The sequence below is a fragment of the Mesorhizobium sp. ESP-6-2 genome (genome assembly GCF_020164675.1).
Taxonomy (GTDB): domain Bacteria; phylum Pseudomonadota; class Alphaproteobacteria; order Rhizobiales; family Rhizobiaceae; genus Mesorhizobium.
The window spans coordinates 167640-356253 of record NZ_JAIUGT010000007.1 but is presented as its reverse complement, the minus strand read 5'-3'; the positions used below and the strand labels follow the sequence as shown (position 1 = coordinate 356253).

General features: G+C 63.7%; 183 protein-coding genes, 1 tRNA gene and 1 pseudogene (1 of these 185 running past the window's edge). 89 read left to right on the top strand and 96 right to left on the bottom strand.

The features are described from left to right. The 6 genes from LB532_RS20465 to LB532_RS20440 form a co-directional block, all read right to left on the bottom strand. Nucleotides 1-8831, bottom strand: an 8831-nt coding sequence (locus tag LB532_RS20465; protein WP_224557103.1) for an autotransporter-associated beta strand repeat-containing protein, incomplete at its 3' end; no start/stop codon positions are given. Between the two features lie 1009 nt (nucleotides 8832-9840). Next, complete coding sequence (locus LB532_RS20460) at nucleotides 9841-10503, bottom strand: HD domain-containing protein (protein WP_140639583.1); 663 nt, start codon at nucleotides 10501-10503, stop codon at nucleotides 9841-9843. Then, nucleotides 10500-10946, bottom strand: coding sequence for a carboxymuconolactone decarboxylase family protein (locus LB532_RS20455; RefSeq protein ID WP_140639837.1), 447 nt, complete (start codon nucleotides 10944-10946; stop codon nucleotides 10500-10502). Before LB532_RS20455 ends, LB532_RS20460 begins: the two co-directional genes overlap by 4 nt. 43 nt (nucleotides 10947-10989) lie before the next feature. After that, a complete protein-coding gene (locus tag LB532_RS20450) occupies nucleotides 10990-11640 on the bottom strand; it encodes an HD domain-containing protein (protein WP_140639584.1) in 651 nt (216 codons plus the stop codon). 13 nt (nucleotides 11641-11653) lie between these two features. Beyond that, nucleotides 11654-12109, bottom strand: a complete 456-nt coding sequence (locus tag LB532_RS20445; protein ID WP_140639585.1) for a carboxymuconolactone decarboxylase family protein — start codon at nucleotides 12107-12109, stop codon at nucleotides 11654-11656. A 13-nt stretch (nucleotides 12110-12122) separates the two neighbouring features. Next, nucleotides 12123-12542 (bottom strand): cupin domain-containing protein, encoded by a 420-nt coding sequence (locus tag LB532_RS20440; RefSeq protein ID WP_140639586.1) that lies wholly within the window; start codon nucleotides 12540-12542, stop codon nucleotides 12123-12125. An 86-nt stretch (nucleotides 12543-12628) separates the two neighbouring features. On the opposite strand from LB532_RS20440, the gene LB532_RS20435 reads away from it, so the two are divergent. Then, entirely contained in the window at nucleotides 12629-14092 is a 1464-nt protein-coding gene (locus LB532_RS20435) for a PLP-dependent aminotransferase family protein (protein WP_140639838.1), read from the top strand. Here LB532_RS20435 and LB532_RS20430 read toward each other — a convergent pair. After that, the gene (locus LB532_RS20430) at nucleotides 14067-14978 is read right to left on the bottom strand and encodes a LysR family transcriptional regulator (protein WP_140639587.1); all 912 of its coding nucleotides are present in this window, start codon (nucleotides 14976-14978) and stop codon (nucleotides 14067-14069) included. The two genes, LB532_RS20435 and LB532_RS20430, sit on opposite strands and share 26 nt — an antisense overlap. A 111-nt stretch (nucleotides 14979-15089) precedes the next feature. Here LB532_RS20430 and LB532_RS20425 point away from each other — a divergent pair, with 111 nt between their 5' ends. Both LB532_RS20425 and LB532_RS20420 read left to right on the top strand, forming a co-directional pair. Then, nucleotides 15090-16265 (top strand): alkene reductase, encoded by a 1176-nt coding sequence (locus LB532_RS20425; RefSeq protein ID WP_140639588.1) that lies wholly within the window; start codon nucleotides 15090-15092, stop codon nucleotides 16263-16265. A gap of 145 nt (nucleotides 16266-16410) precedes the next feature. Next, nucleotides 16411-17130 (top strand): SDR family oxidoreductase, encoded by a 720-nt coding sequence (locus LB532_RS20420; RefSeq protein WP_140639589.1) that lies wholly within the window; start codon nucleotides 16411-16413, stop codon nucleotides 17128-17130. Nucleotides 17131-17242: 112 nt separating this feature from the next. On the opposite strand, the gene hydA is transcribed toward LB532_RS20420, so the two are convergent. The 3 genes from hydA to LB532_RS20405 all read right to left on the bottom strand — a co-directional run bounded on the left by hydA (nucleotide 17243) and on the right by LB532_RS20405 (nucleotide 22904). After that, complete coding sequence (gene hydA, locus LB532_RS20415; protein WP_140639590.1) at nucleotides 17243-18604, bottom strand: dihydropyrimidinase; 1362 nt, start codon at nucleotides 18602-18604, stop codon at nucleotides 17243-17245. 139 nt (nucleotides 18605-18743) lie between these two features. Then, the gene (locus tag LB532_RS20410; protein WP_140639591.1) at nucleotides 18744-20414 is read right to left on the bottom strand and encodes an ABC transporter substrate-binding protein; all 1671 of its coding nucleotides are present in this window, start codon (nucleotides 20412-20414) and stop codon (nucleotides 18744-18746) included. A 69-nt stretch (nucleotides 20415-20483) separates the two neighbouring features. Further along, nucleotides 20484-22904, bottom strand: coding sequence for an FAD-dependent oxidoreductase (locus LB532_RS20405; protein WP_140639592.1), 2421 nt, complete (start codon nucleotides 22902-22904; stop codon nucleotides 20484-20486). A 498-nt stretch (nucleotides 22905-23402) separates the two neighbouring features. On the opposite strand from LB532_RS20405, the gene LB532_RS20400 reads away from it, so the two are divergent. The 10 genes from LB532_RS20400 to LB532_RS20355 all read left to right on the top strand — a co-directional run bounded on the left by LB532_RS20400 (nucleotide 23403) and on the right by LB532_RS20355 (nucleotide 35282). Continuing rightward, nucleotides 23403-25076 carry an ABC transporter substrate-binding protein gene (locus LB532_RS20400; RefSeq protein WP_140639593.1) on the top strand — a complete coding sequence of 558 codons (1674 nt, stop codon included), beginning with the start codon at nucleotides 23403-23405 and terminating at the stop codon, nucleotides 25074-25076. Between the two features lie 73 nt (nucleotides 25077-25149). Continuing rightward, nucleotides 25150-26163, top strand: a complete 1014-nt coding sequence (locus LB532_RS20395; RefSeq protein ID WP_140639594.1) for an ABC transporter permease — start codon at nucleotides 25150-25152, stop codon at nucleotides 26161-26163. Further along, nucleotides 26160-27041, top strand: coding sequence for an ABC transporter permease (locus LB532_RS20390; protein WP_224557100.1), 882 nt, complete (start codon nucleotides 26160-26162; stop codon nucleotides 27039-27041). Before LB532_RS20395 ends, LB532_RS20390 begins: the two co-directional genes overlap by 4 nt. Beyond that, nucleotides 27038-29119, top strand: a complete 2082-nt coding sequence (locus LB532_RS20385) for an ABC transporter ATP-binding protein (protein WP_140639595.1) — start codon at nucleotides 27038-27040, stop codon at nucleotides 29117-29119. The genes LB532_RS20390 and LB532_RS20385 overlap by 4 nt, the downstream gene beginning before the upstream one ends. After that, nucleotides 29116-30363: an MFS transporter gene (locus tag LB532_RS20380; RefSeq protein ID WP_140639596.1), complete on the top strand. Its 1248-nt coding sequence runs from the start codon at nucleotides 29116-29118 to the stop codon at nucleotides 30361-30363. The genes LB532_RS20385 and LB532_RS20380 overlap by 4 nt, the downstream gene beginning before the upstream one ends. After that, nucleotides 30360-31133 (top strand): SDR family NAD(P)-dependent oxidoreductase, encoded by a 774-nt coding sequence (locus tag LB532_RS20375; RefSeq protein ID WP_140639597.1) that lies wholly within the window; start codon nucleotides 30360-30362, stop codon nucleotides 31131-31133. Before LB532_RS20380 ends, LB532_RS20375 begins: the two co-directional genes overlap by 4 nt. Before the next feature lie 29 nt (nucleotides 31134-31162). Then, nucleotides 31163-32188 (top strand): NAD-dependent epimerase/dehydratase family protein, encoded by a 1026-nt coding sequence (locus LB532_RS20370; protein WP_140639598.1) that lies wholly within the window; start codon nucleotides 31163-31165, stop codon nucleotides 32186-32188. Nucleotides 32189-32199: 11 nt separating this feature from the next. Continuing rightward, nucleotides 32200-33147 (top strand): polysaccharide deacetylase family protein, encoded by a 948-nt coding sequence (locus LB532_RS20365; RefSeq protein WP_140639599.1) that lies wholly within the window; start codon nucleotides 32200-32202, stop codon nucleotides 33145-33147. Between the two features lie 17 nt (nucleotides 33148-33164). Next, nucleotides 33165-34499 carry a dihydroorotase gene (locus tag LB532_RS20360; RefSeq protein ID WP_140639600.1) on the top strand — a complete coding sequence of 445 codons (1335 nt, stop codon included), beginning with the start codon at nucleotides 33165-33167 and terminating at the stop codon, nucleotides 34497-34499. Nucleotides 34500-34508: 9 nt separating this feature from the next. Next, the gene (locus LB532_RS20355) at nucleotides 34509-35282 is read left to right on the top strand and encodes an SDR family NAD(P)-dependent oxidoreductase (RefSeq protein ID WP_140639601.1); all 774 of its coding nucleotides are present in this window, start codon (nucleotides 34509-34511) and stop codon (nucleotides 35280-35282) included. Here LB532_RS20355 and LB532_RS20350 read toward each other — a convergent pair. The 9 genes from LB532_RS20350 to LB532_RS20310 are packed head-to-tail and all read right to left on the bottom strand — an operon-like array spanning nucleotide 35231 to nucleotide 46045. Next, a complete protein-coding gene (locus tag LB532_RS20350) occupies nucleotides 35231-36235 on the bottom strand; it encodes an SMP-30/gluconolactonase/LRE family protein (protein WP_140639602.1) in 1005 nt (334 codons plus the stop codon). The two genes, LB532_RS20355 and LB532_RS20350, sit on opposite strands and share 52 nt — an antisense overlap. Before the next feature lie 29 nt (nucleotides 36236-36264). Beyond that, nucleotides 36265-37809, bottom strand: a complete 1545-nt coding sequence (locus LB532_RS20345; RefSeq protein ID WP_140639603.1) for a trimethylamine methyltransferase family protein — start codon at nucleotides 37807-37809, stop codon at nucleotides 36265-36267. 12 nt (nucleotides 37810-37821) lie between these two features. Beyond that, nucleotides 37822-38790: a D-2-hydroxyacid dehydrogenase gene (locus tag LB532_RS20340; protein ID WP_140639604.1), complete on the bottom strand. Its 969-nt coding sequence runs from the start codon at nucleotides 38788-38790 to the stop codon at nucleotides 37822-37824. A 1-nt stretch (nucleotide 38791) separates the two neighbouring features. After that, entirely contained in the window at nucleotides 38792-39709 is a 918-nt protein-coding gene (locus LB532_RS20335; RefSeq protein ID WP_140639605.1) for a dihydrodipicolinate synthase family protein, read from the bottom strand. Further along, nucleotides 39709-40302, bottom strand: a complete 594-nt coding sequence (locus LB532_RS20330) for a hypothetical protein (RefSeq protein ID WP_140639606.1) — start codon at nucleotides 40300-40302, stop codon at nucleotides 39709-39711. The genes LB532_RS20335 and LB532_RS20330 overlap by 1 nt, the downstream gene beginning before the upstream one ends. 2 nt (nucleotides 40303-40304) lie before the next feature. Further along, nucleotides 40305-43151: a 2Fe-2S iron-sulfur cluster-binding protein gene (locus LB532_RS20325; RefSeq protein WP_140639607.1), complete on the bottom strand. Its 2847-nt coding sequence runs from the start codon at nucleotides 43149-43151 to the stop codon at nucleotides 40305-40307. After that, nucleotides 43148-43411 (bottom strand): sarcosine oxidase subunit delta, encoded by a 264-nt coding sequence (locus tag LB532_RS20320; protein WP_140639608.1) that lies wholly within the window; start codon nucleotides 43409-43411, stop codon nucleotides 43148-43150. Before LB532_RS20320 ends, LB532_RS20325 begins: the two co-directional genes overlap by 4 nt. A 2-nt stretch (nucleotides 43412-43413) precedes the next feature. After that, nucleotides 43414-44655 carry an FAD-dependent oxidoreductase gene (locus tag LB532_RS20315; protein WP_140639609.1) on the bottom strand — a complete coding sequence of 414 codons (1242 nt, stop codon included), beginning with the start codon at nucleotides 44653-44655 and terminating at the stop codon, nucleotides 43414-43416. Beyond that, the gene (locus LB532_RS20310) at nucleotides 44645-46045 is read right to left on the bottom strand and encodes an MmgE/PrpD family protein (protein ID WP_140639610.1); all 1401 of its coding nucleotides are present in this window, start codon (nucleotides 46043-46045) and stop codon (nucleotides 44645-44647) included. Before LB532_RS20310 ends, LB532_RS20315 begins: the two co-directional genes overlap by 11 nt. A 167-nt stretch (nucleotides 46046-46212) precedes the next feature. Here LB532_RS20310 and LB532_RS20305 point away from each other — a divergent pair, with 167 nt between their 5' ends. Beyond that, entirely contained in the window at nucleotides 46213-47112 is a 900-nt protein-coding gene (locus LB532_RS20305) for a LysR substrate-binding domain-containing protein (RefSeq protein WP_140639611.1), read from the top strand. 81 nt (nucleotides 47113-47193) lie between these two features. On the opposite strand, the gene LB532_RS30085 is transcribed toward LB532_RS20305, so the two are convergent. Both LB532_RS30085 and LB532_RS20300 read right to left on the bottom strand, forming a co-directional pair. Next, the gene (locus LB532_RS30085) at nucleotides 47194-47325 is read right to left on the bottom strand and encodes a hypothetical protein (RefSeq protein ID WP_263487743.1); all 132 of its coding nucleotides are present in this window, start codon (nucleotides 47323-47325) and stop codon (nucleotides 47194-47196) included. Then, nucleotides 47298-47660, bottom strand: a complete 363-nt coding sequence (locus tag LB532_RS20300) for a hypothetical protein (RefSeq protein ID WP_224557111.1) — start codon at nucleotides 47658-47660, stop codon at nucleotides 47298-47300. Before LB532_RS20300 ends, LB532_RS30085 begins: the two co-directional genes overlap by 28 nt. Nucleotides 47661-47672: 12 nt before the next feature. Between LB532_RS20300 and LB532_RS20295 the strand changes: the two genes are divergently transcribed. Then, a complete protein-coding gene (locus LB532_RS20295; protein ID WP_246674435.1) occupies nucleotides 47673-48065 on the top strand; it encodes a site-specific integrase in 393 nt (130 codons plus the stop codon). 125 nt (nucleotides 48066-48190) lie between these two features. On the opposite strand, the gene LB532_RS20290 is transcribed toward LB532_RS20295, so the two are convergent. After that, nucleotides 48191-48266 (bottom strand) — tRNA-Ile (locus tag LB532_RS20290). Between the two features lie 146 nt (nucleotides 48267-48412). Between LB532_RS20290 and LB532_RS20285 the strand changes: the two genes are divergently transcribed. Beyond that, nucleotides 48413-49123: an SIMPL domain-containing protein gene (locus LB532_RS20285; RefSeq protein WP_140524832.1), complete on the top strand. Its 711-nt coding sequence runs from the start codon at nucleotides 48413-48415 to the stop codon at nucleotides 49121-49123. Between the two features lie 288 nt (nucleotides 49124-49411). Here the strand turns inward: LB532_RS20285 and LB532_RS20280 are convergent, their stop codons facing one another. Next, nucleotides 49412-49768: a hypothetical protein gene (locus tag LB532_RS20280; RefSeq protein ID WP_140639612.1), complete on the bottom strand. Its 357-nt coding sequence runs from the start codon at nucleotides 49766-49768 to the stop codon at nucleotides 49412-49414. Nucleotides 49769-50100: 332 nt separating this feature from the next. Then, complete coding sequence (locus LB532_RS20275; RefSeq protein WP_140639840.1) at nucleotides 50101-50547, bottom strand: YcgN family cysteine cluster protein; 447 nt, start codon at nucleotides 50545-50547, stop codon at nucleotides 50101-50103. Nucleotides 50548-50745: 198 nt separating this feature from the next. On the opposite strand from LB532_RS20275, the gene LB532_RS30210 reads away from it, so the two are divergent. Beyond that, nucleotides 50746-52860 (top strand): OmpA family protein, encoded by a 2115-nt coding sequence (locus LB532_RS30210; protein ID WP_140639613.1) that lies wholly within the window; start codon nucleotides 50746-50748, stop codon nucleotides 52858-52860. Between the two features lie 366 nt (nucleotides 52861-53226). Here LB532_RS30210 and LB532_RS20260 read toward each other — a convergent pair whose 3' ends face one another. The 3 genes from LB532_RS20260 to LB532_RS20250 form a co-directional block, all read right to left on the bottom strand. Further along, nucleotides 53227-54093, bottom strand: a complete 867-nt coding sequence (locus LB532_RS20260) for an SDR family oxidoreductase (protein WP_140639614.1) — start codon at nucleotides 54091-54093, stop codon at nucleotides 53227-53229. Nucleotides 54094-54276: 183 nt separating this feature from the next. Beyond that, nucleotides 54277-54957: a helix-turn-helix transcriptional regulator gene (locus LB532_RS20255; protein WP_140639615.1), complete on the bottom strand. Its 681-nt coding sequence runs from the start codon at nucleotides 54955-54957 to the stop codon at nucleotides 54277-54279. Nucleotides 54958-54965: 8 nt separating this feature from the next. Next, nucleotides 54966-55838 (bottom strand): S1C family serine protease, encoded by an 873-nt coding sequence (locus LB532_RS20250; RefSeq protein ID WP_140639616.1) that lies wholly within the window; start codon nucleotides 55836-55838, stop codon nucleotides 54966-54968. Nucleotides 55839-56006: 168 nt separating this feature from the next. On the opposite strand from LB532_RS20250, the gene LB532_RS20245 reads away from it, so the two are divergent. Further along, nucleotides 56007-56957, top strand: a complete 951-nt coding sequence (locus tag LB532_RS20245) for a S1C family serine protease (RefSeq protein ID WP_140639617.1) — start codon at nucleotides 56007-56009, stop codon at nucleotides 56955-56957. A gap of 10 nt (nucleotides 56958-56967) precedes the next feature. On the opposite strand, the gene LB532_RS20240 is transcribed toward LB532_RS20245, so the two are convergent. Next, entirely contained in the window at nucleotides 56968-57393 is a 426-nt protein-coding gene (locus LB532_RS20240; RefSeq protein WP_140639618.1) for a VOC family protein, read from the bottom strand. A 66-nt stretch (nucleotides 57394-57459) separates the two neighbouring features. Between LB532_RS20240 and LB532_RS20235 the strand changes: the two genes are divergently transcribed. Further along, on the top strand, nucleotides 57460-58053 hold the full coding sequence (locus LB532_RS20235) for a TetR/AcrR family transcriptional regulator (RefSeq protein WP_140639619.1): 594 nt from the start codon (nucleotides 57460-57462) through the stop codon (nucleotides 58051-58053). 44 nt (nucleotides 58054-58097) lie between these two features. On the opposite strand, the gene LB532_RS20230 is transcribed toward LB532_RS20235, so the two are convergent. Beyond that, nucleotides 58098-59051 carry a LysR family transcriptional regulator gene (locus tag LB532_RS20230; RefSeq protein WP_140639841.1) on the bottom strand — a complete coding sequence of 318 codons (954 nt, stop codon included), beginning with the start codon at nucleotides 59049-59051 and terminating at the stop codon, nucleotides 58098-58100. 108 nt (nucleotides 59052-59159) lie between these two features. Here LB532_RS20230 and LB532_RS20225 point away from each other — a divergent pair, with 108 nt between their 5' ends. Further along, nucleotides 59160-59795, top strand: a complete 636-nt coding sequence (locus tag LB532_RS20225; protein WP_140639620.1) for an FMN-dependent NADH-azoreductase — start codon at nucleotides 59160-59162, stop codon at nucleotides 59793-59795. Between the two features lie 53 nt (nucleotides 59796-59848). On the opposite strand, the gene LB532_RS20220 is transcribed toward LB532_RS20225, so the two are convergent. Both LB532_RS20220 and LB532_RS20215 read right to left on the bottom strand, forming a co-directional pair. Continuing rightward, the gene (locus LB532_RS20220) at nucleotides 59849-60148 is read right to left on the bottom strand and encodes an AzlD family protein (protein WP_140639621.1); all 300 of its coding nucleotides are present in this window, start codon (nucleotides 60146-60148) and stop codon (nucleotides 59849-59851) included. Next, nucleotides 60145-60882: an AzlC family ABC transporter permease gene (locus LB532_RS20215; RefSeq protein WP_140639622.1), complete on the bottom strand. Its 738-nt coding sequence runs from the start codon at nucleotides 60880-60882 to the stop codon at nucleotides 60145-60147. Before LB532_RS20215 ends, LB532_RS20220 begins: the two co-directional genes overlap by 4 nt. A 170-nt stretch (nucleotides 60883-61052) precedes the next feature. Between LB532_RS20215 and LB532_RS20210 the strand changes: the two genes are divergently transcribed. Both LB532_RS20210 and LB532_RS20205 read left to right on the top strand, forming a co-directional pair. Continuing rightward, nucleotides 61053-61511: an Lrp/AsnC family transcriptional regulator gene (locus tag LB532_RS20210; protein ID WP_140639842.1), complete on the top strand. Its 459-nt coding sequence runs from the start codon at nucleotides 61053-61055 to the stop codon at nucleotides 61509-61511. A gap of 147 nt (nucleotides 61512-61658) precedes the next feature. Next, nucleotides 61659-62861 carry an MFS transporter gene (locus LB532_RS20205; RefSeq protein ID WP_140639623.1) on the top strand — a complete coding sequence of 401 codons (1203 nt, stop codon included), beginning with the start codon at nucleotides 61659-61661 and terminating at the stop codon, nucleotides 62859-62861. Nucleotides 62862-62938: 77 nt separating this feature from the next. Here LB532_RS20205 and LB532_RS20200 read toward each other — a convergent pair whose 3' ends face one another. The 9 genes from LB532_RS20200 to LB532_RS20160 all read right to left on the bottom strand — a co-directional run bounded on the left by LB532_RS20200 (nucleotide 62939) and on the right by LB532_RS20160 (nucleotide 71531). Further along, a complete protein-coding gene (locus tag LB532_RS20200) occupies nucleotides 62939-63232 on the bottom strand; it encodes an HlyU family transcriptional regulator (protein WP_140495907.1) in 294 nt (97 codons plus the stop codon). 110 nt (nucleotides 63233-63342) lie between these two features. Continuing rightward, nucleotides 63343-64020, bottom strand: coding sequence for a PadR family transcriptional regulator (locus LB532_RS20195; protein WP_140639624.1), 678 nt, complete (start codon nucleotides 64018-64020; stop codon nucleotides 63343-63345). Nucleotides 64021-64169: 149 nt separating this feature from the next. Then, nucleotides 64170-64550 (bottom strand): thiol-disulfide oxidoreductase DCC family protein, encoded by a 381-nt coding sequence (locus LB532_RS20190; RefSeq protein WP_181169356.1) that lies wholly within the window; start codon nucleotides 64548-64550, stop codon nucleotides 64170-64172. Nucleotides 64551-64553: 3 nt separating this feature from the next. Next, entirely contained in the window at nucleotides 64554-65612 is a 1059-nt protein-coding gene (locus tag LB532_RS20185) for a DMT family transporter (RefSeq protein WP_140639625.1), read from the bottom strand. A gap of 36 nt (nucleotides 65613-65648) precedes the next feature. After that, nucleotides 65649-65918: a DUF333 domain-containing protein gene (locus LB532_RS20180; protein WP_140639626.1), complete on the bottom strand. Its 270-nt coding sequence runs from the start codon at nucleotides 65916-65918 to the stop codon at nucleotides 65649-65651. Nucleotides 65919-66024: 106 nt separating this feature from the next. Then, nucleotides 66025-66318, bottom strand: coding sequence for a GYD domain-containing protein (locus tag LB532_RS20175; RefSeq protein WP_140639627.1), 294 nt, complete (start codon nucleotides 66316-66318; stop codon nucleotides 66025-66027). 211 nt (nucleotides 66319-66529) lie between these two features. Beyond that, a complete protein-coding gene (rpoD, locus tag LB532_RS20170) occupies nucleotides 66530-68554 on the bottom strand; it encodes an RNA polymerase sigma factor RpoD (protein ID WP_140495911.1) in 2025 nt (674 codons plus the stop codon). 520 nt (nucleotides 68555-69074) lie between these two features. Then, nucleotides 69075-71009 (bottom strand): DNA primase, encoded by a 1935-nt coding sequence (dnaG, locus tag LB532_RS20165; protein WP_140639628.1) that lies wholly within the window; start codon nucleotides 71007-71009, stop codon nucleotides 69075-69077. Between the two features lie 141 nt (nucleotides 71010-71150). Then, entirely contained in the window at nucleotides 71151-71531 is a 381-nt protein-coding gene (locus tag LB532_RS20160; protein ID WP_140639629.1) for an RcnB family protein, read from the bottom strand. A gap of 388 nt (nucleotides 71532-71919) precedes the next feature. Between LB532_RS20160 and LB532_RS20155 the strand changes: the two genes are divergently transcribed. The 3 genes from LB532_RS20155 (at nucleotide 71920) to LB532_RS20145 (ending at nucleotide 75297) form a co-directional block, all read left to right on the top strand. Next, nucleotides 71920-73581, top strand: coding sequence for a Na/Pi cotransporter family protein (locus tag LB532_RS20155; protein WP_140639630.1), 1662 nt, complete (start codon nucleotides 71920-71922; stop codon nucleotides 73579-73581). Between the two features lie 219 nt (nucleotides 73582-73800). Continuing rightward, entirely contained in the window at nucleotides 73801-74010 is a 210-nt protein-coding gene (locus LB532_RS20150; protein ID WP_140639631.1) for a DUF2061 domain-containing protein, read from the top strand. A gap of 102 nt (nucleotides 74011-74112) precedes the next feature. Next, nucleotides 74113-75297: an MFS transporter gene (locus LB532_RS20145; RefSeq protein WP_140639632.1), complete on the top strand. Its 1185-nt coding sequence runs from the start codon at nucleotides 74113-74115 to the stop codon at nucleotides 75295-75297. 114 nt (nucleotides 75298-75411) lie between these two features. Here the strand turns inward: LB532_RS20145 and LB532_RS20140 are convergent. Next, nucleotides 75412-75756: pseudogene (locus tag LB532_RS20140) on the bottom strand (GNAT family N-acetyltransferase); the annotation flags it as partial. Between the two features lie 181 nt (nucleotides 75757-75937). On the opposite strand from LB532_RS20140, the gene LB532_RS20135 reads away from it, so the two are divergent. After that, nucleotides 75938-76927 (top strand): hypothetical protein, encoded by a 990-nt coding sequence (locus LB532_RS20135; protein WP_181169371.1) that lies wholly within the window; start codon nucleotides 75938-75940, stop codon nucleotides 76925-76927. Nucleotides 76928-76986: 59 nt separating this feature from the next. On the opposite strand, the gene LB532_RS20130 is transcribed toward LB532_RS20135, so the two are convergent. Beyond that, nucleotides 76987-77436, bottom strand: a complete 450-nt coding sequence (locus LB532_RS20130; RefSeq protein ID WP_140639633.1) for a GatB/YqeY domain-containing protein — start codon at nucleotides 77434-77436, stop codon at nucleotides 76987-76989. A gap of 278 nt (nucleotides 77437-77714) precedes the next feature. Between LB532_RS20130 and carA the strand changes: the two genes are divergently transcribed. After that, on the top strand, nucleotides 77715-78926 hold the full coding sequence (carA, locus tag LB532_RS20125; RefSeq protein WP_140639634.1) for a glutamine-hydrolyzing carbamoyl-phosphate synthase small subunit: 1212 nt from the start codon (nucleotides 77715-77717) through the stop codon (nucleotides 78924-78926). Nucleotides 78927-78939: 13 nt separating this feature from the next. Here the strand turns inward: carA and LB532_RS20120 are convergent, their stop codons facing one another. From LB532_RS20120 to mntR, 3 genes are all read right to left on the bottom strand, one after another. After that, entirely contained in the window at nucleotides 78940-80313 is a 1374-nt protein-coding gene (locus LB532_RS20120; RefSeq protein WP_263487655.1) for a TCR/Tet family MFS transporter, read from the bottom strand. Nucleotides 80314-80362: 49 nt separating this feature from the next. Beyond that, nucleotides 80363-81295 (bottom strand): neutral zinc metallopeptidase, encoded by a 933-nt coding sequence (locus LB532_RS20115; protein ID WP_140639636.1) that lies wholly within the window; start codon nucleotides 81293-81295, stop codon nucleotides 80363-80365. Nucleotides 81296-81499: 204 nt separating this feature from the next. Further along, the gene (mntR, locus tag LB532_RS20110) at nucleotides 81500-81949 is read right to left on the bottom strand and encodes a manganese-binding transcriptional regulator MntR (protein ID WP_181169357.1); all 450 of its coding nucleotides are present in this window, start codon (nucleotides 81947-81949) and stop codon (nucleotides 81500-81502) included. A gap of 232 nt (nucleotides 81950-82181) precedes the next feature. Between mntR and LB532_RS20105 the strand changes: the two genes are divergently transcribed. The 3 genes from LB532_RS20105 (at nucleotide 82182) to LB532_RS20095 (ending at nucleotide 85187) form a co-directional block, all read left to right on the top strand. After that, the gene (locus LB532_RS20105) at nucleotides 82182-83546 is read left to right on the top strand and encodes an Nramp family divalent metal transporter (RefSeq protein ID WP_140639638.1); all 1365 of its coding nucleotides are present in this window, start codon (nucleotides 82182-82184) and stop codon (nucleotides 83544-83546) included. 46 nt (nucleotides 83547-83592) lie between these two features. Further along, entirely contained in the window at nucleotides 83593-84435 is an 843-nt protein-coding gene (locus LB532_RS20100) for a protein-L-isoaspartate O-methyltransferase family protein (protein WP_181169358.1), read from the top strand. 101 nt (nucleotides 84436-84536) lie between these two features. Then, entirely contained in the window at nucleotides 84537-85187 is a 651-nt protein-coding gene (locus LB532_RS20095; RefSeq protein WP_140639639.1) for a dihydrofolate reductase family protein, read from the top strand. A 61-nt stretch (nucleotides 85188-85248) separates the two neighbouring features. Here LB532_RS20095 and LB532_RS20090 read toward each other — a convergent pair whose 3' ends face one another. Further along, on the bottom strand, nucleotides 85249-86157 hold the full coding sequence (locus LB532_RS20090) for a LysR substrate-binding domain-containing protein (protein WP_224557092.1): 909 nt from the start codon (nucleotides 86155-86157) through the stop codon (nucleotides 85249-85251). Between the two features lie 56 nt (nucleotides 86158-86213). Here LB532_RS20090 and LB532_RS20085 point away from each other — a divergent pair, with 56 nt between their 5' ends. Beyond that, nucleotides 86214-86813, top strand: a complete 600-nt coding sequence (locus LB532_RS20085; RefSeq protein ID WP_140639640.1) for a LysE family translocator — start codon at nucleotides 86214-86216, stop codon at nucleotides 86811-86813. 62 nt (nucleotides 86814-86875) lie between these two features. Here the strand turns inward: LB532_RS20085 and LB532_RS20080 are convergent, their stop codons facing one another. Beyond that, nucleotides 86876-87670, bottom strand: coding sequence for an SDR family NAD(P)-dependent oxidoreductase (locus LB532_RS20080; RefSeq protein ID WP_140639641.1), 795 nt, complete (start codon nucleotides 87668-87670; stop codon nucleotides 86876-86878). A gap of 191 nt (nucleotides 87671-87861) precedes the next feature. Between LB532_RS20080 and LB532_RS20075 the strand changes: the two genes are divergently transcribed. Continuing rightward, nucleotides 87862-88326, top strand: a complete 465-nt coding sequence (locus LB532_RS20075) for a MarR family winged helix-turn-helix transcriptional regulator (protein WP_140639642.1) — start codon at nucleotides 87862-87864, stop codon at nucleotides 88324-88326. 41 nt (nucleotides 88327-88367) lie between these two features. Here the strand turns inward: LB532_RS20075 and LB532_RS20070 are convergent, their stop codons facing one another. Then, the gene (locus LB532_RS20070; RefSeq protein WP_140639643.1) at nucleotides 88368-89546 is read right to left on the bottom strand and encodes an MFS transporter; all 1179 of its coding nucleotides are present in this window, start codon (nucleotides 89544-89546) and stop codon (nucleotides 88368-88370) included. 194 nt (nucleotides 89547-89740) lie between these two features. Between LB532_RS20070 and LB532_RS20065 the strand changes: the two genes are divergently transcribed. Next, on the top strand, nucleotides 89741-90097 hold the full coding sequence (locus LB532_RS20065; RefSeq protein WP_140639644.1) for an ArsR/SmtB family transcription factor: 357 nt from the start codon (nucleotides 89741-89743) through the stop codon (nucleotides 90095-90097). 47 nt (nucleotides 90098-90144) lie between these two features. Here the strand turns inward: LB532_RS20065 and LB532_RS20060 are convergent, their stop codons facing one another. Continuing rightward, on the bottom strand, nucleotides 90145-90285 hold the full coding sequence (locus tag LB532_RS20060) for a hypothetical protein (RefSeq protein WP_224557090.1): 141 nt from the start codon (nucleotides 90283-90285) through the stop codon (nucleotides 90145-90147). Nucleotides 90286-90384: 99 nt separating this feature from the next. Between LB532_RS20060 and LB532_RS20055 the strand changes: the two genes are divergently transcribed. From LB532_RS20055 to LB532_RS20035, 5 genes are all read left to right on the top strand, one after another. Next, on the top strand, nucleotides 90385-91254 hold the full coding sequence (locus LB532_RS20055; protein WP_140639645.1) for an SH3 domain-containing protein: 870 nt from the start codon (nucleotides 90385-90387) through the stop codon (nucleotides 91252-91254). 275 nt (nucleotides 91255-91529) lie between these two features. After that, the gene (gene carB / locus LB532_RS20050; protein WP_140639646.1) at nucleotides 91530-95021 is read left to right on the top strand and encodes a carbamoyl-phosphate synthase large subunit; all 3492 of its coding nucleotides are present in this window, start codon (nucleotides 91530-91532) and stop codon (nucleotides 95019-95021) included. 109 nt (nucleotides 95022-95130) lie between these two features. Continuing rightward, nucleotides 95131-95637 (top strand): HD domain-containing protein, encoded by a 507-nt coding sequence (locus LB532_RS20045; RefSeq protein WP_140639647.1) that lies wholly within the window; start codon nucleotides 95131-95133, stop codon nucleotides 95635-95637. An 89-nt stretch (nucleotides 95638-95726) separates the two neighbouring features. After that, nucleotides 95727-96521, top strand: a complete 795-nt coding sequence (locus LB532_RS20040; protein WP_140639648.1) for a hypothetical protein — start codon at nucleotides 95727-95729, stop codon at nucleotides 96519-96521. Then, nucleotides 96518-97006 (top strand): hypothetical protein, encoded by a 489-nt coding sequence (locus tag LB532_RS20035; RefSeq protein ID WP_140639649.1) that lies wholly within the window; start codon nucleotides 96518-96520, stop codon nucleotides 97004-97006. The genes LB532_RS20040 and LB532_RS20035 overlap by 4 nt, the downstream gene beginning before the upstream one ends. Before the next feature lie 52 nt (nucleotides 97007-97058). Here the strand turns inward: LB532_RS20035 and LB532_RS20030 are convergent, their stop codons facing one another. The 8 genes from LB532_RS20030 to LB532_RS19995 form a co-directional block, all read right to left on the bottom strand. Further along, a complete protein-coding gene (locus LB532_RS20030; RefSeq protein ID WP_140639650.1) occupies nucleotides 97059-97451 on the bottom strand; it encodes a Rid family hydrolase in 393 nt (130 codons plus the stop codon). 329 nt (nucleotides 97452-97780) lie between these two features. Then, nucleotides 97781-98332 (bottom strand): DUF4142 domain-containing protein, encoded by a 552-nt coding sequence (locus tag LB532_RS20025; RefSeq protein ID WP_140639651.1) that lies wholly within the window; start codon nucleotides 98330-98332, stop codon nucleotides 97781-97783. A gap of 78 nt (nucleotides 98333-98410) precedes the next feature. Continuing rightward, complete coding sequence (locus LB532_RS20020; protein WP_140639652.1) at nucleotides 98411-99154, bottom strand: DUF899 family protein; 744 nt, start codon at nucleotides 99152-99154, stop codon at nucleotides 98411-98413. Between the two features lie 92 nt (nucleotides 99155-99246). Continuing rightward, on the bottom strand, nucleotides 99247-100071 hold the full coding sequence (locus LB532_RS20015; RefSeq protein ID WP_140639653.1) for a carbohydrate ABC transporter permease: 825 nt from the start codon (nucleotides 100069-100071) through the stop codon (nucleotides 99247-99249). Between the two features lies 1 nt (nucleotide 100072). Next, nucleotides 100073-101047 carry a carbohydrate ABC transporter permease gene (locus tag LB532_RS20010; RefSeq protein WP_140639654.1) on the bottom strand — a complete coding sequence of 325 codons (975 nt, stop codon included), beginning with the start codon at nucleotides 101045-101047 and terminating at the stop codon, nucleotides 100073-100075. A 38-nt stretch (nucleotides 101048-101085) separates the two neighbouring features. After that, nucleotides 101086-102354 (bottom strand): ABC transporter substrate-binding protein, encoded by a 1269-nt coding sequence (locus LB532_RS20005; RefSeq protein ID WP_140639655.1) that lies wholly within the window; start codon nucleotides 102352-102354, stop codon nucleotides 101086-101088. A 150-nt stretch (nucleotides 102355-102504) separates the two neighbouring features. Continuing rightward, nucleotides 102505-102993, bottom strand: a complete 489-nt coding sequence (locus LB532_RS20000) for a GNAT family N-acetyltransferase (RefSeq protein WP_140639656.1) — start codon at nucleotides 102991-102993, stop codon at nucleotides 102505-102507. A gap of 5 nt (nucleotides 102994-102998) precedes the next feature. Then, nucleotides 102999-103910 carry a lytic transglycosylase domain-containing protein gene (locus LB532_RS19995; protein WP_140639657.1) on the bottom strand — a complete coding sequence of 304 codons (912 nt, stop codon included), beginning with the start codon at nucleotides 103908-103910 and terminating at the stop codon, nucleotides 102999-103001. 180 nt (nucleotides 103911-104090) lie between these two features. Between LB532_RS19995 and LB532_RS19990 the strand changes: the two genes are divergently transcribed. Then, nucleotides 104091-104660, top strand: coding sequence for a methylated-DNA--[protein]-cysteine S-methyltransferase (locus tag LB532_RS19990; protein WP_140639658.1), 570 nt, complete (start codon nucleotides 104091-104093; stop codon nucleotides 104658-104660). Between the two features lie 28 nt (nucleotides 104661-104688). Here the strand turns inward: LB532_RS19990 and LB532_RS19985 are convergent, their stop codons facing one another. Continuing rightward, complete coding sequence (locus LB532_RS19985) at nucleotides 104689-105018, bottom strand: hypothetical protein (protein WP_140639659.1); 330 nt, start codon at nucleotides 105016-105018, stop codon at nucleotides 104689-104691. Between the two features lie 275 nt (nucleotides 105019-105293). Here LB532_RS19985 and LB532_RS19980 point away from each other — a divergent pair, with 275 nt between their 5' ends. From LB532_RS19980 to LB532_RS19970, 3 genes are all read left to right on the top strand, one after another. Further along, nucleotides 105294-105506 carry a cold-shock protein gene (locus LB532_RS19980; protein ID WP_010910991.1) on the top strand — a complete coding sequence of 71 codons (213 nt, stop codon included), beginning with the start codon at nucleotides 105294-105296 and terminating at the stop codon, nucleotides 105504-105506. Nucleotides 105507-105779: 273 nt separating this feature from the next. Then, on the top strand, nucleotides 105780-105980 hold the full coding sequence (locus LB532_RS19975; protein WP_140639660.1) for a hypothetical protein: 201 nt from the start codon (nucleotides 105780-105782) through the stop codon (nucleotides 105978-105980). Continuing rightward, nucleotides 105977-106231, top strand: coding sequence for a type II toxin-antitoxin system RelE family toxin (locus tag LB532_RS19970; RefSeq protein WP_140639661.1), 255 nt, complete (start codon nucleotides 105977-105979; stop codon nucleotides 106229-106231). The genes LB532_RS19975 and LB532_RS19970 overlap by 4 nt, the downstream gene beginning before the upstream one ends. An 84-nt stretch (nucleotides 106232-106315) precedes the next feature. Here the strand turns inward: LB532_RS19970 and LB532_RS19965 are convergent, their stop codons facing one another. From LB532_RS19965 to LB532_RS19955, 3 genes are all read right to left on the bottom strand, one after another. Continuing rightward, on the bottom strand, nucleotides 106316-106921 hold the full coding sequence (locus tag LB532_RS19965) for a glutathione S-transferase family protein (protein WP_140639662.1): 606 nt from the start codon (nucleotides 106919-106921) through the stop codon (nucleotides 106316-106318). A 113-nt stretch (nucleotides 106922-107034) separates the two neighbouring features. After that, on the bottom strand, nucleotides 107035-107883 hold the full coding sequence (locus LB532_RS19960) for an EAL domain-containing protein (RefSeq protein WP_140639663.1): 849 nt from the start codon (nucleotides 107881-107883) through the stop codon (nucleotides 107035-107037). Beyond that, nucleotides 107880-108770: an EAL domain-containing protein gene (locus LB532_RS19955; RefSeq protein WP_140639664.1), complete on the bottom strand. Its 891-nt coding sequence runs from the start codon at nucleotides 108768-108770 to the stop codon at nucleotides 107880-107882. The genes LB532_RS19960 and LB532_RS19955 overlap by 4 nt, the downstream gene beginning before the upstream one ends. A 215-nt stretch (nucleotides 108771-108985) precedes the next feature. On the opposite strand from LB532_RS19955, the gene LB532_RS19950 reads away from it, so the two are divergent. Beyond that, nucleotides 108986-110188, top strand: a complete 1203-nt coding sequence (locus LB532_RS19950) for a pyridoxal phosphate-dependent aminotransferase (RefSeq protein WP_140639665.1) — start codon at nucleotides 108986-108988, stop codon at nucleotides 110186-110188. A 56-nt stretch (nucleotides 110189-110244) separates the two neighbouring features. Here the strand turns inward: LB532_RS19950 and LB532_RS19945 are convergent, their stop codons facing one another. Then, nucleotides 110245-110640, bottom strand: a complete 396-nt coding sequence (locus LB532_RS19945; RefSeq protein ID WP_140639666.1) for a cupin domain-containing protein — start codon at nucleotides 110638-110640, stop codon at nucleotides 110245-110247. 316 nt (nucleotides 110641-110956) lie between these two features. Between LB532_RS19945 and LB532_RS19940 the strand changes: the two genes are divergently transcribed. Next, on the top strand, nucleotides 110957-113008 hold the full coding sequence (locus LB532_RS19940) for an elongation factor G (protein WP_140639667.1): 2052 nt from the start codon (nucleotides 110957-110959) through the stop codon (nucleotides 113006-113008). 868 nt (nucleotides 113009-113876) lie between these two features. Continuing rightward, on the top strand, nucleotides 113877-114374 hold the full coding sequence (locus tag LB532_RS19935; protein WP_140639668.1) for a methyltransferase family protein: 498 nt from the start codon (nucleotides 113877-113879) through the stop codon (nucleotides 114372-114374). Between the two features lie 13 nt (nucleotides 114375-114387). On the opposite strand, the gene LB532_RS19930 is transcribed toward LB532_RS19935, so the two are convergent. Further along, nucleotides 114388-115284: a LysR family transcriptional regulator gene (locus LB532_RS19930; RefSeq protein WP_140639669.1), complete on the bottom strand. Its 897-nt coding sequence runs from the start codon at nucleotides 115282-115284 to the stop codon at nucleotides 114388-114390. Nucleotides 115285-115373: 89 nt separating this feature from the next. Beyond that, the gene (trxB, locus tag LB532_RS19925) at nucleotides 115374-116348 is read right to left on the bottom strand and encodes a thioredoxin-disulfide reductase (protein WP_140639670.1); all 975 of its coding nucleotides are present in this window, start codon (nucleotides 116346-116348) and stop codon (nucleotides 115374-115376) included. A 249-nt stretch (nucleotides 116349-116597) separates the two neighbouring features. On the opposite strand from trxB, the gene LB532_RS19920 reads away from it, so the two are divergent. Further along, a complete protein-coding gene (locus LB532_RS19920) occupies nucleotides 116598-117077 on the top strand; it encodes an Lrp/AsnC family transcriptional regulator (RefSeq protein WP_140639671.1) in 480 nt (159 codons plus the stop codon). 174 nt (nucleotides 117078-117251) lie between these two features. Beyond that, nucleotides 117252-118046 carry a glycosyltransferase family 2 protein gene (locus LB532_RS19915; RefSeq protein ID WP_140639672.1) on the top strand — a complete coding sequence of 265 codons (795 nt, stop codon included), beginning with the start codon at nucleotides 117252-117254 and terminating at the stop codon, nucleotides 118044-118046. Nucleotides 118047-118061: 15 nt separating this feature from the next. On the opposite strand, the gene LB532_RS19910 is transcribed toward LB532_RS19915, so the two are convergent. The 4 genes from LB532_RS19910 to LB532_RS19895 form a co-directional block, all read right to left on the bottom strand. After that, entirely contained in the window at nucleotides 118062-118712 is a 651-nt protein-coding gene (locus tag LB532_RS19910) for a D-glycero-alpha-D-manno-heptose-1,7-bisphosphate 7-phosphatase (RefSeq protein ID WP_140639673.1), read from the bottom strand. Then, nucleotides 118705-119277 carry an SIS domain-containing protein gene (locus tag LB532_RS19905; RefSeq protein WP_140639674.1) on the bottom strand — a complete coding sequence of 191 codons (573 nt, stop codon included), beginning with the start codon at nucleotides 119275-119277 and terminating at the stop codon, nucleotides 118705-118707. Before LB532_RS19905 ends, LB532_RS19910 begins: the two co-directional genes overlap by 8 nt. Nucleotides 119278-119284: 7 nt before the next feature. After that, nucleotides 119285-120778, bottom strand: a complete 1494-nt coding sequence (rfaE1, locus tag LB532_RS19900; RefSeq protein WP_140639675.1) for a D-glycero-beta-D-manno-heptose-7-phosphate kinase — start codon at nucleotides 120776-120778, stop codon at nucleotides 119285-119287. Between the two features lie 125 nt (nucleotides 120779-120903). After that, complete coding sequence (locus LB532_RS19895) at nucleotides 120904-121536, bottom strand: LysE family translocator (protein ID WP_140639676.1); 633 nt, start codon at nucleotides 121534-121536, stop codon at nucleotides 120904-120906. Between the two features lie 215 nt (nucleotides 121537-121751). Here LB532_RS19895 and rfaD point away from each other — a divergent pair, with 215 nt between their 5' ends. The 3 genes from rfaD to waaC are packed head-to-tail and all read left to right on the top strand — an operon-like array spanning nucleotide 121752 to nucleotide 124668. Continuing rightward, a complete protein-coding gene (rfaD, locus tag LB532_RS19890; RefSeq protein WP_140639677.1) occupies nucleotides 121752-122702 on the top strand; it encodes an ADP-glyceromanno-heptose 6-epimerase in 951 nt (316 codons plus the stop codon). Further along, a complete protein-coding gene (gene waaF, locus LB532_RS19885; protein ID WP_140639678.1) occupies nucleotides 122675-123682 on the top strand; it encodes a lipopolysaccharide heptosyltransferase II in 1008 nt (335 codons plus the stop codon). Before rfaD ends, waaF begins: the two co-directional genes overlap by 28 nt. Continuing rightward, on the top strand, nucleotides 123679-124668 hold the full coding sequence (gene waaC / locus LB532_RS19880; protein WP_140639679.1) for a lipopolysaccharide heptosyltransferase I: 990 nt from the start codon (nucleotides 123679-123681) through the stop codon (nucleotides 124666-124668). The genes waaF and waaC overlap by 4 nt, the downstream gene beginning before the upstream one ends. Nucleotides 124669-124889: 221 nt before the next feature. Here the strand turns inward: waaC and greA are convergent, their stop codons facing one another. Then, nucleotides 124890-125363 carry a transcription elongation factor GreA gene (gene greA, locus LB532_RS19875; RefSeq protein WP_008877613.1) on the bottom strand — a complete coding sequence of 158 codons (474 nt, stop codon included), beginning with the start codon at nucleotides 125361-125363 and terminating at the stop codon, nucleotides 124890-124892. A gap of 264 nt (nucleotides 125364-125627) precedes the next feature. Further along, nucleotides 125628-126161, bottom strand: coding sequence for a tetratricopeptide repeat protein (locus tag LB532_RS19870; RefSeq protein ID WP_140639680.1), 534 nt, complete (start codon nucleotides 126159-126161; stop codon nucleotides 125628-125630). A 150-nt stretch (nucleotides 126162-126311) separates the two neighbouring features. Here LB532_RS19870 and LB532_RS19865 point away from each other — a divergent pair, with 150 nt between their 5' ends. From LB532_RS19865 to LB532_RS19850, 4 genes are all read left to right on the top strand, one after another. Then, nucleotides 126312-126737: a DUF3775 domain-containing protein gene (locus LB532_RS19865; protein ID WP_140639681.1), complete on the top strand. Its 426-nt coding sequence runs from the start codon at nucleotides 126312-126314 to the stop codon at nucleotides 126735-126737. A gap of 115 nt (nucleotides 126738-126852) precedes the next feature. Continuing rightward, entirely contained in the window at nucleotides 126853-127887 is a 1035-nt protein-coding gene (locus LB532_RS19860; protein ID WP_140639682.1) for an extensin family protein, read from the top strand. A gap of 110 nt (nucleotides 127888-127997) precedes the next feature. Continuing rightward, the gene (locus LB532_RS19855) at nucleotides 127998-128813 is read left to right on the top strand and encodes an extensin family protein (protein ID WP_140639683.1); all 816 of its coding nucleotides are present in this window, start codon (nucleotides 127998-128000) and stop codon (nucleotides 128811-128813) included. Nucleotides 128814-128874: 61 nt separating this feature from the next. Then, nucleotides 128875-129582, top strand: a complete 708-nt coding sequence (locus LB532_RS19850) for an LssY C-terminal domain-containing protein (RefSeq protein ID WP_140639684.1) — start codon at nucleotides 128875-128877, stop codon at nucleotides 129580-129582. A gap of 9 nt (nucleotides 129583-129591) precedes the next feature. Here LB532_RS19850 and LB532_RS19845 read toward each other — a convergent pair whose 3' ends face one another. Continuing rightward, nucleotides 129592-129792 (bottom strand): zinc-binding dehydrogenase, encoded by a 201-nt coding sequence (locus LB532_RS19845; protein ID WP_224557088.1) that lies wholly within the window; start codon nucleotides 129790-129792, stop codon nucleotides 129592-129594. A gap of 111 nt (nucleotides 129793-129903) precedes the next feature. On the opposite strand from LB532_RS19845, the gene LB532_RS19840 reads away from it, so the two are divergent. Further along, entirely contained in the window at nucleotides 129904-131214 is a 1311-nt protein-coding gene (locus LB532_RS19840) for a hemolysin family protein (RefSeq protein ID WP_140495971.1), read from the top strand. A gap of 50 nt (nucleotides 131215-131264) precedes the next feature. On the opposite strand, the gene LB532_RS19835 is transcribed toward LB532_RS19840, so the two are convergent. From LB532_RS19835 to LB532_RS19820, 4 genes are all read right to left on the bottom strand, one after another. Continuing rightward, entirely contained in the window at nucleotides 131265-132581 is a 1317-nt protein-coding gene (locus LB532_RS19835) for an HlyD family type I secretion periplasmic adaptor subunit (RefSeq protein WP_140639847.1), read from the bottom strand. Beyond that, nucleotides 132581-134329, bottom strand: coding sequence for a type I secretion system permease/ATPase (locus tag LB532_RS19830; RefSeq protein WP_140639686.1), 1749 nt, complete (start codon nucleotides 134327-134329; stop codon nucleotides 132581-132583). Before LB532_RS19830 ends, LB532_RS19835 begins: the two co-directional genes overlap by 1 nt. A gap of 42 nt (nucleotides 134330-134371) precedes the next feature. Then, the gene (locus LB532_RS19825; RefSeq protein WP_140639687.1) at nucleotides 134372-135796 is read right to left on the bottom strand and encodes a family 16 glycosylhydrolase; all 1425 of its coding nucleotides are present in this window, start codon (nucleotides 135794-135796) and stop codon (nucleotides 134372-134374) included. A 342-nt stretch (nucleotides 135797-136138) separates the two neighbouring features. Beyond that, entirely contained in the window at nucleotides 136139-137068 is a 930-nt protein-coding gene (locus LB532_RS19820) for a DMT family transporter (protein ID WP_140639688.1), read from the bottom strand. Between the two features lie 228 nt (nucleotides 137069-137296). Between LB532_RS19820 and LB532_RS19815 the strand changes: the two genes are divergently transcribed. Beyond that, nucleotides 137297-137707 carry a gamma-glutamylcyclotransferase family protein gene (locus LB532_RS19815; RefSeq protein ID WP_224557084.1) on the top strand — a complete coding sequence of 137 codons (411 nt, stop codon included), beginning with the start codon at nucleotides 137297-137299 and terminating at the stop codon, nucleotides 137705-137707. A gap of 156 nt (nucleotides 137708-137863) precedes the next feature. Next, nucleotides 137864-138385, top strand: a complete 522-nt coding sequence (locus tag LB532_RS19810; RefSeq protein ID WP_181169361.1) for a hypothetical protein — start codon at nucleotides 137864-137866, stop codon at nucleotides 138383-138385. Between the two features lie 175 nt (nucleotides 138386-138560). Here LB532_RS19810 and LB532_RS19805 read toward each other — a convergent pair whose 3' ends face one another. Next, nucleotides 138561-139166, bottom strand: a complete 606-nt coding sequence (locus LB532_RS19805) for an NADPH-dependent FMN reductase (protein ID WP_140495977.1) — start codon at nucleotides 139164-139166, stop codon at nucleotides 138561-138563. Between the two features lie 103 nt (nucleotides 139167-139269). Between LB532_RS19805 and LB532_RS19800 the strand changes: the two genes are divergently transcribed. After that, entirely contained in the window at nucleotides 139270-139638 is a 369-nt protein-coding gene (locus tag LB532_RS19800) for a winged helix-turn-helix transcriptional regulator (protein ID WP_181165214.1), read from the top strand. A 93-nt stretch (nucleotides 139639-139731) separates the two neighbouring features. On the opposite strand, the gene LB532_RS19795 is transcribed toward LB532_RS19800, so the two are convergent. The 3 genes from LB532_RS19795 to LB532_RS19785 all read right to left on the bottom strand — a co-directional run bounded on the left by LB532_RS19795 (nucleotide 139732) and on the right by LB532_RS19785 (nucleotide 142171). Then, complete coding sequence (locus LB532_RS19795; RefSeq protein ID WP_091579483.1) at nucleotides 139732-140127, bottom strand: acyl-CoA thioesterase; 396 nt, start codon at nucleotides 140125-140127, stop codon at nucleotides 139732-139734. Between the two features lie 42 nt (nucleotides 140128-140169). Further along, nucleotides 140170-141102, bottom strand: a complete 933-nt coding sequence (locus tag LB532_RS19790; RefSeq protein ID WP_140639689.1) for an alpha/beta fold hydrolase — start codon at nucleotides 141100-141102, stop codon at nucleotides 140170-140172. 127 nt (nucleotides 141103-141229) lie between these two features. Next, nucleotides 141230-142171: a phosphoribosylaminoimidazolesuccinocarboxamide synthase gene (locus LB532_RS19785; RefSeq protein ID WP_140639690.1), complete on the bottom strand. Its 942-nt coding sequence runs from the start codon at nucleotides 142169-142171 to the stop codon at nucleotides 141230-141232. A 206-nt stretch (nucleotides 142172-142377) separates the two neighbouring features. Here LB532_RS19785 and LB532_RS19780 point away from each other — a divergent pair, with 206 nt between their 5' ends. The 3 genes from LB532_RS19780 to LB532_RS19770 are packed head-to-tail and all read left to right on the top strand — an operon-like array spanning nucleotide 142378 to nucleotide 146131. Continuing rightward, nucleotides 142378-143994, top strand: coding sequence for a GMC family oxidoreductase (locus LB532_RS19780; RefSeq protein ID WP_140639691.1), 1617 nt, complete (start codon nucleotides 142378-142380; stop codon nucleotides 143992-143994). Beyond that, the gene (locus LB532_RS19775) at nucleotides 143991-145205 is read left to right on the top strand and encodes a mandelate racemase/muconate lactonizing enzyme family protein (protein ID WP_140639692.1); all 1215 of its coding nucleotides are present in this window, start codon (nucleotides 143991-143993) and stop codon (nucleotides 145203-145205) included. Before LB532_RS19780 ends, LB532_RS19775 begins: the two co-directional genes overlap by 4 nt. Further along, a complete protein-coding gene (locus LB532_RS19770; RefSeq protein ID WP_140639693.1) occupies nucleotides 145202-146131 on the top strand; it encodes an NAD(P)-dependent oxidoreductase in 930 nt (309 codons plus the stop codon). Before LB532_RS19775 ends, LB532_RS19770 begins: the two co-directional genes overlap by 4 nt. Nucleotides 146132-146420: 289 nt before the next feature. On the opposite strand, the gene LB532_RS19765 is transcribed toward LB532_RS19770, so the two are convergent. After that, nucleotides 146421-147359 carry a diacylglycerol/lipid kinase family protein gene (locus LB532_RS19765; RefSeq protein ID WP_140639694.1) on the bottom strand — a complete coding sequence of 313 codons (939 nt, stop codon included), beginning with the start codon at nucleotides 147357-147359 and terminating at the stop codon, nucleotides 146421-146423. Between the two features lie 791 nt (nucleotides 147360-148150). Here LB532_RS19765 and LB532_RS19760 point away from each other — a divergent pair. The 3 genes from LB532_RS19760 to LB532_RS19750 all read left to right on the top strand — a co-directional run bounded on the left by LB532_RS19760 (nucleotide 148151) and on the right by LB532_RS19750 (nucleotide 150647). Continuing rightward, nucleotides 148151-149281, top strand: coding sequence for a hypothetical protein (locus LB532_RS19760; RefSeq protein ID WP_140639695.1), 1131 nt, complete (start codon nucleotides 148151-148153; stop codon nucleotides 149279-149281). A gap of 199 nt (nucleotides 149282-149480) precedes the next feature. After that, a complete protein-coding gene (locus LB532_RS19755) occupies nucleotides 149481-150002 on the top strand; it encodes a hypothetical protein (RefSeq protein WP_140639696.1) in 522 nt (173 codons plus the stop codon). 102 nt (nucleotides 150003-150104) lie between these two features. After that, on the top strand, nucleotides 150105-150647 hold the full coding sequence (locus LB532_RS19750; protein WP_318011233.1) for a YegJ family protein: 543 nt from the start codon (nucleotides 150105-150107) through the stop codon (nucleotides 150645-150647). Nucleotides 150648-150663: 16 nt separating this feature from the next. Here LB532_RS19750 and LB532_RS19745 read toward each other — a convergent pair whose 3' ends face one another. Further along, the gene (locus LB532_RS19745) at nucleotides 150664-151614 is read right to left on the bottom strand and encodes a DUF3137 domain-containing protein (protein ID WP_181169362.1); all 951 of its coding nucleotides are present in this window, start codon (nucleotides 151612-151614) and stop codon (nucleotides 150664-150666) included. 183 nt (nucleotides 151615-151797) lie between these two features. Then, on the bottom strand, nucleotides 151798-152826 hold the full coding sequence (locus tag LB532_RS19740; RefSeq protein ID WP_140639697.1) for a CapA family protein: 1029 nt from the start codon (nucleotides 152824-152826) through the stop codon (nucleotides 151798-151800). A 142-nt stretch (nucleotides 152827-152968) separates the two neighbouring features. On the opposite strand from LB532_RS19740, the gene LB532_RS19735 reads away from it, so the two are divergent. Next, entirely contained in the window at nucleotides 152969-154225 is a 1257-nt protein-coding gene (locus LB532_RS19735; RefSeq protein ID WP_140639698.1) for a hypothetical protein, read from the top strand. A gap of 102 nt (nucleotides 154226-154327) precedes the next feature. Here the strand turns inward: LB532_RS19735 and LB532_RS19730 are convergent, their stop codons facing one another. Beyond that, nucleotides 154328-154582, bottom strand: coding sequence for a TauD/TfdA family dioxygenase (locus LB532_RS19730; RefSeq protein WP_318011234.1), 255 nt, complete (start codon nucleotides 154580-154582; stop codon nucleotides 154328-154330). A 697-nt stretch (nucleotides 154583-155279) separates the two neighbouring features. Here LB532_RS19730 and LB532_RS19725 point away from each other — a divergent pair. The 8 genes from LB532_RS19725 to LB532_RS19690 all read left to right on the top strand — a co-directional run bounded on the left by LB532_RS19725 (nucleotide 155280) and on the right by LB532_RS19690 (nucleotide 164249). After that, a complete protein-coding gene (locus LB532_RS19725) occupies nucleotides 155280-156779 on the top strand; it encodes a DUF2778 domain-containing protein (protein WP_318011232.1) in 1500 nt (499 codons plus the stop codon). 127 nt (nucleotides 156780-156906) lie between these two features. Beyond that, nucleotides 156907-160068 (top strand): excinuclease ABC subunit UvrB, encoded by a 3162-nt coding sequence (uvrB, locus tag LB532_RS19720; protein WP_140639701.1) that lies wholly within the window; start codon nucleotides 156907-156909, stop codon nucleotides 160066-160068. Nucleotides 160069-160484: 416 nt separating this feature from the next. Then, complete coding sequence (locus LB532_RS19715) at nucleotides 160485-162011, top strand: ABC-F family ATP-binding cassette domain-containing protein (RefSeq protein WP_140639702.1); 1527 nt, start codon at nucleotides 160485-160487, stop codon at nucleotides 162009-162011. 132 nt (nucleotides 162012-162143) lie between these two features. Next, a complete protein-coding gene (locus tag LB532_RS19710) occupies nucleotides 162144-162425 on the top strand; it encodes a type II toxin-antitoxin system RelE/ParE family toxin (protein WP_140639703.1) in 282 nt (93 codons plus the stop codon). Nucleotides 162426-162439: 14 nt separating this feature from the next. Beyond that, on the top strand, nucleotides 162440-162739 hold the full coding sequence (locus LB532_RS19705; protein WP_140639704.1) for a HigA family addiction module antitoxin: 300 nt from the start codon (nucleotides 162440-162442) through the stop codon (nucleotides 162737-162739). 132 nt (nucleotides 162740-162871) lie between these two features. Continuing rightward, entirely contained in the window at nucleotides 162872-163054 is a 183-nt protein-coding gene (locus LB532_RS19700; protein WP_140639705.1) for a hypothetical protein, read from the top strand. Between the two features lie 154 nt (nucleotides 163055-163208). Beyond that, the gene (locus LB532_RS19695; protein ID WP_140549884.1) at nucleotides 163209-163631 is read left to right on the top strand and encodes a VOC family protein; all 423 of its coding nucleotides are present in this window, start codon (nucleotides 163209-163211) and stop codon (nucleotides 163629-163631) included. A gap of 264 nt (nucleotides 163632-163895) precedes the next feature. Next, the gene (locus LB532_RS19690; RefSeq protein ID WP_140639706.1) at nucleotides 163896-164249 is read left to right on the top strand and encodes a DUF1428 domain-containing protein; all 354 of its coding nucleotides are present in this window, start codon (nucleotides 163896-163898) and stop codon (nucleotides 164247-164249) included. A gap of 231 nt (nucleotides 164250-164480) precedes the next feature. Here the strand turns inward: LB532_RS19690 and LB532_RS19685 are convergent, their stop codons facing one another. Then, on the bottom strand, nucleotides 164481-166157 hold the full coding sequence (locus LB532_RS19685) for a tetratricopeptide repeat-containing sulfotransferase family protein (RefSeq protein WP_140639707.1): 1677 nt from the start codon (nucleotides 166155-166157) through the stop codon (nucleotides 164481-164483). Between the two features lie 187 nt (nucleotides 166158-166344). Next, nucleotides 166345-166467 (bottom strand): hypothetical protein, encoded by a 123-nt coding sequence (locus LB532_RS30075; RefSeq protein WP_263487657.1) that lies wholly within the window; start codon nucleotides 166465-166467, stop codon nucleotides 166345-166347. Between the two features lie 37 nt (nucleotides 166468-166504). Between LB532_RS30075 and LB532_RS19680 the strand changes: the two genes are divergently transcribed. Further along, the gene (locus tag LB532_RS19680; RefSeq protein ID WP_181169378.1) at nucleotides 166505-166681 is read left to right on the top strand and encodes a hypothetical protein; all 177 of its coding nucleotides are present in this window, start codon (nucleotides 166505-166507) and stop codon (nucleotides 166679-166681) included. A 450-nt stretch (nucleotides 166682-167131) separates the two neighbouring features. Here the strand turns inward: LB532_RS19680 and LB532_RS19675 are convergent, their stop codons facing one another. After that, nucleotides 167132-167539 (bottom strand): Kazal-type serine protease inhibitor family protein, encoded by a 408-nt coding sequence (locus tag LB532_RS19675; RefSeq protein ID WP_140639709.1) that lies wholly within the window; start codon nucleotides 167537-167539, stop codon nucleotides 167132-167134. 582 nt (nucleotides 167540-168121) lie between these two features. On the opposite strand from LB532_RS19675, the gene LB532_RS19670 reads away from it, so the two are divergent. The 3 genes from LB532_RS19670 (at nucleotide 168122) to LB532_RS19660 (ending at nucleotide 169479) form a co-directional block, all read left to right on the top strand. Further along, nucleotides 168122-168334, top strand: a complete 213-nt coding sequence (locus LB532_RS19670) for a cold-shock protein (protein WP_006202520.1) — start codon at nucleotides 168122-168124, stop codon at nucleotides 168332-168334. 320 nt (nucleotides 168335-168654) lie between these two features. Next, nucleotides 168655-168867: a cold-shock protein gene (locus tag LB532_RS19665; RefSeq protein ID WP_006202521.1), complete on the top strand. Its 213-nt coding sequence runs from the start codon at nucleotides 168655-168657 to the stop codon at nucleotides 168865-168867. Nucleotides 168868-169056: 189 nt separating this feature from the next. After that, nucleotides 169057-169479: a BA14K family protein gene (locus LB532_RS19660; RefSeq protein WP_140639710.1), complete on the top strand. Its 423-nt coding sequence runs from the start codon at nucleotides 169057-169059 to the stop codon at nucleotides 169477-169479. 88 nt (nucleotides 169480-169567) lie between these two features. On the opposite strand, the gene LB532_RS19655 is transcribed toward LB532_RS19660, so the two are convergent. From LB532_RS19655 to LB532_RS19645, 3 genes are all read right to left on the bottom strand, one after another. Then, the gene (locus LB532_RS19655) at nucleotides 169568-170206 is read right to left on the bottom strand and encodes an MBL fold metallo-hydrolase (RefSeq protein WP_140639711.1); all 639 of its coding nucleotides are present in this window, start codon (nucleotides 170204-170206) and stop codon (nucleotides 169568-169570) included. A gap of 128 nt (nucleotides 170207-170334) precedes the next feature. Further along, nucleotides 170335-170652, bottom strand: coding sequence for a hypothetical protein (locus tag LB532_RS19650; RefSeq protein ID WP_140639712.1), 318 nt, complete (start codon nucleotides 170650-170652; stop codon nucleotides 170335-170337). 146 nt (nucleotides 170653-170798) lie between these two features. Next, entirely contained in the window at nucleotides 170799-171692 is an 894-nt protein-coding gene (locus tag LB532_RS19645; protein WP_140639713.1) for a branched-chain amino acid aminotransferase, read from the bottom strand. Between the two features lie 258 nt (nucleotides 171693-171950). On the opposite strand from LB532_RS19645, the gene LB532_RS19640 reads away from it, so the two are divergent. From LB532_RS19640 to LB532_RS19625, 4 genes are all read left to right on the top strand, one after another. Beyond that, nucleotides 171951-172484, top strand: coding sequence for a MarR family winged helix-turn-helix transcriptional regulator (locus LB532_RS19640; protein WP_140639714.1), 534 nt, complete (start codon nucleotides 171951-171953; stop codon nucleotides 172482-172484). Then, the gene (locus LB532_RS19635) at nucleotides 172471-173190 is read left to right on the top strand and encodes a response regulator (protein WP_140549875.1); all 720 of its coding nucleotides are present in this window, start codon (nucleotides 172471-172473) and stop codon (nucleotides 173188-173190) included. Before LB532_RS19640 ends, LB532_RS19635 begins: the two co-directional genes overlap by 14 nt. Nucleotides 173191-173234: 44 nt before the next feature. After that, nucleotides 173235-174650, top strand: coding sequence for an ATP-binding protein (locus tag LB532_RS19630; protein ID WP_140639715.1), 1416 nt, complete (start codon nucleotides 173235-173237; stop codon nucleotides 174648-174650). A 248-nt stretch (nucleotides 174651-174898) separates the two neighbouring features. After that, a complete protein-coding gene (locus LB532_RS19625) occupies nucleotides 174899-175921 on the top strand; it encodes a glycosyltransferase family 4 protein (RefSeq protein WP_140639716.1) in 1023 nt (340 codons plus the stop codon). A gap of 13 nt (nucleotides 175922-175934) precedes the next feature. On the opposite strand, the gene LB532_RS19620 is transcribed toward LB532_RS19625, so the two are convergent. From LB532_RS19620 to LB532_RS19610, 3 genes are all read right to left on the bottom strand, one after another. Then, nucleotides 175935-176294 carry a tRNA-binding protein gene (locus tag LB532_RS19620; protein ID WP_140639717.1) on the bottom strand — a complete coding sequence of 120 codons (360 nt, stop codon included), beginning with the start codon at nucleotides 176292-176294 and terminating at the stop codon, nucleotides 175935-175937. Nucleotides 176295-176310: 16 nt separating this feature from the next. After that, complete coding sequence (locus tag LB532_RS19615) at nucleotides 176311-176811, bottom strand: YbjN domain-containing protein (protein ID WP_127855850.1); 501 nt, start codon at nucleotides 176809-176811, stop codon at nucleotides 176311-176313. 316 nt (nucleotides 176812-177127) lie between these two features. Next, the gene (locus LB532_RS19610; RefSeq protein WP_140516880.1) at nucleotides 177128-177430 is read right to left on the bottom strand and encodes an accessory factor UbiK family protein; all 303 of its coding nucleotides are present in this window, start codon (nucleotides 177428-177430) and stop codon (nucleotides 177128-177130) included. Between the two features lie 215 nt (nucleotides 177431-177645). On the opposite strand from LB532_RS19610, the gene LB532_RS19605 reads away from it, so the two are divergent. The 7 genes from LB532_RS19605 (at nucleotide 177646) to LB532_RS19575 (ending at nucleotide 184126) form a co-directional block, all read left to right on the top strand. Further along, entirely contained in the window at nucleotides 177646-177885 is a 240-nt protein-coding gene (locus tag LB532_RS19605) for a BrnA antitoxin family protein (protein WP_140639718.1), read from the top strand. Between the two features lie 131 nt (nucleotides 177886-178016). Next, nucleotides 178017-178877, top strand: a complete 861-nt coding sequence (gene lgt / locus LB532_RS19600) for a prolipoprotein diacylglyceryl transferase (RefSeq protein ID WP_140639719.1) — start codon at nucleotides 178017-178019, stop codon at nucleotides 178875-178877. After that, nucleotides 178874-179971: a class I SAM-dependent methyltransferase gene (locus LB532_RS19595; protein ID WP_140639720.1), complete on the top strand. Its 1098-nt coding sequence runs from the start codon at nucleotides 178874-178876 to the stop codon at nucleotides 179969-179971. The genes lgt and LB532_RS19595 overlap by 4 nt, the downstream gene beginning before the upstream one ends. A 357-nt stretch (nucleotides 179972-180328) precedes the next feature. After that, on the top strand, nucleotides 180329-181123 hold the full coding sequence (gene pgeF, locus LB532_RS19590; RefSeq protein WP_140639721.1) for a peptidoglycan editing factor PgeF: 795 nt from the start codon (nucleotides 180329-180331) through the stop codon (nucleotides 181121-181123). After that, entirely contained in the window at nucleotides 181123-182274 is a 1152-nt protein-coding gene (locus tag LB532_RS19585) for a M24 family metallopeptidase (protein WP_140516886.1), read from the top strand. The genes pgeF and LB532_RS19585 overlap by 1 nt, the downstream gene beginning before the upstream one ends. 43 nt (nucleotides 182275-182317) lie before the next feature. After that, on the top strand, nucleotides 182318-182950 hold the full coding sequence (locus LB532_RS19580) for a hypothetical protein (protein ID WP_140639722.1): 633 nt from the start codon (nucleotides 182318-182320) through the stop codon (nucleotides 182948-182950). Nucleotides 182951-183190: 240 nt separating this feature from the next. Next, nucleotides 183191-184126, top strand: a complete 936-nt coding sequence (locus tag LB532_RS19575) for a ribose-phosphate pyrophosphokinase (RefSeq protein ID WP_019860650.1) — start codon at nucleotides 183191-183193, stop codon at nucleotides 184124-184126. 118 nt (nucleotides 184127-184244) lie between these two features. Here LB532_RS19575 and LB532_RS19570 read toward each other — a convergent pair whose 3' ends face one another. Beyond that, nucleotides 184245-185114 carry an AraC family transcriptional regulator gene (locus LB532_RS19570; protein WP_140556082.1) on the bottom strand — a complete coding sequence of 290 codons (870 nt, stop codon included), beginning with the start codon at nucleotides 185112-185114 and terminating at the stop codon, nucleotides 184245-184247. Between the two features lie 120 nt (nucleotides 185115-185234). Here LB532_RS19570 and LB532_RS19565 point away from each other — a divergent pair, with 120 nt between their 5' ends. Then, nucleotides 185235-186488 (top strand): MFS transporter, encoded by a 1254-nt coding sequence (locus LB532_RS19565; RefSeq protein WP_181169375.1) that lies wholly within the window; start codon nucleotides 185235-185237, stop codon nucleotides 186486-186488. A 40-nt stretch (nucleotides 186489-186528) separates the two neighbouring features. On the opposite strand, the gene LB532_RS19560 is transcribed toward LB532_RS19565, so the two are convergent. The 3 genes in view from LB532_RS19560 to LB532_RS19550 are tightly spaced (at most 47 nt apart) and all read right to left on the bottom strand, a layout consistent with a single transcriptional unit that may run on beyond the window. Further along, nucleotides 186529-187287: an ABC transporter ATP-binding protein gene (locus LB532_RS19560; protein ID WP_140639724.1), complete on the bottom strand. Its 759-nt coding sequence runs from the start codon at nucleotides 187285-187287 to the stop codon at nucleotides 186529-186531. Nucleotides 187288-187304: 17 nt separating this feature from the next. Continuing rightward, nucleotides 187305-188300, bottom strand: coding sequence for an ABC transporter substrate-binding protein (locus LB532_RS19555; RefSeq protein WP_140639725.1), 996 nt, complete (start codon nucleotides 188298-188300; stop codon nucleotides 187305-187307). Between the two features lie 47 nt (nucleotides 188301-188347). Then, nucleotides 188348-188614 carry the 3' end of an ABC transporter permease gene (locus LB532_RS19550; protein ID WP_140639852.1) on the bottom strand. 582 nt of this gene lie beyond the right edge of the window, so only the last 267 of its 849 coding nucleotides appear in the window; its start codon lies off the right edge, out of view; its stop codon occupies nucleotides 188348-188350.

Sequence of the window (188614 nt, the reverse complement as noted above, 5' to 3'; positions counted from 1 at the left end):
TTGGTGAAGCCGCCCACGCCGTCGATCAAACCATTAATGGTCAGGTCGCCAAGCGTCTCGAAGGTGCCGTTGCCGGCACCAAGCGTGGCGCCACGGGCGAGCGCGATCGCCATGGCGTTGCGCAGCGTGCCGCCGTCGAGGGTGAGGCTGCCGGACGCATCGCCGAGATTGGCATCGCTCGTGAACTGCAGCGTTCCCTGGTTGATGCGGGTACCGCCGCTGTAGGTGTTGGTGCCGGTGAGCACCAGCGTGCCGAGGTCGCTCTTGACCAGCTGCGAGCTGCCCTCAAGCACCGATGCGATGGTCGCGGTGTAACCAGCGCCCGGCAAGGTTCCGTCGCCGACGCGGATCGTCGCCTGCGGCCCGACCAGCTGGATGTTCTGGCCCTGGACCACATAGCCGCCGGTGGCGAACTGCATGCCTGACGCCTGCACCTGGCCGTTCGTGTTGTCGACGGTCACCGTACCGGCGGTGCCGGCGAAGATGGCGAAGCTGCCGTTGGAGAAGGCGGCATTGATGTCCCCGTCCGGCCCGGTCCAGTTGTCGTCGCCGGCCGACCGCCAGGTGCCGTTGCCGCCATCGACACCATCATTGCTCTTGGGGCCGGCATCGCCGTCCCAGAAGTTCAGCGTCATGGCGCTGATATCGACCAGGTTGACCTGGTTGGCGACCGAGGTCTGCACGACGTGGTTGGGCGAGCTCTCGGTGAGCCCGAGATCGGTGAGCGCGCCGTCATAGCTGATGATGCGGTAGAGGCCCGGCCCGAAATTGCCGCCGGGAGTCTCGGCTACATTGATGGTGCCGTCGAGCGTCAGGTCGCCATGCACGATTGTGAGGTCGTTATAGGCGCCGCCGACCACGCCGGCCTGCCCGAAATTGTAGTTGAGCGTCGCATTGGCCGCGAGATCGAGATTGCCGTTGATCGTCAGCGTGCCCGGCGTGGCGCCGGTATCGCCGGGGTTGAGCGCGCCATTGTCGAGCACGCTGACATCGCCGCCGATCGTGCCGACGCCGCCGAGTGCGCCGCCGGCCTCCACCGTGGTCGCCCCGGTCGCTGCCGACTGGTCGCCATCGATAATCAGCGTGCCCTCGCGCACGTTGGTCGCGCCGGCATAGCTGTTGTCGGCGGTGAGGATGGTGATGCCGCTGCCGATCTGGTCGAGGCCGCCGCTGCCGGAGATCAGCCCGGCAAAGCCGTAGGTGTCGTTGCGGTCGAAGGCGAGCGTGCCGTTGTCGACCACGTCGCCGGTGATGGAGCCGGTCGCGCCGCCGTTGCCGAGCTGCAAGGTGCCGGCCGCAATCGTCGTGCCGCCGGCATAGCTGTTGTCGGCGGTGAGCACCAGCGTGCCGGCGCCGTCCTTGGTCAGCGCGCCTGCCCCGCCGACCGCGCCGGTCAGCGTCAGTACCGTCGAAACGTCCGTGTCGAAGGTGCCGCCGCCGGCATTGAGCGTGGCGCTTCGTGCCGCGGTGAATGTGCCGGTCGTGTGCAGGGTGCCGTTGTCGAAGGTGAGCGCCCCGGCCGCATTGCCGAGATTGGCGTCGGCCGAGACCTCGATGGTGCCGCCGTCGATAAAGGTGCCGCCTTGGTAGCTGTTGGCGCCGGTCAGCACCAGCGTGCCGGCAGCCGTCTTGGTGAGCGCCCCTGCGCCGCCGACCGTGCCGGTGAGCGCCAGGCTGGTCGGGCCGTCGGTGTCGAAGGTGCCGCCGCCGGCGTTGAGCGTCACGGCACGCGCGGAATTGATATCGGCCGTCGTGTGCAGGGTGCCGCCGTTCAGCGAAAGGCCGCCGGTAGCATCGCCGAGATTGGTGTCCGACGCGATCTGCAGCGTGCCGCCATTGATCGCCGTGCCGCCGCTGTAGCTGTTGGTGCCGGAGAGCACCAGCGTGCCGGCGTCCGTCTTCGCCAGCTGGCTGCTGCCGGCGAGGTTGGAGGCGATCGTCGCGACATAGGCAGCGCCCGCCGACGTGCCGTCGCCGACGCGGATGATCGATTGCGGGCCGACCAGCGCGATGGCGTCCCCCTGGACCAGATAGCCGTCGGTGTCGAACTGCATGCCGGCGGCCTGCACTTGGCCGTTTGAGATGCTGTCAACGGTGACAGTGCCGGCGGTTCCTTGGAAAACGGCGAAGCTGGCATTGGCGAAGGGCGCGGCGAACAGGCCGGTCGAGTCCGTCCAGTTCTGGTCGCCGGCGGCGCGCCAGGTGCCGCTGCCGCCGTCAACCGCGCTGTTGGAATGCGGGCCGGCGTTGCCGTCCCAGTAGCTCAGCGTCAGGCCGGCAGAATTGACCAGGTTGACCTGGTTGGCCACGGACGTCTGCACGGAATAGTTTGGATCCGTGACGTCGAGGCCGTTATCGACCAGCGAGCCGTTGTAGTTGATGACGCGGTAGACGCCCGGGCCCAGATCGCCGCCGGGGCTTTCGGTGACGTTCAGCGCGCCGTCCAGCGTCAGGTTGCCGCCGACATTGATGAGGTCGTTGAACGCACCGCCGGGCACGTTCGCCTCGCCGAAGTTCACGTTTAGAATGGAATTGCCGAGCGCGAGATTCCCGTTGATGGTCAGCATGCCCGGGATATTGCCAGCGCCGCCGGGCGCGAGCGTACCGCCGTCGGCGACCGTGACGCTGCCGCCGATGATGCCGCTGCCGCCGAGCGTGGCGCCGGTCGCGACATTGGTCTGGCCCGTGGCGGCCGACTGGTTGCCGTCGATGAGCAGCGTACCGGCATTGACGTTGGTGGCGCCGCTGTAGCTGTTGGTGCCGGTCAGCGTTGTCGTGCCGGTGCCAAGCTTGTTGACCGAACCCGTGCCGGAGATCACGCCGCCGAAGGCATAGTTGCTGTTCAGGTTGAAGGCGAGCGTGCCACTGTTTGCCACTGTGGGTGTCGTCAAGGTACCCGCTGTCGCGCCGCTGCCGACCTGGAGCGTCCCGCCCTGGATCGTTGTACCACTGCTGTAACTGTGGTCGCCAACAAGCGTCAGCGTCCCGCTGCCCTGCTTGTCCAGGCTCTCGAACCCGCTGATGCCCGCGCCCTGAACTGTGCGATTGACCGTGTTGATCACCCGGAGCGTGTCGCCCGCGCCCGTCTCGCCACCGGTCCCGGCGTTGACTGTTCCGGTGAGAATACCGCCGTCGTTGAACGTCAGCATGTCGTTACCGGCGCCGAGGTTGAGCACTCCGGCGCCGGTGTTCAACGTCCCGGTCAGATTGACGATGTCGCTGCCGCCGCCGAGATCGCCATTGCCACGCAACGTACCGCCATTGGCGATGTTGATGGTGCTCGCCCCGGCATCGCCGGTTATTGCCAGGGGCGTCGCGCCGGTCGCCTGAACCGTGCCGCTGACGTTCAGCGTCGAGCCGGCATTCATCGCGAGCGTCGGCGTCGTCAGCGTCTTGCCAGCGTCGACCTGCAGCGTGCCGGCATTCACCGTCGTGCCGCCGCTGCTTGTCAAGTTGCTGGCAAGCTCCAGCATGCCGACATCGACCCGCGTCGAGCCGCCGATGCTGCTGTCGGTCGCCGAGGTCAGCCTGGTCGTGCCGGTGCCGATCTGGGCGATGTTGCCGGCACCGCTCAGATTGCCGGCGAAATTGAACATATCACTGCGGTTGAACGACAGCGTCGAGGTCGCCTTGTCGACGATGACATTGCCGGTGCCGGCATTGCCGGTCGTACCGCCATTGCCGATCATCAGATTGCCGTCATTGATGACGGTGTTGCCGCTGTAGCTGTTGTTGCCCGTCAGCACCCAGGTGCCGGCATCGTTCTTGGCGAGCGTGGTCGCCCCGCCGGATCCATCGATGATGGTCCCGCCCATCGTGTTGAGGCCGGTGTTGGTGCCGCCGAGAACGAACGTGCGGGGGCCAGTCCCCGTGTAAGCCGCCGCACCGGTATTGCTGAAGACGATCGCGCCGGTGCCGGACGACTCGATGAAGCTGACCCCAGTCTGCAGCGTGAACAAGCGGTCGGTCGTGTCACCGCTGCCGGTATAGCGCAGCGTGGAGCCGCTGCCGATCACCAGATTGGACGCATCCTTGGCGGAGGCGCCAATGGAACTCGCCTGATTGCCGTTGGATAGCTTGTCGACGGCAAGCACGCCGCCGCCGATCGTCGTGGCACCAGTATAGGTGCTCGCCGCGTTCTTCAGCACCCAGGTGCCATTGCCCGTTTTGCTGAGCGAGGTCGCGCCGCTCGACGGGTTGTCGATGCGGGCCGAAAGCGAGTTGTTGGCCGTGCTGGTGCCGGTCAGCGTCAGGGTGCGGTTGCCGGCGCCGGTCAGCACCGCCGCGGCGGTGCTGGTGAAGTTGATCGCGCCACTGCCCGAAGCGTCGAGAGCGCCGCCGCTGGCTCCAAGCGTGAACTGCCGGTCCGTGCTGCCGCCGGTTCCAATATATTGCAGCGTGCCGCCATTGAGGACGAGCTTGTCCGGCGTGGCGGCGGAAGATCCGATCGAGCTGTTGCTGCCGCCGTTTGCAAGACTCGTCACGGCGAGAATGCCGCCATTGATGGCCGTGGAGCCGGTATAGCTGCTGACGCCTGACAGAGTCTGCGTGCCGGCGCCGCCCTTCACCAGCCCGCCAGTGCCGCTGATGGCACCACTGAAATTCTGACCCGCCCCGTCGCTGAGGGTCAGCGTCGCCGAGCCGAGCGTGACAATGCCGCCCCCCGCAAGGCCGGCGACCGTGTTGCTGAGATTGGCAAAGTCGAGCGTAGCGCCCGTGTTGACGGTCATTGAGCCGGTGCCGAAGGCGCTGGCCGATCCGGCGCGCAATATGCCAGCCGAGACGGTCGTGCCAAGCCCATATGTGTTGATCCCGGACAGTACGAGCGTGCCGGAACCTAATTTTGTGACGCTTCCTGCTCCGGTGGCCGCACCGCTGAAGGTCAGTGTCGTCGCGGCGTTCTGCACTCCGATGTTGCCGCCGACAAATCCCGGCATCGAGAAGCCGCGATCGGTGGTGACGGTGCCACCCGTGTAGTTCAGCGTGCCATTGACGAGGACAAGGTTGGTCGAGTCTTTGCTGGAGGACCCGATATCACTCGGCGCTCCGCCATTGGCGAGACAGCCGACGTTAAGTGTGCTGCCGCTATTGACCCTGGTCGGCCCCGCATAGCTGTTGCCGCAACCGCTGAAGGTCTGGTTCCCGGTGCTGCCGGCGCCGATGCCGATGGTGACGCCGCCGGCACCGCCCATGGTCCCCGAATAGCTCCCGGTGCCGGTGATCGACAGCGTCGCACTGCCCAGCAGCACATTGCCTGCACCGTTGAGCCCGCTCACTGTATTGTTGTTGCCAGCGAGGTCCAGGGTCGCGCCCGTGTTCACCGTCACCGAGCCGGTGCCGAAGGCGCTGGTCGACCCGGCGCGCAGCGTGCCGGTGCCCACCATGGTGCCCCCGGAATAATTGTTCGTGCCGGACAACACCAAGGTGCCGGCACCGCTCTTGGTCAGGCCGCCTAAGCCCGTTGCCGTGCCGCTCATCGTCAGGGTCGTGCCGCCGACCACGCCGATCCCGCCGCCGCCGGTGCCCAGTGTAAAGCCGCGATTGCTGCTGGCGTTGGTGCCGACATAGCCGAGAGTGCCGCCGTTCTGCAGCATCAGGTTCGACGAGGCGCTCGAGGCGGCGCCGATGCCGCTGTTGGTACCGCCGTTGGTGAGCGTGCTGACGGCGAGCGTGCCCTGGCTGACGGTGGTGATGCCTGTATAGTTGTTGCCGGCATTGGACAGCGTCAGCGTGCCCGCGCCGGTCTTGGTGAGACCCGCATTGTCCGGACTTGTGACCAGTCCGGACAATTGCAGGTTCGTGGTCACTTGGCTGACATCGATCGTGCCCGCGGTCACGGCGCCGCTGGTCATAAGGGTGAAACCGCGGTCACTCGACGTGTTGGCGCCGGTATATTGCAGCGTGGCGCCCTGGATCACGAGATTGGTGGAGGCATTGCTGGAGGCGCCGATGGCGCTTTGCGTCCCGCCGTTCGCGATCGTGTTGACTGAGAGCGTGCCGGCGCTAATGGTGGTAACCCCGGTATAGCTATTGGTGCCGGAGAGGGTGACGAGCCCGGCGCCGGCCTTGGTGAAGCCGATCGTGGCGCCGTTGTCGACGACGGCCGAGCCGATCACGAAATTGCCCGTGCTGTTCTGCAACACGCTCAGCGTGCCGCCGCCGGCGGGTCCGGTCAGCCGACCGCCGGTGATGGTGTCGGTTTTGTTGCCCACCGAGGCGGACACGATGACGGTGCCGTCGATGCCCAGCGTGTTACCGGAACCAATCGTCACGGTAGAAGCCGCCGCCGCGGTGTATTTGATGCCGCCGAGTTGCACGTTGCCAGTAACGGTTCCGACATAAGGCGTATTCGGTCCGGGGGCTTCATCGCTGACCACATCGCCGGTTACCCAGGTGCCGGCATCGTCCTTGTTCGCATAGGTGGTGCGGGCGATGATGTTGCCCGACGCGTCGACCTGCGCGTAATCGGTCGTCGTGCCGCTGGTGACCGTGGCCCAGCCGCCCAGCACCGTGCTCGGCGTCGTCGTCATCGCGCCGCTGGTGGGCAGCACGAAATTGACGATGCCCCCTGTCCGGTTGATCGCGCCGAGATTGACGGTGACGGTCCCCGTTCCCCCGATGGTGTTGCCGCCGGCGGTGATGTTGGTGGCCGCGAAGCTTTGCGTCTGGCCTGTCGAACCGCCCACCGTCAGCGTGCCGCCGGCCATGTTCAGGATGGAGGCGCTGGAAATGATGTTGCTCGTAGGCGCGCCGGCAGCCGTGAAGTCCAGCGTCAGCGTGCCGCCCCCCACCGTCGTAGCGCCGGTGTAGGTGTTCTGGCCGGTCAGTCTCTGGGTCCCGGCGCCAAGCTTGGTGTATCCGCCTGAACCGGTGATGCTGCCGGAGAACACCGTGGTTCCGGATGCTGGGTTGACCGTCAGGTTTCCGCTCCCAAGCGCCACGGTTCCGCCTGTGCCCGCCAAGCTGGTCGCCGCCAGATCGTAACCGTTAAGGTCGAGCGTACCGCTGCTGATTGTGATCGCCGCGGTGGTGCCGAAGGCCGACGCGCTGCCCGCGCGCAGCGTCCCGCCACTCACTTGAATTGCCCCCGTGCGAGTATTGGCGCCGGTGAGCACCCATGTGCCGTTGCCGCTGCTGGCGAGCGCACCGGAATTGGAGATCACGCCGGAGAAGGTGTTGACCCCCGCATAGGTGCCGCCGAAGCTCAATCTCGAATTGGCAATGAATGTGGCGTCGCCACTCAAGGTCAGCGCGCCCGTACCGTCGTTGTTGATGGTGGCGTCCCCGACCGACCAGGTCCGGTTGCTGGAGGCGCCGATGCCCGTATAGCTCAGAACACCGCTGCCATTGATCGTCACTGCCGTCCCGGCGCCGAGCGAACTGTTCACGCCCCCATCCGCGAGCGTGCCCGCCTCGACGGTGACTGTGGCAATCGTCACGGGAGCATTGAAGCTGTTATTGTCGCCAAGGGTGATGGTGCGGGCGTTGCTGCTGCCTGAGAAAGAGACCCTCTGGAGATTGGGGCTGGCCTGCCCCATCTGCCCCAGGAGCTCCAGATCGGCGGAATTGGCCGTGAAGACCACGGCTGTGCCGGACGTGCCAGTGAGCGCGATGTCTCCCCGCAGCGTCAGGGTTCCGCTGCCGCTATTCTGAAGAACCAGGTGGCCAGCGGCGGCCGACAAATTCCAGTTGCGGTTAGAGTCGCTTCCAGCCCCGGTGTACGCGAAATAGCCGGTGGAGCCAAATACGCGCTCGACGGAGATGGTTCCCAGCGTGGGATCGCTGGCAGCTCCGAGCGCGCTCGCTACGCCGAGATTGCCGACCGAGCTGAAGGTGATGACTTCGGCGCCCACCTGGACGACCGTCTGGCCGGTAAAGTCGTTGGCGTTGTTGGCCAGGGATGTCCGGTAAGCCGTCAGGCCGCCGGCACCGGTGAAGCGGGTCGCGGCGGCGCCGGCCCCGATGACGGTGGTTTGCCCTCCGCCGCCCAACGAGACAATGTGGTTGGCGCCGAGGGCACTGTCGAGCGTCAGGTTGGCGCCGGCCGTGGTGACGACGCGATTGCCGGCCGCGCCAAGCGCGGCATCTGCGCCGACTGTCAGGGTTGCGCCGTTGGCGACATTGACGTCACCAACGAAGCTGCTCGCGCCGTTGAGCGTCAAGGTGCCGGCGTTGACATTCACGCCCCCCGTGAAGGTGTTGGCGCCGCCAAGCGTCAGGGTGCCGCTTCCCACCTTTGTCAGCCCGGCATTGCCGTCGATTGCGGAACTGATGGTGGCGGTTCCAGCGCCCGTATCGATGGTGGGTGTAGAGCCCCCGAGCGTCAGAGTGCCGCCGCTCAGAGCATAACCGCTGACGCCGAAGGTCAGATTGTGGACCGTGACCGGCGCGCCGAGGTTGACTGTGCCGACCGTGCCGACGAAGAACGCATCGTCCAGCGCGCCGTTGCTCCAGATGACCATCGGGCCGGCTTCGGTCTGGTTGTTCCACAACGCAGTCGTCGTGTTCCAAATGCCGGTGCCGCCGAGGCCCGGACTCGTGCTGTTGGCGTCCCAATAGCGATCGGCGGCATGCGCCGGGGTAGCTGCAATGCCGACCAGGAGCGACGCGGCCAAAATCGGGCCGGCGGAGGATTTCTCGATGGCCGAAACGAGATGCGCCAGATTTGGCGCGAAGCTCGCCGCCTCGCCCTTCCATTTCGTCATGCGGCCGCCACGCAGAAGGTGCGAAAAGGCGGCCGCCGGCCGACCGCCCGGCGCTTCGCTTTCCCGTTCATTTTTGTTCGACTGGCGCTGGGTTCCGCTTGCCTGGTGCCTGGTCGTCTGCTGCATGGTCAACCGCCCCCGATGGCCTCACGGTCCGAACGGGCTCCATTCGAGAATTATGTTTGCTGACTCGCCATCAACAGGACGACATTCCGTCCGGATGGGGCAAGTATTGAGCGATGATAGAACGGGAGTTGCCGCGGGACTGTTGTCCCGCTCGAACGGCAGATTCATCCTGTCGCATGAGCCTCCCCGATTCACTGCTTAGCCTAGGGTTACCCCAAAGAAACTAAATATCAATAAAAAAACCATCGGCCAGCGGTGTGTTTAGTTAGCGTATTCATAACGCCACAGCTCGACCTTTAGCTGAGACTCATTCTTCCCTGATCTAACATTAGCCAGAGCTGCTACAACCGAATGCCGGCCGATGCTTTTCAAGCTGAACCGATTTGCCCGCGTTGAACATTTTGCGTAGCTAATACACTTCGCACCGCCGCTTGCCCCCAGTACGTCCATTTGGCGAAGCAACACGTTCAGAAAAGGTGCAGCACAGAGGTTGCCTCGCCGGCGTTCGGCGACATATTCGGACGGGCTTGCCACTCGGTTCGTAACGGGCATGCGAGCCATGAGACCTCGCCACAGGAAGGCTGAATGCACCATTCCGATAGCGCTTAATTGGTATGTGTCACTACGCGTCCGATCTTTGAAAAAGTGAGCTCAAAGGATTGGACAGATGAAGGGTCGGGGCTGGATCAGGAAACAGCGACTTGTCGATGCCCAAGAGGTCAGGGAACATATTGCCCGGCTTGAACAAGAGCTGATTGCAGCGCGCGCTCCCAACAAGCGCGCAAAGCTCCATGAAATCGGCCTTCAATTGCGGGCTCACAAGTCGCGGCTGGAGCGGCTGGAGCGCTGCATCTCAGCGCTGCAACCTCCCCGATCGGCGCACGCGGAATGTCTGTTTTTGGGAACACTGAAAGAGAACCCAACGTCTAATATGAGGCGTTATCCAGACAGGCACCTTTTGCGGCGCTCGGGCGGGAGAGCACCCGGGTCGGAGATGCGCTAGGGAAACTCAGCCGGCCCAGTTCGAAGACAGGATCGCGCTGCATATGTCGATGCGCCGGAAATGCGGATCCTTGAAAGCCAAGATGTCGTCGTTGAAGGTGCCGAAGGTGGTCTCCGGGCGGTGCTTCATGCCCTCGTAGAACGCGTCTATGATGCCGAGCTTGAAGTTGGCTTCGCGCGGAAATGCAGCGGTCACGGCTTCGCGCTGTTCGATAGTGAACATATCGAAGTCGCGACCAGCTACGTCCATGCCGGCACCCGCCTGGACCAGCGCAATCTCGGGGCGCATGAATTCCGGAATGCCGGGTGTGGTGTGAAGTGCAATGGCATTCCAGACGGTGTGGACATCGCTATCCGAAATCCCACGCTGCCGCAGAAAGTCCCGTGCCGCGTTCGCACCATCGACTTCGAAACGCAAGTGGCTGTGCCCATAATGCTGTGTGAGGCCGATATCGTGGAACATCGCAGCTGCGTAGAACAGCTCCGGATCGAAGCTCAGACCCATCCGGTTCCCGGTCAGGGCACCCCAGAGATAAACCCGCGCAGAGTGGTTGAAGAGGAGATCGCTCTCGGTATCGCGAATGAACTCGGTCACCTCGCGCGCGATCTTGCTGTCCGGGATCCGCACTCCCGAAATGATCGCGGCTGCGTTGATCTTGTCGGCCGTCACTTGAGCGATTCCGGCGTCTTGCGGAAGCTGATCGCCAAACGGTTATAGGCGTTGATCAGGCCGATCGCAATGGTCAGTTCGGTGAGCTGGCCCGGGTCGAAGACCTTGGCAGCGGCTTGGTAAGCGGCCTCCGGAACGCCGGTTTCGGCAACCCGCGTCACCGTCTCGGCCCAGGCGAGCGCAGCGCGCTCGGTCTCATCGAACAGGTTTCCGCCCTCATGCCAGGCGGGCACGAGTGCGATCTTCGCGGTACTGACCTTGTCCCCCATCAGGTCGGCCGTATGCATGTCGATGCAATAGGCGCAGCCATTGATCAGCGAGACGCGGAGGAAGAGCAGATCGATCAGTGTCTTGGAAAGGCCGCTCTGCAGGACATGGTTGTAGACGTTGTCGACGGTCTTCATGCCCGCCGGGCTTGCCTGGTAAAAATTGACGCGTTCCATATTATCCTCGATGTGGAGAGGCACGGCTGATCGCCATTCCTGATCAGACTTTGTCGGCCCAGGGTGCATTCCGCATCAGGCTGCAGAAGTTCCGGCGGTGAAAATGAGGGACCTTGTCGGCAACGACGTCGGCGAGACCGGTGGCGTGCGTGCTGTCGTGCCTATGCGCCAAGCCGCCGTAGAGCGTGTCGAGGAATCGCTCGGTGAATCCGGGCGCATGCGGATAAGCGACCTCGACGGCATTCCGCTGCTCATCCGTGTAGCCTTCATAGCCGTAGCCGACGATGTCCATCATGACGCCTGCGGCCGTGAGCGTCCCAATAGGGTGAAGATGCTCCGGGATACCGGGAGTTGTATGGAGGGCGATCGCGAGCCAAACCTGTTCGGTGTCGGTCTGCGAGATGCCGTGATCCCGCAGGAAGTCGCGCGCGGCATTGGCGCCGTCAACCTCAAACCGAAGCTGGCTTTCGCGGAAGCCCTCCGTCAAGCCCAGGTCGTGGAAGAGCGAGGCGGTGTAGAAAAGCTCGGGATCGATGTTGAGGCCCAACCGCTCGCCCAGCAGCGCACCCCAGAGATAGACGCGAACAGAATGGTGGAAAAGGAACTCGGTCTCCCGGTCCCTGACGAACTCGGTCGCCTCGCGCGCCAGTTTGCTGTCCGGGATCTTGATCCCGGAGATCACGCTACCAATCATTGTTTTTACTCCATCAGTTCTCGAGGGCGGCCTGAGGCGTGTTCCGGAAGCTGATAGCCATGCGGTTGTAGCTGTTCATCAGGCTGATCGCGATCGTCAGGTCGACGATCTGCTTTTCATCGAAGACGGCGCGCACGGCTTCATAGGCGGCATCCGGCACGCCGGTCTGAGCAACATTGGTCACGCTCTCCGCCCAGGCGAGCGCGGCCCGTTCGATCTCGCCGAACAGGCTGCCGCCTTCCTTCCATGCCTGCACCAGCGCGATCTTCTCTATCTTCACGCCCTTCTTGACGAGGTCGCGGGTGTGCATGTCGAGACAATAGGCGCAGTTGTTGATCTGCGAGACCCGCAGAAAGACCAACTCGACCAATTCGACGGGCAAGCCGCTCTGAAGGACATAGCCGTAGACGGTGCCGAACGCCTTGGCGCCGTTCGGCGCGATTTGATTGTAATCCAGCCTCTTGGCCATTATTCCGATCCGTTCAATTGACAGGAGTAGTGAGGGCCTTGTCGTCAGAATCGACGACGAAGACCGCGAGCAGCTTCGCCGGCCTGGTCTTGCTGGCATTGCGGCTGACCGAATGGGTCGCGTTGGGCGGCTCCGACCAGCTCTCGCCGGCCTTGTAGATGCGGGCCTCGCCGTCATTCACCTTGGACTGGATCTCGCCCGAGACCACATAGGCGAAGATGAACGCGGATTTCGCGTGTCGGTGCGGCCGAGAGGCGGCACCCGGGGCGTAGTCAACCTCGACGACGACCATCGATTTGCCGGGGATGTTCGGGATCACCTGCTCGAACTTCGGCGTGACCGTTTCTGAATGGCGGTCATGCGTCCAGGCCGGCCCGCTGATGGCCAGCGCGACGCAAGCGGTGGTGAGAATGGTGCAGATTTGTTTTGGCATTCGCATCTCCTTTGCACGGATAGATGCTCGGCGATCGGGTCAGAAAAAAGTACCGAGAACGCGAAGAAATCGTGTACCGTAGTGCCATGAGCAAACCGCTGAACCTGGATCTGAATCGCGCCGCGAAGATTCCTCTGGCGGAGCAAATTCGGAAGGGCGTGGCGGCTGCCATTGAAGAAGGCGTGCTGGAGCCCGGCGTGCGATTGCCTTCATGGCGGGATCTCGCGGCACAGCTGGGTGTTGCACGCGGTACTGTCCGAACCGCCTATGAAAAGCTTGCGGCTGCGCAATTGATCGATGCAACGCCGGCTGCAGGCACGCGCGTCGCGCAGCGCCCCCGCGCCGTCGTGCGATCCGAGCCGGTGCCGGACGAAGGTTCTTTCATGCGGATCTACCAGGAGATGACGCAGGGACCGGGGATCTTCCAGATGGGGGTTCCTGCAAGCGACATCTTCCCCGCCACCTTGTTCGCGCGCATACGCGCGCACGCGATCCGTGCCGAAGCGATCGCGGCACCTCTGTACCCCGATCCTCGCGGTGAGCTCGAACTTAGGCGGGAAATCGCCGGCTATCTCGCTGTCGCGCGGGGGATTACCTGTCTGCCCTCGCAGGTTGTCATCACCGGAGGTTTCGGTGCGGGACTCGGCCTGGCGCTCTCCGTTCTGAAGCTGGCAGGGCAGACCGCCTGGATCGAGGAGCCCAGCTTCCCATGGACCCGGAAGGGGCTCGAACTCGCCGGTTTGTCCCTCGCTCCTATCCCGGTCGATTGCAACGGTTTCGATCTGGACGAGGCGCTGCGCCATCATCCGGCAGCGAAGCTAGCGCTTGTGACGCCGGGCCAACATGCGCCGCTCGGCCCGACTTTGTCGCTCGAGCGCCGCCTGCACCTGCTCGAATGGGCAGCGGCTAACCAGGCCTGGGTGATCGAAGACGATTATCTGAGCGAGCTGCAGCTGACGGGCAGGGCCGCGCCGGCGCTTGCGTCGCTCGACCGCGTTGGACGCGTCATTCACATCGGGTCCTTCAGCAAGACGATTAGCCCGACACTTCGGCTGGGGTTCGTGATCGTGCCGACCGACCTTGTCTGTCGCTTCGCGGAAGTCGCAGCTTGCCTGGCCCCGGCCCCGGGACCGGCGGTGCAACTCGCGATCGCCGAATTCATGCGGGAGGGTCATTATATTCGCCATCTCCGCCGCACGAAGCGCGCCTATATCGCAAGACGCGAGGCGCTGATCGAGCAGCTTGAAGCGAGGGTTAACGCCGAACAGATCGCAACGCCGGGTTTGGCCGTGCTGCTGAAGCTGCCCAGAGAAACATCGGACATCGCAGTGGCGCGCGAGGTCTCCGCCTTCGGTATGTCTCCCGCACCGCTCTCCGCATGGTACGCTTCGCCAGCCAGGGCCGAGACCGGCCTCTTGCTCGGAATCGCCACCGCGCCGAGCAAGAACCTGGGAAAATCCTGTGACCGGCTCTTCGAGGTCCTCCGTCGGCTCGAAGGCCGGGGCCGATCTGCACCCATCCTCGCTAAGCGACGGCGCTCGACAACTTGAGCGCCCCCTGAACCAGGCCATCTATGGTCACGCGTATCTTCGCCGGCAGCGTCCTTGTGTGCGGCCAAAGAATATTGATCGGCAACTCGCCGCCTGACAGCCCATCCAGGACGATCTCCAAAGCGCGGCCGCGGACATCTTCCTCGACCATCCATGATGGGAGCTGGGTTAGGCCGTGTCCTGCTTTCACGGCCATCAGCACCGTCTCGAAATCCTGCAGTTCATGCTTGACGGGGACAGGCTGCCGGGCAGTCGAGCCGTCCGGTTGTCGCATCAGCCAGGCGATGCGATTGCCCTCCCGTCGTCCGACGATGCAATCATGTTGAGCAAGATCGCTCCAGGAACGAGGAACGCCGTGCCGCGCGAGATAGCTGGGCGCTCCAACGATCACCATATGCTGGACGCCGATCTGGCGCGCGAGCAAGTCGGTCGAATCGTCTAGGTTGCCGATGCGCACGGCGAGGTCGATATTTTCGCCAATTAAGTCGACCCGGCGGTCGGTGAAGCTGACGTTGAGGTTCAACGCCGGATAGCGTTCCGCCACATCGAGCAGCACAGGCATGATGTGCAGCCGGCCGAACGCCGTCGGCAGATCGATGCGGACTTCGCCGCCGGGTGTGTCCCGCGCCAGCGTCAGAGCGCTCTCGCCGCGCTCGAGTTCGTCGAGCGCCGCGATGCAGTGTTCGAGCCAGGCCTCTCCGGCAGGCGTCAAGGTCAGGCGGCGAGTGGTCCGGTGCAGGAGCTTTGAGCCTAAGCGCGCCTCCAGCCGCGACACCGCTCGGCCGATCGCGGATTTGGCCATCCCCATTTGCGCAGCGACCGCCGTGAAGCTACCGAGCCGCGTCACGGCGACAAATTCTGCGATGCCATCGAAACGGGTGCCCATCCGCTTGTTGTAGCTCCAGACGCACCAGTGAGTCTACTCGTTGGGCACTAATTGGCCTCATCGCGCCGGTTTATATGCTTTGAAGCGTAAATTCTCCACAGGAGCCCTCCCATGCCTTCTCTATTCGATTCCTTCGATCTAGGCCCCGTCCACCTCACAAGCCGCATCGTCATGCCGCCGATGACGCGCACCCGCACCTCCGAAGGCCCTCTTCGGACCGACGGCGACCTCCCCAACGAACTGACAGTCAAATATTACGGCCAGCGCGCGAGCGCCGGTCTGATTATATCCGAAGTCAACGACGTGGATCAGTCCAGTCACGGCTACGCGCGGATCCCCGGGATTCACTCCGAGGCTCAGAAGCAGGCCTGGCGCCCGGTGACCGAAGAGGTTCATCGTCAGGGCGGCACCATCTTCATGCAGCTGTGGCATGTCGGCCGACTGGCGCATTCCTCGCTTCTGCCGAACGGCCAGGCGCCAGTGGGCGTGACCGCGGAACAGGCCGTCGGCTCAGAGGTGTTCGCCCATGGCCCGGACGGCCGGTTGCGCTTCATGGCGGCAGAGATGCCGAGGCCGCTCAGCACCGAGGAAGTGACGGCCATGGTGGGAACCTTCGCCAAAGCCGCCGCCAACGCCCGGGAGGTCGGGTTCGACGGCGTCGAGATTCATGCCGCCAACGGCTACCTGATCGAGCAGTTCATGAACTCGGTCCTCAATACCCGCACCGACCGCTATGGTGGCGGCAGCATGGAAGATCGCACACGGTTCCTGATGGAAGTCGTGGAGGCGGTGGTGGCTGAATTCGGCCCAGGACGCGTCGGTGTTCGCCTCTCGCCATTCGGCAAATATGGTTCAATGCCTGCGGACGCGCTTGTCGAGGAGACGTTCCTGTACGTCGTCGAGCAGCTCGGGCGCCGCGGCGTCGCCTATATCCATCTGCTTTACGAGCTGCTGCCCGACGGCAACATGGAATCCGCCACGTTCGAGGCGCGCCATCTCGACCACGACATGCTCGCCACGGCTCGGGCTTCGTTCCCCGGCGCTTTCATCTGGTGTGGTGGCTTCGATGACGTCGAGCGAGCCCAGGCCTCTCTTGATACCGGCCTGGTAGACCTGATTGCCTATGGCAGGCCGTATATCGGCAACCCAGACCTCGTCGAGCGCCTCAGGAACGGCTGGCCTTTGGCCGTAGCTGACCGGTCCGTCTACTACACCCGCAATGGAGAAGTGGGATACACGGACTTCCCCGCATATTCGGACGATAGCGCCGCAAGCAGAGCCGCTTGATACGACAAAGGCCGAATAGGAGTCCGAGACCCGAATGCCGGACTCCTACCGGTCGAGTAGCCTGCCCGGCATCCGGTGAAGTCGCCCACTCCCGCAACATCCCGGGTCACGTGGGCTGGCGGTTCTTCCACAACAGTAGAGCATTATGACAAAGCGAACATTTCTCGTCACCGGAGCCAGCAAGGGCATCGGCCGCGCGCTTTCAACGCGGCTCGCCGCCGCCGGCCATCACGTGGTCGGCATCGCTCGCGGTGCGGATCCGAGCTTTCCAGGCACGCTGGTGCCGATCGACCTCTTTGATAGCAAGGCCGCGGCGGAAGCCCTTGCCGATCTCGCTCAACGCTATTCTTTCGATGGCGTCGTCAACAACCTCGGTATGATCAAGATGCATGCGTTGGGCGAGATCGATCTCGCAGATGTGGATGATATCATGCCGGGCAACATCCATCCGACGATTGCGGCAGTGCAGGCGGTCCTGCCGGCTATGCGTGAGAAGGGCTGGGGCCGCATCGTCAACCTCTCCAGCATCGTCGTCGTGGGCATTGCGCGTCGTAGCGCCTATGCGGCAGCCAAGGCGGCGATCGACAGCTTGACACGAACGTGGGCGCTGGAGCTGGCCCAAACCGGCATCACGGTCAACGAGGTCGCGCCGGGCCCGGTGGAAACAGAGATGTTTCGCGAGAATACGCCGGCGGGCAGCGAGGCAGAGACGCGCTTCCTTTCGATGATCCCGATGCGTCGCCTCGGCAAGCCGGAGGAACTCGCCGCTGCCATCGCCTTTTTGCTCTCGGAAGAAGCCGGGTACATCACCGGGCAGACATTGTTCGTCGATGGTGGCGGATCGACCGGCCGAATCGCCATTTGATTCGAAGAGACTGGCGATCAAAGCCGCAGCGACGGCCCTATCGCAGCCCGGTCGTTCTCGCAGCGAGCCGTTGCTCGATATCGGGAGCATCGTGGAATGCTATGGCTTCCGTTTATGAGGAGCGCTTCCCTGTTCCCCGTTCGATGAACCGGCCACGCCCGGGCTTGCCCACGAACGACCCGCCATCTGCGACGACCTCGCCGCGGCTGATCGTCATTTGCGGATATCCACGCACCGATATGCCGTCGTAGGAGCTGTAATCGATGTCGGAATGGAGCGTCTCGGCCGAGAACGTGAATTCCTTGTTCGGATCGAACACCACCACATCCGCGTCGTAGCCGGGCAGGAGCTGACCCTTTTTGGGGAGGCCGAAGATTTTCGCAGGGTTGGTGCAGCACACCTCGACCCACCTGTTGAGGCTGAGCCTGCCTGCGTTCACGCCGAAATGATGAATCAGCGCCAGACGGGCCTCGATACCCGATATCCCATGGGCGGGTTGGCCCGGGGGCCGCTTGCGCGGACCATGGTCGGTGGACACGATGTCGAGAGTGCCATCCGCGAGAGCCTGCCAAAGCGCATCTTGATGGCGCTTCTCCCGTATCGGCGGGCTGGTCTGGATGGAGAAACCGTTGGCCAGGGTTCGCTCATAGTCGTCGCTGGTGTAAACCAGATAGGCCACGCAGACCTCGCCATACACGCTCTGACCACGTGCTTTGGCGTGCCTGATCTCGCGCACGCCTTCCTCGCAGGTCTGGTGATAGAGGATCAGGCGGGCGCCGGTGTGCGCCGCGAAGGCTATCACGCGATGGACGGCCTCGCCTTCGGTCGCGGAAGGAAGTGCCGACAGATACCACTCCGTGCCGGTCTTGCCTTCCTTCGCCAGACGGGCCTTCAGCATCCTGATGATGTCGTCGTTTTCGGCGTGGACCACCGCGAGGCCGTCGCGTTCGGCGATGACTTCCATCGCGCTGAAGATGGTGGCGTCGTTCAGCCGGTAGCCGTCATAGGCCATGAACATCTTGATGGAGGTGACCCCGCGATCGAAGATGTCGTGCAATTCTCCAATTCGCGACGGGTCGGTGTCGCGTATCGTGAGGTTGAACGCATAGTCGATCACCGCCTCGCCTTCGGCCTCCTTTTGCCGGACATCCAATTCCTTGACGAGATTGACGCCGGCATAGGGCGACGCGAAATCGACGAATGTCGTCACGCCGCCGATCGCAGCGGCCCTGCTGCCGACCCCGAACGAATCCGCACCCGGCGTATAGAGCGGGGCGTAGCGCGGGTCGGTCAGATGCACATGCGCATCGATGGCTCCGGGAAGCACATAACGACCCCGCGCGTCGATTTCCCTCTGCCCGACCAACCCCTGCCCAATGGCAGCGATCTGTTCGCCGTTTATGGCCACATCGGCAAGAAACGTATCATTGGGGGTGATCACCGTGCCGTTTTTGATAACCAGATCGTAGCTCATGGAGTTTCCACCTTCAGCTTGGTGAGAATTCAGAGGGGCGCACCGCGTGATGCGACGCCGATAGGGGCAAGGTCCCTGCCCTCCCAGAGATTTCGGGAGGGCGTGAACCGTCTTCCAGTCGACGGCGAGCCGGCGCTGTCTAGGCCGCCACGACTGCGTAATCCTTGGCGAAGATGAACTCCGACGGGTGCTTCTCGAAGCCCTTCACCTTCTTGTCCATCACGGTCTGCTGGTCGCGCCAGTAAGGCTGGATGATCGGGCTTTCGTCCTGCAGGATCAGCTCGATCTTCTCCATCACCTTGGAGCGCTCCTTCGGATCGAGGATGCCCTCGGCTTGGGTCAGCAGCTTGTCGAATTCGGCGTTGGAGAAATGCGACTCGTTCCATGCCACGTTCGAGCGGTAGGCCAACCCCAGCGTCATGATGCCGAGCGGCCGATGGCTCCATCCCGTGATAGAGAACGGAACCTTGGTCCATATGTCCCAATATTGGGCATTCGGCAGGGTCTTGATGTTGATCTTCACGCCGATGTCCTTGAACTGCTCGACCAGCGTCTGAGCCATGGCGACCTCATAGGCCGGTTCGGAGCGCGTGATCATGTCGTGCTCGAACCCATCCGGGAATCCGGCGTCGGCCAGAAGCTTCTTCGCTTTCTCGACGTCTCGATCGATCTTGGGCAACGGAGCATACTCCGGATGCGACGGGGCGACGTGGTGATCCTCCCCTTCCGCTCCACCGCCGAGCAGGGCCAATTGAATGATCTTGTTGCGATCCACGGCGAGCCTCATCGCCTGGCGCACGCGCTTGTCGGCGAACGGACCTTCCGGGTGCATGCGCGCGACCGTCGTCTGGGCCGACGGGACGCTGTAGACGGCAATATGCGGGAAACTCTTCATCGAGTTGATTTCGACGCGATCCGCAGTCGACAGGCCATCGACCTGTTTCGAGGCCATGGCGGCGATGCCGGCCCCGGCGCCGTCACCAAGATCGACGAAGGCGAACGTGTCGAGGTACGGGCCTCCGCCCCAATAGTCCGTCCTGGCCTTGAACTTGGCGTTCTTTCCGATGTTGTACTCGATGAGTTCGAACGGCCCGGTTCCGTTCGTGCCGACGCCGAACCCACCATTGTCGTTGGGATCGATGATCGGCATCGCGTAGTGGAAGAAATGTTCCGCCACCGCCACCTGGGGCGACTTGCAATTCAGCCTGACGGTATGATCGTCGACCTTCTCGATGGCATTGTCGGACCACAGGCGGCTCGACATCTTTGCGTTGCCCTTGTCGTCCTTCTCGCCGGTATCGTACTGTTCGACGAGGTAACCCGTCATCAGGCCCAGCATCGAAGAGCCGACCTTGGGATCGCAGACACGCTTGAGGTTCCATACGACGTCGTCGGCGGTGAAGTCCCTGCCGTCGTGCCATTTCACGCCCTTGCGAACATGCAGCGTCCAGGTTTTCAGGTCGTCGCTGACATCCCATTTCTCCAGAAGGTAAGGACGGGTGATGTTATCGCGATCGGTGAAGGTCAGAAATTCGCAAACCTGGCGGATGACGTTGGACTTCTCGTAGAAGTCGATGGTGTGGGGATCCTTGATCTCCTGGCAACGCATGCCGATCCGCAGATTTCCACCTTTCGGCATATCCTCGGCGCGAGCCTGGGACATAGGCTCGGGCAGCCCCGCCATGGCATAGGCGACCGTCGCCGAAAGCCCAAGGAGCGTGGCCTTCCTGAGAAACTCGCGGCGGCCGATCCGGCCGTCCTTCATCTGGTCGAGAAGCGTAGGAATATAGGGATGCGATGCTTTTTCCACGGTATTACCTCCCAGTTGCCGCAGGTCTAGATCATGCGATAACCCTTTGGCGCGCCACGATTTTCATAATCAGGCCCGCAGTCTCTTGCCATCGGGGTCGAAAGGCGGCCGGTCGAGCAACACGGCCTTGTGCGGGTGGCCGAGGATCGCGACCGTGACCGCTTCTCCGGACTTGACGGAGCCCGCCTTCACGTAGCCAAGCGCCAGCGACATGCCGACATGGTAGCCATAGGCGCCGGACGTGACCTGGCCGACCGGCGTGCCGTCCGGCAGGAAGATCGGCTCGCCGCCCGTGGCATCGGCATCCTCCGCCTCGATCGAGATCATGATCAACTCGTCGCGCGCCGGCTTGGAGGCCAGCGCAGCATAGGCGCCCCGATTGAGGAAGTCGCCCTTGTCCATCTTGACCAGCCGGTCGAGCCTGACCTCCTGCGGCCAGTATTCGGGCGAATATTCGCGACCCCAACTGCCGTAGCCTTTCTCGACCCTGAGTGACATCAGCGCGCGCGAGCCGACCGGCCCGCCGCCTTCCTGCCGCGCGGCGTCGAGCAACGCGCTGTAAAGGGCAGTCTGGTCTTTCTCTTCGCAGTAGAGTTCCCAGCCGAGGTCTCCGGTGAAGGAGACGCGCAATGCGATGACATCGACGCGTGCAACGGTGATGCGGCGCGATGCCATGAAGGGGAAGGATTCGGTCGTTAGATCGTCATTGGTAAGTCGCTGCAGCACCGCGCGCGACTTCGGTCCGGCAACATTAAAGCCGCACATCGCCTCGGTCAGCGAGCGGAACGTGGTGTCTGGAGGCAACGGCACCATCTTGAAGAAGCGCTGATGGTAGCGTTCGGCCATGCCGGAGCCGAAAATGCGATATTCGTCTTCGCCGAGCTTGGTCACCGTGAAGTCGCCGGCAATGCCGCCGCGCTTGCCGATCAGCGGCGTCAGGCAGGATTTGCCGACCTTGGCAGGGATCTTGTTGGCGAAGAGTGCGTTCAGCCAAGCCTCGGCACCCGGCCCCTTCACCTCGTATTTGGCGAAGTTGGAAACATCGATAACGCCGACGTGGTCGCGCAGCATGCGCGCCTCGCGGCCGACGGGATGCCACCAGTTCTGCCTGGTGAACCCTATCGTTTCTTCTCGAGGCTCGCCGTCGGTCGAGAACCACAGCGGATGCTCCCAGCCGAAATTCAGGCCGAAGACCGCGCCCTTATCCTTCTGCATGGCATAGGCCGGTCGCGTCCGCACCGGCCGCCCTGCCGCGCGCTCCTCATTCGGGAAATGGATCTTGAAACGGTGGCTGTACTGATCCTGCACCCGCGCCTTGACGAAGGCCTTGCTTGCCCAGTGGCCGAACCGGGCGAGATCCCAGCCGAACATGTCGAGCGTCGGCTCGCCCTCGATCATCCACTCTGCGGCGAGTTTGCCGAGTCCGCCGGATTGCGAGAAGCCGGGGATGAGGCCGTTGCAACAGAAATAGTTCCTCAACTCCGGCACGGGACCGAACAGCGCCGCGCTGTCCGGCGACCAGATCATCGGCCCGTTGATGACCTTCTTGATGCCCGCGGCGCCAACCGCCGGCACGCGGGCGATGGCGCGCATCATGTTTTCCTCGATGCGCTCCAGATCGTCGGGGAAGAGCTCATGGCCGAAATCCAGCGGCGTGCCGTCCTCCGCCCAGAATTTCATCGCCCGCTCATAGGCGCCGATCAGCAGGCCAAGGCCCTCCTGGCGGAGGTAGTATTCGCCGTCGCGGTCGGCGACCGAAGGCAGGCGCCTGCCCATATTGGCGATTTCCGGGATGGTCTCGGTCACGAAATACTGGTGCTCGGTGGGGATCAGCGGAAGTTCCAGCCCGGCCATGGCGGCGACCTCGCGTCCCCACAGGCCGGCGGCGTTGACCACCCATTGCGTGTGCACGTCGCCTTTGGTGGTGCGCACGATCCAACTGCCGTCCGGCTGCTGCTCCGTTCCTGTCACAGGGGTAAAGCGGTGGATCTCGGCGCCGCGCTGGCGCGCGCCGGCGGCATAGGCCATCGTGACGCCCGAAGGATCGACGTTGCCGCCCTCGGGTTCGTACATGATGCAGCGTATGCCATCGAAATCCACCAGCGGGTGCAGCCGCTCAGCCTCGGCCCGGTCGACCTCGTAGAAATTCATCTTGTAACGGCGGGCCTTGGCCTCCTGCAGCCTGAGCTGATGTTCCCGCGCCTCGGTCTGGGCAAGGTAGAGCGATCCCGGCTGGAAGACGCCGCAGCCCTGCCCCGTCTCCTTCTCCAGCTCCTTGTAGAGCGCCATCGTGTAATGCTGCAGGCGGCTGATGTTGGTGGAGTCGTGCAGGCCGTGGATGTTGGCCGCGGCGTGCCAAGTCGAGCCCGAGGTCAGTTCATCGCGCTCGAATAGCACGACATCGGTCCAGCCATGTTTCGCGAGATGATAAAGGATGGAGCATCCGATCAGACCGCCGCCGATCACAACAGCCTGGGCATGGGTCCGCATTTCACGTGTTCCTTTTGGCTCTAGGTCCCGAGGGCAGGCAGATTTGCAATTGGCATGATGGTGACTGAGGGCTGGGATCGGCTTACGCTCGCCGGCATGACCTCACTTTTTCGAGTATCGGCAGTGTAGAAAGCCCGACAAATGGCTGTAAAGCCTGCAATTGGGCGCCAATCCCGGTTTCGGCTATGATTTTGGCCAAAAAAAACGAGGTCATAGCCACATTAATCTTCGTTTGTGGACAGGGGTGCCCGGTGTAGCTTCTAGTGGGGAAATGAGCAGCTGTATCAACGGCGCCACGAATGGGAGCCACCGCTATGGACATGCATTCGCGGCATGGGGACAGGCCGGTTTTCCGGCAAGCCTTTTCGCCGACCACGCATTGTCACCACGGGCCTTGGAGTTGCGCGTCCGCCAGCGAATTCGGTTCCTTGCCGACCGAACGGCAGCGCCGAAACGCCCATCCAACCAGCGCATTGTGACAACTCGGAGGTCAAGATCTTGGATAAGGCTCCACACGCGTATATCCCGACACTCGTCGATCAGCTCAACGACGGCGCGATCAGCCGCAGGGACTTCCTGCGCAAGTCGACGCTGCTCGGTCTTTCGGCCGGAGCGGCCTATGCCATGGCCGGTCTCGTCGACCCGTCGACGCAGGCCCGCGCGCAGGATTTGCCGAAAGGCGGAAACCTGCGCATCGGCATGCGCTGCATGGAGATCAAGGACCCGCATCTGGCCGACTTCGCCGAGAAGTCGAACATCATTCGCCAGGTCTGCGAATATCTGACCTTCACCGACCGCAACAACATCACCCGTCCCTATCTGCTCGAAAAGTGGGACGTCAGCGACGACCTGAAGACTTGGACGCTGCACATCCGCAAGGACGTGAAATGGCGCGACGGCAGAGCGCTGAACGCCGACGACGTGGTCTGGAACCTGAAGCGGGTCAGCGATCCGGCTGTCGGGTCCTCCGTGCTCGGCCTGTTCACCGGCTACCTGGTCGAGGAATACGACACCGGCGAAAAGGACGACAAGGGCAATCCCAAGAAGTCGAGCCGGCTGTGGTCCGACAAGGCGATCGAGAAGGTCGACGACAGCACGGTGCGGCTCAACCTGTTCTCGCCGCAGATCGCGGTCGCCGAACACCTGTTCCACTATCCTATGTTCATTCTCGACCCGAAGGACAACGGCGCCTTCGGTCCGAGCGCCAATGGCACCGGAGCGTTCGAGATCGTCGAATACACGGTCGGCAAGGGCGCGAAATACAAGGCGCGAGCTGATTATTGGGGCGGCGCGCCGCATCTCGACACGTTCGAGTTCGTCGACCTCGGCGACAATCCGGGCGCCGGCATCGCGGCAATGGCCTCCAAGCAGGTTGACGGACTGTCGGAAGCCGACGCGGTCCAGATCAATTCGATGAAGGCTTTCCCCCACGTCGCGGTCCATAAGGTCGAAACCACGCAGACCATCGTGATGCGCATGCATCCCGACGTCGAGCAATTCAAGGACAAGCGCGTGCGCCAGGCCATGCGCTACGCGATCGATCGCGACAAGATCATCCAGACGGTCCTGCTCGGCGCCGGCACGCCGGCGGAAGACCACCACGTGGCGCCGTCGCATCCCGAGTACGCTGCGCTGCCGAAATGGCCGCGCGACATCGAGAAGGCAAAGAAGTTGATGGCCGACGCCGGCCAGGGCGATGGCTTCGAGATCGACGTCGTGACAAGGCCCGATCCGATCTGGGAACTGAACACGACACAGGCGATGGCCGAGCAGTTGAAGGACATCGGCATCAAAGCCAACATCAAGTCGCTGCCGAGCGCCCAGTATTGGGAAGTGTGGACCAGCGCGCCGTTCAGCCTGACGGCATGGGGGCATCGCCCGCTCGCCATCATGACGCTCGGCCTAGCCTACCGCACCAATGGAGCGTGGAACGAGTCGCATTTCTCCAATGCCGAGTTCGACAAGCTGCTCACCCAGGCCGAAGGCATCCTCGACCCGATAGAGCGTTCCAAGGTGATGGAGAAGATCGAGCTGATCATGCAGGACGAAGGGCCGATCGTGCAGCCATTCTGGCGCATCTTCTCGACCGTGATGGACAAGAAGGTGCAGGGTTTCGGACTCCATCCTTCGCAGTATATCTTCGCCAAGGATTACGCGGTCGTCGCCGCCTGACCAATTTGCCCGGCCGCCTTCGAGGCGACCAGTCATTCAACCCCGTTTGCATCAGGAGCGGACATTCCGGCCGATGGCGAGATTCGTTGCGAGACGACTGGCGATGATGCTGCTCACCATGGTGGCGGCTTCGTTTCTTGTTTTTGCCGTCTGTGAATTCACGCCGGGCAGCGTCGCGCGCAAATCCCTCGGGCCTTTCGCGACCCAGGAACAGGTCGATTTCCTCACCAGGAAGCTGAAGGCGGATGATCCGCTGCTGGTGCGTTACGGCCGCTGGGCGGGCATACTGCTCGGCGTCATTCCGGACCCGCTTCAGGACCCCAGCACCGGGCTCAATTTCACGGACCCGCGAGGCGCCCAGTACTTCGGCAATTTCGGCTATTCGACGCTCAACAAGCTGCCCGTCAACGATGTGATCTGGGACCGGCTCGGCAATACGGCGATCCTGGCCGGACTGGCCTTCCTGTTGATCGTGCCCTTGTCGATTGTCTTCGGCATCCTGTCGGGCCTCAAGGAAGGCGGCGTGCTCGACCGGGCATTGTCGGTCATATGCATCACCTTCACCTCGATTCCCGAATTCGCTTCCGGGGTTTTCCTGGTTACCCTGTTCGTCATCCTGTGGCCGGTGCTGCCGGGCACCAGTCCGCTGGATTCCGACGGCGGCTGGTCCATTCCATCTCAACTCGTGCTGCCGGTCGCGGTGCTCGTCATCTACGACTTCGGCTATGTCGCGCGCATGATCCGAGTCTCGATGATCGGCGTGATGGAAAAACCTTTCATCCGCACCGCGGTGCTGAAGGGCATGAGCACGCGCCAAGTGGTGATGGGCCACGCCCTGCGCAACGCCATGATCGCGCCTTTCACGGTGCTTCTGCTGCAGATCAACTTCCTCATCAGCGGCGTGGTGGTGACGGAACTCGTCTTCGCCTATCCCGGCTTCGGTCGGCTGCTGCTCGACGCCAGCCTGTTCGGCGACATCGCGACCATCGAAGCCGCCACGCTGATCACCGTCGCCATAGCGGTCACGACGCAGTTCCTCGGTGACCTCGGTTACATGCTGCTTGACCCACGCATAAGGTTGAAATGAACGCAGTGGCCGAACAGAGAGCGATGGACGGGACGGCTGCCAAGCCGACGGGCAGGACGCGCCTGAAATGGGCGCGGATGCTGCGCTCGCCGACCGCGATGATCGGATTATTCCTGGTGGGCTTCTGGGTACTGGCAGCGATCCTCGCGCCGGTCCTGCCGCTCTACTCGCCGACCGAACAGGACGTGATGGCGCTCGCCGACCCGACGCCTTCGGCCGCGCATTGGCTTGGCGTCGATATCCTCGGCCGCGATGAGCTGTCGCGGCTGATCTTCGGCGCCCGCACCGTGCTGGTGGTGGCGCCGCTCTCCGTCGCCGTCGCCATGATAGTCGGCATCACGCTGGGAATGATCGCTGGTTATTACGGGGGCTGGATCGATGTCCTCATCAGTCGGCTGTCCGACATCATCCTCGCCTTCCCGGTGCTGGTCCTCTACGTCATACTGATCGCCAATATCGGCCCGTCCGTCTTCAACATCGTCATCGCCTCGACCGTCGCTTCGGCCCCGGGCATCGGGCGAATAACGCGAGGGCTGGTGCTCGGCCTGAAGGAGCAGGAATACATCGCCGCGGCTAGGCTGCGCGCCGAAAGCACGCTCTACATCATGCTGGTCGAGCTGCTGCCCAACTGCCGCGGCATGCTGATCGTCGATGCCTGCCTGCGCATCGGCTACACGATCATCACCATCGGCATCCTCGGCTTCCTCGGCCTCGGCTTGCCGCCGCCCAACCCCGATTGGGGCGGCATGGTCAAGGAAAGCACGACCGTGCTCAACGTCTGGCCGCTGATGTCGGTGCTGCCGTCGATTGCAATCGTCAGCCTGGTGCTCGGCTTCAACCTCCTGGCCGACGGCCTGCGGGAAGCCTGGAAGCCATGATTCCGACTGCTGACATATTGGCGCCAGCGTCGAAGGGGCAAGCCGCGGACGCCCCGCTGCTCGAGGTCCGGGACCTGCGCATCGAGTTTCGCGCCAAGGCGGAGACCGTCGTTGCCGTGCCAAGCTTGTCGTTCGAGGTCAGACCGGGCGAAAGTTATGGGCTGGTCGGCGAATCCGGCTGCGGCAAGAGCACGACCGCGATGGCCATCATGGGCTATCTCGGCGCCACCGGCCTGATCGCCGGCGGCAGCATCCGCCTCGAAGGCGAGGATCTGGTCGGCGCGCCGGCACACAGACTGCGCTCCATGCGCGGGCGGCGCATCGCCATGGTCTATCAGGATCCGATGAGCGCGCTCAATCCGGTCAAGACCATCGGCGCGCAGCTTGCCGAAGTGCCGATGCTCCATCTCGACGCCAGCCGAACCGACGCGCTCGACATGGCGGCAGCCATGCTGAAGGACGTGCGCCTGCCAGACGCCGGCGACATGCTGAAGCGGTATCCGCATCAGCTTTCCGGCGGCCAGCAGCAGCGGGTCGTGATCGCCATGGCGCTTCTGGGTAGGCCTTCGCTGCTGCTGCTCGACGAGCCGACCACCGGCCTCGACGTCACGGTGGAATCGGCGGTGATCGACCTGATTGGGGAGCTGCGCCAGCGCTACGGCACCAGCCTGCTGTTCATCTCCCACAATCTCGGCCTGATCGCCGAGAGCTGCGACCGCGTCGGCATCATGTATTCCGGCGAACTGGTCGAAGAAGCGCCGACAGGCGAGCTGTTCGGCCAACCGCGGCACCCCTACACGCAAGGGCTGATCGACTGCATTCCCGACATCGACCACGGCAAGCACAGCCGCACGCTGGCTGCCATTCCGGGTCACATCCCGCTGCCCTCGGAGCGGCCGCGCGGCTGCCTGTTCGGGCCGCGCTGCGCCGGTTTCAAGGCCGGCCTGTGCGACCAGCCCGGAATCATCCTCGAACCGGCGGGAGAGCAGCATCTGGTGCGCTGCGTGCGCTGGCCTGAACTCGACCCAGATCGCCGCGACCTGCCGACGCTGGCCGAAGAGAGAACGGCGCCGGAGGCCGCAATAGCCGTATCGGATGTCACCAAGCTCTACCACCTCAGCAACCACAGGACGCTGAAGGCCAACGAGCATGTGTCTTTCGAGGCCGGCAAGGCCGAAATCGTAGCGCTGGTCGGCGAGTCCGGTTGCGGCAAGTCGACCCTTGCGCGCATCGTCACCGGCCTCGACCGCGCCACGTCGGGTGAAATCCGCATGGCCGGCGAAAACATCGCAAAGATCGAAGCAGCCTCTCGGCCTAAACAATTGCTGCAATCGATCCAGATGGTGTTCCAAAATCCGGATTCGACGCTGAATCCCTCGCACAGCGCCGGCTTCTCCATCCGCCGATCGTTGAAGAAATTCGGCGTTCGCACGGGCAAGGCAGCCATCGACCAGCGCATGCGTGAACTGCTCGAGATGGTGCGGCTTTCGCCGGACTTCGCGGCGCGTAAGCCAAGCCAGTTGTCGGGCGGACAGAAACAGCGCATCGCCATTGCCCGCGCCTTCGCTTCCGACCCGTCGCTGATCGTCGCCGACGAGCCGGTATCGGCGCTGGACGTCTCGGTGCAGGCGGCGGTGGTGACGCTGCTGCTCGACATCCAGCGGACCCGCCACGCGACGATGCTGTTCATCAGCCACGATCTGGCGCTGGTGCGCCATATCGCCGACAAGGTCGTGGTCATGTACCTCGGCAAGGTGATGGAGAAAGGCACGGTCGATGAAATCTTCGGCGGCGCCACCCATCCCTACACCGAGGCACTGATTTCGGCGATCCGCAGCACGAAAGCGGAAGGCGCCGGGCGCAGGCGGATCACGCTGACCGGAGACACGCCTAGTCCCGTCAACGTTCCTGCCGGCTGCCGCTTTGCCAGCCGATGCCATCGCAAGGTGGGTCCTATTTGCGACAGCGAGCCGCCGCCGATCCGCACAATGTCCCCCACGCACGAGATCGCCTGCCATATCCCGAAGACGGATCTGGCCGCGCTCACCCTCATGGACGAGGCGCGTGGCCCTCAATGAGGACATGGTCGCTGGCCCGTCTCTGGCGTCAGGCGGAACGATCGCGCGCCATCCTGCCTATCATGGCGCTCATCTGCCTGGCCGGCATCGGCAGCTCCATGCTGACGACGGCCGTGTCACTGGCCTTGAGCGCGCCGGGCATCGCGCCCCGAAACGTGCAATTGGTGCTCACCGCCTACCCGTTCGGGTTCCTCGTCGGTTGTCTCATTGCTCGTCCACTGGTGTCGCGGGTAGGCCACGAGCGCGCCTTTTTCATCATAACCGTGATCGAGGCGATCGGCACATCAGGCTTCGTGTTCACCGATCTGCTGCCGGCATGGTTCTGCTTCCGCCTGCTCGGAGGGCTGGCCATGGCGGCCATGTTCGTCGTGTGCGAAAGCTGGATCAACCTTTATGCTGACCAGCACAATCGCGGCAGGCTGTTTTCCGTCTACATGATGACAACAGCGATCGCCGTGCTGCTCGGCCAGGTGCTTTTGGAGATCGTCGGGGCGCACTCGCCCCATCTGTTCGGGGTCAGCGCGGCCACGGTATTAATGGCAGTGCTTGCACGCTTCGTCTCAAAGCCATGGCCTGCCCTGCCCGCTCCGCAGTATGAACCGTCCGTGCCGGACATCCCGGCGAAGGAAGAGCGTTACGGCGTCATCCAGTTGCTGCGGCTGGCGCCCGTTACGGTGGTCAGCGTCTTCCAGGCCGGCGTCACCAACATGAACGTTTTCGTTCTGACCCCGATCTATGGCGCCAAGATCGGGCTATCCGCCAGCGCGACCGTCGGCCTGGTGACGACCGTCAGCATCGCCGGGATGCTGGCGCAAACGCCAGTCGGATGGCTCTCGGACCGGTTCGACAGGCGTGTGATACTGCTCATCCAGGGCCTGCTTTCGATGTCGCTCTGCGCATCGATCGCCTGGATCGGAACCAGGCCGCTGCCATTCCTCTTCCTGCTGTTCTTCCTCTATGGCGCCACGGCGCTGACCGTGTATCCGGTGGCGATCGCCTTCGCCAATTCGCGAATGCACAGCCGTCATATGGTTGCCGCTTCCGGCACGTTGCTGCTGCTCTATTCAATCAGCAATATCCTGACGCCCGGCCTGTCCGCGGCGCTCATGGAGCACACCGCCCCGCAGGCCATGCTGTTCGTGCTCGGCACCGGCGGCATTCTGGTGGCAATCGCGGCTTGCATCAATTTGCGGCAGCGCTCGGTGGGGATTGTGGTCGTGCAGCCCTCGGGAGGCGAGCCGTGACAGCCGCCGCATCCCCCCTGCCCGGCCGCCTGACCGGCAAGGTCATTCTGATCACCGGCGCCGCAAGCGGAATCGGCGCCGCGATCGCACGCCGATGCGTCGAGGAGAACGCTCGCGTCGCCTGCGCGGATCGCGACATGGCGGCAACGCAGGCGCTTGTCGCCAGTCTCGGATCGAACGCCTTGGCGGTCGGCTGCGACGTCACCGATCCGGATTCGGTCAAATCCGCGGTCGCCACTACAGGCCGGGCATTCGGTGGGCTGGACGGTCTGGTCCACAATGCCGCCGCCCCATCGACCGACGGCACGGTCGCCGATCTCGCGCTCGACAAATGGCGGCTGGAACTGGACGTCAGCCTCACCGGCGCCTTCCTGGTCTCCAAATTCGCAGTGCCCTTGATGGCGGCTGGCGGCGGCGGCTCGATCGTCCTGATCGGCTCGCAATTCGCGCGCGTCGCCGTCGGCAAGGCGGTGGCCTATTGCGCGGCCAAGGCCGGCGTCATGCATCTCGCCAAGGCCATGGCCGTCGACCATGCCGGGCAACACATCCGCGTCAACAGCCTGTCGCCCGGCGCTGTCGCGACCGCGCGCCTGCTGCAACGCTGGCCGGACCTGAAGGCGGCCGACGAGGGTCTCGGGCCGGCGCATCTGCTCGGGCGCATTGCCCAACCTGAAGAGATCGCCGCCGCCTGCGCCTTCCTGCTTTCGTCCGATGCCTCATTCGTAACCGGCACGGACCTTCTCGTGGATGGCGGCTATGCCGTACGCTGAACCCCTTTCCGGTATTGGAGGTTGATCCGATGACCCTGCTCGTCACTGGCGGCACCGGCTTCGTCATGAGCGTCGTCGCCCGCGCCTGGCTCGACCGCGACCCGACCGCGCGGGCTGTGATCCTGGACCGGTCCAATCTCGACGCGGCCGCCGAAAAGCATTTCGCGCCGGTGCGCGATAGGCTCATCGTCGTCAGCGCCGATATTCTCGACCCGAAGACATGGTCCGCCGCGCTGGACGGGCAGAACATCTCGGCCATCGTGCACGGTGCGACCATCACCTCGATCTCGCGCGGCAGCGCTTCGGAAGCCAAGCGGCAGCCTGAGGCCGAGGACCCGGCGCGCATCGTCGACGTCAATCTCATGGGCACGGTGCGCATGCTGGACTGGGCGCGCACGCGGCCTGCCCTGAAGCGCTTCGTCTATGTCAGTTCCGGCTCCGTCTACCGGCACAACGGGCCGGACTGGAGCGGCGAGCCGCTGCCAGAGGACGGCTATGTCGCGCCGCTCACGCTCTACGGCATCTCCAAATTCGCCTCCGAAATGGTGGCCAATCGGTACGCCGACCTGTTCGGTCTGTCGGCGATCTCGGTGCGTCTCGCGTCCGTCTACGGGCCGATGGACCGCGCCACGGAGAGCCGGAATTTCCGCCATGTTCCAAACCGCGTCGCGCACATGGCATTGGCCGGTGAGACGATCAGGCCGAACAGCCTTGAATCGGTCGGCGACTACGTCACTTCCACCGATGTCGCCGCTGCCATTCTGGCGCTGATCGACGCGCCGCGCCTCAATTATCGCCACTACAATATCGGTTCCGGCGGCAGCCAGACGATCGGCGACATCATCGGGTGGACGCGCGAGCGGGTTCCAGGTTTGAAGGCCGAGGTCAGCGCCGGCGACGATGCCAATATCGTCCAGGACACGTCACTGAAAGGCGGTATGTGGGGGGCCTACGATATCGCCCGGATCATGCGCGACACCGGGTGGCGGCCGCGCCCCGGCAAGGAAGCCTTCCACGCCTATATGGATTGGATTTCCGCCAACGAGACGAATTGAGAGGGATTGCCATGGCGCCGAACGCTGCTTCACATCCGGCGAACGCCCAGCCGCGCGACTTCGTAGGCTATGGGGCGAACCCGCCCTATGTGATCTGGCCGGGTGGCGCGAAGGTCGCGATCAACCTCGTGCTGAACTACGAGGAAGGCTCGGAATACAACTGGCTGGACGACGGCCGCAACGACAATTGGGGCGAGTACAACAACAACGGCACATCACCGCACCGCGACCTCGGCACCGAGACGCATTTCGAATATGGCAGCCGGGTCGGCGTCTGGCGGCTCGCTCGGCTTTTCGACCGCTACAACGTGCCGATCACGGTTTCGGCCTGCGCGGTGGCGCTGGAGAAGAACCGCGCCGTCGCCGAATGGATGAATGCGCGCGGCCACGACCTGCTCGGGCATGGGCTGCGCTGGACCGACTATCCCGGCATGCCGCGCGAGGAAGAGGAACGGCAGTTGCACGAGGCGATCACGCTCTACCAGAAGGTGCTTGGCCGCCGGCCGCTGGGCTGGAATTGCCGGTCGTTCCCGAGTGTCAACACACGTGACCTGCTGGTGCGAGAGGGCGGCTTTCTCTATCACTCCGACCCCTGCAACGACGAATTGCCCTATTTCGTCGACCATGGCGGCCAGCGCATCCTGGTCGTGCCCTATTCCAAGACGCTCAACGACAGCCGCTTCCTCATCGCGCCGGGCTACAGCAACCCGCACGACTTCGCCGAGGATTGCCGCTCGGCGATCGACTACATGCTTTGGGAAGCCGACGAGACCGGCGGGCGCATGCTGAACATCTGCGTGCACGCGCGCTGGATGGGTCAGCCGAACCGGGCTGCGGGCCTGCGGGCGGTCATCGAGCATATACAGAAAACGCCTGGCGTTATCTTCATGCGCCGGGCCGACATCGCCCGCTACTGGATTGACAATCAGGACAGTTTTACCCGCAGACAGGGCCGCTAGCAGCGCGGAGATGCTTCATGTTTGAGACGCTCATCACAGGCGCCACGATCATCAATGCCGATGGAGAAGCGCGCCGCAACGTCGCGATCCATGGCGGCAGGATCGCCGCCCTGGTCCAGCCCGGAGAATCCGCCGAGGCGCGCACCCTGATCGACGCCGCCGGCTGTTTCCTGTTGCCTGGGCTGATGGATGCGCATGCGCATCTCAGGGAACCGGGACTGACCCACAAGGAGGACTTTTCATCCGGCACGCATGCGGCCGCACTCGGCGGGGTGACGACCGTGCTCGACATGCCGACAGACGAGCCCTGGACGGCGACGGCGGATCAACTCGCCGACAAGATGGCGCTGACGACCGGAAAACTGAATGTCGATGTGGGTTTCCAGGCCGTGCTTACCAAGGATTTTGGCCTGATCGCCGCCGTGGCCGAAATGGCGCCGGTCTCGTTCGAGCTTTTCACCGCCGACGTCCCAAAGGATTTTCTGTTCCAGACGACGGATGCGGTGCTGCAAGCCCTGAAGGTGATGGTGCCTTTCGGCACGACAATCGGGGTGTCGCCCGGCGACCAATCGCTGCTCGAAGGCAGCATGGCACGTGACCATGACGGCCACATAGCGGCGTTCCTGAAGAGCAGGCCACCGGCGGCGGAGGCCAACGGCATTGCCCGCGCCGTGCTGGCAGCGACCGAGGCCGGCGCCCGTATCCATGTGCGGCAGATCAATTCGGCGCTCGGTGTCGAGACGTGGCACCGCCTGCGGGATCTGGCCGATGCCAGCGTCGAGACAACGCCACAAAGCCTGTTTTTCACGGCGCACGACTATGAGACCCAGGGAGCCGCGCTGAAGGGCTCGCCACCGTTGCGATCGCCGGAAGATGTCCGACGCCTGCGCGAGGCCGTTGCCTCTGGCATGATCGATGTCATCGGCACAGACCATGCGCCGCACAGCCCACGGGAAAAGGCCGCCGCCTATCCCGCATTCGCCGATATTCCAGGTGGCATGCCAGGTTTGCAGACGCTGCTGCCCGTGATGCTGAAGCTGGCAGACGAAGGCCTGATCGGCATCTCCGATATCGTGCGGATGTGCGCGGCCAACCCCGCCGACCGTTTCGGGCTGGGCAAGCGCAAAGGCCGGCTCGCCGTCGGGTTCGACGCCGATATCCTGCTTCTCGACCCCAAGCGGACTTTCACCGTGCGCAACGCGGACCAGAAATCCAAAGCGAATTATACACCGTTCGACAGTTGGAGCGTGTCGGCAACTTTGCGGCAGGTATTTCTTCGAGGCGTGGAAATCGTCCGCCACGGCATTTTGACCCGGCCGGGGCAAGGCCAGGTGGCGCGGCGGGAAGGCTAAGGCAGCGACATGGGTATTATGGAAGGCAAGGTAGCAATCGTCACTGGCGGGAGCTCCGGCATCGGCCGGGCCATCGCGCGGCGCTATGCGCAGGAAGGCGCGCGGGTCGTCGTGGCCGATGTGCGCGAAGAGCCTATCGAAGGCGGAGAGCCGACCGCTCAGGCCATCCAATCGGCAAGCGGCGAGGCGATCTTCCTGTTCGTCGACATTTCGGACAACGGCGCGGTCGAAGACATGACGCAGCAGGCAATCCGCCATTTCGGTCGGCTCGACGTGCTGGTCAACAATGCAGCCATCTACACCTCGACGACTTTGACCCAGACCACGCTAGAACAGTGGGCGAAGGTCATGGCGGTCAACGTCACCGGCTTCTTCTACTGTTCGAAGCACGCGGTATTGCAGATGCTCAGGCAGGAGCCGGTGAACGGCGTGCGCGGCCGCATCGTCAACATATCCTCGCAGCACGGCATGGTGGCTTGCCCCGGGGACTTCCCCTATTCGGTGAGCAAGGGGGCCATCGTCCAGATGACGCGCCAGATCGCTGTCGACCACGCCGAAGACCTGGTCGTCTGCAACGCCGTGGCGCCCGGCAAGATCATCACCGGCAAGCCGGGCGTCGCCAACGATCCCGACGCCCTCGACTATTCGCGCCTTCGCACGCCATGGCCGCGGCTCGGCCAGCCGAACGACGTCGCCGGCGCAGCCCTGTTCCTCGCTAGCGACCTGTCCACTTACATGACCGGCGTCAATCTGATGGTCGACGGCGGCTGGATGGCGGGTTGACCGGCCATCCAGCCTGCATGTCGCGAACCGATAAGTCGTGCTCGATAACGGCTACTTGTTCGGTATCTCATAGACCTTGCCGTGCCATGGCGCAGCGTCGATCTGGTCCAAGGCCATGACGTAGAGTTCCTTCTCGTCCGGACCGAATGCGAAGTTCGGCATCGACGGGGACGGCACCGACAGCGTGCGAAGAAACTTGGCGTCCTTATCGACGACGATGATCTTGCCGGGTGCGTCGAGCGAGCGCGGGCTCTGGCCGATATACATCTCGCCGGCGTTGTCCATCTTGATGCCGTCCGGCCAGATATGCGGCTGGTCCGGGAACAGGTCGTCCAGCCGCAGGAAGACGCGCCTGTGCTCAGGCTATGGTCGGCGGCGACATCGAATTCGATGATGCGGTTGTCTTCCGTTTCGACCAGATAGAGGATCTTGCCGTCGTTCGACATGACCAGGCCGTTGGCGTTGTGCAGGTCGTCCGCGACCTTCGCCACGCTGCCGTCCTTGCCGATGTAGTAGGCCGATGCGTCGATCGCAGCGCCGCCCTTGCCCGAGCCGGTGAAATAGATTCCGCCATCCTTGTCCGGCGCGAAGTCGTTGGGGCCGCTGAACGGCTTGCCGTCCTTGTCCTTGTCGTAGGCATCGAGGGTCTTGCCATCGGCCGAAATGCGGCCGATCGAGTTGCTGTCGTAGCAGGTTACGACGAACTCGCCCTTGGCGGTCGGCAGGACCGCCGAGGGCCCGCAGCCGTCCATTTTCCAGAAGATTTCGTTCTTCTTGCCATCCCACACATCGACGGTGTTGCGCCCGTATTCGACGTAGAACAGCTTGTCCTGGTACCAGATCGGGCCTTCCGCGAACCAGGCGTCGTCGTTGATGACCTTGACGTCGGCGGCTTGCGCAGACGCCGTCAGGGCAAGAGCGATCGCGGTACCGAGCAGATGCAGTTTGGTCATGCCAGTCCACTCCGTCTGTTTGAAGTCGATCAGGGCTCCTGGTCGCCGATCTCAAGTCTCCGGCGCGCCACGTAGTCATCCAGTTCCTCACGGACCGCGGGGTCCAGGACGGGCTCTTCATATTCGGCCAGCGCCTGCTGCCAGAGCTGGGTCGCCCGTTCCAGCGCGTCATGGCCACCGGCTTCCTGCCAGGCGCCGTAGTTCTGCCAGTTCGACAGCATCGGTCGGTAGAAAGCGGTCTCGTAGCGCGCCATGGTGTGCTCGGAGCCGAAGAAATGGCCTCCGGTCGGCACCGACTTGATCGCCTCGAAGCCAAGGTCGTCCTCCTCGAAGGGCATCGGCCGCAGGAACTCCATCATGTTCTGCAGGATCTCGACATCGAGGATCAGCTTCTCGTAGGAGGCCGTCAGCCCGCCCTCGAGCCAGCCGGCGGCGTGATAGATCAGGTTCGCGCCGCCGAGCACCGCGCCCCAGGTCGCCATCTCGGTTTCGTAGGCGGCCTGCAGGTCGACGACGTTCGACGCATTCGCATTTGAGGTGCGGTACGGCAGATTGTAGCGGCGGGCCAACTGGCCGGCGACGATGTTGGCTTTGGCATTTTCGGGCGTGCCGAAGGCAGGCGCGCCGGAGCGCATGTCGACGTTCGAGGTGAAGGCGCCGTACATCACCGGCGTGCCGGGATTGATCAGTTGCGTCAGCGTCACGCCGAAAAGTGCTTCGGCATTCTGCTGCGCCAGGGCGGCGGCCAGCGTGACCGGGGTCATCGCGCCCATCAGCGTGAACGGCGTGATTGTCACCGGCTGGCCGTGCTCTGCCATGGCGATCAGTCCCTCCGCCATCGCCTCGTCGAACAGGCGCGGCGAGTTCACGGAGATGATGGTTGTGACGCCCGGCGAAGACCTCATCTCCTCAACCGGAATGCCGCGCGTGATCGCCATCATGTTGATGCTGTCCATGGCGCGGCCACGTCCTATCGCGGAGGCGTGGAAGCCCAAATCGGAAAGCGTCAGGTTTGCGCGGTAGGTGTCGAGATGCCGGGAGTTTGCCGGCAATTCCATCGGCGCCACGACCTGGTTGCCGATGATGTGGATGGCATTGAAGTGGTGCGCGAGGCGGATGAAATTCTCGTAATCCGCGAGATTGCCTTGCCGCCGGCCGTTGATGCGATCGTGCACGTTGGGCGGGCCGGCAACGAGGCCGAACGCCAGCGAATTGCCACCGAGCCTGATCCTCTTCTCCGGATTGCGCGATGTGATCGTGAAGCACGACGGCGCGCTCTTCAGCGCTTCGGTCACGATGCTCTCGTCGATGCGGATCGTGCTTTCCTCTCGGTCGACTATGGCTCCCGCGGCTTCGAAGATGCTCATCACCTTCTCGCCCATCACCCGGATGCCGAGCTCGGAAAGTATCCGCATCGAGGTGCGATGCAGCTTGTCCATCTGCTCCTCGTCCAGCATCCGCATCGGCGCGTAAGGGTTCGTCACGCTCTGCCAGGGCAGTTGCGCGATGCCGCCGCCGCTGCGCCCCGCTGCTCTGGTGCGCCGTCCACCGCTTCGCCTGTCATGCGTTGTCATCGGCCTGTCCTCCTAGTAACCGCGTTTGGGATCGACGACATTGTTCAGCGGCTCGCCACGCCGGTAGCGGGCCAGATTGTCGGCGAACATGCGCACCGACTTCACATCCCAGCCGTCATAGACCGAAGAGCAATGCGGCGTGACGATCACGTTGTCGTAGCCCCATAGCGGGTGCGATTGCGGCAGCGGCTCTGTCGCAAAGACGTCGAGCGCCGCGCCCTTGATCCGTCCGGCATCGAGCACCGCGAGAAGCGCCGCCTCGTCGACGACGAAGCCACGGGACACGTCGATCAGCACGACCGAAGGTTTCATCGCCGCGAAGGCTTCCTTGCCGACAAGGCCGCGGGTGCTGTCGAGCAGGGGCACGGCACACAGGATGAAATCGGCACGGCCCCAAAGTCTGGGCAGATCCGCTATGGCGTGCACTTCATCGATATGGTCGGTCGGTTTCGGGTTCGCGCGTACACCCAGCGTCGTCATGCCGAATGCCTTGGCACGGGCGGCGACCGCCTGCCCCGTCTTGCCGAGGCCGAGGATAAGCAAAGTCCTGCCCAGGATCGGCTCGACCTTGGCCGCGGTCCAGTTGCCGGCCGCCTGGTTGCGTGCGAAGCCACGCAGGCCAAGCGAAAACGACAGCATCGCGCCAAAGACGTATTCCGCCATCATGTCGGCGGCCACGCCGGCCGAATTGGTCACCATCACCTTTGCGGGATCCCAGGGGCGCAGGTGATCGGTGCCGGAACCGCCCACCGAAACCCAGCGCACGGTCGGATTCTCAACCACCGCCTTGCGCGGATAGAGTGAGCGCTGGCCAAACCTGATGCTGAAGACCACTTCGGCGCCGGTTTCCGAAATCAAGGCCGGAAGCGCCTGGTAATTGTCGCAGCCATGCACCGTGATGTCGGGATGGGTTTCGGCAAGGACGGCCATCGGCCCTTCCAGCGAGTCGGCACTGACGATTACGGTCGGCCGCGCGGACATCTCAGCCTCGCCTCGGGCCGGGAATGTGATCGGCAAGAGGCCCCAGCGCGTCGAGCAGGGCCTTGCCCGCCAGCACGGTGGCGTTCTCGTGCGGCGCCCTCAAATTGAGCCAGCGGTGATCGCCGGAGCGGACGGCAAGGGCAGCCTTCATGCCGGGGATCAGCCCGGCATCCTGCACCGCCTTGCGAAACGCCTTTATGGAGACATTGGCGGACGCGATGTCGCGCCCTGCGCGCGCATTGTCGTAGAGCGCACGGATCGCCTTCGCGTTGAGATTGACGGAAGCAGAGATGCAGCCCGCCGCGCCGGCGGCTAGTCCCTGGGTGAGCTGACCTTCGGAACTCGGGAACACCGAGAGGTTCGGCGCCGCCGCGATGACGGCGGCGGTATTGTCCCAGCTTCCGCCGCTGTCCTTGTACGCGACGACCGTGTCGGGAAAGGCTTCATTGAGCCGCGCCGCTAGCGCCGGCGAGACCGGCACGCCCGAGTTCTGCGGGATATGGTAGAGGATCAGCCTGAGCTTCGGGTCGGCGACCCTGTCGGCTAGTTCCGAATAGTAGCGCGCCTGTCCATTGTCGCCGGCCGCCGTGTAGAAGAACGAGGGCAGCACCATGACGCCGGCGCAGCCGAGTTCCAGCGCATGCCTGCTAAGTTCGACTGTCTCAGGCAGCGCGGTAACGCCCGTGCCGGGCATCATCTGGTCCGCCGAAATGCCGGCCTCGACTAGCCATTCCAGCGCCTCCATGCGCTCAGGCAACGACAATGACAACGCCTCACCGGTCGTCCCAAAAGGCGACAGGTAATGTGCGCCTTGGGAAAGCACCCATTTCGCATGGCTTACCCACAGATCGTGGGCAACTCTGCCGTCCTTTTCGAAGGGCGTCAGGATCGGTGCAATTACGCCTTGGACGCTGTTCATCAATGGCTCCCCCCGGTCATCGTATCGCCGGCGGCAAGCTTTGCCGCCATGGCAACTGTCCTGATGAAATAAACCGTCGATGCGATGTCGAAGAAGACGTCAAAGCCTCCCTCACCCCGCACCAGCACAGCCTCGATATGCGCGACCCGCGTCTGCGCGATCGCGTCGTCAGCGAACCGGCCGGTCCGCAAATCCAGCGCGCATAGCCGCGCCATCACGGGTTCCGTCAGCGGGCCAGAGAGCCTTATCCAGCTCCAGCTTTCCTCTCGCCAGGACCAGTAACCACGTGCGCCATCGGCAGCCTGCCACGCGTCGGTGAGTTTTGCGACGGCGTTGCCGGCTCTATCGTCAACCGCCAGAAAATCCTCAGTTCCCAGGCGCAGCAGCCTGATGCCGTCTGGCGTGGCAACGCGATTGATCGGCGGCAGGGACAGGCCATGTGCTCCCAGCCATCTGGCGCTTCCAGGCCCCTTGATGCCGAAGCGCGGCTGCGCCGTCAGGTCCGTCAACGTCAGCCGTCCCTTTGGCAAGCTGCACTCTGCCGCCGAGCCGTCTGGCGACAAGGGAGATGTGCGCGATCCGGGAACGGCCATGGCTACAACTCCTGCCGAACGTTCTGCGGATCGAAGAAGGCGTGTCCAACGACCGGCGCCTCGACCAGTTCACCGTCGCGGCACTTGACCGCAACCCTGCTGCCGGGCGCCGCATCGTCTATGTGGACATAGGCAAGCGCGATGTGATGGCCGAGCGTCGGAGAGAAGCCGACCGAGGTGACCTGCCCCACCGGCTCGCCGCCACGCAGCACGAGGCAGGATTCGCCCGGTATGTTGCGCAAGCCTTCAAAGGAAAGACCGACCAGCCGGCGCGATTCTCCGAGATTGGCACGCATCTCGATCGATCGCTTGCCGATGAAGAACGGCTTCTTCTTCGAAACCGCCCAGCCGAAACCGAGTTCGTCGGGCGTGGTCAGTGCATCCGTGTCCTGGCCGATCAGGATATGTGCCTTCTCCAGCCGCATGATGCGAGAAGCTTCCAGCCCGTATGGGCGCAAACCATAGGGTTCGCCCGCCGCGACCAGCGCGTCCCAAAGGGCGATGGCGTAGCTCGAGGGGCAATGCAGCTCGAAGCTGACTTCTCCGGTGAAGCCGATGCGCATAACGCGCACCGGAACGCCGGCCAGGCGACCCTGACGGCCATGCAGATAGGAAAAGGCGTCGCGCGCGAAATCGATGTCACCGTCGAGCGCCTGCAGGACTTCCCGCGCCTTGGGGCCGGTGACATTGATGCCGGAAAAGCCGGCGGTGACGTTGAGCACATCGACCTTCAGCCGCCATTGCGCGTTCCAAAACAGCATGTCGGCCTGTACCCGGCCGACCGCGCCGGTCGTCGCCGTCACGTAGAACTGGTCATCCGCGAAGCGATAGGCGACGCCATCGTCGATTACGGTGCCCATCTCGTTCAGCATCAGGCAATAGCGGACGCGGCCGACCGGCTGGTTTGCATGGGCCATGGTGTACATGCGATCGAGGAAGGCGCCGGCATCCGGACCGCGGATCTCCAGCTTGCCCAGCGTCGAGACATCGAGCATGCCGACGCCGTTGCGGACGGCCTCTATCTCGTCGCGGATCAGGCGTTCGCTCCGGCTTTCCGGCCCGTAGTAGTACGGCCGCCACCAATTGCCGATCGGCTTCATGCGGGCGTCTAGTGCAAGATGGCGGAGATGCAGCGCGGTGCGCCGCTCCAGCGGCTCATGGTGGCCGGCAAGGACGCCGAGCTTTTCCGGTCCGGTCGGCGGCCTCGCCGTGGTCACACCGACTTCGCCGACCCTGCGATCCGTGGCGTCGGCAACGATGCGCGCCGTGGCAAGGGCCGAATGCCTGCCTTGGCTCGGCCCCATGCCGACGGTCGAAAAGCGCTTCACAAGCTCGAGCTCGCGATAGCCTTCCTTTATCGCGTTCTGCAAATCCTTCACCTGCAGATCCTCGTCGAAATCGACGAAGTCGCGGCCCTTGTCATGGCCCGTCAGCTTCTGTGCCCAGGCCACGGCTTCGGGTTCGAATTCACTTGAGGGCTCGGCCAGACCAGCGTGCCCGAGCCGACAAAGCGCCTCATGCGCGGCGCGGCGGCCATCCGCCATCGCCGAGGATAGTCCCGTCCTGCCGGCAACGGCGCCAGCCAGGTGGACGGCGCCGTCCGGCAGCGTCAGCGTCATGCGCGCGGTCGCTTCGTCGTAGCCGACCTTGGCGCCCGCATGACAGGGCACCTGCCACGCCGGCGCCGAGCCGGCGGCCATCACGACGAGGTCGCAGTCCATCCAGCGGCTTCCGACGCGGACCCGTCTGACATGCTTGTTGCCGCGGGTTCCGGCCGCTTCATCGATCTGGGCGCCCGTGATGATTTCCGCGCCCCTGGCCCGAAGCTCGCCAGCGCTGCTGCCCGCTCCCTGTCTCGGATCGACGACGGCCGCGAGTTCGACGCCTGCCTCGATCAAGTCGAACGCGGCATCATAGCCGTCGTCATTGCCTGCCAGCACGACGGCGCGGCGGCCGGGTTTCACCGCATAGTGCCGCATCAGCCTCTGCACGGCGCCGACGGTCATGATCCCCGGCAGGTCGTTGTTGCGGAACACCGCCGGCTGCTCGATGGCACCTGTTGCCAGGATCACCTCGTGAGCCCTGGTGCGGTAGAGCCGGTTGTCTTGGATCAGCGGCAGCCAGTTGTCCTCGTACCAGCCGTTGCAGACGGTGGCGGTCATGACGCGCAGATTGGCCAATCCCGCCGCGGCAGCCCTCAGGCTGGCGAGCACGCCCGGATCGCAGCGGCGATAGATCAGTGAACCGCCGATTTCCGGGTTCTCGTCGCACAGGACGACGTCGGCGCCGATTTGCGCGGCGGCGATCGCCGCCGCCAGGCCTGCCGGTCCGGCCCCAACGACCAGCAGGTCGCAGTGAAGATCGATCTTGTCGAAGCTTAAATGCGGGGCGCGAGTATCGACGATCCCGAGCCCGGCCTTGCGCCGGATCATCGGCTCCCAGAAGCGAAGCCAGCTATCCTGCCTCGGCCCCATGAAGGTGCGATAGTAGAAGCCAACCGGCATGAACCGCCCAAGCCGATCTATGATGGCGTCGCGGTCATTTCGCAGCGAGCCGTTGACGTTCTGCGCCGTCACCGTCATGCCTTCCCAAATCGGCGTCAGGTCGGCGGGGACATTCGCCTCCGACGGAAGCTGCACCAAAGTGTTCGCTTCCGCGCCGGCCATGGTCATGATACCGCGCGGTCGATGGTACTTAAATGAGCGGGAAAGCACCCACTGGTCCGAAGCGGCGAGCGCGCTTGCAATGCAATCGCCGGCAAAGCCCTCATAGGACTTGCCCTCGAAGGTAAAGCGCATCGGCTGCGTGCGATCGATGCGCGAGCCATAGGGTGCCGCAAGCCGGGTCATGCCTGATTGCCCTCGCCCGGCGCGTAGGTGCGGATGATCTCGTTGGTGACGACGTCGCGCTCCGCCAGGAAAAAGAAATTGCTCGGCACGTGCTGCCACCACTCGGTCACGACGCCCTTGCGATTGTCCGCGCGAAACAGATGTTTCGCCCAGTCGGCGTCGGCGGTCGCATCGGCATCGAGCGTCTGGCGCACCGGACCGAAAGACCGGAATTCGTCGATGTTGCGCAGGCCGTTCATGGGGCAATCAAGCTGCTTCATGGTCAATGGCTCGCCGCCGTTGCGCCCATTTCATTGAGCAGCCGGAAGGTCTCGAAGCGCTCCAGCGCGAAGGGCTTGAGCAGGTCTGGCGCCCGGCCCTTGGCGATGGTCTCGGCCATGCGTTTTCCGGCCACGGCCGTTGCCTTGAAGCCCCAGGTGCCCCATCCGCAGTCGAGCCAGAGATTGGCAAGCGGGCTGGCGCCCATGATCGGGCTGTAATCCGGCGTCATGTCGGTGATGCCCGCCCACTGCCGCAATAGCCGAACCCCTTGCAGGAAGGGGAAAAGATGCACAGCGCCCTCGGCCAGATGTTCCTTCATGCCCAGCGTCGAGCGAGTCGAATAGAGCTGGTACGGATCCGAACCACCGCCGATGACGACCTCGCCGCGCGAGGACTGCACAAGATAGGTGTGCAGCGAAACCGACGAGACCAGCGTGTGCAGCCACGGCTTCAGCGGTTGCGTCACCATCGCCTGCAAAGGATAGCAGCGGATCGGCAGCTCCACCCCAGCCATCATCGCGACATCGTAGTTCATGCCGCCAGCGGCGATGAGCACCGCGCCGCATGCGACGCGCCCGCGGTTTGTCATCACCGCCCGGACATTGCCACTCTCGACCTCAAAGCCCTGGACCTCGGTGCGCTGGTGAATCTCCACACCGCGGCGCGAGGCCTGCGCCGCGTAGCCCCAGGCGACCGCGTCGTGGCGCGCTGTTCCGCCGTCGGCGTGCCACAGGCCGCCAAGAATCTCGAGCGCGTTGCCGCGATCCATATTCAGTTGCGGCACCAGCTTTTCGACTTCCTTTGCGTCGATGACTTCGGTGCGGGTGCCCATGTGCTTGCCCATCTCGGCGCGCAGATCGAAGGCGCGCAGCGTGGCCTCCGTATGGGCAAGCGTGAGCTGGCCGCGCTGCGAGAACATGACGTTGAAGTCGAGCTCCTGCGACATCGTCTCGAACAGCGAAACGCCTTCCTTGTAGAAGGCGATGCCTTCCTGGGTGATGTAGTTGGAGCGGATCGTCGTGGTGTTGCGCGCCGTGTTTCCGCCAGCCAGATAGCCCTTCTCGAGCACCGCGATGTCGGTGATGCCATGATATTTCGACAAATAGTGCGCGCACGCCAGGCCATGCCCGCCGCCGCCGACGATCACCACGTCATAGGACGGCTTGAGCTCGGGCGTCCGGGGAATGTCGCCAGTCACCGGATAATCGCGGCTGAACCCGTATTTGAGGAGCCTAAGCGGCATGGCCACCCAGACCGCCTGGAGGTTCGTAGATGAGCGCCGACAGGTCCGAGAACCGGCTTTCCGTGCCGGTCAGGCCGAGTATAGCATCGCGGATCGCGGCCGCCCTGGCTTCGCCCAGAACCGGCGCCGAGAACTCCATGTATTTGGCGACGATATCAGCCTCGCTGATGGGCGCTTCAGGACCGCCGCGTGCGTGGACGTCACCGGAATCCAGCAAGCGTCCGTCTGTCGTCTCGATCTGCACGTCAGCCCAGCGCCCTTCCGGGAAACGAGCGCTGTGCCTCGCCGATTCGCTGACCTCGACGCGCCCCAGCATCTCCCCAACCGCGCCGTCGCACAGCCCCTGGCCCGAAATATGCTCCACCGCTATCCGACCGTACAGGATCATCGTGGCCACGGCGAAGGCCAAGCTGTATTGCGCCTTGGAAGTTGTGTCGGGCATGCCGTCGAACAGCGTCGCCGCGTAGTGGAAGCTGTTGACGTTGATCCTGCCTATATCCTGCGGCCGCAGGCCATGCTGCAGGCATAGCGCCCGGGTCGCGTCGATCGCGGCGTGAGCCCAGCGGCAGATGGGATAGGGTTTGACGTATTGTAGCGGCATCTGCCAGAAATCGCCGAGATCGGCCCAATATCGGGCCACTTCCGGCGCCTCGACAGTGATGGCCGGAGCGCCGGCGAACCCGGCTTGCGCGAGTACCGCGGCCGACAGGCCGACCTGTGCGCCCATGCCGGAGCCGTCGTGCAGCATGGTCGGCGTCGCGATCTCACGCATCATTTGGCTGCGCGGCCCATGATATTCGGCAATGCCGAAGGCGTCGCGCAACTGGGTGTCGTTCAGCCGCAGCAGGCGGGCCGCGACAGCAGCGACGCCAAGGGAATTCCAGGCGCCCGAGGTGTGATAATCCGAAACGGTCGCGTGCAACGCGATGCCGGCGCGGCCCGCGACTTCGTAGCCGACCACGATCGCGGCGAGCGCTTCGATCCCGCTCAAATCTGGCTTCTCCTCTGCCAGCGCAAGCAGTGCCGGGATGACCGCAACCCCGATATGGCCCTTGGTCGGCGGGTAGCCATCATGGCCGTCGAGATTGTCGGTCTGGGTCGCGGCGGCGAAGGCGGCACCCGCGATGCTGACCCGCCTGCCGTCGAAGATCATCCTTGCGGCGTGCCGGTCCGTTCCGCAACCGTAGAGCAAAACGGCGGCATCCCGCGCAATGCGGCCGGCCTGCATCGGCCCGGCAGCTATGGCGATGCCCATCGTATCGAGGAACTGGAGTGAGGCCGCCTTCAGGACATCGGCTGGAAAGAAATTCTGCGGGGAGCGCAGCACGAACTCCGCGACACGCCCGAACACGGTGCAAGCAGGCTCGCCCCGTTCCAACCGCAGGTCCATGATGCCCACCTCTCGCCAACCGCGCGCTTCCAGATAACTACGAATAATTTGGTCTCGCAGGCCGATCACGTGATTAGTTTGGCGCCATGGTACAAAAAAAACGAGGGCAAGCGATTGCGAAACCCGTTCGCGACAGTCTAGTTTTCGGCTCGATCAGGAGCGATGCCATGAAGCCACCTCCGCCATTGAACTACATCCGCTCGTTCGAATGCTCGGCGCGACACCTGAGCTTCACCCTCGCCGCCAGCGAGCTTGGCTACACACAGGCAGCCGTCAGCAACCATGTCCGGGGGCTGGAGCATTATCTCGGCCGCCAGCTCTTCGTGCGCTATCCGCGCAGCCTGAAACTGACGGAGATGGGCGAAGCCTTCCTGCCCACCCTGCGCCAGGCGCTCGACCAGATCGACCACGCCACGGAGGCGATCGTCGCCTCGTCACGCAACCGGACTGTCGTCATCTCCTGCCCGATGAGCCTTGCCGAAAACTGGCTGGCCGGATGTATGGGCGCGTTCCGCCAGGTCCATCCCGAGATCGAGGTCGTTCTGCACGGCACGATCTGGGAGGACCTCAGCGAGCAGATCGCCGACATCACCATCTCGACCCGCCGCTTCGACGACTTGCCGCCGGGCGCCGTGCAACTGTGGAGCGACCAGCTTGCCATCCTTTGCGCGCCAAGCCTGCTGTCCGGCCCCAAGGCGCTGAAGGCGCCGAGCGACATACTCGGCGTCGACTGGATCTTCGTGCATGGACGCCAGGAATACTGGCAGTGCATGGGCGACGCGCTGCAGATCGACATTTCCGACTATGAGAAAGGCATCACCACGAATGCCTCCAACATCGCGCTGGAACTCGCGGCGATGGGCGCGGGCTGCGTCGCCACGCAATATTCGCTCGCCAGAACCTACATAGCTCGCGGTCTCTTGATGGAGCCCTTCCCGGTGCGCGCCGCCAGCCCGTGGACATACTACCTTTCGGAAAGCCAGCTCTCCAAAGGCAACGTCGTCAAGATCGTCAGAAACTGGACCCTGGAACAGGCCGCCCTGCATATGCGGGAGCCGGTGGGTTAGTCAAGATCCGGACAGGCCGCACCCTGCCGGCGCTGCCAGACGCCGACTGAGGTTGCGGGATTTCCGTGCAGGTCTCCCGCTTCAGTTCAATATGCTCCGGATCGCGTGCTCGACGACCTCGTGCAGGCCGCTGGCCTGGAAGGACAGGCGGTTGCCCGATCCGACATTGCTTGTCATGGCGATCGTCAGGCCGCTGTCCGAATCGTGCTGCATGACGCAGACATAGCCCGGGATACTGCTCTGGTGGCCGTAGAAAGCGCGTCACCATAGCTGCTCTGGAACAGGCCGGCGCCGGTCTCGCGCATGCGCGTGCCGGGGAAAGAGACGGTCGCGCGCGAGCCGAACATTTCCTGGAACCAGCGCGGTGAAATGACCTTGCCAGCGAACAGACCGCGCATGAAGCTCACCAGATCGGCGGGCGTCGCGATCATGTCGCCACAGCCATAGAGTGGGACGACCTCGTCACCGAGGAGATTGAACTGTTCGACGGCTCGCTTGAGTTGATCGAAGCGTTTGCTTTCCGCCAGAAGAAGAACCGCAATCGGCACGGCGGAAGAGAGATGTTCATTCCCGTCGTCGACAAGTTAGCAGCAGCTTTGGAACCGCTCGACCGTACACAGGGCGGTACAGTGTTGAAGAGCGGCTACAATCGGGCGTTCTCGGAAAAGAGCTTGACCGGCATGATGCAGCACTGGACCCGACAGGCCGGAATCCCAGATGGCTATACGCTTCATGGCCTGCGTCGCACCTTTGGTACCTACCTGGCAGAATGCAACGTCCAGGCGCGCGCCATAATGGACGCTATGGGGCATTCCTCGATGACAGTGACTGACGACTACGTGCGCGAAGCCAACAAGAAGCGCATTGCCGTCGACATCGCGCGAGTGATCAACCAGCGCGAAGAAAAGCGCGATCAGATGAAGCGCCGGGCCAATCTGAAGATCGTCCGATGATCAGGAATCGAAGTGACTAAGGGCGTCGCCTTCGGACCGCATTCTTGGCCGGTCACAGACGCCGTGGGCAAAGCGTGGGCAAGGCGTGGGCAAGCGTCGATTTTCTTCAACAAAATCAATGGTCATGGTGGGCCCGGAGGGACTCGAACCCCCAACCAAGCGGTTATGAGCCGCCGGCTCTAACCATTGAGCTACAGGCCCCACGCGGGCTGGATTAATGTTTTTCGCATCGCGACACAAGGCTTTCCGGGACCGCTGGTCACGATCGTCCAAATCAGCCCATAATCGCGCCATAAGGAGCCGCGTGCGCCCGCTGGACGCGGATATGCTTACCCGAGGAGATTTTCATGACCAGACCTCTTTTGCCCCTCGCACTCGCCGCCGCCATCGCCTTTCCGGCGCTGGCAGCGGCCGCTGAGTCGCCGACACCGCCCCGTATCGTGGTGTCGGGCGAAGGGGCGGCGACTGTAGCGCCCGACCTGGCGGTCCTGACGCTCAGCGTCATGCGCGAAGCCAAGACGGCGCGCGCCGCACTGGATGCCAACAACGACGCCATGGCCGCCGTGATCGCCGCGATGAAGTCGGCCGGCATCAAGGACCGCGACCTCCAGACCGCGGGCATCCAGATCAATCCGCGCTATAACTACACAAACAAGCCCGACGGCGGCCAGGAGGCCGAATTGATCGCCTACCAGGTAACCAACACGCTGTCGGTGCGCGTGCGCGACGTCGACAAGACCGGTGAGATCCTCGACAAGGCGGTGTCGCTGGGCGTCAACCAGGGCGGCGGCATCGTCTTCACCAACGACAATCCGGCTGCCACCGTCACCGAAGCGCGCAAAAAGGCGGTGGCCGACGCCATGGCCAAGGCCAAGACGCTGGCGGAAGCCGCCGGCGTCAGCATAGGCCGGGTGATCGAAATCACTGACCAGAACATCGCGCCGCCACCGATGCCGATCAACGCCAAGGCCTTCGACGCGGCCGTCGGTGCTGCTCCGGTGCAGGCCGGCGAGAACGCCTACAATGTCCAGGTCACCGTTACCTTCGAACTGAAATAAGCGCCTTCGATGGTCCATGGCCGAGCCCGGCCCTGAACCGTCCGCCGTGGTACATGAAAAACCCCGCGGGATCGCTCCCGCGGGGTTTTTTGAGCCGCATTCTTCCCGAAGGAAAGCGGCTCCACTACTCCAGACTGATCCTGACAGGATTATATCTCCAGACCGACCTTCGCAGAAGGTCGTGTCTGATCCTAAAAGGACGATCTTCGCAGAGGGTGGGTGTCTGCCGACTGACCCGCAGAGATCATGCCGCTACCAACCCTCGCAGAAGGTCGCGCCTTAAGAGGCTCAGCGGTTGATGATCGGGCAACCACGCTCGTTGGCGAACACGATGACGACGCGGTCGCCATACTGGCGGCCCATCACCTTGACCGTGCGGCGGCTGACGTCGACGATGCGGGCACGGTGCAGCCCCATGCGTTCGGCCTTATTCAGGGCCCAGTCGGGCGAACAGCCGCGGCGCCAGTCGTCGCGGCGTTCACCGCGGCGGTGGCGATAGCCGTCGTCGCCGGCATAGACGCCGAAGCGAGGATCGTTGTTGTTGCCGAAGCCCAGGTAAAGGCTGTCGGCATGGGCGGGAACGGCCGCCAGCGTGCCGAGGCCGACGAGTGCCGAAAGGGCTGCCGTTTTCACCGTGTTGAACATGGTCTTCTCTCCTTGTTGCGGGCTATCGCCCGTCCTCTTGAAATCGATGATGGAGAATGCACCCGCCTGTCTGAACTATTTACGAACCCGCCGTTCATCGGCGGTTCATGTGGCGGAAAAAGGAAGCTTCTGCCGGTTTTCCAACGATGTGCCCCAAACGTCTCGCAGGTTCCTGGTTCCTGCGCGCCTTGCGGACACCGGCCTCAGGGCTCGGCATACCGATGCGAGCTATGGTTCCTCGTCCCGGTGCGAGCTTATGACTCGTCGTCCCGATGCGAGCTTATGGCTCGTCGTCCCGATGCGAGCTTATGGCTCGTCGTCCCGATGCGAGCTTATGGCTCGTCGTCGAGCATATAGTCGAAATAATCGTCCGGCTGGGCCAAGTCCGTCTCGCTGGCCTTGACCCGGCCCCGCATCGACATGCCGGCCTCATGCACCGTCTCGGCACTGCCCGACACCAGCCGGTGCCACCAGTAGAGATCGCGCCCCTCCGCGACCAGCCGGTAGGCGCAGGTGCTGGGCAGCCAGCTGATAGTGCGTACATTTTGCGGCGTCAGCCCGACGCAATCGGGAACGCGCGCGAGCCGATTGTGATAGTCCGAACAGCGGCAGCTCTGCGCGTCGAACAGGCGGCAGCCGACGCTGGTCCAGTAGATGTCGCCAGTATCCTCGTCCTCGAGCTTCGACAGGCAGCATTTGCCGCAGCCGTCGCAGAGCGATTCCCACTCGGCCGGGCTCATTGCTTCCAGCGTCTTTGTTTTCCAGAACGGCGTTTCCATCTCCGGCATGTGGCCCCAGCCGCCGCGAAGGTCAAGCACGGCAAGGGCTGGAATGGGGCGGCAACCCCGTCGAAAGACATGAAGTTGCCTTCAAAAGGCCGGCCAATCGCCCCGTACGGTCCCTAACCATGAGCTGCCGGAACCAATTTCGTTAAAATCGGTTTCGGCAAGGATGGGACCCCACAAGGAGAAATTTCGATGAAACGCCAACCACGGATTCTGGCAGGCACGGCACTCGGCCTGCTGATGGCATCCGCGCCGTTGGGCGCATCCCCGCTTCAGGGAAGTGCCGCGTTCGGCCCCATGCGAGACAGCGCAATGCCGCTGGTCCTAGCCCAGGACACCCAGACTGACGCACAGCAGAGCGACCAGGAACTGCCACGCAAGAAGAAGCGCGATCAGCAACAACAGCAGACCGAACAGGCGCCCGCACAGCAGCCCGCGCCAGCCGCCGAGGAACAGCAGCCACGCAGGAAGAAGCGCGACCAGCAGCAGGTCGAGCAGGCGCCCGCCGGTGAAGCCGCGCCCGCCACCGAGGAACAACAGCCGCGCAGGAAGAAGCGCGACCAGCAGCAGGTCGAACAGGCGCCCGCCGGTGAAGCCGCGCCCGCCGTCGAGGAACAGCAGCCGCGCAGGAAGAAGCGCGACCAGCAACAGCAGACCGAGCAGGCGCCAGCCGGTGAGGCAGCACCCGCCACCGAGGAACAGCAACCGCGCAGGAAGAAGCGCGACCAGCAACAGCAGACCGAACAGGCACCGGCCGAGCAGGCGCCGGCGGTTCAAACGGAACCTGCCAACGACAACCAGCGCAAGAAGCGCAAACAGGAGCAGCAGGCCGAGCCCAGCGCCGTGCCGACACCGAAGGAAGCACCTGCCGCGGAGGCACCCAAGGCAGAACCGGCACCCTCAGGCGAGCGGCCGGCAGCCCAGGGCGAACAACCCCAGGACAAGAGGAAAAAGAACGGCAGGCAACCGGCTGGCGAGCAGCCGGCCAATGGCGAACAGGAGCAAACCGGCAGGCAGCCTGCAACGGGCGAGCAGCCGGCCACGGGTGAACAGCCCAGTGCGGGCAGGGCCGCGCCTGTCCAGGGGCAAAACCCCGAGCAGGCCGAGACGCCCGCCGACAAGAACGCTGCCCCCATTCTCGACAGCCAGAAGGATGCCCGGCGTCGCGGCCGCGGCGAGAACGGCCAGGCCGGCAGGAACCCCGCCAACCAGAATGGCGAGCAGCAAAACGGTGAGCAGCAGAATGGCGGGCAAAACGCCCAGCAGGGTGGTGCTCAGGGCCGCCAGCCCGCGGTCGCTCCCGTCGACCAGGGCCCGCCTCCGACCGACGATAGAGCTGCCCAGCAGGAGATCAAACCGGAAAAAATCGTTCCGGTTACCGAGGAGAAGGGCAAACGCCTCGAGCGCGCACCGGACGAGAACATCCGCGACCGCCGCCGCCCCAAGGGTGTCGACGTGCTCAAGGAGATCGGCGATCGCGTCATCATCCAGCTCAACGATCAGACATACGTTCAGAGCAGTGACCGGCCGCGCCTGACCCGCGGCGCCAGGGATGTCTACTATGAGGATCTGTCGCAAGGCCGCACGCGCGAAACGGTCGAGCGTGACAACGGCGTGCAGATCGTCACCATCCGCAACCGCTACGGCGACATCATCCAGCGGTCGCGTATCATGCCCGATGGCCATGAGTATGTGTTGAGCTATGTCGACGAACGAAGCTACGACGACGATAACGATTGGCGCGATCCGGGCGACGACCTGCCACCGATGCGGCTGACCATTCCGCGCCGGGACTACATCCTCGATTCCGAAGAGGTCGAAAGCCCTGACGACTACTATACCTTCCTCGAGCAGCCGCCCGTGGAGAAGGTGCAGCGCCTCTATTCGATCAACGAGGTCAAGCGTTCCGCACGGGTGCGCGACATTGCCCGACGCATCGATCTTGACACGCTGAACTTCGAATTCGGCTCTTCCTCGATCTCCGATGCCGAGGTGCAGAAGCTCGAGGGTGTCGCCACGGCCATGGAGAAGCTGTTGAAGAAGAACCCGGCCGAGACCTTCCTGATCGAAGGCCACACCGACGCTGTCGGCACACCGGAGGCGAACCTCGCTCTGTCGGACCGCCGCGCCGAAGCGGTGGCCGAAGCGCTGACCAACGCCTTCGGCATACCGCCTGAAAACCTGACCACCCAGGGCTATGGCGAGGAATATCTGAAGGTCGACACCTCAGGCCCCAACCGCGAGAACCGGCGTGTCGCCATCCGCCGCATCACCTCGCTGGTGGCGCCGGTGGCGAGCAACAACTGACCATGGTCGGGAAGCTGGAAACCGGCTTTCGGAAAAGATCATGATCCATCAAATGTCTGCATTTCCAGACGCTTGAGCGGGCTTCTGGAATCAGATCGGTAAAAGGCCCATCCCGGCGAAACCGGGATGGGCGAGATCGCGGGCAACGGCCCAAGTTCAACAAGAATTGTCCTGGCGTCAGATCCCACTCATTGAATCGCGAGGTAGCCTACCCCAGATTCAGGATCGGGCGTTCCCTGCCCCGTCCCGACTCCAGCGGGACGCACTGAGCCCCGCCGGCCCTCTCCGGCGGGGCTTTTTGCTCAGAGCAGCTCCAGGAAAGTCTGAAAACCGAGTTCCATCCGGAATTGCGCCTCGAGACATCTTTTAGAAAGCCGTCCTGATCTTCGTGTCGGAATTGGCAAACACCTCGTCCGGGACAAAAAAATCGCCGGCCAGCGGCCCGGCCGCACCCGGCGCATAGACCGAAAAATCACTGATCCCCTCGGCGCGCAGCACTTCCTCGTCGATGTAGAAATTGCCGGTCGCTTCGCGCGATGGCCGCATGAAGATTGCATGCGCGGCATCGGCCATGATGTCCGGGGAACGGCTCATCGCGGCCACCGTCGCGCCGCCCAGCAGATTGCGCACCGCCGCGGTATCGATGGTCGAGATCGGCCACAGCGAATTGACCGCGATGCCGTCCTTGGCGAACTCCGCGCTCATGCCCAGCGTGCACATGGACATGCCGAACTTGGCCATTGTGTAGGCGACATGGTTCTTGAACCACTTGGCCTTCATGTCGAGCGGCGGCGCCAGATTCAGGATATGAGGGTTCCCGGCCAACTTCAGGTGCGGAATGCACATTTTGGAAACGAGAAACGTGCCGCGCGTGTTGATCTGGTGCATCAGGTCGTAACGCTTCATGTCGGTTTGCAGCGTGCCGGTAAGCTGGATGGCGCTGGCATTGTTGACGCAGATATCGATGCCGCCGAATTTTTCGACCGTCTTGGACACCGCTTCGGCCACTTGCGCCTCCTCGCGAATGTCGCACAGAACCGGCAGCGCCCTGCCGCCGGCTTGCTCGATCTCTTCAGCGGCGGTGTAGATCGTGCCCGGCAGCTTCGGATGCGGTTCGGCGGTCTTGGCCGCGATCGTCACATTGGCGCCGTCGCGCGCGGCGCGCAAAGCGATCGCCAGCCCGATGCCGCGCGACCCGCCGGAGATGAACAGCGTCTTTCCCTTAAGCGACATTTTTCCTCCGTTTGCATTGTCTCGCAGCGCGATCCTTGCCTGTGGCGGTTCCGGATACAAGAGCTTGCGGCAGCGGGCGACGGTGACGCTGCGGAGGGTCCGTTCCTTGCCGCTGTAAATGACCTGGAGCTATAAGAGCGCTGACTTTGACGTTGATCGTCAAATTCTGGCTGAGACGTCACCCTAGACCAGCACCAGCCCCTGCCGCATCGCAATGGCGATGGCATCGGTGCGGTTGGCAGCGCCCAATTTGATCAGGATCGCGGCGACATGGAACTTCGCCGTGTGAACGGAAATGTCGAGCCGCCGCGCGATCACCTTGTTGGGCGCGCCTTCGGCCAGCAGCGCCAGCACTTCCGCTTCTCGCGGCGACAGCGCCGGGCGGGCGGCATGCTCGTCGGGATGCTCCTCGTCGAAAAGACCGTCGCCGCCAATATCGCCGCCGTGGAAATCGTCGCGGCGGCCCGGAACGGACCCGCTGTCGCCAAAGACGCGGTAGCCAGCCGCCGCCAGCCTGGCGGCGGCCGCAATCAGCATTGCATCCGCCGCCATCGGCAGCACGGCGAACACCTGCCCCTGCGGCCGTGCCAGGCCGGCCTGCGAAGACAACAGCACCCGCGCGGTCGCGGCGGGAACGGCGTCGCCCTTCCCTGTTCCCGCACCCGTGGGGCCGACGGTGTCGTCGACGATGGCGACATCGACCGCTTCGCTGCTGCCCGGCGTCACCGGCAGCAGATCGTCGGTCGCGGCAAGCGACGCGGACAGGCGCTCGGCGCGCGCGACATCACCGAGCGCGACCAGCACGACCAGCTGCCGCTCGCCGGTGCCGCTTTGCGTTATCTCGCCTGTCGCGATCGCGTCCATTAATCCTCTCAACTGAGCGGCTTTTCGCCGATCGTCAGCGTCACGTCGCGCTGTTCTCCGCCGCGCACGACACCGAGCGTCACCGAAGCTCCGGCGCTGTCGGGGCCGAGTCTGCGGATCAGCTCGCGCGGGCCGCTCACCGCCTCGCCGTTCCAGGCGACGATGATGTCGCCGAGGGAAAGGCCGGCGGCCTTGGCCGGACCGTTCTCGTCAAGGCTCATGACGATGGCGCCGCGGGCCTCGCCGTCGCGGATCGGATGCAGACCGGCGCCGAGATAGCCGCGGGCGACATGGCCTTTCTCGCGCAGCGTGGCGACCGCTCGCTCGATCGTCTCGTAAGGCATGACCAGCGCGCGGCCGCGCGGCCCGAACAACAGCATGCCGATAAGCGCGCCCTTGGCATCGAGCACCGGGCCGCCCTCGAAACGGCCGCCGGCGCCCACCGCCAGGTTGATGCGCCGGTCGATGGTGCCGCCGCGCATCGAGCGCCAGGCCGGGCCGACCTCGCCGACCGAGCCTGAAACCGCCAGCGCCGAACCCCGGCTGTTGCCGATGGCGACGGCAATATTGCCGGGCCGCACCGCATCCGCCTTGGCCAACGGCGCAGCATTGACGGCACCGGCCGGCTTGAGCAGGGCGACGCCAGTCGAGGGATCGCGGCCGACAAGATCGGCCTTCACCGTCTCGCCCGAAGCCAGCGTCAGCTCGATCTCCTCGCCGGCCTCGACGGCTTCCTCGGCGGCAACGAAATAGCCGTCGCGCCAGTGGAAAGCGCTCGCCGTGCGATGATGGTGCGTGGTGAAGCTCGCGGTCGCCGGCGCCGCCTTGGCTGCCAGATCGGCAACGGCTTCCGAAAAGGCACTTAGATTGAATTCGCTCATAACGGTCTCCTGGGTTCATCCATGCCCCAGATATCGCGCGGCAGCGCGCTTGGAGATACTCGCCTGACGGCTAGTCGGCCGGACGACTGGCCATCTGGTCAGGTCGCGGCGGATGAAGCCGCTCCGCACATATAGTCATCGTTGCGCCTGAAAACATGGAGCCTGCCAATGGCCGTCGCTGCCGCCAAATTCCAATCCGACGACGCGCTGCTCGACGCTTATTCGACGACGGTGGCCGACGCTGTCGACCGCATCGGCCCGGCCGTCTGCCGCATCGAGCGTATCGGTGGTCAGGGCGGGCATGGTTCGGGCTTCGTCATTGCGCATGACGGGCTCGTCGTCACCAACTTCCACGTCGTCGGCGATGCGAAAACGGTGCGCGTGTCTATGCCTGACGGCGCCTCCAGCGAAGGACGCGTGCTCGGCCGCGACGCCGATACCGACATCGCGCTGGTGCGCGCCGACGGCAGCTTTGCCGATGTCGCGCCCCTTGGCGATTCCAAGCGGCTGCGGCGCGGCCAGATCGCCATTGCCATCGGCAACCCGCTCGGCTTCGAATGGACCGTCACCTCCGGCGTCGTCTCAGCACTTGGCCGCTCTATGCGCGCTTCCACCGGGCGGCTGATCGACGATGTCATCCAGACCGATGCCGCGCTCAATCCCGGCAATTCCGGCGGGCCGCTGGTGTCCTCGGCGGGCGAGGTGATCGGCGTCAACACCGCCATGATCCATGGCGCGCAAGGCATTGCCTTTGCCGTCGCCTCCAACACCGCCAACTTCGTCATTTCGGAGATCATCCGCTTCGGTCGCGTGCGCCGCGCCTTCATCGGGGTGTCGGCCGACACCGTCAACCTGCCCCGTCGCGCGGCCCTTCTGTCACAAGTGTCGAGCAAGACTGCGGTTCGGCTGCGCGGCGTCGAGAAGGAAGGCCCGGCGGCCAAGGCCGGCCTCACGGAAGGCGATATCGTCGCCGCGATAGACGGCCGACCGGTCACCGGCGTCGACGACCTGGTACGTTTGCTCGACGCCGAGCGGATCGGCCGCGAGACGCGGTGCACGGTCGTGCGCCGCACCGGTGTCAGCCAGGTGACGGTGATGCCAGTGGCACGGGCTGGTTGAGGGTTGCCACTCAGGCGCTCACTGCACCCTGCGCATACTGCGCCAGGAATTCCTCGCTGGGTGGGATAGGCTTGATGACATCGATCAGGACGCCGTTGGGGTCCCTGGTGATGAAATGGCGCTGGCCGAAAGGCTCGTCGCGCAGTGACCGCAGGATGGGCAGGCCGGCGGCTGTGACCCGCTCATAGACCGCATCGGGATCACGGACTTCGAAGTTGATCAGCAGGCCCGAGCTCCGACCCCGTCCCTCTTCCGGGATCGTCTCATGGTCGCCTTGCACGATGCCGAGATTGACGCGCTTGCTCTCCACCGATTGCAGATGCACATACCAGTCACTCGTAAACAGCGGCTGGAAGGCGAAATGCTCGATATAGAATGCCGCTGTGCCGGCAACGTCCCCGGTCATCAGCACCGGGTAATAGCTCGTCGTCTTCATCTTTCCTTCTCCCGTCAGCCAACATACAGTCTGCATGTAAATTGAATTAACATACAGGCTGCATGTATGCAACAGAGACCAGCGCGCCGTTCCAACCGTGACCGCACCGAGGCGACACGCGCCGATCTGATCGCCGCAGCGCGAAAACTGTTCATCGAAAAATCCTACGCCGAGACCGGCACACCAGAGATCGTCGCCGCGGCCGGCGTGACGCGGGGGGCGCTCTACCACCACTTCTCCGACAAGCAGGCGCTGTTTGGCGCCGTCGTCGAGCAGGAGGCAGAGGCGGTGGCGCGGGAGATCGAAGGCGCCGCGCCGCCTTCGCTCAATGCCCGCGACGCGCTCATTGCCGGCTCCGACGCCTATCTTGCCGCCATGCGCGCGCCCGGCCGCACGCGGCTCCTGCTGCTCGACGGTCCGGCCGTGCTCGGCCGCGCCGAAATGGACGCCATCGACAACCGCCACGGCAACCGTTCGCTGCGCGAAGGGCTGGTCGCGGCGATGCGGGCGCGGACGATGAAGAAGCTTCCGGCCGAAGCCACGACCGCCCTGCTCGCCGCCGCCTTCGACCGCGCGGCACTTGCCATCGAGGCGGGTGGTTCGGCCGAAGACTACCGCAACGTTCTCACGGCACTGATCGATGGCTTGTCCCGCGCCTGATCCGAGGCTCCTCGCCTGATGTAACCGCCGGGCAAAAGTTTGAATCAAAACTGCGCGTTGGAAATTTCCGGCTCTTCATCCGGCACTTCGCCCGGCTCGAACTCGTTGAAGCAGCCGAGCTGACGCTTGAACTGCTCGATCAGCCAGGCCGCCGCCGGCTTCGGGCTGCGGTCGGCGCGGTGCATGGCATAGAGCGGCGAGCGCACCTCGCTGAACGGTTCCAGGTCGAGTTCCACCAGCCGGCCGCTGGCCAGATCGTCAGCGATCAGCCAGCGCGGCAGCCCGCCCCAGCCCAGCCCGTCGCGCATCAGCGTGTGCTTGGTGCGCACATCCGTCAGCCGCCACGTGCGATACGCGAAGACACCATAGTCGCGCCCCTTGGTGCGCTCGGACTGGTCGGTGACGACAAGCTGCGTGTGTTCGCGCGCATCCTCGATCGACACCGGTTTGGGTAGCAGCGCCAGCGGGTGGCTGGGCGCGGCAGCCAGCACTATCGACATGAAGCCTATGCGCACCAGGTGGACGTCGACATCGCCCAGCAGGCCGCCGATGCCGAGATCGGCCTGGCCACCGACAACATGGTCGGGGATAAGGCCGAGCGTGCCGATATGCAGACGCAGCATCACGGTCGGAAACTGCGCTTCGAACGCCTTGAGCACCCGCACCAGCACGGGTGAAGGCAACGCCGCATCGACCGACAGTGCCACTTCGGCCTCCAGCCCGTGATGATGGCCATCGACGCGCGAGCGGATACGCTGCAGCACGCCGACCATCCGCCGCGCATCTTCCAGCATCGCGCGGCCGATCTCGGTCAGTTGCGGCTCCCGCGTGCCTTCGCGCTCGAACAGCTTCAGCCCGAGTTGCGCCTCGAGATTGGCGATGCCGTAGCTGATGACGGATTGCGCCCGGTTGAGCTTGCGGCCGGCGGCGGAAAAACTTCCGGTGTCGGCAACGGCCACGAGGATCTGAAGCTGGTCGAGTGTCGGGTTAGGCTGCATCATTGTATCTAATTGATGGATGGATCGTATAGAAAATATACCAGTTTATCTGATGGGTAGAAAGCCCATATGTAGAGGGACAACCCAATTCCACTGGAGAGACCCGTCATGTCCATTCTTCTCGTCACGTCGAGCCCGCGCGGCGCTGCCTCGCACTCGACCCGTATCGCCACCGAACTAGCTCAGAAGCTGCTCGCCGCCGATCCGACGAACACGCTTGTCGTGCGCGACCTTGTCGCCAACCCGCTGCCGCATATCGACACCGATTATGCGACCGGCATCTACACGCCGGCTGAATCCCGCACGCCGCGCCAAGCCGAAGTGGTCGGGGTCTCCGACGCCGTGCTGGACGAACTGTTCGCCGCCGACACGGTGATCTTGGCCACCGGCTTCATCAACTTCAACATCTCCTCGACGCTGAAGTCCTGGGTCGACCATGTCGCCCGTTCCGGCAAAACCTTTGCTTACGGCGAGAGCGGCCCGAAAGGCCTCGTCACCGGCAAGAAGGTCTATATCGTGCTGGCATCCGGCGGCATCTACTCGGAAGGCGCGGCCGTGCAGTTCGATCACGCCGTTCCCTATCTGCGCTCGGTGCTCGGCTTCATCGGCATGACCGACGTCGACGTCATCCGCATCGAAGGCGTCGCCAAGGGTCCTGACGCAGTCAGCGAAGCGCTCGCCAAGGCAACCGCCAAGGTCGACGCCGTGGTGGCTGCCAGCCGGGATGTCGCGGCAGCCGCGTAAAGCTCTGATTGCCGCCTGGATCGAAGGCAGGCGCCCGCGCCTGCCTTTTTGGCCTATCCAATGATGTGCCGCAGCAGTCCCGCCGAAGCGACCCCGATCAGCACGGTCGGCAGCATCGAAAATCGCGTGGCGGCAATCAGCGTGACGGCCAGGGCCAGAAGATCCGCTGGATTTTTCGATACGAAGACCGGCGCGATCACCGAGATCAGCACGCAACCGGGCGCCGCCTCCATCACCGCAGTTGCCCGCGCGCTGAGCACCTGATTGCGCAGCACGACATAGCCGCCGACGCGGCTGAGGTACGTGACACCAGCCATCAGCACGATGGTGAGAAGCGTCTGCGCGTCGATCATGCCTCATCCCTCCACAACAGCCAGGCCGAGACCAGCCCCGCCAGCGCGCCCGCCGCTACATACCAGGCGCCGGGAACGAAAAGGCAGGTCAGCGCCGCGATGATCAGACTGACCAGCCACGGCCGCGCAGCGGCAACGCCCTTCCACATGCCGCGCAGCAGTACCAGGAAGACGGCGGCGAACGCCATGTCGAAGCCGTAGGTCTCGGCGTCGCCTAGCACCGGGCCGAGCAAGGCGCCAATTGTGGTGAAGGCCACCCAGGTCAGGTACATCGCCAGTGCCGCGCCCATATAGTAGCGCGGGCTGAAGGCCGGCGCGACGCCGTCGGCGGCGCGCCGTTTGGCGTCGGCCAGGCCGAGCGCCCAGCTTTCGTCGCACATGAAGAACAGCGCGGAAAACACCTTGCGCCGCGGCAGGTCGCGCAGGAACGGCGCTAGTGCCGCCCCCATCAGGAGATGGCGGCTGTTGACCAGGAAGGTAATGGCGACGATGAGCAGGACATGCGGCGGCGACGTCCACAGTTGGATCGCCGCGAATTCCGAGCCGCCAGCGAAGTTCAGTCCCGTCAGCAGCGACAGCTCGACGGTGCTGAGCCCCTTCTGCGTGGCCTGGGCGCCAAGCACCAGCGCATAGGGGATGGTGCCGAACAGCACCGGCGCGCAGGAGGCCACGCCACGGCGAAACTCCGATCCCAACCCAGTGCCGGCTGCTTCGACTGCCTGTGAAATGCTCATGTCCTGCCATGGGTCGGCCTCACGGCCGCCCCTGCCCTGCGTTGGAAATCTCGTGATGTCGGCAGCAAATATAACCACACCTCTCCGCAATTTGGTTGCGAAGATGGTTGTCTTTCGCCCGATTTTGGCATTCACTGTTACATATCGACAGGAAAATGGAATTCATCGCCATGAAGCTCGACGAGATCGACAAGCGTATCCTGCGAGCGCTGCAGCGCGATGGCCGCATGGCCAACAATGATCTTGCCAATGAGGTCGGCCTGTCACCCTCGCCTTGCCTACGGCGCGTGAAGCTTCTGGAAGAAGCCGGCATCATCGACCGCTATGTTGCCGTGCTCAACCCGGCCAGCATCGGCAAGGGCCTGACCTTCTTCACCCGCATCTGGCTGAAAGCGCAGGACGAAGACACGATCGAGCATTTCGCCACCGAAGTGGCCAAGCTGCCGCAGGTGATGGAATGTTATCTGATGCTCGGCGACTGCGACGCCATGGTGCGTGTGGTGGCGGCCGGCATCGACGACTACCGCCGCTTCCAGTCGGAACATCTCAGCCGCATCAGGGGCGTGCAGAACGTCAAGACCGACGTTCCCAGCCAGACCATCAAATACACATCGGAACTGCCGATCTAGGCGCCGGGAAATGGCTCCATCTCGGACTGGATAAAAAATGCAACCGGATTGTAGGATTGGCACCGGCGCCGGCGTCCTTCGGACGCAAGCGGCAGGCCAAGTCAGGCCGTGCCGCACAACAAATGCCTTACGGCATGGGAGAAAACCATGAACCTTTCCTATCGTTGGGTCATTGTCGCGGCCGGCGCGCTGATGTCCTGTGTCGCCATCGGCACGATGTTTTCGCTGGCGATCTTCCTCGAGCCGATGGCGCTCGATACCGGTTGGTCACGCGCCGGCATATCGAGCGCCATGACGCTCAATTTCCTGGTCATGGGCCTTGGCGGTTTCGCCTGGGGCGCGCTGTCGGACCGCTTCGGCGCCCGCATCGTGGTCACGATCGGCGCGGTGCTTCTCGGCCTGGCGTTGGTGCTGGCCAGCCGCGCGGGCTCGCTTGTCATCTTCCAGATCACCTTTGGCGTGCTCGTCGGGCTCGCGGCCAGCGCCTTCTTCGCGCCCATGATCGCGCTTACAACAGGCTGGTTCGACACCAATCGCGGCCTTGCCGTGTCGCTGGTCTCGGCCGGCATGGGCGTCGCGCCGATGACGATCTCGCCCTTCGCCCGCTGGCTGATCTCAGCCTATGAATGGCGCACCGCCATGTTCGACATTGGCATCATGGCTTGGGTGCTGCTCCTGCCGGCGGTGCTTTTGGTGCGCCAGCCACCGAAGCCTGTCGTGACCGACACTGGCTCCTCGCCGGTTGCCGAGGGCGCCGGCCTGAGCGTCGGCCAAGCGCTGCGCTCGCCGCAATTCATCGTGCTGGGACTGACCTTCTTCGCCTGCTGCGCGGCGCATTCGGGGCCGATTTTCCACATGGTCAGCTATGCCATGCTGTGCGGCGTGGCACCCATGGCCGCCGTCTCGATCTACAGCGTCGAGGGCCTTGCCGGGCTTGGCGGGCGTCTGCTCTATGGCGTGCTCGCCGACAGGCTTGGCGTCAAGCCGGTGCTGATCGCCGGCTTGTTGATCCAGGCTGTGGTGATCGCCGCCTATCTCTCGATCAGTCAGCTCGACCAGTTCTATATGCTGGCCGTCATCTTCGGCGCCACCTATGGTGGCGTCATGCCCCTATACGCAGTGCTGGCGCGCGAATATTTCGGCCAGCGGATCCTGGGCACCGTGTTCGGCGCCGCCACCATGCTGTCCAGCCTCGGCATGGCGCTCGGCCCGCTCGCCGGCGGCATGGTGTTCGACGCCTACGCCAACTACCATTGGCTGTTCATCGGTTCAGCCCTCATCGGGCTGGGTGCGGCGGGCATCGCCATCGCCTTCCCGCCACTGCCGCGCAGAGCGTTGCAGCCGGCATAGCGGAGCAAACGAAAGGGCCGGCCCATATCTGGACCGGCCCTCGGATCTCTGGAATTCTTGAGCCGTTCGTCGGCGGTCTACCCGAACATCCGCTCGCCCTGCTCGTCGACGAGCTGGATGCCCTTCTTAATCGAGATGTCGACGGCGTCGTCCAACCCGGCGAAGCGATCGGCGCGGATGAATCTGTGTTCCTTCAGGACGCCGTCGACGTCCTTGGAGACGACGCCGCAGGTCTGGTACTGGCCATCGGCCTTGTAGGGCGTGGCGCTGATCGTGAAACCCTTGTGCTCCACCTGCTTGGCCGGTGCGGCGCTCTTTGGCTCGGCCGCTTCATCACCGCCACCGCCGAAAAGACGCTTCAGAAAAGACATCGAGCTTCCTCCAACAGCATTCATCCCGCACCATAGTGTGGCGCAGGATGAATTTCACTATCGCTCCTTGCTTGAACGGGCAAGGGCCGTGCCGGTTGGAGCGAAGCCGGTTATTTGCGCGACAGCGCTTCGAGCGCCGCGGCGGCGTCTTCGAGGATGCTCATCGCCTCGGCCTGCTTGTCCGCCGGCGCATCGACGATGTCGCTCAGCGCGGCGCGCAGCCGGTGACGCAGCGCACGGAATTCGTCGCGCTTTTCCGAACGGCCGCCTCGGCTGCCGCGCCGGTCCTCGCTATCGTCGTTCCAGCCGAACCAGTCGCGCGCCTTGGCCATCTTGCGGCCGAAGCGCTCGAGATGGTCTAGCACGCCCTCGATCATCTCACGGTTGTCGGCAAGATGTGCCTGCCCGGCCTCGGTGATCGAAAACACCTTCTTGTTGCCTTCGCTCGAGGACACGGCATAGCCTGCCTCTTCCAGGAAGGTTAGCGTCGGGTAGACCACGCCCGGGCTCGGGCTGTATATGCCGCTGGTGCGCTCCTCCAAGGCCTTGATGATGTCATAGCCATGGCGTGGCGCCTCGGCCAGCAGCGACAGCGTGATCAGCTTGAGGTCGCCGTCAGCCAGCATGCGCCCAGCGCGGAACATGTCGCCCGGGCCGCCGCGTCCGCCGTCCCTGCCATGGCCGAACGGGCCAAAGCCGCCGCCCCCTCTGCCGGCAAATTTGCCGGCCATGTGCATAAACATGCGTTCGCCGAAACGGCCATGTCCGAAATGATTTTGTTTGTGCATCGATTGCTCCTTTAGATCTATCTTACGATATATCTTAATTAGCCGCCTCAGCCGGCACAGTCAAGATATATCTTACGATGTATCTGAACGCGGCGTCCTCCAGGCCGATTTTACCGCCGGGCCGTTTCGCTCTAAGCAGAGAGCTTCTGTTACCAGCGGCCCTTGCGCCGGTTCCAGGCATAGAGCACGTCGGCGAAACGGTCATAGGCAAGGCGGGTCAGCGGCAAGGCGATCGGGTTGCCGAACAGGCTCGCCAGCCAGCCTTCGCCCGGCGTCGCCTGCCACACGGCGACGGCGACATCGGCGCCGACCAGCAGTCGGCCATCCGCATCGGTGGCATGCAGCCGGCGCCGGATGTCCTCCAGCGCGGCCCCGTGCCGGGCAAGCGCGTCCGGCTCCAGGTTGATGTCACGAAATTCGATCCGACCGGCCTTGACCGCCTCGACCAGCCGCCGCTTCTGCCTGCCGATGCCGGCATCGCAGACCGGGCAGCGCGTGTTGTACCAGACGGTCAGCACAGGCCTGGACATGTGTCAGCCGTGATCGTGCCGGTGGTGCAGATCCGGATAGTGCGGATGCTTGTGGCGCAGCGGCACATGCCGGTGCACGTGCGAATGCGGCTCCGTGACCGGCCCCTCATGATGATGCTGGTGGTGCTCGTCATGTACATGGCTGTGCTCATGCTCCATCGCCTCATGCTCATGCGCGTGATCGTGGCGTTCGGACAAATGCAGCCAGAGCCCGATGCCCATCAGGAATCCGGCGACCGCCAGCTTCAGCGTCATGGGATCGCCGAGCATGACGATCGCCAGCAAGGCACCGATGAACGGCGCCAGCGAATAATAGGCTCCGGTGCGCGCCGTACCGAGATGGCGCAGCCCCAGGATAAACATCACCAGGCTGACGCCGATGCCAAAGAAACCGACAGCCGCCGCCGAGGCGACAATCAGCGCGGCGGGAAACGAGGCGCCGCCGATCAACGCCAGGCCGACATTGACGGCACCGGCCACCAGCCCCTTCAGCATGGCGATCACCACCGGGTCGGTGGCCGATATCCGACGCGTGAAATTGTTGTCCAGCCCCCATGCCAGGCACGCTCCGGCGACCAGCAATGCGCCGAGGTTGAAAGTGACGCCATTGCCTTGCCACGAAAGCAAAACGGCGCCAGCGAGAATGGCGAAGGCACCGAAAAGCAGGCGCCGGTCGACATTCTCGCGATAGACGAGCCAGGCGATCGCCATTGTTGCCAGCCCTTCGAGATTGAGCAGCAACGCCGAACTCGATGCGGCATTAAGCGACAGGCCGAACATCAGCAGTACGGGCGCGACGACGCCACCCATGCCAATGGCCAACGCCAGCCAGGCAACGTCCTTGCGCTGGAGCTGTGCCTCGCCGGCGTCAGCCCGCGGACGGCGCAGCATCCGGTACAAGGTCAGGCCGACACCAGCGCCGAGATAGAGCAGACCGGCCAGCATGAAAGGATCGACGCTGTCGAGCAGCAGCTTGGCAAGCGGCGGCGCTGCTCCGAACAAAGCGGCGGAACCAAGCGCCAGCGGTACGCCGGGCCATAGATGGGAATGCGGATCAGACATGCCCCACCCTATCACACCGCATCTCGTGTGCCTTCATCACTTGCGGCGCATGACGGCCTTCGGCCCGACGCATTTGTTGTCGCGAAACAGTGCCCATTCCTCGCAAAGACGCCCGTTGGGCAGGTCGCAAAACCCATATTGGTTGCCGGCCTTGTCCTTCCTGATCGTCAGGCGTCCGCCAATCTGTGCGCAATGGACCGATGCGGGATTGGCCATGCCGACCTGTTTCCGCGGGGCGGATAAGGCACCGATCGGCATCAATGACATCAAGGCAAGGCTGACAGCCAAAATCGAGGTTTTGATCATCGCGATCTCCCTGGCCGCATTCTATCACGGCCAAGCGTGCTGTCTTACGGCCAGGTGCCGTCGAGCCGACACCTGGTCATCGACTTCAGACACCTGCCGATTTGGATCATTCAAGCGACGAGATGATCTCGCGGTAAGCAAGCTCCGGGAAAGCCTTCAGCGTTCGTGACTTGACGTTGCCGCCCGCGGCCAGCATCAGCGCGAAACGCGCCAGCACCGCATCGTCGGGCGCTTCGACCACCGCCACCATGTCGAATTCCCCCATGGTCAGGTAGAACGACTTGAACGATCCCCCCATCTCGCCCAGCTGCTTCCTGGCGGCGTCGAGACGCTTGGGCGAGTCGCGCACGTTCTTGGCGCCCTGATCGGTCCAGTTCATCAGCACGATGTAAGTCGTCATGGCACACCTCCCTCCGGGGCCACGGAGCACGGCACGCAGGCCGTGGGCTTGTCGACACGGCCTCGGCCAGGGCTTGGCTTCCGGGGTTGTCGCCCAGAAATGCATCCGACCCGAAATTATCCTCCCCAAGGGCATGGGCCGCAAGGGCGAACACCGCCAAAGAAAAAGGGCGCCGATGGCGCCCTTTTTTCGTCAATAGGATTGGCAGATCTCAGCTGTCGAGGAAACTGCGCAGCTTGCGCGAGCGGCTCGGGTGCTTGAGCTTGCGCAACGCCTTGGCTTCGATCTGGCGGATACGCTCGCGGGTGACCGAGAACTGCTGGCCGACTTCCTCGAGCGTATGGTCGGTGTTCATGCCGATGCCGAAGCGCATACGCAGCACACGCTCCTCACGCGGTGTCAGCGAGGCGAGCACGCGCGTGGTGGTCTCGCGCAGATTGGCCTGGATCGCCGCGTCGATCGGCAGGATCGCCATCTTGTCCTCGATGAAGTCGCCCAGATGCGAATCCTCCTCGTCGCCGACCGGCGTTTCGAGCGAGATCGGCTCCTTGGCGATCTTCAGCACCTTTCGCACTTTTTCGAGTGGCATTGCGAGCTTCTCGGCCAGTTCCTCCGGCGTCGGCTCGCGGCCGATCTCGTGCAGCATCTGGCGCGAGGTACGTACTATCTTGTTGATCGTCTCGATCATGTGCACCGGAATGCGGATGGTGCGCGCCTGGTCGGCGATCGAACGCGTGATCGCCTGCCTGATCCACCATGTCGCGTAGGTCGAGAACTTGTAGCCGCGGCGATACTCGAATTTGTCGACGGCCTTCATCAGGCCGATATTGCCTTCCTGGATCAGGTCGAGGAACTGCAGGCCGCGATTGGTGTACTTCTTGGCGATGGAGATGACGAGGCGCAGATTGGCCTCGACCATTTCCTTCTTGGCGATCGCCGCTTCGCGCTCGCCCTTCTGCACCTGGTTGACGATCTTGCGGAATTCCAGGATCGAGATGGCCGTTTCCGTAGCCAGATTCTGGATCTCGGCGCGCAGATCCCTGATCGCGTCCTTCTCGTTCTTGGTGAACTCCTTCCAGCCGCGCGAGGTCAGATTGGCGATCGAGCGCGTCCAGTTCGGGTCGAGCTCGGAGCCCTGATATTCCTTCAGGAACTCCTCGCGGCGCACGCCATAGCTTTCGGCGAGACGCAATAGCTTGCCCTCGTTCTGCACCAGGCGCTTGTTGATGTCGTAAAGCTGCTCGACCAGCGCCTCGATACGCGCCGTGTTGAGCGACAGCGACTTCACCGCCTTGATGAGCTGGTCCTTCAGCTCCTTCAAGCGGCGGTCCTGGCTGGGCGACAGCGTGCCGGCCGCGGCCAGCCGGTTCTCGACCTGCTGATCCTGCAGCTTGCGCAGCTTCTTGTAGGTGTCGGCGATGACGTCGAGCGTTTCCATGACCTGCGGGCGCAGCTCGGCTTCCATTGCCGCCAGCGACAGGCTGGCCTCGTCCTCGTCCTCCTCGTCGTCATCCCCGATGCCGCGCGTGTCAGCGCCGACATTGGTGATGTCGTCTTCATCGTCGCGTCCGCGGCGCGGCTTTTCCTCGACCTTGGGCGCTTCCTCGACGCGCTCCACCACCGGCGCCTGCTTGGCCTCGGGGCCGGCATAGGTGGCTTCGAGGTCGATGATCTCGCGCAGCAGGATCTTGGATTCGTTGAGTTCGTCGCGCCAGATGATGATGGCCTGGAAGGTTAGCGGGCTTTCGCACAGGCCCGCGATCATCGTCTCGCGGCCGGCCTCGATGCGCTTGGCGATGGCGATTTCGCCCTCGCGCGACAACAACTCGACCGAACCCATTTCGCGCAGGTACATGCGCACCGGATCGTCGGTGCGGTCGGTCGGCTCTTTCTTCGTGGTTGTGGCGGCGACGGCGGTGCCGGTCTGCTCGGCCAGTTCGTTGGCGTCTTCCTCGGCATCCGCCGCGGTGTCGCCGGCCTCGGCCTCTTCGCCCTGCTCGTCGTCCTCGACGACGTTGATGCCCATGTCGGACAGCATCGCCATCGTGTCCTCGATCTGCTCGGAGGTCACTTCCTCGGAGGGCAGCACCGAATTCAGCTCGTCCATGGTGACATAGCCGCGCTTCTTGGCGGCCTTGATCATCTTCTTGACAGCATCATCGGAAAGGTCGAGCAGAGGGCCATCGGTGGCGCCTTCGCGTTCGGTCTCGACCTCTTCCTTTTCCTTTGTCGCCATAGTCTTTATCTTCTCCTAGCAGCCCGACATCAAGGCCGCGCAAGCTGTCGGACCGGTCAAATCGGCTGGGCTCGCTTTTGCAACGCGCTTCACCGGGCCAATAACTGCATCATCTCTTTGTTGGTGCCCTGTCGTCGCCCAAAACCGGTTTCCATTTTTGGGCGACATGCATTAAGTCCAGATTAACCCTGATATCTGTGGCAGGCTGGCTGCCTGTCCAGTGACCAAGACCTCACATCGCTGCTTTTCCCGTCGACGCGGGTGCGGGTTAACGTTTCGAATCGTCCTGATTCCGCCATTCTGCCGGAAGGTCAAGCGCCTCTCGCATGATTCGCATGAAAAAAGCGAATCAATTACCCGACTTAGCGCGGTCCGGCTCTAGAAGACCCATGACAACGCCGTCATTCCTGCACTTGCTGGCACGAGCCCTCCCAACCCTCGGGCCGGAATGAGCTCCGCCTTTCTTCTGCTGGAGTATGATCGTTCCCGAAAACCGGGTCCCGCTTTTCGGAACCATCCTTCAGGCCCGACCAGCCCTGCCCGACGAAACACCGAAGCCTTCGATCAGCGCTTCCGTCGCTTGAACATCCCGAAATTGCGCCTGAATTTCGATCAGATGGCGGAAATTCTCGTCCGAAGGATCCGCATCCATCGCCGCTTCCGCCTGTTTCAGCTCCTTATGTAAGGTGCGCGCGCTGCGCTGCAAGTGCAGCGCCTGGTTCAGAGCGTCGCGGGCATCCTCGAGCGCTGCCGTCTCCAGCGCCGGCCACTGCCGCGCCCGCCTGATCAGGCCGACGGCACGCTCCCAGATCTCGGCGCAGCCGGCGCGCTCGATCGTCGCCACCACGGCGTGGCGGTCATTGGCCATGTCATGCGCCATCGCGTCGAGGATGGCGCCGTGCAACCGCCTCAGCTCGGAGTTGGCGAGATCAAGGAACTCGACATGGGCGAAATTCTCGTCGATCAGCGCCGGGTGGTTGACCAGTGCTACGATGATCGTCGCTTCGCGCACCGACATTCCTTCGTTGCCGCGCTTGACCAGTGCGGACTGGCCGAGGCTTTCCGTGATGGCGATGCGACCACCGCCGGCCTTGGCGAATTGTCCGCCGGGAGCCGGCGCCTTGCCCTGCCCCGGTTTCCAGTCCGGACGACCTTGCCGCGTTCCGCGCTGAGAACCGAAGAAGCTCAGCACGCGCTCGCGCATCTCCTGCTGGTAGTGATATCGCAGGCTTTCATCACGGATGCGGCTGGTCAGTTCGCGCAGCCGCTTCTCCAGTTCGGCCCGCCGCTCCGGCGTGTCGAAGACGCCGCCCGCCGTCTCGCGCATCCATAACAGATCGGCAAGAGGACGCGCTTCCGCCAGCACGGCGCGGAAGGCATCCGGCCCCTCCGCCTTGACCAGGTCGTCGGGATCCTTGCCTTCCGGCAGCAGCGCGAAGCGCGCCGTGCGCCCGGCCTGGACTACGGGCAGCACCATGTCGGCGGCCCGCCATGCCGCCTTCAGCCCGGCCTTGTCGCCGTCGAAGCACAGCACCGGCTCGGCGGCCATACGCCACAACAGTTCGAGTTGGTTTTCGGTAAGCGCCGTGCCGAGTGGCGCCACGACGTTCTCGAAGCCGGCCTGCACCAATGCGATGACATCCATATAGCCTTCGACGGCGATGACCGTGCCGCCCTTGGCCAGCGCTTTTCGCGCGCGGGCGAAATTGTAGAGCACGTTGCCCTTGTGGAAGAGCTCGGTATCGGGCGAGTTCATGTATTTGGCAAGCGCATCCGGCGCCAGCGCTCGCCCGCCGAAAGCGATGATCTTGCCACGCGAATCCGGAATCGGGAACATGATGCGGTCGCGGAACCAGTCATAGGAGACCGGAATGTCGTCGCCATGGCGCACCAGCCCACAGGCCTCGATATCGGCCTTCGGCACGCCCTTTGCGGCCAGATGCTCCTTCAGCGCATTGCGGCTGTCGGGCGCATAGCCCAGCCGGAACGCATGCTGCGTCGCTGGCGTCAGTCCGCGGTCGCGCAGATACGCACGGGCCTTGGCGCCCTCCGCGCCCTGAAGCCGCTCCTGGAAAAAGGCAGTCGCCATTTCCATGACGTCGGTAAGGCTGGCGCGTTCCTTCTCGCGCCGCTCCTCCTGCACGTCGCGAACCGGCATCGGCACGCCGGCCATGTCTGCGATCTTCTCGACCGCCTCGGGAAAGCTCAGTCCGTCAAGTTCGGTCAGGAACTTGAAGTGATCGCCCGAGACCGAGCAGCCGAAACAATGATAGCGGCCCTTCTTGTCCTCGCAATGGAAGGACGGGCTCTTCTCGCCATGAAACGGGCAGCAGGCCCAATAATCGCCGCGCGACGCATTGGTCTTCTTGCGATCCCAGGCGACGCGCTGGCCGATGACCTGCGAAATCGGCACGCGATCGCGTATCTCGTCGAGGAAGGCGGGCGGAAAGCGCATCGGGGAACTCGTTTATCCCCCATATAATCATGCCCGCGAAATCCGGCGACCCCTAATGCTGACGATGCCCGGTTTCCACAGGGCAAAAGAAAAGGCGGCCGTTGCGGGCCGCCCTTCCTCCAGTCTGGCACTATCGGGACTTTACTGCGCAGCGATGGCGCCAAAGATGATGCCGGAGAGGACGCCGACCAGCACATAGTCGTTGCCGACGCGGATCCATTCCTGGCCACGGCCGGGACGATGCAGGCCGTAGCGACCATAATCACGGACCGGCTGATGCTGCCGCCAGCCGGAATATTTCTGGCCATTGCGCCAGTTGTTCCGCTTCACGACGACCTTCTTTTGAATGATGCGCTTCTGGATGACGCGCTTCCTGACATCCCGGTTGGTGGGCTTCTGCCAGTCGACATTGGTATAGTTCGACTGCGGGGCGACCGGCGCATTGAGCGGTGCGGCCTGGCCCGTCAGGGACGTGGCGGCCAGCATCGAGAAAGCAAGACCGGAAAGAACAATGCGTTTCATGAAGGAATCTCCTTGGTTGTCGATGCCGCAGAAATAGCCGTCGAAGAATGAACCGAAACTGAACATGAACATTACAATTCCGTAATAAATTCGAAGCTTTACGCCGATTGGTTGAACGTCCTCGCAAATTCCGGGCGAAGGGCGGGCGGCAACACCGGCCGATCCGCGGCCTCAGGGCGGCGAGGCATGCAACCATTTCGGCATCCGTCCATTCTCCGACACGCCCCGTCGCGCGCGGGGAGCCCTTGAAATCGACAAATTTTTATTATCCGGCTAAAATATTCGAGCTATTATCGGCCAACGCCATGATCATGATTCGCACCTCTCCTCTTCCCCCCGGCCGCCGCGCTGCCCGTGTCGCCGGCCTCATCAGTATCGGTGCGCCGCAATGAGCGGCTCCGTGGTTCTTCTGCATCTGGCCGGCGCCGTGGCGCTGATGCTGTTTGCCACGCGCATGGTGAAGACCGGCGTCGAGCGCGCCTATGGCGACGTGCTGCGCCACAAGCTGCGCGCCACAATGCGCAATCCTGTCATGGCGGTGCTGGCCGGCACCGGCCTCGCTATAGCGCTGCAGAGCTCCACCGCCGTCACGCTGCTGGTCGGCTCCTTCGCGGGCTCCGGCATTGTCTCGGGCGCGGCCGGGCAACTGGCCGTCCGTGGCGCCGAGATCGGTTCGGCCCTGGTGGTCAAGCTGCTCACCTTCGATCTCACGCTGCTGGTGCCGCTTTGCCTGATCACCGGCACGGTCATGTTCATGGCCACCGAGCGGCGCGACTGGCGCCAGACCGGTCGCATCCTGGTCGGCATCGGCCTTTTGATCCTGTCGCTGGAAATGATCGGTCAGGCATCCGAGCCGCTGCGCAACAGCCAGTTGATGCCGGTCATCATCAATTACTTCTCCGGCGATTCCATCACCGCCTATCTGCTGGCGGCGCTGATCACCTGGCTATTCCAATCGAGCATCGCCGCGGTCCTGTTGATGGCGACGCTGGCGGGCCGCGGCCTGATCACGCCCGAACTCGGCGTCGTCCTTATCCTGGGCGTCAATCTCGGTTCGTCGATCATCGCGCCCATGCTGACCCGCTCCTCCGGCCCGGAAGTGCGCGTCGTGCCGATCGGCAACCTCTTGATGCGCGGGCTTGGCTCGCTGGTCATGCTGATCCTGGTCATGATCTTCAGGCCGCATTTCGCGTTCCTTGGCGCGACGGCAGCGGACCAGATCGTCAATGCCCACATCCTGTTCAATGTGCTGATCCTGCTCGCCGGCCTGCCGCTGGCGGGTCTCGTTTACCGCGCCTCGGAGAAAATCGTGGCGCTCGGCACCAAGGCGCCAGCCGCCACGCTTGACGTGGTCGAACTCTCGGCGCTCAACGAAAGCGCACTCGACGTGCCGAGCCAGGCGCTGGCCAATGCCACCCGCGAGGTGGTGCGGGTCTGCGAGACGGTCGAGATCATGCTCAAGCGCATCATCGAGCTCTACGAGAACGCCGATGCCGACAAGATCAAGGCGCTGGCCGCCCTTGACGACCGCGTCGACCGCAAGCACGCGGCGATCAAGCTCTACCTCGCCAAGGTCACCAAGAACCCGCTCACCGAGGACGAGGCGTTGCGCTGCCAGGAACTGATCGGCGCCTGTGTCAAGCTGGAGCAGGTCGGCGACATCATCGTACGCAACATGCTGGTGCACGTGAAGAAGAAGTTCGACCGTGGGTTGGAATTCACCGACGAGGGCTGGAGCGAGTTGTGCGCCTTCCACGCCTCGGTGCTCGCCAATGCGCGGCTTGCCTTCAACGTGCTGGTGTCGCGCGATGCCGAGACGGCGCGTCAATTGGTGCTGGAGAAGGAACGACTGCGTGACGCCGAAAAAGAGACCAGCGCCAGCCATTTCCTGCGGCTGCGCGAAGGCACTGCCAAAAGCGTCGAGACCAGTTCGATCCACCTCGACACCATCCGGGATCTCAAACAGATCAACTCGCTGCTGGCTTCGATGGCCTATCCCGTGCTGGAAGAACGCGGCCTTCTCGGCGGATCCAGGTTGAAGGCGAGCTGATCAACAACACTCCCCCCTCTTTGGGGAACATCCTCATCCGACCTCGCTTTGCGACGCCACTTCCCGACAAACAAGGGCAGAGGGACGAGCGCCGCACTCTGCCGGAAAATTGTATTGCGGCAGAATTGCATGGCGTCGGTCCTTCGGCGGCAAAATTGCCATTGCCGCGTTTCCATCGCTCGGGCTAGGCATATCAGCCAAAGCTTTCGGAGGAGATCGATGGACACCCATTCGCGCAGTTTCGCCAAGGCGCTTTCGTGGCGCGTGACCGGCACCATCGATACGATGATCATCTCGCTGGTGGTGACCGGAAGCATCAAGCTGGCGGCCGCCATCGGCGTGACAGAAGTCTTCACCAAGTCGCTGCTCTATTATTTTCATGAGCGGGCATGGCTGAAGATTCCTTATGGACGCAAGAGCCCGTTCTGAACCCGGGGATCAAGAAAAGCTAAAGCGGCGACAAAAATTTCTGGATTGCCGGCAGCGCGCATCCGTGGTTTGAGGCCTGCATTCGAGGATTTAATTCCCGCCATGTCGCTTCCGCTCATCGCCCTGTTCATCGCTGCCTTCGCTTTCGGCACCACCGAATTCGTCATCGCCGGCGTGCTGCCACAGGTGGCGCAAGGGCTTGGCGTTTCGGTTCCGACATCGGGCTACCTCGTCTCCGGCTATGCCTGCGGCATCGCCATCGGCGGTCCGCTTCTGGCGCTTGCCACCAAGTCCTTGCCGCGCAAGACCTTGCTGCTCGGCCTCGCCGTCGCCTTCACCATCGGTCAGGCGGCCTGCGCGCTGGCGCCCGACTTCACCTCGATGCTGCTTCTGCGCATTGCCGTCGCAGTCGCGCATGGCGCTTATTTCGGCGTCGCCATGGTGGTGGCGGTCGGGCTGGTGCGCGAGGACCAGCGCGGCATGGCGGTGGCTGTCATCCTGTCGGGCCTCACCGTCTCCAACGTGATCGGCGTGCCGGCGGGCACTGCCATCGGCAACATCTGGGGCTGGCGCGCGACCTTCTGGGTTATGTGCGCATTGGGCGTGGCGGCCACGCTTGCCATGGCAGCCCTTTTGCCGCGCACCACGGGCTATCAGGCCAAACCCGCCGGCCTCGCCCGCGAGGTCCGCGTGCTTGCCCGCCAGCAGGTCTGGACCTCGCTGATCCTGATGCTGATGCTGATGATCGGCCAGTTCGGCCTGTTCACTTACATCACCCCGACATTGCTCGAGATCACCGGCCTCGACGAGAACCTGGTGCCCTGGGTGCTCTTGCTCAACGGCGTCGGCGCCACGCTTGGCGTCTTCCTCGGCGGCAGGCTAGCCGACTGGAAGCTGATGCCCTCGCTGATCACCATGCTGGCCCTGCAGGCGGTGACGCTTGCGGTGATCTATGCCGTCAGCCCCTATCCCGTGCCGATGATCGTGGCGATCGTCATCTGGGGCGGCCTCAACTTCGCCATCGGTACGCCGATCCAGACCCGCATCCTGTCCTGGACTGCGGATGCCTCGAACCTGGCCTCCTCGCTGATCCCATCTGGCTTCAATGTCGGTATAGCGCTCGCGGCATCGCTCGGTGCCGCCATGCTCAATGGCGGCTACGGTTATCGCAGCCTGCCGCTGCTTGGCGCTGTGGCGATGCTCGTCGCCGTCGCGGTGGCGCTCGCCTCGCACATCTGGGAGTGGCGCAGCAACGCCACGCCACCGCTGACGGCAGCGGCTGAGTAGATTATCCGCGCCACGACATCCACCACCGATCATGCCTGATCCGGGCGTCCACCGGCGCAAGCACGACGCGATGAACAGCCATGTCTCGCCTGGCGGCTGCGCAGCTCCAACGCATTACAGATCGATGCGGAACCGCAGGCTCTCCGCTCCGCCATAGGCGGCATCTTCGAGGAAACGTTCGACCAGTCTGCCGCCGTTGGCCAGGATCACTTTGTGCGAGGCCGAATTGCCAGGTTTTGCGGTGATGTCGACATGAGCCAGGCCGACCGCCCTCGCCTCATCCAGCATCAGCCGCAGCGCTTCCGTCGCGTAGCCGCGTCGCTGTTTCCACGGCACCACGGCGTAGCCGATATGGCCAAGCACGTGCGGCGGCAGCGCCGACGTGCCCTTCTGCCAGCGCAGCCCGATCGAGCCTGACGCCTCGCCGTCCCACATCCAGCGCCTGATGCTTTCCCGACGGAGGGAGGAGGCGTGGGCGCACCGGAATCAGACAATATCCTAATGCTGGCGGGTCGAAAACGCGCATACGTGCCGGGAATGCTGAACAAGATGTGTTTCGCCGGCCGGCGTAAGCCGATTTATGATCGTGCCGGAGGTGATTCACCGCCAAACACAAACGCTTGACAGGAGACCGGGTCTGGTGCGGTTGATATCTATCCCGCTGGGTGTCGTCGCCAGCCTCTTCCTCGTTGTCGTCGCTTTGACGGCACGGTCCTTTGCCGCGCCGTCGGCCATTCCGGCCTGGCTGCAGGCCCATGTCGGCGAAGGTGATGGCCAGATCTCAGCTGTGGTCCTGGAGCGGGCCCGAGCGCTTTACCTGAAGAAAGTCGGCGCAGGAGCCGTTAACAATCCCTGCTACTTCGCCATGGATGCGACGCGCCCTAGCGATCTGGGGAACAACAAACTGGGTCACCGTTATTACATCATCTGCGAGGCCAGCCAGGCGTTTCGCGCGGTCTCGGCAGGCCACGGCAGCGGCCGGAATCTGAAGGGCATCGCCGATTTCGCCAACGGCAAGCGCTGCGCGAAGAACTTCGGCAATGCGCTGGATTCGTCACTGACCGCCGGCGGCGCCTATATGACCGGCGAGGCCAAAACCTCGTTCAAGGGCTATTATCGCACCGCGGCGAAGCAGGACGTGGCTTTCATGCGTACCTTCGTGCAGTTCGATGGCGAGGGCGAGGCCGCGAACGCCAGGCAGCGCGTGATCGGCGGGCATCCGGCGGAGGTGCTGAAGGGAATGTGTCTTCGCAAAGACCCGGCCAGCTCGCATGCCGACCATGCCGGCTACGTGCCGTTCGGCAAGCTGGTGGATTATGCCGGCGGCCGCAGCAATGGCTGCACCAGTTGGTCGGCGGCGGATGCGCAGCAGATCATCCCGATGGTGAAGGACAATCCGACGACGCTCTACATCTACCCTGAATCGCGCGACATCGCCGCCGTTGCGCAAATCGTGGCGGCGGGTCGTTCGCTGTCGGGCGCTGGGCCCTATTGGAACGCATCCTGCCTAAAGGAAATCGGCTCTCCGAAATTCTGGCCACGAAAGACGCTCGAGCCGATCATTGCCCAATACAGGAAGGACCACCCGGCACCGCCGCCGCAGCCGGTGCCGATCTGCAAGGAGCCGTGAGGTTCGCCCGCAGTGCCGAATTGCGGGACTTTGCAAGCCAATGGGAGCAGCACAGCACCCTACTGCAGCAGGCTCTTGACGATGCCGCTCGCCTTGCCGAAATCTATCTGGCCGGCATATTTCTGCTTCAGCGTCGCGATCACCTTGCCCATGTCTTTCTGGCTGGCGGCACCGGTCGCCGCGATCGCCTCGCGCGCCGCGGCGGTGATTGCGGCATCGTCGAGCTGCGTCGGCAGGAAATCGCGGATGATCGCCATCTCGCCGCGCTCCTGCGCGGCCAGTTCCGGACGCTTGCCGTCTTCGAAGGCCTTGGCCGATTCTTCGCGCTGCTTCACCATCTTGGCCAGGATCTGCAGGATCTCCTCGTCGCTGGCCGGCTCCTTGCCGGCACCGCGATTGGCGATGTCGCGATCGTGGATGGCGGCCTGGATCAGCCGCAATGTCGGCAGCCGGTGCTTGTCCTGCGCCTTCATCGCGCTCTTCAGGGATTCGGCGATTTTTGCGCGCATCGTGCTCTCTCCTTCGGTCGGCGCGGACAATAGCGCCGGGTGCAGGCCAACGCAAACCCTGATATGTCGAGGCAAGCCTATGATATTGCTCAATGAAATAAATCGCAGCGGCATTTCCCATCATCATTGACCGACCTGCCCCCTTCCCCTATGTACTGGGCCTTGCATGAACTGAAGCTTGAGTGCGTGGAGGCCGCGAATTCGCCGCTCCGCGCCGTTTGCCGCGCAAATGGCCCGCCGGGCCTTTTTGAAGCGCGCGGCCTGATAGGAGTGCCGCCATGGCCGACACCGCGTCTACCCCCGCTTGGGCCACCGAGAAACCGACGGCATTGCTGGTGCTGGCCGACGGCACCGTCATTGAGGGTCGCGGCCTGGGCGCAACGGGTTCGGCGGTCGCCGAGGTCTGCTTCAACACTGCGCTTACCGGCTATCAGGAGATCCTGACCGATCCGTCCTATGCCGGCCAGATCGTCACCTTCACCTTCCCGCATGTCGGCAACATCGGCACCAATGGCGAAGACATCGAGGACCTCAATCCGGCCGCCCGCGCCGGCGCCGTCGGCGCCGTGTTCAAGGCCGACGTCACCAATCCCTCCAACTACCGCGCTGCCGGCCACCTCGACCAATGGCTGAAGAAGCGCGGCATCGTCGCACTCTCGGGCATCGACACCCGCGCGCTGACCGCGCTTATCCGCGAAAAGGGCATGCCGAACGCCGTTATCGCGCATGCGCCCGACGGCGTCTTCGATCTCGACGACCTGAAACGCCGCGCCGCCGCGTGGTCGGGCCTGATCGGCCTCGACCTCGCCAAGGAGGTCACGTCAGGCCAGTCCTCGGTGTGGCGCGAGACGCCTTGGGTGTGGGACGAGGGCTTTGGCGAACAGGACGAGCCCTCCATGCATGTCGTCGCCATCGACTATGGCGTCAAGCGCAACATCCTGCGCCTGCTTGCGGGGCTTGGTGCCAAGGTGACCGTGGTTCCGGCCAAGACCGGCGCCGAGGAAATCCTCGCCATGCATCCGGACGGCATCTTCCTGTCCAACGGCCCCGGCGACCCTGAAGCCACCGGCGCCTACGCCGTGCCGGTCATCCAGGACCTGCTCAGGACCGAGATTCCGGTGTTCGGCATCTGCCTCGGCCACCAGATGCTGGCGCTGGCGCTGGGCGGCAAGACCGCCAAGATGCATCAGGGCCATCACGGCGCCAATCACCCAGTCAAGGACCACACCACAGGCAAGGTTGAGATCGTCTCGATGAACCACGGCTTTGCCGTCGACGCCGACTCGCTGCCGTCAGGCGTCGAGGAAACCCATGTCTCGCTGTTCGACGGCTCGAATTGCGGCATCGCGCTGACAGGCCGGCCGGTATTCTCGGTCCAGCACCACCCCGAGGCCTCGCCCGGCCCGCAGGATTCGCATTATCTGTTCCGCCGCTTCGTCAACCTGATCCGCGAAAAGCGCGGCGAGGAACTGCTGGCCGAACGGGCTTAGTCCCGACAGACCCTCATACTCGTGCCCCATCTTCCGCGACGCCTTTGGTGATGGTTCCGAGTGCCGCGGGCCTCGCCACTTTCGTAACGAAGACGACGAGCGCCAGCACCAGGAAAACCGCGCCAACCAGGTAAGGCGCACCGCCGAAGGTCACTGGCGCGCTTGGCCCGGTGAACCAGGAAAAGATCGCGGTATAGAGCAGCGGCGTGATGATCGATGTGATCGAGAAGATCGACGTCATCGCGCCTTGTAATTCACCCTGCGCCGAAGGCGGCACCTTGGCGGCGGCGAGGCTCCTGAGCGGCGGGTCGGCCAGCGCTTCCAGGCAGCCGACGACGATCACCGCATAAATCATCCAACCCTGCGTCGCGAAGGCGTAGCCGAAAGCACTGAGCGCCGTGAACGCAAGACCGATAACCGCCGTCCTCCACTCGCCAAGCCTGGGAATGATGCGTGGCAGCACCGTTGCCATGACGATGGCACCGCACAGGCCGAAAGCGCCGAGCGAAAAACCGATCTGCCGCTCGTTCCAGCCATAGCGATAGCTGGAGACGAACGACCAGACCGCCGGATACATCATGTGGCCGAGCGTCATCAGGAAGAAGACGAGCCCGATCCAGCCAATGCCTTGATATTGGCGCATCTGCAGAAGCGTGCCGACCGGGTTGGCGCGCTTCCACTCGAAGCGGCGGCGGTGCTTTTCATCGAGCGTTTCGGGCAGCAGGAACAGCGCGATCAGGAAGTTCACAAAGGCAAGTCCGGCGGCGAAATAGAACGGCACGCGCGGCCCGAAGGTGCCGAGCAGCCCGCCAAGGACCGGCCCGATGACGAAGCCCACGCCGAAGGCGATGCCGAGCAGGCCGAAATTCTTGGCCCGGTTCTCATCGTTCGAGATGTCGGCGATGAAGGCTGATGTGGTCGAATAGCTGGCGCCTGAAATGCCGGCCAGCACGCGCCCGATGAATAGCATCGGGTAGGACCAGGCTAGGGCGCAGATCAGATTGTCGATGGAAAACGTCAGCACGGAGGCGAGAAGGATCGGCCGCCGGCCGAACCGGTCGCTCAACCCGCCCATGATGGGCGCGAAGAAGAACTGCATGGCCGCATAGACGAAGAACAGCCAGCCGCCTTCGATCGCCGCCTCCGAGACGCCGACGCCGGTCAACTCCTGCAGATAGGCCGGCAGCACCGGCATGATGATGCCGAATCCGATGATGTCGAGGAGCAGCGTCGTGAAGACGAGCGCAAGCCCCCGCTTTGCGGTTTTGGGATCCATCATGGGTTCGTCTGCTCCTTCCCGGCGCCTGGCGCGCAGGCGGAGGCACTTATAGGCGAGCCGGCCGTCAGGAACAATGAGGGAACAAGCAGGACGTTTGCATCCTGACATCCCCTGACGACATCCTTGCCGTCAGGTCACCCGTGACAGAACCGGATGCTCAGATCGGGTTGTTGAACGTGTCGCAGTCGGAAAGCTTGCCGCTCTTGTAGCCGCGCGCCAGCCAGGTCTGCCGCTGCGCCGACGTGCCGTGGTTGAAGCTTTCCGGCACCACATAGCCCTGCATTTTCTTCTGCAGTGTATCGTCGCCGATCTGCCTGGCGGCATTGAGCGCGCTTTCCATATCGCCTTGCTCCAATATGCCCTTCTGCGCCGTGTAATGCGCCCAGACGCCGGCGAAGCAGTCGGCCTGAAGCTCGACGCGCACCGACATTTGGTTGGCTTCGGCCTCGCCCATGCTTTGCCGCATCTGGTTGAATTTGGACATGATGCCGGTCAGATTCTGCACGTGATGGCCGACCTCATGCGCGATCACATAGGCCCGCGCGAACTCGCCCGAGGCGCCGAACTGCTGGTCCAGTTGCTGGAAGAATGTCATGTCGAGATAGACCTTGTGGTCGCCGGGGCAATAGAACGGTCCGGCCGCCGACGAGGCGAAGCCGCAGGCCGAACGGATCTGCCCGCTGAACAGCACCAGCTTAGGGTCCTCATAGGTCAGTCCGTTGGCCTTGAAAATGCCGGTCCATGTGTCCTCGGTCTCGGCCAGCACGGTTGCTACGAACTGCTTCATCTCGTCGGAAGCCGGCGCACCGGTGCCGCCGTCCTGGCTGCCGCTGTTGTCCGTTATCTCGCCACCGCCAGGCAGCAGGCCTCCACCGCCGCCGCTCAGCACCTGGATCGGATCGATGCCGAAGGCTTTCAGGCCAAAATAGAGCACGACGAGGATGATGATGGTCGAGATCGACATGCCGCCGCCGCTGCTGCCGCCGATCGGAATGCGGAACTGGCCGGGTCCGCCGCCCCCAAATCCGCCGCCGCCGCTGCTGCGCTGGTCCTCGACATTGTCACTCTGACGACGGCCTCTCCAGAGCATGGCAACTCCCCGCGCTGCGAATTTACTGGTCGATCCGGCGCGAGGCCGGCTCCACCTCATAACAATTATCTCAATGGTTGCGCCAAGTCACAGCATTTTTCGCAGCCGTGGCCATGCTGGCATGATGGCTCCGCTGCTCTGGCCGCGACTGCGGAATGTCTATGGCATCGCCGGCGAAACGAGCCCAACGGCTTGGCAAAGTCCCTAGCCCGCCGTCATCGCCTTGCGGAACGCTTCCAGCGTCTCGGCGCTGACATGGTGCTCTATGCCCTCGGCATCGATGCGCGCCGTCTCGGCGCTGACGCCGAGCGAACGCAAAAAAGCCTCCACCGTCTGGTGGCGAATGCGGCTCTCTTCCGCGACCTTGCGGCCGGCTTCGGTGAGGAACACGCCGCGATAGGGCTTTCTGGAGACCAGCCCGTCGGCACACAGCCTGGTCAGCATCTTGGCCACTGTCGGTTGAGCGACCCCCAGCCTGGCTGCGATGTCGACCTGGCGGGCCTCGTTGCCGTCCTCGATCAGGTCGGCGATCAACTCGACATAGTCCTCGACGAGCGCGCCGCGGCGCGCTTCGCGCGTCTGCCGGAACCCTTCCGAATGGACATCGGCATCGGGCAGCGGCTCACGCGGGACCGGTCTGTTCTTCAGCGCCAATACGCGCTCCTCCTTGGCTGCCCGAAGATTGAATCGGCCCGCATTCATAGCACGGGCCCCGACAATCCTGGCGTTTATTTGCATTCGGGCCCAGGCGCAACCGCATCGCCGCCGCGTCGGAGCACGATCGATCACATCACAAAAGCATGATCAATGAAATATAGCATATTGCATAATGTTGAGCCGTGGCATAGATAGGAGACATCCTCCATTGCATCAAGCGGAATTCGCCATGTCCGAGACCGACGCCACCGCCATAGCCAGAGCCACGTGGCGGTTCGACAGGCCAGGCGATGAGCAGCCGAGCCTGCGCGAGGTCAATTCGTCGATCGCCGTACCGAATTCGGGCGTCTGGTTCCGCCGCCTATTCGCTTTCATGGGGCCGGGCTACATGGTCTCGGTCGGCTATATGGACCCGGGCAACTGGGCGACAGACCTCGCCGGCGGCGCCCAGTTCGGCTACACGCTGCTGTTCATCATCATGCTGTCCAACCTGATGGCGATCCTGCTGCAGGCGCTGGCCGCGCGTCTCGGCATCGCCACCGGCCGCGACCTCGCCCAGGCCTGCCGCACATATTACCCGCGTCCGGTCAACTTCGTGCTGTGGATCGCCTGCGAGCTCGCCATCATCGCCTGCGACCTCGCCGAAGTGATCGGCACCGCGATCGCGCTGCAACTCCTGTTCGGCATTCCGCTGATCGGCGGCGCCATGCTCACCGCGCTCGACGCCTTCCTGGTGCTTTTGTTGATGAACAAGGGCTTCCGCTATCTCGAAGCCTTCGTCGTCGCGCTCCTGGTCATCATCTTCAGCTGCTTTGCCATCCAGATCTTCGTCGCCGCGCCGCCGGCCGGCACGATCCTGCATTCGATGTTCGTGCCGTCATCCGAAATCGTCACCAATCCGGCGATGCTCTACATCGCCATCGGCATCATCGGCGCAACCGTCATGCCGCACAATCTCTATCTGCACTCCTCGATCGTGCAGACCCGCGCCTATGAACGCACCGACAAGGGCAAGCGCGACGCCATCAAATGGGCAACGACGGACTCGACCATCGCCCTGATGCTGGCCCTGTTCGTCAACGCCTCGATCCTGATCGTGTCGGCGGTCGCCTTCCACAACACCGGCCATCAGGACGTCGCCGAGATCGGCCAGGCTTTCGAACTGCTGTCGCCGCTGCTCGGCCTGAGCATCGCCTCGATCCTGTTTGCCGTGGCGCTGCTTGCCTCCGGCCTGAACTCGACGGTGACCGCCACGCTTGCCGGCCAGATCGTCATGGAAGGCTTCCTGCGCCTGCGCATCCCGCAATGGGCGCGGCGCCTGCTGACGCGCGGCCTCGCCATCATCCCCGTCGTGGTCGTCACCGCACTCTACGGCGAAAAGGGCACCGGCCAGTTGCTGGTGTTCAGCCAGGTGATCCTGTCGATGCAACTGCCCTTCGCGGTGATCCCGCTGGTCCAGTTCGTCTCTGACAGGAAGAAGATGGGCAATCTCGCCATTCCGCGCGGCATTGCGGCGCTCGCCTGGGTGGTCGCCACCATCATCCTGGTGCTCAACTTCAAGCTGCTCTACGACACGCTGTTCGGGATCGGCTGAGATCGGCCGCGACAAAGACGCGGCCCGCGCTATTTTCCGGTCGGTCATGACCACGATAGCCCAATCCCGAAGCTTCTATGCCAAGCTGATGGCTGCCCAGGCGCATTCCGCCGATCCGCGTCTTGAAGAGGTGTTCGCGGCCGTGCCGCGCGAGGCGTTTGTCGGTCCCGGCCCATGGACGATCGTCGCCGGCAAAGGCGTTATAGAGACGCCGAGCGCCGATCCCAGCTTCATCTACCAGAACGTGCTGGTGGTGCTCGATGCCGACAAGGGCATCAACAATGGCGAGCCGTTCCTGCACGCCATGTGGATCGGGAAACTCGCGCCCAGACCCGGCGAGGCTGTCACTCACATCGGCGCGGGCACCGGCTACTACACGGCTTTGCTGGCCAGGTTGGTTTCACCTGGCGGCACCGTTGCCGCCTTCGAACTGGACGCCGATCTTGCCTTGCGGGCCAAGGCAAACCTTGCGGCCTACGAGAACGTCGCTGTCATTCCTGGCGATGCCGTCACATCGGATTTACCGCCATCGGATGTCATCTATGTCAATGCCGGCGTCGCGGCACCTCCACCCGGCTGGCTCAAGGCGCTGAAGCCGGAGGGCCGGATGATCTTCCCGTGGTGCCCGGCCGAGCGCGTTCCCCTGGCCGTTCTGGTGACCCGCACCGAAAAAGGCTTTGCCTGCGACCCTTTCATGCGCTCCTGGTTCATCCCTTGCTCCGGCGCCTCGGTTGCAAGTCTCGCGGCAAAAATCCCGACACGCGACCAGGCCGCGCGCAGCCGCTCGATCTGGCTGACGGCGGACAAGTTGCCGGACCGCACCGCCACCGCAATCTTTGAGCATGTCTGGTTTTCGTCACGCAGCCTCGATGCGCGGCCTCGGGGCTGACGCACCGAAATTCGGCACGCGCTGTCGGACGGCCAGCCAGTCATCCGTCCTTGGGCTGAAGTCCGGCCCGACGGCGTGGATCGAAACAGGAGGAGCATCCCATGAGAAAGATCATAGCGGCGACATTCATCAGCCTCGACGGCGTCATGCAGGCGCCGGGCGGCCCGGAGGAGGATCCCGTCGGCGGCTTCAAGTTCGGCGGCTGGACGTTCCATTATTTTGACGAAGTGGCGGGCGCGGCGATGGATGAACTATTCTCCAAACCCTTCGCCCTCTTGCTCGGCCGCAGAACTTACGACATCTTCGCCGCGTATTGGCCGTATCAGAAAGATCCGATCGCGGATGCCTTCAATCCTGCGACCAAATACGTAGCGACGCATCATCCGGATTCGCTCACCTGGCAGAACACGCAATCGCTTGGGCCTGATATCATCCCGGCGTTGCGCCGCCTCAAACAGGAAGAGGGACCTGACCTGCTCATCCAGGGATCGGGCAATCTGATCCGGACCCTGCTAGCCAATGGGCTGGTCGACGAAATTCGGCTGATGATCTTCCCTCTGTTGCTGGGCAAGGGCAAGCGGCTGTTCGGCGATGACGCGATTCCGGCCGCCTTCAAGCTGACCCGCTCGCAGACTTCCAACACCGGCGTCATCACGGCGACCTACGAGCGCGCCGGCGAAATCAAGACCGGTTCCTTTGTCACGGGGGAGCCATCCGACGCCGAGCTCGAGCGGCGCAGGACCTGGAAGTAAACGCTTCTTTTTCTCTTCTCCACGAACGTGGAGGAGAGGAAACCAGGTTCTGAAAAATCCCTCAAGCTGCCTGCGGCCGGCGCGCCAGCCCGTCGCGTATATGCCGTGCGAACGCCTGCGCCGCCGGGCCGACGCCGTGCCTCGGCAGATGCAGGTTGATCGAGAAATTCGGCAGCGGCGGCAGGCCGGACCCGGACGGCAATATGTCGAGATCGGCCGGCACCGTGGAGGCTAGCCAGGTTGTGACGGCCAGGTCGGAACGCACCGTTGCGGTCGTCGCGTCGATATTGCCGTTCTCGAACACGGTGCGCCATTCCAGCCCATGCTCGTTGAGCGCCGAGAGCACCACCGGCCGGAAGGCGCAGCTGTCGGCGACCATCGAGACCGGCAGGGGGCGCTTGGCACGCGCGACACCCCCCTTGGCCCCGACCCACACCAGCCGATCGATGGCGAGGCATTCGCCATCCGATGCCCCTACCGGTTCCTCGATGACCGCCAGGTCGAGGGTGCCGGCCGCGAGCGCCGCGGCCAATTCCGGTGAGGAGGCGCAGACCAGCGATATCTCGACCTGCGGATAGGTTTGCGCATAGGTCTTCAGCACCGGCGCCAGCGTCGTGCCGACAAGGTCGTAAGGCACGCCGAACCGCACATGGCCGGCCACGGCATTGGCAGCCATTTCGGCCCATATCTCGTCATTGAGGCTGAGCAGCCGCTTTGCCTTGCCGAACAGCCGCTCGCCGGAAGAGGTCAGCCGCAAGCCGCGCCGGTCGCGCTCGAACAGGCTGCGGCCGAGTGCCTCCTCCAGTCGCCGGACCTGCTGGCTTACGGCGCCTTGGGTCAGGTGCAGCGCATTGGCCGCCGCCGTCATGCTGGCCTTGTCCGCGACCGTGACGAAGGTTCGCATGAGCGTCGTATCGAGGTTGCGGATCATGCATGCATTATAGATGCTAATGTTTGTCATGGCAAACATTGCATTTACTGATATGCGGATGCATCTAACATGGGGCCTCCGACAGAGGACGCCGCATGCTCCACCCCGTCATCCCCCTGATCCTGTTCGCCCTGGTGGCGACCAGCACGCCCGGCATCGCCACCACCTTGTCGACGGCGTCGGGCGCGCAGTTCGGCTTTCGCCGCTCTATCCCGCTGGTGGTCGGCAGCGCGGCCGGCTTGGCCACAGTCACCGGGGCGGCGGCCGCCGGACTGGCCGGCCTGCTTCTCGCCATGCCGTCCTTGCAGCTTGCCATGAAGATCGCCGGCTCACTCTACCTTGTCTGGCTGGCGCTCAAGATCGGTCGTGCCGGGGCGCCCAAGTTCGACCTGACGATGGTCAAACCGAACAGTTTTCTCGGCGGTGCCGGCATTCAGTGGATGAACCCCAAGGGTTGGGCGATGGGGCTTGGAGCCGCGGCATCCTTCGCTGCACTCGCCGACGGGCCGGCGCGGCTGGCGCTGCTGCTCGGCTCCACCTTCGGCCTCACCGCCGCCTTCTCGCTGTCGCTATGGTGTGTGGCCGGCATGCTGCTCGCCCGGCTGCTGAAGACCGAGCGGCAATGGCGCGCGCTCAATATCCTGCTTGGCCTGGTGCTGGCGGCATCGATCATTCCGATGTGGCGGCAGGCGTAAGATGGGCCTGCAGAACCTGGGTTCCTCGCCCCCGCAAGGCGAGGCGAGGAACCCAAATCTCGTCAAACCGCGTAGCGCGCGGCCGGCTTGTCGGCGTGCAGGCTGCCGTAGAAGATCTGCCGGGCGCCAAGGAAGGCGTCCAGCTTGGCCGTATCGGCAAGCGCGGGCACGGTGACGGCTTCGCCCCTGGCCAAGCCGACAAGGGCAGCATCGACCATATCGTCGGCGGTCATGATGATTTCCTTCGGAAGCTGGTCGATATCGCTTCCTGCGGCTTCCCAGAAATCGGTCCGGGTCGCCCCCGGCAGCACCACCTGCGCCTGTACGTCGGTGCCGGCGACCTCGCGCTGCAGGGCTTCGGTGAAGTTGACGACATAGGCCTTGGTGCCGCTGTAGATGCCGCCGAACGAGGTGTCGAAGGCCAGCACCGAGGCGATGTTGACGATAGCGCCGCGGTTGCGCGCGAGAAATCCCGGCAGCACCGCGCGGGTCAGCCGCGTCAAAGTGATGACATTGACCTTGATCATGCGTTCAGCCGCATCGGCGTCAGCCGTCGCAACCACCTGTGCACCGCCAAGCCCGGCATTGTTGACCAACAGCGTGACGCTGTCATCCGTCGATATCGCCCGCTCCACCCGCCGCACATCATCGTCGTCGGCCAGATCGGCACTGATCACGCTGACCTTGCGGCTGTAGGCATAGCGCAGCCTTTCAGCCAAATCCTCGAGCCGGTCGGCGCGGCGCGCCACCAGCACCAAGTCATGTCCCTGCCCCGCCAGCCGGTCGGCATAGACAGCGCCGATTCCGGAGGAGGCGCCGGTGATGACGGCCGTGCCCTTGTTCTCATTCTTGCTCATTGTGTTGTTCCTTTTCGCTCTTCGCTCTGGTTCGGCTTCGACGGATGCGCCGGCTGCCGAGCTTCTCGATCGTCAATTGATGGCATATGCCACTTTTGGCGAAATAGGTATATGCCACTATCTTGTCAACGGCGGCCGCGAAAACTATTTCTGCGGCAGGCTGGCACAGTCTTTGCCAGCGAGGAGTTGACATGACCGACCTTCAGCAACCGGGATTCAGCCGGTGCAACAATGCCACCTTGCGGCGCACCGCGCGCAGGCTCGGCCGCTTCTACGACGACGCACTTGCGCCTTCCGGGCTGAAAGGCACGCAATTTGGCCTGCTCTTTCAGATCGGTGCCAGCAGCGAACCGGCGATGGGGACCGTTGCCGATGCGCTGATCATGGATCTCTCCGCGCTCGGCCACACGCTGAAGCCGCTGGTCCGCGACGGCTATGTCGAAACCTTCCCCGACAAGGACGATCGCCGCGTCAAGCGCGTCCGGCTGACGCCGCACGGCCAGGCCAAGCTCGAAGAGGCGATTAGGTTGTGGAGTGTCGCCCAGCAGCGCTTCGAGGAGATGATCGGCGCGGAGCAAGCCGCGAAGCTGCGTGCGACGCTGGATGCTGTGGCCTCTCTGGAACTCGAAATGCCGGCGGCCGCTCCTTCCAGCTGAAGCGGCCGCGATAGAACCAGCGACGAAAAGCTCGGCGCCCTCTACTCCGCCGGCATGGCGACCGGCCGCGCCAGCATCCGGCCGGCCAGCACGATGCCGAGCCCGACGATCGGGAAGACGGCCGCGATGAGGCCGAGATCGGCCGGCCCGCCATAGCGCAGCACGGCGCCGCCAACCACCGCGCCTAGTGCCACGCCGAGATAGAGCGCGGAGGCGTTGAGCGACAGCACGATCGGGGCGGCGTCCGGGGCGAGCTTGATGATGCGGCTCGCCTGCGCCGGCGGGAAGGCCCAGCCGACGATGCCCCATGGCACCATCATGCCCATCAGCGCCGGCCCGGCGAGATGATGCGGCAGAAAGGCCGGGATCAGCGAGAAGGTGACGAGCATGGCAGCGCTCAGCGCCAGCGACCAGCCGACGGTGCGCGTGGCGCCGAAGCGGTCCGCGGCCTGGCCGCCGGCGATGTTGCCGATCACGGCGCCGACACCAAAGGCGAGCAGCATTCCGGGCAGCGCTATCGGGGAGAGCCCGCTGGCTTCGATGGCCAGCGGCGCGATGAAGCTGAACACTGTGAATGCGCCGATGAGGGCAAGCGTGGTCGTCACCAGGATCGGCATAACGCCGGGACGCATTGCCGCCGCCAGCCGGCGCTTCAGCGGCAGCTTGGTGCCGATGATGCCGCGCGGCAGCCGGTACCAGAGGATGGCGCCGGCGAGCGCGCCGAGGCCTGCGATGGCATAGAACGTTCCGCGCCAGCCGGCTATCGCCGCGACCAGCGCACCGAGCGGAGCGCCCACCGCCACCGCCACCGTGGTGCCGCCGACGACGACGGCAATGGCGCGGGCCCGGTGGTGGTCATCGACCAGCGCCACCGCCGTGCCTTGCGCGGTCGCCGCGAACAGGCCCGACGACAGCGCCATGATGATGCGCGCGGCGAGCAGCACTTCGAAGGAGGAGCTCAAGGCCGCGGCAACATTGCCGATGACGAAGAACACCAGCGTCCACAGGATGACGCGGCGCCGGTCCCATTCGCCGGTCAGCGTCGCCAGGATCGGCGTGCCGACCGCATAGGCGAGCGCGAAGGCGGTGATCAGCGTGCCGGCGAGCGGGATGGAGATGCCGGCATCCCTGGCGATGTCGGGCAGAAGGCTGGAGATGACGAAGCCTTCGGTCGAGATCGCAAACGATCCGAGCGCAAGCCAGAAGATCCGCTTGTCCATGGCGATGTGTCCTTAGTTCAAAAGTTATTGAACAATTGGACATAACCCGGCAGGATGTCAATGAAGCCAGGAAAAATTAGCACAACCATCCTGACAGCCCTGTGTCAGCACGGTCGTGAAAGGGAGAGCGGAGTGCACGGCAGACGCGGAGTGGATGCGTTGAAATCGGCCGGAACTGTGCTTACGTTGCAGCCATGAGCCTGCCACATCCCAATACGGACCAGATCAGCCTGCCGATCGTGCTCGCCGTGCTCGGCGACCCGACGCGGCTGGCGATCGTGCGTTATCTCGCCAGCAAGGAAGGCGTGCCGCTGAACTGCAGCAAATTCCTCGATCTCGGCTCGAAGACCAATCTGAGCTACCATCTGGCAAAGCTGCGCGAGGCCGGCGTGACCCGTGCAGAAGTGGCCGGCACAAACCGCATGATCACGCTGCGCCGCGCCGATCTCGATGCCCGCTTCCCCGGCCTGCTTGACAGCGTCATTGCCGCTGCCGGCGACGACCCGGCGCTGCCGGCGGTCGGCGGCCACGATATGGAAGTGCCGGCCTGACCCTTTCCCCTCCCTCGCGAAGCGGGGGAGAGCGACTGTCTGGGATGTCAAGTTGCAATTGCGAACTCGTTGCGCGCATCGCGTGCTTTTGCATTGAGGATGACCAGGAGTTTTCCGGCGAGTGCTCCTCCGATGATCGCCTTCACGCAGATCCGTCCCTGCCGGAAGAAAATCTCGCTTCTGGACATGGCGCAGCGTCGTCGCCTATAAAATCGGCTTCGCGTGTGGCGGCGTTTTCGTATCTGGCGGTGCCTTTGGTAATGCAATCTATCGGCCACGGCGAAGCGATGAAGCGCCGGTCTACGCTCCGAACGACGCTCTTCGCGCTGATCGCCGCTCCTTTGCTTCTGACGGTGGCCCATGCCGAAGAGGGGCCGTTCATCTCCATCGTAACCGGCCTCGCTCCCGACGATCTCCTCAACGTCCGCGCCCAGCCATCGCCGATCGGCAAGACCGAGGCGCGGCTGGCCAATGGCGCCAGCGTGAACAATCTCGGCTGCATCGACGTAGACGGCCGGCAATGGTGCAAGGTCGAGGCCGAGAACCCGAAAATCAGCGGCTGGACCCCTGCCCGCTACCTGAACCCCGTCAATCCGGCTTCGCCGCCCGATCCGGATCAGGCGGATGCGTCCGCTGCCGTGACCAACAATGCAGGCCAGGCGCTCGACGCCGCAACCGCCAGCCCCGCGGGCGCTCAGCCACCGCCCGCCTTGCCGCCCGATCTGACGGCGAGGCTGGGCGGAGCCGATAATGCGGCTGCTCCCGCAACCACGCCGAAATCCGCCGCAGTGATCGCCATGCAGGATGCCTACGGCCTGGCGCTGGTGGCGAATGAACCGCCGCCCACTGGGGAGACTCCGGCACAGGCGGAGGCCACCGCCGGAGGTGTCGCCATTGAAATTCCCTGTGCGCGCAATGTTGGCCAGCCGATGACCCTTTGCGCGGCAAGCGTCGAGCACAAGGGCAGCGACAAGGCCGACGTCACCGTGACCTGGCCCGACGGCGGCAGCCGCGTCATCTCCTTCTACGGCGGACTGCCCGCCGGCTCCGACGGCGACAGCGATTTCCGCTTCACCCGCGAAGGCAGTCTCAGCATGATCCGCGTCGGCTTCTCCGAACGATTCGAGATTACGGACGCGGTGGCGTTTGGGAAATAGTTTTGGAAGGGGAGTAGGGCAGTAAGGCAATATGTGAAGTGCCTGGAGTGACTGCCCTACTGCCCTACTGCCCTACTGCCCTACTGCCCTACTGCCCTACTGCCCTACTGCCCTACTGCCCTACTGCCCTACTCGCCTGCATTTTCGGGGTTACATCCGGCAAAACTCTTCCCTATAAGGCCCTCCTAGCCTGATACCAGAATCGCAAGCACAACCGGCCGGGTCTCCCGTCCCGGTTTTTCGTGCAAGCCGCTCGCCGAACGGAATTCATAAAGATGCCAAGACGCACCGACATCAAGTCGATCCTGATCATCGGGGCCGGCCCCATCGTCATCGGCCAGGCCTGCGAATTCGACTATTCGGGCACGCAGGCCTGCAAGGCGCTGAAGGAGGAGGGTTTTCGCGTCATCCTGGTCAATTCCAACCCGGCCACCATCATGACCGACCCGGAACTGGCCGATGCCACCTATATCGAACCGATCACCCCCGAGGTCGTGGCCAAGATCATCGCCAAGGAGCGCCCGGATGCGTTGCTGCCGACCATGGGCGGCCAGACCGCGCTCAACACCGCGCTGTCGCTGCGCCGCATGGGCGTGCTCGACCGTTACAATGTCGAGATGATCGGCGCCGACGCCACGGCCATCGACAAGGCCGAGGACCGGGCACTGTTTCGCGAGGCGATGAAGAAGATCGGCCTGGAAACGCCGAAGTCGATGCTGGCCAACGCCACCGACGTCAAGAATGCCGACCGCAAGACGCATGAGGCCGAACGCGCGGCGCTGAAGGCCGAGAAACCCGACAATCTCGACGCCGCGCTCGATGCGCTGGAAACAAGCTGGAACCTCGGCGAAGGCGACCGCAAGCAGCGCTATATCAGCCATGCCATGGCGATCGCCGCCCAGGCGCTCGACCATGTCGGCCTGCCCGCCATCATCCGCCCCTCCTTCACCATGGGCGGCACCGGCGGCGGCATCGCCTACAACAGGGCCGAATTCTTCGACATCGTCCAGTCCGGCCTCGACGCCTCGCCCACCACCGAAGTGCTGATCGAGGAGAGTGTGCTCGGCTGGAAGGAGTATGAGATGGAGGTCGTCCGCGACAGAGCGGACAATTGCATCATCGTCTGCTCGATCGAGAACATCGACCCGATGGGCGTGCATACGGGCGACAGCATCACCGTCGCCCCTGCCCTGACCCTTACCGATAAAGAATATCAGATGATGCGCAACGCCTCGATCGCGGTGCTGCGCGAGATCGGCGTCGAGACCGGCGGCTCCAACGTGCAGTTCGCCGTCAACCCGGCCGATGGCCGCCTGGTGGTGATCGAGATGAACCCACGCGTCTCGCGCTCTTCCGCGCTGGCCTCCAAGGCGACCGGCTTCCCCATTGCCAAGATCGCGGCCAAGCTTGCCGTCGGCTACACGCTGGACGAACTGGAGAACGACATCACCGGCGGCGCCACGCCCGCCTCGTTCGAGCCGTCGATCGACTACGTCGTCACCAAGATCCCGCGTTTTGCCTTCGAAAAATTCCCCGGCGCAGAGCCGGTGCTGACCACCGCCATGAAGTCGGTCGGCGAAGTGATGGCCATCGGCCGCACCTTCCAGGAATCCCTGCAAAAGGCTTTGCGTGGATTGGAGACCGGCCTCACCGGTCTCGACGAGATCGAGATCCCCGACCTCGGCTCGGCCAACAGCGCCGACGATCGCAACGCCATCCGCGCCGCCCTGGGCACGCCGACGCCGGACCGGCTGCGCATGGTGGCGCAGGCGATCCGCATGGGCACCTCGCTGGAAGACGTGCATGCAATGTGCAAGATCGACCCGTGGTTCCTCGAGCAGATCGCCGGCATCCTGGCCATGGAAGCCCGCATCCGGGAGCACGGCCTGCCTGAGGACGCCGCCAATCTGCGCATGCTGAAGGCCATGGGTTTTTCGGACGCCCGCCTCGCCTCATTGACGAAGAGCGACGTGGAAGTCGTTCAGAAGATTCGTGAAAAGCTCGACGTTCATCCGGTTTATAAGCGCATCGACACCTGCGCCGCCGAGTTCGCCTCGCCCACCGCCTACATGTACTCCACTTATGAAGTGCCGTTTGCCGGCCAGCTCGCCAACGAGGCGCAGGTCTCGTCGCGCAAGAAGGTGGTCATCCTCGGCGGCGGGCCGAACCGCATCGGCCAGGGCATCGAGTTCGACTATTGCTGCTGCCATGCGGCGTTTGCGCTGCGCGACGCCGGCTATGAAGCGATCATGGTCAACTGCAACCCCGAGACCGTGTCGACCGACTACGACACCTCGGACCGTCTGTACTTCGATCCGCTGACGGCGGAGGACGTGCTGGAGATCCTGCGCGCCGAGCAGGCCTCGGGCGAGCTGGTCGGCGTCATCGTCCAGTTCGGCGGCCAGACGCCGCTGAAGCTCGCCGATGCGCTGGAGAAGGCCGGCATCCCGATCCTCGGCACCTCGCCCGACATGATCGATCTGGCCGAGGACCGCGACCGTTTCCAGAAGCTGCTGCACAAGCTCAATCTCAGCCAGCCGAAGAACGGCATCGCCTATTCGGTCGAGCAGGCCCGCCTCGTCGCCGGCGAGCTCGGCTTCCCGCTGGTGGTGCGCCCCTCCTATGTGCTGGGCGGCCGCGCCATGCAGATCATCCATGACGAGGGCATGCTGCAGACCTACCTGCTCGACACCGTGCCCGGCCTGGTGCCGGAGGACATCAAGCAGAAATACCCCAACGACAAGACCGGCCAGATCAACACGCTCTTGGGCAAGAACCCGCTGCTGTTCGACACCTATCTGTCAGGCGCCATCGAGGTCGATGTAGACTGCCTCTGCGACGGCAAGGCGACCTTTGTCTCCGGCATTCTCGAGCACATCGAGGAGGCCGGCATCCATTCGGGCGATAGTGCCTGCTCGCTGCCCGTTCATTCGCTGCCCTCCGAGTTGGTCGACGAGCTGGAGCGCCAGACAGCAAGCCTGGCCCGCGCGCTCAATGTCGGCGGGTTGATGAACGTGCAGTACGCGATCAAGGACGGCACGGTCTATGTGCTGGAGGTCAACCCGCGCGCATCCCGCACCGTGCCCTTTGTCGCCAAGACCATCGGTCGGCCCATTGCGAAAATCGCCGCCCGCATCATGGCCGGCGAGACGCTGGAAGACGCCTTCGCCCATTACGGCGCCATGCCGGACCCGCGCAATCCCGGCCACATCGCGGTCAAGGAAGCCGTCTTCCCCTTCGCCCGCTTCCCCGGCGTCGACATATTGCTCGGACCGGAAATGCGCTCGACCGGCGAGGTCATGGGCCTCGACCGCGATTTCGCCCTCGCCTTCGCCAAGAGCCAGTTGGGGGCGGGTGTTGACCTCCCCCGCTCCGGCACCCTGTTCGTCTCGGTGCGCGACGAGGACAAGAAAGGCATATTGCCGGCGGTCAAGCGCCTCGCCGGCCTCGGCTTCAAGGTGATGGCGACCTCAGGCACCGCCCGCTTCCTCGCCGAAAACGACGTCGTGGCGGAAAAGATCAACAAGGTCCTGGAAGGCCGCCCCCACATCGAGGACGCCATCCGCAACCGCCAGGTGCAGATCGTCTTCAACACCACGGATGGCCAGAAGGCGGTGTCGGACTCCAAGTCGCTACGGCGAGCGACGCTGATGCAGAAGGTGCCCTATTACACGACGCTCTCGGGGGCTGCTGCGGTGGCAGAGGCGATCGCGGCGCTGAAGGCGGGGAGCCTTGAGGTCAGGCCGTTGCAGGAGTATTTTGCGTGAGACGGATTAACCATTTCATGGTGTTGAGAGTAAATAATTTATGAATTTTAACTTTCTGTGCATCTTTGTTATGCTGGAGTGAAAATCCCTCAGGGTGATTCGCGGCACTATGGCAAAAACTCAACGAATTCGAGATCCATTACACGATCTTATTGAGTTTGATATAGGTAAATTCGATCAATTTCTTTGGAAACTGATAGACACGAGAGAATTTCAGCGGCTTCGGCGTGTAAAACAACTCGGTTTTTCGGAACTTGTTTATCCAGGCGCCACTCATACGCGCTTTGCACATAGTATTGGTGTATTTCATACCGCTCGACAGCTTGTTGGATTAATTTCTAGTAGGATTGGCGAAAAATTCGAACAAGAGAAGGCTGAGATTGCCTTAGCCGCGTCATTGGTCCACGATCTAGGACATGGTCCGTTTAGTCATGCATTTGAAGAGGCGATAAAGCTTCTTAACAAAGACAATGCCAGGCGCAATGGAGAAAAAGGACCTCCAAAGCTTAAAAAGCACGAGCAATGGACTTCTGACATTATTCTGGGAGATACCGAGTCGGCAATGCTCTCAGATCCCGTGGCGCTGATTTCCAAGAAGCTGTATCGAAGCTCCTAATTGCAGATACGCCAAGCGACATTTACGCCGCAGTGGTTTCAAGTCAGTTTGATGCTGACAGGCTGGACTACGTCCGCCGTGACCGACTGATGACGGGCGCCAAGCATGGCGGCTTCGACTATTCGTGGATATTGGCCAACCTAGAGGTTGGATCGATTCCGCTCGCCATCGACGATGAGACATATTCCACCATCGACAGCCTGGTTTTGGGCCACAAGGCATTCCAAGCTGCAGAATCGTATGTTCTTGGTTTGTTCCATCTCTATTTTGCTGTATATTTCCACAAAGCGACTCGCTCAGCCGAGAAAATTCTGTCGGCTGTTCTACGTAGGGTTGGGACGCTGTGCGCTGAAGGAAACGCCCCGTTGACTGCGTTGAGTGAAGGAAATCCGATACTGACGTTCGTTCAGAATCGCGACCTTAGTTCATACCTGAAGGCCGACGACTTCGTCGTGTGGGGCAGCCTTTCCGTCATGGCAGAGTCCAAGGATGCCATTTTGGGCGAGCTCTCCCAGCGATTGCTCTCCAGGAAATTGTACAAGGCTCTCGACATTTCTGACCATTTTGAAGGTCGTGGTGACGCTAATGCGGTTGCTCACTTTCGCGCTCAACTGACCCAGGCAAAAGAAAATGGCGATTTCGACGAGGTTGAAATTTTCGAAGATCAACCCTCAAGAAATCCCTACAAACGGCGAGGTTATGGCTCTCCCGATGCGCTTTCTAAAATTCATATCATGCGCGCAGACGGATCGAGACCAGATGACCTTAGTGACCGCTCAGATGTCGTGAAGGCGCTCCAAGAGAAATCAATCTATCGCGTGTATGTGCGGGATGAAAAAGCAAAGGCAAAAATAGAAGGACTTATACGGAGGACGGAAAGATGAGTGACATCGCTTCTTATGTCGCGAAGATTGTAGCATTGAACGGTGGTTCAATCGTTGGAAAAACAAGACTGCAAAAGTCGGCCTACTTTCTGGAAGAACTTGGAGTAGGAAATGATTTCATTTTTGAATATTATTACTATGGTCCCTATAGCGACGAAATTTCTATAGGAGTTGACGACGCCAAAGCTCTTGGCTATCTAAACCTAGAGTGGAAAACAACTAAAGATGGCACAAAGTACGCCGTATTTACCTCTAATTCAAAACTAAAAGAAGAGAATTATGATAAAAAGAGAATATCTATCTTGGAGACGCTTTCAAGATACGATTCTATTTCGATAGAATTGGCTGCAACTGCAGATTTCCTGTCTAAAAATGGATTTGAAATCGACCCATGGAAAGAGACCATCAAAAGAAAAGAGGATAAATCAACGCAAGAGAGGGTACAAAAGGCCAAGAAGCTGCTGGGTGAATTAGAGAAGATTTGACAGCAGGACAGGTCAAACTCCTTCGCCGGCACGAATGGCGATGCCAATGGCCTCACCCCACCGCCACACACTCAATCTCAATGTCAAACTCCATCGGCCACGAAGCCACCGGCACGAAACTTCGCGCCGGCGGGTTCTCGCTGAAATACCGGGCATAGACCCGGTTAATCGCATGGTAGAAGCCGGAATTGACAGCGTAGATGCGCACCATCACCACGTTTTCCAGCGAGGTGCCGGCCGCTTCCAGGCAGTGTTTCAGCGCCTTCAGCGACGCCTCGGTCTGGGTTTCGATGTCGCCGCGCACCATCTCGCCGGTCACCATGTCCACCGGCGGCGTCGCCGAGATGAACACGAAGCCGTTGGCCTTCACCGCCGTCGAACAGGGCAGGCCAAGCGCCCGCACCTTGTCCGACATGACCGGCACTTCGATGACTTCCTTTTTCATGGTGATCCTCCCTTTGGTTGAAGGGAGCTTATCGCGCTGCTGGTTGAATGCCAGAGCGGTTCTTCCTTCTCCCCTCGTGGGAGAAGGGAAGAGCTACACCGCCCTCTCATCAGCCGCGTAGCGGTGAAACATCCGGCCGTGGCGCCCTACGGCGGACATCTCCCCCACTTGGGGGGAGATTGGCGGCTTCGGCGTCGGCTCTCTTCTAGCTACGTTGGAGATTGGCGAAGGCCGAAAGCACTGCCAATCTCCCCCTTGTGGGGGAGATGTCCGGCAGAGGGGGCGCCGTAGAGCGCTATCGCCTGCCGTTCAGCTCCCGTCGAAACGCCTTACCCCTGATGCGCGGCGCCCAGCTCCTTCACGTGCTTTTCATGCATCTTCAGCGTCGGCAGCGTCTTCTTGGCGAATTCCTTCATCGCCGGATCGTCGCCCGATTGGGCGTAGGTGCTGAACAGGGCCACCGCCTGCTTGTGCGCGTCCGCCTGCATCATAATGTATTTAGTGTCGAAGTCCTTGCCGCTGGCGGCCTTGAGCTCGTCGAGCTGGCCCTGTTCTTTCGGCTGAAGCGCCGGGCCGGCCGGCTTGGTCGAGGCGGTGGTCTGGCCCTGCGCGAGCGCCGCCTTGAAGTCCTCGCCGGCCTTGGTGTGGTCCTCAATCATCTGTTTGGCGAAGGCCTTGACGTCGGCCGATGCCGATTTCTGCTCGGCGAGCTTGCTCGACTGGATCTCGAACTCGTTGGCGCCGGGCACCGTCTTGATGAAGGTCTGCGTGTCGACCTTGCTCTCGGCCGCCAACGGCGTCGTTTGGGCGGTGGACTGGGCAAGCGCTGCAGGCGCGGCGGCGAGCAAGGCCGCGGCGGTCATGGTCAGAAGCGTTTTCATCTGCAATCTCCGATCGGAATGATTCCCTCGGGATTCCAACGCCGCAGAGGAGCGGAAGTTGCGCCGGGCGCCTTGCCGTCAATGGCAGCACGCCTCGCCATATTGCAGCTGCTCGTGCCAGTTCGGCCTTCCTTCCGGCGTGAAATCCATCAGGTTCCACAGGATCTCGCAGGTGCCGATGGCGCGCGGGTCCTGGCCGGGCTCCGGCGGGGCGAAGCCCAGTTCGGACGACCAGAAATGCCTGATGCCGTCAGCGTCGCGATGAAATACCGACAAAAGCGGGATCTGCGCACCGTCCGCCTCCTCGGCATTGTAGTCGCGCTTGAAACTGTTGGAGGCCGACGACACCAGCCGCATGTTCTTCCAGCCACGGTCGCGGCCGAGCGTGACCAGGTTTTCGAGCGCGGTTTTCGCCACCACGGCGAAGTTGAAGCCGGCCGCCTGGAGATGGCCGACCGCGCCATCGAACTGGTCGAGCAGCGCCGTGCAGGATGGGCACGGCTGGTCCGGCCGCGCCAGCTTCGCCGTGCCGCCCGTTGTTGCCACGTCGCGCGTCTCCTGCGGATGGCGCGGGAACATCATCTGGTAGAGGATCAGCGTGTCCTTGCCGGGCGCGAAAAGTTCCGACAGCTTTATCTCAGCCTGCCTGCCCTCGGCATCGAGACCGTCAAACACATAGTCCTGGCTGACCAGTCCGCCCGGCGGCAGCGCGCGCCGCGCCTCGGCCACGTCCTCCATGGCGCGGCGCAGTGCGATTTCCTTCTTCAGCAGCTTTTCGCGGGCAGCGCGGTATTTGGCGGATTCGTTGGGAAAAGTGATCATGATCGGCTCCTTGGGTCACAGCGCCGGCGCCCCGGCGCGGTTGCTCTAAGACCTAAGGACGCGCCGGTGCGACCGGTTCCGACATTTTCTCCTCACCCTTTCACGCCGCCGGCGGTGAGGCCCGAAACGATCTTGCGCTGGAAGATCAGCACCAGCACCACCAGCGGCACGGTGACGATCACCGATGCGGCCATGATGTTGCCCCACGGGATCTCGAACTGCGAATTGCCCGAAAGCAGCGCGATCGCCACTGGCACGGTCCGCTGGGCGTTGTTGGAGGTGAATGTCAGGGCAAACAGGAACTCGTTCCACGCGCCGATGAAGGCGAGCAGCCCGGTGGTCGCCAGCGCCGGCCACATCAGCGGCAGGAAGATGCGCGTGATGATGATCCACGGCGTCGCGCCGTCGAGGATCGCCGCCTCCTCGACCTCGACCGGCAGGTCGCGCACGAAGGCGGTCAACACCCAGACGGTGAATGGCAAGGTAAAGATCATGTAGGAGAAGATCAGCGCGACAAGCGAATTGTAGAGGCCGAACATCCGCACCAGTTCGAACAGCCCGGCCAGCACCGCCACCTGCGGGAACATCGACACCGACAGGATGGCGAAGAGCAGCGCCGAGCGGCCACGGAAGCGGATGCGCGCCAGCGCGTAGGCCGCCGTGACGCCGAGGAACAGGGAAAGCGCGACGACCGCGCCCGAAACCATCAGTGAGTTCATGAGGTTGCGCGCGAAGGCGCCTTCGGTCAGCACGTTGCGGTAGTTGCCGAGGCTGAACGTCCTCGGCCACAGATCGGCCTGGAAGAGCTCGGTCCCCGATTTCAGGCTGGTGACGATGGCGTAGTAGAACGGGAATACGGCGACGAGCACGATGACCGCGACCAGCAGGTAGAAGCCCGCCCGCTTCAGGATCCACATCTCAGCGGCCTCCGTCCAGGCTGACCCGGCCGATCCGGATATAGGCCATGGTGAGGAGCGCAAGAATGAGGAACAGCAGCGTCGAAGCGGCCGAGCCGTAGGCGAATTTGTCGAACTCGAACAGGTTCTCGCGCGCGAACACAGACATCGACTTGGTGTGCACGTTGTTGGGCGTCAGCACATAGATCAGGTCGAAGATGCGCAGCGCATCGAGCGCGCGGAAGATCACCGCCACCATCACCGCCGGGCGGATCAGCGGCAAGGTCACCCGCCAGAATATCTGCCACGGATTGGCGCCGTCGAGCCTGGCGACCTCGATGATCTCGCGCGGCAGCATCTGCAGCGCGGCAAGGATGAGCAGCGCCATGAACGGTGTCGTCTTCCAGATGTCGACGACCAGCACCGCCGCCATCGCCTTGTCGGCGTTGGCGGTCCAGGCGATCTTGTTGTCGATCAGGCCGAGATTGAGCAGCACCACATTGATGATGCCGAACTGGTCGTTGAGCATCCACTGCCACATCTTGGCCGAGACGATGGTCGGGATCGCCCAGGGGATGAGGATCGCCGCCCTGACGATGCCGCGGCCGGGGAATTCGGCATTGAGCACCAGCGCAACGATCATGCCGAGGATCGTCTCGCAGGTGACCGAAATCACCGCGAAGCGCACCGTGTTCCAGACGGCGCTCCACCAGACCGGGTCGGCCAGCACGCCATCATAGAGCACCCGGCCGCTCGGCATGCGCAGCACCGAGAAGTAATTGGCGAAACCTGCCCACTGGCGGGCGTCGAGGTCGGCCAGCGAAGCGTCGGTGAAGCTGAAATAGATGGTGCGGGCGAGCGGCCAGCCGGCAGCGGCGGCGAGCACCAGGAGCATCGGCGCCAGGAACAGCCAGGCCGAACGCACGCGCCGGCGCATCAGCCGCGAGCGCGGGCGGCGGGTCGCGGCGGTTTCACGCATCGGCTGCGCTTCTGTCATGCCTCGCGCCGGGCGGGATATGGAGGCGCGTTGTGGCGTCACCAGCCACGACCCTTCAGCCTTGTCAGCATGGCTTCGAGGTCGGCCAGATTGTCGCCGGCGGCGCCATCGCCCGACAGCGTCTTGTGGACGGCGTTCCAGAACTGGCTCGACGCCTCGTTGTATTTGATCTTGGCCGCGGCCGAGGGACGCGGCACCGCATTGAGGAATATCTGCTTCCAGCGCGGAACGATCGGCTGTTGCCTGGCGATGTCGGCATCGTCATAGAGCGCCTGGATGGTCGGCAGGCTGGAGTTCCTCAGCGCGCGGTATTTCTGCATCGCGGGCGAGGCGATGAATTTGACGAGCCCGATCGCCGCGTCCGGGTGCCTGGAATATTTGGACACGGCGAGATTCCAGCCGCCCAGCACCGCCGCCGGCCGCGCGCCTTCGCCGGTGCCGGCCGGCAGCGGCGCGACATCGAACTTGCCCTTGATCGGCGAGCCTTCGGAGTTGCCGAGGGCATAGGCGTAGGGCCAGTTGCGCATGAAGACGGCATTGCCGGTCTGCCACACGCCGCGCGATTCCTCTTCCTGATAGGCCAGCACGCCGGGCGGCGCGATGGTCCCGACCCAGCTTTTGGCCATGTCGAGCGCGGCGGCCGCTTTTGGATTGTTGATCGAGATGGTGCCGTCCGGCTCGATGATCTGGCCGCCGCCGTTCGACATTACCCATTCGAGCGCGTCGCAGGTCAGCCCCTCATAGGCATTGCCCTGGAAGACGAAGCCCCAGATGTCCTTGTTGCCGGTCGCCCGCTCCTTGTCCATGACCAGCCTGGCGGTCTCGGTCAGCTCCTTCCAGGTAGCAGGCACCTTGGCTCCGTATTTGTCGAGCAGGTCCTTGCGGTAGTAGAGCGCCGGCGCATCGGTGAAGATCGGCAGCGCCACCAGCCTGCCGTTGACGGTCTGCGACTGGATGATCGAAGGGAAATGGGCGCCGACGACATCCTTGGTCGCCGCGGTCAGGTCGACGAGTTGGCTGGCGAGCTGCGGCGCCCAGATCACATCGGTCTGGTAGACATCGATATCGCTGTTGCCGGCGGCAAGCCACAGCCGGTACTGGCCGAACTGGTCGGTCCCGGATGCCGGCATGACGACGATGCTGACCTTGTTGCCGCTGTCCTTCTCATAGCGGTCGAGGATTTCACGCAGCACCTTGATGCCGATGCCTGTGTCGCCCGACACGATCGACAGCTCGACGGCCCGCGCAGGGGCGGCCGCAATCATCGCGACAGCGGCCACCGCGGCAAATGCGTGCAAGAGCCTCATGGCGGCGGAGGGTCTCCTTTTGGAACCGCGACGCAAGCCTTCCAGGCGCCGGAAGCTGGCCGGACCCCTCCACCACTCATTGAATGCGGAGCGGCGCTCTGGGTTCCCGAGCCATGCCGGCGAGCGGCGGTGGACAAGGCCGCGGCGGCCTCAGCCTTCCCAGGCGACAGGGCTCATCCCAAGCCGTTGATAGAGCCTGACGGCGGCGGCATTTTCCACCGTGTTGGTCTTGAGGTCGACATGCGGGGCGCCGCGTTCGCGAAAGACGGCGAAGGCGTGCCACATCAGCGCCTCGCCGATGCCCCTGCCGCGCGCCTGCGGATGCACGGCGAGATCCCTGACGAAGGCGCTCGTCCAGCACAGCGCCGCCGCCGCCAGCAGGCCCTTGGCGTCGATGACGAGGAAACAGAGCGCCGGGTCGAATTCGGGGTCGCCTGAGACGCGCGACCACCATTCGTCGAACGGGCCGTCGGCGCCGTCCTCGAACACTTCGGTCAAAAGCGCATGCAAGGCCGGCGCGTCGCCGTGCCCGAGGCTGCGCATGACGAAGCCATCCGGCCAGTGCGCGGGAACCAGCGTCTCGTCGAGGATCTTGCGCAGCCGGATGTCGTTGGGAGCCGGCGGGCGCGGTTCGGGCATTTCGCTCAGGCGTCGGGCAGCAGGCGCCGCCGCTTGCGGTCGACGCCGAGGCCGGTCGCCTCGAGCAGGCCTTTGCGCTTGGCGTCGAAATAGTAGCCGGTCTGGTAGAGCCAGTCGGCGCGCTTGGCGTTGCCGTTCGACACCAACCAGGCGCCACGCAGGTATTTGACGGCGTATTTCAGGTTGGTTTCGGCATCGAACAGGCCCCTGGCCGGTCCGTCATAGCCCATGCCGCGCGCCGTCGCGTGCTTGATCTGCATCAGCCCCCAATGGCCGTTGTTGTAGGCCTTGGGATTGAAGGTGCTTTCGCGGTTGACGACGTGGCGCACCAGGTCGACCGGCACCTGATAAAGCGCGGCGTATTTTACGATCAGCCGGTCGATATCGCCGCGCACGCCGGTCGCATGCTCTTCCTGCACGGGAGCGGCAGGGAACTGGACGAGGGCAGCCGGATTTTGCGGCACAACGTAGGCGGCCTGCTGCACGCCGGGCATGGCTTTCTGATCGTTCTTGGCGATCGCCGGCACGATGAGCCCGGCGGTGGCGTAGGCGGCTGCCGCCTTGATTGGTGCGCCGGCGCCAGCCGGCGGCGGCGCCTGCCAGGCATTGGCGGTCATCACCGCCGGCACGGCCGGCGCGGTTGGGGTCGCTCCGGCAAAGGCCGCGGTTGCCGCGGCCGCCTGCGTGGCCGGGCCGGCGGGCAACTCAGCGGTTTGAACGGGCGTAATCCCCGACGATTCCGGAAGCACCGAAACCGTCTCCGGCAACGGTATGGTGAAGCCGGCATCGGTGCCGGCGACAGTCGCCGTTTCGGTGAGGGAAGACGCGGATTTCATCTGCGAGGTCGACGTGCAACCGCTGACGCCGGCCATGGCCGCGATCACGCCGAGCAGGATAAGGATTTGTTTTGCTGGCAAGCCGCGTTCGGGTCCGGTTCGTCGGATGTTAAGAAATCCCTTACACCAGCGATTCCTGGCGAGCAATCGGGGCGCTCAGGTGGTTTTCGGGTGGCGAGACTCGGGCCGAAATGCCATATTGTTCCTGATATGTACCGGCATGAATGCCGGTTTCTGGCCATTTTGCGAAAGGAGCACGCCATGCAAACGCCGTCGCAGATCACAGCCGGCCACGCAGTGTTAGAAACAGTGATCGGCTTCATGGGCATTGCCTGGAGCGAAAAGGGCCTGATCCGGCTCTGCCTGCCCGAACGCAGCCGCGAGGCGGTGGAGCGGCGGCTGATGCGCCATGCCGGCGTTTCGGCCTCTACCGTGCAGCCGCCGTGGGTGGTCGAGCTGATCGCCTCGATCAAGGCCTATGCGGCCGGCGAGGATGTCGATTTCTCCTCCGTGCCGGTCGATCTCGACGGTATCGACGATTTCCGCCTCGCCATCTATGGCGCGGCGCGAAAGCTCGCTTATGGCGAAACCACCACCTATGGCGAACTGGCCAAGCGCGCCGGCCATGCCGGCCTGCCGCGCGAAACCGGTGCCGCGCTTGGCGCCAATCCGGTGCCGCTGGTCATTCCGTGCCACCGTATCCTCGCGGCCGGCGGCAAGATCGGCGGCTTTTCGGCGCCCGGCGGTTCGACCACCAAGGAAAAGATGCTGGCCATGGAAGGCGTGCGCGTCGGCCCGCCGCCGCCCGCGCAGGTCTCATTCGGATTTTGAAACGATAGCCGCCGCGCCGAGCGATTACCTAGTCGTTGTGAAAAAACCGCCGGCGGAAACGCTGGTCGTTGTCCGGTCGCTTGCAATTGTAGACCGGGCAGGATTTCGTATCGGCGCTCGGCACATAGGCGCGTGTCCTCACCTCCCCCATGGTGCAGAATTGCTGGCTCTGCACGTAGCGGTCGTAGAGCGGCAGCCCCGGCACCCGCCTGGACTGATAGCGCAGGATGACGGCGCCCTGCCGCGCGATCGTCGCCTGCACGCGGCCACAGTCCATCCGCGTCGGATCGTAGCGCGAGATCGCCTGCGCCTCGGCGGCAACCAGCGTCAGGCATGCCGCCAGCAGAATGGTCTTCATGGTCCTCTCCCCTGATGCGCGGCCCACGGACAGCGCCATCTGACGCAACGGTTTCACCGGATTGGGGCGGCCGTTGGGCGATCCTCCGATCACGGCTTTCTCACGCAGTCTTGTATTTCGTGCGAAAGCAGCCTATATCAGCCCCATTGATATTTCGGCCGATCGATCCGGGCCTCGCGATCTTCGCGTTTGCTGACGTCTATCTCCAAAATCTCGATGCACACCGGCTGGACCTCGGTTCGGTCAAACCAAAGCAAATGTGAAGGACTATTTTAATGGCAACTGGAACGGTCAAGTGGTTCAACGCCACCAAGGGCTTCGGCTTCATCCAGCCTGACGCGGGCGGCGCGGACGTTTTCGTCCACATCTCCGCCGTCGAGCGCGCTGGACTGTCGACCCTGGTCGAAGGCCAGAAGATCAACTTCGAGATCGAGCAGGACCGCCGCACTGGCAAGTCGTCCGCTGGATCTCTGAGCAAGGCAGCCTGATTTTGAAAATGGCGCGCGCCGGGCGACAGCCCGGGGCGTGCGGCAAGTCACGGATGTACTGACGGTCGCGCGAGAAGCGCGCCGGAGCGGAAAGACCCGACAAGCCGGATCAGCAGATAGCTGCCAGCCCGGACCGGACGCTCCCGATCAGGCTACCGAAATGGGAAGGCGGGCTTTGTCCCGCCTTTTTATTTGCCTGGATTTCAGACACTGCAGACGGGACTTTTGGTACCACCCATGGTACTTTTGGCCCTATAGGGGTACTATTCGACCATGACTAAGCTTGAGCAAATCGAAAAATCCGTTGCCGAGCTGAGCCGCGAGGAATTAAAGGCGTTTGCCGCCTGGTTCGAGGCGCTTCAGGCAGACAGGTGGGATCGGCAGATCGAGGCCGACGCGAAGGCTGGCCGGTTGGACAAGCTTGCCGAACAGGCACTGGCTGAGCATCGCGCCGGCCGGACGCGGCCTCTGTGAATCACGTCGCCTCTCCATCATTCTGGGAGGCTTATGAAAAACTGCCATCATCAATCAGAGCAAAGGCAGACAGACGTTTTGCCAGCCTGCGTTCTGACCCGTTTCATCCCTCACTGCATTTCAAACAGGTCGGTCGCTATTGGTCGGCGCGAGTCGACGAAAACTACCGGGCTGTTGCCATACGCATCAATGAAGATGTGATCTGGTTCTGGATCGGCACCCATGCTGATTACGACCATCTCTTGAAGTAGTTAAATCTTACCGACGCAGCGGGCCTCACCGCTGCTGGCGCGCATCTGGAGCGGCCGCGAAGCAGCGACGGCGTCAGGACAAAATTACCCCACCCATTCCATAGGCACATGCCCAGGATCGGCTTCCACCCGGCCAAGCCAGGCGACGACCGCCGGATAGGCGTCGAGTTGAAAGCCGCCTTGATCTGCCGTATGCGTATAGGCATAGAGCGCGACATCGGCGACGCTGAAAGCACCGGCGAAGAAAGCGTTGCTTTCCAGATGTTTGTTCATGACGCCGAGCGCCTTGTTGCCGCGCTCCAGTGTCATCGCCAGCCGCTCGGGCGTCGCGTCCTTGGCCCTTTCGGGAAAGGTCAGCAGCGCCTTGCGCACGGCGATATAGGGCTCGTGGCTGTATTGTTCGAAGAACAGCCATTGATAGGCGAGCCCGCGCTCATACTTGGCCGCGGGCAGGAAGCGCGTGCCCTCGGCGAGGTAGAGCAGGATGGCGTTGGATTCAGCGATCCGCCTTCCGTCGTCGAGCTCCAGCAGCGGCACCATGGCGTTCGGATTCTTGGCGACGAAATCCGCTTTTCGCGTATCGCCCGTGTGCGAACTCACCTCGACAGTGGTGAAAGGGAGGCCGAGCTTGGCCATCAGCAAGCGCGGCTTGTAGCAATTGCCGCTGTCGATCATGCTGTAAAGTATCATCGCGGGTCCCCCGAGCGCTGCCATGTGCAGACGCGATTATCGCAGCCGCGCCGTCCTCGCCAATGATTAGTTTTGGCGCGACGATCAGCGCCGCTGATGTGTAGCACGCGGCGCTACCCGAACAGCGGCACCACCTTGCTGTCCCTGCCCAGCAACGCATCGATGGCGAGCGGTCGCTCGTCGAAGATCATCCCGGCCAGCGCCGGCCGGGCGAGTAGAAAACCTTGCAGCAGGTCGACGCCGCCATCGAGCGCGACGCGCAGATGGGTGGGCTGTTCGATGCCCTCGACCAGGACCCTGGCGCCGCGGTCGTGCAGGCTGGAGACCAGCGGGCGGAAGAACCGCTCAGCGGCGGCATGGCGGCAGAATTGCGCGAACCAGCCACCGTCGATCTTGACGATGTCGGGCTTGAGCAGGCTGACCCGCTCCTCGGTCGAGTGGCCGGTGCCGAAATCGTCGATGGCGATGCGGATGCCGTCGCGGCGCATCTCGCGCACCAGCCTGGCCAGCAGCGTGTCGTCGGCCGCCTGTTCGGTGATTTCGCAGACCAGCATGCCGGGGGCCAGGCCGAGCTCGCCGAGATGCCTGCTCATCAGCCGGATTTCGGCCAAGGCCCGGCCCCGATGGTCGTTGACCAACGGATTGTAGTTGAAGAACAGATCGAGCCCATCCACGCCGATGTTGCGGAAATTCCTGAGATGCAGCACCCGGCACATGGTTTCGACGAACAGCCGGTCCTCGGCCGCGATGCCTTCGAAGAACGCTCGTGCGGCGCCCGGCCGGCCGGCGCGATGCGGCTCGATCAGGCCCTCGACCGCGATCGCGTGCAGGAAGCGGCCGCGCGGCGCGAAGATCGGCTGGTAGGCGCTGCGCAGGCGGAAGTCGCCATAAACGCCATATTCGATACCGACCTCGTCCATGAAGATCGCATCGCCGACATCGCGCCGCCGCTCGGGCCTCATGGTGTGCCCCTGCGCCCAAAGACTTTCGCCGCCCGCGCGGTATGCGGCGCGGCGGCCGGGACGGAAGATGCACTGTCGGCGGCAGGCGACGGCCCGTCCTTGCCGAAGACGCGGAAGCTGGTCGGCGCCAGCTCCGGCCGCGCCAGCACGAAACCCTGGACCATCGAAGCCCCGGATTTCTCGGCCAGCTCCAGCTGCCAGCCTTCCTCGATGCCCTCGAACACGGTGCGGATGCCTTGTGCCTCAAAGCTTTCCACCATGGACGTCAGCAGCGCGAAGCCGGCGCCGGACTCCATCAACTGCGTGATCCAGTGGGCATCGAACTTCACGATGTCGGGTTTCAACTCCTTGATGCGGTTGATGTCGGAATCGTCGGCGCCATAGTCATCGACGGCAATGCGAAAGCCGTTGCCCTTCAGCGCCGCGACGAAACCGTGCAGGGTCTCCTGCGAGGCTGGACGCTGCTCGGTCACCTCGCACACGACACGGCCCGGATCGATGCCGGCCTCGTGCAGCACCAGGCGCATTTCGCGCAAGGCATTGTCGGCAACGGCGCGCTCGGTGAACACCGACGGATCGAAATTGACGAAGATCGACGCTTCCTGCGGCAGGCAGGCGCCGGCATTCAGCAGATGCAGCGTCCTGGTCAGCGCCTCGACATGGAGCCGGTCGGCGGCCGGACAGGTGCTGAAGAAGCTCATCGGCGATTGCGGCTCGCCGTCGCGGAACGGCCGGATCAAGCCCTCGAACGCGGCAACCGACAATTTGCCTTCCCTGAAGGCGAAGATCGGCTGGAAGGCGCTTTGCAGCGTATAAATGCCCCAGACACCTGACGAGGTGCCGTCATCATGACGGATGATATGGGCAAGCCCGATGCTGCGCGACAAGGTTCCTCGCTCCGCGAACTGGCGCAATTGGGTTGCGATCCTGCCATGCAAGCCTCTACCGCCCGTTAATGAACTTTCTGTTGCCGATCACGGCTCATTGACCTCCTTGCGGCACTGGCCCAGCCGACAATGCTTGCACTCACGGGAATGATGCGACATGAGAAGCGCCGCGGCCGCTCCTGGCCGCGCCGATCCTTTCTGGAGAGAAAAAGGTCATGGCCTTTCTTGCCGACACCCTTTCCCGCGTGAAGCCTTCCGCCACCATCGCGGTGACGCAGAAAGCCCGCGAGCTGAAAAATGCCGGCCGCGACGTCATCGGCCTTGGCGCCGGCGAACCGGATTTCGATACGCCCGATAACATCAAGAATGCGGCGATCGAGGCCATCCGCCGTGGTGAGACCAAATATCCGCCGGTGTCAGGCATCGCGCCGCTGCGCGAAGCGATCGCGAAGAAATTCAAGCGCGAGAACAATCTCGACTACAAGCCCGAACAGACCATCGTCGGTACTGGCGGCAAGCAAATCCTGTTCAACGCCTTCATGGCGACGCTGAATCCCGGCGACGAGGTCATCATCCCCCGCCCCTATTGGGTCAGCTATCCCGAGATGGTGGCGATCTGCGGCGGCACCTCGGTGTTTGCCGACACTTCGATCGACAACGGCTTCAAACTCACTGCCGCTGTGCTGGAAAAGGCGATCACGCCGCGCACAAAATGGCTGCTGATGAACTCGCCGTCGAACCCGTCGGGCGCCGCCTACACCGAGGCCGAGCTTCGGTCGCTCGCCGACGTGCTGCTCAGGCATCCGCATGTCTGGACGCTGACCGACGACATGTACGAGCATCTGACCTACGGCGACTTCGTCTTCAAGACCATCGCCGAGGTCGAGCCGAAGCTCTATGAGCGCACGCTGACCATGAACGGCGTGTCGAAAGCCTATGCCATGACCGGCTGGCGCATTGGCTACGCCGCGGGTCCCGTCCAGTTGATCACGGCGATGGACATGATCCAGGGCCAGCAAACGTCGGGCGCCTGCACCATCGCGCAGTGGGCTTCGGTCGAAGCGCTGAACGGCCCGCAGGACTTCATCGCCAAGAACAAGGCGATCTTCCAGGGGCGCCGCGACCTCGTCGTCTCGATGCTCAACCAGGCGCGCGGCATTTCCTGCCCTTCCCCGGAAGGCGCGTTCTATGTCTATCCGTCCTGCGCCCAGCTGATCGGCAAGAAGACCAAGGCCGGCAAGGTGATCGACACCGACGAGGCCTTCTGCTCGGAGCTGCTCGAGGCCGAGGGCGTGGCGGTGGTATTCGGTTCGGCCTTCGGCCTGGGTCCGAACTTCCGCATCTCCTACGCCACGTCGGAGACGCTGCTGGAGGAAGCCTGCACGCGCATCCAGCGCTTTACGGCATCACTGACCTGATCGTGAAAACAAAACCCGGCCAAACGCCGGGTTTTTAGATCGGTTCGACACGGTACTCAGCCGCCATATTGGGCCGGCGTCACCGCTTCCAGCCAGTCGGCATGCACGCCCTCGAGCGCTTCCTGCATGGCTATATGCGTCATCGCCGTTTTCGGTCCGGCGCCGTGCCAGTGCTTTTCGCCTGGCGCGAACGAGATGACGTCCCCTGCCCTGATCTCCTGGATGAGACCGCCCCAGGTCTGGGCGAGGCCGCCGCCCGAGGTGACGTACAGCGTCTGGCCAAGCGGATGCGTGTGCCAGTGGGTCCGCGCGCCCGGCTCGAAGCTGACCAATGTCGCCCGCAGCCGTGCCGGAGCCTCCTTCTCGATGATCGGCGTTTGCAGCACCCGGCCGGTGAAGTACTTTTCCGGCGCGATGAGGGTCGGTATGCTGCCGCAGGCAATGATCTTCATCGTTCGATCCCTGGAGTTGTTCGCGAAGCGGGCCACAGCGGCCGCTCTCCTTTCGAAGCGCTAGTTTCGGCCGATATGGCCGGCGACGCAACCGGTCTGTTCGGCTTGCAAGGCAGCGGCAACCGCACCGCGCTCAGCCCCTGAGGCTACCTATTTTCCTTGCCCTGCCGGCAAACAAGTGGGACGATACCTTTGGGCCGGTTGAAGACAAGCCCGCCCGCGACGGTCGAACAGGCCGGCCGCCGCTCAGGACCGACTGACCTTGGACCATGAATGCCAGTCGGTCCCCAGGGAAACGCCTGAGTGGAGGTCAGTCATGGGTAATCGCGCCGGAGGACGACGCACGGGACCGAAATGCATTGCCATAGTCGGTCCCTTCGCAAGCGGTAAGACGACACTTCTCGAAGCCATATTGGCCCGCACAGGCGCCATTCCCCGCCAGAACCCGGTTTCCTCGGGAAACACCGTTTCAGATCATTCGCCCGAGGCGCGCGCCCACGCCATGAGCGTCGAGGCGACCTTCGCCACCACGGAATTTATGGGCGAGCAGTTCACCTTCGTCGACTGTCCCGGATCGATCGAATTTTCCTTCGAGGCCGAACCGGTGCTAGCCGCCTGCGACCTCGCGGTGGTCGTCGCCGAGGCCGACGAGAAGAAGATCCCCGCCCTCCAGCTCATCATGCGCAAGCTCGACGATCTCGGCGTGCCGCGCATCCTGTTTCTCAACAAGGTCGACAAGGCGATCGCGGGCGTGCGCGACACGCTGAAGATGCTGCAGCCGGCAAGTGCCGTGCCGTTGCTTCTGCGCCAGATACCGCTGCGCAAGGACGGCGTCGTCATCGGCTCGATCGATCTGGCGCTGGAACGCGCCTATATCTACCGCGAATATGCCGAGAGCGAGGTGGCCCAGATACCTGGCGACGAAAAGGCGCGCGAGCTGGAAGCCCGTTTTTCGATGCTGGAAAGATTGGCCGACCATGACGACCAGCTGATGGAACAACTGCTCGAGGAGATCGAGCCGCCCAAGGACGCGGTCTTCGACGATCTTGCCGCGGACCTGCGTGACGGCGCCGTCACGCCGGTGCTGATCGGCACCGCAGAGAAAGGCAATGGCGTGCTGCGTCTCCTGAAGGCGATCCGCCATGATGCGCCTGACATCGATGCGACCCGCAAACGGCTCGGCGCCCCCGAAGGCAACGCGACCGTGGTTCAGGTGATGAAGACCATCCATACGCCGCACGGAGGCAAATTGTCGGTGTCGCGCATCCTTTCGGGACAGGTCGCCGATGGCTCCGAGCTCTGGCTGCCCGGCGGCGACATGGCAAAGGTGTCCGGCATCTACAGGATGCTTGGCAAGGACCAGTTGAAGCTCACTGCGGCGAAGACCGGCGACACGGTCGCGCTCGGCAAGCTGGACGCGGTCAAGACCGGCCAGACGCTGACCTCGGCCAAGGGCGGCATGAAGCCGCTGCTCCAGTTCGAGCCGCCACAGCCCGTCTTCGCTTTCGCCTTGCGGCCGAAGGAGCGCAAGGACGAGGTGAAGATGTCGGCCGCCATCCAACGGCTGGCCGAAGAAGATCCCTCGCTCAGCCTGCATCATAACCAGGACTCGGCCGAGACCGTGCTGTCGGGCCATGGAGAAATGCACCTGCGCGTCGTACGCGAACGGCTCGAGGGCAAGAACCAGATTCCGGTGGAAGGCCATCCGCCGGCGGTGCCCTACCGCGAGACGATCCGCAAATCGGCGCAGCAGCGCGGCCGCCACAAGAAGCAGTCCGGCGGCCACGGCCAGTTCGGCGATGTGGTGATCGAGATAAAGCCGCTGCCGCGCGGCGCAGGTTTCCAGTTCACCGATACCATCACCGGCGGCGTGGTGCCCAAGACCTATATCCAGTCGGTCGAAAGCGGCATACGCGATTACCTGAAGTCGGGCCCGCTCGGCTTTCCCGTCGTCGACGTCGCCGTCAACCTGTCGGACGGCTCCTACCACGCGGTCGATTCCTCCGACATGGCCTTCCAGATGGCGGCCAAGCTTGCCATGAAGGAAGGCATGGCGGGCTGTTCGCCCGTGCTCCTGGAGCCAGTGATGAAGGTCGAGATCGTGACGCCCTCCGATGCGACCTCGAAGATCATCGCGCTGATCCCGCAACGGCGCGGCCAGATCCTCGGCTACGACGCGCGGCCCGGTTGGCCAGGATGGGATGTCGTCGAGGCGACCATGCCGCAATCCGAGATCGGCGATCTGATCATTGAGCTGCGCTCGGCCACCTCAGGCGTTGCCAGCTACCGCGCCGTCTTCGACCACATGGCCGAACTCACCGGCCGGCTCGCCGACGAAGCGATGAATGCCAACGGCAAGGCAGCCTGATCCTGATGCATGTCGTCCAAAGTGATCTTGGCTTCGGGACATCGACATGCAGAGAGATTCGGGTGAACGCCCTCTCGAACCTTTTTCGAGGGGGCGAAAAAAACGACGCCCGGGGACCGGACGCCGTTTTGTTTGCGGACCGTTTTCTTGGGAGGAAAAACGGCAGGTCCGCCGCATCTTGAAGCCGCCGCTTCGGCGGAAGAAGGTTCGGACGCGGTAGCCGCCTGAGCCCGGGCCGTCCGAGTGATGCCCCCATCTCCCGTACGACCACACCGCGTCCTATGATCTGCTTAACAGATACCAAGCGCCTTTGACATGTTACCAGAGGTTACATGTCACTGTTACGTGGCTATTTCGGTGGATTTTCCCGCCCTTCCGGCAGCGTCCGGGCAACAAAAAAGCCGGATCAATGAAGATCCGGCTGAGTTTGATTGGAAGTGCCTGTTAAGGCTAACCTCCAGAGGGGAACACTCAAGGGCGCTAATGGGAGGAGAACGCGCCCAGGAGATGAACTATATATGTGCTCATCATGCTCAAGAAACAAGCATCTATTTTGCAACACACGCATGCAAAAAGACCCAGGCTGTGGTCTAAGCCATTCCTGGAGCCGATAGGACCAGCAGAATCGCCGAAACGCAACGCGCGATGAGACAATTGCCACGGCGGAATCGCGAATCACGCTCGGTTTTCATCCCGGAATGTCAAAAACGCGCAATGGCGTGGAATGAGGCAGCAGGCGTTTATTTCCGAGGCAACTCATGCATGTCGCGCAAAGTGTCCTCGGTTCGGCAGCGACGTGAACAACAAAGACCTAAGCGCTTCGCGGGAATCGGTTTGGGCGCGACATGCTTCAGGCGGGAGACAAGCAATGCGGACATTTTCGGCGATCGCCGGCAGTGCTGCCTTCTTCATCGCGGCACCCTGTGTCGTCGCCGGCCTTGTGCCGTGGCTGCTGACGGGTCGCTGGGACCGGCCATGGTCGAGCCTGCCGGGTCTCGCCCCGCTCGGCTGGATCCTCATCGCGGTCGCCGTGGCGGCGCTGCTGCATGCATTCGCCCGCTTTGCGCTTGAAGGCCTCGGCACGCCTGCCCCGATCGCTCCGACCGAGAGACTTGTGGTCGGCGGGCTCTACCGCCATGTCCGCAATCCGATGTATGTGGCGGTGCTGTCGATCATCCTCGGCCAGGCGCTGCTGTTTTCAAGCTGGACGCTTGTCGCCTACGCCGCAATGGCAGCCGCGGCCATGGCCGCCTTCGTCAAGCTCTACGAGGAGCCGACCCTCGCCCGCCGCTACGGCGACGAATACGAAGCCTACCGCCGCAACGTGCCCGGCTGGCTGCCCCGCCTGACGCCCTGGCGGGGATGAGGGCCATCTGCGGTCAATATGACCAGCTCCGCGCCTTGGCGATGATGAAGTCGCGAAACACGTGCAGCTTCGCCTGGTTCTTCATCGCGTCCGGGTAGGCGAAATAGGTGTCGAAGGAAGGCACCTCCGTTTCCGGCAGGAGCTGCACCAGGCCGGAATCCTTGGAGATGACATAGTCGGGCAGCATGGCGATGCCGGCGCCGCCCTGCACCGCGCGCTTGATCGACAATATGTCGTTGATCTGCAGCGTCGGCACGCGCTGGCCGCCGTCGAAATCGCCGACCGTTTCCAGCCAGTTCAGCTCCGACAGATGCGCGGGCACCGGCACGCCGAAAGTGACGATGCGATGCGCCTTGAGCTCGGCCACCGAAGCCGGCCTGCCATGCTTGGCGATATAGCCTGGCGACGCATAGAGGTGGAAATGCACCGTGAACAGGCGGCGCTGGATGAGGTCCGGCTGCTGCGGCTGGCGCAGCCGGATGGCGCAATCGGCCTGGCGCATGGTGAGGTCGAGCTCCTCGTTGGCGAGGATCAGTTGCAGGCTGATTTCAGGATAGAGCTCGATGAACTCCTGCACGCGCTCGGTCAGCCAGCCGGCGCCGAGCCCGACCGTGGTCGTGACCCGGAGCACGCCGGAGGGGCGGTCCTTGGTCTCGGTGAGCCGCGACTTGATGGTCTCGAGCTTCATCAGCACGTCATGCGCCGTGCGGAACAGCATCTCGCCCTGTTCGGTCAGCACCAGGCCGCGGGCGTGGCGGTTGAACAGCGGCACACCGACATCATGCTCGAGCGCGCTGACCTGGCGCGAAATCGCCGATTGCGACAGGTGCAGCGTCTCGGCCGCATGCGTAAACGACCCCGCTTCCGCCGCAGCGTGAAACACGCGTAGCTTGTCCCAGTCCAACGCCATGATTCCCCTCGTTCCTGTTTGGCGTCTGAATGAAAAATCAGGCTTTTACACGGCGTTTCTAAGCCGTTCGTTCAACAGTTTGCGAACCGCTATTCGGCCGCCTCGCGATGCACCTCGATGCCGGCCAGGTACTTCTCCGCCTCGAGCGCCGCCATGCAGCCCAGCCCCGCCGCAGTTACCGCCTGGCGGTATATATCGTCGGTCACGTCGCCGGCGGCGAACACGCCCGGCACGTCGGTGCGGGTCGAATCCGGCGCCGTCCACAGATAGCCGTTCGGCTTCTGCTTCAGCTTGCCGACGAACAGCTCGACCGCCGGCGCATGGCCGATCGCGACGAACACGCCGTCGACCTCGAGCTGCGTCTCTACACCCGTCACCACGTTGCGCAGCTTCAACCCTTCGACCGAAGGCGGCAGTGGCGTCTTGCCCGGACGGCCGGTGATCTCGTCGACAACCGTGTCCCAGATGACGCGGACATTGTCCTTCTTCAAGAGCCGCTCGCGCAGGATGCGCTCGGCGCGGAAGTCTGAGCGCCTGTGGATGACCGTCACGCTCTTGGCAAGGTTCGACAGATAGAGTGCTTCTTCCACCGCCGAATTGCCGCCGCCGACCACCGCGACATCCTTGCCGCGGTAGAAGAAGCCGTCGCAGGTGGCGCAGGCCGATACGCCGAAGCCCATGAACGTCTGTTCGGTCGGAATGCCAAGCCATTTGGCCTGCGCGCCGGTGGCGATGATCAGGGCATCGGCTGTGTAGATGGTGCCGGAATCGCCCGTTGCGCGGAACGGCCGCACGTTGAGATCGACCTCGGTGATGATGTCGGCGATGATATCGGTGCCGACATGCTCGGCCTGCCTCAGCATTTCGCTCATCAGCCACGGGCCCTGGATGGGTTCACCGAAACCGGGATAGTTCTCGACGTCGGTGGTGATCATAAGCTGGCCTCCCTGCTGCAGGCCGGCGACCAGCATCGGCTTCAGCATGGCGCGGGCGGCATAGATCGCCGCGGTATAACCGGCCGGGCCGGAACCGATGATGAGGACAGGCGCGTGCTTGGTGGTCATGAAAAGCCTCTGCGGAGGGCTGCCGGCGTTTGCGGCATGGAAAACTCGTCGATGTCGCGCGTAATGTAAGTGTTGCCCACGACGCCAGCAAGGCAAGTTGGCGTTCGTCCCCGGAAAGCTTTGTCGCACCGAGCGAACCGCTCCGGTGCGGCGCCGATTTCCCTGTGGGGATGGCGTGGACAGCAAAGTCGTTTAATTACAAAATCCCGCAAGATTCTTTCGCCACCCATAATCATCGAAAGCCCCGAAATGCCGCTCAAGGCCGACCTCGACGCAATCGACTGGAAGATCCTGCGCGAATTGCAGGCAGATGGACGCATGACCAATGTCGAACTGTCGAACCGCGTCGGTATTTCGGCACCGCCTTGCCTGCGCCGCGTCAAGCGGCTGGAGGAAGCCGGCATTATTCGCGGCTATCGGGCGCTGCTCAACGCGCCGGCGCTCGGTCTCGACGTAGTCGCCTTCTGCCTGGTCGGCCTGCACCATCAGGCCGATGCCGAGCTTCGCATCTTCGCTGAGCGCACGCGCGGCTGGCCGGTCGTACGCGATGCTTGGATGGTGTCGGGCGAGTCCGATTTTCTCCTGCACTGTGTGGCAAGCGACCTCGGCGCCTTCCAGACCTTTGTCATCGAGGAACTGACCTCCACGCCGAACGTCGACACGGTGCGCACAGCCCTCACCATCCGCCGGGTCAAGGATGAAGGGCTGGTCTCGTTCGAGCGGACGTGACGCCGATCGATTGCGGCGCCCGGCCGATGCGAATTCCGGAATTTCGCCACATCGCCGCCGCGTTGATAACGGACAGACGCAGGCAGCCGGGTCGTCCTGTGCGATTTGGCGCCTGATTGGTTTCCTTGCCCAGGCAGCGTAAGTTCCAAGGACAATCCGCCGTGGAAGGGGACCATGACCAGGTTTGCAAGCCCGATTTCGGCGCTCATCATCTGCATGAACGAGGCCGATATGATTGGCCCTTGCCTCGAAAGCATCGACTTTTGCGCCGAGATCGTCATCGTCGATTCAGGCTCCACCGACGCCACGTTGGACATCGTTCGGCAGTTTGTCGCCGAGGGCTATCCGATAAAGCTGCTGCACAATGGGTGGCCGGGTTTTCCGCATCAGCGGCAATTCGCGCTCGACCATGCCTCGCAGCCCTGGTGCCTTTCGATCGACCCGGACGAACGCGTCGACGACCGGCTGCGGCAGTCGATCGTGGCGGCCGTCGAGACGGCGAACGCCGGTATCAGCGGGTGGTACATCCGCCGCCGCGACTGGCTGAAGGGCTATGGCTATGCCCACCGCTGGGTGCTGCATAACCGGCTGTTGCGGCTTTTCCGCCGGGAAGGCGCGACCATCGATCTGACCGCGCGAGTGCATGAATCCTTCGGCGTTTCCGGCGAGACCAGCACGATCGAAAGCGGCGTGCTGCTGCATCGTCGCGAAATATCGGTCGAGGAGGATCTCGCCCGCGCAAACGCCTATTCCAGCCTCAAGGCGGCCACGCTGGTCGAGAAAGGCAAGAAGCCGGGCCTGGTGCGGCTGGTGCTTTCGCCGCTCGGCAACTTCCTGAAATTCTATCTGGCCAAGCGCTACTTCCTGTGCGGCCGGCACGGCTTCGTCTATTCGATGTCGGTGATGATCTATTCCTTCGCCACCGAGGCCAAACTGTACGAGGCCTCGCAAGCGAGCGAACCGGCGTGAGCGGTCGGATCCGGGTCAGGACGGCTTGGCTCGACCATCGAGCCGCCCTATGGCGGCGACAAGACCGTCGAGGTCGCTGCTGTCCCGCAAGGGCTTGATGACGAAACCGGAGCGAAGCTGCGCCTCGCCGCCGACGAGCCAGCCCTGCGGCAGGCCGGCGCCCAGGCCTGCCTCCATGTCGGCCAGCTTGTCGCCGACGATCACGGAACGCCGGAGGTCGAGATCGAGGCGTTTCGCCGCCTCGAAGAGCATGCCGGGATTGGGTTTGCGCATCGGGTGGTCCGATATGCCCAGCGGCCCCACGCCGGCCTCGTGGTAGGCGCAGGCCAGCACCATGTCCACGACAACGCCCTGATCGCGCAACAGGTCGAGCACGCGGCAGTTCACATCGGCGAAGGCACTCCAGCCGAAATAGCCGCGCGCGATGCCGGACTGGTTGGTCACCACCACGACCGGGATGCCGGCATTGTTGGCGGCGGCGATCGCAGGCAGCATCTGCGGCCGGAGCTCGATCTCGGCCGGATCGCTGGGATAGTCGGTATCGACATTGATGGTGCCGTCGCGATCCAGGAACAGCGCCGGCTGGCCGGCAGGGAAAACCCTGACACCGACCCGCTCCACCCAGAGGCCCGGCTCGGCCAGCGGGTACGCAGCCTTGTCAGCCATTGCTGAGGCGCGCTTCCACCACCTCGCACAGATGATGGTAGAGGCACAGATGCCCCTGCTGGATGATCGGCGTCGAGGTCGAGGGCACGTTGAGCAGGATGTCGGTGAGCGGCGCGAGCTTGCCGCCTGTGTCGCCCGTCAGGCTGATCACCGTCATGCTCATGGCCCGCGCCTGTTCGGCGGCGGCCAGGATGCTCGGCGAATTGCCGCTGGTCGAGATCGCCAGAAGCACGCCGCCGGCCGCGCCATGCGCCTCGACCTGCCGCGAATAAACGGTGTCGAAGCTGTAATCATTGCCCCAGGCGGTGAGCACCGCGGCATTGGCCGGCAGCGCGATGACATTGTAGCCCTTGCGCTCCTTAAGGAAGCGGCCAACCAGTTCGCCGGCGATGTGAATGGCGTCGCTGGCCGAGCCGCCATTGCCGCAGATCAACAGCGCCTTGCCCGACGAAAGGGCGGCGACGATCGCGCTCGCCGCACGTTCCATCGCGCCTGTGAGATCGCGCTCGACCAGCGCCGTGATCGCGGCCGCCGAGCGCACCAGGTAATCGTTCAGTTCGGACATGAAAGCCTCAATTCTTGTTGCCGGCCGAGCGCAGCTTGCCGATGGTGCCGGTCGTGCTCTTGCCGGCGACGAGATCGACCAGGACCACGCGGCCGCCGGCTTTCTGCACCACGTCCGCGCCGACCACGGTGTCGACCGTGTAGTCGGCGCCCTTGACCAGTATGTCGGGCAAAAGCGCCTCGATCAGCGCCAGCGGCGTGTCCTCCTCGAACACCACCACCGCATCGACCGAGGCCAGCGCGGCGAGCACGCAGGCGCGGTCGTGCTGGTCGTTGACGGGCCGTTCCGGCCCCTTCAGCCGGCGCACCGAAGCATCGCTGTTGAGGCCGAGCACCAGCCGATCGCACTGGCTGCGCGCCGCGTGCAGCAGGCTGACATGGCCGGCATGCAGGATGTCGAAACAGCCATTGGTGAAGCCGACGCTCAGGCCCTCCTCCTTCCACGCCGCCACCAGCCTTGCAGCCGATTTGGCGTCGAGGATGGCGTCCCTGTGGACGCTCGGACCGTGCGATCGAAACAGCGCGCCGGTGAGTTCCTCGACCGTCAGCCGCGCCGTGCCCCGCTTGCCGACGACCACGCCGCCGGCGGCATTGGCGATCGAGGCGGCCGCGGCCGGATCGGCGCCGGCGGCAAGCGCCAGCGCGAAGGTCGCGATCACCGTGTCGCCGGCGCCCGACACATCGAACACTTCGCGCGCCTGTGTGGCGATGTGGCGCGCCTCGGTCGGACCGACGACGCTCATGCCCTTCTCGCTGCGCGTGGCGACGACGAAGTCGAAGCCATGCGCCGCAAGCAGCTCGCGCGCAGCGGCCACGATCTCGTCATCGCTGAACACCGGTCGTTCGACCGCCTCGCCGAGTTCCTTGCGGTTGGGCGTGATGGCGGTCGCCCCGGCATAGCGAGCATAATCCCGGCCCTTTGGATCAACCAGCACCGGCTTTCCCGCCTCGCGGCAGATCGCGATCAACTCGCCGGCGACGCCTTCGAGCAGGATGCCCTTGCCGTAATCCGACAGGATGACGATGTCGGCACGCGCCAGCGCGGTGCGGAAATGCCGGACCAGCGCCACGCGCTCCGCCGCGCCGAGCGGCTTGATCTCCTCCTCGTCGAAGCGCAGCACCTGCTGGTTGAGCGCGCTGAAGCGGCTCTTGGACGATGTCATGCGGCCGCGCTCCCGCGCCAGGCCCGTCGTGTCGGCGCCAAGCTCGCCGAGCATGCGCACCAGGCTGTCGCCTGCCGTATCTGAGCCGATCACCGAGACCGGAATGGCGGCGGCGCCGAGCGAGATGATGTTGGCCACGACATTGCCTGCGCCGCCCATCGCCAGGCTCTCGCCTCGCCCATGGAGCACCGGGATCGGCGCCTCAGGCGAAATCCGCTCGATGATGCCGTTGACGAACCGGTCAAGGATGAGATCGCCGACCACCAGCACGGTGGCCTGGCCGAAGTGCGCGATGGCGCGGTGCAAGGGTTCGGGGGAAAGTAGGTCGTGCTTGATCATGTCACTGGCAACGCGCGCAAAAAAACCGGTTTTGAAGATGCATCGGGGACAAATTGGCCGGACCGGTCGTTCATGGCGATGCCGATATACCGCAATTCGAGCCAGCGCAACGTCGGTTGGCCTCGTCAACTCTTCTGCAAGGCGACATGGACCCCGAGCCCGACGAGCACCGCGCCGCCGGCCCGCTGCATCATGCGCTGGGCGCTGCTGGAGCGGCGCAGCCTGCCGATCACGGCACCAGCCAGGAACACGCAGACGATATCGGCCGAGGAGAACATCAGATTGACTGTCGTGCCCAACACGACGAATTGCAGCCAGACCGGGAGCGCCGCCGAGGCATCGATGAACTGGGGCAGGAACGCCATGAAGAAGATCGCGGTCTTCGGATTGAGCACCTCGACGGCGATGCTCTCGAAAAAAGCGCGGCGAGCCGATTTCCGCTCGATCGCCGGCAGTGCCATGTCGCCTTCCGCGCGCTTGCGAAACAGCGTCACGCCGAGCCAGATCAGGTAGAGCGCACCGACGAGCTTGACCGCCATGTAGAGCGGCGGCAGCGCATGGAAAAGCACGGACAGGCCGGCGGCGGCGGCAAAGACGTGAACATAGCCCCCCAGATGAATGCCGAGCGCCGCAGTCAGGCCGGACCAGCGGCCGCGCGCCATCGTCTGCGCGGCGGCATAGAGCATGGCCGGGCCTGGAATATAGGCGAAGATCGCCGTGGTGGCGAAAAACGCGACGAGCAGCTCTGTCGACGGCATTCCTGGTCCCTCATGATCGCGCCCGGCGGCTCGAGCCGACTGAAGCGGCAGCTTTGCGGCGCCACTGTGGCGCGCTGCCCGCGCAGGGCAATCGCGGACGGGTCCACCCCTCCACCCTTCTTGCGGATCCCAGTACCGCCCGGCAACGCTGCTTTGTCGACAGCCTCGCAAGCCTCCCTTATAAGGACCGGAATCGCAAGCAACCAGAGGCGTTCATGATCATCGTCACGGGCGGCGCCGGCATGATCGGCTCCAACATCGTCGCCGCGCTCAATGCGGAGGGCCACGACGACATTTTGGTCGTCGACGACCTGAGCGATGGCCACAAGATCGCCAACCTTGCTGACTTGCGGATCGCCGACTATCTCGACAAGGACGATTTCCTGGCCCGCCTCGAGGATGGCGGGCTCGGCCGCATCGAGGCCGTTTTCCATCAGGGCGCCTGCTCGACCACCACCGAATGGAACGGCAAGTTCATGATGGAGGTGAACTATGCCTATTCGAAGCGGCTGCTGCATGCCTGCCTGGCGCTGCGCGTGCCCTTCCTCTACGCCTCCTCGGCATCGGTCTATGGCGGCGGCTCCGAGTTCCGCGAGGACGCGGAGCTTGAGCGGCCGCTCAACGTCTACGCCTATTCAAAAAAGCTGTTCGATGACTATGTCAGGCGCAATGTCTTCGATACCGATCATTCGCAGGTCGCGGGCCTGCGCTATTTCAACGTCTATGGGCCGCGCGAGGCCCACAAGGGCGCCATGGCCTCGGTCGCCTTCCATCTGTTCAACCAGGTCGGGCGTGGCGAGAATCCAAAGCTGTTCGGCGCCCATGACGGCTTTGGTCCCGGCGAGCAAAGCCGCGACTTCATCCATGTCGGCGATGTCGCCGATGTCAATCTGTGGCTGTGGAAGCGCGGCGCGAGCGGCATCTTCAACTGCGGCACCGGCCGGGCGCAACCCTTCCGCGCCATTGCCGAAACCGTCATCGACGCGCTGGGCAAGGGCGAGATCGAGTACATCCCCTTTCCCGACCACCTCAAGGGCAGCTACCAGAGCTTCACGCAAGCTGATATGTCGCGTCTGCGCGCGGCCGGTTACAATGGGCAATTCCGCAGCGTCGAAACCGGCGTCAGAGACTATGTCGAATGGCTGAAAGCCCAGCGATCCTCGTGATCGGCCCACGCTGGGTGGGCGATATGGTGATGGCGCAGTGCTTGTTCTCGGCGCTGAAGGAGCTTCATCCAAATGCAGCGATCGACGTGCTGGCGCCGGCTTGGGCGGCCCCTTTGGTCAAGCGTATGCCCGAGGTCCGCCAGCAGATCGATTTCCCGCTGAAACCCGGTGCGCTCGAATTCACGCATCGCCGCCGCTTCGGCCGCCTGCTGCGCGGCCGTTACGACAGCGCCTATATCCTGCCGGGCAGTTGGAAGTCGGCGCTGATCCCATTCTTTGCCCGCATTCCGCGCCGTTTCGGCCATCTCAGGGAAATGCGCTACGGCCTGTTGACCGATATCGTTCCGCTGCCCGAGGCCGTGAAACGGCGCACGGCGCAGGCCTATTTCGGCCTTGCACAGGGTGGCGATTTTCGGGCACCTCATCTGACGGTGGACGCCAATAACCAGGCCACCCTGCTCGACCGTTTCGGCCTGGGGCAGCAGAAATTCGTGGCGCTGATGCCAGGTGCCGAGTTCGGCCCGGCCAAGCGCTGGCCGAGCGAACACTATGCCGGCTTTGCCCGGGAGTTCATGGCCAGAAGGTTCAAGGTCGCGCTGTTCGGGTCGAAGAACGACCGTGATGTGACTGCGGAGATCGCAGCCCTCGCTCCTGGCGTGGTCGACCTGGCCGGCCAGACGCGGCTGGAGGACGCCATCGACCTGATCGCGGCCGCTGGGCTGGCTGTCTCCAACGACAGCGGGCTGATGCATGTCGCGGCGGCGGTCGGCACGCCGGTTGTCGCCGTCTATGGCTCGACCTCGCCACAGAATACGCCGCCGCTGGCCGAACGGCGCGAACTGGTCTGGCTCGGCCTGTCCTGCTCGCCTTGCCACCGCAAGATTTGTCCGCTCGGCCACCTCAATTGCCTGAAGACGCTCGAAGTCGCACGGGTCATGGCGGCCGCGGACCGGCTGCTGGACATCCCGGCCGCTGCATGAAGGTGCTGATCGTCAAGACATCGTCGATGGGCGACGTCATCCACACATTTCCGGCGCTCCAGGATGCGCGCCGCGCACGGCCCGATATCGCTTTCGACTGGTGCGTCGAGGAGGCTTTCGCCGGCATCGTCGCGCTGCACCCCGCACTCGGAACCATCCACACGGTCGCCATCCGGCGTTGGCGAAAACATCTCTTCGACAAGGCCACCTGGCGCGAGGCGACCGCCCTGCGACGCGCCTTGCGGGCGTGCCGCTATGATCTGGTCATCGATGCGCAAGGCCTGTTGAAATCGGCGCTGGTGGCCAGGCAGGCGAAGGCGCCGATCGCCGGCTTCGACCGCTCAAGCGCGCGCGAGCCTTCGGCAACGCTGCTTTACGACGTCGGCCACGCCGTCCCCCGCAACCTCCACGCCATCGAACGGACGCGGCGGCTTTTCGGGCTGGCGTTGGGCTACCGGCCCGATCTTTCGACGCTGGATTCGGGCATCGTGCCGCCGCGCGGCAATCTGACCGGCATATCCGGCAAAACGGCCTTTCTGCTGCACGGCACCAGCCGCGAGGACAAGAAGTGGCCTGTTGAAGACTGGATCGAAACCGGCCGTCTGCTGGTTGAGCGCGGCATGACGCCGGTCACGACCTGGTCGGACGAGCGCGAACAGGCGGTGGCCGAAGCGATCGCCCGGGCAGTTCCATCGACGAGCATCGTGCCAAAATCACCATTGGCCGACATCGCGGCGATCCTGGGCAGCTCGAGGCTGGTAATCGGCGCCGACACGGGGCTCACGCATCTCGCCAGCGCCTTCGGCCTGCCGACGGTCGCGGTGTTTTTGGCCACGGAGCCGGGTTTGACCGGTCCGCGCGGCCCCTATGCATCGACGCTGCAGGCCGCGCCCGGTGAGCGAGTGTCGCCCGCGAGGGTGGTGGCTGAGGCTGAGAGGCTGCTCGAGCACCAGACGCATGGCCAGGCCGGCGCTGGCAAGAACTGATCTATTCAATCGGAAAGCTGGCGCTGCCCTCATCGCCCTGCCGGGGAGAAGGACGCCTTCACCGATGATTTCGCCAATTTTAAGCATTTGCAGAATAGGCGCCGACTTCGCGTTCAGCCCTCTTCTCCCCGTCATTATACGGGGAGAAGGTGCCGGCAGGCGGATGAGGGGCAAGCGCCAACCTTGGCTAAAAACGCGCAGATCAGCGCCCCTCGAACTCCTTAGATAAACTGCACCTGGACGATCTCGTAGCCCCTTGCACCACCCGGCGCGTTGACCTCGATGGCGTCGCCGACTTCCTTGCCGATGAGCGCCCGCGCGATCGGCGAGGAGATCGAGATGCGGCCGGACTTCACGTCCGCCTCCTGATCGCCGACGATCTGGTAGGTCTTCTTCTCCTCGGTGTCCTCGTCGACCAACACCACGGTGGCGCCGAACTTGACCTTGTCGCCGCTGAGCTTGGTGACATCGATGACTTCGGCCCGGGCGATGAGATCCTCGAGCTCGTTGACACGGCCCTCATTGAGGCTCTGCGCCTCTTTGGCGGCATGGTATTCGGCATTTTCGGATAGGTCGCCATGCGAGCGCGCTTCGGATATCGCCTCGATGATGCGCGGCCGCTCCTCCTGCTGGCGCCAGCGCAGTTCTTCCTTCAATGACGCGAACCCCTCGCCTGTCATCGGGACCTTGTTCATGATACCTGACCTTTCCTGCCGCCACCCCCGCGTTTCGGGGAAAGCCTTGTCGATGGTGCAAAAAGAAAACGGTCCGGCAGCCTCGGGCTAACGGAACCGTTCACCGCAATTTCCCTGAATATAGCAATCTTTGCGGGCTTTTCACGCCCAAAAATCGGTTTCTGAAGAAATCATCACCGTTTTCGCGCGCGCCGTCGCAGGAGCCGGCATGGCAACAAAAACCGGCCGTGATTGCTCGCGGCCGGTTCGGAAGGCATTGAGGGATCAGCTCCTCATGAAATGATCGATCTGTTCGGCCAGCATGCCGTATTCGCGCGACCCTTTGCCGGTTCGCTTTTCGATCTCCATCAGCTGTTGCTGGGCGCCGGCCAGGTCGCCGATCTGGAGGTGGGCCTCGCCAAGATATTCGCGCACCAGCGTGTAGTTGGGGTCGATGCGCAGCGCTTCCTCGTAATAGCCGAGGCCAACGGCGATGCGGCCGGAATGGCGGTGCGAATAGCCGAGATAGTTGAGGATGCGCGGGTCCTGCTTGTTGGCGGCGAGGCTGAGCACGGCGATCGCCTCGTCATAGCGGCCGGCCATCGCCAGGTCATGCCCGGCATCGTAGATGCTGTCGTCGTCCAGCATGCCTTCCTGGGGGGCGACGCACTTGTTCTTTTTCTTGTCCCAGACCATGCCTTTCTTGCATTTGGTGGTCGTGCTGGTGTCGTTCCCGCTGCCCGCGGCAAACACCGGAACGGCAAGGAACTGCAGAGCGATAAGCGCGCTCGCCGCCTGGATCAGCACTCTTTTATGCATCGGAGCCTCCTGGAGGGGTGAGAATGCAACACTAACGCAGCGTGTCGTCGGTTTCATCCCGGAAAAAAGCAAGGGGCTAACATGAGGTGACGGATGCTCGAAATCCGCTATCATCGGCGGCGATGAAAGCTGAGCCAGCGGAGACCGCCAGTGCAGCGACGGCTTGAAAAGAATTGGGATCTGACGATCGGGCCCGACACCGTGCGGCTGTTCATCCTCAAATGCAAAGCGCTGAGCGCCGCCATCAATGAAGACTATGCCGACGGCGCCGAACATGAAATCGAGTTCGATGGAAACACCCGTGACAATCACCATCATGACGGACTCGCCGAGGAAAGCTCGGAAAACCTGACCGAAGAGGAACTGCGCGAGCTGATCAACGACCTCAATGTCGACGAGGCGGCCGAGCTCGTCGCGCTCGCTTGGGTCGGCCGTGGCGACTACGATGCCTCGGAATGGGCCGACGCTGTCACCGCCGCGCGCGAGCGCGCCAACAAGCACACGGCAAAATACCTGCTCGGCTTGCCGCTGGTCGCCGATTGGCTGGAGGAAGGGCTGGAAGCGATCGGCGCGTAACGCGCCGGTAATCGATTGTGATCGGGCCTAAGCGCCTTCCAGGCAACTTCGGGCATCCCGGCACCGTTTCGAAGCGATGGCAACACTGAGCTTTTCCCGAAGATACAGGATTGCGTTGGTCATGGTCGTTTCAGCTCTGCTGGTGACGCCAGCCGATGCCAGACATCGTCACAGGCATCAGGAGCCGCTTTCATCGCGAGTGGAGCAGCCGCTGACGCAGCGGGCCGACCGGCCGCTGAAACCGCGCGGCGAAAGGCATCGCAAGCCGAAGCCGGCACGTGCGGATGTCCCAGTGCCTGAACCGCGCCCCGCTGACGCGCCAGAGGCGACAGAACCGAACACGCAAAATCCAGCCGCGACCTCCGACCGGCTCCAGGACGAGGGATCCCCTCAGAAGCAACAAGCCCGGCCCGAGCCGCCAGCCGATGCGAAAAGCGAACCGGAGCCGCCAGCCGTGGCGCCGACGCCGACACAAAGGCCTGAGACTGCGGAACCGGAGGTTGAGCCGCCGGCCCTCGCCCCGCCACCGCCGCCAAAGCCGGCGGACGCGGACAAAAAGGAGATGCTTCCCGACCCGCGTTCGGCTGACCTGCCAGACGCGAAAATACCTGCCGAGGAAGTGGCCTGCCGCGAGCGGCTGAGGGGTCTCGGCGTCGAATTCGAGGAGCACAAGGCTGAAAGCGATCGCGATATCGGCTGTTCGATCCCCTATCCCCTGGTACTTAAGAGCCTTGGCAAGTCGATCGCCATTGCCCCGGGCGCCGAGCTCAATTGCGCAATGGCCGAGGCTGCGGCACGCTTTGCCGGCGATGTCATCCAGCCGGCGGCGAAAGCCGAATTCGGCGCCGACCTGAAATCGATCGGCCAGGCATCGGCCTTTGTGTGCCGGCCGCGCAACGGCACGCGCAAACTGTCCGAACATGCCTTCGGCAATGCGCTCGATATTGCCAGCTTCACACTTGCGGACGGCAGGACGATCGAGGTCGGCCCGACGCCACCGGACAAGGGCGCCAAATTCCTCGACACAGTGCGCAAGGCTGCCTGCGGGCCGTTCAAGACCGTGCTGGGCCCGGGCAGCGATGCCGATCATTCGCTGCATTTGCACCTCGACCTCGAGCCGCGCCGCCACGGCGGTACCTTCTGTCAGTAGGGCCGGCTCAGAAGCGATGCCGCAATTCGGCCGCAGGCATGAACGCCGGCGCTGATTTTTCCTTTACCGTTGATCGTTAAAATCCCGCCTATCGGGGAAAGGGACTGCCGATGGACGGGATATTTCGTGCCGCGCTGGCGCTTGCGCGGCAATCGAAACGCGCGCGCGCCGCGGCCGGCGGACTGGCCGCCCTGCTTGCGCTGGCCGCGGTGTCGGCCTGCAACACCGGCAACGTGCTGGCACTGGAGCCGGCCGTCGATGTCGGCGCGCAGACCGCGGCCGTGCCGCAATATTCAGGCATGCAGCGGCTGGTTCCTTCCGATCCCTACATGACGCAGGCCGCCTATCCACGCATGGACGAGCCGATGTCGCCGGTCGAGCAGATGCCGGCCAGCGAGGCCGACTGCCGTCAGCAGCTGAGGCGCCTCGGCGTCACCTTCACCGACCTGGCGCCGATCCATGAAGGCCAGTGCGGCATTGACTATCCGGTCAAGGTCACGGCCATCGGTAGCATCCAGATGAAGCCCGCCGCGACGCTGACCTGCGACATGGCCGCCAGCTTCGCCGCGTGGACGAAGAACGAGCTCGTTCCTTCCGCCCGCTGGCGCTACTTCTCCGGCGTCAGGACCATCCACCAGGGTTCCAGCTATTCCTGCCGCAACATCGCCGGCGAAGGCGTGCTGTCGGAACACGGCAAGGGCAACGCGCTCGACGTGATGAGCATCGAACTCAACAATGGCGACGATATCGACGTGCGCAAGCCCGGCCTGTTCGCCTTCCGCACCCGCGGCTTCCTCAACAATGTGCGCGCCGACGGCTGCCAGTATTTCACCACCGTGCTCGGCCCCGGCTACAATTACGACCACCGCAACCATTTCCACTTCGACATCAAGAACCGCAAGAGCGGCTATCGCGCCTGCCGCTGATCCCTTTGCCTGGCGGCGGCTTCGCCGCGTACAGTGACGTCGTAGAACTCGAGCGGCATCGATGAGCCAACGAAGCTTCCGACGACGCGCTGCGACCTGGCTGGTGTTGCTCCTGGCGACCTATCTGGCGCTGGCCTATGTCGCCGCGCCGGAATTCTGGACGTTTCGCGATCGCGGCTTTCGCAGCCAAAGCTTCGAGATGGTGACGCACACCCCGCAAGGCATTCCGGGCGACCCGATCAATGTCGGCCTGATCGGCACGCAAAAAGAGGTTGTCCATGCCTTCGCCGTCGCTGGCTGGGACACGGCCGATGCCATCACATTGAGGACAGCGATCGACATCGGCGAAAGCGTGCTGTTCTCGCGCCCCTACCCCGATGCGCCCGTCAGCCGGCTGCTGTTCGAAGGCCGCGCCCAGGATCTCGCTTTCGAGAAGCCGGTCGGCGGCAGCGCCGACCGCCGCCACCATGTGCGCTTCTGGCAGACCGATGCCACGGGCGACGATGGCCGTCCGCTATGGCTGGGCTCGGCCAGTTTCGACCGTGGCGTGGGCCTGAGCCACGACACCGGCGCCATCACCCACCATATCGGCCCCGACATCGACGCCGAACGCGACTTTCTCATCCAGGATTTGACCGCCGCCGGAATGCTGATCTCAACCAGCGACCTGGAAGGCATCGGCGCCACCACGCACGGGCGCAATGGCGGCGGCGACCCCTATTTCACCGACGGCAAGACCGTGCTCGGCGTGCTGAAGCAATTGCCGTGATACCTGAAGTCAGCTCGTGACGAACACGACCTTGCCGAACGGCCCCTTCTCCAGATGCTGGAAGGCCTGCGCCACCTCCTCGAAGCCGAAGACCTGGTCGACCACCGGCCGGATGCCGAGCACCTCGATCGCCTGGTTCATCCGCTCGAAGGCGCGGCGATGGCCGATCGAAATGCCTTGCACGACGGTGCGATTGCGCTGGCCGAGCATTTTTCGGCGCCGCCCTGGGATGCCGTCTGACCGGGCCGCATGCGCTGTCATCTTCTTGAAAACGGCTGCTGACTATTTTCCAATCCAGCACGGCAATGCTATTGACCCCTGATGCTGTATGTTGAAATCGCCACCGTGGTCGTCCTCATCTGCGTGAACGGCCTTCTGGCAATGTCCGAGCTTGCCATCGTCTCGTCGCGGCCGGCCCGCCTCAAGGCAATGATCGATCGCGAGGTCAAGGGCGCCGGCCGGGCGCTTGCGCTTGGCTCCAACCCTGGCAAGTTCCTGTCCTCGGTGCAGATCGGCATCACCTTGGTCGGCGTGCTGTCCGGCGCCTTTTCCGGCGCCACGCTCGGCGAAAGGCTGGCGCAGTTCCTGGCCTCGAACGGCATCCGCGAAAACATCGCCGATCCGCTCGGCGTCGGTATCGTCGTGGCCATCATCACCTATGCCTCGCTGATCATCGGCGAACTGGTGCCCAAGCAGATCGCATTGCGCGATCCCGAGCGGGTCGCCGTGCGTGCCGCCCCGGCCATGACCGTCCTCGCCACCGTCTCGGCGCCGCTGGTCTTCCTGCTCGATATTTCGGGCCGGGCCGTGCTTTGGCTGCTCGGCCAGCGCGGCGAGAGCGAGGAGAAGGTCACCGACGAGGAGATCAAGATGCTGGTCGCCGAGGCAGAGCATCACGGCACCATCGAATCCGACGAGCGCCGCATGATCGCCGGGGTCATGCGGCTTGGCGACCGCGCCGTGCGTGCCGTCATGACGCCGCGCACCGAGGTCGACTGGATCAACCTCCAGTCCGACGATGCGACCACCCGCAAGCTCCTGATGGATACGCAGCATTCGCGCTTGCCCGCCGGCGACGGCGGCGTCGACGCCATGATCGGTGTCGTCCAGACACGTGATGTGCTGGCGGCATTGCTGGGCGGCCGCGCGCTCGACCCGCGCAGGCACGTGCGCACCGCGCCCATCGTGCACGATCAGGCCGACGCGCTCGACGTGCTGCAGACGCTGAAGGAATCCGACGTGCCGATGGCGCTGGTGCACGACGAATACGGCCATTTCGAAGGCATCGTCACCCCCGCCGACATCCTGGAGGCCATCACCGGTGTCTTCCGTTCCGACCTCGAAGCCGGCGAGGAGGAGAATGCCGTCAAGCGCGACGACGGCTCATGGCTGCTTGCCGGCTATATGCAGGCCGACGAGATGGCCGAGGTGCTGGGCATCGACCTGCCGGAAAACCGCGACTACGAGACCGTCGCCGGCTATGTGCTGTCGCACATGCACCATCTGCCGGCGACCGGCGAATGCGTCGACGCGCAAGGATGGCGCTTCGAGGTGGTCGATCTCGACGGCCGCCGCATCGACAAGCTGATCGCCACGCGTCTGCCCAGCGGCCACCGCGAAGTGGTGCGCTGACTGTTCCAACGTTGCCTTGGGCCAAGCGGTCATTGGCCGTCCGTCCGCGCCTACTGCTCTCTGAACGCGCGGGCGAACGAATCGAGCATCGGCCGCGCGAGATATTCCAGGAAAGTCCGGTCGCCAGTGCTGATGAACGCCTCGACCGGCGTCCCGGGATAGAGCTGTTCGGGCCTCACGCGGGATGGCAGGGCGTCAATCTTCAGCTTCGCCCGGAAATAGGGTTCACGCGTAGCCCCGTCGATCAGCCGATCCGCGGAAACCTGTGTCACGGTGGCAGGAACCTCGGGCGTGAGCCGCGTGTTCAAGGCGGACAATCGCAGTTTCGCCGGCTGGCCGACGCGCACCTGATCGATGTCCTTCGGCCGCAGCTTCGCGTCGACGACCAATCCCGATGCCGTCGGCAGGATCTCCATGATCTTTTCGCCCGGAGCAATCACGCTGCCCTTGGAATTGTAGGTCGATGACACCACGATGCCCGCTGCCGGCGCCTTGATTGTCGTGCGCCGCAGCACCGCCGCGGCCGCCCTGATCTGTTCCTCGACATCGGCCAGGTTGGAGCGAACCTCGTCCAACTTCGTCAGCGCCTCCTCCACCCGTTGCGTGGTCAAGCGCTCGGTCTGCTCCTGCGCCTCGACGATCTGGGTGCCGGCCGATGCAAGATTGGCCTCCAGTGCCCCCGCCTGGCCGACGAGGTCGGCTTCGCTGCGCAGAAGCTGGGAGTATTCGGTGCGGTTGGTCAGGCCCTTGTCCAAAAGGCTGGTCTTGATGCCGAGCTCCTTCTTCACCACCTCGACCTGCTGCTGGATGGCTTGTTTCTGGGCGTCCAATCCCACGACGGACTGCCGATGCATGGCGACCCGCTGCGCGAGGATCGATCGTTCCGACCGGAACCGGGCGAGCCTGGCGTCGAATTCCTTCTGCTGTTCGCGAACCAGCATTTCGAAATCGTGCTGAAGCGGCGCAGGCGCCGCTGTTGTGATCGGCGCCAGCCTGTCCAGCCCGTCGCGTTCCGCCTCCAGCCGCGCCGCACTTGCCCTGAGCGCGATCGACTGCCTCGTCAGCCGGTTGAGCTCGGCCTGCGCGGCGGTTGGGTCCAGCACGATCAGATCCTGCGCCTGCCGCACGCGATCGCCTTCGTGGACCAGCAACTCTTGGACGATGCCCCCCTCAGGGTGCTGGATGAGGATGTTCCCGCCCATCGCCGAGATGGTGCCTTGCGTGATCACCGCGCCGGACAAGGGGGCATAGGCCGCCCAATAGCCGAAGCAACCTGCAAATACCGCTATCGCAGCATAGCCGGCCAATGCCACGCGTCCTGTGTCGGTGCGCGGGCTGCGTTCCTCGGCGAGGCTGTGCACTGCCATCATCTACGATCCAAAGCGGGTTTTTGCGGGGCGCTGCGGATCGTCGTAGCGAACGACCCGGTCACCACCGTATTCTGCCGGGGAGAATTGCCGGCGAGGGGCTGCCGCAGCAAATCGCTGCTCGGGCCGAAGGCTTCGATCGCGCCGTCGCGCAGCAGCATCACGCGGTCGCAGGCCGCTGCCATCGAAGGGCGGTGCGTGATCACGATCAAGGTAATCCCCGCCGCCCGCGCGGCCGAGAGCACCGCTTCGAGCGCCGCCTCGCCGGCGCCGTCGAGATGGGCGTTGGGCTCGTCCAGAACGAGAATTCTGGGGTTGCGGTGCAGGGCGCGCGCCAGCCCGATCCTTTGGCGCTCGCCGCCCGACAGCGCCCGGTCAGACGGACCGATCATCGTCTGGTAGCCGTCGCGCTGCATCAAAATCAGTTCATGGGCCTGGGCACGCTTTGCCGCCTCGACGATCGAGGCGTCATCCGCGTCGGGGTCGAAGCGGCCGACGTTCTCCGCGATCGATCCCGGGAACAGTTCCACCTCCTGCGGGAGATAGCCGATATGCCTTCCAAGCTGCTTTTCGTCCCAGGTCCTGAGATCGGCACCGTCGATCCTGACCGAGCCGCTGACCGGTTGGAGCGCACCGACAAGCAATCTGGCGAGCGTCGATTTGCCGGCTCCGCTCGGGCCGACGATCGCCACCGCCTCGCCGGCCCCGATGTGGAAATTCAGTCTCTTGACGATGGGCTGACTGCCGGGCGTATTCGGCGCGACGTAGATCAGATCCTGCGCCGAAATCGCGCCTGACGGATCAGGCAGAGCCAGTTTTTGCACCGCGGACGGATGCGCCGAAAGGGTCGCCTCCAGCCGTTTCCACGATCGCCCGGCGTCGACGATCTGCCGCCACGAGCCGATTAGCTGGTCGAGCGGCTGCAGCGCGCGCGACGAGACCAGGGAGGATGCGAAGATCATCCCGGCCGTCATCTTGCCTTGCAGGACAAGCCATGCACCCACGCCCAGTATCGCCAGCTGGAGCATCATCCGCACAGCCCGCGACGTTCCGCTAAAGATCGCATTGGCCATCGACGCGCGGTCGTGAACGATCAGGGCTTCGGCGACGTGCTTTCCCCACGCCCGCGCGGCGTTCTGGACCATGCCCATGGCGCGCAGCGTCTCCGCGTTGCGGGCAAAGGCCTGCTCCGACTGGCTGGCGACCGCCGAACGCTGTGAAAACAAGGCGTCGTTCCTGCCGACGGCAAGCTGGGTTGCCAGGACCAGTGCAAGCAGCATCGCCACGCCAGCCAGGGTGAGCCAGAACAGCACGGGATGGATCAGGTAGAGCAGTCCGAGGAAGAACGGAGCGAACGGCAGGTCGAACAGGACCGCCACGCCGCGCGACCTGATGAAGGCGCATACCGAGGCGAGATCGCGCAATGGCGACAGGCCTGCGGAGGCATGGTTGGGCGCGAGCGAAGCGGCGAACGTCTGCGCCCCGAGCTTGCTGTCGACGCTGGCCGCGATCCGCTGCGTGTAAATGGAGCGCACCGCATCCAGAAAGCCCAGAAAGGCCAGCGCGAGAACCGCGATGACCGACAGGTAGACAAGCGTCTCGACATTGGAGGAAGGCAGGACCCGATCATACACCTGCAACAGATAGAGCGGAATCACCAGCAGCAGGATGTTGATCAGCAACGAGAAAACGCCGACATCGGCGATGGCGCGCCACAACACCGCCCGCAGACCTGACTGTCCCATCATTCCCGCACTCCCTTGGCGGCTCATGTCCCGAGACATCGGCGCTCAGACGGAGTGGTCGCCCGCGACGTCCAACGGGTGGTGCTGCAGGTCATCCAGAGTATAGGCGCGGATATAGTCGATCTTCATCTCCGCCGGCGTGGCGAGATGGTCGGGAGGCGCGCCGGCAAAACCGCCCACGGCGAGATCGGCCAGCATGTACATGGGCGTATGCATGTCGGAAGGCGTCGCGGCCTCGGCGACTTTCACGCCGTCATAGGTCCAGACGAGCGTATCCGGCGTCCACAGCAGGCCATAGGTATGGAAGCCGTCGGTGTCCGAAACATTCACCGGGGAGGAGACCTTGGTGTGCTGTCCCGTCTCGTTCGTATGCGCCGTCATGATGAGCGTGTTCGGATCCTGTCCGCGCGCCTCTACGACGTCCAGCTCCGGCGGCCACGAGCCGTCTTCCGGCAGCAGCCAGAAGGCCGGCCAGGCTCCGGCCGTTTCGGGCAGGTCCGCCCGCATTTCGAAATAGCCGTAGGTTTGCGAGAAGCTTTCGTGGGTCGTCAGGATGCCCGACGTGTATTCGTAGTTGTTGATCAGAGGCTTGATATCTTCGGGCGCCTGCGCCGCGGTGATGGTGAGGACCCCGTTTTCCACGCTGAACGGGTGGACGGAACTGGTCGGGCCGTAATTGGCGTCGATGTACCATTGCAGCTCCCCATTGCTGCTCAATGTGCTTCCGTTCGGCGCTCCCCACCAGAAATTGGAATTCCAGGTGCCGTCATGGCCGTTCCAAAGGCTGAGCGTGTTGAAGTCATCGGAAAAGGACAGCGTCATTCCGGACTTGTCGATCGGCAGTTCGAACTGGCTGGGTGCCAGCTTGTCCACCGTCGTGTTGTTGAACACCAGCACCTCGTCGGATCCGAGGTTCAGCAGAAGGTTCGCTCCTGCCTGGGTCATATGTGCCTTGACGTCTTCGAAAGACGTGAAGTCGTAGCCATTGAGGCGGACCGTGTCGTCTGCGCCGAAATCGGTGATCAGATCGCTCCCATTGCCCTTGGTGATGATGAAAGTGTCGGCGCCGCCGCCGCCGATCAGTACGTCGTTGCCCTGGCCGCCATCCAGCGTCTGATGGCCGGAGCCGCCCTTGATGATGTTGTCCAACGCATTTCCGAACGCATAGCGATTGTTGCCGGTGACGACGAGGTTTTCGAAATTGTCAGGGAGATTGTAGCTCATCCATGTGTCGATCGTGTCGATGCCTGCCCCGGGATTCTCCACCACCTTGTTGTTGGTGGAGTAGAGGTGATAGTAGTCGTCGCCCGCGCCGCCATAGATGGTGACGTTGACGCTGGCGTCTCCCCAGAAGGAGTCGTTGCCGGAGGTGCCGTGCAGTTCCGGCCCGGATCCGGTCGCCGAGAACCAATGGGTGGACGTGCCGGTGTAGGAAAGAGGGATGCCCTTGGCGTTCGTGACGGTGCTCATCAGAAATCCTTCCTCGCGCCTGTTCAGGTCATTTCGAAACGGCAACCATCACGGAGCAACGTTGCCCTGCACGATATCGTTCCAGGAACTTGCCACACAGTTGACCATTACATCGACCGTTGAGTGACATTTTCTGAACCGAGAGCACAACAGGCCGGAAAATGGTCTATGGACCGTAACCAGACCGGAGAAATATTTAATTAAATTTTACCGAATGCCAAAACAAGTGTAGATATACTTACGCACGTGATTCGGATTGCCCAAGCGTCACGGCTTTCTGGCGGATAATGTTGCCATTCAGGGAACAATGCGTCGACGCGCGGTAGCTGGGGAGCTTGCCCCTCAAACCGCCGCTTCGATCGGTTCGGCAAGCTTCGGATTCGATCGCGAGGCGATCAGGCAACTGGCCACGATGAGGCCCGCTCCCGCCAGCGTGGTCCAGGTCACCGCCTCGTCGAAGAAGAACCAGCCAAGCGCGATCGCCCAGATGAAGGCGGAGTACTCGGTCGGGATCAGATATTGCGCTTCGGCGCGCGCGTAGGCCCAGCTCATCAGGAATTGGCCGGCGAGCGACAACGCCGTCACCCCGGCGAGAGGAAGCCAGAGCTCGCTCGGCAGCGCAACGGCCAGCCAGGGTGCCGCGAGACCGAGGATGACAGCAACGCAAAGGTTCTGGAACAGCATGATCTCGATCGGCTTGGCCAGCAGCGCCTGTTGCCGCGCGAGGATCAGATTGTAAGCGTAGAACACCGTCGATACCAACACGGCGGCCGTGCCGAGCAGGGCATCCTCGGCATAGGTCGCACGCCCGAACTGTCCGGCTATTATGATTGCGACGCCCGCAATGCCGGCCAGTGATGCCCAGATCGCCTGTCGTTGTATCCGTTCGCCCAGCAACAGTGCGGCCAGCAGAAGCGCAAACAGCGGCGCCACGAAGCTGAGACCGATCGCCTCCGCCAGCGGCAGCCTGGCAAGGCCCCAGAAAAACGACAACAGGACAATGCCGACGACTACGGCACGCAGCGCATGCAGCCTCAGCACGGAAAGGGCGGGAAACGCGCGCGACCCTGCCGACCAGCCGGCGCCCGCGACCACGCTCGCCAGCATGCTGCGCCATAGCACCGTGTTGTAGACGCCGACGGCAATGACCAGGACCTTCATCGCCGCATCCATTCCCGACAGAAGGAAGATGCCGAGCGCGCACACCAGCACCGGGATCATGGGGGAAACGACGCCTGCCAGGCTGGACGACTTCACGGGGCTTTTGCTCATGTGATGGAACGCAGCCGGATATATCAGGGCAGAATGGCCGAGCCAGATGGCAGCTCCGCCCATGTGGAGGGCCAACCGGTGTCCGTCCGTGATCGCGCGAAAGCAATCTCCACAGCTCCATGGCTCAGCCCAGATACGATGCTGAACTCCGCTGTGTTGCTCACTTCCGCTGCCCCGAACGTTGATGAAAACAGATGAACTTCCAGGTTTGGCCGGCGTTCCCTGCGCATGATGCGGAAACTCTTCGTGTTTGGCACCTTGAAGAAAGGCTTTCCCCTTCACGGCGAGGGTTTGTCCGGCGCCGCCTTTCTGGGCGCCTACAGGACGCGAGAGCGCTTCCCGATGCTGATCGCAGGACCTCGCTTCGCTCCGATGATGTTCAATGAGCCAGGCGTCGGTTTCCAGGTCGGCGGCGAACTCTACGCTGTGGACGATCGCGCTTTGGCAAACCTCGACAGGATCGAATCCGTCGGCAAGCCCGGAAATTTGCGCGTGCTGATCGAAGCAGAGCCTGTCGGCGGCGGGGCGCCTGTCTCGGCATATGTCTACATGAAGACCCGGCATCTCGCCGCCCCGATCCACTCCGGATATCTCGAGGACTACGATGATCGGCGCTTCACGCTTTCCTCGGGCAGCTAGAACAATTCCAGGAAAAGTGCATGGCATTCCCGCCCGCCTCGCCCTCATTTCTGCGACGCCAAGTGATCCACCTCGCCACGGATGCTCCGGCAGTTTTTTTCGGCGAGGGATTTTGAGCTAAGGTGACGCACCACCGATGCGGCAGAGAGCATCCAGATGACTGAACGTACCGGCACCCGAGACAGCAACACGGCATCCGCAAGCGATCCCGCCGACGACGATCCTCGCCTGGCATTCATCTATCAGGAGGCGGTGCGAGGCCTCAATCATCAGCAGAACCTCGTCGAGAACATGAACACGCGCGCCGGCAGCCTCATCTTCGCCACCGCGTTTGTAAACTCGTTGCTTGGCGCAAGGGCGCTTTCCGACGGGCTCGGGCTCTGGGATTGGATCGCAGTGGCCCTGCTGTTCGCCATTGGCGGGCTGATCGTCTTCCTGCTTTGGCCCTATCACAAATACACGTTCCGCTTCGATCCGGAAGAGCTGCTCCATCGCTATGTCGATGGCGACAGGCCGCTGAAGATATCGGCCATGCAGCGCGCGCTTGCCCTTCGCATCAAGGCGGACATGGCCAGCAACTGGCGCATTATCCAGCGGCTTCGGGCAGCATTGCAGATCGCGCTGGTTCTTTTGTTGTTCGATATCCTGGCCTGGCTTTTCGCGGTCGCCGGCATTTGACACGCACGATTTTGGGCCGATGGCTGGGCGGCGCTGTTATCCTGCGCAGGTGCCGTCGCAAGCGAATGAGTCGATCGAAACTGCAACTCTTCGGCTTTCTGCGTAGGAACCCTCAACACCAAAAAGGGCGGCGCAAGCGCCGCCCCACATCCATGGAAGGATGATTTCAAGGCGGTCAGGCCGCCTTGATTTCCTCGTCTATGGCGTCGGCCTGGCGCGCGGTCTTCAGCGCCTTGGCCCACCAGGCGACGTCGTTGACCAGCGCGGTCGCGGCCTGGTTCAGGTGCTCGATCTCCTCGAGCTTCTTCTCGCCCTGGCGCACTGCGAGGAAGTCGCCCCAGGCGATATGGACGGCCGACTTGACCGGCGCCATCTGCAACTCGACCGCATGGAGGCGGAGCTGTTCGACGGCGCGGGCGCCGCCGACGCTGCCATAGCCGACGAAGCCGGCCGGCTTCTTGTTCCATTCATTGGCGGCGTAGTCGATGGCGTTCTTCAGCACGGCCGTCGGGCCGTGATTGTACTCGGCGGCGGTGAAGATGAAGCCGTCATATTCGGCGACCTTCTTCTGCCAGCGCTGCGCCACCTCGTTGGTCGACGGCACCCAGGCGGAGGATGCGACCTCGTCGAAGAAGGGCATCGGGAAATCGCGCAGGTCGACGACATCGACCTCGATGTCGGCATGCGACTTGGCGATCTTGGCGATCCACTGGGTAGGCACATCGGCGAAGCGCGCGGCGCGTGTCGAACCGACGATGATGGCGATCTTGGGTTTGGACATAGGGCTCTCCTGGTAAGCAATTCCGGGGCAGGTAAGACTGGTATCGTTTGGATACCGGGGCTATATGAGTTCCTGTCAACTTCGTGCGCAAGGAGGCACCTTTTTGTTACTGAGGAACCCGCACAACACCGAAGACTGCCGTGCCGTTTCGGAAATCCTGCAGCGCGTCGGCGACAAGTGGACCGTGCTCGTCGTCGGCAAGCTCGGCGACGGACCGCTGCGCTTCAATGAGCTGCGCGCCGCTGTCGGCGGCATCTCGCAGAAGATGCTGACCACCACCTTGCGCGGGCTGGAACGCGACGGTTTCGTCACCCGCACCGTGTTCCCGACCATTCCGCCGCGGGTCGATTACGAGCTGACCGAACTCGGCCATGAACTGCTGGTCCCCGTCAGCGCGCTCGGCGAGTGGGCGCGCAGGAACACCACGCGCGTGCGGGCCGCGCGTGCGAAATTCGACGGCCTGCATGGCTGAAATTCCACGGTCGTTCAGCAATCGTTGACTGATTGTCTTCGTGCCTGCACTGCCGAGGTGGACTGACAGACCGTTTGACAGCGGTCCTAGGCTCTAGCTTTCGGCTGGAACGGCCTTCGGCTTGCCCTCGCCGTCCAGCGCCACCATGACAAAATCGGCATGCGTGACCTTTTCCATCAGGTCGGACAGATAGCGCTGCGCCCAGGCCTCGACCTTGAGGGTCATCGAGGTGCGTCCGACGCGCTCGACATGGGTGTAGATGCACAGCGTGTCGCCGATCTTCATCGGCTTGGCGAACGACATCTCCTTGACCGCCGCCGTCACCACCCGGCCCTTGGCGCGCTCGGCGGCGCGGATGCCGCAGGCAAGGTCCATCTGCGCCATCACCCAGCCGCCGAAAATGTCGCCGGCGGCATTGGCGTCCGAAGGCATGGCCAGCGTGCGCAGCGTCAGATCGCCGATCGGCCGCCCATCCGCGTAGTGCACCATGCGAGATATTCCCTGAGATCGACTGCTCCTGATCCCGTATCGTCAAGGCGCCCGGAGGTCAACGCGCGACCGGGTGATGTCATGGCGGAACCAGTCAACGGGGATTGCGGCTCGGTCAGGGGCAACGAAGGCGTTGATTTCGAAGGCCAGCATATCGGGAATTTCCTCCGCCATGTGATGGCCGCTCGGCAGTCCCTTGCCGGTGAGAGTCGAGCCTGCCCAAGGCTTCCAGACTGCCAGGATATCTCCATACAAGGCTTCGAGATCGTCCTTCAGCGACCACAACACCGCCATCGGACACTGAACACGGCGGCCCAACCGACGATCTTCGGCATCGTGGAGATAGTCGATCGACAGGCCGGCCCGATAGTCTTCGATCATGCCATGAACGATTTCGGGATTGCGGATCGCTTCGAGATAGTCCGCATACGCCTCTTCGCCCATCTCGCCTGGCGACCCGCCGTACCATTGTTCGGGGGCAGCGCTTATGGCGCGCTCTGGCTTGTCCGGCTGCGCGAAGAAGAACCAATGCCACCATGCGGCGGCAAATCGGGCATCGCAACGCTCCAGTGCTTCGAGGATCGGAACTCCATCCAGGATCATCAGACGGCTGACGGCGGCCGGGTGGTCCATCGCCAGCCTGAAGGCCGTATAGCTACCGCGATCATGCCCGACAGCCGCGAAACGGTCGAACCCCAAATAATGCATCAGTTCGATGCAATCCTGTGCCTTTGCACGCTTCGAGGACCCCGAATGATCTGTCGTGTCATCGGGAATCGAGGATTGCCCGAACCCGCGCAAATCGGGGCAGACAACGGTATGATCCTTCACCAGAAGGTCGGCCACCTTGTGCCAGGTGACATGCGTGCGCGGATGCCCGTGCAGCAGGAGGATTGCTGGTCCGCTCCCGCCGACACGAACGCGGAGCCTCGCGCTTATAAGGCGGACCTGCTCCAGTCGGAAACCGTCGAACATAATGTCGAAATCAATGATGCCACGGAAGGTTCCCAGCCCAGGCCCAAGTCTAGACCAAAGCTGATGGGCTCCGAGGTCCGAACGACGGCTTCGGTTTTGGAGAGGGCTTCCCCAGAGATTGCACCTCTCAAAAATAACCTGCGAGGTTGGCGCGGATGCGGTCCAGCACCGTGTCGCCGGAAACGTCTGGCACGAATGCCTTGCCGGTGATCGCCTCATAGGCCTGGGCATAGACACGTGAAGCCTGTTCGATGATCTCGTCCGGTATCTTCGGAATAGGCTCCCTGTAAGGATCGCAGCGCGCCGTCACCCACGAGCGGATGAAATCCTTGTCGAAACTCTCCGGCCGCGTGCCGTTCGCCAGGGCCTGTTCGTAACTCGCGGCGATCCAGTACCGGCTGCTGTCGGGCGTGTGGATTTCGTCGGCCAGGATGATCGCCCTGTTTTTGTCGGTGCCGAATTCGTATTTCGTGTCGGCGAGGATCAGGCCGCGTTCGGCGGCGCGCGCCTGGCCGCGGGCGAACAGGTTCAAGGCGTAATCCGAGACGGTGTCCCACTGCGCCTGGGTGAGCAGACCCTGTTCGATGATCTCGGCCTTGGACAGCGGCTCGTCATGGCCACCATGCGCGGCCTTGCTGGTCGGCGTGATGATCGGTTCGGCCAGTTTCTCATTGTCGCGCAGGCCGTCCGGCAGCCGCATGCCGTACATGTCCCGTTCGCCGCGACGATAGCGGGTCAGGATCGAGGTGCTGGTGGTTCCCGCCAGATAGCCGCGCACGACGATCTCGACCGGCAGGATGTCGAGCCTGGTGCCGACGACGACGTTCGGGTCGGGATATTCGAGGACATGGTTCGGGCAGATATCGGTGGTTTCCTCGAACCAGTAGCGCGCCGTCTGCGTCAGGACCTCGCCCTTGAACGGGATCGAGGTCAGGATGGTGTCGAAGGCACTGAGGCGATCCGTGGCGATGATGATGCGCCTCCCGTCCGGCAGATCGTAATTCTCGCGGACTTTGCCCTTGTAGTGACCCGGCAGTTCGGGAATGAAAGCATCCGACAGGACACGCATGGGATCTCCTGCCTTGCGCAGATTGGCCGATGTCCTCGCATAAGCTTTCGACCCCATGCATATCAAGCGGGATTGTTAAGGGTTCCCCGCAACTGGATCCGGTATCGCGGTCGCTTTTTTCACAACGCATGCCGGAAGGCCCAGCGACGCGGCAAGCCTGCCCCGTCTAGGCTGCGGCCAGATTTCCGGAGCCGGCCGTAGCCATCATGCAGACCTATGACTTCATCATCGTCGGCTCCGGCTCGGCCGGTTCGGTGTTGGCGGACAAGCTCTCGGCCTCGGGCCGTTTCTCGGTGCTTGTGCTCGAAGCCGGCGGCAGCGACCGCCGCTTCTACGTGCAGATGCCGCTCGGATATGGCAAGACCTTCTTCGACCCCGCCGTCAACTGGAACTACAAGACCGAGCCGGATCCTGGCCTTGGCGGCAATGTCGACCACTGGCCGCGCGGCAAGCTGCTTGGCGGGTCCAGCTCGATCAACGCCATGGTGTGGATCCGCGGCGCGCGCGAGGATTTCGACGACTGGCGCGACGCGGGCAATCCCGGCTGGGGCTATGACGACCTGCTGCCGGCCTTCAAGGCGCTCGAGGACAATGAAGCCGGGACCGACAGATGGCGCGGCAGAGGCGGCCCGCTGCACATCACCGACACATCGGACGCCGTCCACCCGCTGACGAAGCGCTACCTCGCCGCCGGCCAGCAGGCCGGACTGCCGTTCAATCCCGATTTCAACGGCGCTGCCCAGGAGGGCGTCGGCATCTACCAGATCTCGACCCGCAACGGCCGCCGCATGTCGGCCGCGCGCGCCTTCCTGCGCCCGGCGATGAAGCGCGCAAACGTCCGTGTCGAGACCAACGCGCTGGCAAGCCGCATCCTGTTCGAAGGCAAGCGTGCGGTCGGCATCGAATATCTGCAGAACGGCCAGACGAAGACGGCCCGCGCCGGCCGCGAGATCATCCTGTCGGCCGGCTCGATCAACTCGCCGCAGCTTCTGCAGCTCTCCGGCGTCGGCCCGGCGGCGCTGCTCAAAGGGCTGGGCCTCCCGGTCATTCACGCCAACGAGAATGTCGGCGCCAATCTGCAGGACCATGTCGGCATCAACTACACCTTCAAGGGCAGGCTGCCGACGCTGAACCAGATCCTGCGTCCCTGGTGGGGCAAGCTCATGGTCGGCATGCAATACATCCTGACGCGCTCCGGCCCGCTGTCGCTGTCGATGAACCACGGCGGCGGCTTCTTCCGCACCGACCCGGCCTTTTCGCGCCCCAACATGCAGCTCTATTTCCAGGCGTTTTCGACCGTCATCCCGAAGAGCGGCGAGCGCCCGATCCTGACGCCGGACCCTTGGCCTGGCTTCTCCATCGGCCTGTCCAACTGCCGCCCGTCGAGCCGCGGCGAGATCATGATCCGCTCCAGAAATCCGTTGGATCATCCCAAGATCGTCGCCAACGCCTATTCGACCAATGCCGATGTCGAGGAGATGCTGGCGGCGGTGAAATTCGTGCGCAAGATCGCCTCGATGCCCGCAATGGCCGAGATCATCGCGGAGGAGGTTTTGCCAGGCCCATCAATCACTTCGGACGCCGACCTGATCACGGATTTCAGGAAACGCTCCGGCACTGTCTATCACCCGGTTTCGACCTGCCGCATGGGACCCGATCCCGCGCGCGCCGTGGTCGATCCGCGGCTCAAGGTACATGGGCTGGAAGGCTTGCGCGTGATCGACGCCTCGATCTTTCCCGACAACATCACCGGCAACACCAACGCCGCGTCGATCCTGACCGGATGGAAAGGCGCCGAACTGGTTCTGGAGGACCAAGAATGAAGATCACCGACGTCAAGACCTGGGTTGTCGGCAATCCGCCGCCCGGCATCGGCGGCAAGTATTTCATCTTCGTCAAGCTTACCACCGATGGCGGCGTGGCGGGTTACGGCGAGGCTTACAACGCCACCTTCTCCGCCCATGTCACGGCCAGGATGGTCGAGGACATGGCCGAGCGCTATCTCGTCGGCCGCGATCCGCACGACATCGAGAGTTTCTTTCGCCGCGCCTATTCCTCCGGCTTCACGCAGCGCCCCGACGTGTCCGGCATGGGCTGCTTCTCGGCGCTGGAAATGGCCTGCTGGGACATTATTGGCAAGGAAGCGGACAAACCCGTCTACAAGCTGCTCGGCGGCCAGGTGCACGAGACGCTGCGCTCCTACACCTACCTCTATCCGCATACCGGCAGCGTCCATTCCGAGGACGCCCCGGACGGCAGGAATGTCTACAACGACCCCGAAATGGCGGCGGCCTGCGCGCTCGAATATGTCGAGCAGGGTTTCAATGCCGTCAAGTTCGACCCGGCCGGTCCCTACACCGCCTTTGATGGCCACCAGCCGCGCCTGCTCGACATCGACGTCTCGACCCGCATGATCAAGGCGATCCGCGAGGCGGTCGGCAGCCGCGCCGACATATTGTTCGGCACGCACGGCCAGTTCACCGCCTCCGGCGCCCTGCGCCTGGCGCGCGCCATCGAGCCTTACGATCCCTTGTGGTTCGAGGAGCCGGTGCCGCCCGATATGCCCGAAGTCATGGCGCAGGTCGCCCGCGCGACCTCTATCCCGATCGCCACCGGCGAACGGCTGACGACCAAGTTTGAATTCGCCCGCGTCATCGAGAACCGCGCCGCGACCATATTGCAGCCGGACCTCGGCCGTTCGGGCGGCATTTTCGAAACCAAGAAGATCGCCGCCATGGCCGAGGCCTACCACATCCAGATCGCACCGCACTGCTATTGCGGACCGATCGTCGGTGCCGCCAACATCCAGCTGGCGGTGACGCTGCCCAACTTCCTGATCCTGGAATCGCTGAAGCAGTGGGACGGTTTCCACGCCACGTTGCTCAAGAAGAAGATCGAGTGGCAGGACGGCAACGTCATCCCGTCGAAGGAACCCGGCCTCGGCGTCGAGCTCAACGAGGCCGTCTGCGACGCGCACCCCTACACCGGCAAGGACCTGCATTTGCAGATGATGCAAACGCCGCTGATGCCGTGAGCGAAGGCTACGCCTTCATCGGCCTTGGTCATCTCGGCGGCAAGCTAGCCGCCAGCCTGGTCCGAAATGGTTTTGCCGTCACCGTGTTCGACCGCGACCCGGCCGCTATCGAGCGCCTCGTGGCGCTCGGCGCTATCGCTGCCGGCAACCCCGCCGAGGCGGCTGAGCGGGCGGGCAATGCCATAACTTGCCTGCCGTCACCGAAAGCCAGCGAGGCGGTACTCGCCAGTCCTGATGGACTGCTCAACGGCCTCCCCGCCGGCGGCACCTGGATTGAGATGTCGACCAATGGCCGCGACGAGATCGTGCGCCTCGCGGGCCTCGCCTCGGCCAGGGGAATCGAGACCTTGGAATGCCCGGTCACCGGTGGCGTGCATTTGGCGGCGGCCGGAAAAATCACCGCGCTGGTCGGTGGCGATGCCGATCTTTACGGGCGTCATCGCCCTCCCATCGATGCTATGTGCGCGAAGTCGTTCCTGATGGGCCCGATCGGCTCGGCGGCGGTGATCAAGGTCATCACCAACATGCTGGCCTTCATCCATCTCGTCGCCGCCGGTGAGGCGCTGATGCTGGCCAGGCAAGGCGGGCTCGACCTCGCCCAAGCCTATCACGCCATCGTTGCCTCCTCCGGCAACAGCTTCGTCCACGAAACCGAAAGCCAACTCATCCTGAACGGCTCCTACGACATCGGCTTCACCATGGACCTGGCGCTGAAGGACCTCGGCTTCGCGCTGGGCATGGGTCGGGATTTCGGTGTGCCGATGGAACTGGCATCGCGTGTCAACGCGATTTTCGAGCAGGGCAAGGCGGCGTACGGCGGCGGCGCCTGGTCGACCCAGATCGTCAAATTGCTCGAGGACGCTGTCGGCGTCGACCTGCGCGCGCCCGGTTTTCCGGCCAGGCCGGAATCTCCCAAAGATGAATGAAATCAAGACATTGGGCAGGCATCTAGAATCGCGGCGATAGCAACTTGAATCAGAACTGCAACAACGCCCGACGCTTCGTCATCCACGGGCGGAGCGGGCGCGAAAGCGCACGCGCAGACCCGAGGATCCATTCCGTGACTTTAGCCGAAGAGCGCAGCGGAGCAGAATTCCGCACCGCGGCGGCGCTCGAAAGTCGCGGCATGGATCCCAGGGTCTCCGCGACGGAGCTTCGCTCCTGCTTCGCCCAGGGATGACGACGTTGTGGAGCGCTCTTCCCTCGGGCGACGTCTCAATATCTCAGCATCAACGCCCCAGGCAGGATCTCGAAGGTCGCTGGTATGCGCCCGGGCGATTCGCCGTCAATGTCGACCAGCGCGCCGTTCTTTTCCACGTCGCCCAGCGGTTCGACCACCACTTTCCTGCCGCGCAATATGGTGATCGCCGGATGGTTGCGATGCCTGCCGCCATAGAGCAGGCGGATATCCCAGATCAGCTTCAGCTTGCTGGCCGCGCGCAGGATGACGATGTCGAATTGGCCGTCGGTCAGTTCGGCGTCCGGCGCGATCATCATGCCGCCGCCGAAGAATTTGCCATTGGCCACCGCGACCAGCGCCATGCGCGCCTCGACCGGAGCGCCGTCATCGACTGAAATCGTTACATCCTGGAACCGGTAGCGGACGAATTCGACCACGGTGCGCCACAGGAACAACGTCTTGGCCGCAACCTTGCCCTTGCGCTTGTCGGCGTTCACGGCGCGATCGGTTGCGCCCGAGAGCCCCAGGCTCGCAATGTTGACGAAGTGCCGGCTGGCCAGCGCGCCATGGTCGTCGATATAGCAGATGCGCCCTGCATCGACCGCCCTGCCCTTGGCCCCGGCGATCCGCTTCAGCGTCGCGTCCACCTCCTTCGGCAGGCCGAGCCCGCGCGCGAAATCGATACCCGTGCCGCACGGCAGCAGGCCGAGTTCGGGCGCGCGGCCGTTTTCCTTGGACGCCTGCAGCAAACCGTCGGCCACCTCGCTCGCCGTGCCGTCGCCACCGGCCGCGATCACCAGGTCGAAGCCGTTTGCCGCCAGATCGAGCGCCAGCCGCTCTGCATCGCCCTCGGCCTGGGTCTCGCGCAATTCGAAATCGCCGAAGTGCTTTTTCAGCGCGGCCGCGACTTCGGGCCAATGCCGTTTCAGTCGGCCGCCGCCGGCAATCGGATTGAGCACCACCCCGACCTTCAAATTCCCGCCCTCCCCGGCGCCGGGCGTGGAGAACCCGATCTTTTGCCGGCATTGAAACCCGTACCGTCCGGCGGGGCAAGTGGCGCCAGCCACATGACACCGAAAATCGAGGGCAGGCTGTCTAAGGCGTTGGCGCTTGAATTTCCTTGGCTTCTGGCATTGGTCCCCGATAATCCCGCTATCCACAGGGGCACGGACATTCCCCAAGACACTTACCCGGCGTAAGTTTGACCCATCTCAGGCGGCTACCGATCGCCCAGCCGAAAGGCGAAAGTGAAAGGCGGATTTCCTGAGGCCCGTACGGCCCGAAGCGAGAGCAGGCTCGCCTGCTTCGAGGGACGGAAGCCGAGACCTACGGGGCCGCGGAAAGCGTGCCAACGCCGACGGCGGACCGATGCTGCCATGAAGGACGGCAAAAACCTTCGATGGCCGCAGGGCAAAGCCCGCAAGGGTGGAGACCGGCGTGGTCTGGAACGGGCGCGGCCTTCGGGCGGCGACTGGCAGGACCGTCAAAATCAAGGCCGGCATGGTGCGACGACTTTACGGAAGTTGCTGCCACGACCGTGTCCTGGTCTGACAGGGAGGCGCTGGGAGAAATCCCGGCGCCGACTGTCTTTTTGCTTCCCGCTCAGGCGCCTTCCCGGCGAAGTTGCGGGCGCCGCTTCACCGCGCGCCAAAATCGGTTAGTATCGCCCTGTCAGAGTCCGTTTGCGTTTGCAGGCGGGTTCGCTGAAGGGGGACACTTCATGACATTGATCCAGAAGCTTGCCGCCGCCACGGCCTGACCGGCCATGGTCCTGTTCCGCTTCATGAAGCGTCTCATCAGGACGATCCTCTGGCTGATCGTCATCATTGTCCTGATCCCGATCGCCGGGCTGGCCTACGGTTTCCTGACGACGCCGTCGCTGGACAAGACACCGTTGCCGGGCATCGCCGAAGGTGCACCGCCGCCGGCGCTCGCCGCCAAGCTGCGTGCCGAAATCCCCGGCTACCAGCGGCCTGAGGAATCGACCTTCCTCACCTACCCGGAATGGGCCATCGTCTATGCCGCGCGCGAATATGCCGGTTTCGTCGCCAAGGACCAGCCGAGCGGCTTTCCCTATTTCGCCTATGTCGGCCGCTTCTGGCAGGACTACGCCATGGTGATCCGCGCCAGCTCCGCCTATAAATTCAACTACGCCAACCACCAGATGCCGGTCGTCATCGGCACCAGCCACACGATCGAGCATGCCCTGCAATGGGCTTATGAAAACACGATCGGCCGCATCACCGAGGCGGTTGCGGGCAGGCGCACGGCGACTGACATCTACCAGGCCAAGGTGGCGGCCGAATACGCCGCCTTCCTCGACCAGGGGCCGTGGCACCAGTTTCCGTATGCCGAGAAGCGCGCCGGGCTTTTCGCCGTGCAGCCGGCGCCGGGCGACAGCGCCGTGCGCTCCAGCGAACGCAAGCTTGCCTTCGGCCTCGCCGACACCATCAAGCAGGTCTATGCCGGCCTGATCAGACAGGCGCTCGCGGCAACGTCCGATCCGGCCTTGCTCGACATCCATGTCTGGGCCAAGGGGCCGGTCGGCGAAGCGACGCGCAATGAAGCCGACACCTTGCTCGAACGCGACTACGGCCCCGACGGCACCGTTTTCGTCACCAAGCGCTACCAGCTGTTCACCGACATGATCCCGCGCCTGATCGACAAGGGCGTCTCCTTCGTCGAGATCGGCGGCAATGACGAGATCATGATCACCGTGCTCTCCACGGATTCGATCGCCGTCCCCGAAGGCATGCGTATCCTGTTCAGCTATCCGCTGCCGGCCGATCCATCGACACGCCGCACCGGCATGGTCGTAGCCGTACCCAAGCTGCATCTGGTATTGCCGGCGCTGATCAAGTCAGGCGCCATGCTGGAGCACGTCTACGACTACTGAGGCCTTTCGGCCACGGTGCGCGGAGAACGGCTGTGTCGAGCGCCCCGCCATGCTCATTCCACAATCGTGGCCAAATCCCGCCTTGTTCGCGCGCGATGGACTGTCGCATGTCGCCCAAAGCGTACCCGCGGGCTGCACCCAGTGGGGCGCGACATGCATCTGAATGGGCTGCCGAGGGGCACATCGAGGGGACGAGACCGTGATCAAGACCGCCCTTGTCGCCATGACCATCGTCGGCTGCGACTGCGACGCCAAGCTTTGCGAATATATCGGCGAGACGCCGGCCAAGTGGTCGACCATCGCCGAGTGCGAAGCGGCGATGAAGAGCCAGATGCTGCACGAGCGCAATTTCAACTATCCGCTCGTCTCTGGCATCTGCCGCGCGAAAGGTTCCGCGTCCTCCTCGCAACTGGCCGCGACCGCTTCGCGCCCGGAGCTGAAGCCCGCCAGCCGCGCCGTTGAGCCGACGAGCCCGCTGCCGCCCGAACTGAGCCACAGGCCGACCGTCCCGGTCGGCTCGCCGACGACGGCGATGGAAGCGGCCGCCGCACGGCCGGTCGCCTATGAACAGGTGGTCTATGGCGGCACCGGCGTGCTCTATCGCACGAAAAACGGCTATGCCGTCGTCAAGACCGATCTCGGCCGCGCCGTATCGGCGACCGCCGACATGGCCAAGCGGTCGGCCAGCTGGCTGGCTGGCCTGGTGCCGAGCAAGCTGTAGGGACGAAGCTTTCTTCACCGACGTTACCATGCCGGTCTTGTCATCGACGGTCGCCGCCACCTTGACCTGAAGGGGCAAACTCGCGCCAAGGTTGCAAATCGGATGGCGATGCAGCATTGTGTTGATCGCAATGATGAAGGGGGGCCTTCCATGAAACCAGCGGTCCGAACTGCGGCAGCCTTGATGCTGGCGCTTGCTCCGGGATCGGTCGGCGCGCAAGGCGTGGATCCAGGTGACGACAAGGGGATCATCTTCGCTCCGGGCGATCCCGACATGGCTGCGGCGACCCAGCAGGCGCTCGCCGGTCTGGATGACTTCCTGGCACTGTCCGAAATGCCTCCCTCCGGCACAGGCAGGTTCAAGTTGAAGGTAAAGGTGCGGGATGAGCATGTCACCGAGCACTTCTGGGTCATACCGTTCCGCCGTGCCGGGACAGGGTTTGTCGGCATATTGGCCAATGAGCCGGAGGCAGTGCACAACGTCGTGCTCGGCCAGAACATAGAATTCACCAGGGACGACATTTCCGACTGGGGATATACGCGAGACGGCCATCAGGTCGGAAGCTTCACGATCTGCGTGATGTTCAAGCGAATGTCGAAAGAAGAGGCGGACAATATGCGCGAAAAGTACGGCTTCGACTGCTGACCGGAACGCCGGCTGATCAAGCCGCTTCGTCCCTGGCGCCGATCTTGCGCACCAGCGCTGCCGTCGCCAGCATCGCGCCCATATCCGATATCATCGGCGCGACATGGGCTTGGTAGTCCAGTGGCACCGAAATGGCGGGCAGTTCGAAGAAATTCTTCGCCTGCGGCAGGAGCAGAAAACCGTCGCTGCCGTTGAGGGCCACGCGCGCCGGTTCCTCCGGCCAGGTTTCGCCCAGCCATTTCAGCGCTTGCGCCAACCGGCCGCTCACCAATGGCTGCGCCGCCTCGGCATTGTCGGTGCGGAACTCATAGGCGGCATCGAGTTCCGGCACGCCGGATGACAGTTCCTGCATCTTGCTGGCGAACATGCCACGGAAGAAGCCGACGACCGCATTGGTCCGCCGCGTCGCCACCAATATTCCCGGAAACGGTTCGATGGCTTCGAAGGCGACGATCACGCCTTTGAAGGCCGTCGATGAGCCCTTGCCTGTCCCTTCCCGCAGTTCCGCTTCGTAGAGCTCGAACGGAAACTCTTCGTAGCGGCCGGAAACGACATCGTCGAACGACTGCCGGTTGAATGGCCCGACCGCCTCGCGCGGCAGCCGGTCGAAGGAATTTGGCCGCCCGCCATGCGCGTAGCGCACGTCGCGGATGAAGCCGAAGATGATGGGCAGCAGTGTTTGCCGAAATGATTGCTGCAGCCGCGTCGCCGGCTTCATCGCCTGGAAATAGAGCAGGATCGAAACCGCGAAGCCGGCGACATAGAGGAATACGTGCGGCGTCGAGAACCATTGCTCGTTGGGATCGGCGACCTTGTTGAACAGCCAGGCGATCAGCACCACCGTCGCCAGCACCAAACCGACGAACAGCGGCACTCGCCTGCGTACCTGCCGCACCACGGAGGCTCGCGCCGATTCATAAGCCTCGATGTTTTTCCGGATGCCGGCAATCACGGCGTCGCCAGGCATGAAATCCGCTGTTTCCACCGCCACCCCCCGCTTGCCTGGACCAGTTCATGATAGCCGGTTTTGTCTGAAGTATCGACTGTGGCGCCTCTTCAACAGACGCTTGCGCCGCCCCTCATTTCGCCAATCATCAGCGCTTGGAAAAGCGCCGACATGGCGATCTTGGCCGATGTCCACCACCTGTAGTTACGGAAAGACCGCGCTCAACCGCCTCTCGACCTTGTCACGCATGCGGCCCTCCAATCCCTCCACTGGCGCCAGCCGCTCATGATCCCTGGCGCGCAGCCGCACAAACGGATGCATTCGGTAGGAAACGACAGACCCCCGCGTTTCCGCATCGGCGCTGATATCGGCGACAAGGATCCCGCCAATGCGTCCCGGCCAAGGCTGGCGGGCAAGGGCGGTGCCGAGGAAATCGCCAAGTCCATAGGCGACGATCGTATTGCCGATCCGCTCCACCGGCTGCACGACATGGGCGTGGTGGCCGACGATCAGCCCGACGCCCTGCCCTGCCAGGCGCCTCGCCAGTGTCCGCGTTTCGGCGCGCGGAAAGTGGCGGAACTCCCAATCCCAATGCGGCACGGCGCAGAGGAGATCGAACCCGTCACCTCGTCGGCGGGCAATATCGCTTTCCATCGAAACGCGGCCGGCGAACAGGTCCTGGCCCGCATTGCGCCACAACGTGAAGGCGGCGAACCCGACAGTCAGCGGTCCGACTTCGACAGGCTGCACCGGGCCGTTGCCGGCGAGGCCGATAGTGCGGATACCGAGCCGCGCGAGCGCAGCCACGGTCTCATCGAAACCGGCGACGCCCTGGTCAAGCACATGGTTGTTGGCCAGCGACAGCACCAGTCTTTCGCGCGCGATGCCGACTGCCGCCAACGTGTCGCCGAGAAAGCGCTCGCTCATCGCGTGATGGGTGCCGAGCCTGGTGCCGAGCACGGCGCTTGGCTTGTCCACGATCGGACTTTCGCAATTGCCGATCACCAGGTCGGACGCGCCAAGCAGCGTCTTGATCGCCGGATCGCAGTCCGGCGCACGGCGGTTGGCCACCGCCGAAATGTCGCCGACGAAGGCGAGCCGCAGCCGCAGCCTCGGTGCCGAATCCATGATTGTCCCGGCCATTGCCGCGAAGCCTTGCACGTCGCCGGCCAGCGACGGCTTCAGGAACCGCGGCAGCCACGACAGTTTGTAGGAGAGCGGATAGTTCGACACGCGATGTCCAATCGTTTGCCCTGTGTAGACCGTCCGCCGGGCGCGTTGAAGCCAGCCAATGACAATCATGCGTCAGGGCCGGCAGACGCGGCATTGCAAATGCGTGTATGATTGCCGGCACGACGCGCATGGGAGGGGGATAATGACACCACTGGCAAGCCTGCTGGCATTGGCACTTGCGCTGGTTCTGCCGACGTCTTCGGCCCAGGCCGCCATGCCCGAAACCGCGGCCGCTCTGTTCGAGGCCAAAACCGTGACCGCGCGCGACACGGCGCTATCGGCGCTGGAGGCAGCCGCATCCACCGACCGGGCATCCGCCTATGCCGCCGGCGCCGGCGAATTCTTTACCGCGCTGGAATTGCTGGCCAGCGGCCTGCACCGCCATGGCTTCGAGAGCCCCCAATCCTTCATGCTGCCGCTGATGCGGCTGCCGGTGCCAGAAAACCCGAACCCCGAACCGCTGAGCTATGAGCAGTTCCGCGCCATTCTGGTCGCCTTCCGCGACCGGCTCGAGAAATCCGCCGCGACGCTGGGGGCGGTGCCTGCCGATGCCGATATCGGCATTGTCATTGACCTCACCCAGGTCGGCATCGACCTCAACGAGGACGGCACGATCGCACCGGACGAAAGCATGGCCGCTATCATGGCCTCGCTGTCGCGCGGCGGCGTAACGCACGACGATGCCGCGCCTGCGCTCACCTTCCGCTTCGACCGCGCCGACGGTTACTGGCTGCAGGGCTATGCCGAATTCCTGATGGCGCAGGCCGATTTCTGGCTGGCGCATGATTTCAGGAGCACGTTCGACGGTTCCTTCCACATGCTCTTCCCGCGCGCAAAACTGCCGTTGCAGGACATCCTTGTCCCGCCGGCTGGCGACATGGGCAGCAGCATCTTCTCCTCGGAATGGCGCATCGCCGATTTCATCTCTCTGGTGCATCTCGTGAACTGGCTGGTGGTCGAGCCCGAACGGCGGCAGGCGGCGCGCCGTCACCTGCTGGAGATGATCCGGCTGTCGCGCGAGGACTGGAAGGCGATCCGCGCCGAGACCGACAATGACCGCGAATGGCTGCCGGGACCGCAACAGAAGGGCGAAAACCCGCTCACCGGCCTCGAAGTCGGAGAGCAGCAGGTCGCGGCCTGGCTCGCCACCTTGACCATGGCCGAGGACCTGCTCGAAGGCCGCGTGCTGCTGCCGCATTTCCGCATCACCGGCAAGGGCATCAACATGAAGCGCTTCTTCGACGAGCCGAAACCGTTCGACCTGGTGCTGTCGATCACCGGCCCGGCCATCGCGCCGTATCTCGAAAGCGGCAAGATTCTGACCAGCGACGATTTCGACCAGATCCAGAGCGAATTCGGCGGCGGTGGTTTCCTGACGTTTGCGCTGTGGTTTAACTGACGGCCTAACGGGACTGTGTTCCTGGATGTCAGCGCCAGCCCCCCACCCGGGCCTGCGGTCCGACCTCCCCACAAGGGGAGGTAGAAGCTCCATTGCGAAGCCTCAGAAAACCGCGCCCTGGTACAGCACCGCTTCCGCCTCCTCCGGCGCGAACCGCCGCGCCAGCGTGCGAAAGGCGCTGTGCACGCCGTCGCGGTCGATGTTGCAGCTTCTGAGATGACGGACCGCCAAGGTCGGATCGAACGCCGTGCGACCATGCAGGACGCGCTGGTTGTCGAAGACCAGCACCTCGCCGGGCTGAAGCTGGTGCTGGAACTGGTTTTGCGGGTCGCAGATCAACCGCGTCAGTTCGGCCAGCGCCCTGCCCGTGTGAAGCCGAGCAGGCTCAGCGTTTGAAGGCGACCGGCAGCCAATAGCCCTGAGAGCAGGAGGCCGGACGTCTCGGCTTGCCCGAGGACACGGTGGCGATCAATGGCCGCCGCGTGACCGGGAACCTGCGGCGGGCGGGTAGCAATTTTGCGGCGACGCGGTGGCCTCTTCAGCAGTACGGAATGACACGCGCCACCGTCGCGGCCTCGCTGAAACGGCCATTCGCTTCAATTAGCAAGAGCTGTTTTGCTTGACTCGGCCGTTAAAAGCAGGCAGCAAAATAGTCTTGGAAGGGCTGCAATACCGCGTTCATGGTCGTGGACGAGCCTTTTTTGGCACAAAGTCCACGTCTCTCGGTTGGTTTTGAGAGGGATTGGTTAACCAACTTTGTCCATATTTTGAAGCAATCGGCAACCAAAGACAGGCGCGGCAAACGCGTCGGGGACCACCTGGGATCACTCACAGAATGGTCGTCGCGGCTATCACAGCCGCGGACGTGGGAGCCGATTGGAGCAAGATTGGTTGAATGGCGTTCTTGAGTAAGAAAATTGTCGGGGACAGGCGTTCGGACGGCGAAGCTGCCGACAACGCGTCACGTGCCTCATCCCTCAACTCTAAGCGGATCGTCCGCTGGGTCGCTGTGCCCGGCGTCAGCGCTGCCGTTGGCCTGTGGCTGGTCGGGACAATGGCTGGTCTGAGCTCCGTCGGCGCTTCGCTGTCGTCGACGTCGAGCGTCCTGCCGCAGAGGCTGGCCGTGCCGGGCTCGCTCGCTCTTGCCGATCCGCTGAAACAGCACTTCCTGATGCCCGCTGCGCCATTCGCACTGGCCAACGCCGATGGCGGCACGCAGGCGCTGCAGAACCATGCCGTGCAATGCGGCTCCGGATGCTTCAGGCTGGCCGCGCTTGCTCCGCGGGCGGAAAAGTCGGCGCGCCTCGTGGCCGCGTCCACGGCACACCTTGTCCCGGTCGCCAAGACGACCTCGCAGGAGCGCTTCGAGCGCATGGAAGCATCTTTCTCGCCAAGCAAGCTCGCTGCCGCCTTCGCCAACGCGGCCAAGCCCGCGGCCGCGGCCGGCGCACCCGCCCGTCCTGTCCTCTCGACCTCCGCTCCACAGGTCGCCGAGGCCTCGCTGGTGCCGGGCGCCAAGCTCGTCGCCAGCCTGTCGGAAGACTTGCCGGCACCCGCGGCGGAGCGCTTCGCCCGGATCGACACCGGCTCGATGGTTGTCCAGACAGCGCCGCAGCCGATGCATTTTGCCCAGCCGGATACCGGCACGCCGGACAATTCGCAACTGGCCCTGGCGCTCGCCCGGTCGCTGCCGGTCGAGGACGAGGCATTCGCCTCGCCATTGCCGATGACCGAGTCTTCGGCCGATGTCGCGGTTTCGCCTGCCGAGACCCAGCAGGAACAGCCGGGCGATGCGGCGGCCTTGCCCGACGCGCTCACCGATGACGTGCCGCTGCCGACCCGTCGGCCGCAATTCGGCGCGCCGGAGCCGTTGAAGTCCGTGGAGCAGGAAAAGCCGGCTCAACAGCCCAAGGTCGTGCAGCAGAAGCCGGCACCTCAGGCAAAGCCGGTCCAGCAAGCCCAGCCGGCAAAGCCGGTCCAGCAAGCCCAGCCGGCAAAGCCGGCCCGGCAGGGCCGGCCGGCAGATGGCGGCGACGCGTTGGCCTATGCGAAGCCAGACACGCCTTCGGGCGGCCTCGGCCAGGCGTTCAGGAACCTGTTCAACGCGCCGGGCGGCTCCAGGAGCGGAGCCGGCAGCGGCGTCGCCGTCTATGACATCAGCGCCAAGACCGTCTACATGCCCGACGGTTCGAGGCTCGAAGCGCATTCGGGCATCGGCGCCATGGCGGACCAGCCGCGCTATGCCGATCAGAAGAACCGCGGACCGACACCGCCCAACACCTATAATCTGTCGTTGCGCGAATCGCGCTTTCATGGTGTCGAGGCTTTGCGTCTGACGCCCGTCGATGGCCGCAATAAATACAATCGTGACGGCCTGCTGGCCCACACCTACCTGCTTCGGGGCCGCTACGCACAGTCCAGTGGATGCGTCGCCTTCAAGGACTATGCGCGCTTCCTCGCCGCCTTCAAGAAGGGCAAAATCAAGCGCCTCGTCGTGGTGCCGCGCCTGAACGGATCGCCGACGCGCGTGGCGGACAACGCACGCGGCGCCTGACCGCAGTCGGCAGGCATCACCGGCACTTGCCTCCTCCTGACAGCCTTCTGTCAGGAGCTGCATCTGGTGATGCGCCTCGGCTGATCGCGCTCTTTCCATTTTCGCCAAGACCTCCCATATTCCGGAGATGGCCAAATCCACCGAAAAGAGAACGCCGCCGACAGCGAGTGACGACCGCGCCGCGCCCAAGCGGCGCAGCCCGCTGACCGATTTCCTCGACGCCTCGGAACCGCTGCACAAAGGCGGCTTCGCCGAGATGCGGCAGCCCGAACTGTCCGGCACGCCGCTCACCGGTTCGGTCGCGGACTGGGCCGAGCAGATCGAGCAGGAAGCCGAACGCGAAGGGCGCCAGGCCGGCAAGGACGGCGGCAAGTCGCCGAAGCCATCGAAGAAGATCCCCGAGCGCTCCGCAGCACCCGGGCGCACGGCGCGCGGCACCTCGATGGGCGGCGCGGCGACAGCCCGCGAGCGCGCGGCGGCCGGCCTCAATCCCGTCGCCGGCCTCGACGTCTCGCTCGAGGAAGCCGAGACGATGACGTCGAGCGGCGTCACCGCGACGGTGGCGGCTCTCTCGGCATTGATTGAATCCGGCAATCCGCTGCACAAGGACGGCGTGCTGTGGACGCCGCACCGGCCTGCCCGGCCGGAAAAGTCCGAAGGCGGCATCACCATCAAGATGGTGTCGGATTTCGAGCCGGCCGGCGACCAGCCGACCGCCATCAAGGACTTGGTCGAGGGTGTCCAAAACAACGACCGCACGCAGGTGCTGCTCGGCGTCACCGGCTCGGGCAAGACCTTCACCATGGCCAAGGTGATCGAGGAGACGCAGCGTCCCGCCTTGATCCTGGCGCCGAACAAGACGCTGGCGGCGCAGCTTTATTCCGAGTTCAAGAAATTCTTCCCCGACAATGCGGTGGAGTATTTCGTCTCCTACTACGACTATTACCAGCCGGAAGCCTACGTCCCGCGCACCGACACCTTCATCGAGAAGGAATCCTCCATCAACGAGCAGATCGACCGCATGCGTCACTCGGCGACGCGCTCGCTGCTCGAACGCGACGACGTCATCATCGTCGCCTCGGTCTCCTGCATCTACGGTATCGGCTCGGTCGAGACCTATACCGCGATGACCTTCCAGATGCAGATCGGCGACCGGCTCGACCAGCGCGCTTTGCTCGCCGATCTGGTGGCCCAGCAATACAAGCGCCAGGACGTCAATTTCGTGCGCGGCTCGTTTCGCGTGCGCGGCGACACGATCGAGATCTTCCCGGCCCACCTTGAGGATCGTGCCTGGCGCATCTCCATGTTCGGCGACGAGATCGAGGCGATCACCGAATTCGACCCGCTGACCGGCCAGAAGACGGGCGAGCTGAAAAGCGTCAAGATCTACGCCAATTCGCACTATGTGACCCCGCGCCCGACGCTGAACCAGGCCATCAAGTCGATCAAGGAAGAGCTCAAGCACCGTCTGGTCGAGCTCGAGCGCGCCGGCCGCCTGCTGGAGGCGCAGCGTCTGGAACAACGCACCCGCTTCGACCTGGAAATGCTGGAAGCCACCGGCTCCTGCGCCGGCATCGAGAACTATTCGCGCTATCTCACCGGCCGCCAGCCGGGCGATCCGCCGCCGACCCTGTTCGAATATATCCCCGACAACGCGCTGGTCTTCATCGACGAAAGCCACGTCACCGTGCCGCAGATCGGCGGCATGTATCGCGGCGACTTCAGGCGCAAGGCGACGCTCGCTGAATACGGCTTCCGCCTGCCTTCCTGCATGGACAACCGGCCGCTGCGCTTCGAGGAATGGGACGCCATGCGCCCGCTCTCGGTCGCTGTCTCGGCAACGCCCGGCGGCTGGGAGATGGAGCAGTCCGGCGGCGTGTTCGCCGAGCAGGTCATCCGACCGACCGGCCTCATCGACCCGCCGGTCGAGGTGCGCCCGGCCAAGACCCAGGTCGACGACGTCGTCGGCGAGATCCGCGAGACGACCAAGGCGGGCTACCGCACGCTGGTCACCGTGCTGACCAAGCGCATGGCCGAGGACCTGACCGAATATCTGCACGAGCAAGGCGTGCGGGTGCGCTATATGCACTCCGATATCGACACGCTGGAGCGTATCGAAATCCTGCGCGACCTGCGCCTCGGCGCCTTCGACGTGCTGGTCGGCATCAACCTTTTGCGCGAAGGCCTCGACATTCCCGAATGCGGCTTCGTCGCCATACTCGACGCCGACAAGGAAGGCTTTTTGCGCTCGGAGACATCGCTGATCCAGACCATCGGCCGCGCCGCCCGCAATGTCGACGGCAAGGTCATCCTCTATGCCGACCAGGTCACTGGCTCGATGGAACGCGCCATGGCCGAGACCAACCGCCGTCGCGAAAAGCAGATGGAGTGGAACGCCGCCAACGGCATCACGCCGGAATCGGTCAAGTCGCGCATCTCGGATATTCTGGATTCGGTCTACGAGAAGGACCATGTCCGCGCCGACATCTCGCAGTTCACCGACAGCGCCGGCGCCATGATGGGCAACAACCTCAAGGCCCATCTGGACGCGCTGGAGAAGCAGATGCGCGACGCCGCCGCCAACCTCGATTTCGAGAAGGCGGCCCGCATTCGCGACGAGATCAAGCGGCTGCGTGAGATGGAGATGTCGATCTCCGACGATCCGCTAGCCAAATACGCCGATATGGAAAGCCCGGTCTCGGGCCGCGAAAAGGGCAAGCACAACAAGGGCGTGGCCAGGCATCGTACATCGGAGGAACAGGAGCGTTTCCGCAAGCTCGACGAAGCGCGCGCCGCCGAAGAGGCAGCCAAGGCTGCCCGGCCCAACCTCTTCCGCAAGCCTGATCTCGACGAGATGGGCGCCGATGGCGCGGTGCCGGTGAAGAAGCCGCTATTCGCCAAACCGTCGATCGACGATATGGGCCCCGGCACCGACATGCCGACGCCGGCCGGCGCGGTGTCGCGCTCGCTGTTCAAGAAGCAGTCGGCGTCCGAAGCACACGGCTCGGATTTCGGCATCCCCGGCGAGCCGACCAAACCGCTGTTCAAGAAAAACTCTCTTGACGAGATGACCGTGCGTCGCACCGAGAAACCAGTCGAGGGAAAAGTGCCGGCGAAGCCACAGCCGATCTCCCCCCTGGCGGGGGCCGGCAGGACAGAGGGGGGCGCGAAGGAACGCGACGACAAACCCGTCCTGCGCCAACGCGCCGGCATCGGTTCTTACGAAGACCCCGGCGACGCCCGCCGCGAAAAGCGCCGGCCCGCGAAGACAGGAAGGCCCGGAAAGTAGTCCATTCGAAATGCCGGCGGGACAGCGCCCCCTCTGTCCTGCCCGTACCCCACAGCAGCTGCGCTGCAGCTGCAGAGGGTGGACCGGACATCACCCCCACGAGTGGAGAGATTGGCAGCTTCAGCGCCCCGCTCGACGCTACCCTCCACTTGCCCAGCGCATGACCTTTGGTGTACTCAGTCCCCACACTCAAACGTCTTGAAAGGAGGGCTGCGTGTTTATCGATCACCATCGTCAGCGTGGCCCGATTTCCGCCCTGCGAGCTTGCTTGCAGGGCTGACCAGGGACGGTCCGGGTTTTTCCCGCTTCGATTTTTTGGTCTGCCCTTCGTGGTGCCGCAACGCCTGTCCTGATGACCGGCGCGCGCACCGTCAAAGTGCACTGAGCCGGACACCGGCAAGACCAGAGAAATCCAAATGGCCCTGATCAGCCTCAAAGCCCTCGGCGTCACCATGAGCGCGCCGCTCTTTTCCAACCTCGACCTCACCATCGGCAGCGGCGACCGGCTCGGCATCGTTGCCGCAAACGGCCGCGGCAAGTCGACCTTGCTCAAATGCCTGTCCGGCGAGATGGAGCCGACCTCCGGCGACATTACCCGCACGCGCGGCTTGCGCGTCGGCCATGTCGAGCAGTCCGTTCCCCCTGCCCTGCTTGGCCGCAGCTTTCATCAGGTAGTGGCTGACGCTTTGCCGCCCGAGCAAGCCGAAAGCGAACTATGGCGTGTCGATGTGGTGCTGGATTCGCTCGACGTTCCTGAGGCGATGCGCGAGCGAGAGATGCAGGCGCTGAGCGGCGGCTGGCAGAGGCTGGCACTGATCGCGCGTGTCTGGGTCACCGATCCCGACATGCTGCTGCTCGACGAGCCGACCAACCATCTCGACCTTGCCCGCATCAGCCAGCTCGAAGCTTGGCTGAACGCGCTACCGCGAGAGGTGCCGGTGGTGATCGCCAGCCACGACCGCGCTTTCCTCGACGCCGCCACCAACCGCACCTTGTTCCTGCGCCCGGACCAGTCGCCGGTGTTTTCCCTTCCCTACTCCCGCGCCAGGCAGGCCCTCGATGAGCTCGATGCCTCGACCGAGCGAAAATTCCAGCGCGACATGAAGGTGGCGCAGCAATTGCGACGCCAGGCCGCCAAGCTCAACAATATCGGGATCAATTCGGGCAGCGACCTGCTCACGGTCAAGACCAAGCAGCTCAAGGAGCGCGCGGAGCGACTTGAGGAAGCGGCAGCCCCGGCGCATCACGAGAAATCGGCGGGGGCGATCCGGCTGGCCAATCGCGGCACGCACGCCAAGGTGCTGATCACGCTCGATGACGCGGCGGTGGAAACGCCCGACGGCACGCTTTTGTTCAGGACCGGCAAGCGCCACATCTGCCAGGGCGACCGCATCGTGCTGCTCGGCCGCAACGGCGTCGGCAAGTCGCGCTTCGTCACCCTGATCCGCAACGCCATCGTCGACCCCGACACGGTTCAGAATGTGAAGGTGACGCCGTCGACCGTGCTCGGCTACAGCGACCAGGCGCTGTCCGGCACCGCCAGCGACGATACGCCACTGGCCATGGTATCGCGCCGTTACGATGTCGGCGAACAGCGCGCCCGCTCGCTGCTCGCCGGCGCCGGCGTCGGCATCGAGATGCAGGAGAGAAAGATCGGCGTCTTGTCCGGCGGGCAGAAGGCGCGGCTGATGATGCTGGCGCTCAGGCTCGCCAACCCCAACTTCTACCTGCTCGACGAGCCGACCAACCATCTCGACATCGACGGCCAGGAAGCACTGGAAACCGAACTCTTGGCGCATCAGGCAAGCTGCGTGCTCGCATCGCACGATCGCTCCTTCATCCGCACTGTCGGCAACCGCTTCTGGCTGATCGAGAAGCGCCGGCTGACCGAAGTCGAGGACCCCGAGGATTTCTTTCGCTCGGTGGCTGATGAAAACCGCTGAGCGACAGGACAAGCCATGCCAATGCGAAACTCTGGTCTGTCATTGACAGGCCGGAGTTTCGTGTCATCTCATGAGACGTTTTCTTGACTTTCGAAACGTATCGTGCGATGGTACGTCGATTGGATCCGGCAGGTGATACGCTCGTTCAGGGACAAGACCAGCGAAGCCGTATCGAACGGCAAGGCTCCAAAGGGTTTCCCCTCGGATCTTGTTCGATCGGCCCAGCGGAAGCTGTTCATGATCGACAATGCCGCGGAACTTGCGGATCTCAGGACGCCTCCTGGCAACAGGCTTGAGCCGCTGAAAGGCAAGCGCGCCGGTCAGCATTCGATCCGCATCAACGATCAGTTTCGCATCTGCTTTCGCTGGGTAGACGGACAAGCCGAGGATGTCGAGATAACCGACTACCATTGAGAGACAGGTTTCAAATGCTGAACATCAACCCGCCTATCCATCCCGGAGAAATTCTCCGCGAAGAATATCTCGCGCCGCTCGGCCTGAAGCCGTATACGTTGGCCAAAAAGCTGCATGTGCCGCGCACGCGCATCGAGCGCCTGGCCAACGAGGCAACACCGGTGACGCCCGACACCGCGCTGCGCCTGGCTAAGTTCTTTGGAACCACGCCACAGTTTTGGATGAACATGCAGGCCAGCTACGACCTCGCCGTCGAGGGAGAGGCCAAGAAGGCCGACCTCGAAACGATCGAGCGCATGGAGGCCGCGGTCTGAAGGAACGACGCCAGAGCAGCCTGTCTCAAGCCATCCGAAAAAGATTCAAGCAACCTGTCGGATCGCCAGAACCTGCCTCGTCCTTGGGGTGCCGACACAATGATGACGGCGCCAACCCAGGGAGAATGCATCATGTCCGTCCTTTCCTCCATCGGCCGCATCGCAACCCGATATGCGGCAGCGCGCGCCCGCCACCGTAGCGAGCGCATCCTGCTTTCGCTGCCGGTCGAACTGCGCAAGGACATCGGCTTTCCGGAACTTTTCGACGCGCAGAACAGCCGCCGCTCAGCCGCCGTCCCGGCCAAGGTCATATGACCGGCCGATCCATGCGTCTATCGCTTGAGTTTGCCGGTCGCCCGACCAGTCCGGGCCCGGCCCACGAGAAAAATTTCACGCCCATGTAGGACCGCCGTCCCCTCGCGCGTCCTATGGTCCGCAAGGCCAAAACAAACGTGAAGAGGAACACGCAATGACCGACCAGACCCCTGTTCAGCCCAAGGCGAAAGTGCTCGGCGGATTGACCCCCTATCTGCAGGTGGACGGCGCCTTCAAGGCTGCCGAATTTTACCAGAAGGCATTCGGCGCCAAGCAGGTCTTTTTCTACCCTGCGGACGAAAAAGGCCGCACCATGCACATCCATCTCCACATCAACGGTTCGACGCTGATGCTCTCTGACGCCTATCCCGAGCACGGCCATCCGCACCAGGCGCCGCAGGGCTACACGCTCCAGCTTCATCTCGGCAGCGACGAGATCGACGGCTGGTGGCAGCGAGCGGTCGATGCAGGCTGCGAGATCGTGACGCCGCTGCAGGTGATGTTCTGGGGCGACCGCTGGGGCCAGGTGCGCGATCCCTTCGGCATCGACTGGGCGATGAACGCACCGGTCAAGTAAGCTCTTTCACCTCGCCTCTTGTGGGGTGAGCAGCCGGTTCGCCGAAGGCGAATTCATCGTGCCAGTGGCACGATGAAAGGCCGGCGAACGCCGGGTCGCTGCGAAGCAGCGGGGACCTGGCAAGTGGATCGGCCACCACCCCGGCCCTTCGCGGGCTCAGGGCGTTCGAAGCTCGAAAAGCCAGGCAATTGGCTTTTCGTCCGCTAGCGCGGACCGCCCCACAAGCGGATAAGGAAGAACCGCCGTCAATCAAGGAGACCCTTAATGTCCTATGTCGATGGTTTCGTGCTTGCCGTGCCAAAGGCAAAACTCGACGACTACAAGAAGCTGGCCAACACCGCCGGCGCCGTCTGGAAGGAACACGGCGCGCTCGCCTATGTCGAGTGCGTCGGCGACGATGTGCCTTATGGCGAGGTCACGTCGTTTCCACGCGCCGTGCAGGCCAAGGACGACGAAGTCGTCATCTTTTCCTGGGTCGTCTACAAATCCAGGCAGGACCGCGACGCGGTCATGGCCAAGGTGATGGCCGATCCACGATTGCAGCCGGATATGTCGACAATGCCGTTCGACGGCAAGCGCATGATCTTCGGCGGCTTCCAGCCCTTCATGGAGCTGTAGCAGCTGGCGCGCGAGTTGGCAGATCGAAAACCTTGGAGATTGGCTTGAATCCCATCGCTTCGTCATCCTATGGCGGAGCAAGGAGCGAAGCGACGCGGCGCAGACCATAGGATCCATGCCGTGACGTTAAGGCGTTGAAACGGTGCAGAATTCTGCTCCGTTGCATCTTTCGATCGAGGTCGCGGCATGGATCCTAGGGTCTTCGCGACGGAGCTTCGCTCCTGCTTTGCCCTAGGATGACGAAGCTGAAGGGCTGATCTGCTGCCCGCGCGGCAAGTCCAGCCTATCCAGCAGCGGCTTCAGCCTGTCGCCGTAGCGCTTCCACAGGTCGACCGAGCCTTGATACATCGGCTGGCGCACCTGCGCGGCGGAAGCCGTACGCACCGGCCGGTCGGTCTGGTGGAACGACAGCACGGCATCGTCCCATGGCAGCCCGAGATAGTCGATCAGCGCCCGGCTCTGGCCGTCCTGGTCGGCGACGAAATCCTCGTAGCGCACATCGTGCACGACGCCGGGCAGCACCTGGTGCCAATGCGCCATGATGTCCGTGTAGAGATTGTGGAAATCGGCGAGTTCGCCCAGATCATAGCCGTACCGGTGGCTGTCGCCGCGGAAATGCACCTTGTAGATCGAAAGGCAGGTTGCCGCCGCATCGCGGGCGCAATGGATGATCCTGGCGTTCGGCATCATCATGTGGATGAAGCCGACAAGCAGGAAGTTGCCCGGCATCTTGTCGGTGACGTGGCGCATGTGCGGATAGCGGGCATGCAGCATGTCGAGATAGGCGCGTCCCGCCTCGGCAAAATCCGTATCGGGCGCATCCGAAACGCCCCAGGGGAAGCCGCCGGGTATGGTCGCCGGGAACTGCCTGCCGACCGCCGTCTTCAGGATGCCGAGCTCGCCGGCGCCGTAGACCTGCGGATGGCTGGCGATGATCTGCTCGACCAGGGTCGTGCCCGAACGGGGCATGCCGACGACGAAGATCGGCGTATCGTCGGAGATCGCGCTGGGCCTGTGCTTCTGGAAGAAATCCTTGTCGAACACCGTTTTCATAGCCTCGAATTCGGCGCGCGTCCTTTCGGCGTCGTAGTCGATGCCCTTGCGGCGGATGGCATTGCCTTCGGCGAAATAATCGAAGGCTCTGTTATAATCCTTCAGATCGTCATTGACCTTGCCGAGGCCGAAGGCAAGCTGCATGCGCGCCAGGCTGCCCGGCAGCGCCTTGGCGTGCTGGGCCTCCATCCCGGTCAGTTCGGCATCGCGCTCCTTCTGACGCTTGACCTGCGTCAGCATCAGCCAGGCGCGCGCCATGCCGGGGTCGACCGCCAGCGCCTGCCGGAACAGGTCGGCCGCCTCGTCAAGCTCGCCCTTTTCCATCAACCCGACGCCCAGCCCGTGCAGCAGTTCGGCGTCCTTCGGACGGATCGACAGCGCCTCGCGGAAGACGGCCAGCGCCTCGTCCAGGCGGCCCGCTTCCTGCAAGGTTTCGGCAAGCCCGATGCGGGCGCGGAAATGGAAGGGATTGCGCGCGACCGTGCCGCGATAGATCTCCTCGGCGCCGTCGAACTGGCCAAGTTGCTTCAGCGACGAGCCGAGATTGTCGCGCGCCGCGAGCTGGTCCGGCCGCAGCGCCACCGCGCCGCGGAAGAAGTCGGCGGCCGCCGCGACACGGCCGAGATCGCGCATCACCGTGCCGAGATTGTTGAGGAAATCCGGATTTTTCGGCTGCAAGCGCACCGATTGCTCCAGGAGACCGAGCCCCTCGGCGCTGCGCCCGGTCTGGTGCAGCAAAAGACCGAGGAAATGCGCAGCCGCCGCATGGTTGACCTTGTGCGTCAGCACTTGCCGATAGAGCGCCTCGGCCTCTTGCCGCCGCCCCGCCTGATGCAGTTGCAGCGCCCTCTGCACATGCTGGTCGAGACTCGACGGCGGCTGTCCGCCCGAGCCGGAGTTGGCGCCTGCACCCGCCGCTCGTCTCTGATCTCTGTTAATGGGAAACCTGCCGTGTTTGTCCGCCTGCCGCGATCTAGGCCATCGGCGCGGCGGGTTCAAGGCTTTGCTTGGTTTCTTGCGCTTGCCATCGGCGCGGACGAGATCAAATCAGCCGGTTGGTCTCGGCCGTCTGCCTGGCGCGCCGAACCGTTCCGTCAGTATCGGCGATCGTCCGCCTTTCCGCCTCGTCGCTCCTGACGGTCAGCCGCGCCGATTTGACGATCATAGGTTTGCCGGTACGCCCGAGGGCGACGGAATATGCGGTGGCCGGCCTGATGGGCGGGCTGATCGCTGGGGTATTGCCTCTTGAGCTTATCGCAGAAACCATGGTTTTTGTCCCTTTTGGAGAAAATAAAACGCAAATTTCGGGAGTGGACCCCAAAATGATTTTTGAGAATTTTTGGAAATATCGTCAAATCATAGCAGAGTTTTTCATATGAACTCAGCAATATTTTTCCTTTGGCTTACTTATTTTTTCAAATCTTCTTGCCCGAAGCCGAAGTCGAAGAGCTGATTGCGGACGACTTCTACCGCGCCCGTCCCTGCCGGAGAATCTCCCTGGCGGAATAACGCATCATGGAGGCGTCCTTGAATTTCGTCATCGAGTTTTACCGATCGCGCGAAGCCGAGGAAGCGACGCTCGACAAGGTGCGCTGGAAGCGCCTACCCTGCGCGCCGCCTGGCAGGGCGCCACCGCGCTCTTCCATACGCTCGCAATGCCGCAAATCCCCGACCCCGTGCGCATCTGCGATGAGCACGGCAGCGAGCTTTACGCCGGGCCAGCCGACGGGGCATACCCATCCGCGTTGTAACCGTCACACGTCCCCGAAATTTGTTTTAGACGGCATCCGCGTTTTCCCAAAGTGCGGAAAAGACGAACACCCGGCCTTTCAGCAGCGGCCCCCGCCAACGATGCGGTAGTCGGCGGCGCGTGCCTCGCAGGCGTTGGGGAAGGTTCGCAACTCGCCGCCCCGCCGGGCGCAGACCGGCGCGTATTCGCGGGTGCAGAAGGTCTGCTCGCCGCCACCCCCGCTGCCACCGTCACGGCAGGGACCGTCGCGCACGATGCGATAACCCGCCCGGTCGGCAAGACAGGCATTGGCGAAGGTCTGGCGGTCGCCACCGCGCCGGGCGCAGACCGGCTCGTACTGCTTGGTGCAGAATTGCGGTCCCGGCCGCGGCGGCCGTGGCCGCGGTCCCGGGCCGTCGTCGACGACCACTGTACAGGCGGCAAGAACAGCCGACAGGAACAGGATGACAAAACCCTGTCGCGAGAAGATTGCCGCAAGAAACCTCATGATCGTCGCTCCCTCAATCCCCGTCCCGCTGCGTGTTGCTCGAAATACGCAGCGGTTCGGGACAATGATATTCACGAAGCAAAGGCCCCAAACCAGTCGCGCTGTTGCGATCCTCCTCATTCCATCGCCGATTGCAACCCTCGTTTGCAGTCTTTCGGCATGAAAACCGGCGCCCGGATCTGTCCTGGCGCCTCGCACCGCCAGCCGTCGCCGCCGCTGGCCCATGCGTGACGGGGCTGTGGCCGATGACCCCTGAAGCAACGAGGCCTATTTGCGGCTCGTCGACGCTCGGATTGGTCGATTCATGCGTCGGGATGCGCCCATCGGGCCGGCCCGCGGCGCTATCTTGCAACCTTCACGTTTCCGTGCGATAAATTCCGTGTTCGGGCATTTGCGACCCGGAGAGCGGAACGTTTTGGACGACCTTTCCCCGATACTGTGAATCTCTGACGGCCCCGTTTTTCGGCGGGGGGTTTGACCATGCGCCAATGCATGACTGCCGAAAGCTACCACCGGGAACTGCCCTCGACGCAAGGTGGCGGGCAGGACCATCAAGACTGAACGGGTGAAGGAGTTTCCCCAATGGCCCAGACCGGCACCGTTAAATTCTTCAACGCGACCAAAGGCTTCGGTTTCATCACGCCCGACGGTGGCGCCAAGGACGTATTCGTCCACATTTCCGCGATCGAGGCCTCGGGCCTGCGCACGCTCGTCGACGGCCAGAAGGTCACCTTCGACGTCGAGCCGGACCGCATGGGCAAGGGCCCCAAGGCCGTCAATCTCCGCGCCGCCTGAGCCATCGGCCAGCCGCACGCCCTTCCTGGCCGTGCGACCGAGGCTCCGAAGCTTGAATGACTTCGGAAGAGGCAAACGAATTTTGAAGGCGCGGCGATTTTCGTCGCGCCCTTTTCATGTCGCAGCGCAGCGAAAATGCCGTCGCCTCAAAGTGGATCCGGTGTCGGGTCAACGACATGCATCATAAAAAACTTGAAGCGCGACGCGCTTCAAGTGCCCGCAAAACTTTCTCTTGCCGATGACGCTAAAATAAAGGACAAATTTCCATTCGGGCATTTGCCGGCCCGAGACTGGAGTTTATGGGATCAAAGGAGCTTCCCATGCCGCAGACCGGCACCGTCAAATTCTTCAACCATGCCAAGGGGTTCGGCTTCATCACACCGGATGATGGCGCGAAGGATGTCTTCGTTCATATTTCGGCCGTGCAGGCGTCGGGTCTTCCCGGTCTTGAGGATGGGCAGAAAGTGACATTCGACACCGAGCCTGACAAGCGCGGCAAGGGTCCCAAGGCCGTCAACCTGTCGATCGGCTGAGCCTGCTCCGGACGGCGGCGGTTCTGGCACGACAGCTTCGCTCCCTGGAGGGTTCGATATTTGATGCCCGTGGCCTCCGGTCAGGCAAAAATTCGTTCAGCCCCCGTTCAGCCACGGTCTCATATTAATCTTTCCTAAAGCCGGACCGCATCCCCGGAATTCGTACGGGCCGGCACGAAGGAGATCGACATGAACCGAATTTTCAAGACAGCCGTGCTGTCCGCCGCAGTGGTCGCCTCAATGCTCGTGGCCTTGCCCGCGGCCAACGCCGATGATTGGCGTCATCACCGCCACCACGGCCATGGCGACGCTGTTGCCGCCGGTGTGCTCGGCCTCGCCGCAGGCGCACTGATCGGCGGCGCGTTGGCCAACCAGCAGCCGCCGCCCCGCGACTACTACGATGACGGCTATTACGATCGCGATGTGCGGATACGCCCGGCGCCGGTCCGCCGCTACTATGCCGAACCGCAAGTGGTCTACGCCGACCGTTATGCCGAACCGTGGACGCGTGGCTGGTACGACTATTGCTCCGACCGGTACCGCACCTTCAACCCCCGCACCGGCACTTTCACCGGCAATGATGGCGAGCAGCATTTCTGCACCGCCAACTGATCAAGGGCTTCCCTGCCCCAACAAGAAGCGCTGACCGCAAGGCCGGCGCTTTTTTGTCACGCCGGCACCGGCTTCGGCGCGACGCGCTTCACGTCAAAAACGGATTGCTCCGCCGCTCCTCGCCGAAACGCCCGCCCGGACCGTGGCCGCAGATGAAGCCGATGTCGTCGCCGAGCGGCAAAAGCTTGTCCTTGATCGAGGCGATGAGTGCCGCATGATCGCCGCCCGGCAGGTCGGTGCGCCCGACCGAGCCGCGAAACAGCACGTCGCCGACATGGGCGAATTTGGCCGCGCGGTTGTAATAGACGACATGGCCGGGCGCGTGGCCGGGGCAATGCAGCACCTCGAAGAGATGCGAGCCGAACGAGACCGTCTCGCCTTCGGTGAGAAACCGGTCGGGCACGCAGTTGCGCACGCCGGCAATGCCATAGCGCCTGCCCTGGTTCTCGAGATTGTCGAGCAACATCCTGTCGGCTTCGTGCGGGCCGATGATCTCGACCCCGAGCGCTTCCTTCAGCTCCATCGCGCCGCCAGCATGGTCGATATGACCATGCGTGATCCAGATCGCACCGGCCGATATCGCATTGTCCTTCAGCGCTGCCAGCACCTTGTCGATATCGCCGCCCGGGTCGACGACGACACCGTGCTTGTCGTCCATGTCGAACAGGATCGTGCAATTCTGCTGGAAGGGCGTGACCGGCACGATGCCGGCATTGAGCTGACCCATGATCGTCCTTTCGATGTTCACGCGGTGATGTAGAGGCGCGAACGAAGGGCGTCCACCGCTGAAAGGCAAACAGCCCAAAAGAAATGGGCGGCCGAAGCCGCCCATTTGGCCAGCCCGAGATCGCAGGCTTACTTCTTCATGGCGCCCATGACCGCGCCGATTATGCCCGTCAGGATCGCGCCGCCGCCGGCGCCGCCGACTATGTTCTGCAAGTTGAGCGCACTGCCGAGGCCGCTGGTCGCCGCCGCGGCTGCGTCAGGAGTGATCGCACCGCCGCCGAGCAGGCTGCCGAGGATCGCCGCTCCGCCGACGCCCCCAATGGCGCCGCCCAGGATCTTGGGAAGCTGCCCCATCGCCGCCGTCTTGATCGCCGCGCCGACCGCCTGACCACCGATGATGCCTGTAATGATCTGAACGATGATCGGAAGAAGCGTATTCATGTCCATCTTACCAGTCCCTCCATAGCTGCCAGCCTCCCGGGCCGACACCATCATGGAGACGCTGAATTCGGCGAAAGTCAAATGCAGAAACGCTGAAATAAAAGGGGCGGCCCGAAAACCGCCCCTGCTTGCGCGAAAAGCTGTGACTTTCGTTATTCTGCGGCGATCGCGTGCTTCGGCTGAACGGCCGCAGAATAGTCATTCATCAGCGTCTTGGCGATCTCGCCGACCTCGAATCGGTACGGCCCGATCTCCGAAACCGGGGTCACCTCCGCTGCCGTTCCAGTCAGGAAGCACTGCTCGAAGCCCTCGAGTTCTTCCGGCATGATTGCGCGCTCCACCACCTCCAGGCTGCGGTCCTTGGCGAGGCCGATGACCGTGCGGCGGGTGATGCCGTCAAGGAAGCAGTCCGGCTTGGGCGTGTGGATCCTGCCCTCCTTGATGAAGAAGATGTTGGCGCCGGTGGCTTCCGCGACCTGGCCGCGCCAGTCGAGCATCATGGCGTCGGCATAGCCTTTGGCCTCGGCGGCATGCTTGGACATGGTGCAGATCATGTAGAGGCCTGCAGCCTTCGATTTGGACGGCGCCGTGCGCGGGTCGGGCCGGCGCCACTCGGCCACGTCGAGACGGATGCCTTTCAGCTTCTGCGCCGGATCGAAGTAGCTCGGCCATTGCCAGATGGCGATGGCGCAATTGATGCGGTTGTTCTGCGCCGAAACGCCCATCTGCTCGCTGCCGCGCCAGGCGATCGGCCTGACATAGGCGTCCTTGAAGCCCTGCTTCTTCAGCAGGGTACTGGAGGCGTCGTTGAGCTCGGCCACCGAATAGGGGATCTTGAAGCCGAGCAACCGCGCCGATTCATGCAGGCGCTCGGTATGCTCGTTGAGCTTGAATATCTCGCCGCCATAGGCGCGCTCGCCCTCGAACACCGCGCTGGCATAGTGCAGGCCGTGGGTCAGCACATGGATCTTGGCCTCGCCCCATTGCACGAACTCGCCATTCATCCAAATGAAGCCGTCCAGTTGATCGAAGGGAACGGATGCCATGGTAACCTCCCGCGGGCGGCAGCCCGCATATCGTTGTTCGTTGCGTGCTCTTGTCGGCTGCGCCATCTGGTTGGGGCGCCTGCCGCTGTCTGGAAAGGTAGGCGGATAATCGTGCTCTGGCAAACTCAGGAAGTTCCGGAAAACCCGGCCTGTCTTGCCTTTTCGTTCGCAATCCGCCCAAAACCTTGTCAAAAATTACCATTGCAGTGAAATTACGTCAATAGTACTGACATAATCTTCCCTGCCCATGGAGAAAAGATGACGGATCGAAGCCGAGCAGCCGGGACACCGATCAGGACCGCGATGTCAGCCGAGGATGGCATTGATTTCGCCCTCATCGAGCTGTTTTTCTTCGCCTATCGCGATTTCACTTCGGATCCCGATCAGATCCTGGCCGACTATGGCTTCGGCCGCGCCCACCACAGGGTACTGCATTTCGTCAACCGCAGGCCGGGCCTGACTGTCGCCGAACTGCTCGATGTCTTGAAGATCACCAAGCAGAGCCTGGCGCGCGTGCTGAAGCAGCTGATCGACACCGATCATGTCGTGCAGCTGCAAGGGCCGCGCGACCGTCGCCAGCGCGAACTGTATCCGACCGCCAAGGGCCGCGCGCTGGCGCTGGCGCTGGCGCGGCCACAGTCGCGCCGCATCCATGCTGCATTGGAAGATTCCGGAGCCGCCGAACGGACCCAGGTGGAACGCTTCCTCGAAGCAATGGTCAATCCGGAACTGAGAGCCCAGATCGACGTTGGGTCCGCAAAAATGTCAGGGAAAAGCCATGGAGAGCACTGAACGCGCTGATCACGCGGCCGCACCGGACGACGATGCGCCGCATCTGCTTGTGGTCGATGACGACACCCGCATCCGCAACCTGCTCAAGCAATATCTGACCGAGAACGGTTTTCGCGTCACCGTCGCCGGCACTTCGGGCGAAGCCCGGCGCAAACTCGCCGGCCTCGACTTCGATCTTCTTGTGCTGGACGTGATGATGCCCGGCGAAAACGGCGTCGATCTGACCAAGGCGCTACGGGCCGAGAAGAACGTGCCGATCCTGATGCTGACGGCGCTGTCGGAGACCGACAGCCGCATCACCGGCCTGGAGGCCGGCGCCGACGATTATCTGCCAAAGCCTTTCGATCCGCGCGAATTGATCCTGCGCATCAACAACATCCTGCGCCGCGGCGGCCCTGCGACCACGCCCAAAGTCGAGCAGCTCGTCTTCGGTCCCTACACATTCCAGATCGCCAGGCGCGAATTGAAGCGTGGCGGCGAGGCGCTGAAGCTGACCGATCGCGAGCAGGAGATCCTGGCGATATTCGCCGCGCGCGCCGGCGAAACCATCCCGCGCCACGAACTGGTCGGCGACGAATCGGATGTCGGCGAGCGCACCATCGACGTCCAGATCAATCGGCTGCGCCGCAAGATCGAGCGCGATCCCTCCAATCCGGTCTGGCTGCAGACGGTCCGCGGTATTGGGTATCGGCTCAGCGTCGAATAGACTACCGCCTTCGGCCTGGCGGCCACGGAGCGAGCGAAAGGTGAATGGCGACCACGGAACTGGAACAGCCGGAATCTGACGGCTTGAGCACGCGCTCCACACGGCTGCTCAAGAGGGTTCCGCGCGTCTGGAACCGGTTCTGGCGCCTCGTTTCGCTCTACATGCCCAAGCGCCTCTACGCGCGCTCGCTGATCATCGTCATCGCACCGATGATCCTGCTGCAATCGGTGGTCGCTTTCGTCTTCATGGAGCGGCATTGGGCGACCGTGACGCAGCGCCTGTCACAGGCGACCGTGCGCGACATCGCCGCCATCATCGACCTGATCGAGACCTATCCGCACGACGCCGACTACGCCAACATGATCCGCATCGCCCAGGACCGCATGCAGTTGAAGGTCGACCTCCTGCCGCCCGACCCGCTGCCGCCGCCCGGGCCAAAGCCGTTCTTCTCCATCCTCGACGACGTTCTCTCCGCCGAGATCACCCGCCAGATCAACCGGCCGTTCTGGATCGATACGGTCGGCAACTCCAACATCATCGAGGTCCGCGTCCAGCTCGAAGGCAAGGTGTTGCGCGTCTTCGTGCGCCGCAGCCAGGCCTATGCTTCGAACACGCACATCTTCCTGATCTGGATGGTCGGCACCTCGCTGGTGCTGCTGATGATCGCCATTCCCTTCCTGCGCAACCAGATCCGGCCGATCCTGACGCTGGCCGAAGCCGCCGAAAGCTTCGGCAAGGGCCGGCCGATGCCGCGTGATTTCCGCCCGCGCGGCGCGGAAGAGGTCCGCCGCGCCGGCTTTGCCTTCATCCAGATGCGCGAGCGCATCGAGCGCCAGATCGAACAGCGCACCGCCATGCTCACCGGCGTCAGCCATGACCTCAGAACCATCCTCACCCGCTTCAAGCTGCAGCTGGCGCTGGCGGGCGGCAAGGCCGAGACCAAGGCCGCGCTCAACCAGGACATCGACGACATGCAGTCGATGCTCGAAGGCTATCTCGCCTTCGCCCGTGGCGAGGCCTCGGAAGACACCGGGCGCTTCGATCTCGAAGCCTATTTCCAGAAGCTGAGCGAGGAAGCTCGGTTGCGCAAATGCAAATTGTCGACGACGCTTTCCGGCGATCCGACCGTGCATGTGCGGCCGAACGCCTTCGCCAGGCTGATGTCGAATGTCATCGGCAACGCCTTCCGCTACGCCAAGACGGTGGAGGTGGCCGCCAATCATGGCCGCGGCTCGCTCGTGGTGACCATCGACGATGACGGTCCGGGCATTCCGGCCGAAAAGCGCGAAGAGGTGTTCAAACCCTTCATGCGGCTCGACGAGGCCCGCAATCTCGATGCCAGCGGCACTGGCCTCGGCCTGTCGATCGCCCGCGACATCGCCCGCAGCCATGGCGGCGACATCACGCTCGACGTCAGCCCGCTCGGCGGCTTGCGCGCCGTGATCAAGGTTCCGGCCTGACAGGGATTCAATCGCAGGAAGCGGAAACCGTTTCCGGACGAGGTCATGCTTGGCCGATTTCATTGGCCCGTCATGAAACCATGCTGAAGAGCGCGCATGAAGCGCGCGACCTCACTTGATTCGAGCCCGCCGTCTCACTTCGATCCCGTGCCCGCCCGGGTGCGCTGGAGCGAAGCGAGGGCCGCAGGCTGGTCGCCGTCCCGGCATCGTACCGAAGCAACCGCCGACCTTTCGAGCAAAGGCCCGCCATGCGCATATTGATGGTCACCGACGCCTGGCGCCCACAGGTCAACGGCGTCGTCCACACGCTGGAGCGGCTCACCGAGACGCTGAAATCGTTCGATGTTGCGGTGGATTTCCTGACGCCCAATATCTTTCACACTTTGCCTTTGCCGACCTATCCCGATATCCGCCTGGCGCTGACCACGCCAGGTCACGTCGCGCGCCTGATCGAGGCCTATAAGGCAGACCACATCCACATCGTCACCGAAGGTCCGCTCGGCATCATGGCGCGGCGCTACTGCCGCAATGCCGGCCGGCCGTTTACCACCAGCTACCACACGCGCTTTCCCGAATATCTCAGCGCCCGGCTGCCGGTGCCGGAAAGCTGGGCCTATCGCTGGCTGCGCGATTTCCACAATTCCGGCCAGGGCACGCTGGTCGCGACGCGGTCGCTGGCGGATGATCTTGCAGCGCGCGGCTTCAACAAGCTGAGACCATGGACGCGCGGCGTCGATACCGATCATTTCCGGCCCGACAAGAGGAAGGATCTCGGCTTCCCCGGCCCGTTGTTCCTCTGTGTCGGCCGCGTCGCCATCGAGAAGAACCTCTCCGCCTTCCTCGATCTCGACCTGCCCGGCAGCAAGGTGATTGTCGGCGAGGGCCCGGAACTGGCGAAGCTCAAGGCGCGCTACCCAGCCGCGCATTTCCTTGGCCACCGCCCCAACGACGAACTGGCCGAAATCTACGCCTCGGCCGACGTCTTCGTCTTTCCGAGCCGCACCGACACTTTCGGCAACGTCATCATCGAAGCGCTGGCCAGCGGCACGCCGGTCGCCGCCTTTCCGGTCACGGGACCGATCGACATCGTCGGCGACGGCTTCGGCGGCGCGGTCTCCAACGACCTGCGCGAAGCCTCGCTCGCCGCCCTCGATGTCGACCGCGCCCAGGCGCGCGAACGCGCCATGCGCTACAGCTGGAAAGCCTGTGCGGAAATGTTTCTCGATACGGTCCAGGAGGCTCTGGGCACGACGCGGAAACTGGCGGCCTGACGCTCCCTCTCGGCTAAAACAGCCGCCCGCCGTCCGGCACCTTGCGCTCGATGGCGCCGAGCACCACGGCGCCCTCCTCGTCGGGAAAGCCGAGCGTCAGCACTTCCGACATGAATGGCCCGATCTGGCGCGGCGGAAAATTGACCACCGCGAACACCTGCCGGCCGATCAGCGTCTCGGGCGTATAATATTTGGTGATCTGCGCCGACGATTTCTTCACCCCGATCTTGGGGCCGAAATCGATCTTGAGCTTGAACGCCGGCTTGCGCGCCTGCGGAAACGGTTCGGCCTCGACGATCGTGCCGGCGCGGATGTCGACACGATCGAAATCGGCGAAACTGATCTCGGGCTTGCGCTCGCTGCTTGAACTCATGTCGAAACCAGTCTGGTCAGGCGTTGCCGAACGTCTCGAACAGCACCCCGGCCAGCGCGTCCTTGGCCGATGTGCCGGACCAGACGACGAACTGGAATGCCTGGAAGTAGCATTCGCAGGCCTCCAGCGCCGACGACAGCAGCACCTCGACCTGCTGGCTCGAAGGCTCGACCCCGCCGGCCAGAAGCAGCGACTGGCGAAACATGATCGCGCCTTCCTGCTCCCACAGGTCGAAATGGCCGAACAGCATCTGTTCGTTGATCAGCGACAACAGCCGCATCACTTCCAGCGCGCGGGCCTCGGGCACCTTGATGTCGAAGGCGCAGGCCAGATGCAGCGCCTCGAAATCTTCCATCCACGAGAAGGAGACGTGATAGTCGGTCCAGCTTCCGGCGACCGAGATCGAGATTTCGTCGTCGCCGGCCCGTTCGAAGGACCAGTCATTGTTGTGGGCCACCTGCTCAATGACATCCACCGGATGGATTTCGCGGGAGAATTCGAGTTCGAGAAGTTCCATGGAATGCTTCCTGTGTTCAGGGGAGCGCCACACGCTCCGCGGGGCACACACGACGAACAATCTGATCTAGAACTCGGACGGCCAGGACTTCTCGACGCAAAGACCCCAGACCGGACCCCACCGCCCGGCGCATGACCCTGCTCCGAATCATGCAACAAATTCAGTCTATTGATCGGGAGTCGCGTGAACAGCCCAATTTTTCGCGCTGCGTCATTCGCATGTGGAAAGGCGCTGTCGCACAGAGTCACGCAATGCCGGTAAGCGATTCACGGCAAAGCGCTTTTCAGGCTGGTGCTTTGTGGAAAAGTTTAACGAATTATTTTTTCGGCCTGGGCTTTGCGGAAGCCGCAGGTGTGGCCTGCCCGGTCAGTTCGGCAAGCCTGGCCTCAAGCGCCTCGATGCGGTCGACAAGGCGAGCATTCTCTTCCCTGGCCTTGGCGGCCATCTCGCGCGCGGCCTCGAATTCCTCGCGCTGCACCACATCCATCGAATTCAGGATACGTTCGGCCTGTCCCTTGAAGGCGGTCTCCACCTCGCGCCGCACGCCCTGCGCGGCGCCCGCGGCATCGGTCATCAGCTTGGCGAATTCGTCGAGAATGCGGTTCGGTCCGGTCGACATGGCAAATCCTCGGTTGCTGAAATTGAGTTAGTAGCGCCGCGCGCCGAATGCAAGAACGTTGAGGGTTGCCGCGCTGTCTGCGTTGCTGTGGCGCATGGCAGTGCCATTCCTGTAAGAAGCTCTCAGACGGCGCCAGAGCTGTACTTGAGGGCGCCAGGTCGCCTATTGTGTTCTCGTCTCGTATTGCCTCAAACACACTTCAGTCAGGGTCACCAATGGCAACCCCTCCGCGCCGACCGACCAATCCGATGGCAGCCGCCGAAGCTGCCTTCAAACCGGTGAAGAAGCCGGCACCGCCAATTCGCGAAGCTTCGACCGCGCCGGATGTCCGCGAGCTTGTTTCGATCCGGATCGACCGGGCCGTGCTCGACCACTTCCAGGAAGATGGCCCCGGCTGGCAGGACAGGATCAACGACGCGTTGCGGCAGTTGGTGGCCGCCAAGCCAAGGGATTGAGCTCACCGCCCGCACGGCGCGATGGGCCTGCAAGCGGTGATCCGATCCGATCTTTGACGCCGACTACCTTGCCTTGACCCCGCCAAAACCCTGCCGCATGGTCCGCGCCAAACGCAACCGAGAGCTCCCCGTTGAACGAATATTTCCTGCTGCCGCTGGCCTCGTTGCCCTTTCCCAACATCGACCCGGTGCTGATTCAGATCGGACCGCTGGCGGTGCACTGGTACGGCGTCGGCTACATCGTCGGCATCCTGTTCGCCTGGTGGTACGCCAAGCGGCTCGCCGCCAATCCGAAACTCTGGGCCGACGGCATCCTGCCGATGAAGCCGGAGGACCTCGATGATTTCATCATCTGGGCGGCCATCGGCGTCGTGCTGGGCGGGCGCACCGGCTACGTGCTGTTCTATGACCTGCCGCGCTATATCGCGCACCCGCTCGACATCTTCGCCGTCTGGCAGGGCGGCATGTCGTTCCATGGCGGCCTGCTCGGCGTCATCCTCGCCATGACGCTGTTTTCGATCAAGCGCGGCATCCGCACCTGGTCGCTATTCGACGTCGTGGCCGCCGGCGTGCCGGTCGGTCTTGGCCTCGTGCGCGTCGCCAACTTCATCAACTCCGAACTCTGGGGCCGGCCAACCGACATGCCGTGGGCGATCGAGTTTCCCAATGGCGGGCCGTTTACCCGCCATCCGAGCCAGCTTTACGAGGCCCTGCTTGAAGGCCTGGTGCTCTTTCTCGTGCTGCGCTTCCTCACCCATTCGCGCCTCAAGCTGAAGACGCCGCGCTTCGTCGGAGGTGCCTTCATCTGCGGCTATGGCCTGTCGCGCATAGCAGTCGAATTCTTCCGCGAGCCCGACCAGCAGCTCGGCTATCTCCTCGGCACCAACTGGCTCACCATGGGCATGATCCTGTCCTCGCCGATGGTGCTGGCCGGCATTTGGGCGATGACGACAGCCAAGCCGGTGCCGCAGTCACGGCCGCAGGCGACATGACGCGGCTGAAGACACGCATCGTCGATCTGATCGAGGCGACGGGGCCGATCCCCGTCAACGAATACATGGCATTGTGCCTGTTCGATCCCGAGGCGGGCTACTACACCACGCGCGAACCGTTCGGCGCCGCCGGCGATTTCGTCACCGCGCCGGAGATCAGCCAGATGTTCGGCGAGCTCGTCGCCGTCTGGCTCTACCAGGCCTGGCTGGCGGTCGGCCGGCCGACGCCGGTCACCATCGGCGAGATCGGCCCCGGCCGCGGCACGCTGATGAAGGACATGCTTCGCACCCTGTCGCGGCTCGAACCGGCACTGGCCAACGACGCTGCCTTCGCCATGATCGAGACCAGCCCGCGCCTGACCGAAGTGCAGAAACAGACGCTCGGCGCCACACCGTTCTCGATTCGCTGGCACGAGACCATCGATACGCTGCCGCCACAGCCGCTCTTCATCGTCGGCAACGAATTGTTCGACGCCATCCCCGTCCGCCAGTTCGTCCGCGCCGGCACCGGCTGGCGCGAGCGCGTGGTCGGCCTCGACGCCACGAACAATCTTTCCTTCTTCGCCGGCGCCGGCTCGCTCGACCCGACGCTGCTGCCCGCCGATGCCGGCGAAGCACCGCAAGGCGCGATCGTCGAGATAGCTCCTGCCCGCATCGCCCTGATGGCGGCCATAGCCGAGCGCATAGCCGCTCAAGGCGGCTCCGGCCTGTTTGCCGACTATGGCTATCTGCGGCCGGGTGTCGGCGACACGTTGCAGGCCGTGCGCCGTCATGATCACGAAGATGTGCTGGCCAATCCCGGGCAAGCCGACCTCACCTCCCATGTCGATTTCGCCGCCCTTGCCGGGGTGGTGCGCGCGCATGGTCTGGACGCCCATCTGTCGACGCAGGGTGATTTCCTGCTCGGCCTGGGCATTCTGGAGCGTGCCGGCCGGCTTGGCGCCGATGCCAGCCAGACGGCACGCGACAAGATCGCCGGAGACGTCGAACGCCTCGCCGGGCCGCAGGCCATGGGCGACCTGTTCAAGGTGCTTGCCATAGTGCCGCGCGGCGTTGCCGTTCGCCCCTTTGCCCAAGCTCCGAGCTCGGATTGACAAAGGCGTGACGACGGCCAGTCCGGTTGTGCCGGTACATTTTCATGGCCGGCAACCCCTATAGGAATTTTTTCTTGACGGGGTGAAGGCAACTATGGTAGACATTTGGTTATGGTGCTGAGTTGCGCCAGGGACCCGCCGCACAGGCGGGTTTTTCCGTTCAATTGCTCCCTCAACCGCGCAGCGGCGAAGGAACCGTTACCCCGGATTCGTTGCGTTGCCCCTTCGCCACGCCGGATTGACTTTTCACCGTCACCCCTCCCAATCTCCCGTCCGGTAAAAGAGCGGCTGAACGCCGGCCGTCTCGCTTTCCGACTTTTTCTTGACGAAACCGCCCACACGGACAACAACGCCCACATGCTGAATCAGACTAAACCGGATCCCGTGCGGTCGCCGCTGCTGGACCTGGCGCAGGCACAAGGCATCCGCCACGGTTATTTCACCCGCATAGGCGGGGTCTCGACCGGCATCTATCGGGGCCTCAACATCGGCACCGGCTCGGATGACGACCAGGCGCTGGTCGCCGAGAACCGCCGCCGTGTCGCCGCCTGGATGGGCGTGCCGGCGGACCATCTCCTGACCGCCTGGCAAATCCATTCGCCTGATGTCGTCATCGCCAGGGAACCCTTTGCCGGTGAACGCCCCAAGGCCGACGCCATCGTCACCGACCGGCCGGGCATCGCCATCGGCGCCTCGACCGCCGATTGCGGCCCTGTGCTGTTCGCGGATGCCGGGGCGCGCATCATCGGCGCGGCGCATGCCGGCTGGAAAGGCGCCTTCACGGGGGTGCTCGAGAACACCATTGCCGCCATGGAAAGTCTCGGCGCTCGCCGTGAAAACATCGTCGCCGTGCTCGGCCCTTCGATCGGCCCGGAAAACTACGAGGTCGGGCCCGAATTCGTCGCCCGCTTCGTCGAGGCCGATGGCGAAAATGACAGGTATTTCGCGCCTTCGGCGAATCCCGGTCATTCGATGTTCGACCTCAACCGCTACACGGTGGACCGGCTCGACAGGGCGGGTGTGACCGCGCAGGGTCTCGGCCGCTGCACCTATGCCGAGGAAGATCTGTTTTACTCCTACCGGCGCACGACGCACCGCAAGGAACCCGATTACGGCCGGCAGGTATCGGCAATCGTTTTGGAGAGTGAATGATGGCGCTGCATTTTGAACGATCCGAATTCGACGCGCGCCGCGATCGGCTGGTGATCGAGATGGCCGAGAAGAAGCTCGACGCCATCCTGCTCTTCGCGCAGGAAAGCATGTATTGGCTGACCGGCTACGACACGTTCGGTTTCTGCTTCTTCCAGTGCCTGGTGGTGAAAGCCGACGGGTCCATGGTGTTGCTGACCCGCTCGGCCGACCTGCGTCAGGCGCGCCACACCTCGATCATCGACAACATCGTGCTGTGGACCGATCGCGATGGCGCCAATCCGGCGGTCGACCTGCGCAATCTGCTGAACGAGCTCGACCTGCTCGGCGCCCGCATCGGGGTCGAATACGACACTCATGGGCTGACCGCCTATAATGGCCGCCGCCTCGACGAGCAGCTGCAGACCTTCGGCCAGATCGCCGATGCGTCCGGCATCGTCGGTCGGCTGCGCCTGTTCAAGAGCCCGGCCGAGATCGCCAAGGCCGAGAAGGCGGCGAACCTGGCCGACGACGCGCTGGATGCGGCCTTGCCGCTGATCAAGCAGGGCGGTGACGAGGCACTGATCCTTGCCGCCATGCAAGGCGCGATCTTTGCCGGCGGCGGCGACTATCCGGCCAACGAATTCATCATCGGCTCCGGCGTCGACGCACTGCTGTGCCGCTACAAGGCCGGCCGCCGCAAGCTCACCAAGAACGACCAGTTGACGCTCGAATGGGCGGGGGTGTTTCATCACTATCATGCGCCGATGATGCGCACGGTGCTGACCGGCAAGGCCTCGAAGCGCCATCAGGACTTGTTCGACGCGGCCCGTGCCGCGCTGCTGGCGGTCGAGAAGGCGATGACGCCGGGCAACAGTTTCGGCGACGTGTTCGACGCGCATGCCCGTGTCATGGAGGCACGTGGACTGACCAAGCATCGGCTGAATGCCTGCGGCTACTCGGTCGGCGCCCGCTTCACCCCGTCCTGGATGGACATGCCGATGTTCTACCAGGGCAATCCCGAGCCGATCGCGCCGAACATGACGCTGTTCGCCCACATGATCATCATGGATTCCGAAACCGAGACGGCGATGACGCTTGGCCGCACCTATCTCACGACCGAATCACAGCCGAAGCCGCTTTCCCGCCATGATCTCGACTTGATCGTACAGTGAATCCACGATGGGAGGCGTTCTTCGCCAAGGAGTTAGAAGGCAAATGAGACGATCGCAGCTGACGACCGTGTCATTGCTCGTGGTCTTGGCGCTCGCCGCCTGCACCAACGCAAAAGACGTCCTCGAACCCTCCGCCATCACCCCGCCCACGGCCGCGGCGCCGGCCACGCCGGCAACCCAGGGCGGCGGCACCGCCACCCCGGCGCCCGCTGGCCCCGCCACGACCACGGCGGGCGCTCCTGCAACGACCACGACGTCAGCCACGCCGGCCCAGACCGCGGCAGTCCTTGCCAGGACGCGCCTGCAGATCGCGCCGATCGTCGGCGCTTCGGTGGAAGCGGCGACGCCGCTGACGGCGGAGTTGCAGACGCGCGCCAGGCAGCGCGGCATCACGCTGGCCGGCAGCGCCGACCAGACCGCGACCCATGTGCTCAAAGGCTATTTCTCGGTGATCTCCGAAGGCAAGGACACCACCGTCATCTATGTGTGGGACGTCTACGATCCCTCGGGCAACCGCCTGCATCGCATCAACGGCCAGCAGAAGGCGGCTTCGGCCAATTCCGGCGCCAGCGGGGGCGGCGACAGCTGGAAAGCGGTGGCGCCAGCCACCATGCAGGCAATCGCCGACCAGACCATCGACCAGTTCGCGGTATGGCTCGGCGGCAAGGCGGGCTAGACCATCGGACCCGAATGGAAAGGGGCCGCGGGGAAATCCGATGCTCGAACAAGAGGAAGGAGCAGCGGCGCCGGGTCCGTTGCCCGGTGTTGCCCATACGCGATGGCGCGAACATTTCCCAGGATTAGCCGGCGGATTTCCAATCACGGTGCTTGCAATAGCCGCGCGGGCCGCTAAAAGCCCGGTTAAAGGGCGTAGGCGAGTCTGTTGGGGCTCTCCATCCTCCACCAGGAACGGTGCATGAAACTCTTCGCGGGCAATTCCAACAGGGTGCTGGCCGAGGCGGTCGCCCGCTATCTCAACATCCCGCTGGGCAAAGCCAGTGTCAGGCGCTTCGCCGACCAGGAAATCTTCGTCGAGATCCAGGAAAACGTGCGCGGCGAGGATGTCTTCATCCTGCAGTCGACTTCCTTTCCGACCAACGATCACCTGATGGAACTGCTCATCATGATCGATGCCTTCATGCGCTCGTCGGCCAAGCGCATTACGGCGGTGATCCCCTATTTCGGCTATGCCAGGCAGGACCGCCGCGCCTCCGGCCGCACGCCGATCTCGGCCAAGCTGGTCGCCAACATGATCACCCGCGCCGGGGTCGACCGCGTGCTCACGCTCGACCTCCACGCCGGCCAGATCCAGGGCTTCTTCGATATTCCGACCGACAATCTGTTCTCGGTGCCGGTCATGGCCCGCGACGTGAAGGCGAAATACAAGCAGCTCGGCAACGTCGTCGTCGTGTCGCCCGACATTGGTGGCGTGGTGCGTGCACGCGCGCTGGCCAAGCGCTTCGACGCACAGCTCGCCATCGTCGACAAACGCCGCGAGCGTCCCGGCGAATCGGAGGTCATGAACATCATCGGCGCGGTCGCCGGCAAGGACTGCCTGCTGATCGACGACATCGTCGATTCCGGCGGCACGCTGTGCAACGCCGCCGATGCGCTGCTGGCCAACGGCGCCACCAGCGTCACCGCCTATATCACTCATGGTGTGCTGTCGGGCGGCGCGGTCGCCCGCATCAGCGGCTCCAAGCTGCAGGAACTGGTGATCACCGATTCCATCCAGCCGACCCAGGGCGTGCTCGACGCCCCCAATATCCGCGTCATCTCGATCGCCGACCTGATGGGCGAAGCCATCTCGCGCACGGCAACCGAGGAATCGGTGTCGAGCCTGTTCGACTAATTGTCGATCCCGGCGGGCGCGTAGCGCAGCAAAACAGATTACAACGTGCAATCAGTGCTCCTGCAAATGGACCTTAGACCGAGGGTTGCTGCATCAGCTTGATGCCATCGGCGCTGCCTCAAGCGGCGATCGGACCGCCTATGCGCCGCGGGTTTTCGCCGGCATCTCGCGCGCCTCGCATATAGCCGCGCGGCGAGGCACCCAGCATGCGCTTGAACATGGTGATGAAGGCCGGCACGCTGTCATATCCGAGATCGAGCGCCACCCGAGTGATCGGCTCGCCATCGGCGAGCCTCGGCAGCGCCGCGAACAGGCATGCTTGCTGGCGCCATGTCGATAGCGACAGTCCGGTCTGGCGATGAAAGGCGCGCGTGAAGGAGCGTCGGCTCATGCCGGCGGCGTCCGCCCACTCGTCGATCGTCGCGCGCGGCGACGGTGCCGCCACGAAACGCCGGCACAGCGCCGCCAGCCTGGGATCGGACGGGAACGGCAGGCCAAGCGGCCGCTCAGGCAAGGTCGGGATTTCGTGCAGCAGGAGATTCATGATCAGCCCGCCGCGCCCTTCCAGCACGCCGCCTTGCGGCAGTTTCTCCGATTCCACGATCAGGCTGTGCATCAGGTCGGTGACGCCGACGACGCGCAGGCCTTCCGGCAGTCCGGGGATCGCTCCCGGCATGACATAGACCGAGCGCATCGAGACATCGCCCAGCATCTCGACGGAATGCTCGGTTCCCGCCGGAATCCACATGGCGTGATCGGGCGGGACCATCCAGCGCCCGTGCCGCGTCGTCACCAGCACGACACCGACCAGCGCATGCAGCAACTGGCTGCGGCTGTGGCGGTGCCGCGGCACATGGTAGCCGTCGGGATATTCGGTCGGCAACGCCACCGCCGGCCCGGCCACTTGCTCCAGCCATAGCCAGCGTCGCTCGTGCAACTGCTCGAGGTCGGCACTACCAGCGTGAAAAATTTCCCTGCCATGCGGCATAAGCTATGGCCCACTTGCGAAACTATTGGACCAAACCACGAAAGAAGTCGTCCCGCAAGCAGCCTATAAGCCATCCGTTCCCAAGGCGGCGCAGGAGCGTCCGCCAGCTTGCCCGCGGGTATGCCCGCCAAAAAGACTACGGAGCCTACCTTGACCGATACGACAGCCGTCGCCCCTCCCGCGACCGCCAGCCATGCTTCAGCCCAGGCGACGGCCTTCACCGTCATCCTGGCGGTGAGTTTTTGCCATTGCATCAACGACATCATGCAGTCGCTGCTATCGGCCATCTATCCCCTGTTGAAGGAGAATTACGGCCTCGATTTCTGGCAGATCGGCCTTCTCACCTTCACCTTCCAGGTGACCGCGTCGCTGCTGCAGCCGGTGATCGGCATGATCACCGACAAGCGGCCAATGCCCTATTCCCTGCCCTACGGCATGGCCTCCTCGCTGATCGGCCTGATCGTGCTTGCCTATGCCGGCCACTACACGCTGCTCCTGATCGGCGCTTCGCTGATCGGCATCGGCTCGGCGATCTTCCATCCGGAATCCTCGCGCATCGCCCGCTTCGCCTCAGGCGGCCGCTTCGGCCTGGCACAGTCGCTGTTCCAGGTCGGCGGTAATTTCGGCCAGTCCATGGGACCGCTGCTGGCGGCGTTCATCGTCGTTCCCTTCGGCCAGACCAGCATTTCATGGTTCGCCGTCGGGTCGCTGATCGGCATCGTCGTGTTGTGGCAGGTCGGCGGCTGGTACAGCCGCTTGCGCGCCACGCAGGCGAACCGCAAGACGTCCAGTTTCGTCTCGCCCTTCCCGCGCCGCAAGGTGATGGGCGCGCTGGCGGTGCTGACGCTGCTGGTGCTGACCAAAAACGCCTACATCGCCAGCCTCTCCAGCTACTACACCTTCTACGCCATCCATAAGTTCGACGTCTCGGTGCAGATGTCGCAGGTCATGCTGTTCCTCTTCCTCGGCGCCTCGGCGCTGGGCATCCTGCTCGGCGGTCCCTTCGGCGACCGCTACGGACAGAAGGCGATGATCTGGTTTTCCATCGTCGGCGTGCTGCCCTTCACGCTGGCGCTGCCCTACGCCAACATGGAATGGACGATGGTGCTGACGGTGCTGATCGGCCTGATCCTGTCGTCGGCCTTCTCCAACATCGTCGTCTTCGCGCAGGAACTGGTGCCGGGCCGCGTCGGCATGATCGCCGGCATCTTCTTCGGCTTCGCTTTCGGCGTCGGCGGCATCGCGGCAGCCGTGCTCGGCATCGTGGCCGACATGAAGGGCATCGACTTCGTCTTCCAGATCTGCTCGTATTTGCCGTTCCTGGGCCTGCTGACGGTGTTCCTGCCCAACATGAAGGAAGCGCGGAAGGCCTAGCCTGGGAAAGCGCCTCGACACGTGCGAGCGCGTCGAGGCCTCAGTGCAGGCCGAATTCGCGCAGCAACTCTTCACGGTGGCGCACGAAGCGGCTTTCGCTGCGATCACGGGGGCGCGGCAGGTCGACGGTGATCAGCCGCGCCGCGCCGCCTTTCTCCTTGGGCAGGATCAGCACCCTGTCGGCGAGATAGATCGCCTCCTCCAGATCGTGGGTGACCATGACCATGGTGACGTTTTCCTCACTCCAGATACGCGCCAGTTCCTCCTGCATGGAGATCTTGGTCATGGCGTCGAGGGCGCCGAGCGGCTCGTCGAGCAGCAATATCTCGGGCTGCACCGTCAGCGCCCGGGCGATGCCGACGCGTTGCGCCATGCCGCCCGAAAGCTGCCGCGGGTAGGCATCGCTGAACTCGGCAAGACCGACCAACGCTATGTAGAAGCGCGCCCTCTGCTCGGCCTGCGCCTTGGGCACGCCGCGAACTTCGAGGCCGAATGCGACATTGCCAAGCACGCTCAGCCAGGGCAGCAGGCGCGGTTCCTGGAAGATCACCGCCCGCTCCGCGCCGACGCCTTTTATTTGCTTGCCGTCGATCGCTACGGCGCCCTCGTCGGCGGTCTCCAACCCGGCAAGGATGCGCAGCAATGTCGTCTTGCCCGATCCGCTGGCGCCGACAATGACCAGGCACTCGCCGGAGCGGATGTCGAGATTGAGCGAACGCAGCACGGCGAGCGAGCGCCCGCCGAGCGCAAAGGACTTCGACAGGTCGCGGATCGTGACCTCGCCGCGTGCTGTGGCCATGCTGGGAGTCCCCTTGCTCAATTGGTCTTGCTTTCGCCTGGCCGGTAGAGGATGTCGGCAGCCTTGAGCTTGCCTTTCGGCAGGCGGCCGTCGCGCTCGAGCACAGCCACCCAGAAGTCGATGTCGCGGTCGGTCGCCACCGCCTTCTCGCGCAGACCGAAACCCGTCCAGTAGCGCGCCAGTTCGCCGTTCTCGCCGCGTTTGTCGAGGATTTCGGCCAGCACCTTGCGTGCCTCGTCGGGGTTCTGTCGCGACCAGTCGGCCGCACGCGCGGACTGCTCGACGAAGTTCTTGGCGGCGTCGCGATTGGCGACGATGAAATCCCGCCGCAGCACGACGAAGCCGCCCGCGATCTCGCCCAGCACGTCGGCGTCGTTGAACACGCCGCGCACACCGCCATTGGCCACCAGGGCACCGGCGAAAGTCGCCTGCCAGTAGCCGAGCCCGGCGACATCGACCTGATGCGAGCGCAGCGTCTGCTCGAGTTGCGGCCCCGGCACCACGACGAGCTTCGCCGCGTCCGGCGGCAGGCCGACGCTGTGCAGCGCCTCACGCACCGCGTAGTCGAGATGGGCGCCGAGCGTGTTGACCGAAATCGTCTTGCCGGCGATGTCCGCGATCGACCTGATCGGGCTGTCCTCCAGCACATAGAAGACGCTTTTGACCTGGCTGTTGATGCCGTTGCTCGGATAGGCGGCGACGAAGTCGTTGCCGCCGGCGATCGAGTTGATCACGGCCGGCGTGGCGGCCGAACCCAGGTCGACGCTGCCGGAGGCGAGCGCGAACAGCGATTCCGGGCCGCCGCCCGCATAGCCGACATTCTCGAGCTCGATGCCGAGGCCCTTGAAGTAGCCGAGTTGGTCGGCGAGCTCATGCGGAGAGATGCCACCGCGGCTGGCGAGATAGCGTATCTTGACGGAAGCGGCCTGCGACCGCGCGATCGACGGTAGCCCGACGATGATGCCGGCGGCAAGAGGAGCGCGCAGAAGCAGGGAGCGGCGTGTGATGGTCATGATCCGGCCTTTCACTTTTCAAAAATGACGATGATGGGGGCGGCTGTTCAGCCGGCGGAACTGCTCCAGCGGCAAAGCCGCCGCTGCAGGCTGACCAGCACCTGGTTCGCGATCAGGCCGAGCGCGGCCAGGATCACGATCGACGCGAACATCAGCGGGATCTGGAAATTGTACTGCGCGTTCATCACCTGGAAGCCGATGCCTTTGTTGGCGCCGATCATTTCCGAGGCGATCAGCAACAGCAGCGCGGTGGTCGCGCCGAGCCTCAACCCGACGAAGATCGAAGGCACGGCGCCTGGTAGCACGACGCGCCG

Excerpts from the sequence above, each read along its gene's own strand:
- pgeF (WP_140639721.1), top strand. The coding sequence starts at position 180,329 with ATGCTGAATCAGACTAAACCGGATCCCGTGCGGTCGCCGCTGCTGGAC.
- LB532_RS20385 (WP_140639595.1), top strand. The coding sequence starts at position 27,038 with ATGATTCCGACTGCTGACATATTGGCGCCAGCGTCGAAGGGGCAAGCC.
- LB532_RS19915 (WP_140639672.1), top strand. The coding sequence starts at position 117,252 with ATGACCAGGTTTGCAAGCCCGATTTCGGCGCTCATCATCTGCATGAAC.
- LB532_RS20230 (WP_140639841.1), bottom strand. The coding sequence starts at position 59,051 with ATGCAGCCTAACCCGACACTCGACCAGCTTCAGATCCTCGTGGCCGTT.
- LB532_RS20075 (WP_140639642.1), top strand. The coding sequence starts at position 87,862 with ATGACCGACCTTCAGCAACCGGGATTCAGCCGGTGCAACAATGCCACC.
- LB532_RS19610 (WP_140516880.1), bottom strand. The coding sequence starts at position 177,430 with ATGTCGACCGGACCGAACCGCATTCTCGACGAATTCGCCAAGCTGATG.
- LB532_RS20085 (WP_140639640.1), top strand. The coding sequence starts at position 86,214 with ATGCTCCACCCCGTCATCCCCCTGATCCTGTTCGCCCTGGTGGCGACC.
- LB532_RS20055 (WP_140639645.1), top strand. The coding sequence starts at position 90,385 with ATGAAGCGCCGGTCTACGCTCCGAACGACGCTCTTCGCGCTGATCGCC.
- LB532_RS20365 (WP_140639599.1), top strand. The coding sequence starts at position 32,200 with ATGGCGCCGAACGCTGCTTCACATCCGGCGAACGCCCAGCCGCGCGAC.
- LB532_RS20215 (WP_140639622.1), bottom strand. The coding sequence starts at position 60,882 with ATGAGCATTTCACAGGCAGTCGAAGCAGCCGGCACTGGGTTGGGATCG.
- LB532_RS19620 (WP_140639717.1), bottom strand. The coding sequence starts at position 176,294 with ATGAGTTCAAGCAGCGAGCGCAAGCCCGAGATCAGTTTCGCCGATTTC.
- LB532_RS20430 (WP_140639587.1), bottom strand. The coding sequence starts at position 14,978 with ATGGGCACCCGTTTCGATGGCATCGCAGAATTTGTCGCCGTGACGCGG.
- LB532_RS19660 (WP_140639710.1), top strand. The coding sequence starts at position 169,057 with ATGAACCGAATTTTCAAGACAGCCGTGCTGTCCGCCGCAGTGGTCGCC.
- LB532_RS20305 (WP_140639611.1), top strand. The coding sequence starts at position 46,213 with ATGAAGCCACCTCCGCCATTGAACTACATCCGCTCGTTCGAATGCTCG.
- LB532_RS20040 (WP_140639648.1), top strand. The coding sequence starts at position 95,727 with ATGACGGGCGCCAAGCATGGCGGCTTCGACTATTCGTGGATATTGGCC.
- hydA (WP_140639590.1), bottom strand. The coding sequence starts at position 18,604 with ATGAGCTACGATCTGGTTATCAAAAACGGCACGGTGATCACCCCCAAT.
- LB532_RS19945 (WP_140639666.1), bottom strand. The coding sequence starts at position 110,640 with ATGAAGATCATTGCCTGCGGCAGCATACCGACCCTCATCGCGCCGGAA.
- LB532_RS19575 (WP_019860650.1), top strand. The coding sequence starts at position 183,191 with ATGAAACTCTTCGCGGGCAATTCCAACAGGGTGCTGGCCGAGGCGGTC.
- LB532_RS20130 (WP_140639633.1), bottom strand. The coding sequence starts at position 77,436 with ATGCGCGCAAAAATCGCCGAATCCCTGAAGAGCGCGATGAAGGCGCAG.
- LB532_RS19570 (WP_140556082.1), bottom strand. The coding sequence starts at position 185,114 with ATGCCGCATGGCAGGGAAATTTTTCACGCTGGTAGTGCCGACCTCGAG.
- LB532_RS30075 (WP_263487657.1), bottom strand. The coding sequence starts at position 166,467 with ATGATCGTCAAATCGGCGCGGCTGACCGTCAGGAGCGACGAGGCGGAA.
- LB532_RS19565 (WP_181169375.1), top strand. The coding sequence starts at position 185,235 with ATGCCCGCCAAAAAGACTACGGAGCCTACCTTGACCGATACGACAGCC.
- LB532_RS20160 (WP_140639629.1), bottom strand. The coding sequence starts at position 71,531 with ATGAAACGCATTGTTCTTTCCGGTCTTGCTTTCTCGATGCTGGCCGCC.
- LB532_RS20315 (WP_140639609.1), bottom strand. The coding sequence starts at position 44,655 with ATGCCGCTTAGGCTCCTCAAATACGGGTTCAGCCGCGATTATCCGGTG.
- LB532_RS20185 (WP_140639625.1), bottom strand. The coding sequence starts at position 65,612 with ATGTCTGATCCGCATTCCCATCTATGGCCCGGCGTACCGCTGGCGCTT.
- LB532_RS19835 (WP_140639847.1), bottom strand. The coding sequence starts at position 132,581 with ATGGCAGTGCACAGCCTCGCCGAGGAACGCAGCCCGCGCACCGACACA.
- LB532_RS20155 (WP_140639630.1), top strand. The coding sequence starts at position 71,920 with ATGAGCGGCTCCGTGGTTCTTCTGCATCTGGCCGGCGCCGTGGCGCTG.
- LB532_RS20440 (WP_140639586.1), bottom strand. The coding sequence starts at position 12,542 with ATGCCAAAACAAATCTGCACCATTCTCACCACCGCTTGCGTCGCGCTG.
- LB532_RS20060 (WP_224557090.1), bottom strand. The coding sequence starts at position 90,285 with ATGTCCAGAAGCGAGATTTTCTTCCGGCAGGGACGGATCTGCGTGAAG.
- LB532_RS20090 (WP_224557092.1), bottom strand. The coding sequence starts at position 86,157 with ATGTTTGCCATGACAAACATTAGCATCTATAATGCATGCATGATCCGC.
- LB532_RS20115 (WP_140639636.1), bottom strand. The coding sequence starts at position 81,295 with ATGCTCTGGAGAGGCCGTCGTCAGAGTGACAATGTCGAGGACCAGCGC.
- LB532_RS19635 (WP_140549875.1), top strand. The coding sequence starts at position 172,471 with ATGGAGAGCACTGAACGCGCTGATCACGCGGCCGCACCGGACGACGAT.
- LB532_RS20420 (WP_140639589.1), top strand. The coding sequence starts at position 16,411 with ATGACAAAGCGAACATTTCTCGTCACCGGAGCCAGCAAGGGCATCGGC.
- LB532_RS20120 (WP_263487655.1), bottom strand. The coding sequence starts at position 80,313 with ATGTCAGGATGCAAACGTCCTGCTTGTTCCCTCATTGTTCCTGACGGC.
- LB532_RS19705 (WP_140639704.1), top strand. The coding sequence starts at position 162,440 with ATGCTGAACATCAACCCGCCTATCCATCCCGGAGAAATTCTCCGCGAA.
- LB532_RS20320 (WP_140639608.1), bottom strand. The coding sequence starts at position 43,411 with ATGAAGCAGCTTGATTGCCCCATGAACGGCCTGCGCAACATCGACGAA.
- LB532_RS20335 (WP_140639605.1), bottom strand. The coding sequence starts at position 39,709 with ATGAACAGCGTCCAAGGCGTAATTGCACCGATCCTGACGCCCTTCGAA.
- LB532_RS20030 (WP_140639650.1), bottom strand. The coding sequence starts at position 97,451 with ATGAAAAAGGAAGTCATCGAAGTGCCGGTCATGTCGGACAAGGTGCGG.
- LB532_RS20240 (WP_140639618.1), bottom strand. The coding sequence starts at position 57,393 with ATGAAGACGACGAGCTATTACCCGGTGCTGATGACCGGGGACGTTGCC.
- trxB (WP_140639670.1), bottom strand. The coding sequence starts at position 116,348 with ATGACCACCAAGCACGCGCCTGTCCTCATCATCGGTTCCGGCCCGGCC.
- LB532_RS19615 (WP_127855850.1), bottom strand. The coding sequence starts at position 176,811 with ATGGAACTTCTCGAACTCGAATTCTCCCGCGAAATCCATCCGGTGGAT.
- LB532_RS20065 (WP_140639644.1), top strand. The coding sequence starts at position 89,741 with ATGAGCCTGCCACATCCCAATACGGACCAGATCAGCCTGCCGATCGTG.
- LB532_RS20345 (WP_140639603.1), bottom strand. The coding sequence starts at position 37,809 with ATGACAACGCATGACAGGCGAAGCGGTGGACGGCGCACCAGAGCAGCG.
- LB532_RS20235 (WP_140639619.1), top strand. The coding sequence starts at position 57,460 with ATGCAACAGAGACCAGCGCGCCGTTCCAACCGTGACCGCACCGAGGCG.
- LB532_RS20395 (WP_140639594.1), top strand. The coding sequence starts at position 25,150 with ATGGCGAGATTCGTTGCGAGACGACTGGCGATGATGCTGCTCACCATG.
- LB532_RS19745 (WP_181169362.1), bottom strand. The coding sequence starts at position 151,614 with ATGCCTGGCGACGCCGTGATTGCCGGCATCCGGAAAAACATCGAGGCT.
- LB532_RS19785 (WP_140639690.1), bottom strand. The coding sequence starts at position 142,171 with ATGCGTGTCCTGTCGGATGCTTTCATTCCCGAACTGCCGGGTCACTAC.
- LB532_RS19810 (WP_181169361.1), top strand. The coding sequence starts at position 137,864 with ATGACTGAACGTACCGGCACCCGAGACAGCAACACGGCATCCGCAAGC.
- LB532_RS19670 (WP_006202520.1), top strand. The coding sequence starts at position 168,122 with ATGGCCCAGACCGGCACCGTTAAATTCTTCAACGCGACCAAAGGCTTC.
- LB532_RS20380 (WP_140639596.1), top strand. The coding sequence starts at position 29,116 with ATGAGGACATGGTCGCTGGCCCGTCTCTGGCGTCAGGCGGAACGATCG.
- LB532_RS20025 (WP_140639651.1), bottom strand. The coding sequence starts at position 98,332 with ATGAAAACGCTTCTGACCATGACCGCCGCGGCCTTGCTCGCCGCCGCG.
- LB532_RS19560 (WP_140639724.1), bottom strand. The coding sequence starts at position 187,287 with ATGGCCACAGCACGCGGCGAGGTCACGATCCGCGACCTGTCGAAGTCC.
- LB532_RS20390 (WP_224557100.1), top strand. The coding sequence starts at position 26,160 with ATGAACGCAGTGGCCGAACAGAGAGCGATGGACGGGACGGCTGCCAAG.
- LB532_RS19965 (WP_140639662.1), bottom strand. The coding sequence starts at position 106,921 with ATGATACTTTACAGCATGATCGACAGCGGCAATTGCTACAAGCCGCGC.
- LB532_RS20370 (WP_140639598.1), top strand. The coding sequence starts at position 31,163 with ATGACCCTGCTCGTCACTGGCGGCACCGGCTTCGTCATGAGCGTCGTC.
- LB532_RS19675 (WP_140639709.1), bottom strand. The coding sequence starts at position 167,539 with ATGAGGTTTCTTGCGGCAATCTTCTCGCGACAGGGTTTTGTCATCCTG.
- rfaD (WP_140639677.1), top strand. The coding sequence starts at position 121,752 with ATGATCATCGTCACGGGCGGCGCCGGCATGATCGGCTCCAACATCGTC.
- LB532_RS19595 (WP_140639720.1), top strand. The coding sequence starts at position 178,874 with ATGACGCGGCTGAAGACACGCATCGTCGATCTGATCGAGGCGACGGGG.
- LB532_RS19905 (WP_140639674.1), bottom strand. The coding sequence starts at position 119,277 with ATGTCCGAACTGAACGATTACCTGGTGCGCTCGGCGGCCGCGATCACG.
- LB532_RS30085 (WP_263487743.1), bottom strand. The coding sequence starts at position 47,325 with ATGCAGCACGATTCGGACAGCGGCCTGACGATCGCCATGACAAGCAAT.
- waaC (WP_140639679.1), top strand. The coding sequence starts at position 123,679 with ATGAAGGTGCTGATCGTCAAGACATCGTCGATGGGCGACGTCATCCAC.
- LB532_RS19985 (WP_140639659.1), bottom strand. The coding sequence starts at position 105,018 with ATGAAGACCATTCTGCTGGCGGCATGCCTGACGCTGGTTGCCGCCGAG.
- LB532_RS20010 (WP_140639654.1), bottom strand. The coding sequence starts at position 101,047 with ATGACAGAAGCGCAGCCGATGCGTGAAACCGCCGCGACCCGCCGCCCG.
- LB532_RS30210 (WP_140639613.1), top strand. The coding sequence starts at position 50,746 with ATGAAACGCCAACCACGGATTCTGGCAGGCACGGCACTCGGCCTGCTG.
- LB532_RS19760 (WP_140639695.1), top strand. The coding sequence starts at position 148,151 with ATGGTCCTGTTCCGCTTCATGAAGCGTCTCATCAGGACGATCCTCTGG.
- LB532_RS20275 (WP_140639840.1), bottom strand. The coding sequence starts at position 50,547 with ATGGAAACGCCGTTCTGGAAAACAAAGACGCTGGAAGCAATGAGCCCG.
- LB532_RS19725 (WP_318011232.1), top strand. The coding sequence starts at position 155,280 with ATGGCTGGTCTGAGCTCCGTCGGCGCTTCGCTGTCGTCGACGTCGAGC.
- LB532_RS20330 (WP_140639606.1), bottom strand. The coding sequence starts at position 40,302 with ATGGCCGTTCCCGGATCGCGCACATCTCCCTTGTCGCCAGACGGCTCG.
- LB532_RS19645 (WP_140639713.1), bottom strand. The coding sequence starts at position 171,692 with ATGGCATCCGTTCCCTTCGATCAACTGGACGGCTTCATTTGGATGAAT.
- LB532_RS20355 (WP_140639601.1), top strand. The coding sequence starts at position 34,509 with ATGGGTATTATGGAAGGCAAGGTAGCAATCGTCACTGGCGGGAGCTCC.
- LB532_RS19695 (WP_140549884.1), top strand. The coding sequence starts at position 163,209 with ATGACCGACCAGACCCCTGTTCAGCCCAAGGCGAAAGTGCTCGGCGGA.
- LB532_RS19555 (WP_140639725.1), bottom strand. The coding sequence starts at position 188,300 with ATGACCATCACACGCCGCTCCCTGCTTCTGCGCGCTCCTCTTGCCGCC.
- LB532_RS20360 (WP_140639600.1), top strand. The coding sequence starts at position 33,165 with ATGTTTGAGACGCTCATCACAGGCGCCACGATCATCAATGCCGATGGA.
- LB532_RS20220 (WP_140639621.1), bottom strand. The coding sequence starts at position 60,148 with ATGATCGACGCGCAGACGCTTCTCACCATCGTGCTGATGGCTGGTGTC.
- LB532_RS19750 (WP_318011233.1), top strand. The coding sequence starts at position 150,105 with ATGGCGATGCAGCATTGTGTTGATCGCAATGATGAAGGGGGGCCTTCC.
- LB532_RS20455 (WP_140639837.1), bottom strand. The coding sequence starts at position 10,946 with ATGGAACGCGTCAATTTTTACCAGGCAAGCCCGGCGGGCATGAAGACC.
- LB532_RS19780 (WP_140639691.1), top strand. The coding sequence starts at position 142,378 with ATGCAGACCTATGACTTCATCATCGTCGGCTCCGGCTCGGCCGGTTCG.
- LB532_RS19585 (WP_140516886.1), top strand. The coding sequence starts at position 181,123 with ATGGCGCTGCATTTTGAACGATCCGAATTCGACGCGCGCCGCGATCGG.
- LB532_RS19825 (WP_140639687.1), bottom strand. The coding sequence starts at position 135,796 with ATGAGCACCGTCACGAACGCCAAGGGCATCCCTCTTTCCTACACCGGC.
- LB532_RS20105 (WP_140639638.1), top strand. The coding sequence starts at position 82,182 with ATGTCCGAGACCGACGCCACCGCCATAGCCAGAGCCACGTGGCGGTTC.
- LB532_RS19980 (WP_010910991.1), top strand. The coding sequence starts at position 105,294 with ATGGCAACTGGAACGGTCAAGTGGTTCAACGCCACCAAGGGCTTCGGC.
- LB532_RS19930 (WP_140639669.1), bottom strand. The coding sequence starts at position 115,284 with ATGGCGTTGGACTGGGACAAGCTACGCGTGTTTCACGCTGCGGCGGAA.
- LB532_RS20020 (WP_140639652.1), bottom strand. The coding sequence starts at position 99,154 with ATGATCACTTTTCCCAACGAATCCGCCAAATACCGCGCTGCCCGCGAA.
- LB532_RS20450 (WP_140639584.1), bottom strand. The coding sequence starts at position 11,640 with ATGATTGGTAGCGTGATCTCCGGGATCAAGATCCCGGACAGCAAACTG.
- LB532_RS19625 (WP_140639716.1), top strand. The coding sequence starts at position 174,899 with ATGCGCATATTGATGGTCACCGACGCCTGGCGCCCACAGGTCAACGGC.
- LB532_RS19655 (WP_140639711.1), bottom strand. The coding sequence starts at position 170,206 with ATGGGTCAGCTCAATGCCGGCATCGTGCCGGTCACGCCCTTCCAGCAG.
- LB532_RS20080 (WP_140639641.1), bottom strand. The coding sequence starts at position 87,670 with ATGAGCAAGAATGAGAACAAGGGCACGGCCGTCATCACCGGCGCCTCC.
- LB532_RS20210 (WP_140639842.1), top strand. The coding sequence starts at position 61,053 with ATGAAGCTCGACGAGATCGACAAGCGTATCCTGCGAGCGCTGCAGCGC.
- LB532_RS19700 (WP_140639705.1), top strand. The coding sequence starts at position 162,872 with ATGTCCGTCCTTTCCTCCATCGGCCGCATCGCAACCCGATATGCGGCA.
- LB532_RS20035 (WP_140639649.1), top strand. The coding sequence starts at position 96,518 with ATGAGTGACATCGCTTCTTATGTCGCGAAGATTGTAGCATTGAACGGT.
- LB532_RS20205 (WP_140639623.1), top strand. The coding sequence starts at position 61,659 with ATGAACCTTTCCTATCGTTGGGTCATTGTCGCGGCCGGCGCGCTGATG.
- LB532_RS20225 (WP_140639620.1), top strand. The coding sequence starts at position 59,160 with ATGTCCATTCTTCTCGTCACGTCGAGCCCGCGCGGCGCTGCCTCGCAC.
- LB532_RS19990 (WP_140639658.1), top strand. The coding sequence starts at position 104,091 with ATGCAAACGCCGTCGCAGATCACAGCCGGCCACGCAGTGTTAGAAACA.
- LB532_RS19715 (WP_140639702.1), top strand. The coding sequence starts at position 160,485 with ATGGCCCTGATCAGCCTCAAAGCCCTCGGCGTCACCATGAGCGCGCCG.
- rpoD (WP_140495911.1), bottom strand. The coding sequence starts at position 68,554 with ATGGCGACAAAGGAAAAGGAAGAGGTCGAGACCGAACGCGAAGGCGCC.
- LB532_RS20100 (WP_181169358.1), top strand. The coding sequence starts at position 83,593 with ATGACCACGATAGCCCAATCCCGAAGCTTCTATGCCAAGCTGATGGCT.
- LB532_RS20145 (WP_140639632.1), top strand. The coding sequence starts at position 74,113 with ATGTCGCTTCCGCTCATCGCCCTGTTCATCGCTGCCTTCGCTTTCGGC.
- LB532_RS20245 (WP_140639617.1), top strand. The coding sequence starts at position 56,007 with ATGGCCGTCGCTGCCGCCAAATTCCAATCCGACGACGCGCTGCTCGAC.
- LB532_RS19950 (WP_140639665.1), top strand. The coding sequence starts at position 108,986 with ATGGCCTTTCTTGCCGACACCCTTTCCCGCGTGAAGCCTTCCGCCACC.
- LB532_RS19870 (WP_140639680.1), bottom strand. The coding sequence starts at position 126,161 with ATGCATAAAAGAGTGCTGATCCAGGCGGCGAGCGCGCTTATCGCTCTG.
- LB532_RS20070 (WP_140639643.1), bottom strand. The coding sequence starts at position 89,546 with ATGGACAAGCGGATCTTCTGGCTTGCGCTCGGATCGTTTGCGATCTCG.
- LB532_RS20250 (WP_140639616.1), bottom strand. The coding sequence starts at position 55,838 with ATGAGCGAATTCAATCTAAGTGCCTTTTCGGAAGCCGTTGCCGATCTG.
- LB532_RS20200 (WP_140495907.1), bottom strand. The coding sequence starts at position 63,232 with ATGTCTTTTCTGAAGCGTCTTTTCGGCGGTGGCGGTGATGAAGCGGCC.
- LB532_RS19830 (WP_140639686.1), bottom strand. The coding sequence starts at position 134,329 with ATGATGGGACAGTCAGGTCTGCGGGCGGTGTTGTGGCGCGCCATCGCC.
- LB532_RS19805 (WP_140495977.1), bottom strand. The coding sequence starts at position 139,166 with ATGTCCAAACCCAAGATCGCCATCATCGTCGGTTCGACACGCGCCGCG.
- carA (WP_140639634.1), top strand. The coding sequence starts at position 77,715 with ATGGCCGACACCGCGTCTACCCCCGCTTGGGCCACCGAGAAACCGACG.
- LB532_RS19815 (WP_224557084.1), top strand. The coding sequence starts at position 137,297 with ATGATGCGGAAACTCTTCGTGTTTGGCACCTTGAAGAAAGGCTTTCCC.
- LB532_RS20000 (WP_140639656.1), bottom strand. The coding sequence starts at position 102,993 with ATGCCCGAACCGCGCCCGCCGGCTCCCAACGACATCCGGCTGCGCAAG.
- greA (WP_008877613.1), bottom strand. The coding sequence starts at position 125,363 with ATGAACAAGGTCCCGATGACAGGCGAGGGGTTCGCGTCATTGAAGGAA.
- LB532_RS20260 (WP_140639614.1), bottom strand. The coding sequence starts at position 54,093 with ATGTCGCTTAAGGGAAAGACGCTGTTCATCTCCGGCGGGTCGCGCGGC.
- LB532_RS19820 (WP_140639688.1), bottom strand. The coding sequence starts at position 137,068 with ATGAGCAAAAGCCCCGTGAAGTCGTCCAGCCTGGCAGGCGTCGTTTCC.
- LB532_RS19790 (WP_140639689.1), bottom strand. The coding sequence starts at position 141,102 with ATGTTCGACGGTTTCCGACTGGAGCAGGTCCGCCTTATAAGCGCGAGG.
- LB532_RS19975 (WP_140639660.1), top strand. The coding sequence starts at position 105,780 with ATGACTAAGCTTGAGCAAATCGAAAAATCCGTTGCCGAGCTGAGCCGC.
- LB532_RS20325 (WP_140639607.1), bottom strand. The coding sequence starts at position 43,151 with ATGACCCGGCTTGCGGCACCCTATGGCTCGCGCATCGATCGCACGCAG.
- LB532_RS19630 (WP_140639715.1), top strand. The coding sequence starts at position 173,235 with ATGGCGACCACGGAACTGGAACAGCCGGAATCTGACGGCTTGAGCACG.
- carB (WP_140639646.1), top strand. The coding sequence starts at position 91,530 with ATGCCAAGACGCACCGACATCAAGTCGATCCTGATCATCGGGGCCGGC.
- LB532_RS19840 (WP_140495971.1), top strand. The coding sequence starts at position 129,904 with ATGCTGTATGTTGAAATCGCCACCGTGGTCGTCCTCATCTGCGTGAAC.
- LB532_RS19580 (WP_140639722.1), top strand. The coding sequence starts at position 182,318 with ATGAGACGATCGCAGCTGACGACCGTGTCATTGCTCGTGGTCTTGGCG.
- LB532_RS20180 (WP_140639626.1), bottom strand. The coding sequence starts at position 65,918 with ATGATCAAAACCTCGATTTTGGCTGTCAGCCTTGCCTTGATGTCATTG.
- LB532_RS20295 (WP_246674435.1), top strand. The coding sequence starts at position 47,673 with ATGTTCATTCCCGTCGTCGACAAGTTAGCAGCAGCTTTGGAACCGCTC.
- LB532_RS20175 (WP_140639627.1), bottom strand. The coding sequence starts at position 66,318 with ATGACGACTTACATCGTGCTGATGAACTGGACCGATCAGGGCGCCAAG.
- LB532_RS19855 (WP_140639683.1), top strand. The coding sequence starts at position 127,998 with ATGGACGGGATATTTCGTGCCGCGCTGGCGCTTGCGCGGCAATCGAAA.
- LB532_RS19640 (WP_140639714.1), top strand. The coding sequence starts at position 171,951 with ATGACGGATCGAAGCCGAGCAGCCGGGACACCGATCAGGACCGCGATG.
- LB532_RS19775 (WP_140639692.1), top strand. The coding sequence starts at position 143,991 with ATGAAGATCACCGACGTCAAGACCTGGGTTGTCGGCAATCCGCCGCCC.
- LB532_RS19850 (WP_140639684.1), top strand. The coding sequence starts at position 128,875 with ATGAGCCAACGAAGCTTCCGACGACGCGCTGCGACCTGGCTGGTGTTG.
- LB532_RS20190 (WP_181169356.1), bottom strand. The coding sequence starts at position 64,550 with ATGTCCAGGCCTGTGCTGACCGTCTGGTACAACACGCGCTGCCCGGTC.
- LB532_RS19605 (WP_140639718.1), top strand. The coding sequence starts at position 177,646 with ATGGCAACCCCTCCGCGCCGACCGACCAATCCGATGGCAGCCGCCGAA.
- LB532_RS20285 (WP_140524832.1), top strand. The coding sequence starts at position 48,413 with ATGACCAGACCTCTTTTGCCCCTCGCACTCGCCGCCGCCATCGCCTTT.
- LB532_RS20005 (WP_140639655.1), bottom strand. The coding sequence starts at position 102,354 with ATGAGGCTCTTGCACGCATTTGCCGCGGTGGCCGCTGTCGCGATGATT.
- LB532_RS20405 (WP_140639592.1), bottom strand. The coding sequence starts at position 22,904 with ATGCGGACCCATGCCCAGGCTGTTGTGATCGGCGGCGGTCTGATCGGA.
- LB532_RS19940 (WP_140639667.1), top strand. The coding sequence starts at position 110,957 with ATGGGTAATCGCGCCGGAGGACGACGCACGGGACCGAAATGCATTGCC.
- LB532_RS20425 (WP_140639588.1), top strand. The coding sequence starts at position 15,090 with ATGCCTTCTCTATTCGATTCCTTCGATCTAGGCCCCGTCCACCTCACA.
- LB532_RS20435 (WP_140639838.1), top strand. The coding sequence starts at position 12,629 with ATGAGCAAACCGCTGAACCTGGATCTGAATCGCGCCGCGAAGATTCCT.
- LB532_RS19910 (WP_140639673.1), bottom strand. The coding sequence starts at position 118,712 with ATGGCTGACAAGGCTGCGTACCCGCTGGCCGAGCCGGGCCTCTGGGTG.
- LB532_RS19735 (WP_140639698.1), top strand. The coding sequence starts at position 152,969 with ATGACACCACTGGCAAGCCTGCTGGCATTGGCACTTGCGCTGGTTCTG.
- LB532_RS19690 (WP_140639706.1), top strand. The coding sequence starts at position 163,896 with ATGTCCTATGTCGATGGTTTCGTGCTTGCCGTGCCAAAGGCAAAACTC.
- waaF (WP_140639678.1), top strand. The coding sequence starts at position 122,675 with ATGGCTGAAAGCCCAGCGATCCTCGTGATCGGCCCACGCTGGGTGGGC.
- LB532_RS19935 (WP_140639668.1), top strand. The coding sequence starts at position 113,877 with ATGCGGACATTTTCGGCGATCGCCGGCAGTGCTGCCTTCTTCATCGCG.
- LB532_RS19795 (WP_091579483.1), bottom strand. The coding sequence starts at position 140,127 with ATGGTGCACTACGCGGATGGGCGGCCGATCGGCGATCTGACGCTGCGC.
- LB532_RS19960 (WP_140639663.1), bottom strand. The coding sequence starts at position 107,883 with ATGAGGCCCGAGCGGCGGCGCGATGTCGGCGATGCGATCTTCATGGAC.
- LB532_RS20150 (WP_140639631.1), top strand. The coding sequence starts at position 73,801 with ATGGACACCCATTCGCGCAGTTTCGCCAAGGCGCTTTCGTGGCGCGTG.
- LB532_RS19895 (WP_140639676.1), bottom strand. The coding sequence starts at position 121,536 with ATGCCGTCGACAGAGCTGCTCGTCGCGTTTTTCGCCACCACGGCGATC.
- LB532_RS20015 (WP_140639653.1), bottom strand. The coding sequence starts at position 100,071 with ATGTGGATCCTGAAGCGGGCGGGCTTCTACCTGCTGGTCGCGGTCATC.
- LB532_RS20445 (WP_140639585.1), bottom strand. The coding sequence starts at position 12,109 with ATGGCCAAGAGGCTGGATTACAATCAAATCGCGCCGAACGGCGCCAAG.
- LB532_RS20195 (WP_140639624.1), bottom strand. The coding sequence starts at position 64,020 with ATGCACAAACAAAATCATTTCGGACATGGCCGTTTCGGCGAACGCATG.
- LB532_RS19920 (WP_140639671.1), top strand. The coding sequence starts at position 116,598 with ATGCCGCTCAAGGCCGACCTCGACGCAATCGACTGGAAGATCCTGCGC.
- LB532_RS19665 (WP_006202521.1), top strand. The coding sequence starts at position 168,655 with ATGCCGCAGACCGGCACCGTCAAATTCTTCAACCATGCCAAGGGGTTC.
- LB532_RS19845 (WP_224557088.1), bottom strand. The coding sequence starts at position 129,792 with ATGCTCGGCCAGCGCAATCGCACCGTCGTGCAAGGCATTTCGATCGGC.
- LB532_RS20340 (WP_140639604.1), bottom strand. The coding sequence starts at position 38,790 with ATGTCCGCGCGGCCGACCGTAATCGTCAGTGCCGACTCGCTGGAAGGG.
- LB532_RS20045 (WP_140639647.1), top strand. The coding sequence starts at position 95,131 with ATGGCAAAAACTCAACGAATTCGAGATCCATTACACGATCTTATTGAG.
- LB532_RS19650 (WP_140639712.1), bottom strand. The coding sequence starts at position 170,652 with ATGGACATGAATACGCTTCTTCCGATCATCGTTCAGATCATTACAGGC.
- uvrB (WP_140639701.1), top strand. The coding sequence starts at position 156,907 with ATGGCCAAATCCACCGAAAAGAGAACGCCGCCGACAGCGAGTGACGAC.
- LB532_RS20310 (WP_140639610.1), bottom strand. The coding sequence starts at position 46,045 with ATGGACCTGCGGTTGGAACGGGGCGAGCCTGCTTGCACCGTGTTCGGG.
- dnaG (WP_140639628.1), bottom strand. The coding sequence starts at position 71,009 with ATGCGCTTTCCGCCCGCCTTCCTCGACGAGATACGCGATCGCGTGCCG.
- LB532_RS20255 (WP_140639615.1), bottom strand. The coding sequence starts at position 54,957 with ATGGACGCGATCGCGACAGGCGAGATAACGCAAAGCGGCACCGGCGAG.
- LB532_RS20280 (WP_140639612.1), bottom strand. The coding sequence starts at position 49,768 with ATGTTCAACACGGTGAAAACGGCAGCCCTTTCGGCACTCGTCGGCCTC.
- LB532_RS20350 (WP_140639602.1), bottom strand. The coding sequence starts at position 36,235 with ATGACCAAACTGCATCTGCTCGGTACCGCGATCGCTCTTGCCCTGACG.
- rfaE1 (WP_140639675.1), bottom strand. The coding sequence starts at position 120,778 with ATGATCAAGCACGACCTACTTTCCCCCGAACCCTTGCACCGCGCCATC.
- LB532_RS20095 (WP_140639639.1), top strand. The coding sequence starts at position 84,537 with ATGAGAAAGATCATAGCGGCGACATTCATCAGCCTCGACGGCGTCATG.